Annotated in this window: 216 protein-coding genes, 2 tRNA genes, 2 other RNA genes, 2 pseudogenes and 2 riboswitches (1 of these 224 only partly in view); of the genes and pseudogenes, 141 read left to right on the top strand and 81 right to left on the bottom strand. The window is 66.4% G+C overall.

The window, feature by feature from the left end:
* Positions 1–299 precede the first annotated feature (299 nt).
* Together F816_RS0106030 and F816_RS0106025 are read left to right on the top strand one after the other, a co-directional pair.
* Positions 300–1679 carry a replication-associated recombination protein A gene (locus tag F816_RS0106030; protein ID WP_019593951.1) on the top strand — a complete coding sequence of 460 codons (1380 nt, stop codon included), beginning with the start codon at positions 300–302 and terminating at the stop codon, positions 1677–1679.
* Positions 1680–1688: 9 nt separating this feature from the next.
* Positions 1689–2441, top strand: coding sequence for a TVP38/TMEM64 family protein (locus F816_RS0106025; protein ID WP_019593950.1), 753 nt, complete (start codon positions 1689–1691; stop codon positions 2439–2441).
* Here the strand turns inward: F816_RS0106025 and F816_RS0106020 are convergent.
* The gene (locus F816_RS0106020; protein WP_018937968.1) at positions 2376–2933 is read right to left on the bottom strand and encodes a TMEM165/GDT1 family protein; all 558 of its coding nucleotides are present in this window, start codon (positions 2931–2933) and stop codon (positions 2376–2378) included. The genes F816_RS0106025 and F816_RS0106020 overlap by 66 nt on opposite strands.
* Positions 2934–3100: 167 nt before the next feature.
* Between F816_RS0106020 and F816_RS0106015 the strand changes: the two genes are divergently transcribed.
* From F816_RS0106015 to F816_RS0105940, 16 genes and pseudogenes are all read left to right on the top strand, one after another.
* A complete protein-coding gene (locus F816_RS0106015) occupies positions 3101–3343 on the top strand; it encodes a hypothetical protein (RefSeq protein WP_019593949.1) in 243 nt (80 codons plus the stop codon).
* A gap of 91 nt (positions 3344–3434) precedes the next feature.
* Positions 3435–3791 (top strand): DsrE family protein, encoded by a 357-nt coding sequence (locus tag F816_RS0106010; RefSeq protein ID WP_018167932.1) that lies wholly within the window; start codon positions 3435–3437, stop codon positions 3789–3791.
* Between the two features lie 126 nt (positions 3792–3917).
* On the top strand, positions 3918–5249 hold the full coding sequence (locus F816_RS0106005; RefSeq protein WP_019593948.1) for a nitrate regulatory protein: 1332 nt from the start codon (positions 3918–3920) through the stop codon (positions 5247–5249).
* Positions 5250–5652: 403 nt separating this feature from the next.
* Positions 5653–6957 carry a CmpA/NrtA family ABC transporter substrate-binding protein gene (locus F816_RS0106000; RefSeq protein WP_019593947.1) on the top strand — a complete coding sequence of 435 codons (1305 nt, stop codon included), beginning with the start codon at positions 5653–5655 and terminating at the stop codon, positions 6955–6957.
* Positions 6958–7005: 48 nt separating this feature from the next.
* Positions 7006–7944: a nitrate ABC transporter permease gene (ntrB, locus tag F816_RS0105995; protein ID WP_019593946.1), complete on the top strand. Its 939-nt coding sequence runs from the start codon at positions 7006–7008 to the stop codon at positions 7942–7944.
* A gap of 25 nt (positions 7945–7969) precedes the next feature.
* The gene (locus F816_RS0105990; RefSeq protein ID WP_019593945.1) at positions 7970–8770 is read left to right on the top strand and encodes an ABC transporter ATP-binding protein; all 801 of its coding nucleotides are present in this window, start codon (positions 7970–7972) and stop codon (positions 8768–8770) included.
* Positions 8770–11259, top strand: coding sequence for a nitrite reductase large subunit NirB (nirB, locus tag F816_RS0105985; protein ID WP_019593944.1), 2490 nt, complete (start codon positions 8770–8772; stop codon positions 11257–11259). Before F816_RS0105990 ends, nirB begins: the two co-directional genes overlap by 1 nt.
* A complete protein-coding gene (gene nirD / locus F816_RS0105980; protein ID WP_019593943.1) occupies positions 11256–11618 on the top strand; it encodes a nitrite reductase small subunit NirD in 363 nt (120 codons plus the stop codon). The genes nirB and nirD overlap by 4 nt, the downstream gene beginning before the upstream one ends.
* A gap of 1 nt (position 11619) precedes the next feature.
* A complete protein-coding gene (locus tag F816_RS0105975; RefSeq protein ID WP_019593942.1) occupies positions 11620–14310 on the top strand; it encodes a nitrate reductase in 2691 nt (896 codons plus the stop codon).
* A gap of 2 nt (positions 14311–14312) precedes the next feature.
* Complete coding sequence (gene cysG / locus F816_RS0105970) at positions 14313–15767, top strand: siroheme synthase CysG (RefSeq protein WP_026333151.1); 1455 nt, start codon at positions 14313–14315, stop codon at positions 15765–15767.
* On the top strand, positions 15764–16615 hold the full coding sequence (locus tag F816_RS0105965; protein ID WP_019593940.1) for a uroporphyrinogen-III synthase: 852 nt from the start codon (positions 15764–15766) through the stop codon (positions 16613–16615). The genes cysG and F816_RS0105965 overlap by 4 nt, the downstream gene beginning before the upstream one ends.
* Positions 16616–16722: 107 nt before the next feature.
* Positions 16723–17616 (top strand): annotated as a pseudogene (locus tag F816_RS14025) (aldo/keto reductase).
* Positions 17617–17652: 36 nt separating this feature from the next.
* Positions 17653–18321, top strand: a complete 669-nt coding sequence (locus tag F816_RS0105955) for a DUF6064 family protein (RefSeq protein WP_019593938.1) — start codon at positions 17653–17655, stop codon at positions 18319–18321.
* Between the two features lie 70 nt (positions 18322–18391).
* Positions 18392–18664, top strand: a complete 273-nt coding sequence (locus F816_RS0105950) for a cupin domain-containing protein (protein WP_019593937.1) — start codon at positions 18392–18394, stop codon at positions 18662–18664.
* A 75-nt stretch (positions 18665–18739) separates the two neighbouring features.
* On the top strand, positions 18740–19018 hold the full coding sequence (locus F816_RS0105945) for a type II toxin-antitoxin system RelE/ParE family toxin (RefSeq protein WP_019593936.1): 279 nt from the start codon (positions 18740–18742) through the stop codon (positions 19016–19018).
* A gap of 19 nt (positions 19019–19037) precedes the next feature.
* Positions 19038–19316, top strand: a complete 279-nt coding sequence (locus F816_RS0105940) for a HigA family addiction module antitoxin (RefSeq protein WP_019562664.1) — start codon at positions 19038–19040, stop codon at positions 19314–19316.
* A gap of 244 nt (positions 19317–19560) precedes the next feature.
* On the opposite strand, the gene F816_RS0105935 is transcribed toward F816_RS0105940, so the two are convergent.
* From F816_RS0105935 to F816_RS0105915, 6 genes are all read right to left on the bottom strand, one after another.
* Positions 19561–20238 carry a glutathione S-transferase N-terminal domain-containing protein gene (locus F816_RS0105935; protein WP_019593935.1) on the bottom strand — a complete coding sequence of 226 codons (678 nt, stop codon included), beginning with the start codon at positions 20236–20238 and terminating at the stop codon, positions 19561–19563.
* Positions 20239–20242: 4 nt separating this feature from the next.
* The gene (locus tag F816_RS0105930) at positions 20243–20722 is read right to left on the bottom strand and encodes an EVE domain-containing protein (protein WP_019593934.1); all 480 of its coding nucleotides are present in this window, start codon (positions 20720–20722) and stop codon (positions 20243–20245) included.
* Between the two features lie 19 nt (positions 20723–20741).
* Positions 20742–21392 (bottom strand): 5-formyltetrahydrofolate cyclo-ligase, encoded by a 651-nt coding sequence (locus F816_RS0105925; protein ID WP_019593933.1) that lies wholly within the window; start codon positions 21390–21392, stop codon positions 20742–20744.
* Between the two features lie 30 nt (positions 21393–21422).
* Positions 21423–21608: non-coding RNA, 6S RNA (gene ssrS, locus F816_RS14415), on the bottom strand.
* Positions 21609–21682: 74 nt separating this feature from the next.
* Positions 21683–22120: a rhodanese-like domain-containing protein gene (locus F816_RS0105920; RefSeq protein WP_026333150.1), complete on the bottom strand. Its 438-nt coding sequence runs from the start codon at positions 22118–22120 to the stop codon at positions 21683–21685.
* 51 nt (positions 22121–22171) lie between these two features.
* Positions 22172–22678, bottom strand: a complete 507-nt coding sequence (locus F816_RS0105915; protein ID WP_019593931.1) for a heme-binding protein — start codon at positions 22676–22678, stop codon at positions 22172–22174.
* A gap of 146 nt (positions 22679–22824) precedes the next feature.
* Here F816_RS0105915 and aroC point away from each other — a divergent pair, with 146 nt between their 5' ends.
* From aroC to greA, 6 genes are all read left to right on the top strand, one after another.
* Positions 22825–23928, top strand: coding sequence for a chorismate synthase (aroC, locus tag F816_RS0105910; RefSeq protein ID WP_019593930.1), 1104 nt, complete (start codon positions 22825–22827; stop codon positions 23926–23928).
* A gap of 44 nt (positions 23929–23972) precedes the next feature.
* Positions 23973–25136, top strand: coding sequence for an MFS transporter (locus tag F816_RS0105905; protein WP_019593929.1), 1164 nt, complete (start codon positions 23973–23975; stop codon positions 25134–25136).
* 95 nt (positions 25137–25231) lie between these two features.
* Positions 25232–26026, top strand: a complete 795-nt coding sequence (gene dapB / locus F816_RS0105900) for a 4-hydroxy-tetrahydrodipicolinate reductase (RefSeq protein WP_026333149.1) — start codon at positions 25232–25234, stop codon at positions 26024–26026.
* Between the two features lie 328 nt (positions 26027–26354).
* Positions 26355–27488, top strand: a complete 1134-nt coding sequence (gene carA, locus F816_RS0105895) for a glutamine-hydrolyzing carbamoyl-phosphate synthase small subunit (RefSeq protein WP_019593927.1) — start codon at positions 26355–26357, stop codon at positions 27486–27488.
* 60 nt (positions 27489–27548) lie between these two features.
* A complete protein-coding gene (carB, locus tag F816_RS0105890) occupies positions 27549–30782 on the top strand; it encodes a carbamoyl-phosphate synthase large subunit (RefSeq protein ID WP_019593926.1) in 3234 nt (1077 codons plus the stop codon).
* A complete protein-coding gene (greA, locus tag F816_RS0105885; RefSeq protein ID WP_018146244.1) occupies positions 30779–31258 on the top strand; it encodes a transcription elongation factor GreA in 480 nt (159 codons plus the stop codon). Before carB ends, greA begins: the two co-directional genes overlap by 4 nt.
* Before the next feature lie 52 nt (positions 31259–31310).
* Here the strand turns inward: greA and yhbY are convergent, their stop codons facing one another.
* Complete coding sequence (yhbY, locus tag F816_RS0105880; RefSeq protein ID WP_019593925.1) at positions 31311–31604, bottom strand: ribosome assembly RNA-binding protein YhbY; 294 nt, start codon at positions 31602–31604, stop codon at positions 31311–31313.
* 67 nt (positions 31605–31671) lie between these two features.
* On the opposite strand from yhbY, the gene rlmE reads away from it, so the two are divergent.
* The 31 genes from rlmE to F816_RS0105725 all read left to right on the top strand — a co-directional run bounded on the left by rlmE (position 31672) and on the right by F816_RS0105725 (position 63340).
* On the top strand, positions 31672–32298 hold the full coding sequence (rlmE, locus tag F816_RS0105875; RefSeq protein ID WP_019593924.1) for a 23S rRNA (uridine(2552)-2'-O)-methyltransferase RlmE: 627 nt from the start codon (positions 31672–31674) through the stop codon (positions 32296–32298).
* Positions 32299–32340: 42 nt separating this feature from the next.
* On the top strand, positions 32341–34320 hold the full coding sequence (ftsH, locus tag F816_RS0105870; RefSeq protein ID WP_019593923.1) for an ATP-dependent zinc metalloprotease FtsH: 1980 nt from the start codon (positions 32341–32343) through the stop codon (positions 34318–34320).
* Between the two features lie 104 nt (positions 34321–34424).
* Positions 34425–35312, top strand: coding sequence for a dihydropteroate synthase (gene folP / locus F816_RS0105865; RefSeq protein WP_019593922.1), 888 nt, complete (start codon positions 34425–34427; stop codon positions 35310–35312).
* Positions 35312–36652, top strand: coding sequence for a phosphoglucosamine mutase (gene glmM / locus F816_RS0105860; RefSeq protein ID WP_019593921.1), 1341 nt, complete (start codon positions 35312–35314; stop codon positions 36650–36652). The genes folP and glmM overlap by 1 nt, the downstream gene beginning before the upstream one ends.
* 145 nt (positions 36653–36797) lie before the next feature.
* Complete coding sequence (gene tpiA / locus F816_RS0105855) at positions 36798–37565, top strand: triose-phosphate isomerase (protein WP_019593920.1); 768 nt, start codon at positions 36798–36800, stop codon at positions 37563–37565.
* Positions 37562–37945, top strand: coding sequence for a preprotein translocase subunit SecG (secG, locus tag F816_RS0105850; protein WP_019593919.1), 384 nt, complete (start codon positions 37562–37564; stop codon positions 37943–37945). The genes tpiA and secG overlap by 4 nt, the downstream gene beginning before the upstream one ends.
* Before the next feature lie 22 nt (positions 37946–37967).
* A tRNA-Leu gene (locus F816_RS0105845) sits at positions 37968–38052 on the top strand.
* A gap of 265 nt (positions 38053–38317) precedes the next feature.
* Positions 38318–38674 carry an NADH-quinone oxidoreductase subunit A gene (locus tag F816_RS0105840; RefSeq protein WP_018146236.1) on the top strand — a complete coding sequence of 119 codons (357 nt, stop codon included), beginning with the start codon at positions 38318–38320 and terminating at the stop codon, positions 38672–38674.
* Positions 38665–39141: an NADH-quinone oxidoreductase subunit B family protein gene (locus F816_RS0105835; protein WP_012982122.1), complete on the top strand. Its 477-nt coding sequence runs from the start codon at positions 38665–38667 to the stop codon at positions 39139–39141. Before F816_RS0105840 ends, F816_RS0105835 begins: the two co-directional genes overlap by 10 nt.
* A gap of 17 nt (positions 39142–39158) precedes the next feature.
* Positions 39159–39878 (top strand): NADH-quinone oxidoreductase subunit C, encoded by a 720-nt coding sequence (locus F816_RS0105830; protein ID WP_018146235.1) that lies wholly within the window; start codon positions 39159–39161, stop codon positions 39876–39878.
* A complete protein-coding gene (locus F816_RS0105825) occupies positions 39871–41124 on the top strand; it encodes an NADH-quinone oxidoreductase subunit D (protein ID WP_018146234.1) in 1254 nt (417 codons plus the stop codon). The genes F816_RS0105830 and F816_RS0105825 overlap by 8 nt, the downstream gene beginning before the upstream one ends.
* Positions 41124–41654, top strand: a complete 531-nt coding sequence (gene nuoE / locus F816_RS0105820) for an NAD(P)H-dependent oxidoreductase subunit E (RefSeq protein WP_018167902.1) — start codon at positions 41124–41126, stop codon at positions 41652–41654. Before F816_RS0105825 ends, nuoE begins: the two co-directional genes overlap by 1 nt.
* Before the next feature lies 1 nt (position 41655).
* Positions 41656–42936 (top strand): NADH-quinone oxidoreductase subunit NuoF, encoded by a 1281-nt coding sequence (gene nuoF / locus F816_RS0105815; protein WP_019593918.1) that lies wholly within the window; start codon positions 41656–41658, stop codon positions 42934–42936.
* A gap of 33 nt (positions 42937–42969) precedes the next feature.
* Positions 42970–45369: an NADH-quinone oxidoreductase subunit NuoG gene (gene nuoG / locus F816_RS0105810; protein ID WP_019593917.1), complete on the top strand. Its 2400-nt coding sequence runs from the start codon at positions 42970–42972 to the stop codon at positions 45367–45369.
* 12 nt (positions 45370–45381) lie between these two features.
* Positions 45382–46446 (top strand): NADH-quinone oxidoreductase subunit NuoH, encoded by a 1065-nt coding sequence (gene nuoH, locus F816_RS0105805; protein WP_019593916.1) that lies wholly within the window; start codon positions 45382–45384, stop codon positions 46444–46446.
* A 10-nt stretch (positions 46447–46456) separates the two neighbouring features.
* On the top strand, positions 46457–46945 hold the full coding sequence (nuoI, locus tag F816_RS0105800; protein WP_018146229.1) for an NADH-quinone oxidoreductase subunit NuoI: 489 nt from the start codon (positions 46457–46459) through the stop codon (positions 46943–46945).
* A 15-nt stretch (positions 46946–46960) separates the two neighbouring features.
* Positions 46961–47617 (top strand): NADH-quinone oxidoreductase subunit J, encoded by a 657-nt coding sequence (locus tag F816_RS0105795; protein WP_019593915.1) that lies wholly within the window; start codon positions 46961–46963, stop codon positions 47615–47617.
* 89 nt (positions 47618–47706) lie between these two features.
* Positions 47707–48012 carry an NADH-quinone oxidoreductase subunit NuoK gene (gene nuoK / locus F816_RS0105790; protein WP_018141813.1) on the top strand — a complete coding sequence of 102 codons (306 nt, stop codon included), beginning with the start codon at positions 47707–47709 and terminating at the stop codon, positions 48010–48012.
* A gap of 6 nt (positions 48013–48018) precedes the next feature.
* A complete protein-coding gene (nuoL, locus tag F816_RS0105785; RefSeq protein WP_019593914.1) occupies positions 48019–50025 on the top strand; it encodes an NADH-quinone oxidoreductase subunit L in 2007 nt (668 codons plus the stop codon).
* 52 nt (positions 50026–50077) lie between these two features.
* Positions 50078–51592, top strand: coding sequence for an NADH-quinone oxidoreductase subunit M (locus F816_RS0105780; RefSeq protein WP_018167897.1), 1515 nt, complete (start codon positions 50078–50080; stop codon positions 51590–51592).
* A gap of 13 nt (positions 51593–51605) precedes the next feature.
* Complete coding sequence (gene nuoN / locus F816_RS0105775) at positions 51606–53054, top strand: NADH-quinone oxidoreductase subunit NuoN (protein ID WP_019593913.1); 1449 nt, start codon at positions 51606–51608, stop codon at positions 53052–53054.
* A 3-nt stretch (positions 53055–53057) separates the two neighbouring features.
* Complete coding sequence (locus tag F816_RS0105770; protein WP_019593912.1) at positions 53058–53402, top strand: DUF2818 family protein; 345 nt, start codon at positions 53058–53060, stop codon at positions 53400–53402.
* Positions 53403–53462: 60 nt separating this feature from the next.
* A tRNA-Met gene (locus tag F816_RS0105765) sits at positions 53463–53539 on the top strand.
* Positions 53540–53735: 196 nt separating this feature from the next.
* Positions 53736–54191 carry a ribosome maturation factor RimP gene (gene rimP / locus F816_RS0105760; RefSeq protein WP_018167894.1) on the top strand — a complete coding sequence of 152 codons (456 nt, stop codon included), beginning with the start codon at positions 53736–53738 and terminating at the stop codon, positions 54189–54191.
* A gap of 77 nt (positions 54192–54268) precedes the next feature.
* Entirely contained in the window at positions 54269–55762 is a 1494-nt protein-coding gene (nusA, locus tag F816_RS0105755) for a transcription termination factor NusA (protein ID WP_018146222.1), read from the top strand.
* A gap of 64 nt (positions 55763–55826) precedes the next feature.
* Positions 55827–58589 carry a translation initiation factor IF-2 gene (gene infB, locus F816_RS0105750; RefSeq protein WP_019562676.1) on the top strand — a complete coding sequence of 921 codons (2763 nt, stop codon included), beginning with the start codon at positions 55827–55829 and terminating at the stop codon, positions 58587–58589.
* Complete coding sequence (gene rbfA, locus F816_RS0105745) at positions 58589–59056, top strand: 30S ribosome-binding factor RbfA (RefSeq protein WP_019593911.1); 468 nt, start codon at positions 58589–58591, stop codon at positions 59054–59056. The genes infB and rbfA overlap by 1 nt, the downstream gene beginning before the upstream one ends.
* Before the next feature lie 31 nt (positions 59057–59087).
* Entirely contained in the window at positions 59088–60059 is a 972-nt protein-coding gene (gene truB / locus F816_RS0105740; RefSeq protein WP_019593910.1) for a tRNA pseudouridine(55) synthase TruB, read from the top strand.
* Positions 60060–60173: 114 nt separating this feature from the next.
* Positions 60174–60443, top strand: coding sequence for a 30S ribosomal protein S15 (rpsO, locus tag F816_RS0105735; RefSeq protein WP_018146218.1), 270 nt, complete (start codon positions 60174–60176; stop codon positions 60441–60443).
* A gap of 122 nt (positions 60444–60565) precedes the next feature.
* A complete protein-coding gene (gene pnp / locus F816_RS0105730; RefSeq protein WP_019593909.1) occupies positions 60566–62653 on the top strand; it encodes a polyribonucleotide nucleotidyltransferase in 2088 nt (695 codons plus the stop codon).
* A gap of 69 nt (positions 62654–62722) precedes the next feature.
* Complete coding sequence (locus F816_RS0105725; protein ID WP_018167889.1) at positions 62723–63340, top strand: class I SAM-dependent methyltransferase; 618 nt, start codon at positions 62723–62725, stop codon at positions 63338–63340.
* A 172-nt stretch (positions 63341–63512) separates the two neighbouring features.
* On the opposite strand, the gene F816_RS0105720 is transcribed toward F816_RS0105725, so the two are convergent.
* Positions 63513–63791, bottom strand: coding sequence for a hypothetical protein (locus tag F816_RS0105720; protein WP_019593908.1), 279 nt, complete (start codon positions 63789–63791; stop codon positions 63513–63515).
* Between the two features lie 111 nt (positions 63792–63902).
* Between F816_RS0105720 and F816_RS0105715 the strand changes: the two genes are divergently transcribed.
* Together F816_RS0105715 and F816_RS0105710 are read left to right on the top strand one after the other, a co-directional pair.
* On the top strand, positions 63903–65351 hold the full coding sequence (locus F816_RS0105715) for a circularly permuted type 2 ATP-grasp protein (RefSeq protein WP_019593907.1): 1449 nt from the start codon (positions 63903–63905) through the stop codon (positions 65349–65351).
* 1 nt (position 65352) lies between these two features.
* A complete protein-coding gene (locus F816_RS0105710; protein ID WP_038085441.1) occupies positions 65353–66312 on the top strand; it encodes an alpha-E domain-containing protein in 960 nt (319 codons plus the stop codon).
* 19 nt (positions 66313–66331) lie between these two features.
* On the opposite strand, the gene F816_RS0105705 is transcribed toward F816_RS0105710, so the two are convergent.
* A complete protein-coding gene (locus tag F816_RS0105705; protein ID WP_018937946.1) occupies positions 66332–67156 on the bottom strand; it encodes a proteasome-type protease in 825 nt (274 codons plus the stop codon).
* A 162-nt stretch (positions 67157–67318) separates the two neighbouring features.
* On the opposite strand from F816_RS0105705, the gene F816_RS0105700 reads away from it, so the two are divergent.
* The gene (locus F816_RS0105700; RefSeq protein WP_019593905.1) at positions 67319–67915 is read left to right on the top strand and encodes a histidine phosphatase family protein; all 597 of its coding nucleotides are present in this window, start codon (positions 67319–67321) and stop codon (positions 67913–67915) included.
* A gap of 107 nt (positions 67916–68022) precedes the next feature.
* A complete protein-coding gene (locus tag F816_RS0105695) occupies positions 68023–68622 on the top strand; it encodes a histidine phosphatase family protein (protein ID WP_019593904.1) in 600 nt (199 codons plus the stop codon).
* 64 nt (positions 68623–68686) lie between these two features.
* Here F816_RS0105695 and F816_RS0105690 read toward each other — a convergent pair whose 3' ends face one another.
* The gene (locus F816_RS0105690; RefSeq protein WP_018146209.1) at positions 68687–69136 is read right to left on the bottom strand and encodes a host attachment protein; all 450 of its coding nucleotides are present in this window, start codon (positions 69134–69136) and stop codon (positions 68687–68689) included.
* Between the two features lie 235 nt (positions 69137–69371).
* Here F816_RS0105690 and F816_RS0105685 point away from each other — a divergent pair, with 235 nt between their 5' ends.
* Positions 69372–70409 (top strand): DUF21 domain-containing protein, encoded by a 1038-nt coding sequence (locus F816_RS0105685; RefSeq protein WP_019593903.1) that lies wholly within the window; start codon positions 69372–69374, stop codon positions 70407–70409.
* Positions 70410–70431: 22 nt separating this feature from the next.
* Positions 70432–71013, top strand: coding sequence for a GNAT family N-acetyltransferase (locus F816_RS0105680; RefSeq protein ID WP_019593902.1), 582 nt, complete (start codon positions 70432–70434; stop codon positions 71011–71013).
* A gap of 30 nt (positions 71014–71043) precedes the next feature.
* Here the strand turns inward: F816_RS0105680 and F816_RS0105675 are convergent, their stop codons facing one another.
* From F816_RS0105675 to F816_RS0105665, 3 genes are all read right to left on the bottom strand, one after another.
* Positions 71044–71430: a YajD family HNH nuclease gene (locus F816_RS0105675; RefSeq protein ID WP_019593901.1), complete on the bottom strand. Its 387-nt coding sequence runs from the start codon at positions 71428–71430 to the stop codon at positions 71044–71046.
* Positions 71431–71500: 70 nt separating this feature from the next.
* Positions 71501–72535, bottom strand: a complete 1035-nt coding sequence (locus F816_RS0105670) for an alpha/beta fold hydrolase (RefSeq protein ID WP_019593900.1) — start codon at positions 72533–72535, stop codon at positions 71501–71503.
* A complete protein-coding gene (locus F816_RS0105665) occupies positions 72525–74546 on the bottom strand; it encodes a site-specific recombinase (RefSeq protein WP_019593899.1) in 2022 nt (673 codons plus the stop codon). The genes F816_RS0105670 and F816_RS0105665 overlap by 11 nt, the downstream gene beginning before the upstream one ends.
* A 266-nt stretch (positions 74547–74812) precedes the next feature.
* Here F816_RS0105665 and F816_RS0105660 point away from each other — a divergent pair, with 266 nt between their 5' ends.
* From F816_RS0105660 to F816_RS0105650, 3 genes are all read left to right on the top strand, one after another.
* A complete protein-coding gene (locus tag F816_RS0105660; protein WP_018167879.1) occupies positions 74813–75427 on the top strand; it encodes a BMC domain-containing protein in 615 nt (204 codons plus the stop codon).
* Between the two features lies 1 nt (position 75428).
* Positions 75429–76001 carry an NUDIX hydrolase gene (locus tag F816_RS0105655; RefSeq protein WP_019593898.1) on the top strand — a complete coding sequence of 191 codons (573 nt, stop codon included), beginning with the start codon at positions 75429–75431 and terminating at the stop codon, positions 75999–76001.
* 76 nt (positions 76002–76077) lie between these two features.
* Positions 76078–77370, top strand: a complete 1293-nt coding sequence (locus F816_RS0105650) for a TlpA disulfide reductase family protein (protein ID WP_026333148.1) — start codon at positions 76078–76080, stop codon at positions 77368–77370.
* A gap of 139 nt (positions 77371–77509) precedes the next feature.
* On the opposite strand, the gene F816_RS0105645 is transcribed toward F816_RS0105650, so the two are convergent.
* Complete coding sequence (locus tag F816_RS0105645) at positions 77510–78208, bottom strand: rhodanese-like domain-containing protein (protein WP_155998511.1); 699 nt, start codon at positions 78206–78208, stop codon at positions 77510–77512.
* 234 nt (positions 78209–78442) lie between these two features.
* On the opposite strand from F816_RS0105645, the gene F816_RS0105640 reads away from it, so the two are divergent.
* Complete coding sequence (locus F816_RS0105640) at positions 78443–79045, top strand: Sbal_3080 family lipoprotein (protein ID WP_231363384.1); 603 nt, start codon at positions 78443–78445, stop codon at positions 79043–79045.
* A gap of 35 nt (positions 79046–79080) precedes the next feature.
* On the opposite strand, the gene F816_RS0105635 is transcribed toward F816_RS0105640, so the two are convergent.
* The 3 genes from F816_RS0105635 to F816_RS0105625 all read right to left on the bottom strand — a co-directional run bounded on the left by F816_RS0105635 (position 79081) and on the right by F816_RS0105625 (position 82369).
* Positions 79081–80385, bottom strand: a complete 1305-nt coding sequence (locus tag F816_RS0105635; protein WP_019593894.1) for a TlpA disulfide reductase family protein — start codon at positions 80383–80385, stop codon at positions 79081–79083.
* A gap of 122 nt (positions 80386–80507) precedes the next feature.
* The gene (locus F816_RS0105630) at positions 80508–82022 is read right to left on the bottom strand and encodes a GGDEF domain-containing protein (protein ID WP_019593893.1); all 1515 of its coding nucleotides are present in this window, start codon (positions 82020–82022) and stop codon (positions 80508–80510) included.
* 113 nt (positions 82023–82135) lie between these two features.
* A complete protein-coding gene (locus tag F816_RS0105625; RefSeq protein WP_019593892.1) occupies positions 82136–82369 on the bottom strand; it encodes a hypothetical protein in 234 nt (77 codons plus the stop codon).
* Positions 82370–82506: 137 nt separating this feature from the next.
* Here F816_RS0105625 and F816_RS0105620 point away from each other — a divergent pair, with 137 nt between their 5' ends.
* The 5 genes from F816_RS0105620 (at position 82507) to F816_RS0105600 (ending at position 87168) form a co-directional block, all read left to right on the top strand.
* Positions 82507–83823 carry an MBL fold metallo-hydrolase gene (locus F816_RS0105620; RefSeq protein ID WP_019593891.1) on the top strand — a complete coding sequence of 439 codons (1317 nt, stop codon included), beginning with the start codon at positions 82507–82509 and terminating at the stop codon, positions 83821–83823.
* 219 nt (positions 83824–84042) lie between these two features.
* A complete protein-coding gene (locus tag F816_RS0105615; protein ID WP_019593890.1) occupies positions 84043–84654 on the top strand; it encodes a TetR/AcrR family transcriptional regulator in 612 nt (203 codons plus the stop codon).
* Between the two features lie 32 nt (positions 84655–84686).
* Positions 84687–85178: a DsrE family protein gene (locus F816_RS0105610; RefSeq protein ID WP_019593889.1), complete on the top strand. Its 492-nt coding sequence runs from the start codon at positions 84687–84689 to the stop codon at positions 85176–85178.
* A 70-nt stretch (positions 85179–85248) separates the two neighbouring features.
* The gene (locus F816_RS0105605) at positions 85249–85749 is read left to right on the top strand and encodes a DsrE family protein (RefSeq protein ID WP_026333145.1); all 501 of its coding nucleotides are present in this window, start codon (positions 85249–85251) and stop codon (positions 85747–85749) included.
* 378 nt (positions 85750–86127) lie between these two features.
* On the top strand, positions 86128–87168 hold the full coding sequence (locus F816_RS0105600; RefSeq protein WP_019593887.1) for a GGDEF domain-containing protein: 1041 nt from the start codon (positions 86128–86130) through the stop codon (positions 87166–87168).
* Positions 87169–87308: 140 nt separating this feature from the next.
* On the opposite strand, the gene F816_RS0105595 is transcribed toward F816_RS0105600, so the two are convergent.
* The 3 genes from F816_RS0105595 to mscL form a co-directional block, all read right to left on the bottom strand.
* Positions 87309–88076: an ABC transporter permease gene (locus F816_RS0105595; RefSeq protein WP_019593886.1), complete on the bottom strand. Its 768-nt coding sequence runs from the start codon at positions 88074–88076 to the stop codon at positions 87309–87311.
* Positions 88073–89041 carry a daunorubicin resistance protein DrrA family ABC transporter ATP-binding protein gene (locus F816_RS0105590; RefSeq protein ID WP_019593885.1) on the bottom strand — a complete coding sequence of 323 codons (969 nt, stop codon included), beginning with the start codon at positions 89039–89041 and terminating at the stop codon, positions 88073–88075. The genes F816_RS0105595 and F816_RS0105590 overlap by 4 nt, the downstream gene beginning before the upstream one ends.
* A gap of 67 nt (positions 89042–89108) precedes the next feature.
* Positions 89109–89519: a large-conductance mechanosensitive channel protein MscL gene (mscL, locus tag F816_RS0105585; protein ID WP_019593884.1), complete on the bottom strand. Its 411-nt coding sequence runs from the start codon at positions 89517–89519 to the stop codon at positions 89109–89111.
* 188 nt (positions 89520–89707) lie between these two features.
* On the opposite strand from mscL, the gene F816_RS0105580 reads away from it, so the two are divergent.
* A complete protein-coding gene (locus tag F816_RS0105580) occupies positions 89708–91201 on the top strand; it encodes a plastocyanin/azurin family copper-binding protein (protein WP_019593883.1) in 1494 nt (497 codons plus the stop codon).
* Positions 91202–91350: 149 nt separating this feature from the next.
* On the opposite strand, the gene F816_RS0105575 is transcribed toward F816_RS0105580, so the two are convergent.
* Both F816_RS0105575 and F816_RS0105570 read right to left on the bottom strand, forming a co-directional pair.
* Positions 91351–91698, bottom strand: coding sequence for an antibiotic biosynthesis monooxygenase (locus F816_RS0105575; protein WP_019593882.1), 348 nt, complete (start codon positions 91696–91698; stop codon positions 91351–91353).
* Positions 91699–91899: 201 nt separating this feature from the next.
* Complete coding sequence (locus F816_RS0105570) at positions 91900–92202, bottom strand: DUF3817 domain-containing protein (protein WP_019593881.1); 303 nt, start codon at positions 92200–92202, stop codon at positions 91900–91902.
* A 109-nt stretch (positions 92203–92311) separates the two neighbouring features.
* Here F816_RS0105570 and F816_RS0105565 point away from each other — a divergent pair, with 109 nt between their 5' ends.
* A complete protein-coding gene (locus F816_RS0105565; RefSeq protein ID WP_019593880.1) occupies positions 92312–92929 on the top strand; it encodes a class I SAM-dependent methyltransferase in 618 nt (205 codons plus the stop codon).
* A gap of 39 nt (positions 92930–92968) precedes the next feature.
* Here the strand turns inward: F816_RS0105565 and F816_RS0105560 are convergent, their stop codons facing one another.
* The 5 genes from F816_RS0105560 to F816_RS0105540 form a co-directional block, all read right to left on the bottom strand.
* A complete protein-coding gene (locus F816_RS0105560) occupies positions 92969–93241 on the bottom strand; it encodes a hypothetical protein (RefSeq protein ID WP_019593879.1) in 273 nt (90 codons plus the stop codon).
* Positions 93242–93414: 173 nt separating this feature from the next.
* Positions 93415–93849, bottom strand: a complete 435-nt coding sequence (locus tag F816_RS0105555; protein WP_019593878.1) for a DsrE family protein — start codon at positions 93847–93849, stop codon at positions 93415–93417.
* A gap of 347 nt (positions 93850–94196) precedes the next feature.
* Positions 94197–95831 carry a methyl-accepting chemotaxis protein gene (locus tag F816_RS0105550; protein WP_019593877.1) on the bottom strand — a complete coding sequence of 545 codons (1635 nt, stop codon included), beginning with the start codon at positions 95829–95831 and terminating at the stop codon, positions 94197–94199.
* Positions 95832–96100: 269 nt separating this feature from the next.
* The gene (locus tag F816_RS0105545) at positions 96101–96733 is read right to left on the bottom strand and encodes a hypothetical protein (RefSeq protein ID WP_019593876.1); all 633 of its coding nucleotides are present in this window, start codon (positions 96731–96733) and stop codon (positions 96101–96103) included.
* 69 nt (positions 96734–96802) lie between these two features.
* Positions 96803–97432: an alternative oxidase gene (locus F816_RS0105540; protein WP_019593875.1), complete on the bottom strand. Its 630-nt coding sequence runs from the start codon at positions 97430–97432 to the stop codon at positions 96803–96805.
* A 236-nt stretch (positions 97433–97668) separates the two neighbouring features.
* Here F816_RS0105540 and F816_RS0105535 point away from each other — a divergent pair, with 236 nt between their 5' ends.
* Complete coding sequence (locus F816_RS0105535) at positions 97669–98088, top strand: rhodanese-like domain-containing protein (RefSeq protein WP_018146175.1); 420 nt, start codon at positions 97669–97671, stop codon at positions 98086–98088.
* Positions 98089–98253: 165 nt separating this feature from the next.
* Positions 98254–99183, top strand: coding sequence for a hypothetical protein (locus F816_RS0105530; protein ID WP_019593874.1), 930 nt, complete (start codon positions 98254–98256; stop codon positions 99181–99183).
* Between the two features lie 87 nt (positions 99184–99270).
* On the opposite strand, the gene pyk is transcribed toward F816_RS0105530, so the two are convergent.
* Positions 99271–100734, bottom strand: a complete 1464-nt coding sequence (gene pyk / locus F816_RS0105525) for a pyruvate kinase (RefSeq protein WP_019593873.1) — start codon at positions 100732–100734, stop codon at positions 99271–99273.
* A gap of 583 nt (positions 100735–101317) precedes the next feature.
* Positions 101318–101902 carry an ion transporter gene (locus F816_RS0105520; RefSeq protein ID WP_019593872.1) on the bottom strand — a complete coding sequence of 195 codons (585 nt, stop codon included), beginning with the start codon at positions 101900–101902 and terminating at the stop codon, positions 101318–101320.
* A 475-nt stretch (positions 101903–102377) separates the two neighbouring features.
* Here F816_RS0105520 and F816_RS0105515 point away from each other — a divergent pair, with 475 nt between their 5' ends.
* Complete coding sequence (locus F816_RS0105515; protein ID WP_019593871.1) at positions 102378–103025, top strand: HD domain-containing protein; 648 nt, start codon at positions 102378–102380, stop codon at positions 103023–103025.
* Positions 103026–103552: 527 nt separating this feature from the next.
* Here the strand turns inward: F816_RS0105515 and F816_RS0105510 are convergent.
* The 14 genes and pseudogenes from F816_RS0105510 to F816_RS14405 all read right to left on the bottom strand — a co-directional run bounded on the left by F816_RS0105510 (position 103553) and on the right by F816_RS14405 (position 119433).
* Positions 103553–103990, bottom strand: a complete 438-nt coding sequence (locus F816_RS0105510) for a GreA/GreB family elongation factor (protein ID WP_026333143.1) — start codon at positions 103988–103990, stop codon at positions 103553–103555.
* A gap of 325 nt (positions 103991–104315) precedes the next feature.
* The gene (locus F816_RS0105505; RefSeq protein WP_019593869.1) at positions 104316–105422 is read right to left on the bottom strand and encodes a tetratricopeptide repeat protein; all 1107 of its coding nucleotides are present in this window, start codon (positions 105420–105422) and stop codon (positions 104316–104318) included.
* 206 nt (positions 105423–105628) lie between these two features.
* Positions 105629–106480: pseudogene (locus F816_RS14020) on the bottom strand (SLC13 family permease); the annotation flags it as partial.
* Between the two features lie 112 nt (positions 106481–106592).
* Positions 106593–107699, bottom strand: a complete 1107-nt coding sequence (modC, locus tag F816_RS0105495; RefSeq protein WP_019593867.1) for a molybdenum ABC transporter ATP-binding protein — start codon at positions 107697–107699, stop codon at positions 106593–106595.
* Positions 107696–108388 (bottom strand): molybdate ABC transporter permease subunit, encoded by a 693-nt coding sequence (gene modB, locus F816_RS0105490; RefSeq protein ID WP_019593866.1) that lies wholly within the window; start codon positions 108386–108388, stop codon positions 107696–107698. Before modB ends, modC begins: the two co-directional genes overlap by 4 nt.
* Positions 108389–108394: 6 nt before the next feature.
* The gene (gene modA, locus F816_RS0105485; RefSeq protein WP_019593865.1) at positions 108395–109195 is read right to left on the bottom strand and encodes a molybdate ABC transporter substrate-binding protein; all 801 of its coding nucleotides are present in this window, start codon (positions 109193–109195) and stop codon (positions 108395–108397) included.
* Between the two features lie 254 nt (positions 109196–109449).
* Positions 109450–109836, bottom strand: coding sequence for a winged helix-turn-helix domain-containing protein (locus F816_RS0105480; RefSeq protein WP_019593864.1), 387 nt, complete (start codon positions 109834–109836; stop codon positions 109450–109452).
* Between the two features lie 414 nt (positions 109837–110250).
* Complete coding sequence (gene acs / locus F816_RS0105475) at positions 110251–112209, bottom strand: acetate--CoA ligase (protein WP_019593863.1); 1959 nt, start codon at positions 112207–112209, stop codon at positions 110251–110253.
* A gap of 101 nt (positions 112210–112310) precedes the next feature.
* Positions 112311–112922 (bottom strand): 3'-5' exonuclease, encoded by a 612-nt coding sequence (locus F816_RS0105470; protein ID WP_019593862.1) that lies wholly within the window; start codon positions 112920–112922, stop codon positions 112311–112313.
* A 125-nt stretch (positions 112923–113047) separates the two neighbouring features.
* Positions 113048–114874, bottom strand: coding sequence for a putative nucleotidyltransferase substrate binding domain-containing protein (locus F816_RS0105465; protein ID WP_019593861.1), 1827 nt, complete (start codon positions 114872–114874; stop codon positions 113048–113050).
* Positions 114875–115078: 204 nt separating this feature from the next.
* On the bottom strand, positions 115079–116848 hold the full coding sequence (locus F816_RS0105460; RefSeq protein ID WP_019593860.1) for a sodium:solute symporter family protein: 1770 nt from the start codon (positions 116846–116848) through the stop codon (positions 115079–115081).
* A 7-nt stretch (positions 116849–116855) separates the two neighbouring features.
* Positions 116856–117119: a DUF4212 domain-containing protein gene (locus F816_RS0105455; protein ID WP_019593859.1), complete on the bottom strand. Its 264-nt coding sequence runs from the start codon at positions 117117–117119 to the stop codon at positions 116856–116858.
* 43 nt (positions 117120–117162) lie between these two features.
* The gene (locus F816_RS0105450) at positions 117163–119037 is read right to left on the bottom strand and encodes a DUF294 nucleotidyltransferase-like domain-containing protein (protein ID WP_019593858.1); all 1875 of its coding nucleotides are present in this window, start codon (positions 119035–119037) and stop codon (positions 117163–117165) included.
* Between the two features lie 231 nt (positions 119038–119268).
* Positions 119269–119433 carry a DUF1328 domain-containing protein gene (locus F816_RS14405; protein WP_018146152.1) on the bottom strand — a complete coding sequence of 55 codons (165 nt, stop codon included), beginning with the start codon at positions 119431–119433 and terminating at the stop codon, positions 119269–119271.
* Between the two features lie 342 nt (positions 119434–119775).
* Between F816_RS14405 and F816_RS0105440 the strand changes: the two genes are divergently transcribed.
* Together F816_RS0105440 and F816_RS0105435 are read left to right on the top strand one after the other, a co-directional pair.
* Positions 119776–120069, top strand: coding sequence for a hypothetical protein (locus tag F816_RS0105440; protein WP_018169358.1), 294 nt, complete (start codon positions 119776–119778; stop codon positions 120067–120069).
* A gap of 313 nt (positions 120070–120382) precedes the next feature.
* A complete protein-coding gene (locus F816_RS0105435) occupies positions 120383–120991 on the top strand; it encodes a porin family protein (protein ID WP_018169359.1) in 609 nt (202 codons plus the stop codon).
* A 403-nt stretch (positions 120992–121394) separates the two neighbouring features.
* Here the strand turns inward: F816_RS0105435 and gorA are convergent, their stop codons facing one another.
* Entirely contained in the window at positions 121395–122789 is a 1395-nt protein-coding gene (gorA, locus tag F816_RS0105430) for a glutathione-disulfide reductase (RefSeq protein WP_026333142.1), read from the bottom strand.
* A 198-nt stretch (positions 122790–122987) separates the two neighbouring features.
* Complete coding sequence (locus F816_RS0105425) at positions 122988–123737, bottom strand: glutathione peroxidase (RefSeq protein ID WP_019593856.1); 750 nt, start codon at positions 123735–123737, stop codon at positions 122988–122990.
* A 264-nt stretch (positions 123738–124001) separates the two neighbouring features.
* Between F816_RS0105425 and ffs the strand changes: the two genes are divergently transcribed.
* The 6 genes from ffs (at position 124002) to F816_RS0105400 (ending at position 128223) form a co-directional block, all read left to right on the top strand.
* An RNA gene (gene ffs, locus F816_RS14395) (signal recognition particle sRNA small type) lies at positions 124002–124098 on the top strand.
* 86 nt (positions 124099–124184) lie between these two features.
* A complete protein-coding gene (dnaX, locus tag F816_RS0105420; protein ID WP_019593855.1) occupies positions 124185–126029 on the top strand; it encodes a DNA polymerase III subunit gamma/tau in 1845 nt (614 codons plus the stop codon).
* A 51-nt stretch (positions 126030–126080) separates the two neighbouring features.
* Entirely contained in the window at positions 126081–126407 is a 327-nt protein-coding gene (locus tag F816_RS0105415; protein WP_018146146.1) for a YbaB/EbfC family nucleoid-associated protein, read from the top strand.
* A 22-nt stretch (positions 126408–126429) separates the two neighbouring features.
* Positions 126430–127020: a recombination mediator RecR gene (gene recR, locus F816_RS0105410; RefSeq protein WP_019593854.1), complete on the top strand. Its 591-nt coding sequence runs from the start codon at positions 126430–126432 to the stop codon at positions 127018–127020.
* 33 nt (positions 127021–127053) lie between these two features.
* Positions 127054–127398: a histidine triad nucleotide-binding protein gene (locus F816_RS0105405; RefSeq protein ID WP_019593853.1), complete on the top strand. Its 345-nt coding sequence runs from the start codon at positions 127054–127056 to the stop codon at positions 127396–127398.
* A gap of 30 nt (positions 127399–127428) precedes the next feature.
* Positions 127429–128223 carry a hypothetical protein gene (locus F816_RS0105400; protein ID WP_019593852.1) on the top strand — a complete coding sequence of 265 codons (795 nt, stop codon included), beginning with the start codon at positions 127429–127431 and terminating at the stop codon, positions 128221–128223.
* 139 nt (positions 128224–128362) lie between these two features.
* On the opposite strand, the gene rsgA is transcribed toward F816_RS0105400, so the two are convergent.
* The 3 genes from rsgA to F816_RS0105385 all read right to left on the bottom strand — a co-directional run bounded on the left by rsgA (position 128363) and on the right by F816_RS0105385 (position 130218).
* A complete protein-coding gene (rsgA, locus tag F816_RS0105395; RefSeq protein WP_019593851.1) occupies positions 128363–129259 on the bottom strand; it encodes a ribosome small subunit-dependent GTPase A in 897 nt (298 codons plus the stop codon).
* 310 nt (positions 129260–129569) lie between these two features.
* Positions 129570–129905 carry a 4a-hydroxytetrahydrobiopterin dehydratase gene (locus F816_RS0105390; RefSeq protein WP_019593850.1) on the bottom strand — a complete coding sequence of 112 codons (336 nt, stop codon included), beginning with the start codon at positions 129903–129905 and terminating at the stop codon, positions 129570–129572.
* Entirely contained in the window at positions 129898–130218 is a 321-nt protein-coding gene (locus tag F816_RS0105385) for a cytochrome c (protein WP_019593849.1), read from the bottom strand. The genes F816_RS0105390 and F816_RS0105385 overlap by 8 nt, the downstream gene beginning before the upstream one ends.
* A 128-nt stretch (positions 130219–130346) precedes the next feature.
* Here F816_RS0105385 and orn point away from each other — a divergent pair, with 128 nt between their 5' ends.
* The gene (gene orn / locus F816_RS0105380; RefSeq protein ID WP_019593848.1) at positions 130347–130913 is read left to right on the top strand and encodes an oligoribonuclease; all 567 of its coding nucleotides are present in this window, start codon (positions 130347–130349) and stop codon (positions 130911–130913) included.
* Between the two features lie 831 nt (positions 130914–131744).
* Here orn and nadC read toward each other — a convergent pair.
* Together nadC and F816_RS0105370 are read right to left on the bottom strand one after the other, a co-directional pair.
* Positions 131745–132578, bottom strand: coding sequence for a carboxylating nicotinate-nucleotide diphosphorylase (gene nadC / locus F816_RS0105375; protein ID WP_019593847.1), 834 nt, complete (start codon positions 132576–132578; stop codon positions 131745–131747).
* Positions 132579–132642: 64 nt separating this feature from the next.
* Positions 132643–134034 carry a sodium:alanine symporter family protein gene (locus tag F816_RS0105370; protein ID WP_019593846.1) on the bottom strand — a complete coding sequence of 464 codons (1392 nt, stop codon included), beginning with the start codon at positions 134032–134034 and terminating at the stop codon, positions 132643–132645.
* A 158-nt stretch (positions 134035–134192) separates the two neighbouring features.
* On the opposite strand from F816_RS0105370, the gene F816_RS0105365 reads away from it, so the two are divergent.
* The 9 genes from F816_RS0105365 (at position 134193) to F816_RS0105325 (ending at position 147481) form a co-directional block, all read left to right on the top strand.
* A complete protein-coding gene (locus F816_RS0105365) occupies positions 134193–135113 on the top strand; it encodes a ZIP family metal transporter (RefSeq protein WP_019593845.1) in 921 nt (306 codons plus the stop codon).
* 268 nt (positions 135114–135381) lie between these two features.
* Positions 135382–135483: riboswitch (glycine riboswitch) on the top strand.
* A gap of 1 nt (position 135484) precedes the next feature.
* Positions 135485–135596, top strand: a riboswitch (glycine riboswitch).
* A gap of 120 nt (positions 135597–135716) precedes the next feature.
* The gene (gene gcvT, locus F816_RS0105360; protein WP_019593844.1) at positions 135717–136817 is read left to right on the top strand and encodes a glycine cleavage system aminomethyltransferase GcvT; all 1101 of its coding nucleotides are present in this window, start codon (positions 135717–135719) and stop codon (positions 136815–136817) included.
* 73 nt (positions 136818–136890) lie between these two features.
* Positions 136891–137283, top strand: a complete 393-nt coding sequence (gene gcvH, locus F816_RS0105355) for a glycine cleavage system protein GcvH (protein ID WP_018176402.1) — start codon at positions 136891–136893, stop codon at positions 137281–137283.
* Positions 137284–137367: 84 nt separating this feature from the next.
* Positions 137368–138720, top strand: a complete 1353-nt coding sequence (gene gcvPA, locus F816_RS0105350) for an aminomethyl-transferring glycine dehydrogenase subunit GcvPA (protein WP_019593843.1) — start codon at positions 137368–137370, stop codon at positions 138718–138720.
* 65 nt (positions 138721–138785) lie between these two features.
* Positions 138786–139313, top strand: a complete 528-nt coding sequence (tpx, locus tag F816_RS0105345) for a thiol peroxidase (RefSeq protein WP_019593842.1) — start codon at positions 138786–138788, stop codon at positions 139311–139313.
* An 81-nt stretch (positions 139314–139394) separates the two neighbouring features.
* Positions 139395–140903 (top strand): aminomethyl-transferring glycine dehydrogenase subunit GcvPB, encoded by a 1509-nt coding sequence (gene gcvPB, locus F816_RS0105340; protein WP_019593841.1) that lies wholly within the window; start codon positions 139395–139397, stop codon positions 140901–140903.
* Positions 140904–141150: 247 nt separating this feature from the next.
* Complete coding sequence (locus F816_RS0105335; RefSeq protein ID WP_019593840.1) at positions 141151–143523, top strand: PAS domain S-box protein; 2373 nt, start codon at positions 141151–141153, stop codon at positions 143521–143523.
* Between the two features lie 31 nt (positions 143524–143554).
* The gene (locus F816_RS0105330) at positions 143555–147097 is read left to right on the top strand and encodes a PAS domain S-box protein (protein WP_019593839.1); all 3543 of its coding nucleotides are present in this window, start codon (positions 143555–143557) and stop codon (positions 147095–147097) included.
* 24 nt (positions 147098–147121) lie between these two features.
* Entirely contained in the window at positions 147122–147481 is a 360-nt protein-coding gene (locus F816_RS0105325; protein WP_019593838.1) for a diacylglycerol kinase, read from the top strand.
* Positions 147482–147752: 271 nt separating this feature from the next.
* Here the strand turns inward: F816_RS0105325 and F816_RS0105320 are convergent, their stop codons facing one another.
* Positions 147753–148865 carry a zinc ABC transporter substrate-binding protein gene (locus F816_RS0105320; protein WP_019593837.1) on the bottom strand — a complete coding sequence of 371 codons (1113 nt, stop codon included), beginning with the start codon at positions 148863–148865 and terminating at the stop codon, positions 147753–147755.
* A 44-nt stretch (positions 148866–148909) separates the two neighbouring features.
* Here F816_RS0105320 and znuC point away from each other — a divergent pair, with 44 nt between their 5' ends.
* Both znuC and znuB read left to right on the top strand, forming a co-directional pair.
* A complete protein-coding gene (gene znuC / locus F816_RS0105315; RefSeq protein WP_019593836.1) occupies positions 148910–149743 on the top strand; it encodes a zinc ABC transporter ATP-binding protein ZnuC in 834 nt (277 codons plus the stop codon).
* Positions 149740–150561, top strand: coding sequence for a zinc ABC transporter permease subunit ZnuB (znuB, locus tag F816_RS0105310; protein WP_018948685.1), 822 nt, complete (start codon positions 149740–149742; stop codon positions 150559–150561). The genes znuC and znuB overlap by 4 nt, the downstream gene beginning before the upstream one ends.
* A 67-nt stretch (positions 150562–150628) precedes the next feature.
* Here the strand turns inward: znuB and F816_RS0105305 are convergent, their stop codons facing one another.
* From F816_RS0105305 to lgt, 3 genes are read right to left on the bottom strand one after another with little or no spacing between them, the layout of a single operon-like run.
* Positions 150629–151126, bottom strand: a complete 498-nt coding sequence (locus F816_RS0105305) for a dihydrofolate reductase (protein ID WP_019593834.1) — start codon at positions 151124–151126, stop codon at positions 150629–150631.
* Positions 151127–151143: 17 nt separating this feature from the next.
* Positions 151144–151962 (bottom strand): thymidylate synthase, encoded by an 819-nt coding sequence (locus tag F816_RS0105300; protein ID WP_019593833.1) that lies wholly within the window; start codon positions 151960–151962, stop codon positions 151144–151146.
* A 1-nt stretch (position 151963) separates the two neighbouring features.
* Positions 151964–152779 (bottom strand): prolipoprotein diacylglyceryl transferase, encoded by an 816-nt coding sequence (lgt, locus tag F816_RS0105295; RefSeq protein ID WP_019593832.1) that lies wholly within the window; start codon positions 152777–152779, stop codon positions 151964–151966.
* Between the two features lie 102 nt (positions 152780–152881).
* Here lgt and F816_RS0105290 point away from each other — a divergent pair, with 102 nt between their 5' ends.
* The 6 genes from F816_RS0105290 (at position 152882) to F816_RS0105265 (ending at position 158887) form a co-directional block, all read left to right on the top strand.
* The gene (locus F816_RS0105290) at positions 152882–154915 is read left to right on the top strand and encodes a thioredoxin domain-containing protein (protein WP_019593831.1); all 2034 of its coding nucleotides are present in this window, start codon (positions 152882–152884) and stop codon (positions 154913–154915) included.
* Between the two features lie 78 nt (positions 154916–154993).
* Positions 154994–155407, top strand: a complete 414-nt coding sequence (locus F816_RS0105285) for a rhodanese-like domain-containing protein (protein WP_018146120.1) — start codon at positions 154994–154996, stop codon at positions 155405–155407.
* A gap of 157 nt (positions 155408–155564) precedes the next feature.
* The gene (locus F816_RS0105280; protein ID WP_019593830.1) at positions 155565–156380 is read left to right on the top strand and encodes a GNAT family N-acetyltransferase; all 816 of its coding nucleotides are present in this window, start codon (positions 155565–155567) and stop codon (positions 156378–156380) included.
* A 4-nt stretch (positions 156381–156384) separates the two neighbouring features.
* Complete coding sequence (locus F816_RS0105275) at positions 156385–157125, top strand: 1-acyl-sn-glycerol-3-phosphate acyltransferase (RefSeq protein WP_019593829.1); 741 nt, start codon at positions 156385–156387, stop codon at positions 157123–157125.
* Between the two features lie 24 nt (positions 157126–157149).
* Complete coding sequence (locus F816_RS0105270; RefSeq protein WP_019593828.1) at positions 157150–158382, top strand: glycosyltransferase family 1 protein; 1233 nt, start codon at positions 157150–157152, stop codon at positions 158380–158382.
* Positions 158357–158887, top strand: coding sequence for a phosphatase PAP2 family protein (locus tag F816_RS0105265; protein ID WP_026333138.1), 531 nt, complete (start codon positions 158357–158359; stop codon positions 158885–158887). Before F816_RS0105270 ends, F816_RS0105265 begins: the two co-directional genes overlap by 26 nt.
* Before the next feature lie 286 nt (positions 158888–159173).
* Here F816_RS0105265 and F816_RS0105260 read toward each other — a convergent pair whose 3' ends face one another.
* The 7 genes from F816_RS0105260 to F816_RS0105230 form a co-directional block, all read right to left on the bottom strand.
* Positions 159174–159503: a hypothetical protein gene (locus tag F816_RS0105260; RefSeq protein WP_019593826.1), complete on the bottom strand. Its 330-nt coding sequence runs from the start codon at positions 159501–159503 to the stop codon at positions 159174–159176.
* Positions 159504–159573: 70 nt separating this feature from the next.
* Complete coding sequence (locus F816_RS0105255) at positions 159574–160758, bottom strand: alanine--glyoxylate aminotransferase family protein (protein ID WP_019593825.1); 1185 nt, start codon at positions 160756–160758, stop codon at positions 159574–159576.
* A gap of 64 nt (positions 160759–160822) precedes the next feature.
* Positions 160823–162088: a glycolate oxidase subunit GlcF gene (gene glcF, locus F816_RS0105250; protein ID WP_019593824.1), complete on the bottom strand. Its 1266-nt coding sequence runs from the start codon at positions 162086–162088 to the stop codon at positions 160823–160825.
* Positions 162089–162092: 4 nt separating this feature from the next.
* The gene (glcE, locus tag F816_RS0105245; protein WP_019593823.1) at positions 162093–163202 is read right to left on the bottom strand and encodes a glycolate oxidase subunit GlcE; all 1110 of its coding nucleotides are present in this window, start codon (positions 163200–163202) and stop codon (positions 162093–162095) included.
* A gap of 23 nt (positions 163203–163225) precedes the next feature.
* On the bottom strand, positions 163226–163630 hold the full coding sequence (locus F816_RS0105240; protein ID WP_018146111.1) for a DUF302 domain-containing protein: 405 nt from the start codon (positions 163628–163630) through the stop codon (positions 163226–163228).
* 28 nt (positions 163631–163658) lie between these two features.
* Positions 163659–166442, bottom strand: coding sequence for a TRAP transporter permease (locus tag F816_RS0105235; RefSeq protein WP_019593822.1), 2784 nt, complete (start codon positions 166440–166442; stop codon positions 163659–163661).
* Positions 166435–167442, bottom strand: a complete 1008-nt coding sequence (locus F816_RS0105230; RefSeq protein ID WP_019593821.1) for a TAXI family TRAP transporter solute-binding subunit — start codon at positions 167440–167442, stop codon at positions 166435–166437. The genes F816_RS0105235 and F816_RS0105230 overlap by 8 nt, the downstream gene beginning before the upstream one ends.
* A gap of 147 nt (positions 167443–167589) precedes the next feature.
* Between F816_RS0105230 and F816_RS0105225 the strand changes: the two genes are divergently transcribed.
* The 10 genes from F816_RS0105225 to F816_RS0105180 all read left to right on the top strand — a co-directional run bounded on the left by F816_RS0105225 (position 167590) and on the right by F816_RS0105180 (position 176595).
* Complete coding sequence (locus tag F816_RS0105225) at positions 167590–168384, top strand: transglutaminase family protein (RefSeq protein WP_019593820.1); 795 nt, start codon at positions 167590–167592, stop codon at positions 168382–168384.
* A 280-nt stretch (positions 168385–168664) separates the two neighbouring features.
* The gene (glyA, locus tag F816_RS0105220) at positions 168665–169924 is read left to right on the top strand and encodes a serine hydroxymethyltransferase (protein WP_019593819.1); all 1260 of its coding nucleotides are present in this window, start codon (positions 168665–168667) and stop codon (positions 169922–169924) included.
* 31 nt (positions 169925–169955) lie between these two features.
* Positions 169956–170537: a transcriptional regulator NrdR gene (gene nrdR, locus F816_RS0105215; RefSeq protein WP_026333136.1), complete on the top strand. Its 582-nt coding sequence runs from the start codon at positions 169956–169958 to the stop codon at positions 170535–170537.
* Positions 170537–171712, top strand: a complete 1176-nt coding sequence (gene ribD / locus F816_RS0105210; RefSeq protein WP_019593817.1) for a bifunctional diaminohydroxyphosphoribosylaminopyrimidine deaminase/5-amino-6-(5-phosphoribosylamino)uracil reductase RibD — start codon at positions 170537–170539, stop codon at positions 171710–171712. The genes nrdR and ribD overlap by 1 nt, the downstream gene beginning before the upstream one ends.
* 372 nt (positions 171713–172084) lie before the next feature.
* Positions 172085–172768: a riboflavin synthase gene (locus tag F816_RS0105205; RefSeq protein ID WP_019593816.1), complete on the top strand. Its 684-nt coding sequence runs from the start codon at positions 172085–172087 to the stop codon at positions 172766–172768.
* Between the two features lie 24 nt (positions 172769–172792).
* Positions 172793–173899 carry a bifunctional 3,4-dihydroxy-2-butanone-4-phosphate synthase/GTP cyclohydrolase II gene (ribBA, locus tag F816_RS0105200; protein WP_018169399.1) on the top strand — a complete coding sequence of 369 codons (1107 nt, stop codon included), beginning with the start codon at positions 172793–172795 and terminating at the stop codon, positions 173897–173899.
* Positions 173900–173976: 77 nt separating this feature from the next.
* Positions 173977–174456 (top strand): 6,7-dimethyl-8-ribityllumazine synthase, encoded by a 480-nt coding sequence (gene ribE / locus F816_RS0105195; RefSeq protein WP_018169400.1) that lies wholly within the window; start codon positions 173977–173979, stop codon positions 174454–174456.
* Between the two features lie 48 nt (positions 174457–174504).
* Positions 174505–175041, top strand: coding sequence for a transcription antitermination factor NusB (gene nusB / locus F816_RS0105190; protein ID WP_019593815.1), 537 nt, complete (start codon positions 174505–174507; stop codon positions 175039–175041).
* Positions 175042–175066: 25 nt separating this feature from the next.
* Complete coding sequence (gene thiL / locus F816_RS0105185; RefSeq protein WP_019593814.1) at positions 175067–176059, top strand: thiamine-phosphate kinase; 993 nt, start codon at positions 175067–175069, stop codon at positions 176057–176059.
* A gap of 14 nt (positions 176060–176073) precedes the next feature.
* On the top strand, positions 176074–176595 hold the full coding sequence (locus F816_RS0105180; RefSeq protein WP_018938466.1) for a phosphatidylglycerophosphatase A: 522 nt from the start codon (positions 176074–176076) through the stop codon (positions 176593–176595).
* A 318-nt stretch (positions 176596–176913) separates the two neighbouring features.
* On the opposite strand, the gene codB is transcribed toward F816_RS0105180, so the two are convergent.
* Both codB and F816_RS0105170 read right to left on the bottom strand, forming a co-directional pair.
* Positions 176914–178314 carry a cytosine permease gene (codB, locus tag F816_RS0105175; RefSeq protein WP_369773243.1) on the bottom strand — a complete coding sequence of 467 codons (1401 nt, stop codon included), beginning with the start codon at positions 178312–178314 and terminating at the stop codon, positions 176914–176916.
* A 45-nt stretch (positions 178315–178359) separates the two neighbouring features.
* Positions 178360–178938, bottom strand: a complete 579-nt coding sequence (locus F816_RS0105170) for an NAD(P)H-dependent oxidoreductase (protein ID WP_019593812.1) — start codon at positions 178936–178938, stop codon at positions 178360–178362.
* A 149-nt stretch (positions 178939–179087) separates the two neighbouring features.
* On the opposite strand from F816_RS0105170, the gene F816_RS0105165 reads away from it, so the two are divergent.
* On the top strand, positions 179088–180035 hold the full coding sequence (locus F816_RS0105165; RefSeq protein WP_019593811.1) for a sodium-dependent bicarbonate transport family permease: 948 nt from the start codon (positions 179088–179090) through the stop codon (positions 180033–180035).
* Positions 180036–180039: 4 nt separating this feature from the next.
* Positions 180040–180330: a hypothetical protein gene (locus F816_RS0105160; RefSeq protein ID WP_019593810.1), complete on the top strand. Its 291-nt coding sequence runs from the start codon at positions 180040–180042 to the stop codon at positions 180328–180330.
* A 193-nt stretch (positions 180331–180523) separates the two neighbouring features.
* On the opposite strand, the gene F816_RS0105155 is transcribed toward F816_RS0105160, so the two are convergent.
* From F816_RS0105155 to dksA, 7 genes are all read right to left on the bottom strand, one after another.
* Entirely contained in the window at positions 180524–180748 is a 225-nt protein-coding gene (locus F816_RS0105155; RefSeq protein WP_019593809.1) for a hypothetical protein, read from the bottom strand.
* A gap of 321 nt (positions 180749–181069) precedes the next feature.
* Entirely contained in the window at positions 181070–181591 is a 522-nt protein-coding gene (thpR, locus tag F816_RS0105150) for an RNA 2',3'-cyclic phosphodiesterase (protein WP_019593808.1), read from the bottom strand.
* Between the two features lie 4 nt (positions 181592–181595).
* Positions 181596–182957, bottom strand: a complete 1362-nt coding sequence (locus F816_RS0105145; protein WP_019593807.1) for a sigma-54 dependent transcriptional regulator — start codon at positions 182955–182957, stop codon at positions 181596–181598.
* On the bottom strand, positions 182954–185881 hold the full coding sequence (locus tag F816_RS0105140; RefSeq protein WP_019593806.1) for an ATP-binding protein: 2928 nt from the start codon (positions 185879–185881) through the stop codon (positions 182954–182956). Before F816_RS0105140 ends, F816_RS0105145 begins: the two co-directional genes overlap by 4 nt.
* The gene (locus tag F816_RS14950) at positions 185871–186044 is read right to left on the bottom strand and encodes a hypothetical protein (RefSeq protein ID WP_018146090.1); all 174 of its coding nucleotides are present in this window, start codon (positions 186042–186044) and stop codon (positions 185871–185873) included. The genes F816_RS0105140 and F816_RS14950 overlap by 11 nt, the downstream gene beginning before the upstream one ends.
* 92 nt (positions 186045–186136) lie before the next feature.
* Entirely contained in the window at positions 186137–187084 is a 948-nt protein-coding gene (gene gluQRS, locus F816_RS0105130) for a tRNA glutamyl-Q(34) synthetase GluQRS (RefSeq protein WP_019593805.1), read from the bottom strand.
* Positions 187085–187097: 13 nt separating this feature from the next.
* Complete coding sequence (gene dksA, locus F816_RS0105125) at positions 187098–187550, bottom strand: RNA polymerase-binding protein DksA (RefSeq protein ID WP_018146088.1); 453 nt, start codon at positions 187548–187550, stop codon at positions 187098–187100.
* Positions 187551–187718: 168 nt separating this feature from the next.
* On the opposite strand from dksA, the gene F816_RS0105120 reads away from it, so the two are divergent.
* Positions 187719–188489 (top strand): HAD family hydrolase, encoded by a 771-nt coding sequence (locus F816_RS0105120; RefSeq protein ID WP_019593804.1) that lies wholly within the window; start codon positions 187719–187721, stop codon positions 188487–188489.
* A gap of 13 nt (positions 188490–188502) precedes the next feature.
* Here the strand turns inward: F816_RS0105120 and F816_RS0105115 are convergent, their stop codons facing one another.
* Complete coding sequence (locus F816_RS0105115; RefSeq protein ID WP_019593803.1) at positions 188503–189210, bottom strand: MarC family protein; 708 nt, start codon at positions 189208–189210, stop codon at positions 188503–188505.
* Positions 189211–189556: 346 nt separating this feature from the next.
* On the opposite strand from F816_RS0105115, the gene cysM reads away from it, so the two are divergent.
* Genes cysM through kdsB form a run of 10 tightly spaced genes read left to right on the top strand, consistent with a single transcriptional unit; the run spans position 189557 to position 198586 of the window.
* Positions 189557–190468, top strand: a complete 912-nt coding sequence (gene cysM / locus F816_RS0105110) for a cysteine synthase CysM (RefSeq protein ID WP_019593802.1) — start codon at positions 189557–189559, stop codon at positions 190466–190468.
* A complete protein-coding gene (locus F816_RS0105105) occupies positions 190465–191271 on the top strand; it encodes a 3'-5' exonuclease (RefSeq protein WP_019593801.1) in 807 nt (268 codons plus the stop codon). The genes cysM and F816_RS0105105 overlap by 4 nt, the downstream gene beginning before the upstream one ends.
* Positions 191271–192599, top strand: coding sequence for a 23S rRNA (uracil(1939)-C(5))-methyltransferase RlmD (gene rlmD / locus F816_RS0105100; RefSeq protein WP_019593800.1), 1329 nt, complete (start codon positions 191271–191273; stop codon positions 192597–192599). The genes F816_RS0105105 and rlmD overlap by 1 nt, the downstream gene beginning before the upstream one ends.
* Positions 192600–192626: 27 nt before the next feature.
* Positions 192627–193265 carry a MotA/TolQ/ExbB proton channel family protein gene (locus F816_RS0105095; protein ID WP_019593799.1) on the top strand — a complete coding sequence of 213 codons (639 nt, stop codon included), beginning with the start codon at positions 192627–192629 and terminating at the stop codon, positions 193263–193265.
* Entirely contained in the window at positions 193262–193690 is a 429-nt protein-coding gene (locus tag F816_RS0105090) for a biopolymer transporter ExbD (protein WP_018650355.1), read from the top strand. The genes F816_RS0105095 and F816_RS0105090 overlap by 4 nt, the downstream gene beginning before the upstream one ends.
* The gene (gene msbA / locus F816_RS0105085) at positions 193680–195461 is read left to right on the top strand and encodes a lipid A export permease/ATP-binding protein MsbA (RefSeq protein WP_026333135.1); all 1782 of its coding nucleotides are present in this window, start codon (positions 193680–193682) and stop codon (positions 195459–195461) included. Before F816_RS0105090 ends, msbA begins: the two co-directional genes overlap by 11 nt.
* Positions 195451–196587: a glycosyltransferase N-terminal domain-containing protein gene (locus F816_RS0105080; protein ID WP_019593797.1), complete on the top strand. Its 1137-nt coding sequence runs from the start codon at positions 195451–195453 to the stop codon at positions 196585–196587. The genes msbA and F816_RS0105080 overlap by 11 nt, the downstream gene beginning before the upstream one ends.
* A gap of 2 nt (positions 196588–196589) precedes the next feature.
* The gene (gene lpxK, locus F816_RS0105075; protein WP_019593796.1) at positions 196590–197612 is read left to right on the top strand and encodes a tetraacyldisaccharide 4'-kinase; all 1023 of its coding nucleotides are present in this window, start codon (positions 196590–196592) and stop codon (positions 197610–197612) included.
* A 3-nt stretch (positions 197613–197615) separates the two neighbouring features.
* Positions 197616–197810, top strand: a complete 195-nt coding sequence (locus F816_RS0105070; protein ID WP_018169424.1) for a Trm112 family protein — start codon at positions 197616–197618, stop codon at positions 197808–197810.
* Positions 197811–197818: 8 nt separating this feature from the next.
* A complete protein-coding gene (kdsB, locus tag F816_RS0105065) occupies positions 197819–198586 on the top strand; it encodes a 3-deoxy-manno-octulosonate cytidylyltransferase (protein WP_018650351.1) in 768 nt (255 codons plus the stop codon).
* A 103-nt stretch (positions 198587–198689) separates the two neighbouring features.
* Here kdsB and F816_RS0105060 read toward each other — a convergent pair whose 3' ends face one another.
* The 4 genes from F816_RS0105060 to F816_RS0105040 all read right to left on the bottom strand — a co-directional run bounded on the left by F816_RS0105060 (position 198690) and on the right by F816_RS0105040 (position 205707).
* On the bottom strand, positions 198690–199550 hold the full coding sequence (locus tag F816_RS0105060; RefSeq protein WP_019593795.1) for a PA4780 family RIO1-like protein kinase: 861 nt from the start codon (positions 199548–199550) through the stop codon (positions 198690–198692).
* Positions 199551–200027: 477 nt separating this feature from the next.
* On the bottom strand, positions 200028–203480 hold the full coding sequence (locus F816_RS0105050; protein WP_019593794.1) for an AAA family ATPase: 3453 nt from the start codon (positions 203478–203480) through the stop codon (positions 200028–200030).
* Between the two features lie 7 nt (positions 203481–203487).
* Complete coding sequence (locus F816_RS0105045) at positions 203488–204768, bottom strand: DNA repair exonuclease (RefSeq protein WP_019593793.1); 1281 nt, start codon at positions 204766–204768, stop codon at positions 203488–203490.
* A 192-nt stretch (positions 204769–204960) separates the two neighbouring features.
* Complete coding sequence (locus tag F816_RS0105040; RefSeq protein ID WP_026333134.1) at positions 204961–205707, bottom strand: HAD family hydrolase; 747 nt, start codon at positions 205705–205707, stop codon at positions 204961–204963.
* A gap of 136 nt (positions 205708–205843) precedes the next feature.
* Here F816_RS0105040 and F816_RS0105035 point away from each other — a divergent pair, with 136 nt between their 5' ends.
* Together F816_RS0105035 and F816_RS0105030 are read left to right on the top strand one after the other, a co-directional pair.
* Positions 205844–206428: a cytochrome b gene (locus F816_RS0105035; protein WP_026333133.1), complete on the top strand. Its 585-nt coding sequence runs from the start codon at positions 205844–205846 to the stop codon at positions 206426–206428.
* Positions 206429–206441: 13 nt separating this feature from the next.
* Positions 206442–208022, top strand: coding sequence for a hypothetical protein (locus tag F816_RS0105030; protein WP_019593790.1), 1581 nt, complete (start codon positions 206442–206444; stop codon positions 208020–208022).
* Positions 208023–208246: 224 nt separating this feature from the next.
* On the opposite strand, the gene F816_RS15055 is transcribed toward F816_RS0105030, so the two are convergent.
* The 3 genes from F816_RS15055 to F816_RS0105020 all read right to left on the bottom strand — a co-directional run bounded on the left by F816_RS15055 (position 208247) and on the right by F816_RS0105020 (position 209801).
* A complete protein-coding gene (locus tag F816_RS15055; RefSeq protein ID WP_155998505.1) occupies positions 208247–208453 on the bottom strand; it encodes a hypothetical protein in 207 nt (68 codons plus the stop codon).
* Positions 208454–208881: 428 nt separating this feature from the next.
* A complete protein-coding gene (gene fabA / locus F816_RS0105025) occupies positions 208882–209394 on the bottom strand; it encodes a 3-hydroxyacyl-[acyl-carrier-protein] dehydratase FabA (RefSeq protein WP_018146069.1) in 513 nt (170 codons plus the stop codon).
* Between the two features lie 92 nt (positions 209395–209486).
* Complete coding sequence (locus tag F816_RS0105020) at positions 209487–209801, bottom strand: hypothetical protein (RefSeq protein ID WP_019593789.1); 315 nt, start codon at positions 209799–209801, stop codon at positions 209487–209489.
* Positions 209802–210001: 200 nt separating this feature from the next.
* Here F816_RS0105020 and F816_RS0105015 point away from each other — a divergent pair, with 200 nt between their 5' ends.
* From F816_RS0105015 to mnhG, 9 genes are all read left to right on the top strand, one after another.
* Positions 210002–211336: a hypothetical protein gene (locus F816_RS0105015; protein WP_019593788.1), complete on the top strand. Its 1335-nt coding sequence runs from the start codon at positions 210002–210004 to the stop codon at positions 211334–211336.
* Positions 211337–211446: 110 nt separating this feature from the next.
* A complete protein-coding gene (locus F816_RS0105010) occupies positions 211447–212148 on the top strand; it encodes a TIGR04211 family SH3 domain-containing protein (RefSeq protein WP_019593787.1) in 702 nt (233 codons plus the stop codon).
* A 255-nt stretch (positions 212149–212403) separates the two neighbouring features.
* Positions 212404–214704 (top strand): putative monovalent cation/H+ antiporter subunit A, encoded by a 2301-nt coding sequence (locus tag F816_RS0105005; protein WP_019593786.1) that lies wholly within the window; start codon positions 212404–212406, stop codon positions 214702–214704.
* A complete protein-coding gene (locus tag F816_RS0105000; protein ID WP_019593785.1) occupies positions 214701–215126 on the top strand; it encodes a Na+/H+ antiporter subunit B in 426 nt (141 codons plus the stop codon). Before F816_RS0105005 ends, F816_RS0105000 begins: the two co-directional genes overlap by 4 nt.
* Positions 215126–215473 (top strand): Na+/H+ antiporter subunit C, encoded by a 348-nt coding sequence (locus tag F816_RS0104995; RefSeq protein WP_018146063.1) that lies wholly within the window; start codon positions 215126–215128, stop codon positions 215471–215473. The genes F816_RS0105000 and F816_RS0104995 overlap by 1 nt, the downstream gene beginning before the upstream one ends.
* Entirely contained in the window at positions 215470–216975 is a 1506-nt protein-coding gene (locus F816_RS0104990) for a Na+/H+ antiporter subunit D (RefSeq protein WP_019593784.1), read from the top strand. Before F816_RS0104995 ends, F816_RS0104990 begins: the two co-directional genes overlap by 4 nt.
* Positions 216972–217445, top strand: coding sequence for a Na+/H+ antiporter subunit E (locus F816_RS0104985; protein WP_018948589.1), 474 nt, complete (start codon positions 216972–216974; stop codon positions 217443–217445). Before F816_RS0104990 ends, F816_RS0104985 begins: the two co-directional genes overlap by 4 nt.
* 281 nt (positions 217446–217726) lie before the next feature.
* A complete protein-coding gene (locus tag F816_RS0104980) occupies positions 217727–218002 on the top strand; it encodes a cation:proton antiporter (protein ID WP_019593783.1) in 276 nt (91 codons plus the stop codon).
* Entirely contained in the window at positions 217995–218393 is a 399-nt protein-coding gene (mnhG, locus tag F816_RS0104975; protein ID WP_019593782.1) for a monovalent cation/H(+) antiporter subunit G, read from the top strand. Before F816_RS0104980 ends, mnhG begins: the two co-directional genes overlap by 8 nt.
* A gap of 139 nt (positions 218394–218532) precedes the next feature.
* On the opposite strand, the gene F816_RS0104970 is transcribed toward mnhG, so the two are convergent.
* Positions 218533–218982 (bottom strand): hypothetical protein, encoded by a 450-nt coding sequence (locus tag F816_RS0104970; protein ID WP_018146058.1) that lies wholly within the window; start codon positions 218980–218982, stop codon positions 218533–218535.
* A 251-nt stretch (positions 218983–219233) separates the two neighbouring features.
* Here F816_RS0104970 and F816_RS0104965 point away from each other — a divergent pair, with 251 nt between their 5' ends.
* From F816_RS0104965 to F816_RS0104955, 3 genes are read left to right on the top strand one after another with little or no spacing between them, the layout of a single operon-like run.
* Positions 219234–219917, top strand: coding sequence for a metalloregulator ArsR/SmtB family transcription factor (locus tag F816_RS0104965; protein ID WP_018948585.1), 684 nt, complete (start codon positions 219234–219236; stop codon positions 219915–219917).
* A 38-nt stretch (positions 219918–219955) separates the two neighbouring features.
* On the top strand, positions 219956–220690 hold the full coding sequence (locus F816_RS0104960) for an MBL fold metallo-hydrolase (protein WP_019593781.1): 735 nt from the start codon (positions 219956–219958) through the stop codon (positions 220688–220690).
* Between the two features lie 22 nt (positions 220691–220712).
* A complete protein-coding gene (locus tag F816_RS0104955) occupies positions 220713–222032 on the top strand; it encodes an MFS transporter (RefSeq protein WP_019593780.1) in 1320 nt (439 codons plus the stop codon).
* A 29-nt stretch (positions 222033–222061) separates the two neighbouring features.
* On the opposite strand, the gene F816_RS0104950 is transcribed toward F816_RS0104955, so the two are convergent.
* The gene (locus F816_RS0104950) at positions 222062–222520 is read right to left on the bottom strand and encodes a DUF6231 family protein (protein WP_019593779.1); all 459 of its coding nucleotides are present in this window, start codon (positions 222518–222520) and stop codon (positions 222062–222064) included.
* Positions 222521–222625: 105 nt separating this feature from the next.
* Between F816_RS0104950 and F816_RS0104945 the strand changes: the two genes are divergently transcribed.
* The 3 genes in view from F816_RS0104945 to F816_RS0104935 are tightly spaced (at most 24 nt apart) and all read left to right on the top strand, a layout consistent with a single transcriptional unit that may run on beyond the window.
* A complete protein-coding gene (locus tag F816_RS0104945; protein ID WP_018948581.1) occupies positions 222626–223108 on the top strand; it encodes a Crp/Fnr family transcriptional regulator in 483 nt (160 codons plus the stop codon).
* 24 nt (positions 223109–223132) lie between these two features.
* Positions 223133–223924 (top strand): YdcF family protein, encoded by a 792-nt coding sequence (locus F816_RS0104940; protein WP_019593778.1) that lies wholly within the window; start codon positions 223133–223135, stop codon positions 223922–223924.
* A protein-coding gene (locus tag F816_RS0104935) for a hypothetical protein (protein ID WP_019593777.1) crosses the window boundary here: on the top strand, positions 223924–224346 show its 5' portion. The gene runs 1650 nt beyond the window's last position; only the first 423 of its 2073 coding nucleotides appear in the window; it begins with the start codon at positions 223924–223926; its stop codon lies off the right edge, out of view. The genes F816_RS0104940 and F816_RS0104935 overlap by 1 nt, the downstream gene beginning before the upstream one ends.

The raw sequence follows: 224346 nt of genomic DNA, 5'->3' as shown, positions 1-224346 counted from the left end.
GATGCGTTCGGGTTACCCCGAGCCCGGTACGGTTCATGGTAGCGATCCGTGAACCGCAAGACACAAGGATGCGTTGAGCGCAGCGAAACGCATCACCATCGAGAACCCGGAATGTCGCCGCCTTCCGACCGATGCGTTTCGCTGCGCTCAACAGCATCCTACCCCGCCAAATGCGGCTCCGGCGCCGTGCCCTTTTTGGCTTTCTCCGTGCCCTCCGTGTCCTCTGTGGTGCAATACGCCCTTCTTCGTGCGCTGCGTGGTGAAAAAAGGTCTTTCGTCCGAAGGGTTACAATCCCCGTATGAGTCATTCCCCCGAAGGCGATCTGTTCGGCCCCGATCCGGACGTGGCCTCGCCCGAACCCGAACCGACCCCGGTAGCCCCGGATCCGTCGGCGCCGCTGGCCGAGCGCATGCGTCCGGCGCGGCTCGACGAGATGGTCGGCCAGGACCACCTGGTTGGCGCCGATGCCGCGCTGCGCCAGGCGATCGAGCAGGGCCAGACCCCTTCGATGATCCTCTGGGGCCCGCCCGGCTGCGGCAAGACGACGCTCGCGCGGCTGGTGGCGGCGGCCGGAGCCCAGCGCCTGGTCACGCTGTCCGCCGTGCTGGCCGGGGTCAAGGACGTCCGTGCGGTCGTCGAAGCCGCGAAGACCCGCCGCCGCAACGGTGTCGGGACGCTGCTGTTCATCGACGAGATCCATCGCTTCAACAAGGGCCAGCAGGACGCACTGCTGCCGCACATCGAGGACGGCACGCTGACCTTCGTCGGCGCGACCACCGAGAATCCTTCGTTCGCACTCAACAGCGCGCTGCTGTCGCGCGCGCGGGTCTATCGCATGGAGGCGGTCGGGGCGGAGGCCATCGAGGCTCTGATCGACCGGGCCCTCAATGACCCCGAGCGCGGTCTGGGCGGGCGCGGTCTGACGCTGGACCCTGAGGAGCGTCAGCGCCTTGCGCGCGCCGCCGATGGCGATGCCCGGCGTGCCCTGAACTGGCTGGAGACCGCCTCGGACCTGGCGCGCGATGGCGCCATCACCGGCGACGCGCTGCGCGCGGTGATGGGGGCGCAGTCACTGGCCTTCGATCGTCAGGGCGATGCCTTCTACGACCAGATCTCCGCCCTGCACAAGTCAGTGCGCGGGTCCGATCCGAACGCCGCGGTGTACTGGCTCACCCGCATGCTGGATGCGGGCTGTGACCCGGACTACCTCGGTCGCCGCCTGCTGCGCATGGCCTACGAGGACATTGGCCTGGCCGCGGTTGGCCTCGGTGCGCGGGTGCTGGCGGCCTGGCAGACCATGGAACGTCTGGGCCGGCCGGAAGGCGATCTGGCGCTGGTACAGGCAGTGATCGAATTGGCCTCCGCACCCAAGAGCAACAGCGCCTATGCCGCGCTGAACGGCGCCCGGGCCGCCATCCGCGACAGCGGCAGCGCGGGCGTGCCCCTGCACCTGCGCAATGCCCCGACCGAGCTGATGCGTGCCGAGGGCTTCGGTGCCGGGTATCGCTACGACCACGACGAACCGGACGGGTTTGCGCGCGGACAGGTCTATCTGCCCGAAGGGCTGGAAGAAGCGCGCTTCTATAGTCCGCGCCGGGATGGCACCGAACGCGCGCTGGCGGAGCGACTGGAGCGTCTGCGCGGCAGCGGCGGTGAAGACCCCGGGGACGGGGGCTGACGGGGTGACATGAGGATTCGACATCACAAGCGCTGGCTGACGGTCGCGGCGATCCTGTTCGGGGTCTCGCTGGCGTGGATCCTGTTGACCACCGAGTGGCCCAGCCTCGGCGTTCCGCTGGGCGAGCTGGAGGTCTGGCTGCTCAGCTGGGGCCCTGGGGCCTACCTGGTATTCGTGCTGGCGTTTGTCGTGCTGGCCCTGTTCCCGCTGCCGAGCACCTTCTGGATCCTGCTGGGCGGGGCCTTGTTCGGTCCCTTCACCGGTGGCGCCCTTAGTCTGCTGGCGGCCACCGTGGCGGCGGTCATCGCCTTTATGCTGGCCCGTACCTGGCTGCAGCCCTGGCTGGTCCCGCGCATGGGGCCGCGCAGTACCCGGCTGCGCGAGGATGTAGAGGCAGAGGGCTGGCGCGTGGTGGCCCTGACCCGGCTGGTGCCGGTGTTTCCGTTTGCGCCCACCAACTATGCCCTGGGACTGGTGCGCCTGCCGCTGCCCGTGTTTGCACTAACGACGGTGGTGGCGCTGATCCCGGGCCTGTTCGCCTATGCCTGGCTGGGGCATGCCACCCGCGAGGTGGCCAGTGGTGCCGACAGCGGGGTGCAACTGGGTCTGGCGCTGCTCGCGGTGCTGGCATTGCTGCTGTTGCTGCCGCGCCTGGTGCGGCGCATCTGGCTGGGACAGAAGATGCTGCGCTCGGAGTCAGACCCAGGCGAGCAGGACTCCGAGGCCCAGGGCGAAGAACAGCAGCGCGGCGAGCGCGCGTAGCAGCCGCAGCGGCAGGTGGCAGGCGAAGCGCTGTCCCAGCCATACGACCGGCGCATTGGCCAGGACCATGCCGATGGTCGAGCCGATCACGACCAGGATCAGGTTGTCGAAGGTCGCGGCCAGCGCGGCGGTAGCCACCTGCGTCTTGTCGCCCATCTCGACCAGGAAGAACAGCACCGTGGTGGTCCAGAACACGCCGTGTTTCGAGGGGGCTGGCAGCTCGTCCTCGCTATCCGGCACCAGCACCCAGGCGGCCATGACGATGAACCCGAGCCCCAGCCCCCAGCGCAGCCACTCGTCCGGCACGCTCGCGCCGATCCAGACGCCGGCCAGCGCGGCGAGGAAGTGATTGGCCAGGGTCGCCACCACGATGCCCCAGATGATGGGCCAGGTCTGCTGGTAGCGGCAGATCAGGAGCAGCGCGAGGAGCTGGGTCTTGTCGCCCATCTCGGCGATGGCGACGATGACGGTGGAGACGAGCAGGGCTTCCATGATGGTCTTCCGGACCGGGCGGCTACTGCGGACCGCGGTGGTGAGGCCAGGGGGTTCCCGGGCCTGCCGAGTCGCGCCCCCCTGAAGCTGGCAAAAGTGTAGAAGGCGGCCCCGTTGCCGGCAAGAACGGGCTGCGCCGTGCGCGGGCCTTGGGTAGGATGCGCACGATGAAAGCCTTCGTACGCTGGGTCGATCGCGCACCGCTGTGGCTGTTTGCCCTGCTGGTGGCCACGCTGGGCCTGGCCCCCTGGATCCCCGAGCCGCATGTCGCGGAGAAGCTGCGCTGGTTGCTCGCCGGCGAGCTGACCCGGGTGCGGGACACCCTCGACCTGGTCATGCACGCCATCCCCTGGCTGCTGATGGCCTTCAAGCTCTACCGGACCAGCGTTACGGTTAGGGGCAGGCCCTGATCCGAGTGTTTCTCCGCGGCTTGTGGGAAATCGACGCCGGCCGTGCCTGCCGCTAGGGTTGCAGCACGTTTCAAGCACTCAGGAGAACCCCATGCGCTTTATTGTTGCTGTCACCGCCGGTACCGACGACCCCACCCGTGCGACGCTCGGCATGATCGCCGCCAACGTGGCCAAGCAGCAGGGCCATGACGTGACCGTCTGGCTGCAGGGCGAGGCCGTGAACATCGCCAACCGCAATGTCTACGACAAGATCGTCGGCCACAACATGCCGGCAATGAAGGACATCGTCGATTCACTGGTCAGTGAAGGCGTCCCGTTCTGGGCCTGCGAGGCCTGCGCCAAGGGCCGCGACGTCGGCGAACACAACTTCCTGCCGAACGCCGAGATGGCCGGCATGGGCCAGTACGTCCAGGCCGTCGCCGACTTCGACCGCTCGATGAGCTTCTGATCGTTCATCGTTGCTCGCGCGCGGGGGTGTGATCCCCCGCTCGTTCTGATCTCCCGCCCCTGCCAGTGCCCCGAACTGGCACATTGCATGCTTGTTTGTTCCGCGAGGCATCCGCGGATCATGAGCATGAGTCAGAATCTCCCCCCGAATACCCTATCGCCGAGCGTTTCGTATGAAGAGGCCATTGGCGATTTCCTGGTCGCCTCGCGCAAATGCGAGGTAGTGAGCCTGGAGCGCCTGCTGGAGGCCGTGCAACTGGTCGGGCGCATCCGGGCCCTAGTGCATCAACTGCAGCGTGAACGCGGCGCTTCCAGCCTCTGGATCGGCTCGGCTGGCCAGCGTTATGCCGAGGAGCTGGGGCAGTATCGAACCGAATCCGACACCACGGCGGCGGCCTTTCGCGAACACCTTGATGGCTGGTTACAGCCGGGGGCCTGTGCCCACGCGCGCAGCCGGTTGCTGGGGCGCATGGCATTGGCCCTGCACGGGCTGTCCGGGCTGCCCAGCCTGCGCGAGGAGGTCAACGAGCGCACGCTTTCGCCGATGGAGGCGATGCGCGGATTCAGCGAACTGATCCGGTCGCTCCTGGCCGTGGTATTCGAGGCAGCGGATTCGGCTACTGACCCGGAGGTCTCCGGTGCGTTGGTCGCTCTTTTGAACTTCATGCAGGGCAAGGAGCTTGCGGGTCAGGAACGCGCGATCGGTGCTGCGGGCTTTGGCCAGGGCGTGTTTGACGGCGAACTGCGCCAGGCGCTGTTACACCGTATCGATGCCCAGGAACGTTCGTTTCGCATCTTCTCCGAGTTCGCCCCGGAATCGGCCTGCGGAGCCTGGCGTCAATTACAGGGCGCGAGCTTCGCCGCCGAGGTCGAGCGCCTGCGCCGTCAGGCCTGCACCCAGGCCGATGGTCAGCCGGCCCCGGCCCCGGCCCGGGCCGAGGCGTGGTTTGCCTGCACGACTGCGCGTATCGACGCGATGAAGGAGATCGAGGATCGGCTGGAGATGCACCTGAACGAGTGCTGCTCCGCGCGCATCGTGGCGGATCGCGCGGACCTGGGTGCGGTGCGTGACCGTATCGCGCAATTGGCCGAGTCGGAGTTACGCGACAGCGTGCCGTATGCGGTGTTCTTCGGTGCGCCCGAGGGGCTGGATTCCGACGGCGTGGGCGGCGATAACCCGCTCAATGTGCCGATCGTCGGACATTCGGTGATGGACCTGGTGCAACGCCAGGCCAGTCGTCTGCAGTCGGTGGAGGACGAGCTGCAGGCGGCGCGCCAGGCCTTGGCCGAGCGCAAGACCATTGAGCGAGCCAAGGCACTGCTAATCCAGCATCGCGGCCTGACGGAGGACCAGGCCTACAAGCTCCTGCGCCAGACTGCGATGAACCAGAACCGGCGTCTGGCCGAGGTGGCCGAGGCGACCGTCGCCATGTCTGACCTGCTGGGGAAGGGCCTGTAGTCCGGCCCCATGGGGAAAGGGGCCGGGGGCTGTATCGCGACGCACCAATGCGGTTCACTTGCACCTCCAATGCGCCCCAGGGTGGTGCCTCAAGCGGTTTGATCCGGGCCTCGAACCCCTCAAGGGTTCGACTCCATGCGGCGAACCGTCCGATTTTTCCGCGCCATGGCGCGATTGTTTCCCGCAGGGTCGCCTAGCAACGGCTAATTGGCACACCTCCTGCAGGAGTATGGGCAAGACGAGCCAATGGCGGTTCGTCGTCTGACAACAGGGAGACCCGCTGACCGGGCCTCCCATGGGACTGGACAAAGGCGTCCATCACCCGGCTGCACGAGCAGCCGGGCTGATGCGACGCCTTTTTTCGTTTTTGCACGGGAATTCTGACTAGGGGAGTGAGCCCGCAATGACTGATCACACAAACGACACGAAGAAGACCTCCGGACTGTCGCGCCGGCGTTTCCTGGGCGGCGTGGCTGCAGGTATCGGCGCAACCGCGATGGGTATGTCGGGCGCCGCGCCCTGGGGGTATGCAAAGGCTGGCAACGGCAAGCCGGAGACCACCGAGGCGAAGCTCGGGTTTATTGCCCTGACGGATGCCGCACCGCTTTTTATTGCGCTGGAGAAGGGCTTTTTCGCCGCTCACGGCATGCCCGATGTGCAGGTGCTGAAGCAGTCCTCTTGGGGCACGGTGCGCGACAATCTGGATCTGGGGTCGCAACGCGGCGGAATCGATGGCTCGCACATCCTCACGCCAATGCCCTACCTGATCCATCGCCGGGGCACGCCGATGACGATCCTCGCGCGACTGAACCTGGCCGGGCAGTGCATCTCGGTCGGGGATGAGTACGCGGACCTGAAGGTCGGCACCGACACCACGGAGTTCAAGGGCGCCCTGGCCGAGAAGGCCGCCGGCGGTGACGACATTCGTGCGGCGATGACCTTCCCCGGCGGCACCCATGACCTGTGGATCCGCTACTGGATGGCCGCCGGCGGGATCGATCCGGACCGCGACATCGCCACCATCGTGGTCCCGCCAGCGCAGATGGTCGCCAACATGCGCGTGGGTTCCATGGACACCTTCTGTGTCTGCGAGCCGTGGAACATGCAGTTGATCAATCAGGGCATCGGTTACACCGCCAACACCACCGGCGAACTGTGGCACAACCACCCGGAGAAGGCGCTGGGCATGCGTGCCGACTGGGTGGAGGCTCATCCGAACGCGGCGCGCGCCCTGACCATGGCGGTGATGGAGGCGCAGATGTACTGCGAGGACCCGGCGAACAAGGAGGAGGTCGCCGAGATCTGCTCGCGCCGGCGCTACATCCACGCCCCGTACGGCGACATCATCGACCGCATGCAGGGGAACTTCGACTACGGCACCGGCCGCGTGGTCGAGGACCACCCGGACCAGATGCGCTACTGGAAGGACCAAGCCTCCTACCCGTTCAAGAGCCACGATCTGTGGTTCCTCACCGAGGACATTCGCTGGGGCTACTTGCCGCCGGACCTGGACATGCAGGCCTTGGTGGACGAGGTGAACCGCGAGGACATCTGGCGCGAGGCCGCTGCCGAGCTGGGTATCGACTCCGCCGACATCCCCGAGTCCACCTCGCGCGGCAAGGAGGCGTTCTTCGACGGCAAGGTCTTCGACCCGGAAGACCCGCAGGCCTACCTCGACAGCCTGGAAATCAAGGCGATCGCGTCCTGACGCCGTCGTCCGACGACACTCGAACAAACGATTCAAGAGGATTTCGCGATGAGTGCCATTCTCGACCGCACCATGACCTTCGGCTCCGGGCGCGAGCGCCCGGCGGCCGCGGGTGCGACCACCCAACCCGTGGCCAGGAAGGTCGCGACGACCGCGACCAAGCCGCGCAAGATCCCCGGGGGCGACCCCGGGGCCTGGGGCCGGCGCCTGCGCCACACCGCGGCGGTGGTGGTGCCGCCGGTGATTGTCACGGCGCTTTTTTTGCTCATCTGGGAGATGATGGCGTCATCCCAGGGAGCCGTGTTGCCCGCCCCGAGTCAGGTGATCACCGACACCTGGGAACTGATCGTCAACCCGTTCTACGACTATGGCGGTAATGACGTCGGCATGGCCTGGCAGTTGCTTGCCAGCCTTGAGCGCGTGGCCTACGGCTATGCGCTGGCGGTGGTCGCCGGTATCGGCCTGGGCGTGCTGGTGGGCCAGTCCACCTGGGCGATGCGCGGACTTGACCCGCTGTTCCAGGTGCTGCGCACCGTGCCGCCGCTGGCCTGGCTGCCGATCTCGCTGGCCGCGTTCCAGGCCAGCAATCCGTCGGCGATCTTCGTGATCTTCATCACCGCGATCTGGCCGATCATCATCAACACCTCGGTCGGCATCCGGAATATCTCGCAGGACTACGTGAACGTGGCCCGCGTGCTGCGCCTGAACGGCTTCGAGTACTTCACCAAGATCATGCTCCCGGCCGCCGCGCCGTATGTCTTCTCCGGTTTGCGCATCGGGATCGGTCTCGCCTGGCTGGCGATCGTGGCCGCCGAGATGTTGATCGGCGGTGTCGGCATCGGCTTCTTTATCTGGGATGCCTGGAACGCCTCCATGCTCAGCGACATCGTGCTCGCACTCGTCTACGTCGGCCTGGTCGGGTTCTTCCTCGACCGTCTGGTTGCCATCGTCGGCAATTGGGTTACCCGTGGCACGCAGGCCGGCTGAGTCGGCCCCTCACAGGAGAAACATCATGACCAGCTATCTCTCCATCGAACACGTCCACAAGACCTTCGGCGAAGGGCCTTCGGCGACCGAGGTGCTGCGCGACGTCGACCTACACGTGGACCGTAGCGAGTTCATCTCCATCATCGGCCACTCCGGCTGCGGCAAATCGACGGTGCTCAACATCGTCGCCGGGCTGCTGGAGACCAGTACCGGCGCGGTGATCCTGGACGGCAAGGAAGTCAGCAAGCCGGGACCGGATCGCAGCGTGGTGTTCCAGAACCACTCGCTGCTGCCCTGGCTGACGGTGCGCGACAACGTGGGCCTGGCGGTGGACAAGACGTTCCGTGGTAAGAAATCCCGCGCCGAACGCCGTGAGTGGGTACTCGCGACGCTCGAGATGGTCGGCATGAGCCATGCGCTCGACAAGCGCCCGGACGAGATCTCGGGCGGCATGAAGCAGCGCGTGGGCATCGCCCGGGCGCTGGCCATGGAGCCGAAGGTGTTGCTGATGGACGAGCCCTTCGGTGCACTGGACGCACTGACCCGGGCCCACCTGCAGGACGAGGTGATGCGCATCCAGTCCGATCTGGGCAACACCGTGCTGATGGTCACCCACGACGTGGACGAGGCGGTGCTGCTATCCGATCGCATCGTGATGATGACCAACGGTCCGGCGGCGACCATCGGGCAGGTGCTGGATATCGAGCTGGAACGCCCGCGCGACCGCCTGGCGATGGCCGACAACGCGGAATACAACCACTACCGGGCCGAGGTGTTGCGCTTCCTCCATGAACGCCACAGAAACCCGGAAGCGGAGGCCGCGTGATGAACGGCTCAAGCGAAAAGCCGCGGCTTGTACTGGTCGGCAACGGCATGGCCGGGATGCGCACGGTCGAGGAGCTGCTGAAGCTCAAGCCCGACATGTACGACATCACCGTGTTCGGTGCCGAACCCTGGGGCAATTACAACCGCATCATGCTCTCGCCGGTGCTGGCCTCGGAGAAGACCGTCGACGAGATCATGCTGAACGACGATGCCTGGTACGCCGAGCACGGGATCACCCTGCACAAGGGCAAGCGCATCGAGCGGATCGACCGTGTCGGTCGCCGGGTGATCGCGGAGGACGGCACCGAGGCACCGTATGACCGGCTGTTGCTGGCGACCGGCTCGGATCCGGTGATGATCCCGGTGCCGGGCGCCGATCTCGACGGCGTGGTCGGCTTCCGCGACATCCACGATGTCGACGCGATGCTGGCGTCCAGCCGCGTGCATCGGCGTGCGGTGGTCATCGGCGGTGGGCTGCTGGGGCTGGAGGCCGCGAACGGCCTGATGCGCCAGGGCATGGACGTGACCGTGGTGCATCTGATGGATCACCTGATGGAGCGCCAGCTGGACGCCGCGGCGTCCGGCATGCTGCGCGCTTCGCTGGAGGAACGCGGCATGCATTTTCGCATGGCGCACCAGACCCAGGCGATCCTCGGGGACGCGCGCGTCACGGGCGTGCGCTTTGCCGATGGCAGCGAGATCGACACCGATCTGGTGGTGATGGCCGTCGGCATCCGCCCGAATGCCGCGCTGGCCGAGTCCTCCGGGCTGCACTGCGAACGCGGCGTGGTCGTGAACGACACCATGCAGACCTATGACCCGGCGATCTACGCGGTCGGGGAGTGCGTGCAGCATCGTGGGGCCACCTATGGCCTGGTCGCGCCGCTGTGGGAGCAGGCCAAGGTCTGCGCCAACCACCTGGCGGAGTACGGGATCGGGCGCTACGAGGGCTCGATCACCTCGACCAAGCTGAAGGTCACCGGGATCGACCTGTTCTCCGCCGGCGACTTCAGCGGCGACGAGACCACCGAGGATCTGGTGTTCCAGGACGCCGCGCGCGGCGTCTACAAGCGCCTGGTGCTGAAGGATAATCGCATCCAGGGCGCAGTGCTCTACGGCGACACCCTGGATGGCTCCTGGTACTTCCAGTTGATGCGCGACGGCACGCCGGTCGCCGATATCCGCGAGAACCTGCTGTTCGGCCAGGCGCATATCGGCGACTCCGGCCACGGCGACGAGGCCTCGCGCGTGGCGGCGATGCCGGACAACGCCGAGATCTGCGGCTGCAACGGTGTGTGCAAGGGGGATATCGTCCAGGCGATCAGCGAGCACAAGCTGTTCACGCTGGAGGACGTGCGCGCCCACACCAAGGCCTCGAACTCCTGCGGTTCCTGCACCGGACTGGTCGAGTCGCTACTGGCGACCACGCTGGGCGGGGACTACTCCGACGCCCCGGCGAAAAAGCCCGTCTGCGCCTGCACCGACCACAGCCACGACGAGGTCCGCGCGGCGATCACCGGCGACGGCCTGAAGACCATGGACGCGCTATTCGCGGCCCTCGGCTGGAAGACCCCGAACGGCTGTCATGTCTGCCGCCCGGCGCTCAACTACTACCTGCTGGCGGCCTGGCCGAAGGAGTACCAGGACGACGCCCAGTCGCGTTTCATCAACGAGCGTGCCCACGGCAACATCCAGAAGGACGGGACCTACTCGGTGATCCCGCGCATCTGGGGCGGGGTGACCACGCCGGCCGAGCTGCGCGCGATCGCCGAGGTGGCCGAGCGCTACCAGGTGCCCACGGTCAAGTTCACCGGCGGCCAGCGCATCGACCTGCTGGGCGTGGAAAAGAGCGACCTGCCAGCGATGTGGCGCGATCTCGGCCAGGCCGGGTTCGTCTCCGGTCATGCCTACGGCAAGGCCCTGCGTACGGTGAAGACCTGTGTCGGCTCCGAGTGGTGCCGTTTCGGCACCCAGGACTCCACCGGCCTCGGCATTCAACTGGAGCGGATGAGCTGGGGCTCGTGGACCCCGCACAAGTTCAAGATGGCCGTTTCCGGCTGCCCGCGTAACTGCGCCGAGGCGACGATCAAGGACCTTGGTGTGGTCTGCGTGGACTCCGGCTACGAGCTGCATGTAGGCGGCAACGGCGGGGTGAAGGTCCGCGCGACCGACTTCCTCTGCAAGGTGGAGACCGAGGCCGAGGTGCTCGAATACGCCGGGGCCTTCATGCAGCTCTACCGCGAGGAGGCGCGCTACCTGGAGCGCACCGCGCCATGGATCGAACGCGTCGGCCTGACCCGGGTGAAGGAACGCCTGGTGGAGGACGCCGAGAACCGCGCCGTGCTGTATGCGCGCTTCCTCGAGTCGCAGGAGGTGGCGCAAGTGGACCCCTGGGCCGAGCGGGCCGCCGGGCACGCGGCGCATGAGTTCATTCCCATCCGGCCGGTGGATGGCACGCCGGGGACCCCGCGTCCGGAGGTGTCGGCATGAGCTGGACCGCGATCTGTCATCTCGATGAGATCCCGCCGCTGGGTGCGCGGGTCGTTGCCGGCCCCAACGGCGATATCGCCGTGTTCCGCACTGCGGACGATCGGGTCTTCGCGCTACGCGACCAGTGCCCGCACAAGGGCGGGCCACTGTCGCAGGGCATCGTCCACGGCGAACGCGTGACCTGCCCACTGCACAACTGGGTGATCGACCTGCAATCCGGCGCAGCCACCGGCGCGGATTCGGGTTGCACGCATGCCTTCCCGATCCGCGTGACCGAGGGCCAGGTGTGGCTGGACCTGTCCGCCTCCGCCGCTGATTCGGACGCGGCACCGGTGGTTGACTGCCGCGAGGCGGGCTGAGATGGCCACGTTCGACGCCTTGACGCGCACCACCTGCCCCTATTGCGGGGTCGGCTGTGGTGTGGAGGTGACTGCGACACCGGGAGCCGAGTTTCCGGTGGCGGTGCGCGGCGACACCACCCATCCGGCGAACGCCGGACGCCTGTGTTCCAAGGGGGCGGCGCTGGCCGAGACCCTGGGGGACGAGGGCCGGCTGTTGCATCCGGAGATCGAGGGCGCGCGCGTCGATTGGGACACGGCGCTGGATCATGTCGCGGGCGGCTTTCGCGAGGCGATCGACCGCCACGGGCCGGATGCCGTGGCGTTGTATGTCTCGGGGCAGATCCTGACCGAGGACTACTATGTAGCCAACAAGCTGATGAAGGGCTTCGTCGGCTCGGCCAACATCGACACCAATTCGCGGCTTTGCATGTCCACGGCCGTGGCCGCACACACCCGCGCCTTCGGCATGGATGGCGTGCCCGGGAGCTACACCGACTTCGAGCAGGCTGACTTGGTCGTGGTGGTCGGCTCCAACATGGCCTGGGCGCACCCGGTTCTGTTCCAGCGCCTGCAGGCCGCGCGCGCGGCGCGCCCCGAGATGAAGCTGGTGGTGATCGATCCGCGGCGCACGGCCACCGCCCAGGCGGCCGACCTGCACCTGCCGCTGGCGCCGGGCACGGATGCCTGGCTGTTCAACGGCCTGCTGGATCACCTGCGCCGCGAGGATGCCCTGGACCCGGCATTTCTCGAACGCCATATCGACGGTTTTGCGGACGCCCTGGCGGCGGCGCGCGCCTCCAGCCCATCGATTGCCGTGACCGCCGAGGCCTGCGAACTGGATCCCGAGGCGGTGGCCACCTTCTTCCGCTGGTTTGCGCGAACGGAGCAGACGGTTACCGCGTTCTGCCAGGGCATCAACCAGTCCGACAGCGGCGTGGACAAGGCCGGAACGATCCTGAACGTGCACCTCGCCACCGGCCGCATCGGGCGCCCCGGCATGGGCCCGTTCTCGCTGACCGGTCAGCCCAACGCGATGGGTGGGCGCGAGGTCGGCGGGCTGGCCAGCCAGTTGGCCGCGCACATGGGCTTCGACGACGAGGCCCTGGACCGTGTGGGCCGTTTCTGGGGCGCACCGAATCTGGCGCGCAAGCCGGGGCTGAAGGCGGTGGATCTGTTCCGCGCGGTCGAGTCGGGGCAGGTGAAAGCGATCTGGATCATCGGCACCAACCCCTTGTTCAGCCTGCCCGAAGCCGAGCGCTTCGAGCGGGTCCTGCGCGACTGCCCGCTGGTCGTGGTCTCCGACTGCGTGCGCGAGACCGAGACGACCCGCGTGGCCGATGTGCTGTTACCAGCGACCACCTGGGGCGAGAAGGACGGCACGGTGACTAATTCCGAGCGGCGCATCTCGCGCCAGCGCCCGTTCCGGGAAGCCCCGGGCGAGGCCCGCCACGACTGGTGGGCGCTGGTCGAGGTCGCCCGCCGCCTGGGCTTTGCCGAGGCCTTCCCCTATACGCAGCCGGTGGAGATTCTCCGCGAGCATGCGGCCCTGTCCGCGTTCGAAAACGACGGCACCCGTGACTTCGACATCGGCGCCCTGGCCGACATAGACGCGGATGCCTTTGAAGCCCTCGAACCCGTGCAGTGGCCAGTTCCGGCCGGCAGCAAGACAAGCACCGCGCACCTCTACGCCGATGGCCAATTCTTTACGGCCAACGGCCGGGCATGGCTCGCCGCCGTGACCCCGCAATCCCCGACCGACACGATCGATGCCGCCTATCCGTTGCGCCTGAACACCGGCCGCATCCGCGACCAGTGGCACAGCATGACCCGTACCGCCCGCACCCCGCGCCTGAGTGCCCACCAGCCGGAACCGTTCGTCGAAATCCATCCGGTGGATGCCGGGCTTTTTCGCGTGCAAGCAGGTGACCTGGCCGAGGTGACCAGCCGCCACGGGCGCCTGCTGGCGCGGGTGCAGGTGAGTCGCGAGCAGCGTCCCGGAAGCGTGTTCGTGCCGATGCACTGGAGCCGGCCGATCGCGCGCCTCGCGCGGGTGGACGCCCTGGTGCCCGCGCATGTCGATCCCGTCTCCGGGCAGCCGGCGTTCAAGCACACCGCCGTGTCCGTGCGCCCAGCGGCGATGGACTGGCACGGCTTCGTGCTGAGCCGCGAGCCAGTGAGCCTCCCGGAGGCCGACTACGCGGTGACCGCGCGCGGGCCGCGGCATCTGCGCTTCGAACTGGCCGGACGCGGCGCGCTACCCGAGATCGCCGATTGGCGGACGCGCCTGGACGGCCCCGGCGAGTGGCTGGAGTTCGCCGACCCGGCGGGTGGTCGCTACCGCGCCGCACGCATTCACGAGGGGCGCTTGGCCTGTGTGCTGTTCGCGGGGCCCGACCGGGGCCTGCCCGAACGCGAATGGCTGGGCGGTCTGTTCGCGGCCGAGTCGATTACCGATGACGAACGTATGGCGCTGCTCACGGGCCGGCCGCCGAACGGGCAGGCCGCACGCGGGCGCATGGTCTGCGCCTGTTTCGGCGTGGACGAGACGCGCATCCGCACGGCGATCCGCGAGCAGGGGCTGGCGACCTGCGACGCCGTGGGTGCCTGTCTCGAGGCCGGCACCAACTGCGGCTCCTGCCGCCCCGAGATCCAGACTCTGTTGAATGAAGAATCCGAGGTGCCCACGGATCCCGTGGCGCGGGAGGGATGAGCATGGAACACCTGCCGATCTATATGCAGTTGCACGGCCGCGAGGCCCTGGTGGTCGGGGCCGGCCCGGTGGCCACGCGCAAGGCGGCGCTGCTGCTGGAGGCCGGGGCGCGGGTGCGTCTGCGGGCCCCTGAGTACAGTGATGCCGCCGAGCGCTTGTTGCGCGAGCACCCGGAGCAGATCACCCGCGAGCCGGGTGCCTACCGAACCGAGTGCCTGGGACCGGTGGCGATCGTGATCGCCGCGACCGACGGCGCGGCCGCGAACCGTCAGGTCTCGGAGGACTGTGTCGCGCGTTCGATCCCGGTGAATGTGGCGGACCAGCCCGAGCTTTGCAGCTTCATCCTGCCGGCCATCGTCGAACGCGGCCCGTTGACCATCGCGATCGGCTCCGGTGGCCGTGCCCCGGTGCTGGTGCGTCTGCTGCGCGCGAAGATCGAGAGCCTGATCCCGGCTGGCTATGGGCGCCTGGCGGAGCTGGCCGGGCGCCTGCGCAACCGGGTGCGCGCCCATTTCGACAGTGTGAACGCGCGGCGGGCCTTCTGGGAGCGTGGGTTTTCCGGGCCGGCCACCGAGCTGGCGCTGGCCGGGCGCATGGACGCGGCCGCCGAGCGTCTGGAACAGGAATTGAATGAAGCGGATGCCGCTACGCCAGGCGAGGTCTATCTGATCGGCGCCGGGCCGGGTGATCCGGACCTGCTGACCTTCCGCGCGTTGCGTCTGTTGCAGCAGGCGGACGTGGTCGTCTACGACCGGCTGGTGTCCTCCGAGGTGGTGAACCTGGCCCGGCGCGAGGCCGAGCGCTTCTATGTCGGCAAGGAGCGCGATCACCACTGCGTGCCGCAGGAGGCGATCAGTGAACTGCTCTCGCGACTGGCGCGCGAGGGCAAGCGCGTGGCGCGGCTGAAGGGCGGCGACCCGTTCGTGTTCGGCCGCGGCGGTGAGGAACTGGACGTGCTCGCCCGCGACGGCGTGGCCTACCAGGTGGTGCCCGGCATCACCGCGGCCAGTGGCTGTGCCGCCTATTCGGGCATCCCGCTAACCCACCGTGATCATGCCCAGTCCGTGCGCTTCATTACCGGCCATACCCGCGAGGGCCGGCTGGACGTGGACTGGTCGCAGCTGACGAACACCCGCGAGACGCTGGTGTTCTATATGGGCCGCAAGGGGCTGGGGGAGATCTGTCGGGGGCTCAAGAGTGCGGGCCGTGCCGGGCGAACCCCGGCCGCGATCATCGAGAACGGCACGACCGCGCGCCAGCGCGTGGTCACCGGCACGCTGGATACCCTGGCCGCCCGCGCCGAGCGCGAACAGGTCGGCTCGCCCAGCCTGATCGTGATCGGTGAGGTCGCCGCCTGCCACCAGCGCCTGTCCTGGTTCCGGCCGGATGCCGGGTCGGCCACGACGTTCCCGCAGCTGATGCCGGGGTCCGGTGTCGCGACCGCGAGCGCGGCGTGAGCGGATTAGAGGACCATCCACATGCGGTCTCTGGTGAGCTGGCCGGCGTCCGGGTCGCGCTCCCGGAGAGCCGTGCACTGGAGGTCTTTGCCGGGCTGCTGGAGCGGCGCGGGGCCGAGGTATGGCGTTGCCCGCTGGTCGCCATCCACGACAGCCTCGACCAGACGGCCATCGAGTCCTGGCTGGCAACCGCCATCGAAGCGCCGTTCGATCGGCTGATCTTCCTGACGGGCGAGGGGTTTACTCGGCTGACCGGCTTTGCTCGGCGCGCCGGGCGCGAGGCTACCTGGCTGACGGCCGTGGCCGGAACCCCGACGCTGGTGCGGGGCCCCAAACCCGGCCGCGCGATGAAACCGTTCGGTGTGCGGCCCGACGCGGTGGCGGCGGCACCGACCACCGAGGGGATCATCCAGACCCTGTCCAGTCAGGACCTGCACGGAGAACGTATCGGTGTGCAGCTCTACGGTGCGGAGCCCAACCGTCGCCTGCTGGATGTCCTGAGGGCGGCGGGGGCGGAGGTGTTCCCGGTCTGGCCCTACCGCTACGCGGATGCCGCCGAGACCGGGCGCGTAAGCGAACTGATCGAGACGCTGATCGCGGGCCAGGTGGATGCGATCGCCTTTACCAGCCAGGCCCAGGTCCGGCGTCTGCTGCGGGTCGGCCAGGCCGATGATCGTCAGGATGCGTTGCGAGAGGCGTTGCGGCGCACCATCGTCGCGGCGATTGGCCCCGTGGTGGCGGATGAACTGCACGCTCACGGTATTACCCCCAGCGTGGTACCGGATGGGCAGTATTTCATGAAACCGCTGGTCTCGGCGCTGGCCCGGCACCTGCAGGCCGTCGCATAGGGAACTTGTGGCGCGGCCGGATGGCCCACGGATGGAGTCTTCTTCGGTGATCACGTGCCATGAAACATCCATTTCCGCGGCGTTCGCGCCGATCCTTCCTGCGTTGGATGGCCGGGTCCGCGGTGGCGGTCGGCGCGGGGTAGCCCCTTGTCGGTGGGACCGCCGAGGGGCGTGAGCCGCAGCGCAAGCCGATCCCCTCTTCCGGGGAGAAGATCCCGGTGATCGGGATGGGGACGTGGATTACCTTCAATGTGCCGGAGGATCCGGAAGCGCTGGCGGTACGTACCCGCATCCTGGATACCTTTGTCCGCCGTGGCGGCGGGATGATCGACTCCTCGCCGATGTACGGGCGCGCGGAGGCGGTGGTCGGTCACGGCCTGCGCGAACTGGGCCATCCGGAGGGCGTGTTTTCGGCGACCAAGATCTGGACGCGCAGCACTGCCGCCGGCCGCGACCAGCATGCGGAGTCGCGGGATCTGTGGGGTGTCGACATCCTGGACCTGCAGCAGGTGCACAACCTGCAGAACTGGGAGGCGCACCTGGAAACCCTGCGCGCGCGCCGTGAGGCGGGGGAGGTTCGCTATATCGGCGTGACTACCTCGCACGGGCGCCGCCACGACGAGCTGGAGCGCATCCTGCGGCGCGAGGACCTGGACTTCGTGCAGCTGACCTACAACGTCCTGGATCGCGAAGCGGAACAGCGCCTGTTGCCGCTGGCCCGGGAACGCGGGGTGGCGGTGATCGCGAACCGCCCGTTTCGGCGCAAGGCGCTGATCAACCAGTTCGAGGGGCATCCGCTGCCGGAATGGGCGACGGAGATCGAATGCGAGAACTGGCCGCAGTTCCTGCTCAAGTTCATCGTCTCGCACCCGGACGTGACCTGTGCGATCCCCGCGACCTCGGTGGTGGCGCACATGGAGGAGAATATGGGCGCGCTGTACGGCCCCATGCCGGACGCCGGGATGCGCAGCCGCATGGTCGCGTACGTGCAGGACCTGTAGGGTTGGCCTCCGAATCCTTGCGACCGGGGAGCCGACATGCTGCCGTTTGAGGCCTTGACCTGGCTGGCGATCCTGGGCCAGTACAACACGGCGATCTGGCCCCTGCACGGGATCGGCGCACTGCTCGCCCTGGTGGCTGTGGGGCTGGTGGTTTCGGGCTCGCGTGCGGCCGGGCGTGTCATTGGCCTGTTGCTGGGCGTGCTGTGGATCTGGACCGGGATTGCCTTCTTCGGTGGTTCGCTGGCGCCGTTCCACTTCGCCTCCGAGTGGCTGGCCGGAGTGTTCGTGGCCCAGGGGCTGATGCTGGTGTTCGCGCTGACCCTGATGGGCCAGGTCCGGTTCGGCTGGCCCGGTGGGCTCGCGGGTGGCGGCGCGATCTTGATGATCGTCTACGCGCTGTTGGGCTATCCCTTGCTGGATCTCGCGCTGACCGGCACGTCCTGGACGCAGCTGCAATATGTCGGCGTGGCCCCGGGACCGGTGATGCTGCTGACCCTGGGGCTGCTGTTGCTGGTGCCATCGCGGCCACCCCTGGTGCTGGCGATCATCCCGCTGCTGTGGGCACTGGTCACCGGCTACATGGCCTGGGGCCTCGGCCAGTGGCTGGAGTACCTGCCGGCCGCCCTCGGCGTGGGGGCGTTCGTGCTCCTGCTGCTGCGGCGTTTCGGAGGTGCGGTGCGGACAGGCTCGCGCCAGGGTGTTTGATCGGGCCGCCGGTTGGTCTGCGAACGAGTTGGGTTTAGGCTCGCGTGCTTTCGGTATTGAGGAGGCTGCCATGTCCATCGAAGTGATCCATCGCCCCGACCACGACCACCTGGAACGCCTGGGGGTCTTCGATTGGCCGGTCTGGGAGAAGGAGGTCTCGACCTTCCCTTGGCATTATGACGAGCGCGAGGTCTGCTACATCCTGGAAGGCCAAGTCACGGTGACCCCGGGCAGCGGTGAGCCGGTCACGGTCGGCGAGGGCGATCTGGTGACCTTCCCGGCCGGCATGGACTGCACCTGGGAGATCCACCGGGACATCCGCAAGCACTACCGCTTTGGCTGAGCCGCTTGTCAGTGGATTGCATTGACCACTGTAACGTTACGGATTACAGTCTAAGTTGAGTGCCAAGGAAGGCCGATGATCAGGAAGATTCGTCACAAGGGGCTAAAACGCTTATATGCGAGCGGCGATCGCCGTGGGTTGCCGGCGGATCATGTGGAAGACCTGGAAGATATCCTCGCGCTGCTTAATGCGGCGACCCATCCCGGACAGCTGGATCTCCCGGGCATGGATTTCCATCCGCTACGTGGGGATCGCGCGGGCTTTTTCTCGGTGCATGTGAACGGCAACTGGGTCGTCACCTTCACTTTCAGTGGCGACGATGCGGATCAGGTGGATTATGAAGACTACCATTGACGTTCAGGAAGACACCGCGATGCGGAACCCGCCCCATCCCGGGCGGATCCTGCGCCGGCGTGTGCTGCCAGGGCTGGGGCTTTCGGTCACGGAGTTTGCCGCGCATTTGGGGATGTCCCGCAACGCGGTCTCACGTGTTCTCAACGAACACGCCGCCATTTCGCCGGACTTTGCCGTGCGTCTGGAGAGTGGAGGGATCGGCGAGGCACGCCATTGGCTCACAATGCAGACCAACTACGATCTGGCCCGGGCCGCGTCCCGGGACGAGAATCATATCCGGCGGTTTGCGGCTGCGTGATCCCCGATGCCGCAGGTGCGATTGAAGCGAAATCCTGTTCAGTCGCCGTAGGGTGCGGTTGAGCGTAGCGAAACGCACCATGTCCCACGCCCTGTGTGACCCCCCTGATGCGTTTCGCTGCGCTCCACACATCCTACGAGCTCACGCCCTTCCCGCAGTTCCTGTGGGTGTGCCTGCGCGCGAATGCGATGCCTGTGCCAGCGCCTACCGCCGGTTCGCGGCCAAGGCCGCTCCTACGGGGCCTTTAGCGGGCGAGCCACTGGGTGTTGAGGGGGATGTTGCAGGTCTCCTCGACGCGGCGCAGGTAGTAGAGCAGGTCTACGGGCAGGTTGATGCCGTCGTGCATTTGTAGCGGGTAGAGATCGGCGGCGATCACGCAGTCTGCGATTGATGGCTGGCCGAGGTAGAAGCGGTTGGCGGCCAGGTGTTTGGCCAGCTCGGGCAGGTGGCTCAGCTTGGCGAGCTGGTTGTAGCCGTCGTAGCGGTCGTTGGCCAGTTCTTCCAGCGACAGGCCGAAGCGGTGCTGGACGTGGGCCTTGAAGTCGGCCAGGGCCTCGGCGCTCTCGCCGATGCCGTGAAAGCCCGGGGCCAGCGGTGCATAGAGCCGGTCCAGCACAATCTCCACCTTGGCGCGCCAGTTGACCAGCGCTTGCCAGGCATCCTCGGCGATCACGCCTTCGGACAGCGGCTCGCCGGCCGGGAACAGGCGGTCGATGTCGCGCAGTGCCGTGAGGGTGTCGGTATGCAGCGTGCCGTCGTCGGTCTGCAGAACCGGTGACTGGCGCGCCACGCCCAGCTCGAAGAAGGTTTCGTCGTCGAACCAGTCCAGCGCGCGGGTCTCCAGCGCCACACCCTTGTAGCCGCAGGCCAGGCGCAGGCGGTCGGCCTTCGCATCGTGCGGGAAGTGGTAGAGCGTAGCCACGCGGTTATTGTCCTCGAGGGCTTTGGCCGCGTTGGGCGTGACTCAGGATGAAGTCCCACTGGTCCTGGCTGATCGGCATCACCGACAGGCGATTGCCGCGGCGCACCAGCGGGCAGTCCTCGAGCTGTGGCTGCTGCTTCAGCCAGTCGAGGGTGAGGATGTCGCCGAATTTCTCCTCGAAGGCGACATCGACGCGCAGCCAGCGCGGGTTGTCCGGGTCGCTTTTGGGGTCGTAGTGCGGATCCTCGGGATCAAAGGCGCAGGAGTCGGGGTAGGCCTCTTTCTCGATACGCAGGATGCCGACGATGCCCGGGGGCTTGGCGTTGGAGTGGTAGAAGAAGGCGAGATCGCCCTTCTTCATCTCGTCGCGCATCATGTTGCGCACCTGGTAGTTGCGGATGCCGTCCCAGGGCTCCACGCCGACGCGTTCCAGGTCGTCGATGCTGAACTCGTCGGGCTCGGACTTCATCAGCCAGTAGGCCATGCGGGCTCCTCGTGCGGTATCAGGGGGAGGGCGTATTGTGCCGCGGGCGATCGGGCAGCGCATGCCAGCCCTGCTCGGTGACGACCCCATCCAGCGGGACGTCCCAGGGCTGGGTCGGTAACGTCGGGACGCCCTGCAGCGAGTGGGCCACGCCGATCAGTTTCGGCCGGTGGATCCCGAAGCGGCGTCGGGCAAAGTAGCGATCGTAATAGCCAGCACCCATCCCCATGCGGTTGCCGGCGGCGTCGAAGGCGACCAGCGGCATCAGAACCACCTGCATTTCGCGGCGCCAGATGCGCGGGGCATCCGGGCAGGGCTCGGCAATGCCAAAGCCGTTATGGCAGAGCGGATCATCCGGGGTCCATGCGTGGAAGTGCATGCGCCCCGGGCGCTTGTCGTCCATCACCGGCAGGGCGATGCGCGTGCCGCGCTGGCCCAGGGCGACGGTCAGTGGGGTCAGGTCGACCTCGCCGCGCAGGCCGCGATAGGCGCCGATACAACGCGGTTGCCAGCGCTCGAACCAGCGCAGCAGGTGTCCGCAAATGGCGGCGGAGTGGTGGTCGAGCTGGACGTCCGACAAAGCCGCTCGCGCTCGGCGCAGGCGCAGGCGCAGGGTGCGAAGATCGTCGGGCGATAGCGAATCTTGAACGGAGTCGGTTTCCGCAGACATAAAGGAAATCGGGATCGATAAAGAAGTGGACGCGCCCCGCAGGCGCCGGCGTGGCCCTTGACCTTGAACCTAGGGCTCAGGTGGGAGAAGTCTCCGGATCTTTAGGCTTTCCGCTCGAAGACGGACATGCACAACGAAACGGAAGTACTCGGTCCCGTGGTGAAAAATTAAGGCTCAAGGGTACCACCGGGCCACAATCGAACGCCGCAGTAACGCGTCCGAGTTCATTATGAACCAAACCCCCCGGGGTGCGCGCAACCCCCGTAGTTGTAGGGGATCCGTCGTGAGCCTCAGCACTGTTCCCAGGGCAGGCCATGATAGCGCCAGCCGCTGCGGGTCGAACGCTGGTGGTTCTCGTCGAGAGGCCCTTCAAAGCCCTCGTCTACCGAGAAGACATGCTCGATGCCGGCATCCACCAGGGCCTGCCCGGCGTCCAGCGTGCGCTTGCCGCTGCGGCAGATCAGGTACAGGGCCGGGGCCTCTGCGCTGTGATCGCTGACGCCGCCCAGCAGTAGCTTGCGCACCTGGGGCACGAACTGTGGGTTCACGGTCCAGTCGGGTTCGTCGATCCAGGGGATATGAATCGAGCCGGTGGGGTGACCGACGAACAGGTATTCCATGGTGGAGCGCACGTCTATTAGCAGGTCGCGCGGGCGCGCCTGCAGGCGCTCGTAGGTCTCGATCGGCGAGATCCGTGCGGGGGATCGGGTTGGGTTTTTGGACGTCATGGTTTGCATCCGGGACTTGCGAATGGACGCCATCCTTGGCGCCGGTGTCGCCTACATGGCGAAGTCGAGCCGCTCCTGCACTCGGTCGATTCCCGCCTGAGCGCACTCCTCGTCGAGGTCGCCACCCGGTGCTCCGGAGACTCCAACGGCACCCACCATACTGCCGGCGGCTTCAATTGGCAGGCCACCGGCCAGCATGATGATGCCATCCACGTGGTTCATCTCCATGCGGATGTCTTCGCGGCTGTCACGGAAATTCCCCGAGCTGGTGCCGGACATGGTCACCGCGCGCGCTTTGTCGCCGGCGATCTGAATGGTCTGGACGCCCGCCATGCGGTCACGCATCACGACCTGGTTATTACCGCTTCGGTCGACCACGACGGCCGTGGCCTGGTGGCCCATCTCGCGGCAGGCCTCGACCGCGCCCATGGCGATGTCGTTGGCCAGCTCCAGGGTCATGAAGCGTTGGGTATAGACATCGGCTTGGGCGCTGCTGGCCAGGCCGAGGCACAGGGCCGCGGCGGTTCCGGTCACCAGGCGGGTCAGGGAATTCGGCATGGGCTTCCTCCTTTTGGTTTTTTGTACTGCATGTCGATCATGGCAGATAGGGGACGCGGTTGCCGGGAGGCCCATTCCACCTCTGACCGACAGGCTGCCGGGTGGGGGCAGGCGACAGCCGGTCATGGCGCGGCTACACTACGCGCATGTCGGGAAACAGCTTTGGGCGACTGTTCGTCGTCAGTACTTTTGGTGAGAGTCATGGGCCGGCCCTGGGCGCGGTGGTGGACGGCTGTCCGCCCGGTCTGGAGCTCAGCGAGGCGGATCTGCAGTTCGATCTCGATCGTCGCCGGCCGGGCCAGTCGCGCCACACCACCCAGCGCCGCGAGCCGGATCAGGTGCGCATCCTTTCGGGGGTGTTCGAGGGCCGCACGACCGGCACGCCGATCGGGTTGCTGATCGAGAATGTTGATCAGCGTTCCAAGGACTACGGGAATATCCATGACCGTTTCCGCCCGGGGCATGCGGACTACACCTACCATCAGAAGTACGGCGTGCGTGATTACCGTGGCGGCGGGCGCAGTTCTGCGCGCGAGACCGCGCTGCGGGTGGCGGCTGGCGGCATCGCGCGGCGTTATCTCGAGCAACGCTACGGCATCACCATCCGCGGCTGGCTGTCGCAGTTGGGCCCGATCGAGCTGGAGCCGAAGCAGCCGGAGATCGCGAACGACAATCCGTTCTTCTCCCCGGATCCGGACAAGGTCGCGGAGTTGGAGGAGTACATGGACGCCCTGCGCAAGTCCGGCGACTCCATCGGTGCGCGGGTCACGGTGGAGGCGACCGGGGTCCCGGCCGGCTGGGGCGAGCCGGTATTCGACCGCCTGGATGCCGATCTGGCGCATGCCCTGATGAGCATCAACGCGGTCAAGGGTGTGGAGATCGGTGCGGGTTTTGAATCCGTGATCCAGCGCGGCACCGAACACCGCGACGAGATGACCCCCGAGGGCTTTCTGTCCAACCACGCCGGCGGCGTGCTGGGCGGGATCAGCACTGGCCAGGCGGTGCACGCCAGTATCGCCATGAAGCCGACCTCCAGCATTCGCTTGCCGGGGCGCAGCATCAATACCGCTGGCGAGCCGGTGGAGGTCGTGACCAAGGGACGGCATGACCCCTGCGTGGGCATCCGCGCGACCCCGATCGCCGAGGCGATGATGGCGCTGGTGCTGATGGATCACGCCCTGCGTCACCGTGCGCAGAACGCCGATGTCCCGAACTCGGGGCTGGAGCTGCGCGACCTTCCCGGCGAATGATGCGGCCTCTGGCCGCGTCGTCCTGACCTTGTAGCGGTCCCATCATGGCAGTGACGCAGAACGCGCGCCTGTCCGCGGTCTACTTTTTCTATTTCGCCAGCCTCGGCGCCTTCATGCCGTTCTGGGGGCCCTACCTCTCCGAGGAGGGGTTCAGTGGTGCCCAGATCGGCGAGCTTATGGCGATCGTGCTCGCGACCAAGATCATTGCGCCCAATGTCTGGGGCTGGCTGGCGGATCGCGCCGGCGCGCACATGCCGGTGGCCCGTTGGGGCGCGCTGGCCGGGGCGGTCGCGTTCACCGGTGTGCTCCTGTACACCGGGTACTGGTGGTTGGCGGTGGTGATGGCCGCCTACAGCTTTTTCTGGAACGCGATCCTGCCGCAGTTCGAGGCCACCACCATGCGCTCGCTGGGGCGAGATGCGCATCGGTACGCGCTGGTGCGGCTGTGGGGATCGGTCGGTTTCATCGTGGCGGTTGCCCTGCTTGGCTGGGCCTTCGACCGGATCGCGGTGGCCTGGTTGCCGTGGATCGTGCTGGCGGTCCTGATCGCGGTGGTGGTGGCGACGCAGTTCGTGCGCGAGCCGGCGCGCAACCTGGACGAGGACAACAACGCCCCACCCCTGCTGACCGTGCTGCGCCGGCCCGAGGTGATTGCGCTGTTCGTGGCCTGCTTTTTCATGCAGGCCAGCCACGGGCCGTACTACGCCTTTTTTACCCTGTACCTGGAGCAGGCTGGTTACTCGCGTTCGGTGGCGGGGCAGCTGTGGGCGCTGGGGGTGGCGGCCGAGGTGGTGCTGTTTCTGTTGATGCCGCGGTTGATTCTGCGCTTCGGCGCCTGGTTGCTGGTGTCGGGGGCGCTGGTGCTGACCACGCTGCGCTGGGGGCTGCTGGCGGCGGTCCCGGACTCTCTGCCGATGCTGCTGTTCATTCAGATCCTGCATGCGGCCAGCTATGGGGTGTACCACGCGGCGGCCATCTCGCTGATCCATTATTTCTTCCCCGGGCGGCTGCAGGGGCGCGGTCAGGCCCTTTACTCCTCGTTGGCCTTCGGGCTGGGCGGGGCGATGGGGTCGCTGGTGGCCGGCTATCTGTGGGATGGCATCAGCCCCGCCTCGGTGTATGTGTTCGCCGCGTTCCTGGCCGCCGCTGGTGTGATTGCCTCGGTGTACGGGGAATGGCGCTTCCGCACGCCAGTGCGCAGCCTTTGAATCGACTGAGTCAGGGTGGCCCCACTGGCGCGGACGTACGAAGCTTCGTAGGGTGCGCGTAACCCGATGGATCGATAGCACTGGATGGAACAACGATGATTCGAATTGCGATTGCAGGCGCTGGTGGGCGCATGGGCCAGAACCTGGTGCAGGCGGTGGACGAACACCCCGAGGCTCAGCTGGGGGCGGCCAGTGAGCGGCCCGGCAGCGAGGCCATCGGTCAGGCGGTGGGGCAGGAGGGTCGGGTGCGCCTGGTCGAGGACCTGGCGACCGTCACCGACGACTTTGACGTATTGATCGACTTCACCAGCCCACAGGCGACCATGCAGCACCTGGAGCTGTGTGCGAACGGCGGCAAGGGGCTGGTGATCGGCACGACCGGTCTGGATGCGGAGCAGGAACAACGCCTGCGTACCGCCGCAGAAGGCCTGCCGATCGTCTATGCGCCGAACATGAGCGTCGGGGTCAATCTGACCTTCAAGCTGGTGGAGCTGGCGGCACGGGCGCTGGGTGACAGCGTGGATGTGGAGATCCTGGAGGCCCATCACCGGCACAAGGTGGACGCGCCTTCGGGGACCGCGTTGAAGCTGGGTCGCGTCGTGGCGGAAACGCTGGGCCGTGATCTGGAACAGGATGCCGTCTATGGACGGGAGGGCCAGACGGGGGCCCGTGACCGGCGCACCATTGGGTTTGCGACCGTGCGCGGTGGCGATATTGTCGGCGAGCACACCACCTTGTTTGCCGGGGATGGCGAGCGTGTGGAGATCACCCACAAGGCCTCCAGCCGCACGGTGTTTGCCTCCGGTGCGGTGCGCGCGGCGGTCTGGCTGGCCGGCGCCGGCAATGGCTTGTTCGACATGCAGGATGTGCTGGGGCTACGCGACCTCTAGCCGGTGGCGGACCGAAGCGACCGTAAAACACCGCAAGATGGACCAGGGCCAGTCTCAAAGGCGGGGGGCATGGCGGATCGGCTCCATGCCTGGGTCGGGCGGGAAGAGGTCGGGCGTGGGATCTCGTTGGACGCCGCGCGCGGCGCTCGCGTACACTTGAAGGCGTAATCGTATCCGTCCTCCGAGCACCGAATCGTTGCCGAAAAAGGGGTTTACACCCCGGTAGAATGGTGCGGACGAGGGCGGGTCGCAGATCCCGAACGAATCGCAGTATCGCCGCCGGCGAATCGCCTGGCGGCCCCGACCCAGACCACCCGGAGGTCCCCCTGTGTCCGCGCCTGCTCTGCTCGTCCTGGAAGATGGCACTGTGTTTCATGGTCAGGCGATTGGCGCCCTGGGCCAGACGGTTGGCGAGGTGGTGTTCAACACCGCGATGACCGGGTACCAGGAGATCCTCACCGATCCGTCCTATCACCGGCAGATGGTCACGCTGACCTACCCGCATATCGGCAACACCGGAACGAACCCGGAGGACGACGAGTCCTCGCGGGCCCATGCCGCGGGCCTGATCATCCGTGATCTGCCGCCGCTGGTGTCCAACTGGCGCTCGCGCGAGTCACTGCCCGACTATCTGCTGCGTCACGGCATTGTGGCGATCAGCGGGATCGATACCCGCAAGCTGACCCGCATCCTGCGCGAGAAGGGCGCGCTGAACGGCTGCATCCAGGCTGGTGATGTGGACGAGGCCTCGGCCCTGGCGGCCGCGCGCGAGTTCCCCGGGATCAAGGGGATGGATCTGGCGCGCGAGGTCACCACGCGGGAACGTTACGAGTGGCTGGAAGGGACCTGGCAGCTGGGCGAAGAGCCGGCGCGGGTCGATGCGAAGGCCGCCGACTACCACGTGGTGGCCTACGACTTCGGCATGAAGCAGAACATCCTGCGCATGCTGGCGGATCGCGGCTGCCGCGTGACCGTGGTCCCGGCCGAGACGCCGGTGGACGAGGTGATGGAGCTGAAGCCCGATGGGGTGTTCCTGTCCAACGGGCCGGGCGATCCCGAGCCCTGCACCTATGCGATCAAGGCGATCCGGGATTTCTGCGAGCGCAAACTGCCGCTGTTCGGGATCTGCCTGGGGCATCAGTTGCTGGGTATCGCCAGTGGCGGCAAGAGCGTGAAGATGAAGTTCGGCCACCACGGGGCGAACCACCCGATCCGGCACGAGGCCAGCGGGCGAGTGATGATCTCGTCGCAGAACCACGGCTTCGCGATCGACGAGGACAACCTGCCGGAGACGCTGACGCCGACGTACCGGTCGCTGTTCGACGGCACGCTGCAGGGCATCGCCCGCACTGATTGCCCGGCGTTCAGCCTGCAGGGGCATCCCGAGGCGAGCCCGGGGCCGCATGACGTGTCCCCGGCGTTCGACGACTTCGTCGAGATGATGCGCACGGCGCGCAGTTAACGCCTTCCCCTCGATTTTCCGCCCGAATTTCCGATTTCGACAGCCTGCGAGAGCCGTCACATGCCCAAGCGTACCGACATCCAGAGCATCCTGATCCTCGGGGCCGGCCCGATCGTGATCGGTCAGGCCTGCGAGTTCGATTACTCCGGCGCCCAGGCCTGCAAGGCCCTGCGCGAGGAGGGCTACCGGGTGATCCTGGTGAACTCCAACCCGGCGACCATCATGACCGACCCCGAAATGGCGGACGCCACCTACATCGAGCCGGTGGACTGGCAGACGGTCGCCCAGATCATCGAGAAGGAGCGCCCGGACGCGGTGCTGCCGACCATGGGCGGGCAGACCGCGCTGAACTGCGCGCTGGACCTGTCCCGGGAAGGCGTGCTCGAGAGGTTCGGGGTGGAGATGATCGGTGCCAACGAGGCGGCGATCGATATGGCCGAGGACCGCGACCACTTCAAGGCGGCGATGGCTGATATCGGCCTGGATACGCCGACGGCGATGCTCGCGCACTCCTGGGAGGAGGCGCAGGAGATCCAGCCGAAGATCGGCTTCCCGGTGATCATTCGGCCGTCGTTTACTCTCGGAGGTTCGGGCGGCGGCATCGCCTACAACCGCGAGGAGTTCGAGTACATCGTCAAGAACGGGATCGATCTCTCGCCGGTGAACCAGGTGCTGCTGGAGGAGTCCGCGCTCGGCTGGAAGGAGTTCGAGATGGAGGTGGTCCGTGACAAGGCGGACAACTGCATCATCATCTGCTCGATCGAGAACCTCGATCCGATGGGTATCCACACCGGCGACTCGATCACCGTGGCCCCGGCGCAGACCCTGACCGACAAGGAATACCAGATCATGCGCGACGCCTCGCTGGCGGTGCTGCGCAAGATCGGCGTGGAGACCGGTGGTTCCAACGTGCAGTTCGCGATCAATCCGGAGAACGGGCGCATGATCGTGATCGAGATGAACCCGCGGGTGTCGCGTTCCTCCGCGCTGGCCTCCAAGGCGACCGGCTTCCCGATCGCCAAGGTCGCGGCCAAGCTGGCGGTGGGCTACACCCTCGACGAGCTGAAGAACGACATTACCGGCGGCCTGACCCCAGCCTCGTTCGAGCCGTCCATCGATTACGTGGTCACCAAGATCCCGCGCTTCACCTTCGAGAAGTTCCCGCAGGCGGATGCGCGCCTGACCACCCAGATGAAGGCGGTGGGCGAGGCCATGGCCATTGGCCGCACCTTCCAGGAGTCGTTCCAGAAGGCGCTGCGCTCGATGGAGACCGGCATGGACGGCCTCGACGAGCGCATCGATCTGACCGCCGATGACGTGACCGATCAGCTGCGCACGAAACTCGCCAACCCCAGCCCCGAACAGGTGCTGTACGTGGCCGATGCCTTCCGTGCCGGCTTCTCGATTCAGGACATCTTCGACCTGACCGCGATCGACCCCTGGTTCCTGGCCCAGATTCAGGAGCTGGTGGACGTCGAGAAGGGCGTGAAGGACCGCATCCTGGGCGAGATCAGCGCCGAGGAGATGTACCGTCTGAAACAGCGCGGATTCTCCGACCTGCGCCTGGCGAAGCTTTTGAACGATACCGAGAAGGCGGTGCGCAAACACCGCCATGGACTGGGCGTGCGCCCGGTGTACAAGCGGGTGGATACCTGTGCGGCCGAGTTCGCGACCACCACGGCCTACATGTACTCCTCGTACGAAGAGGAGAACGAGGCGGATCCCACCGACAAGCAAAAGATCATGGTGCTGGGCGGCGGGCCCAACCGCATCGGTCAGGGCATCGAGTTCGACTACTGCTGCGTGCACGCCGCACTCGCGATGCGCGAGGACGGGTACGAGACCATCATGGTCAACTGCAACCCGGAGACGGTCTCGACCGATTACGACACCTCGGACCGGCTGTATTTCGAGCCGCTGACGCTGGAGGACGTGCTGGAGGTCGTGGCGACCGAGAAGCCGGCCGGCGTGATCGTGCAGTACGGTGGCCAGACGCCACTGAAGCTCGCGCGGGACCTGGAGGCCGCCGGCGTGCCGATCATCGGCACCAGCCCGGACTCCATCGACCTGGCCGAGGACCGCGAGCGCTTCCAGGCCCTGCTGAACAAGCTGGGGCTCAAGCAGCCGCCGAACCGCACCGCGCGCAGCGAGGAGGAGGCCGAGAAGCTGGCCGAGGAGATCGGCTACCCGCTGGTCGTGCGTCCGTCCTACGTGCTCGGGGGGCGCGCGATGGAGATCGTGCGCGACCGCGAGGACCTGCGCAGCTACATGAAAAATGCGGTGTCCGTCTCCAACGACGCGCCGGTGCTGCTGGATCGCTTCCTGGATGACGCCATCGAGGTCGACGTCGACGCGATCTCGGATGGCGAGAACGTGATCATCGGCGGGATCATGGAGCACATCGAGCAGGCCGGCGTGCACTCGGGCGACTCCGCCTGTTCCCTGCCGCCGTTTTCGTTGTCCATGGAGCTACAGGACGAGATGGTCGAGCAGGTGCGCAAGATGGCACTGGGCCTGAAGGTCGTCGGCCTGATGAACACCCAGTTCGCGATCAAGGGCGACGATATCTACGTGCTGGAGGTGAATCCACGGGCCTCGCGCACCGTGCCGTACGTCTCCAAGAGCGTCGGACGGCCGCTGGCCAAGATTGCCGCGCGTTGCATGGTCGGGCAGACCTTGCCCGAGCAGGGCGTGGGCGATGCGGTCTATCCGGACTATTATTCGGTGAAGGAATCGGTGTTTCCTTTCGCCAAGTTCCAGGGCGTGGACCCGATCCTGGGGCCGGAGATGAAATCCACCGGTGAGGTGATGGGCGTCGGGCGCAGCTTCGCCGAGGCGTTTGCCAAGAGCCAGCGGGGCGCGGGCGTGCTGCTGCCGTCCACCGGCAAGGCCTTCGTGTCGGTGCGCGAGATCGACAAGCCGCACGTGGCGGAAGTGGCTCGGCGCCTAGTTGAGCTGGGCTTTGAGGTACTGGCGACCCGTGGCACAGCGAACGTGCTGGAGGAAGCCGGCATCCAGGTGACTCGCGTGAACAAGGTCACCGAGGGCCGCCCGCACATCGTGGACATGATCAAGAACGACGAGATCAGCTTCATCATCAATACCGTGGAGGGGAAGCAGTCGACCTCCGACTCCTACACCATTCGCCGCGAGGCGTTGATGCACAAGGTGGGCTATACCACCACGATCGCCGGGGCCAAGGCCACCGTGCAGGCCCTGGATCACCTGGGGGCGAATGACGTCTTCCGGCTGCAGGACCTCCACCAGGAAAATCTCGGAGGGAAAAGCGCATGAACAAGACGCCCTTGACCGTGACTGGCGCGGAAAAGATGAAGGAAGAGCTGAAGAAGCTGAAGGGCGAGGATCGCCCGCGCGTGGTCAACGCGATCTCCGATGCGCGCGAGCACGGCGACCTCAAGGAGAATGCCGAGTACCACGCGGCCCGCGAACAGCAGAGCTTCATCGAGGGCCGCATCCGCGAGCTGGAGTCGAAGCTCTCCAACGCCCAGATCATCGACGTGGCCACCTTGCCACAGACCGGCAAGGTGGTGTTCGGGACCACCGTGGTGCTGGAGGCGACCGCGGACGGGCGCCAGGTCACCTACAAGATCGTTGGCGATGACGAGGCCGATATCAAGAACAACATGATCTCGGTGTCTTCGCCGATTGCGCGGGCGCTAATCGGCAAGGAAGAAGGCGACGTCGTGACCGTGCAGGCGCCGGGCGGCGAGACGGAATACGAAATCCTGGAGGTTCGCTACGTCAACTGACGTGGCCGGTCCCGGTCCCGGTCGCGCGCAGGGGCGCAACCGGGCGGTGGGGTCAGGCCAGTGAGACCTTGGGATCATCCGGGTTGCGGCGGAACAGGGTGGCGACATAGCCAACCCGTTGCACCCGCGCGGCACCGGTGCGTTCACAGAGCTCTTCCACAGTGCCGTTGCGAACCTCGCGGTCGCCGATGTTCACCTTGATCTTGACCAGCTCGTGGTGGGTCAGCGCCAGTTCCAGCTCCGCCAGCACGGCATCCGTCAGCCCGTTGCGGCCAATGGTGACGATGGGTTTGCGTGGATGGGCGAGGCTACGCAGATGGCGGCGTTGCGCGTCGGTCAGATTCACAGGAGGCCATTTTCGGTGTTTAAACGTCAAAATTGTAGCATGTCGATCGCAGGTACGAGGCCGTTCAATGCCCAAGCGTAGTCGGTCCAGCCAGCGCTGGCTGAAGGAGCATTTTGACGATCCCTATGTCCAGCGGGCCCAGCAGGAGGGCTATCGCGGGCGTGCGGTCTACAAGCTGCAGGAGATTGACGAGCGCGACCGGCTGCTGAAGCCCGGTATGCGCGTGGTGGATCTCGGGGCGGCCCCGGGTGGCTGGACGCAGTACGCGGCCCGGCAGATTGGTCGCAAGGGCGTGCTGATTGCCACCGATATCCTGCCGATGGACCCGGTGCCGGGCGCGGAGATTGTTACCGGTGACTTTCGCGAGGACGCTGTGCTGGATGCGCTCCTCGCCCTGATGGGGGACGAGCGTGCCGACCTTGTGCTTTCCGATATGGCCCCCAACCTGACGGGTACGGGGGCCGTGGATCTGCCGCGTTCGATTCATCTTTGTGAACTGGCGCTGGAGTTGGCGACAAAGATTCTGAACCCCGGGGGCGCCTTTCTGGTCAAGCTGTTTCAGGGTGAAGGTTCAGATGCCTATCTGGCCGAGGTGCGTCGGCGGTTCGGCTCGGTAAAGGTGCGCAAGCCGAAGGCATCGCGGCCACGGTCACGCGAAGTGTACGTATTGGCGCGTGAGCCCCGGGATGTGTAAAGCTGCCAAAAGCTAACGATTAATGTTCTTCGAGGTGTCGTTTTGAACGGTCTGGCCAAGAATCTGATCATCTGGGCGGTAATTGCCGTCGTCCTGATGTCCGTCTTCAACAACTTCGGCCCGCAGCAGCAGACGCAGGATGTTCGGAGTATTACGTACTCCGAGTTCATCCGCGACGTGCAGGGCGGTCGCGTGGACAACGTGACCATCAAGGGCGAGAAGATCGAGGGTACGACGATCGAGGGCCAGGCGTTTACCACGGTGAACCCGAACGACCCCGGTCTGATCGGCGACCTGTTGCAGAACAACGTGGAGCTGAATGCCCACGAGGAAGCCGAGCGCTCCCTGCTGATGAGCATCCTGATCAGCTGGTTCCCGATCCTGTTGCTGATCGCCGTGTGGATCTACTTCATGCGTCAGATGCAGGGCGGTGGTGCCGGTGGCAAGGGCGCGATGTCCTTCGGCAAGTCCAAGGCCAAGCTGATGTCCGAGGACCAGGTCAAGGTCAGCTTCAATGACGTGGCCGGCTGCGACGAGGCCAAGGAGGAGGTGACCGAGCTGGTCGACTTCCTGCGCGACCCGTCCAAGTTCCAGAAGCTGGGTGGCCAGATTCCGCGCGGCGTGCTGATGGTCGGCTCTCCGGGTACCGGCAAGACGCTGCTGGCCAAGGCGATTGCCGGCGAGGCCAAGGTGCCGTTCTTCAGCATCTCCGGTTCCGATTTCGTCGAGATGTTCGTTGGCGTGGGCGCCTCGCGAGTGCGCGACATGTTCGCCGAGGCCAAGAAGCACGCCCCCTGCATCATCTTCATCGACGAGATCGATGCGGTCGGTCGCCAGCGTGGCGCCGGCATGGGCGGCGGTCATGACGAGCGTGAGCAGACCCTGAACCAGCTGCTGGTCGAGATGGACGGCTTCGAGGGCACTGAGGGGGTTATCGTGATTGCTGCGACCAACCGTCCGGACGTGCTTGACCCAGCGCTGCTGCGCCCGGGTCGCTTCGACCGCCAGGTGGTGGTGCCGCCGCCGGACGTACGCGGTCGCGAGCAGATCCTCAAGGTGCACATGAAGAAAACGCCGATCTCCGACGACGTGCGTCCGGATCTGATCGCGCGCGGTACGCCGGGTTTCTCCGGCGCAGATCTGGCCAACCTGGTCAACGAGGCGGCGTTGTTTGCGGCGCGCTCCAACAAGCGCCTGGTGGACATGTCCGACTTCGAGCGCGCCAAGGACAAGATCATGATGGGCGCCGAGCGCAAGTCCATGGTGATGTCCGAGGACGAGAAGAAGCTGACCGCCTATCATGAGGCCGGCCACGCGATTGTTGGCCTGACGGTGCCGGAGCACGACCCGGTCTACAAGGTCAGTATCATCCCGCGCGGGCGAGCCTTGGGTGTCACCATGTTTCTGCCCGAGGAGGACCGCTACAGCCACTCGAAGACCCGTCTGGAGAGTCAGCTGGCGAGCCTGTTTGGCGGGCGTCTGGCAGAAGAAATTATCTTTGGCAATGACAAGGTGACCACCGGCGCCTCGAACGATATCGAGCGCGCTACTCAGATCGCCCGCAACATGGTCACCAAGTGGGGCCTGTCGGAAAAGCTCGGCCCGCTGGATTACGGTGAGGAAGAAGGGCATCCGTTCCTGGGTGGGCAAATGGGCAAGGCGAAGCCGATGTCCGACGATACTGCGCGCCAGATCGATGCCGAGGTCCGTCACATCATCGATGCGAACTACCAGCATGCGAAGCAGATCCTGGTCGACAATATCGATACGCTGCACGCGATGGCGCGGGCGCTGATGAAATACGAGACCATCGACGACAAGCAGATCGCGGACATCATGGCCGGGCGCGAACCCCGCGAGCCGGCGGATTGGGATAGTGGCGGCGGTTCCGGTGGCTCGGCGCAGGCCAGCGACGAGGCTGAGGGTGGTGTCTCGGATGCCGACGGCGACACCAAGGACGGCTCCGATGGCCGCGGTGACGATGATAAGGGCGTGGTTGGCGGCCCTGCGCCGCAGTCCTGATCCGTCCACTTCGTGACCGGGCTTGGGTCCGGTCACCGCCACTGGCCGCCAGGCCCTGTTCCTGGCGGCCTTTTTCGTTGGGTACTCACAGGAGAACGCAGATCGTGCCGACTGACGCACCGGTACTGCAATGCGGGGACCACGCCCTGGACCTTGGGCAGCCGCGCATCATGGGGATTCTGAACGTCACCCCGGACTCGTTCTCCGACGGTGGCCAGTACGCGCGGGTGGACGATGCGCTGACGCGGGCCCGCGCCATGGTCGCGGAGGGGGCAGAGATCCTTGACGTGGGCGGCGAATCCACTCGCCCCGGTGCGGCGCCAGTAGCGCTGGAGGATGAGCGTCAGCGGGTGCTTCCGGTCATCGAAGCCCTGCGCGCGGAACTGGACGTTCCGCTTTCCGTGGACACCATGAAGCCGGAGATGATGCGCGAGGCGGTTGCCGTCGGTGCCGGGATGCTGAATGACGTGAACGGCTTTCGCGCCGACGGGGCGCTGGCGGTCGCGATGGAGGCGGCCCGCGAGCGTGGCGTAGCGCTTTGCGTGATGCACATGCAGGGCGATCCGCAGTCGATGCAGCGGGCGCCGCATTACGACGATGTGGTGGACGAGGTGCGCGCCTTCCTCGAGCAGCGGGTGGCGGAGCTGTTGCGTGGCGGCGTGCCGCGCGGCCAGATCCTGCTGGATCCGGGCTTCGGCTTCGGCAAGACTCTGGAGCACAACGTCGCGCTGTTTCGCGGCCTGCCGCGCCTGGCGGCCTCCGGCTTGCCGCTGCTGGTGGGCGTCTCGCGCAAGTCGATGATCGGTCAGCTGCTGGATGCCCGTCCGGTCGCTGACCGGGATCCCGGCAGTGCCGTGGCGGCCCTGTTGGCGGCACAGGCCGGTGCGCGTGTCCTGCGTGTGCACGATGTCTCGGTGACCCGTGATGCCCTGGCGCTATACTCAGCGTTGCGACCGGATGGTGGCGACGGACAGGACAATCGAGGGAACTGATGGGCAAGTATTTCGGAACCGACGGCATCCGTGGGCGCACCGGCGACTGGCCGATGACGCCGGAGTTTGCGCTGCGCCTCGGGTATGCCGTGGGCGAGGTTCTGGGCGAGAACGGCCACCGCCAGGGGCCGGTCCTGGTGGGCAAGGATACGCGCGTGTCCGGCTACATGTTCGAGTCGGCGCTGGAGGCCGGGTTGTCCGCCGCCGGGCTGGATGTCGCGTTGTTGGGACCGATGCCGACCCCGGCCATCGCCTACTTGACGCATACCTTCCGTGCCACTGCGGGCGTCGTGATCAGTGCCTCGCACAACCCATTTCACGACAACGGGTTCAAGTTCTTCACCCCCGAGGGAGACAAGCTGCCGGATGCGACCGAGGCGGCCATCGAGGCGCGTCTCGATCAGCCGGCACAGCCCATTAACAGTGCGCGTCTGGGCAAGGCGGTGCGCATCCAGGATGCCGCTGGACGCTACGTCGAGTTCTGCAAGAGCGCGATCCCGGCGCGTTCCGAGCTGCGTGGGATGAAGATCGTCATTGATTGTGCCCACGGTGCGACCTACAACGTCTCCCCGCACGTATTCGAGGAGCTGGGGGCGCAGGTCGAGATCCTCGGCGCTAGTCCGGACGGCTACAACATCAACGATGGGGTCGGCGCCCTGCATCCGGAGAACGTCGCCGAACAGGTGCGGGCGACCGGCGCGGATCTCGGGATTGCGCTGGACGGCGACGGTGACCGGGTGATCCTGGCCGATGCCGACGGCACCGTGGTCGACGGGGACCAGATCCTCGGTATCCTGGCGCTGGCGCGGCAACAGGCCGGGGGCTTCGATGGCGGTGTGGTCGGGACCCTGATGACCAACCTGGGGCTGGAGCAGGCCCTGGGGGTCGCCGGCATCCCGTTCGTGCGTGCGAAGGTCGGGGATCGCTATGTCCTGGAGGAGCTCCGCCGTCGCGACTGGACCCTGGGCGGCGAGGGGTCGGGTCATATTGTCTGTCTGGAGCACACCACGACCGGCGACGGTACGGTGGCGGCGTTGCAGGTTGCACACCTGATGCACCGTACCGGCCAGCCGCTCTCGGCGCTCGCAGCGGCCATTCCCAAGCTGCCGCAGTGCCTGATCAACGTGCCCGTCAGCGGTGCCGCGGCCGGCTGCCTGGAGGCCGAGCCGGTACGCGCCGAGGTCGCCGCGGTGGAGGGTCAGCTCGGCCAGCGTGGTCGAGTCCTGCTGCGTCCCTCCGGTACCGAGCCCCTGGTGCGGGTGATGGTTGAGGGCGAAGATGTCGACGAGACCCGCTCGGCCGCCGAGCGCATCGCGGACAGCATCCGGGCGGCGATCTGATCGCCGCTACGAAGCCCCGCCCGCGCGCCCCGCGCCGGCTTGGTTGATTTGCTACCGGTGCGCCGGTAACATCCCGCCGCTCTAATCATCATGATCGGACCCCGTGTATCTGCGGGGTTCGGCCGATCGCAGGAGGAAGATCCGCATGCGCACGCCGCTGGTCGCCGGAAACTGGAAGATGAACGGTTCGCGGGACGCGAACCGCGCGCTCCTGTCCGCCCTGAAGGGCAGCCTGGGCGACATCCGGGGCGTGGACGTGGCGGTGTGCCCGCCCGCGGTCTACCTCGCCGAAATCGCGAACGACCTGTCCGGTGGCTCCATCGCCGTCGGCGCGCAGGATTGTTCCGACCAGGAAAAGGGTGCCTACACCGGCGAACTGGCCGGCCCCATGCTGGCCGAGGTGGGCTGCCGCTATGTGATCGTCGGGCATTCCGAGCGCCGCGAGCGGCAGAACGAGGACAATGTCTGGGTGGCAGCCAAGTTCGTTGCGGCCCAGGCCGCCGGGCTGACGCCGATCCTGTGTGTGGGCGAGCAGAAGGCCGACCGCGAAGGCGGGCGCACCGAGACTGTGGTCGCCGAGCAACTCGATGCGGTCCTGGATGCGGCCGGAGTCGAGGCGTTCGACCGCGCCGTGATCGCCTACGAGCCGGTTTGGGCGATTGGCACCGGTTTGACCGCCACGCCGGAACAGGCCCAGGAAGTGCATGCATTCATCCGCAACCGTGTTGCGGGTCGCGACCCGCAGGTCGCAGCCGATCTGCGCATCCTCTACGGTGGCAGCATGAAGGCCGATAATGCGGCCGGTCTCCTGGCGCTCGAGGACATCGACGGCGGTTTGATCGGCGGTGCCTCGCTGGATGCTGACGCATTTTCCGCCATTGCCCGCGCCGCGGGCGAGCAGGTCGCAGCATGATTTACGGCCTGCTCCTGGTGGTCCAGGTCGCGGTATCGCTTGGCCTGATCGCGCTGATCCTGATGCAGCACGGCAAGGGCGCCGACGCCGGCGCGGCCTTCGGTAGCGGCGCTTCGGCGACGGTGTTCGGTGCGGCCGGGTCGGCCAACTTCCTGAGCCGCTCGACGGCCGTGCTGGCGGTGGTCTTTTTTCTCAACAGCCTGACGCTTGCGTATCTGGCGGCATCCAGCCCGGAGGCCGAGAGCCTGCTGGACCAGATGGAGGCGATGGAAGAAGAGGGCGATGGTCCGCCGGACCTCCCGGCCGAAGTGCTCCCGGGGCAAGAGCCCCCGGGTGGCAGCGGCCCAGAATCCGGCCGGCCGGCCGATGTGCCCGATTGAGATCCGGTACCTGTACGAATTGGCAGATGTGGTGGAATTGGTAGACACGCTATCTTGAGGGGGTAGTGGCGCAAGCCGTGTGGGTTCGAGTCCCACCATCTGCACCAAATACTCGTTGCCCCGGGCCGCTGAATATCTGTCGGCGCCCGGGGTAATTAGCAATAAAAACAGCATCTTATAAAATTACGAATACTTGACACCGTTTTTGGGCATCACCTAGACTCCGTGCCCGGTGTACGGCTCTGCCGCGTCTGTGCGGGACCGAGTCGTACCCGCGCTTTCAACCAGCAACGCTGAACGGCTCGCCGGCGCGCTCGATCCACGCGACGCCTCGCGAACCTGCCCGCCTGAGGCGGCGTACGGGAGAGAGAAATGCTGGAAGGTTATTTACCCATCCTGCTGTTCATCGCAGTAGGCATCGTGATCGGCGTCGTGCCGCTGGTGGTCGGTATGGCCGTGGGTCCGCACAAGCCGGACGCGGCGAAGAATTCGCCCTACGAGTGTGGCTTCGAGGCCTTCGAGGACTCGCGGCTGAAATTCGATGTCCGCTTCTACCTGGTCGCGATCCTGTTCATCATCTTCGATCTCGAGATCGCGTTTCTCTTCCCGTGGGCCGTGTCGCTAGACACCATTGGCCTGTTCGGGCTTCTTGCGATGGCCCTGTTTCTTGTCATTCTGGTCGTCGGTTTCATCTACGAGTGGAAGAAGGGGGCGCTGGAATGGGAATAGAAGGCGTTCTTGAGAAGGGCTTCGTCACCACCTCGGCGGACAAGCTCATCAACTGGGCCCGCACCGGGTCCCTCTGGCCGATGACCTTCGGTCTCGCGTGCTGCGCGGTGGAGATGATGCATGCCGGTGCCGCGCGCTACGACCTCGACCGCTTCGGGATCATCTTTCGGCCGAGCCCGCGCCAGTCGGACGTGATGATTGTGGCCGGCACCCTGGTCAACAAGATGGCGCCGGCTCTGCGCAAGGTCTACGACCAGATGCCCGAGCCGCGCTGGGTGATCTCCATGGGGTCCTGCGCCAACGGGGGCGGGTATTACCACTACTCCTACGCGGTGGTGCGCGGTTGCGACCGCATCGTGCCGGTGGATGTCTACGTGCCGGGGTGCCCGCCGACGGCGGAGGCGCTGCTCTACGGCATTATCCAGCTGCAGAACAAGATCCGGCGCACGAACACGATCGCGCGCTGACGCACCCGGGGTAGCAGATGGCTGAACAAGACAACTGGACCGACGCCCTGCGGGCGGAACTGGGCGATGCCCTGGAAAGCCTGCACGAGGCGAACGGCGAGATTACTGTCGATATCGCACCGGGCTCCTGGCGCGAGGCGGGCGAGAAGCTGCGCGACGCCCTGGGCTTCGAGATCCTGATCGACCTTTGCGGGGTGGATTACCTCGAATACGGGCAGGACGAATGGGGCACCGACTCCGCCACCAATACGGGTTTTTCCCGAGGTGTCGAAGCGGCGACCTCCGGGCGTTTCACCTTCGATGATGCGCCGGAAGATTCCAACTGGGATGGCCCGCGGTTCACCGTGGTGGCTCACCTGCTGTCGCTCGAGCATAACCGCCGCGTGCGGATGCGCGCCTGGCTGAGTGACGAGGAGTTCCCCGAGGTCGAATCCCTCGTGGACGTCTGGGCCTCGGCCAACTGGTTCGAGCGCGAGGCCTTCGATCTGTTCGGGATCCTCTTCTCCGGTCATCCGGACCTGCGCCGCATCCTCACGGACTACGGCTTTGTGGGGCATCCGTTCCGCAAGGACTTCCCGCTGATCGGGCATGTAGAGATGCGTTATGACGCCGAGCAGGCTCGTGTGGTGTACCAGCCGGTGACGATCGAGCCGCGCGTGCTGGTGCCCAAGGTGATCCGCGCCGACCATCGCTACAGCGAGGGCGAGAAGCCGGGCGAAGGAGCCGAGAATGCCTGAGATTCGCAACTTCACCCTCAACTTCGGGCCGCAGCATCCCTCCGCCCACGGCGTATTGCGCCTGGTGCTGGAGATGGATGGCGAGGTGGTGCAGCGGGCCGACCCGCACATCGGCCTGCTGCACCGCGGCACCGAGAAGCTCGCGGAGAGCAAGCCGTACAACCAGTCGATCGGCTACATGGACCGTCTGGACTACGTGTCGATGATGGCCAACGAGCACGGCTATGTGCTGGCGATGGAAAAGCTGCTGGGCATCGAGGCCCCGCTGCGCGCGCAGTACATCCGCGTGATGTTCGACGAGATCACCCGGATCCTGAACCACCTGATGTGGCTGGGCGCGCATGCGCTGGATATCGGTGCGATGGCGGTGTTCCTGTATGCGTTCCGCGAGCGCGAGGACCTGATGGACTGCTACGAGGCGGTCTCGGGTGCGCGCATGCACGCGACTTATTATCGGCCGGGCGGGGTCGCGCGCGATCTACCGGGCACCATGCCCAAGTATCAGCCGTCCTCCTGGAAGTCCCAGGAAGTGGTGGATGACCTGAACAAGATCCGTCAGGGGTCGTTGCTGGACTTCATCGAGGCGTTTACCGAGCGCTTCCCCGGCTGCGTGGACGAGTACGAGACCCTGCTGACCGACAACCGGATCTGGAAGCAGCGCACCGTCGGGATCGGCGTGGTCGACCCGGATCGGGCGAAGCAGCTGGGCTTCACCGGCCCGATGCTGCGCGGCTCGGGAATCGAGTGGGACCTGCGCAAGAAGCAGCCCTACGAGGTCTACGACCGTCTCGACTTCGACATCCCGGTGGGCACCAACGGCGATTGTTACGATCGCTACCTGGTGCGCATCGAGGAGATGCGCCAGTCCAACCGCATCATTCGTCAGTGTGTGGACTGGCTGCGCCAGAATCCGGGCCCGGTGCTCCTCGAGGATCACAAGATCACCCCGCCGAAGCGCGAGGAGATGAAGGCCGACATGGAGGCCCTGATCCACCACTTCAAGCTGTTCACCGAGGGCATGTGTCTGCCGGAAGGCGAGGCCTACGCGGCGATCGAGCATCCGAAGGGCGAGTTCGGGGTCTACCTGGTCTCGGATGGTTCCAACAAACCGTATCGTCTGAAGGTCCGTCCGCCGGGCTTTGTGCACCTGTCCGCGCTGGACGAGATGGCGCGCGGCCACATGCTGGCCGATGTGGTCGCCATCATCGGGACCCAGGACATCGTATTCGGGGAGATCGACCGCTGATGGCTGCCGAACAGAAAACTGTCGCCTTCCACAAGCACGCCGCGAAGAAGGTCGAGCTGAGCGCGCACGAGCGCGAAGAGATCGACGCATGGCTGGCGCGCTATCCCGAGGATCAGAAGCGCTCGGCCGTTCTGGGCGCTCTGCGTGCGGTGCAGCACGAGGATGGCTATCTCTCCACCGCGAAGATGGATGCCGTGGCCGACTATCTCGGGCTGCCGGCGATCGCGGTGTACGAGGTGGGTTCGTTCTACTCCATGTACGAACTGGAGCCGGTGGGCAAGCACACCATCATGGTGTGCGACAACATCTCCTGCATGCTGCGCGGCGCCGAGCCGATCATCGAGCACCTCGAGAAGCGTCTGGGCATCAAGCGCGGCGAGAGTACACCGGACGGCAAGTTCTACCTGAAGCTGGAAGAGGAGTGCCTTGCAGCCTGTTGCGGCGCCCCGATGATGCAGGTGGACCACAAGTACTACGAGAATCTCACCCCCGAGCGGGTCGACGAGATCCTCGACGGTCTGGAGAAGTAGCATGGCCAACCAGATCTGCTTTGCGACGCGTTACCTGGACAACGCCGCCGCGCTCGAGACCTACAAGAGCGTCGGCGGCTATCAGGCGCTGGAGAAGGTCTACAAGGGCAAGATGGCCCCCGAGGACGTGATCGAGGAGGTCAAGACCTCCAACCTCCGCGGCCGCGGAGGTGCGGGTTTCCCGACCGGTCTCAAGTGGTCGTTCATGCCGCGCAACAGCCCGGGGCAGAAGTACATCGTCTGCAACTCGGACGAATCCGAGCCGGGTACCTGCAAGGATCGCGAGATCCTGATGTACAACCCGCATGCGCTGATCGAGGGGATGGCGATCGCTGGGTACGCGATCGGCGCGACGGTGGGCTACAACTACATGCGCGGCGAGTTCATGGACGAAGTGAACACCCGTTTTACGGCCGCGCTGCAGGAGGCCTACGAAGCCGGCTACCTCGGCAAGGACATCTTCGGCTCGGGGGTGGACTTCGATCTGCATCCGTCGCTGGGGGCCGGTGCCTATATCTGTGGCGAAGAGACGGCGCTGCTGGAATCGCTGGAAGGCAAGAAGGGCCAGCCGCGCTTCAAGCCCCCGTTCCCGGCCAACTACGGCCTGTACGGAAAGCCAACCACGATCAATAACACCGAGTCGCTCGCCTCGATCCCGTCGATCATCCGCAATGGCGGCCAGTGGTTCGCGGATCTGGGTGTGCCCAAGTCGGGGGGCGAGAAGCTGTTCTCGGTGTCCGGGCACGTGAACAAGCCGGGCAACTTCGAGATCCCACTGGGCACTCCGTTCAAGGATCTGCTGGAAATGGCCGGCGGTGTACTGAACGGGCGCAAGCTGAAGGCGGTGATCCCGGGGGGATCATCGGTGCCGGTGGTACCGGGCGACGTGATGCTGAAGGCCAACATGGACTTCGATTCCATCGCCCATGCCGGCTCCATGCTGGGTTCCGGGGCGGTGATCGTGATGGACGAGACCGCCGACATGGTGAAGTCCCTGCAGCGGATCTCTCGCTTCTATTTCTCCGAGTCCTGCGGCCAGTGCACGCCCTGCCGCGAGGGGACCGGGTGGCTCTACCGCATGCTCACGCGCATCGTCGAGGGCCGGGGCCGACCCGAGGACCTGGAACGGCTGGACGACGTGGCCAGCAAGATCGAGGGCCATACCATCTGCGCCCTGGGCGACGCCGCCGCCATGCCGGTGCGCAGCTTCGTCAAGCATTTCCGCCACGAATTCGAATACTACATCCAGCACGGCCGGAGCCCGGTGGCAGACGCCGCCTGACGCTCTACCGCGCCATCGCATCAGGAATCGAGCATGAGTCAGGATCAGAAACAAGATCTGGTCAGCATCGAGATTGACGGCCGTACGGTGGAGGCGCCCAAGGGCGCCATGCTCATCGATGTCGCCGATGATGCCGATATCCGCATTCCGCGGTTCTGCTACCACAAGAAGCTGTCGGTGGCGGCCAACTGCCGTATGTGTCTGGTCGAGGTGGAAAAGGCACCCAAGCCGCTGCCGGCCTGCGCCACGCCGGTGATGGACGGCATGAAGGTGTACACCCAGTCCCCGCTGGCGCTACGCGCGCAGAAGGGGACCATGGAGTTCCTGCTGATCAACCATCCGCTGGACTGCCCGATCTGTGACCAGGGCGGCGAGTGCGAGCTGCAGGACGTGGCCATGGGCTACGGCGAAAGCGTGTCCACCTATACCGAAGCCAAGCGCGTGGTGAAGGACAAGGACATCGGTCCGCTGATCGAGACCGAGATGACCCGCTGCATCCACTGCACCCGTTGTGTGCGCTTCGGCGAGGAGATCGCCGGGGTGCGCGAGCTGGGCGCGACCGGACGCGGCGAGCACATGCGCATCGGCACCTACGTCGAGAAGACCGTGGCCCACGAGCTCTCCGGCAACGTGATCGACCTGTGCCCAGTGGGGGCGCTGACCGCCAAGCCGTCGCGCTACAGCGCGCGTGCCTGGGAATACGCGCAGGCGGCGACGATTGCCCCGCATGATGCGGTCGGCTCCAATCTGTTCCTGCATACCGACGACGGCCGTGCGATGCGGGTCGTCCCGCGCGAGAACGACGCGGTCAACGAGACCTGGATCTCCGACCGCGATCGCTTCAGCTACACCGGTCTGTATGCGGAGGATCGACTGACCCGCCCACGGATCAAGGTCGACGGCCAGTGGCAGGAGGTCTCCTGGGAGACCGCATTGAGCTACGCCGTTGAGGGCCTGAAGGAAGTGGCCCCGGCGCGCGTGGGCGCGTTGCTCTCGCCTGCACTCTCGCTGGAAGAACACTACTTGGCGCAAAAAGTGCTGCGGGGCATGGGTGTCACCGACATCGATCACCGCGTGAATCAGCGCGATTTCCGCGACGAGGCGGCGGCCCCGCTGTTCCCGTATCTGGGGGTCGCGATTGGCGAGCTCGAAAACGCGGATGCGGTTCTGCTGGTGGGCAGCAACCCGCGTCGCGAGCAGCCGTTGCTGGCACACCGCCTGCGCAAGGCGGCCTCGCGCGGTGCACATGTGAGCCTGATCAACGACATGCTGCTGGACCTGACCTATCCGGTTCAGGCCCAGCTGGTGGGCGACGAGCGTGACCAGGTCCTGGCGCTCGCCGGGATCGCCGGCCAGCTCGCCGCGGCCGGCAAGTCGCTGCCGAAGAAGCTGGAGAAGATCGTCAAGGCGGCCGCGACCGACGACGGCGAGACGCGGGAAGCCTTCGAACGCGCAGCCCGTGCGCTGCTGGATGGGAAGCGGGGCCATGTGCTGCTCGGCGCCGCTGCAATCAATGGGCCAGCCTTTGCCACGTTGCGGGCCCTTGCAGGCTGGATCGCCAAACATACCGGCGCCAGCCTGGGCTACCTGCCGCAGGGCGCGAATGCCGCGGGTGCCTGGCTGGCTGGCGTCCTGCCGCATCGTGGCCCGGGTGGGGCGGAGCTGGATGTCGCCGGTACGAATGCCGCCGAGATGCTCGAGCAGGGACGCGATGCATTCGTGATCGCTGGGCTGGAGCCGGGGCGCGATGGGGTCGATCCGGCGGCCTTCCAGGCAGCCCTGGAGCGTGCCGGCCTGGTGGTCGCCCTGAACAGCTTTGCCACGCCTGAACTGGAGGCTGTGGCGGATGTGTTGCTGCCGATCGCCACAAGCTTTGAGCAATCCGGGACCTTCGTGAACGCCGAGGGCCGTTGGCAGAGTTTCCGCGCCGCCTCGCGCGCCCCGGATGACGCCCGGCCAGGCTGGAAGGTCTGGCGCGTGCTGGGCAATCTCCTCGACCAGAGCGGCTTCGATTACCTGGATTCGCCCGCGGTGCGCGATGAGCTGAAGGGCCAGCTGGCGGAAGCCAGCTTCGATACCGGTGTCAACCTCAACAAGGTCCAGGTGGAGGTGCCCGAGGCCGGCGCGGGCAACGGGCTGTACCGTGTCCAGGCGGCCGCGCTCTACAGCGGTGATCCGCTGGTGCGCCGTGCCGAGCCGCTGCAGACCAGCCCCGAAGGGCTGCTGGCCGAGAGCGTGCTGGTACATCCCGAGTCCGCCGGCGAGCACGCCCATGGGAGCCGCGTGCGACTGCGTCAGGGCAAGGCCGAAACGGAGTTGACCCTGTTGCTGGACGATTCGGTACCGCCGGGTCTAGCCGTGACCTTCGCGGGTTCCGCGGCCATGGGGGCCCTCGGCCTGCCGAACACCACGGTCACGCTGGCGCGGGCCTGAGGGACTTAAGACATGTTCGACTGGATGATGAACCTCTTCTACAGCCTTCCGACGGTCATGCAGATCCTGATCGGCATTCAGCTGATCGTGATTCCGCTGATGCTGGCCGTGGCCTACACGACCTTTGCCGAACGCAAGGTGATCGGTTACGCCCACGTGCGCATCGGCCCGAACCGGGTGGGCCCGCGCGGCTGGTTGCAGCCGATCGCGGACGCCCTGAAGCTGTTGACCAAGGAGGTCATCCTCCCGACCAACGCCAATCGCTTCCTGTTCCTGAGCGCCCCGGTGCTTACGATTGCACCGGCTTTGGCGGCCTGGGCGGTGGTTCCGTTTTTCGACGGCGGGGCCCTGGCGAACGTGAACGCCGGCCTGCTGTATCTGCTGGCGCTGACCTCCCTCGGTGTGTACGGCATCATCATCGCGGGTTGGGCCTCGAACTCGAAATACGCGCTGCTGGGCTCGCTGCGCTCGGCGGCGCAACTGGTCTCCTATGAGATCGCGATGGGCTTTGCCCTGGTGGGCGTGCTGATGGCTGCCGGCACCCTGAACGTGGGCGGGATCATCGAGGCGCAGTCCGGGAGCATGTACCACTGGTTCCTGCTGCCGCTGCTGCCGATGTTCTTCGTGTACTTCATCTCCGGGATCGCTGAGACCAACCGTGCGCCCTTCGACGTCGCGGAGGGCGAGTCCGAGATCGTGGCCGGGTTCCACGTGGAATACTCCGGCATGGCGTTCGCGGTGTTCTTCCTCGCGGAATACGCCAACATGATCCTGATCTCGGCGCTGACCGCGATCCTGTTCCTGGGGGGCTGGCTGTCGCCATTCCAGGGCATCCTGCCGGCTGCCGTGTTCGACTGGCCGGTGATCGGGACGCTGCTGGATCACGGGATTCACTGGTTCCTGTTCAAGACCGCGGTGTTCCTGTTCGCCTTCCTGTGGTTCCGCGCCACCTTCCCGCGCTATCGCTATGACCAGATCATGCGCCTGGGCTGGAAGGTCCTGATCCCGGTGACCATCGTCTGGCTGTTTGTCGAGGGCGTGCTGGTCGCGTTCAACGTCGGCCCGTGGTTCGCCTGAGGAGATCGTGATGAAAGCCGTGCGCCGTTTCTTCAAGAGTTTCCTGTTCTTCGAGCTGCTGCTGGGGCTGCGCCTGACCGGGCGTTACCTGTTGAGCCGCAAGTTCACCGTGCAATACCCGGACGAGAAGACGCCGATGTCGCCGCGCTTCCGCGGGCTGCACGCCCTGCGCCGTTATCCCAACGGCGAAGAGCGCTGCATCGCCTGCAAGCTGTGCGAGGCGGTGTGCCCGGCGCTGGCAATTACCATCGACTCCGAGGAGCGCGACGACGGCACGCGGCGCACCACGCGCTACGACATTGACCTGTTCAAGTGCATCTTCTGCGGCTTCTGCGAAGAGGCCTGTCCGGTGGATTCCATCGTCGAGACGCACCTTTTCGAGTACCACTTCGAGAACCGGGGCGAGCAGATTATGACCAAGGACAAGCTCCTGGCCATTGGTGACCGCTTCGAGAAAGAGATCGCGCAGGCCCGCGCGGTCGACGCCCCCTACCGGTAACGCAGGGAACGCCTCATGACCTTCGAGCTTGTCCTTTTCTACCTGTTCGGTGCGATGCTGCTGGGAGGCGCGCTGGCGATGATCAGCGTGCGCAACCCGGTGCATGCGGCGCTGTTTCTGGTACTTTGCTTCGTTGCCGCCGCGGCATTGTGGGTCATTGCGGAGGCCGAGTTCCTGGGCATCGTCCTGGTGCTGGTGTACGTCGGCGCGGTCATGGTGCTGTTCCTGTTCGTGGTGATGATGCTGGACATCAACCTCGCCAAACTGCGCGAGGGCTTCGCCGAGTATCTGCCGGCGGGGATTGTGGTCGCGCTGGCCATGGCGACCGTGCTGGTGCTGGTGATTACCCGCTACATCACCATGGACGCCCCCGAGCGGGCCGGCCCCGAGTACGCCAACACCGAGGCCCTGGGCGCGATCCTGTACACCGAGTACGTCTATCCGTTCGAGATCGCCGCGGTGATCCTGCTGGTCGCGATCATCGCCGCGATCTCGCTGACCATGCGCAAGCGGCCGGACAACAAGTCGATCGACCCGGGCAAGCAGATGGCGGTCTCCCGCGAAGGGCGGGTGCGCATGGTCGCCATGCCGTCGGAGAAGAAAGTAGCCCCGCGACGGGGTGCGCAGGGGTCCGGGGCGAATGCCCCGGGTGGGGACGACGGCTCGAAGTAGGCACACCGAGTACACAGGCATCCCGGCCGCGCGTCGGGACCCGGACACCGGGGGCGGCCAACGTCCCCGAAAGAACTCAGGGCTAGAACATGATTACGCTAGAGCACTACCTGGTGCTGGCCGCGCTTTTGTTTTCCATCAGCGTGGCCGGGATCTTCCTGAACCGGAAAAACGTGATCGTGCTGTTGATGTGCATCGAGCTGATGATGCTCGCGGTGAACATCAACTTCATTGCCTTCTCGTTTTTCCTGCAGGACCTCGCGGGCCAGGTGTTCGTGTTCTTCATCCTGACCGTCGCCGCGGCCGAGGCGGCCATCGGCCTCGCCATCCTGGTGTTGCTGTTCCGTAATCGCGGAACCATCAACGTCCAGGACATGGATGCAATGAAGGGATAAACGGCCATGGATACGATCTATCTACTCATTGTTCTGGCGCCGCTGTTCGGCGCGATCGCCGCCGGCCTGTTCGGTCGCCAGATTGGCCGTGCCGGGGCGCACACCGTCACCATCCTGGGGGTGGCGGTCTCGTTTATCCTGTCTGTGGTGGTCTTCTGGGCGCATGTCTTCGGGGATACCGGGGTCTACAACGAGACCCTCTACACCTGGCTGGTGTCGGACGGCATCCAGTTCGAGGTCGGGTTCCTGGTCGACAACCTGACCGCGATGATGATGCTCGTGGTCACCTTCGTCTCCCTGATGGTGCACATCTACACCATCGGCTACATGAAGGACGATCCGGGCTACCAGCGTTTCTTCGCGTACATCTCCCTGTTCACCTTCTCCATGCTGATGCTGGTGATGGCGAACAACTTCATGCAGCTGTTCTTCGGCTGGGAGGCCGTGGGGCTGGTCTCCTATCTGCTGATTGGATTCTGGTACAAGCGCCCCACCGCGACCTACGCGAACATGAAGGCGTTCATCGTGAACCGCGTCGGGGACTTCGGTTTCCTGATCGGCATCGCCGCGCTGGTGTTCTATACCGGCAGCCTGAACTACACCGAGGTGTTCGCCGAAGGCCAGGCGATGAGCGAGGCCACAATCACCATCTGGCCGGGCTGGACCTTCGGGCTGCTGGACCTGGCGCTGATCTTCCTGTTCATCGGTGCGATGGGGAAATCCGCCCAGGTGCCGCTGCATGTCTGGCTGCCGGATTCCATGGAAGGCCCGACGCCGATCTCCGCGCTGATCCATGCGGCCACCATGGTGACCGCGGGCATCTTCATGGTCGCGCGCATGTCGCCGCTGTACGAGTTCTCGGTCGCGGCGCTGTCGTTCATTCTCATCATCGGCGCGATCACTGCGTTCTTCATGGGCCTGATCGGTCTGGTGCAGAACGACATCAAGCGCGTGGTCGCCTATTCGACGTTGTCCCAGCTGGGCTACATGACCGTGGCCCTGGGTGCGTCGGCGTACGCCGCGGGGCTGTTCCACCTGATGACCCACGCCTTCTTCAAGGCGCTGCTGTTCCTGGCTGCCGGCTCGGTGATCATCGCCATGCACCACCTGCAGGACATGCGCGCGATGGGCGGCCTGCGTCGGTACATGCCGATCACCTACGTGACGGCGCTCATCGGGTCCCTGGCGTTGATCGGCTTCCCGTTCTTCTCCGGGTTCTTCTCCAAGGATGCGATCATCGAGGCGGTGGGCTATTCCGAAACCCCGGGGGCCACGTTCGCCTACTGGCTGGTGCTGGCCGGGGTGTTCGTCACCGCGCTATACACCTTCCGCATGTTCTTCATGGTGTTCCATGGCGAGGAGCGCTATGACCAGGCACACAAGTACATGCCGGACCACGGCGACGAACACGACGATGAGCATGGCGATGACCACCACGGCCCACTGCAGCCGAAGGAGTCGCCGTGGGTGGTGACGGTGCCGCTGATCCTGCTGGCGATCCCGTCGGTCGTGGCTGGCTATTTCATCGGTCCGATGTTGTTTGGCGACTTCTTCGCCAACAGCCTGTTCGTGCTGCCGGAGCAGGATGTGCTGGCGACCAAGGGCGAGACCTACACCGGGGTCATCGGCTTTGTACTGCACGGTCTGATGCTGCCGGCGTTCTGGCTGGCAATGGCCGGCCTGGCGACCGCCTGGTACCTGTACATGAAGCGCCCGGAACTGCCGGGGTTGATCGCCGAACGCCTGAAGCTCGGGGTGCGCATCCTCGAGGACAAGTACGGCTTCGACCGTTTCAACGACTGGTTCTTTGCCGGCGGGTCGGTCCGTCTCGGGCGTGCCCTGTGGCGCTACGGTGACGCGCTGATCATCGACGGGCTGCTGGTCAATGGCACGGCGCGCTCGATCGGCTGGATCTCGTCGCGTGTCCGCCACATGCAGTCCGGCTTCCTCTACCACTACGCGTTCGTGATGATCATCGGCCTGCTGGTCCTGATGTTCGCCTTCGTGATCTGAGCGGCTTCGACACCCATGCGCTCGAAGCCCATCGCTGTTTCAAGGAACGACCATGTTTGCTGACTGGCCTATCTTGAGTCTGTTGATCTGGCTGCCGATTCTCGGTGGCTTCCTGGTGCTCGCCGCCGGGCGCGACGCGCCCCATGTGGCGCGTCGGCTCGGACTCGCGGTGGCCGTAGCGACCTTTGTCGTGAGCTTGCCGCTCTGGTTCGTGTTCGAGCGGGGGACCGCCGAGATGCAGTTCCAGGAGCTGGCCTCCTGGATCCCGGCGTTCAACGTGAACTACCACCTGGGGGTGGACGGCATCTCCATGCCGCTGATCCTGCTGACCACGCTGATCACCGTGGTCGTGGTAGTTGCCGCGTGGGAATCGGTGAAGGACCGCATCGCCTATTACATGGCCGCGATGCTGGTGATGGAAGGCCTGATGATCGGCATGTTCGCATCGATGGATGCGGTGCTGTTCTACGTGTTCTTCGAGGCGATGCTGATCCCGATGTTCCTGGTGATCGGGATCTGGGGCGGGCCGCGGCGCGTCTACGCCACCCTCAAGTTCTTCCTCTACACCTTCCTCGGTTCGGTGTTCATGCTGGTCGCGCTGATCTGGATGTACATCCAGTCCGGCAGTTTCCTGATCCAGGATTTCCATGCCCTGCAGATCGGCCTGACCGCGCAGATCCTGATCTTCCTCGCGTTCTTCATGGCGTTCGCGGTAAAGATCCCGATGTTCCCGGTGCATACCTGGCTGCCGGATGCCCACGTGGAGGCGCCCACCGGCGGCTCGGTGATCCTGGCCGCGATCATGCTGAAGATTGGGGGCTATGGCTTCCTGCGCTTCTCGCTGCCGATCACCCCGGATGCCAGCGCCGTGCTCGACACCATGATGATCGTGCTGTCGCTGATCGCGATCGTCTACATCGGCCTGGTGGCGCTGATCCAGAGCGACATGAAGAAGCTGATCGCGTATTCGTCGATCGCGCACATGGGCTTCGTGACCCTGGGCTTCTTCCTGGCCTTCTACATCTACTCCAACACCGGTGACTGGGAAGGCGCCTCGCTGGGTATCGCCGGCGGCATGGTGCAGATGATCTCGCACGGCTTCATCTCGGCGGCGATGTTCCTCGCGGTGGGGGTGCTGTACGACCGCCTGCACAGCCGCCAGATCGCCGATTACGGCGGCGTGGTGAACACCATGCCGTGGTTCGCCGCGTTCTTCGTGCTGTTCGCCATGGCCAACACCGGCCTGCCGGGCACCTCCGGGTTCGTCGGCGAGTTCATGGTCATCCTGGCCGCGTTCAAGGCGGATTTCTGGATCGCCTTCCTCGCCGCGACCACCCTGATCCTGGCCGCTGGCTACACCCTGTGGCTGGTCAAGCGCGTGATCTTCGGCGCGGTGGCCAACGAGAACGTGGCCGGTCTTTCCGACATGAATCGCCGCGAGTTCTTCTTGATGGGCGTGCTGGCCTTCTTCACGCTGCTGCTGGGCGTGTGGCCGGCCCCGCTGCTGGATGTGATGAACGCGACCATCGACCACCTCGTGGCGCATATCGCGCAGTCGAAGCTCTGAAGGGGCGCCTGACATGAATTTCGAGATCCCCAATTTCCTCCCCGCCGTGCCCGAGATGTTCGTGCTCGGGATCGCGTGCCTGATCCTGGTGATCGACGCGTTCCTGCCGGATTCGCGGCGTGATGTCACCTACGGCCTGGTGCAGGCGACCCTGGTCGTGGCGGCGGGTCTGACACTGTGGATGATGGGGCCGGAGACGGTCCTGACCTTCTCGGATACCTTCGTGAAGGACCCGATGGCCGACATCCTGAAGGTGGCGGTGTACGTGACCAGCTTCCTGGTCTTCCTGTATTCGCGTCCCTACCTGATGGAACGCGGTATCCACAAGGGCGAGTTCTACGTGCTGGGCCTGTTTGCCGTGCTCGGCATGATGATCATGATCTCGGGGCACAACCTGCTGACCCTGTACCTGGGCCTGGAGTTGCTGTCGCTGTCGTCCTACGCGCTGGTCGCGTTCTGGCGCGACAACTCGCGCGCCACCGAGGCGGCCATGAAGTACTTCGTGCTGGGTGCGCTGGCATCCGGTTTGCTGCTCTACGGTATGTCCATGATCTATGGCATGACCGGTTCACTGGATATCGCGGTGATCGCCGCCGAATTGGTGGCTGCGGACGAGAGCATGAACGTCCCGCTGGTCTTCGGTCTCGTGTTCCTGGTGGTCGCCATCGCGTTCAAGCTGGGGGCGGTGCCGTTTCATATGTGGGTGCCGGACGTCTACGACGGTGCCCCCACGGCGGTCACGCTGTTCATCGCCACGGCGCCGAAGATTGCGGCATTCGCCTTCCTGATGCGGCTGCTGGTGGAAGGCATGGGGCCACTGCACGCCGACTGGCAGGGCATGCTGATTATCCTCGCGGTCCTATCGCTCGCAGTGGGCAACGTGATCGCGATCGCCCAGACCAGCATCAAGCGCATGCTGGCCTATTCGACTATTGCCCATATCGGGTTCCTGTTCATGGGGATCCTGGCGGGCACCGACAGCGGGTACGCCTCGGCCATGTTCTACGTGATCGTCTACGCGATCACCGCCGCCGGTGGTTTCGGGATGATCGTGTTCCTGTCGCGCAAGGGGTACGAAGCGGACCAGATCGATGACTTCAAGGGGCTCGCCAAGCGCAACCCCTGGTTTGCGTTCATCATGCTGCTCCTGTTGTTCTCCATGGCCGGTGTACCGCCGACGGTCGGCTTCTACGCCAAGCTGGCGGTGATCCAGGCCGCCGTGGGCGCGGAACTGGTCTGGCTGGCGATCGTCGCGGTGATCTTCTCGATCATTGGCGCCTTCTACTACCTGCGTGTGGTCAAGATGATGTTCTTCGACGACCCCCAGGAAGGTGCCGAGGAGCCGGTCCAGCCGTCCAGTGCGCTGGCTGCTGCGCTTAGCATTAATGGGCTTGCGGTGCTGCTGTTGGGAATTTTCCCGGGTCTGCTGCTGTCTTTAACCCACTACGCAATTATCGGGTAACTCGTGACACAGTGGATTCCGTTTGAAGTTCTGGTCTGGGGGTATGTGGTTGTCGCGTTCATCAGCGCGAACCTGCCCTGGCTCAGTGATCGTATCGGCCTGATGGTGTTGCCGGAGAGTGGCGTCAAGGGGCCGTGGACCCGCATTGGCGAATGGCTGGTGCTGTATATGGTGATCGGCGCAATCGGGAAGGGGCTGGAGTTCCAGGCGACCGGCGGTATCCATCCGCAGGGCTGGGAGTTCTACGTGATCACCCTGTCGCTGTTCGCGATGTTTGCCCTGCCCGGATACATCTGGCGCTACGACCTGCGCCCACACCTGCGGGCTGGCCAGCGCCGGGCACGGTAAATAATCGGCGACAGCCCTTGCGGGGCGGGTCGGCGCTTTGGTATAGTTCTGCGTCTCGGATGCGGGGTGGAGCAGTCTGGCAGCTCGTCGGGCTCATAACCCGAAGGTCGCAGGTTCAAATCCTGCCCCCGCTACCAATTGTCAGAGAGGCCCCGTACGGGGCCTTTTTGTTAAGGGTCTTCGCCCGTGTGGTGAATCGCCCTTGGGCCGCGCTCCCGCGCGCCTCGCAGCACCCAAGGTGTTGCTGTCATCTGGAGAGGTGTACGAGGGGCGTTCGGCGCCCTTTTTTTGTTTCCGGGTCCCGCCAAAGGGACGGAGTCGATCGAGACGCCCTTGTCGCAGAAGGCTGAACAACTGAAAACACTGCTGACCCCGGTTGTCGAGGGGGAAGGCATGCAGCTGTGGGGGCTGGAGTACCACTCCGGTTCCACGCCGCCTGTCGTGCGGATCTATATCGATGGCGAGAATGGCGTCACGGTGGACGATTGCGCGCGCGTCAGCGATCAGGCCGGTGCGGTCATCGAGGTCGAGGAGGCTCTGAAGGGGAACTACACCCTGGAGGTGTCCAGCCCCGGCATCGAACGCCCTCTGTTTACCCCCGAGCAGTTCCGGACCTACATCGGTCATCCGGTGAAGGTGCGTCTGGCATGGCCGGAGCATGACCGCCGCAATTTCCGTGGCGTACTGCTGTCGGTGGAAGATCCAATGATCGAGGTGGAAGTGGACGGTATGGCCTACGAGCTGCCGCTGGCCGCGATCCACAACGCGCGTGTCCTTGAGCAGCTGTAAAAAATAGCTGTAGTCCGGGGCGCTGCTACGCTTTTTGTTGAATCGGCAGGCAACTGCCGAGTGCGGAGAGGCAAGACATGAACAAGGAGATCCTGCTGGTCGCTGATGCCGTGGCGAACGAGAAGGGAGTGGAGAAGGACATCATCTTCGAAGCCCTGGAATCGGCCCTGGCGATGGCGACCCGCAAGTACCACGGCGGCAAGATGGACGTGCGCGTGAGCATCGACCGCGAGGAGGGTGATTACGAGGCCTTCCGGCGCTGGACCGTGGTGGACGACGAGGACCCCGAGTTCGAATCCCCGGAATACCAGACGCTGCTGTCCTATGCCCAGCAGAAGAATCCGGACGCCCAGGTCGGCGACGTGATCGAGGAGCCGGTCGAGGCCGTGGACTTCGGTCGCATTGCGGCCCAGGCCGCGAAGCAGGTCATCGTGCAGAAAGTGCGCGAGGCCGAGCGGGCCAAGGTCGTCGCGGAGTACCAGGATCGCGTTGGCACGCTGGTCATGGGGATCGTCAAGCGTACGGATCGCAATGGCACCTATGTGGACCTCGGGAGCAACGCCGAGGCCCTGATCCCGCGCGAACACATGATCCCGCGCGAGACCGTGCGTACCAATGACCGGCTGCGCGGCTATCTCAAGGAGATCCGCCCCGAGGCTCGTGGTCCGCAGTTGATCCTCAGCCGCACCGCGCCGGAGTTCCTGATGGAGCTGTTCAAGCTCGAGGTGCCCGAGGTCGGCCAGAACATTATCGACATCATGGGTGCGGCCCGTGACCCGGGTATGCGCGCCAAGATTGCGGTGCGCTCCAACGACCCGCGTCTGGATCCGGTCGGCGCCTGCGTCGGCATGCGCGGCTCGCGTGTGCAGTCGGTGTCCAACGAGCTGGCCGGCGAGCGCATCGACATCATTGTCTGGGACGAGAATCCGGCTCAGTTCGTGATCAATGCGATGTCGCCGGCGGAGGTCCTGTCGATCGTGGTCGACGAGGACAAGCAGTCGATGGATATCGCGGTCGAGGAAGACAAGCTGTCACTGGCCATCGGCCGTGGCGGCCAGAACATCCGCCTGGCCTCCCAGCTGACCGGCTGGGAACTGAATGTGATGACCGAGGAACAGGCCGCCGAAAAGAGCGACGCCGAGGCCCAGCAGTTGGTCGCGTTCTTCATGGAGGCCCTGGATGTCGACGAGGAAGTTGCCAGCATCCTGGTTCAGGAAGGCTTTACGACCCTGGACGAAGTGGCCTATGTGGAAGAGGCAGAACTGCTGGCGATCGAGGAGTTCGACGAGGCCATGGTCGAGGAGCTGCGCAATCGTGCGAGCGACGCGCTCCTGACCAAGGCCATCGCGGCCGAGGGTGGCGATGGCTATCAGCCCGCGGAGGATCTCCTCGGCATGGAAGGCATGAGCCCGGCGCTGGCGAACAAGCTGGCGTCACATGGTGTGTGCACCATGGAGGACCTGGCGGAGCAGGCATCCGACGACGTGGTCGAGATGACCGGCCTGGATACGGAAGAGGCGTCGGCGCTGATTATGACGGCGCGCGCCCCGTGGTTCGAAACCGGGGAGTAAGCCCCGGTCGCTCGTCTCGCGGACGCGTATCACAGGCTGTCGGTTGGCCTGAAAAGAATCTGGAATGGAGGTAGGCGCCATGGCGCAAATGACAGTGCAGCAATTCGCGGAATCGGTGGGAACACCGGTTGACCGCCTCATGGTTCAGCTCAAGGAGGCGGGCGTCGAGGTCGATGGTCCGGAAGCGGCGATCACCGATGCCGAAAAGCGCAAGCTGCTCGATCACCTCCGTCAGGCGCATGGCGAGGGCGACGCAGGACGCGTGACCCTGAAGCGCCGGACCCAGGCGCAGACCCTCAAGGTCAGCTCCGGCCAGGGGCGCTCGAAGACGGTTAACGTCGAGGTGCGCAAGAAGCGGACCCTGAAGCCCAAGCCGGCCGAGGCGCAGCCCGAGGCCCCGGTGGAAGAGGCCCCAGTGGCCGAAGAGCAACAGGCCCCGGCGCCCGAGGCCCCGGAAGAAGTCCGTGCCGCCGACCCGGCGGAAGAGACGGCCCCCGAGGCTCCGGTCGAGGACGAGACCCCGGTCGCCGAAGAGGTGCCGGTCGAGGAGCCCAAGGCCGAGGAGCCGGTCGTCGAGACCCCGGCCGAGCCGGAGCCCGAGGTGGCCGAAGAGGCCCCGGTCGAGGAGCCCGCTGCCGAACCGGAGCCCGTACCCGAGAAGCCGAAGCGTGCGCTCAGCCGTACCGAGCAGCTGGCGCTGCAGGTGGAGGCCGAGCGCGAAGCCCAGCGCAAGGCGTCCGACGCGCGCAAGCAGGAAGCCGTTGAACGCGAAGAACGCCAGAAGCGTCGGGCGAAAGAGCTCGAGGCCCAGGAGGCCAAGCGCGAGAAGGAAGAACAGACACGGTTGGAGCGCGAAGCCGCAGCGCGGCAGGCCGCTCCGGCGGCTGCCCCGGCAGCCGATGCCAAGGCCGGCAAGGGCGCCCGCAAGGGTGGCCGCAAGGACGAGCGCAAGGAACTGCATGTCGCCGGGGACCGCCGCGGTCGCCGCAAGAAGGGCGAGAGCCGCAAGGCCCAGTCCGCTGCGGCTCAGGCCGTGACCAGCAAGCACGGCTTTGCCAAGCCGACCGCGCCGGTGGTGCGGGATGTCGAGGTGCCGGAAACCATTACCGTGGCCGACTTGGCCCAGGCGATGGCGATCAAGGCGCCGCAGCTGATCAAGGCCCTGATGGGCATGGGCGTGATGGCCACTATCAATCAGTCGATTGATCAGGACACCGCGATGCTGGTGGTCGAGGAGATGGGGCATAACCCGATCGCCGCGAAGGAAACCTCGGTCGAGGACGAGATCGATACCGGTCTTGAGCAGAATGCCGAGGCCCGTCCGCGGCCACCGGTGGTGACCGTGATGGGTCATGTCGACCACGGGAAGACCTCGCTGCTGGACTATATCCGCAAGGAGAAGGTCGCCTCTGGCGAGGCAGGCGGAATTACCCAGCACATCGGTGCCTACCACGTGAAGAACAACCACGATGGCGTGACCTTCCTGGATACCCCGGGGCATGCCGCGTTTACCGCAATGCGTGCCCGTGGCGCCCAATCCACCGACATTGTGATCCTGGTGGTTGCGGCGGATGACGGCGTGATGCCGCAGACCATTGAGGCGATCCAACATGCGAAGGCTGCGGGCGTGCCGATGGTCGTGGCGGTCAACAAGGTCGACAAGCCCGAGGCCGAACCGGATCGGGTCATGAACGAACTGGCCCAGCACGAGGTCATCCCCGAGTCCTGGGGCGGCGATACCCAGTTCATTCAGGTCTCCGCCCATACCGGCCAGGGGATCGACGATCTGCTGGAGTCCCTGGGGCTGCAGGCCGAGGTGATGGAGCTGAAGGCCCCGGACGAGGGTCCGGCGCGTGGTGTAGTCATCGAATCGCGCCTGGAGAAAGGCCGCGGTCCGGTCGCGACCATTCTGGTCCAGTCCGGCAAGCTCAAGCACGGCGACATCGTGCTCTCGGGCAAGGAATACGGCCGCGTGCGGGCGATGTTCGACGATACCGGCACGGCCGTGAAGGAGGTCGGCCCGTCGATGCCGGTCGAGGTCCTGGGCCTGTCCGGGGTGCCGGATGCTGGCGACGAGGTGCTGGTGGTGGCCGATGACAAGACGGCCCGCGAGGTCGCAGAGCATCGCGACACCAAGCAACGCGAGCGCAAGCTGGCCGCGCAACAGGCGTCGAAGCTGGAGAACATCTTCAACCAGATGCAGGACGGCCAGATCGCGACCGTGAACATCCTGATCAAGGCGGATGTGCAGGGCTCGGCCGAGGCCCTGCGCGAGTCGCTGATCAAGCTGTCCACTGACGAGGTCCGCGTGAAGGTGGTCTCCGCCGGCGTGGGCGGGATCTCCGAGTCCGACATGAACCTGGCGATGGCCTCCGAGGCGATCGTGATCGCGTTCAACGTGCGTGCCGATGCGGGCGCGAAACGCCTCGCGGCGGAGAACGAGATCGACGTGCGCTACTACTCGGTGATCTACGAGGCGATCGACGACGTGAAGCAGGCGCTGTCCGGTCTGCTGTCGGCCGAGATCCGCGAAGAGATCGTCGGCCTGGCGCAGGTGCGCGACGTGTTCAAGGCCTCGGGCTTTGGTCAGGTTGCCGGCTGTCTGGTGATGGAGGGCGCGGTCAAGCGGGGCAACCCGATCCGCGTGCTGCGTGACAACGTCGTAATCTACGAGGGCGAGCTGGAGAGCCTGCGTCGCTTCAAGGACGATGTGAACGAGGTCAAGGCCGGTACCGAATGTGGTATCGCGGTGAAGAACTACAACGACGTGAAGGCGGGTGACCAGATCGAGGTCTTCCAGCGCGTCGAGGTGGCCCGGACGCTCTGATGCCGGGTAACCGCGACTTCCATCGTTCCGACCGTGTCGGGGAGCAGATCCAGCGCGAGCTGGCCGAGCTCATCCGCATGGAGGTCAAGGACCCGCGGGTCGGCATGATCACGCTGGCCGGGGTCGAGGTGTCGCGCGATCTGGCGTATGCCCGAGTGTATTTCACCCAGCTCGGCGGGGCCGAGAAGGGTCAGGAGGCGCAGAAGGGCTTGAACAGCGCCGCCGGGTTTCTGCGTCGGGCCCTGGGGCAGCGCATGCGTCTGCGCTCGGTGCCGCAACTGCGCTTCATCTATGACGATACGCCGGAGCGCGGTGCGCACCTGTCGTCACTGATCAATCAGGCGCTGGCCGAGGATCGGGCGCATCATGCGGACGATCCCGAGGCCCTGGATGGGGACGGCGCGGCAGATGACGGTGGCTCCGACAAGCGACGCGATCCGGACGAGGGACCGGAACGCGGGGCCTGAGCCCGGGCGTTTGCGGCCGGGCCGTTCATCCATGGCGAGCAAGCGGCGCGAGGTCGACGGCATCCTGTTGCTGGACAAGCCGCGGGGGCGCAGTTCCAACCAGGCGCTGGGCCGGGTCAAGTATCTGTTGCAGGCGAAGAAGGCCGGTCATACCGGGGCACTGGACCCGCGGGCGACTGGCCTTTTGCCGTTGTGCTTCGGGCAGGCCACCAAGGTCTCCGGCTGGCTGCTGGATGCGGACAAGCGCTATGTCGCCGAGGCGCGCCTGGGTGTGGAGACGGACAGCGCGGACCTCGATGGCGCAGTGATCCGAGAGGCGGCGGTGCCGCCCATCGAGCCGGCCACCCTGCGCGAGCTGGAGCGACGGTTCAGTGGCGATCAGGCGCAGGTCCCGCCAATGGTCTCGGCCCTAAAGCATCAGGGCAAGCGCCTGTATGAGCTCGCGCGTCAGGGTGTGGAGGTGGACCGCCCCCCGCGTCCGGTGCAGATCCATTCCCTGGAGATCGAGCAGATCGCGGCGGACGGCCTGCGTTTGAAGGTGCACTGTTCCAAGGGGACCTATATCCGTTCGCTGGTTGCCGACATCGGGCATGCGCTCGGTTGTGGAGCGGCGGTGGATACGTTGCACCGGGTCGGGCATGGCCACTTCGACGCAGCCGCGATGGTCTCGCTGGAGGCCATTGAGGCGGCCTTCGAGGCGGGCGGCGTCGCCGCCATCGAGGCCTTGCTGCAACCGGCGGAGGCGGCGCTGGCGCACTGGCCGTCGGTCACGCTCGACGCCGCCGCCAGCGCCGCCATGCGGCATGGCAACCCGGCCGCGCCGACCGCGGTGATCGGGCAGGCCCCAGGGGCGGCGGATGCCCCGTGCGAAGGGGATACTGGCTGGCCCCTGGTGCGGATTTCTGATGACGGTGGCCGCTTCCTTGCGGTCGGTGTTCGCGACCCCGACGGGCAGATCCGGGCGCGGCGTTTGTTCGTGCCGGCGGCGCACGCGCCGGCCTGAGCGTGCCCGGTCTCTTTCTGTTCACGTCGTCGTGCGTCGTGCTACCATTGCCCGCCTATCGCCAGCGCCACTGGTCGGTTAACGGTTTAGAAATTTTTCAGGAGTCAGGTTTTCATGTCGCTCACCACCGAAGAAAAATCGGCCATCGTCGAGAAGCACAAGCGCGATCCCAACGACACCGGTTCGCCGGAAGTCCAGGTCGCGCTGCTGACGGCCCGCATCCAGCATCTGATGGGGCACTTCGACAAGCACAAGCAGGATCATCACTCGCGCCGCGGCCTGTTGAAGATGGTCAGCACGCGCCGCAAGTTGCTGACCTATCTCAAGCGTCATGACCAGGAGCGCTATCAGGCCCTGGTTCAGGAGCTTGGGCTGCGCCGCTAAGGCCGGCATGACGGGCCCGCGCCATTGGTGCGGGCCCGTTCGCTTTCGGGCCCGCACCAATGGGTCGCGAGAGCCAGAATTCAGGCATCAAAGTCGCAAGAACACGGGAAACGGGAAATAACGTGGCATACAAGAAGTCATTCCAGTACGGAAACCATACGGTCACCTTCGAAACCGGTGACATCGCTCGTCAGGCCAGTGGCGCCGTCATCGTCAATATGGCCGAGACCGTGGTGCTGGTCACCGTGGTGGCTCGCAAGGAAGCCGACCCGGGCCGAGACTTCTTCCCCCTGACCGTGAATTACCAGGAACGCACCTACGCGGCCGGCAAGATCCCGGGTGGATTCTTCAAGCGCGAGGGGCGCCCGAGCGAGAAGGAAACCCTGACTTGCCGTCTGATCGACCGACCGATCCGTCCGCTGTTCCCGGAAGGCTTCAAGAACGAGACCCAGGTGGTCGCGACGGTAATGTCGATCAACCCCGAGGTGGATCCCGATATCCCCGCGATGCTCGGGACCTCGGCCGCGCTGGCGCTCTCCGGCGTGCCCTTCGCCGGGCCGATTGGCGCCGCGCGGGTCGGTTACCGCGCCGGCGAGTACCTGCTGAACCCGACCTACAGCGCCCTGGCGGATTCCGACCTTGATCTCGTCGTGGCGGGTACCGAGAACGCCGTACTGATGGTCGAATCCGAGGCCAACCAGCTCTCCGAAGAGGTGATGCTGGGTGCGGTGATGTACGGCCACGAGCAGATGCAGGCCGCGATCCAGGCGATCCGTGAACTGGCAGCCGAAGCCGGCAAGCCGGCATGGGACTGGCAGGCCCCGGCGACGCTGGAGTCGCTAGAGGATCAGGTGAAGGGAGTCGTCGGCAACGAGTTGGTCGAGGCATACCAGATCGCCGAGAAGCAGGCGCGTACGCAGCGCATTGGCGAACTGCGCGGCAAGGCCGTGGAGGCCCTGGTCCGTGAAGACGAGTCAGGGCCCAGCCTGGATGACGTGAAGACCGCCTTCCACGACCTGGAATACCGCCTGGTCCGTGATCGTATCCTCGACGGCAACCCGCGCATCGATGGCCGCGACACCAAGACGGTACGCCCGATCCACGTGGATACGGGCGTGCTGCCGCGCGCGCACGGCTCCGCCGTGTTTACCCGCGGTGAGACCCAGGCGATGGTCGTCGCTACGCTTGGCACCGATCGTGACGCCCAGGTGATCGACGCGATCGAAGGCGAACGCCGCGACCGCTTCATGCTGCATTACAATTTCCCGCCGTACTGCACCGGCGAGACCGGTTTTGTCGGTTCGCCCAAGCGCCGCGAGATCGGCCACGGGCGCCTCGCCAAGCGTGGCGTGCAGGCGGTGATGCCGAACGAGGCGGACTTCCCCTATGTGCTTCGCGTGGTCTCCGAGATCACCGAATCCAACGGGTCCAGCTCCATGGCCTCTGTCTGTGGTACCTCGCTGGCGCTGATGGATGCTGGCGTGCCGCTGAAGGCTCCGGTCGCAGGTATTGCGATGGGCCTGATCAAGGAAGGCGATCGCTTCGCCGTGCTCTCCGACATCCTCGGCGACGAGGACCATCTGGGGGACATGGACTTCAAGGTGGCCGGCACCAATGACGGCGTGACCGCGTTGCAGATGGACATCAAGATCGACGGGATCACCCGCGAGATCATGGAGCGGGCGCTGGCCCAGGCCCGTGAAGGCCGCATGCATATCCTCGGATGCATGAACGAAGTGCTGCCGCATCATCGTGACGAGATGTCCTCGCACGCGCCACGCTTCATCACCATGAAGATCAACCCGGACAAGATCCGCGACGTGATCGGCAAGGGCGGGGCGACCATTCGCGCACTGACCGAAGAGACCGGCGCGACCATCGACATCCAGGACGACGGCACGGTGAAGGTCGCCTCCACCGATCAGGCGGCGGGCCTCGAGGCCAAGCGCCGTATCGAAGAGCTGACGGCGGATATCGAGGTGGGGCGCCAGTACACCGGGAAGGTGGCGAAGATCATGGACTTCGGGGCGTTCGTCTCGATCCTGCCGGGCCGTGACGGTCTGGTCCACATCTCGCAGATCTCCGACGAACGTGTCGAGAGCGTCGGCGATTTCCTCTCGGAAGGGGATTCGGTGACGGTGCGGGTCCTGGAAGTGGACAAGCAGGGCCGCATCCGTCTGAGCATGAAGGCGGTCGAACCCGAGTCCTGATCGGACTCGCTTCGATCACGGGCGTTGCTTTTTCCGGCGCCCGGCCATTCAGATTCGGGACGCGTGGGCATGGACCTCGTCAGCATTCGCAAAAGTTACCGGCGCTACGCTCGCCACTACGACGCCACCTTCGGTCGAGTGTTCGCGACCGGGCGCGCCAGCGCGCGGGAGACCCTGGCGCCGGTCTCGGGCAAGCGCATCCTGGAGGTCGGGGTCGGCACCGGGATCTCGCTGCCGGATTACCCGGATGACTGCGAGGTGGTGGGGATCGATGTATCCCGAGAGATGCTGGAGGTTGCGCGTGGGCGCCTGAACGGTGGTCTGCCGGCAGTATCCGGCCTGTGCGAGATGGATGCCGAAAAGCTCGGCTTCGCCGACAATAGCTTTGATGCGGTGGTCGCGATGTATGTGGCCACCGTGGTGCCCAACCCCGATGCCCTGTTCGCCGAGATGTGGCGAGTTTGCCGCCCCGGGGGACGCTTGCTGGTGGTCAACCACTTTGCCTCGCAGCAATGGTTGTTGCGCGGCGTCGAGCGCTGCCTGCGGCCGCTGTCGAAGGCCGTTGGGTTCCGCCCGGACATGGAATACGAGGACTTCGTTCGCGTGACCGGGCAGGAGCCCTGCATGGTCGCCCCGGCGAGCCTGTTCGGCTACTGGAAACAGGTCGAATTCCGCAAGCCTGTCTGAACGGTCGTCCTCGCATGGCGCCGCCACGAGCACCGTGATTGCGAGGAGCGCAGCGACGAAGCAACACCCGTTCGTACCCCCTGCGTTTTGTTCGGTTCCCTGGCCGCCCAGGAAGGTCGCTATGTCGCTACATTTCGTGCGATGGCAAGGCGCGTGACAACGCCATGGTTGGTCAGCGGCGGGTGAACAACGGCAGCTCGTGGCGCCGCGCATTGGCGGCGAGAAACTGCCCGCGGCCGTCCCGCTCGGCATCCAGCCCGGCCTGTTCCGTTGAAGGTTCCCCCAGGATTGTTGCCAGGAACACCTCCAGTTCCCGCCCGTCCACCCGCAAGCTGCCGAAGGGCGTGCCGTCTGCGGCCGCATACCAGAACAACCGTGGTTGCCAGTTGCATCCCTGGATCTTCGGGTGGCGGTAGAGTTCGATCAGGCGCTGTTCGAGTGCGTCGGACATGGGAACCTCGGTCGGGGCGGGCCGGACGAAACGCTGTAGGCAGAAACGTCGGCTAGCGCGAAAAGACGTTACTGTAGAACAACACCATCCCCGCGTCAGAGGACCCGACGAATGGCCATCGACTGGAAGCATTACGATTCCGCCCCGTTTTACGACGAACTGATCGAGAAACCTGGCCAGCCGCGCGCTCCGGCTCGGGCACTCGCGGAATACCTGGCCTCGCTGGACGAGGGCGAGATCCACAGCCGCAAGCAGGCCGCGGACAGCGCGATTCTCGAGATGGGTATCAGCTTCACGGTCTACACCGAGGGCGAGAACATCGACCGCGCCTGGCCGTTCGACATCATCCCGCGGGTCATTGCGCGCAAGGAATGGGATCAGGTCACGGCCGGCCTCGAGCAGCGCCTGAATGCCCTGAACCTGTTCATCGACGATATCTACAACGAGCAGCGGATCTTCCAGGACAAGGTGATTCCGCGGTATGTCTTGAATCAGTCGAAGAACTTCCGCGAACAGTGTGTTGGTATCAAGCCGCCGCAGGGCGTCTGGGCGCACATCTGTGGCTCGGACCTGGTGCGCGACGGCTCAGGGCAATTCTACGTGTTGGAGGACAACCTCCGCGTGCCTTCCGGCGTGTCGTACATGCTGGAAAACAGGCAAGTCACCAAGCGGGTGTTCCCGGAGCTGTTCGAGAATTCCAGCATCCTGCCGGTGGATGAATATCCCACCCAGCTGTTCGACATGCTCGCCTCGATCTCGCCGCGTCCGCAGGACTACCCGGAGATCGCGGTGCTGACGCCGGGGATCTACAACTCGGCCTACTTCGAGCACTCCTTCCTCGCCCAGCGCATGGGCGCGGAGCTGGTGGAGGGCGCGGATCTGGTGGTCGGTGACGACGACTGCGTCTACATGCGCACCATCGATGGTCTGGAGCGCGTAGACGTCATCTACCGGCGCATCGACGACGAGTTCCTGGATCCGGAGGTCTTCAATCCGGATTCGATGCTGGGCGTGCCCGGGCTGATGCGTGCATGGCGTCAGGGCAACGTGGGGCTCGCCAACGCGCCGGGCGCGGGCGTGGCCGACGACAAGGTGATGTATGCCTTTGTGCCGGACATCATCCGCTATTACCTGGACCAGGAACCGATCATCCCCAACGTGCCGACCTATCTCTGCGTCAACGAGAAGGATCGTGCCTACGTGCTGGATCACCTCGACGAGCTGGTGGTGAAGCCGGCCAACGAGTCCGGTGGCTACGGCATGCTGGTCGGCCCGCACGCAACCAAGAAGCAACGGGCCGAGTTCGCGCAGCTGATCAAGAAAGACCCGCGCAACTACATCGCCCAGCCGACGCTGGACCTTTCGGTGGCGCCGACGCTGTGCGGTGACGAGATCGAGCCGCGGCACCTGGATCTGCGCCCGTTCGTCCTGCAGGGGGTGCGCACCGACGTGACCGCCGGCGGGCTGACCCGTGTGGCGATGCGCAAGGGCTCGCTGGTGGTGAACTCCTCGCAGGGCGGGGGCAGCAAGGACACCTGGATCGTGGACGAGGAGAACTAAGATGCTCTCGAGAGTCGCAGAACGCGTGTACTGGATGGCGCGCTATGTGGAGCGTGCCGAGAACACGGCGCGCATGGTCATGGCCTTCAATCTGCTGGCGCTGGACATGCCGAAATCGGTCCAGCTGTCCTGGAAGGGGCTGGTGGACGTCACCGGTAACGAGGCCCTGTTCGACAACCACTACCAGCGCGAAGATGAACGTAACTGCGTGAAGTTCCTGCTGGCAGATGCCGACAACCCCAGTTCCATCCTCAACTCCCTGCGCGCCGCGCGCGAGAACGTTCGCACCACGCGCGATCTGGTGCCTTCCGAGGCCTGGGAGGTGATGAACGAACTCTATCTGTTCGCGCGCGACCATATCGATCAGGGTATCGGCAAGCGCGGGCGTTTCGAATTCCTCTCGGACGTGATCCAGCGCTGCCAGACCCTGACCGGGCTGCTGGCCGGAACCATGAGCCACGATGCCGCCTACGACTTTATCCGCCTGGGGCGCAACCTGGAGCGGGCCGACATGGGGACGCGGCAGATCGACGTCGGTGCGCTGCGCCACCTGAAGAAGGACGGTGAGGACCCGGGACCCTACGAGGGGCTGTTGTGGACCAGCATCCTGCGTTCGGAGAGCGGCTTCCAGATGTATCGCCAGCATGTGAAGCGGCGCATCAACGGCGTGGATGTGGTGCGCTACCTGTTGCAGGACACTGCCTTCCCGCGGTCGGTTACCCACGCCCTGACCCAGGTACAGGACGCGCTGGAAAAACTGCCGAACAACGAACTGCCCCTGCGCCTGGTGATCCAGGGGCGCCGTCACGCGGCCGATGCCCACGTGGACGAATTGATCAAGGAAGAGGCCCTGCACGCCTTTATCGACGTGCTGCAGCGGGATATCGGAGATATTCACGGCGCGAACGCCGAGACCTGGTTCCTGGCCTCGCCGGCGCAGGTGCAGACTCAGGTGGCGTAGCTTCGCCGCGCTGCTGTGTTCAGCGCCGTGGCTTTTTCGTCTTGGCCGAGGAAGACCCCGCCGTCTTGCCGGAGCCGCGGCTGACGCGCGTCCCGCGCTGCTTGCGTTCGTGGGCGGATTCCCAGTCGAAGCGCGGCAGGTCGGTGAAGGCCTTCTTGATGTTCATGTCCCAGGCCTGGGTGAGCGACCGCAGGTAGTCGTCGTCCGTCTCCAGGCACAGGTAATGGTCGAAGGTCAGGGTGCCGCGCTCATAGACCATCACCTCGATCGGTGGCCCCACGGTCAGGTTCGAGCGGATCGTCGAGTCGATGGAGACCAGGGCACAGCGCGCGGCATCGCCCAGCGGGGTGGTCGGGTCGATGATGCGGTCCAGAATGGGCTTGCCGTATTTGCTCTCGCCGATCTGCAAGAAGCGTGTCTGCTGCGAGGTGGTGATGTAGTTGCCCTGCGGGTAAACCATGAAGATCGCCGGCGCGTCCTGGCCGATCTGTCCGCCGATGATCAGCGTGGCCTCGGCCTTGATGCCGGAGCGGGACAGTGCCTCGGAGTGTTTTTCCGCCTCTTCGCGGTTGAGCCGGCCCAGATAGTCGGCCGCATCCGACATGCGCTCCACGGTAGCCAGGCTCTCGTCGGCACCTTCTTCCATGTCCCGTTTGAGCTGCTGTACCACGGATTGTGTGGTGGCGAGGTTCCCGGCAGCGAGGACCACAAAGACCCGCTGACCCTCGATCTCGAAGGTGTGCATCTTGCTGTAGGTGCTGACCTGGTCGACGCCCGCATTGGTGCGGGAGTCGGAGGCGAAGACGAGGCCGTCGTCCAGATCGATGGCGACACAATAGGTCATGGGGACGCGGGTTTCCGGGCAAGGGGGTGACGGCATACTAGGGCTGGGGTCGGGGGGCGTCAACGCGCCGGGCGGATGGTTGCGCCCAGAACATGCATCGAACCGATGCCCTTGGGTGACGGTCTCTTGCTTCGTTGAACCCCTTTCTCACTGGAGGTCCCGATGCTTCGGCGCTGGTTCTTGTTCATGATCATCCTTGGATTTTCCCCCGTAATCGCGAGCGCCGACACACTGGCCCCGGATGCGCTGATCGAGCGCATGCAGGCGGGTGGGCTGGTGATCTACTGGCGGCATGCGGCCACCGACCGCAGCCAGCGGGACACCGACCTGTCCGACATGAGCCGTTGCGAGGGGCAGCGCAATCTCGACGAGCGCGGGCACGAGCAGGCGCGTCAGGTGGGCGCGGGCTTCGAACGCCACGCGGTCCCGGTCGAGCGCATCCTGAGCTCGCCCTTCTGCCGTAATGTGGACAGCGCCCGGATTGCCTTCGGCGAGGATTCCTGGGAGGTCCGTGACGACCTGTTCAATATCCCGCCAGTGCGTGACCGTCAACGCCAGCAGGAGCTACTCGATGCATTGCGGCGCTATCTGGTGACGGCGCCGGGGGATGCGGGGAAGAACGTGGTGATCGTGGGCCACAACATCAATCTTCAGCAGGCCGCCCGGGTTCGCATCGACGAGGGTGAAATTGCCGTGTTCGAGCCCGGCAGCGACTCGCCCCGGGTACTCGGGGTGCTGACGCCCGACGACTTCGACTGAGACCCGGGAGACTGTGAGGCGCGGGCCCGGTGGGTGCCGGGTAACGCGGCCGCAGAACGTCTGCACCCAATGGAAACACCCAATCCATCACTCGCGAGGAAGACGGCATGCGAAATGGGATGCTGAGCGCAATCCTGGCCCTGTTGCTGGTGGCGTTCGCTACCGCAAATGCAGAGACGCTGGCACCGGATGCGCTGATCGAGCGTATGCAGGCGGGTGGGCTGGTGGTGTACTGGCGGCATGCGGCGACCGATCGTTCGCATGACGACTACGACCTGTCCGACATGGACGATTGCGAAGGACAGCGCAATCTGAGTACGCACGGGCGCGAGCAGGCGCGCCAGGTGGGCAAGGGCTTCGATCATTACGCGATCCCGGTGGAGCAGGTACTGACCAGCGAGTTCTGCCGTAACTGGGAGACCGCGCACTATGCCTTCGGTGACTACGAGATTCGGACCGAGCTCTACAATCTGCCGATTATCCAGGACCATGAGCGCCGCGAGGACCTGATCGAAGGCCTTCGGGGGTATCTGAATACTCCGCCCAGGGATCCGAAGAAAAACATCGTCGTTGTGGGCCACGATCTCAACCTGCGCCACGCCGCGGATGTGGAAATCGAGGAGGCGGAAATGGCAGTGTTCGAGCCACACGCCGATGGCCCGCGCCTGCTGGGCACGCTGAAGCCGGACGATCTCGGCAAGCGTTGAGGGGCGTTGGAGCCGACCGGTCGCCCCTGGCCCCGCTATGCGGGGCCAGGGGCTGGAATGGTGCCTAGTAGAGGAAGTCGGGCAGGTGCTTGCGCAGGGTGGTGGCGTCGGTCGACTTGGTGATGTTCTTGGCGACCTCGGCGGTGACGCTATGGGCGACGGTCGGGTCCAGCATTTCGCGCAGGGCGCCCAGGAACGAGGGTGCGGCGACGATCACCAGTTTTTTGAAGGTGCCGTCGTTATGGGCGGACTTGAGGCGTTCGGCCACCTGACGGGCAAAGCGGTTGCGCTCGTTGGCGGCGGGGTCGGTGCTGTCCTGCATGGCGTGGCGGGCGTCCCCGCTGGCGCTGCTCCAGCTGCGCCCGGGACGATCCGAGACGAGATCCTGATTGTGGGCGCGGGATTCGCTGTGCGAGAGCGTTTCGCTCTCGTGCATCCCCTGGCAGGCACGGCCCTCGCAGGTGAAGATGCGGGCTCGTGCGGCGTCGGCGACAACGATCCAGACAGTATCCATGCAGATCCTCCTGTAGCGTATTCGGTGGCCCGACCGGCCGTTTCCTGACATACCGGGCCGCTGTGGTGCCGGCCCGACAGGCATCGGCCCCATCTCCGAGTGTAGATGTTTTGCCGGTTTGCGGGTGCGGCTTGGCACGACGAAACCAACGTTCCGTGCGGGCGCGCACGGCTTGCCACGCGGTACCCTCAAGCCTCTCCTGTTCGTGCGCCGTGTTGCCCAAGGAAAAGACCCCATGAGCGTCCTCACCTGGCTGGGTATCCTCGTCTGCCTGTCCCAATCGGCGATTCTGTCCGGACTCAATCTCGGACTGTTCTCGCGCAGCAAGCTGGAGCTGGAGGTCGAGGCGCAGAAGGGCGACCGGCGCGCGGTGCGCCTGCTGGCCCTGCGCGCCGATGCCAACTTTGCCCTGGTGACCATTCTCTGGGGCAACGTCTCCGTCAACGTGCTGCTGGCGTTGTTGTCGGGTTCGGTGATGGGCGGCGTGGCGGCATTCCTGTTCTCTACCGTGGTGATCACGATCTTTGCCGAGATTCTGCCGCAGTCCTACTTTTCGCGGCATGCCCTGCGGGTCGCCGGGGCGCTGTATCCACTGCTGCGCTTCTACCAGATCCTGATGTACCCGGTGGCACGGCCCACTGCCTGGGTGCTGGACCGCTGGCTGGGGGGCGAGGAGATTCGCTTCTTCCCCGAGCGGGACCTGCATCACCTGATTGACCTGCACATGCAGGCCCATGGCAGCGAGATTACCCGGGTCGAGGGGCGGGGCGCGCGGAATTTCCTCGAGCTGGACGACATCCTGGTGCAACACGAGGGCCAGGCGCTGGCCCCGGACAGCGTGATCACGCTGGACTTCGAGGCCGGGCGTCCGGTGTTCCCGGCGATCGAGCCCCGTACCGATGATGCGTTCCTGCGTCGACTCAATGAGCCGGGTCGCAGCTGGATGGTGGTCATCGATCCCGAGGGCGAGCCGCGCACGGTGATCCGGGTCGCGGATTTTACCCGCGAGGCGCTGTTTGCGCCGGAGCGGTTCGAACCCCACCATCACTGCCATCACCCGCTGGTCGTGCGTGATGGCAGTCACCGGCTGGGCAGCCTGGTATCCCATTTCCGGGTGCGCCCGGCCAGCAGCGGTGACACGGTGGTTGGGGACGACGTGATCCTGCTGTGGACCGACAGTCAGCGCCGGATATTGAGTGGGTCGGATATCCTTGGGCGCCTCTTGCGCGGTGTTGGCCGGGAGGCCCCTGCGGACACGCCGGCGCCGGTTTGATTGCGATATCGGGGAGAGGCGAATGGAGTTCAGGATCGTGGGAGGAGCGGGGATTGTCCCCTATCTGGAGGATGTTGCACGCCTGCGCATCGCAGTCTTCCGCGAGTGGCCATATCTCTACGACGGCAGCGCGGAGTACGAAGAGCGGTATCTGCAGGACTACGTCGACTGCCCGGACAGTACGCTGGTACTCGCGCTGGAAGGTGATCGCGTCGTGGGGGCCTCCACTGCGCTGCCGCTGGCTGCGGCCGAGGCGGAATTCCAGGCCCCGTTCCTTGAGCAAGGACGGGACCCGGCGGCGTATTACTACCTGGCGGAGTCGGTACTGGAGCCGGACTTCCGTGGCCAGGGGGCGGGGCATCGGTTCTTCGATGAGCGCGAGGCGGCAGCGCGGCGCCTGGGCTTTGCCCATGCCACCTTCTGCGCGGTGGTGCGCCCGGATGATCACCCGCGACGCCCGGCCGATTACCGGCCCCTGGACGGGTTCTGGAAAAAGCGCGGCTACCAGCGCGCCGAGGGGCGGGTTGGCCACTTCCCGTGGCCGGATATCGGCGAGAGGCAGGAGAGCCTCAAGCCATTGCAGTTCTGGTGGCGCCGGCTCTGATCCGATGCCGACATCCAGCCCGCAGTCGTTCTACGTTTTCGGGTCGTCGCCGCCCCGGTCGTTCTCGTCAAGCAACCCAGCCAGTCCGGCAAAGGGATTGTGGGTAGCCGAGGAGGTGCTCGCCGTATTCCCGCTGCCTGGAGTGGCGTCGGTGTAGCGCTGGTGTTCATTGTCGTGGCAGTACAGGCACAGCAGCTCCCAGTTGCTGCCGTCGGATGGATTGTTGTCGTGGTTGTGGTCGCGGTGGTGCACGGTCAGCTCGCGCAGATTGACGCGGGTGAATTCGCGCCCGCAGCGGCCGCATACCCACGGATACATCTTCAACGCTTGCTCGCGGTAGCCCTGTTCCCGTTCCGCCTGGTCGCGGCGGCTGCGGGCAACCAGGTCGTCGAGGCGGTTGGGGGTCGAGTGGCTCATAGGGCGTTCTCCGAAGGTTGGCTGGGTCCACCGTAGCGCCAGCGCGCGGTGGTGGCCAGAGAAACCCGGGTCAGTGCTTTTCGCGCAGGTACTGCGCCAGGGCGTCGGGCGAGCGCTCGTGGCCCGAGGGGAGGCTTCCTTCGGGGTCCTGCAGCCAGGCGGCGATGTCGTCGAACGTGGTCTCGGCCCCGGTATACCGGGTCAGCATGTGATAGCCCTCGGGGTAGAGCGCCGCCCGATGGGCATCGGATCCCTGGGCGGTCAGGGCCTCCAGCAGGCGCGCCAGGGGCAAGGGTGGCACCAGGTCGTCGCGCGCTCCGTACAGCGTCAGGCTCGGTGGGGGCAAAGCCGGGCCCGCCTCCAGCGCGTGGGTCATCAGGGTGGTCAGGCCGTCCAGTGCATCGATGCGGGCATCCCGCAACACCAGCGGATCGTCACGCATCTGTTGTAGCACCGCGGGGTCATCGGTGGGGTGGATGTCGAGGTCAGCGGCCATCTCGCCGTCCAGGCGCCAGCCGGGCGCCAGGCGTGCCCCCAGCCACAGGCCGAAGCGCTGATACCAGGGCATGTCGCCGCGGCTCCAGACCGCCGGGGCGATCAGGACCGTGCCGGCGACCCGGGGCGATGCAGTGGCGGAATCGGTCGTTTCCTCCATGGCCAGCAGCGTGACAGCGCCGCCCATGCTCTTGCCGATCAGGTAGGGTGTCTGGTCAGGGTAGCGCTCTTGCAGCAGCCGGAGTGCGGTGCGGGCGTCCTCGGCCAGCAGGCGGTGACCCGACCAGTAGCCGGCGTTGCGCGTGGCTCCGAAGCCGCGCTGGTCATAGGCATACACCGCAATGGCGTGCCCGGCCAGCGCCTCGCCCAGCGCCTGCATGCTGCCACCGTGGTCGTTGAAGCCGTGCAGGGCTAGCACAACCCGCTCAGGGGTGTCCGGCCCCCAGCGGTGCAGCGGCAGCCGGTCGCCATCGGCTGTGTGGATCACCTCTGAGGCGATCAGCGGGGTGCGGGTCTCGTCGCCGGAGGGGCTGGGTACCGTCCCGGCACAGCCGGCGAGCGATAGCGCGAGTGTCGGCGCCAGCAGACGCGCGGCCCTGCTAACGAGCATCGGACTCGTCGTCGCCTCCGTTGGTCGTGGTCTGCGCGCCGGGTGGGAACAGGAATTCGCCCGGACGTTCGCGCAGGTGGCGACCATAGGCGCGAAAGACGCGGCCAAAGGTGCCGATGCGCACGCCACGGGCGCGCAGCGCAACGTACAACGCGAGCCCGAAGCTGACCCACAGGTTGACCGCCCCGATCAGCAGCACGAACACCAGGAACAGCATGAACATGCCCAGCCCGGGCGCCTCGCTGGCGGTGACATAGCCGAGGTTGGCCGAGGCAAAGGCCACGTGCTGAATGTCCAGCGGCAGGTTCAGCAGGTAGCCGATATAGCCGGTCACTCCCAAAAGCACGCCGAACAGGAAGTTGCCGATCAGTGCACCGTAGTTGTGGCCGATCCAGTCGGCCAGGCGGTGGCGCGCACCGGTCGGCAGCAACCGGCGCAGCAGCGGATGCTCGCGCAGGCGGCCGGGCAGGTCGAGATAGGCGCAGCGGTTGTCGAAGAAGCCCGCGATCAGGCCGGAGACGAACAGCCAGACCCCGGCGATCGCGGCAAAGAACAGTGCCAGGCCCATGATCGGGTGCAGCCCGTCCACCAGGTAGTCGACCTCGTGATCGGACAGGACTGGAGCGTTGAACAGGCCCGCCGCAAACAGACCGATCAGGATGGCGGTCGGCAGCGCGATGCCCACGTTGCCGAGTACTGCGGCGAACTGCGAACGGCCCACCCGCATCAGGAGATCTGCCATGGTTCGTGGATCGGCTGTGCCGCGTTCGCTTTCTTCGATGGCGGCGGCCAGACGCGCGGCGGTCATTGCCGGCTGCTTGGTGGCCACGGTGAAATGCAGGATATGGATCAGCACAAAGCCGAGGCCGTAGTTCAGGCTCACCCACAGGGTGTTTACCGCGTGAGACAGTCCCAGGGATTCGATCTGGATCTTGATCAGGGCCATGACCGCGATGATCAGCCCGGCGCCGGCTCCGGAGCGCAGCATCTGGAAGTATTCGCCGCGCGACTGGGTGATGTAGTGCTCGCCGGTGTCGCTGACATGCTGGGTGATGCTGCGCGAGACCAGCTTGATGTTGTCCTGCCACAGCGTGCGTACGCCGTGCTGACGGGCGCTGGTGGTGATGAGTTCACGGAACACCCCGACCGAGGCCGTGCGCGTGTCGCGGTCCGCGTCCGGCTCCAGCAGGTCCAGTAGCTTGTGAATGCGACCGAGGGTCTGGTCCAGACGTTCCAGAAGGTGGGTCAGCGACAGGCTGTTGCCATGGGTGATGGCCAGCTGGCGCAGGCGCGCGATCTGCTCGCTGCACTGCTCCAGAAGCACCCGCGCGTGGCGGTCGTCCATGCGTTCGCGGTTGGGGTCCTCCAGGGTGGCGCGGTAGTCACGCACGTAGGCGGAGATCTCGCGCTCCTGGGCGACAAAGGCCGAGTTGTGCTCGGCGATCGATGGGTCCAGGCGCAGCAGTTCCGGCTCTAGTTCCTCCGCGGCCACCCAGATCGACAGCATCTCCAGGGCGTAGAGGATCTCCTCGCGTGCCCGTTGCAAGACCCCGGGGTGTTCCCCGGTCAGGCAGCCCAGGGCCTCCAGCAGGCGCCACCAGGCATCGTCCGGCAGGGCCGCAACCCAGGCGGCGTCATCGGTCTGGTGAAACACGTGATAAAGCACGTCTTTCAGGTCGCGCCTGTCCATCGGGCGCGGATTGATCCGCTCGTAGATCAGCTCCGCTGCCTCGCGGAAGAAACCCTTGCGCGAGAACAGCCCAATCCCGGTGTACAGCGTCAGGTGCCGGGCGTCCTCCAGCCCGTCCTCCAGGCGCTCACGCAGCCGGTCCTGCAGGCGCGGGTTCTCGCCCAGGGCGAGGGTTAACTGCTCAATACGGGAGATCACCGGCGCGACATTGCGCGGGTCTTCCGGGCGCAGCCAGTCCACGAGCTGGCGCAGGGTCTCGGCCAGATCGAGATCGGCGTCTTCCACGCTGGCGAGGAGGTGTTCCGCATCCTGCTTCGGCATGACAATCCCTGTGGCTGCGGGGTTGGCGTTGCATTATACGAGCGTCTTCCCGGGACGTGTGGCCGCCCGAAGGCCGGCCCGTGAAGGCATCCAACGTTGAGCTTGGCGCGCGCTGCGTTCACAATACGTCCTCCAATTCTCCCGCGTGTGCACGCGAGCCCGCCCATTTCGGGGCGGCTTGCATGAGGCGTGCGCGAATTCCCGCGCGGGTTCGGGCCGCGACGCGCGGGAACCATGGGCCGCGGGCCCTGGCCCAGAGTGAATCGATGATCCAGCTGCGCACCTACGTCTACATGGATTCCCTCCAGCCGCAGCTGGCGGAATACATGGCTACGGTCTCCCAGGGCTTCCTGCCCGTTCCGGGAGACTCCTGCCTGTGGGTGGAAGTGTCCCCGGGGATGGCGGTGCACCGCCTGACCGACGTCGCACTGAAGGCGACCAACGTGCACCTCGCGCAGCAGGTGGTGGAGCGCGAGTTCGGCTCCATGGTGATCCACCACCGCGACCAGAGCGATGTGCAGGAGGCCGGCCGCGTGCTGCTGGCGCGCCTGGGCGCCAGCCAGGACGATCGTCAGCCCTGCCGCATCCCGTGGCAGGAGACGATCCGCGGGATGACCCCGGATCACACCGTGCTGATCAACCGCCAGAACCGTCGCGGCAACATGATCCTGCCGGAACAGAGCATGTTCATCCTCGAGGCGGAGCCGGCCGGGTACATTATCTACGCCGCGAACCAGGCGCTGAAGGCCGCTAACGTCTCGCTGATCGACGTGCGTGCGGTGGGTGCCTTTGGCCGTCTGACGCTGGCCGGCAGAGAAGGCGATGTGGACGAGGCCGCGCGCGCGGCGATCCACGCGCTGCACAACCCCGCCGGGACCTGAGATGCATCGCGCCCAGCTGCTGGACCTGCTCGCCCGACACCAGACGACCTTCATCGAGGAGGCCGGCTACGTCCGCCGCGCCCTGGAGTTCGTCAGCGAGCACCCGGACTGCTTCCACTGCGATCTCCTGCCCGCGCATGTAACCGGTTCCGCCTGGGTGGTCAGCCCCGACCGCGAACGGGCATTGCTGCTGCTGCACGGCAAGCACCACCGCTGGTTCCAGCCCGGCGGGCATGCCGACGGCCAGGCCGACATCCTGCAGGTGGCGCTGCGCGAGACCCACGAAGAGACTGGCCTCGCCCCCGAGCAGATCCGCCTGGTGGAAGAAGATGTCTTTGATCTCGACATCCACACCATCCCGGCCAGCCCGCATTTCCCGATGCACGAGCACATCGACGTGCGCTTCCTGCTGGAGATCGACGACCGCCTGCCGGTGCCCGGCAGCGACGAGTCGAACGACATCCTCTGGGTGCCGCTGCAGCACGTCTCGCGCTACAACAACTGCCGTTCCCTCTGGCGCATGGTGGAAAAGACCCGCCGTCTACGCACGTTCCGGCATACGCACCCGCGCTGACCCAATACCTCGGGGCTCTTCCGGGCGGCGTTCCCGCGGGCATGACGGGACGCTATAGTCGCGGTTGGTTCCCTCGATGGATGCCCGCGTGTCGATACGATTGCTTCCGAGCCTGTGCCTGCTGCTGTCTCTGCTTCTGCTGCTGCTCTCGCCGGCGGGTGCCGGAGAGGTTGAATCGCGCACGTTGACAGTGACCGATCCGGCCGGCGTCGAACTGGGCGTCACCGTGTACCCGGCCACTGGTGATCGGCTCTACCTGTGGCTGCTTCCGCAGGCGGGCGAACACGCCAACCATGCGCGCTTCGGGCACGAGCTGGCGGCGATGGGCGTGGAGGTCTGGCAGGTCGATCTGCTGGATGCCCATTTCCTCCCGCGCACCAATGAGAGCATGCGCAGCCTGGATGGCGTCAGTGTGGCCGCATTGCTGCTCGCGGCGCACGCGCAGACCGGCAAGCAGGTGATGCTGGTCGCCTCGGGCCGCCCGGCGATCACCGCCCTGCGCGGCCTGCGTCAGTGGCAGGAGGACGGCCCCGAAGCGGCCTACGTATTCGGTGCGGCGCTGGCCTTCCCCAACCTGATGGTCGACACGCCGGTGGCGGGTGCCCCCGCCGAGTTCGTCGATGTGGTGCGCGCCACCAGTCTGCCGGTCTTCCTACTACAGCCCAGCCAGGGCGTCTATCGCTGGCATCTGGACGACATCCTGGCCGACCTGCGCCGCGGCGGCAGTGCGGTGTTCGTGCAGACGGTCCCGGATGTGCGCGATTTCTATTACCTGCGCCGCTCCGATCCCGAGCCGGAGGAACAGGCCGCGGCCGAGCGCCTGCCTGCGCAACTGCTGCAGGCGGGCCGGCTCCTGGCCAGCGTCCCGCGCCCGCTGGCGGCCGCGCCGCTGCCGGAGGCCACCCGTGCGATCGAAGTCGGCCGCGGGCTGGTGGAGCGTGATCGGCCACGGCCGGTCGCGGATTTCACGCTGACCGATCACCTGGGTGACGAGCAGTCACTGTCCGACTACGACGGCCAGGTGATGCTGCTGAATTTCTGGGCCAGCTGGTGCCCGCCCTGCGTGCACGAGATCCCGTCGATGAACCGCATGGCCGAGACCCTGGGCGAGGGCTTCGCCATCGTATCGGTCAACTATCAGGAAAGCGCCGAGCACATCACGGCCTTCATGCAAGAGGTGCAGGTGGATTTCCCGGTGCTGATGGACTTCGACGGCCGGGTGGCCGCCGACTGGCGCGTGTTCGCCTTCCCCAGCTCCTTCATCCTCGGCCGCGACGGCCGCGTGCGCTATTCGGTCAACAGCGCCATCGAATGGGACGACCCCGACGTCATTGCCACGGTCGAGGCCCTGATGGCGGAGCCGAGGTAGCCGGTCGGCTGGCTGGCGGAGTTACCGTTGATTCGCCACCCATCCCGTCATTGCGAGCCCAGCAATCGGGCGGGGCTGAGCCGTTGTCTGGGCGATTGATTCGCTGCGCTCGCAATGACGAAGTGGACGTCCTCCTGGGTTAGTCGTCGGTCTCGCCCTCAACGATGGTCAGGCCGAAGGCGTGCCACATCTGCATGCCGCCGCGGTACCACTTGATGCGCTCGGCCGGGTAGCCGAGGTTGGTCAGGGTGCGGATGTTGGTGGGTGACTGGCCGCACCAGGGGCCGTTGCAGAACAGCACCAGGGTCTTTGCCCGGCTGAAGTCGTAGAAGTCGCCGTCGAAGATTGCGCCGAAGTCTTCGGTTAGCACGTTGCGCACGTCGTCCGGGTCCGCGCCGGAGGCGAAGTGCAGGCGGTCCCAGGGGATGTTGACGGCTCCGGGGATGGTGCCGCGGCGGTATTCGCGCGGGGTGCGCGAATCGATGATCACCAGGTCGTCGCGCTCCGAGGTCTGCTGGAGGTAGTCGATGAACTCCAGTTCGCCCAGGGTCTCGACGCCGCGCCCAAGGCTCATCGGCTGGATGCAGAACGGCGGGCAGGGTCGCGCGATCTGCGCGTAGTCGAGGTCGATGGTTGCGAAGGTGTCCTGGTCGCGGGTCACCGTTACCAGTTCGTCGCCGTGGCGCACCTCGAACTCGGCCATGTCGGTGGTGATGCCGACCTCCGTTTCCGCGAATACCGGTGCGGTTAGCAACAGGACCGTGGCTGCGAGCAGGCCCGATCGGATTCGGTGTATTGCATTGGGTGCTTTCATGGGAGTCTCCGCTATGTCTCTCATACCTCGAACCTAGACTCGAACTGCGGCGATTGCGCGAAATAACGCCTGCCCGCGTGGGCATTTCCTGACCCGGTAGCGTCCTGCGCAAGGGGGCGCGCGATCCATCTGGCGGGGGGTGACCGATGATGTACGGACGCCTCGATGTTCGGGGAGTCGTGCAGGTCTGGTAGGGTGCGCGCTCGTTCGCGCGGGGCAGGTGCGCGCAGGATTGCGTCCAGAGGAAGGAAGGTGTTTGTGTTGCGAGGATTGCGTACGTTTTGGGTGGCCGGCATTGCGCTGGTAGCCACCGGGTGCTCCATCACCCAGTCGATCGAGCCACTGGATGCGGTGGATGTCAGCCTGGTCTGCGTGCTCGACAACCCCGAGATCCACATGGCTGGATTTCAGCCCGAGTTGCGCGAACTGATCGAGCAACGCGGCATCCGCACGGACGTCTATTCCGGTTCCCGCCCTGCACGGTGCTCGCATTACCTGGAACACACCGCGAACTGGAAGTGGGATCTGGCAATGTACCTCTCGTACGCCGATCTTCGCGTCTATGATGCCCAGGGCCTGGCGGGGCAGGCCACCTACGATGCCCGCAGCGGTAGCGGGCGGATGGACAAGTTCGGGCCGACCCGAGAGAAGCTGGCGCCGCTAGTGGACGAGCTGTTTGCGCAAGTGAATGCCGTGGAGTTGATCCGCGGAGGCGAACAGGCGGATCGGGGAGGCGTTGAAGACTCCGACGGCCGTTCGGTCGAGGCGCGGCTGGAAGAGCTGGATCGCTTGCACGACCGGGGGCTGATTACCGAAGCGGCCTACGAGGAGCGCCTGCGCGCCATCCTGGCGGATCTTTAGCACGCCCCGCGCGGCGCCGCGGCCTTTCCGGGCCGCTACGCGTCTTCGTCCAGCAGGTCGCGGATCTGGTCGATCACGCCGGGTTCGGTCCATTCGATGGCGCCGAACAGGTAGTAGCGCAGGCGGCCCTTGCGGTCGACGACGTAGCTGGTGGGGTAGGCCATCGCGCGCCAGTCGTCGAGGGAGTCCTGTTCCGGATCGAGGAGGATGGTGAACTCGGTCTGCACTTCGTCCTCGATGAAGCGGCGGATAGTGTCCTTGTCCTCTCCCAGGTTCACCGCCAGGATGCGAAAGCCTTCGTCGCGCAGTTCGTCCTCCAGCAGTTGCATGGACGGCATCTCGTGCACGCAGGGCGGGCACCAGCTGGCCCAGAAATTGATCAGCACCACCTCGCCGCGATAGTCCTCCAGTCGATGGATATCCCCCGCCAGGTCGGGCCGCTCCAGCGGCGGGGCCGCCACGGATTCATCCAGGGCGTTGAGCTGTGCGTCGGTGCCGCTGGGGGTGCGTACCGTCAGGTCCGTGTCCGCTTCGGCCACGGCGGGCGTCCGTTGATGAGGCAGCCGCTTCAGCAGGTCCATGGCGAAGATAATCTCGCGGTGGAAGGTCTCGCTGGCGAGCCGCTCGGCTTCCGTCGCATCGGGGCGGAAGAAGAAGCGGTCGCGGATCCCGGGAAGCAGGCGCGCCCCCACCGCACTGCCGCCCTCGGTCAGCCCGCTGCGAATCCGCCCGAGATGCTGGCGCTGGGGCGACTGGGCCGGCTGCAGGATGTACACCGGCAGATGGGTCAGCCGGACGATGGGTTGTAGTTCGGCCTCATCGGTATCCACGCCGGTATGCAGAAAGGGGCTGGTCATCAGCAGTCCGGCCAGGTAGTCCGCCTCGGGGTGGGCTTGTTGCCACTGGTACAGGCCGGTGAGCAACCAGGGCAGGGCACGGTCGTGCCCGAAGGCATAGACCGGTCGTCCGGTATCGGTGTGGGTTGCCTCGATCAGGTCTGTCACCGTGGCGGTGGGCATGTCGTCGAAGCTGGATGCCGCCTCGGGCAGGAAGTGGCCGGTGAACGGATCGACCAGCCAGGTCTCGACCCCGGCCGCCTGCAGCGCCAGCGCTTGTTGTCGATGGCCGTCCTGCAGGCCATGTTCGGAAGGAAACCACAAAAGCACGGCGTCGCCATCGGCGCGATAGCGTTCCACCGGGATCTCGGCCCCGCCGGCCTCGATCGAAGCGGCGGCGTCGACTGCGCCCGTCGGGCCGTTCGCCTCCTGCGCCGGTGCGGCGAATGGGATCATCAGCAGGGCCGCGAGGGCAAACAGGCGTACGAAAATGCGGTATGTCATGGAAACCTTGGTGAAGGAGCTCGGGAATAGACGCGCGAGAGCTTGATATTGCTCCACGGATCTCCTGAGGGGTGTCAGGATTGTGTTCGCAGTCGGGGATTCCGGCCCCTACAACCCGGCCCCTACAACGCGGGCATGCCTGCAACGGGTATGGGTTCGGCGGGGGCGATCATGATGCGGTCACGTCCGCCGTCCTTCGCGGCGTACAGGGCCTGGTCGGCGCGTCCCAGCAGCGAGTCCATGGTGTCGCCGGGGTGGAAGCTGGCGATCCCGGCCGAGCAGGTCTGGCCGTTGGGCATCGCGGCGCGCAGACGTTCCAGCACGCGGCGGGCCTGCTGCGCATCAATGTGCGGGAATACCACCACGAATTCCTCGCCGCCAAAACGTGCCAGCAGGTCCGTGGGCCGCAGGATGGGGCGCCAGGCATCCACCATTTCCTGCAGCAGGGCATCGCCGGCCGCATGGCCGTGGGAATCGTTGAAGCGCTTGAAGTGGTCAATATCCAGGAATGCGAGGTTGAGCGGGCCCTGGGTGCGTTCGGCGCGGGCGATCTCGCGGGTTAACTGTTCTTCCAGGTGGCGCCGATTGCCGGCCCCGGTCAGCGGATCGGTACGCGAGAGGTTCTCCAGGCGCTTGGCCTGGTGCTGAGTCTCGCGCAGCAATCCAGCCATGCGGTACAACACCAGCAGGAACAGCAGGATGGAGGCGATCGCCGCAACGCGAATGATCTCCATCTCGCTGCCAGCGGTAAACAGGATCACCATCGGCACCAGGACGGACGCGGCGCCCAGCACGAGCAGACGCCGGCCGGAGAGCTCGGCGTGCGAGGTGTGTGCGCGCGGCTCCGCCCTTGCGGATGGGTGCCAGGCGGCTGCCACGATCAGGGAATAAGCGATCAGCCAGAAGGCATCGGTCAGCCCGCCCGCGGTGTACCAGCCGGTGGAGTTGCCATGGGCGTAGAGCAGGTCGGCAGCCAGGTAGGCCAGCATCCCCAGGAGCAGGAAGCTGTGGGCCGTGATGCCGGTTCGGTGCAGGAACACCAGGCGCAGGACCAGCGGCAGCAGGATCAGGTCCGCGACCGGATAGCCCGTGGATACCAGCAGTTGCAGCCAGGTCAGGTCGGGGTCGTAGGTGTAGGGTGCGATCAGCAGGGCCCACCCGAGCACGGCGGCCGAGATCCCTACGATCAGGGCATCCACAAGCGCGCCATCGTCGCGTGCGGTCTGGCTTCCCAGTTGCCACAGCGCCATGGCAAACAGCGGGTATACCGACAGGTAGAAGATATCCGCGGCCGAGGGGAAGGGTTCCAGGCCGTGCAGATCGAGCCAGTACCAGATGCCGTGGCCGATGGCCGCCAGCGTCAGTGCGCTGGCGATCAGACCCCAGGCGGTCGCGCCGAATGGCCTCGGCCGGCGCAGTACGGCGATGCCGACAACGACCGCAGCGCTTGCGGTGCCCAGCACGTAGAGACTGCTGGCCAGCAGGCCATAGGGCAGGGCCACATAGGTTGCGGTCAGCAGGAGGCCAATGCCCAGCAACAGCTGCCAGGCATTCGGGCGCACAAAACGGTCCCCGCGGCGGTATTCCGCGCCTGCGGAGGGCGTGTCGTCGCGCTGGATGCCGGCCCGTTTCCCCATGGACAATATGGTGACAGACCGATTGCGGGTTGTCCCGTTTCGGCATGCCTCTTGAGCCGCTCAGGCGGACGCCACGGGCTACAAATAGCCGGTGACGCCCGTGTGGGGTCAGGTTACAGGCCGATCAGTTCGGCGTGGACGCCGGTGGCGGTTACCGTGTCCAGAAGCTTGCGGCTGTTGATCCGTTCCGGGTCGTACTCCACGACCATCAGGTGGGGCCGTTCATCGTGGCTGGAGGCGGCCATCACGCCAGGCAGTTCGCGCAAGGCGTCCTGGATGCGCTCGCGGGCCGCGTGGTCGGTGTTTTCGTCGATGTGGATGGTGACATCCGCCATGTGATTGCTCATTGGGGGTTCCTTCGGCTGCTGGGCCGTGTGCCTTTACCCTGAATATAGACCCTGTAGGGAGTGGCTCAAGCGGAGGCCTGGCCGGCGGCGGAACAGGGGGCTATGGTGGAGGGATGGACGCAAAAAGGAGAATCACGATGCGAGCGATCTGGCTGGGACTGGCCCTTGCCGCGGTAGGTAGTACCGCGCAGGCCGAAGATCTGACGGGCGACACGCTGCTGGAGGCCGCCAACGCCGAGATCATCAACATCGACAAGGAGGGCCTGCAGGAGTGGATCGCGAGTGAGCCGGATCATGTGGTGATCGACGTGCGCACCCGCACCGAGATCGAGCACACCGGCGGGCAGATCCGGTCCAGCGAGACGCTCAATATCCCGCGTGGCTGGATCGAGTTCGAGGTGCCCGGCGAGATCCCGGACAAGGACACCCCGATCGTCGTCTATTGCGGCCAGAACCTGCGCAGCGTGGCCGCCGCGCAGACCTTGCAGCAGATGGGCTACACCAACGTGCAGAACTACCCCGGCGGCTTCTTCGAGTGGCAGGACGCCGGCCTGCCGCTGTACGTGCTGGACAAGGCGCGCGACTCGTTCCTCTATGACCTGCCGCAGGAGGTGACCGACGGCGTGTGGTCCGCGATCGGTGCGACCCAGCCCTCCACCTACGAGAATTCCGGCCACAACAACAACCTGTCGTTCATCATCACCGAGGACGGCGTGGTGGTAATGAACGCCGGCGACAATTACCTGCTGGCTAAGTCGCTGCACGAGGAGATCAAGAAGATCACCGACCAGCCGGTAAAATACGTGGTGCTGGAGAACGCCCAGGGCCATGCCATGCTCGGCATGACCTACTGGCAGGAGCAGGGCGCCACGGTGATCGCGCACAAGGATGCCTGGCGCGAGATCGAGGCCAATGGCCAGGCCAGCCTGGAGGGTGCGCCCAACCGCACCCGTGACAAGGCGTTCATGACCGAGCTGGGTACGCCGGATGTGACCTTCGCCACGCGTCTCGACCTGGACATGGGCGGCGAGACCATCCAGATCCGCTACCTCGGACCGGGCCATGCCCCGGGCGATATCGCCATCTGGGCGCCCGAGCGCAAGGCGCTGATTACCGGCGATCTGGCCTTCCATCAGCGCATGCTGCCGATCTTCGATTACACCGATACCGCCGGCTGGATCGAGACCTGGCACGAACTGGAGGCCCTGGATGCCGACTACATCATCCCGGGCCACGGCGAGCCGGTGAATGACTTCGACGTGCTGCGCCGCTACACCCACGACTACCTCGTGCATCTGCGCGAGGAGGTCCAGCGCATCCTCGACGAGGGCGGCACGCTGAACGATGCCTACAATATCGATCAGTCCGCCTACCGCCACCTGGACACCTACGGTGAGCTGCACCGTCAGAACGCCGGCCGAGTGTTCCGCACCATGGAGTTCGAGGACTTCTGAACCCCGATGCCGAGCGCGCCCGCCGTCATTGCGAGCGCAGCGAAGCAACCCCCATCCGAAACCACCGCACCTCGTGTCCGGTGGTACTGCCCCGAATGGATCGTTCAGACCCGGTCATCGAGCGTTGTGCAAGGCATTCTTCGGCCGGGTTCGGTCCGCGTGTGGCATTCACGGTTCATTCCCGCTAGATTAGAACGAACGTTCGGTTCGGTTTTGGTGATGACGGAAAATCCGAAGCAATCAGTGCGCGGCGCCGCACTACGCAAGCTGGTGCTGGATACCGCCCTGGAGCGGTTCAGCCGCGATGGTTATTTCAATACCTCTATCCACGATATCCGGCGCCAGGCCGAGGTCTCCATTGGGTCGATCTATCACCACTTCGGCAACAAGGAGGCGCTGGCCAAGGCGCTGTACGACGACCTGCTGCAGCGCATGGATGCCGGCCTGGCCGAGGTGATGGGACGCGAGAGCGGGTGCCGCGCGCGCTGCGACGGGATCATCGCGTTCCTGTTCGAGGCCGCGACCGAGGCCCCGCAGACCCTGCGTTTCGTGCTGGAGGCGCGCCACCGCGAGTTTCTTCCGGACGAGCCACCGGTGTGTTCCTCGCAGCCGTTCCAGCGCATGCGCGAGTGCATCGAGCAGGGCATCGAGCGTGGCGAGGTACGACCGATGGAGGTTCCGGTAGCGGCCACCGCCGCGTTCGGCGGCGCGATCCGCCTGCTGCACCTGTACCTCGACGGCGTCCTGGAGCGCCCGCTGGCGCACTACCTGGCCGAGACGCAGGAGGCCGCCTGGCGAGCCATCGCCATGACCCCGGCGGATCGACCGTGACCCCCGCTTCAACCACGAAGGAGAGCCCCCTGATGAAGATTGTTGCTTCCCTGTTCCTGCTGTTTGCCTTGTCCCTGTCCGCCTTGAGCGTCCAGGCCGATGCCCCCACCGATGCCCGGGCCCTGGAGGGCGTCGACCAGGGCCGTGTGGTGTTCGACTTGAACAACAATGACCCGGAGATGCTGGCGCTGTACCTGATGGTGATTCGCGAGACGCATGAAGACCTGACCGACCAGGGTGTGGAACCGGACATGATCCTTGCCTTTCGCGGCCAGGCCGTGACCATGATCAGCGAGGATCGCGAGCGCTTCGAACTGACCGAGTTCGACCACCTGGACGCGATCGAGGAGCACATTGCGGCCTTGCGCGAGAAGGGTGTGCACATGGAATCCTGCTCCGTGGCCACCCGCCTGTTCGGCGTGGACGCCGGGGAGCTGCTGCCCGGCATCGAACCGGTACGCAACACCTTCGTTTCCCTGACCGGCTATCAGGCCCAGGGTTACGCGGTCATCCCGATCTACTGAGTCCGATTGATTCAGGCACCGAGTCCGGGCACGAGAGACCCGGACCTAAACCACGAAAGGAGGAGTATCCATGCGAAACCGAATAGTGATCCTGCTGGTGGCCCTGCTGCTGTCGCTCGGGCTGGGCTCGACGGCCACCGCCGAGGGCCTGGACAACCGCGAGGCGACCCAGGGCATCGAGACCATGCGGGCGGTCTACGACATGCGCAAGTCCGACCCGAACGTGATGCTCGCCTACTTGCGTGGCATCGCCACCAACCACGAGAACCTGATCAAGGAGGGCGTGGAGCCCGATCTGCGCATGGTCTTCATCGCCGAGGCCGTCAAGTTCATCACCACGGATCCCGAGCCGGAGATCGCCATCGACCACGGCGACACCCTGGAAGAGATCGCGAAGGCCATCGACCGCCTCGACGAGCTGGGGGTGAAGATGGAGGTCTGCGGCGCTGCGACCCGCGCCTACGGGGTGGATAACGACAAGGTGCTCGAGCCGATCCAGCCGGTCCGCAGTGGCTTCATCGCCGTCATGGGGTACCAGAACCAGGGCTACGCACTGGTCCCTGTCTACTGAGTTCCCGTTGGCCCTCACACGGGCCCGTGCTTGTCGTCGCAGGGAGGCGACGACTTTTTTGCCGGCAGCACGGTGGAAAACCGCTGCGAACCTGTCCGGGGGGCGGCGGGCGCACGGGGCATCCGCGACCCGGTCTCCCTGATCATCGATCCCTCCTCTATCGGTCTCGAGTGACGCCCTCCACCCGGCCCCGTGCTTTTCGATACCATGTGGGCGAGATTCGGGAATTGCTCCGGCGGGAAACCTTGTGGGCGGGGCGGTGTCCCAGCCTCGCGTGCTGCCAAATGGCATTGGCGCGAAGTGATTTCGCACCGTGGGCGCCCCGGACGATCCAACCGGGGCGCCCGCGGCCCTCACCGAATCCATGGGATCAACGCAATGCCCAGCAGCCGTGATCTGCTTGACGGACTGGCCCACCTGACGGGTATACGCAATGCCCAGCGTCTGGAATACAGCCTGCTCAAGACGCTGGACGACATCTACGAAAATGCCTGCATTTGGGCGATTCAGCTTGATGTCGAAGGCCAGCCGCGGAGCCTGCACACCTTTGATCGCAAGCACGATGCCGTGATGACGGTGCCGTTCGACCCCAAGGACCAGCCGGTCCCTGACGGGTTGCTGGAGCAGGCGTTGGCAACCGGTCAGCCGGTTGCCGAGGCCGATGTTTCCGGTCGTCGGGTCTCGGTCTTTCCGATGTCCGGGCTCAACGAGTTCAGTATCTGCCTGGTGTTTTCATTCGATGGCGACGATGCTGACGAGGCCCTGGATGCCCGCCTGGTCAAGAGTTTCCTTTCGGTGTATCGCAACTTCGTCAAGCTGATTGATGACGCCCAGACCGATGAGCTCACCGGCCTGCTCAACCGCAAGACCTTCGACGACAATTTCCGCGATCTCGCGACCCTGGGTCGTAGTGTCCACCGGCCGGGGCTGCCGGAGGATCGTCGCCGGGAGCCTGATCCGGAAGAAACGCAGATCTGGCTGGGTGTGATCGACGTCGACGACTTCAAGAAGGTCAACGACGGTTTCGGTCACGTGTATGGCGACGAGGTGCTAATTCTGCTCGCGCGGCTGCTGCAGAAGAGTTTTCGTGAAAACGACCTGATCTACCGCTTTGGTGGGGAGGAGTTCGTGGTGCTGGCCGAGGTTGCCGGTGCCGACCGGGCAGCCGCCACCTTCGAACGGCTGCAGCACGCGGTTGCCGATTATGTAGTGCCGCGAGTCGGCCGGGTCACAACGAGCATCGGCGTGACCCAGTTGCGCCCGTATAAGACGGCCAGCGCCGTACTGGACGAGGCCGATCAGGCCTTGTACTACGCCAAGGAAAATGGCAAGAACCGGGTCTGTATGTACGACCGCCTGGTCGCCGAAGGCATGATTCAGCCCTCCAGAATTGACGTGGGCGAGATCGAACTGTTCTGACCACGCCGCTCGGTGCGGCCCTGCAACAAGGGGCTCGGGCGGCTTGGTCGGATGGAACGGCCGCTGGCGGTACCCCCGAGCCGCGAGACCCCGGTAAGTACGATTCAATGGTCTCCTGCGTACCGGTGCCCTAGGTTTCCCTAGCCGCGGGCGAGGCGGCGGTTGAGCGCGTAGACCGACAGCGGTGCGAAGATCAGCGCGATCGCCAGCGCCCAGGCGAGCGACCACAAGGCCGGTTCAAGGGCCGGACCCTCGGCGTTCATCAGGCCGCGGGCGGCATCTGCCAGCAGCGACACCGGGTTGGCCTGCACGAAGCCCTGCAGCCACACGGGCATCGTATCCACCGGCACGAAGGCCGAGCTGACGAAGGTGACCGGGAACAGCGCGGTAAAGCCGAACAGCTGCACGTGCTCGGGGTCGCGTGCGATGACGCCGACCAGCACCATCACCCAGGAAAAGGCCACGGCAAAGGTCAGCACCAGCGCCACCATCGCCAGTAGATGCGCCCACGAAGTCTCCAGGCGAAAGCCCAGCAGAAATCCGACGACCAGCAACAGGGCAATACACAGCAGCTGCTTGACCACGTCCGCCAGGATGCGCCCGGCCAGCGGCGCCCAGCGCGGGATGGGCAGGGCGCGAAAGCGGTCGAACACGCCGCGGGTCAGGTCGGTGTTCAGGCCGTGGCCCACGTACACGGTGACGAACAGCATGTTCATCACGATCACGCCCGGCAGCACGAACGCCAGGTAGTTCTCTGGCGAGCCGGCAATGGCCCCGCCGAATACGAACAGGAACAGCACCAGAAACAGGATCGGCTGGATGCTGTAGTCGCCCAGCTCCCAGGGGTTGCGCCGCACTTGCACCAGACTGCGCCAGGCCAGCGTCAGGGTCTGATCGAGGGCCTTCATGGCGTGGCCTCCGCGTTGCCCGAGTCTTCGCGGCTGGCCCCGCTGCGCCCGGTCAGGGACAGGAACACATCATCCAGACTGGCGCCGCGCAGCCCCAGCTCCGCGACCTCGATGCCGGCGGCGTCCAGCTCTCGCAGCAACGCGGGCAGCAGGGCCGGGTCCGACACCGGTACGCTGATCGTTTCGCCCTCCACACGGGGCGGGGTGCCCACCATCGTGGCGACCCGCTCGCCAGCTGCCGCGGCCTGTTCCGCGCGGGCCACCATCAGGAACAGCGAGCGTCCACCGACCCGGGCCTTCAGTTGTGCGGCGGTGCCTTCGGCGATCACGCGTCCGTGGTCCAGTACCACGATGGCATCTGCCAGGGCGTCGGCTTCCTCCAGGTACTGGGTGGTCAGCAGCACGGTTGTGCCGTCGGTCTGCAGTTGGCGGACACGCTCCCACAGGTCGCGGCGGGCCCGCGGGTCGAGGCCAGTGGAGGGCTCGTCGAGGAACAGGATGCGCGGGCGCCCGACCAGACTGGCGGCCAGATCCAGCCGGCGCCGCATCCCGCCGGAGTAGGTCTGGGCCGGGCGCTGACCAGCCTCGCGCAGGTCGAAATCCTGCAACAATTCATCGGCGCGGGCCCTGGCGTCACGGCGTTTCAGGCCCAGCAGGCGGCCGATCAGGATCAGGTTCTCCCGCCCGGTCAGCTTCTCGTCCACCGAGGCGTACTGGCCGGTCAGGCCGATGATCTCGCGCACCCGAGCACCGTCGCGAGCCACATCGAAGCCGCCTACACGGGCGACCCCGGCGGTGGGCGTCAGCAGGGTGGCGAGCATACGCACCACGGTTGTCTTGCCGGCGCCGTTCGGCCCCAGCAGGCCCAGTACGTGGCCGGCCGGTACCCGCAGATCCACGCCGTCCACGGCCCGCGTGCCGCCAAAATCGCGCACCAGGCCTTCCACTTCGATGGCGTTGTCCAAACTCGTCTCCCTGTTCGATGCCCTTGCTGAGACGCCGTCTGGCCGTACCGGTTCCTCAGCGTGTTCCTCAGTCGCCTTGCCGCGCCTTCAGCAGGTCGCGGATCTCCGTCAACAGTTTCTCTTCGTTGCTGGGTGCCGCGGGTTCCTCCGGCTTGGCCTCTTCCTTGCGCTGCAGGCGGGCGATCCCCTTGATGGCGGCGAATACCACCACGGCGATAATCAGGAAATCCACCACGCGCTTGATGAACAGTCCGTAATTGATCGTGACCGCCGCCACGCCGTTCTCTGCCTCGCGCAGCACGATCGCGAGTTCTCCAAAGTCGACCCCGCCGATTAGCAGGCCGATGGGTGGCATCACTACATCGGAAACCAGTGAGGACACGATCTGGCCGAACGCCAGCCCGATGATGACCCCCACGGCCATGTCGACCACGTTGCCGCGCGCCACAAACTGCTTGAACTCGTTCACGATGCCCATGGCCTTTTTCCCGTCGATGATGTTGCTAGATCTATAGGCCACAGCCGGGGCGCTTGCTATGGAAGGACGGCGGGGAAGGTCGGGCGATATGTCAGTCCGAGTGCTGCGGTGTCGCGCCGCCGTGAATAGATGCAAGGTCTATAAAGGTTATAGCGGAGCGTTGTGGATCGGCTCCAGAGGAGGAGGCCATGAAACGACCAGAATCGGCATATCCTTCGGTCATCGGACGTAATCCACTGGGTGCCCATTTCGCGGCCGGGCTTGCGGTGGTTCTGTTGTGGTATTTCCTCTCAGTGGCCCAGGCGTCGATGGGGCCGGATTTCAGCGCGCTGCTTGGTGACAGCGACTTTATCGAGATCATCGAGCGTGACGAGGGGCTCGAGACTCGGCCGACCGGGTATGTGCACCCGGATGCCGAGCCGGATCATGTATTCCGGATCGACCTGGACGAGGGGCAGGTTCCGATCGGGCAGGGCGTGGTCTACGACGGCTTCCTGATCGACGGGAAACTGCCCGGACCAACCTTGCGGGTGACCGAGGGCGACATCGTGCGCATGGAGATCACCAACAGCGGCGATGTGATGCATGGGGCGTCGATCCATGCCGCCTATACCCAGACGTCGAAGCACGTGGGAAACATCCTCCCGGGGCAGACCAAGTCGGTCACCTTCCGGGCAACCACGCCGGGCGTGTTCATGTATCACTGCGCCCCGGGTGGTCATGCGATCCCGATGCACGTGATGTTTGGTCAGTATGGGATGATCGTGGTCGAGCCGCGCGATAAGTCCTACCAGCTGGAGGCGGATCTGGGACAGGGGCCGGACCTGAAGCTGTACATGCTGCAGCACGAGCTGTACGCCAGTGGCAAGGAGGCGGTGGAAGGCGATGTCAGCTATACCGCCTTCAATGGCGAACTGTTCCGCTATGTGGAGAATCCCATCCGGGTCCGTCCGGGCGACTACGTGCGCATGTATTTCCTGAATGTCGGCCCCAACCTCCTGTCTACCTTCCATATCGTGGGCATCCTGTGGGACTACGTGTACTGGCAGGGGCACCCGGAAGCGCAGTGGCCCGGCGGGCAGACGGTAACCGCGGGCCCCTCGGACTCCTGGGTGATCGAGTTCCGCATCCCCCCGGAGGAAGGCGTCTACACGATGCTGGATCATGGCGTCGGGGCCACCAGCCGCGGTGCCATCGGGCTGCTGGATGCCCGGGCCGATGCCGACACCCCCTCCGAGGTCCTGGCCGAAGGCCCATCGTACGAGCCGGCAGAGCGCGCGGAGCGGATCGGTGAAGCCCGGCGTGTCCTCGCGCCGTTCGGCATTCCCGACGCCGACACTAACCCGGTACCCGCCCGGGCTGATCGTCCGGTCCGGTTCGGGGCGGATGTGGACGAGGTCGTGATCGAGATGAAGGGCAATTCCTTCTACCCGAAGGTGGTTGAGGTGGCGCCGGGCACCAAGATCACCTGGGTGAACGAGGATGTCTTTACCTATGGTTTCGGGGAGACATCGGGTGCGCACAATGCCGTCGCCATGCGCGGCCCGCAATCGTTCGCCACGGCGATGCTGGGCCATGCCGAGAGCGACAGCGTCACGCTGACCGAGCCGGGCACGTACGACTACATCTGTGCCCCGCACCCTTACATGGAAGGCCGCATCATCGTGCGCGATCCCGGGTAGGTCAGCGCTGAGTCAGGCCATCCTGGCCTTCTCGGAGCCTGGGGGCTGCAGTGTGCCGCAACGAAATGCCAGCCCATCAGTGTTTCCTGAACACCCGGCAGGTCGGCTCGATCGCGATCGAGCCGCGTGTGGCGGGTTGGTGGCGAGGGTCAGGCTCCGTGGGCGCTGCGGGAGTCGTCCGGCGCCTGGTCGCGGTCGTGCATGCCGTAGTCGCGCACGACCTCGGCCACGCGCAGGCGGTAGTCGGCGAAGATGCCGCCGCGGCCGGCTGCCTGCACCTGGCGGTGTTCCTCCAGGTTGCGCCATTCCCGAACGGCGGCTTCATCCCGCCAGAAAGACAGTGACAGCACCTTGCCCGGTTGGCTCAGGCTCTCGAAACGCTCGATGGAGAGGAATCCGTCGACGTCCTTCAGGTGTTCGCGCAGACTCGCTGCCGCATCCAGGTAGTCCTGTTTGCGTTCGGCGTGTGGTTCCACTTCGAAGATTACGGCGATCATGGCGGGCTTTGGTATGGGGTGAAGGGCCGATTAGACCACGCGAACGTCGGTTCTGGGGAAGGCATTCAAGGGACGAGTGGCCAGTCCGATTCATCGAGGCACCCCTGGCGCCGTCATCCCGGACGCCGCGCAGCGGCGATCCGGCCGGGATGACGAGCGAGGGCTGCAGGCGGTTGGGCCGTGGCCCGTGATGATTCGGCGTCAGGCCGTCCTGGCCGCGCTTGCGTTGGGGGTTTCGCGCCGGATCAGGTGGTCGACGTAGAGAAAGCCGAAGGGCACCACCCCAAGGAACAGGACCAGCAGCCATTTCCAGACCGGCCACCCGCTCAGGTGGCTGGCGATCAACGACGTCGCGCCATAGACGATGAACAGGATACCGTGCACCCAGCCCACGTAGGTCACCGCCAGCGGCATGTCTGCGTAGGTGCGAAGCGGCATGGCGACAAAGAGCAGGGTGATGAGGGAAATGCCCTCGACAAGGCTGATCAGGCGGAAGAATTTCATAGGGCAGGGCCGGCGGCAGAGGAAACGCCGCGGAGGGTAGCACAAGCGATCCGGACGACTGGTAACCTTCCGCGACGAGAAGCGTTCACTCGGGCAATCAGGAAACTGCATGAGCACGAAGCCGCACTGGGAACAGGTCTACCAAACCCGCGCCACCGATGGGGTCGGCTGGTATGAGCCCGAGGCGCGGACGTCGCGCACACTGATTCGGGAGGTGGCGCCGGACGCCGATGCCGCGATTGTCGATATCGGTGGCGGTGCCTCCGTCCTGGTGGACGAGCTGCTGGCGGAGGGCTCCAGCAACCTGATGGTGCTTGATGTGTCCGCGGCGGCACTCAACAAAGCCCGCGAACGGATCGGGGGGCGCGCGGCGGCGGTTACATGGCAGGTAGCCGACGTACTGGAATACGCGTTCCAGGGGGCGGCGTTCGATGTCTGGCACGACCGCGCAGTGTTTCATTTCCTGACCGACGCGGATCAACGCACCCAGTACGTGCGTCAAATACGGAACGCCCTGCGCCCGGGTGGGTATGTGGTGATCGGGACGTTCGCGTTGGATGGTCCGGAAACATGTTCCGGCCTGCCGGTTCAGCGGCATTCTCCAGAGACCCTGCAGGACGCGTTCGGCCCGGATTTCGCGCTGGTGAAGTCGCAGCGCGAGGTCCACGTGACCCCGGGCGAGACCGAGCAGACGTTCAACTGGTGCGTGTTTCGCCGGGGCCACTGATCCGCGTCGCACCGTGGTCAGCGGGCTTTACCGCGTCGATCAGCCGCGCTTGGTCTCCGCGGCATGGGACTTGGCCCGAGTACGGATCTCCTCGAAGAACAGTGCTTCCCAGCGGGTGTTGCGCTCGTCCCTCGACAGGGTCCCGTTAGCCGGTTGTTCGCGCTGGATCCGGTTATCCGCGGCGGCCTCTGCAGCGTCCAGGATCTTTTTGAAACTCTCCCGTGCCGCGGCCGCCTTCGGGTCAATCCCCTGGCGCTGCAGGACATCGGCCAGCAACGCCCCGCCTTTCTTCCACTTCGACCAAAGCCTCATCAGGGGTCTCCTTGGGGTTCGGTTCGGAATGGCCCGGTCCAATGTACAACGGGTTTGGAGCCTGGGGTTCGTCAGTCGCCAAACAGTGTACCGGGAACGCCTGTGGCGGAATTCGGGCGCCCATACGAATAAGGCCCTCCGAAGAGGGCCCCGTTACCATCGAAAGCTGGCGCTTAGTTCGAGAAGAAACGCACGTTCGGGTCGGCCATGTAGGCACCGACTTCTTCCGGGTCGGCCGGGGTGATGCCCTCGAGCAGGTCGGCCTCGGTGTAGTCCGTGTTCGGCAGGAAGATGGCGCAGGTCTCAACGGTGGCACCGTTGTTGAGCAGGTTCATCATCAGCTGCTGCGCGTTCCGGTCGGCGGGCTGCATGGTGGCGCCGTCGTAGTCTTCGGTCGCCATCGTCGCGGCGGGACCGCACAGCAGGACGCGGATCTCCTGACCCTGACGCATGCTCTGATTGGCCAGCACCATGGACATGAACTGGGTGTGATCGTCGGCCGAGGTGACGCTGACGAACAGCTTGGAGGGCTCACCCGCCTGCGCAGCCGCGCCGGCACCGGCGAAAGCGAGAAGGGCGGAAGCGGCTAGAGTCTTGATGGCTCGCATGGAGTCTCCTGATCGGTTCTGAAAGTGGAAAGTCAGAATATAAGCGTATGCTGATAATAAATGCAAAAAGAATGCGTCCAGATCGCATTGATCGGGCCATCCGCGACCTGCCCACCGTCGGCGGGTGAAAGCATCACGGGCCAGCCTATGGCTCGGATCGCGTGTGGATGCTGGAGTTCCCGGTATCCCGGTAAGAGGCAACGTTGTGTACATCCAAAGTCTGGATTGCGTCGCACGTTCTGACAGACTCGCTGCTCCGGGGGCCTTCGTGCATGGCGGTGGCGGTCCGCCTGGCAAGACGGACCGCTGTACCCCAAGCAGCCCTCACGGTGCCTGTCGGGGTAGGGTCAGCTAATGCGGTAGGCGGAGGCCAGGTCGCGTACGCGTGAGGCGATGTCTGCGACCTCCTGGCTGGCGGTCGCCGTCTGGCGGGCCCCGTTAGCGGTATCGCCGGTGATGTCATTGATGGCGTAGATATTCCGGTTGATCTCCTCGGCCACCGCGTTCTGCTCTTCCGCCGCACTGGCGATCTGCGTGGTCATGTCGCTGATCCGGCCGACCGCCTGAACGATGGATTCCAGCGCCTGGCCGGCGCGTTCGGCGTCGTTACTGGTGGCCTCGGCCATTTCGCGTCCGCGGCCCATGGCGGTCACGGCGTTGCGGGTGCCGGCCTGCAGCGCCTCGATCATCGCCTGGATATCCGCCGTGGAGTCCTGCGTGCGCGAGGCGAGGGTACGCACCTCGTCGGCGACCACGGCGAAGCCGCGCCCCTGTTCGCCAGCGCGGGCGGCCTCGATGGCCGCGTTTAGCGCCAGCAGGTTGGTCTGTTCGGCAATACCGCGAATGACGTCGAGCACCGAGCCAATCTGCTGCCCCTTCTCGTCCAGGTTGCGCACGGATTCCTCGATGGTCGCGACTTCGCCCGACAGGCGTCCGATGTCGCTGACCACCGTGCGCACCACTTCGCCACCCGCGCGGGATTCCTGATCGGCTTCCTGGCTGGAGGACGCGGCATCGGAGGCGTTGCGCGCGACCTCTTGCACCGTCGCGGCCATCTCGTTCATCGCCGTCGAGACCTGTTCGGTCTGCGAGCGCTGTTGGTCGATGTTCCCGTTGGTCTGGGTACTGACGGCGGACAGCTGTTCCGCGGCAGAGGCCATCTGGTCCGTTAGGGTGCGCAACTCGCGGATTGAGTCCTGGAACTGGTCGAGCATGCTGTTCAGGGCGCCTGCAGTGGCGCCGATCTCGTCGTCGGAGCGGACGTCCACCCGGCGCGAGAGGTCATGGTGCTCGGCAATCTCCGTAAGCGTCTCGCGCATCCGGGAGATCGGGAGTGCCACCGAGCGATACGTCCAGACCCCGGTGACCACGACGATGATCAAGACCACCAGCATCAGCGCGCCGCTGCGCACCAGAACCTGGGTGTAGAACGCCGATACCCGCTCGGCCTCGGCCCCGGCAACATCGATCTGCAGGTCGACCAGCTGGGTAATCTGGTCGCTGATCGGATCGATGGTGTCGTACAGCGGACCGTTGAAGGCGTCGAGCTCGCCCTGGACATCGCCGGACATCCCGCCAAGGGCTCCCTCCAGACGGTCCAGATCGGCGTTGGCTGCGCGGAACAACCCGCGGGCACCATCGGCCAGTTCCTGCTCACGGGGCGTCAGTGTGGTGGCCAGGTAGGCGTCCCAGATCGCGGCGATCTCCTCTCGTGCCTCACGGACGTCGGCGAGTGCCTCTTCCGCCGTCATCCGTCCGGCGTCCGCCTTGTTGACCGCATCGATGACCAGCACCGCATAGTTGTCGGCGATGGTCTTCAGCTGCTGCAGGGGTACGACGCGGTCGTGATAGATGTTCTGCACGCCCTCTTCAATGTTGGCTGTGCCGCGTGCGGCCAGGGCCGCCAGCAGCAGGAGCGCGGCCACGGGCACCACGATGGTGATGACCAGCTTGGATCGAACAGAGAGCGAACGGAAAATCATGGGCGGTCCTTGTGAGGCCTGTATTGGGAGCAGCCCGCAACCTCGGGCCATGACCACTGTAAACGGCCTGGCCGGCCAAACCTTGAGATGGATCACCCGTGGCGACGTCCGCCAGCAGTCCACTCCCAGCCGGTTCGAATGGGTGTCGGGCCTGCGCGGTTGGCGGCGTACTTGCTGGGGGTTCCGCGGCGTTTTCTGCGAGGCCGACTGACCAAGCAAAAGGCAGGGTTTGACCCCGAAGGTCCCGCAAAGGTCCCGAAGGCCCTACCTCATCTCGCGGACGGTCCGGACGAGAGGGTCTCGCGGATGCGCCGCACGTCGCGCACATACTCCAGCATGGCCGTCATGGCATCGGCGAACAGGTAGGCCGCGAACAGGACCAAACCGCCCGCGAACAAACCGGCGAGGGGCCACAGGATCGCCGTCAGCAGGGCCAGTCCCCAGCTCGCCGGTTCCACCAGCCCGGCTTCAAGTCCCAACGCGGCCACCGCAACGCCCGCAAAGGGCTCGGCCGCCGTCAGGGAGATGACCGACAACGCCAGTGCGAGCAGCACGAAGGCAATCGCCAGCAGTTCGCCGACCAGCCGTGTGCAGACTACAACGCAGGTGATGGCGGGATAGTCCCGCGTCTCCAGCGCGCCCAGTGCGCGGGCCCTTCGCCACAGGAGTACGACCCAGGCCAGCACCGCAACGGCAAAGAGGGTCTGCAGCAGCACCAGGGATGCGACCGGCCAGGGCACCTGCGGCGTTTCCTGTGCCAGCGTCCAGAGCGTCACCGATGTCAGTAGCCCGCCCAGGCCCGTCAGGACCGCCATACCGCGCAGCCCCCATCCCGCCAGCCGCTGCAGGGGGAGTGCGCCCTTGGTCCCGCCGGTTGTCTCGTCGTTCACGGCCGTCTCCATGTCGTTCGCATACGGCCACACGATAGTGCCTGAAAACCGGCCCCGTCAGGTTGCGGGAGAGCGCCCGGGTCAGTCCTTTTTGCGGAGCAGGTCGGCGAAGCCGTGGTTGACGTCCCGGTGGCCTGCCTCGTCGGCGCGTACCGCGCGGATCACGTCGGACAGGCGGGCATCTTCCGCAAGGTTCCAGTACTGGATCGCGCGTTCCGGCGCGGCGACGTTATCGAGCCCGCCGGACTCCACTTCCTCCAGGTATTCGGTGTAGCTGACGACCGCTTCCTCTTCGAAGTAGCCTACGATCCGGTGCGCCGTACGCGACGAGATGATGTAGATCATAAAGAACAACGTGTAGAAGAAGCCCTGTGCCAGGATGATCAGGAAGCGCTCCAGCCAGTTGGGCGAGGTGATCTCGATGAAGGTGAGCAGGTGCATGCGCTCGTTCTCGGCCTCGTCCATCAGCGTGCGGATCCAGCCGTGGTCATCCTCCATGCGCCGCAGCGAGCGCAGGTGCTGCAGCGTGGCGCCCACCATGCCGGGGACGCCCGCAACCGTCTCCAGGACCACGGCGCGGTGTCCGTAGCGCCGGGCAAAGAAGGTGTCGGCGAAGAATCGCATCAGCGAGGTAAAGCCCCGTGCGACGCGGTCGGAGAAATCACGGGGTTCGTGGTGGCGGCTCAGGTCGATATCGCGGTCGTTCGGCATGCTGCCCCTAACGCTGATCAGTGCGCCGTTTCAGGCGGCAGGTATCCATGGAGCATAGAACCCGCCGTCTGAAATGTCGTGAGGCCGCTTCACAGAGCGTGAAACCCGATGCATGACAGGAGCCCGGATTGCGTTTCTGATGTCCAATGTCGAGGTTGTGGATGGGGCGGTGCAATCGCGGGAACCGGGAGCCAAGAAGGCGGCCTCAGAGAGAGGCGAACATCAAAGGAGAGCGCATGGCGAACGAAACGAGCAAGCCGCAGCTGGAGATCAGCGTGAACGCGGCGCGCGAACTGGTCGATATCGGCCTGGCCGTGTTGCTGGATATCCGTCAGCCCTTCGAACTGGAGCTGGAAGGCGCGGTAGAAGGTGCCGTGCCTGTGCCCCTGTTCCGCCTGAAGCAGCTGCTGGGTCGCGAGCTGTCCGAGGAGGAACAGGAACTGCTGGATGCGGACGAGCCGGACGAGCGGGATTTCCAGCACTTCATCTCCCTGATCAACCGCCACCACGTCACCCAGGACCAGATCCTGCTGTGCCTGTGCAACAGCGGCCGCCGCAGCCTGCGTGCCGCAGAGCTCCTGCGGGACCTCGGGTATGCACGCTGCCTTTCCGTCCGGGAAGGTTTCCGTGGCTGGACCAGCAAGGGGGACACATGATCCATGGGCATGTTCGTCAGTGTTGATCGCGGATATGGGCTACCTAAGGAGGTGAGCGGGGGCGATTTCGCCTCAATGGTCACCGTTTCGGGCCCTGACCCGGGGCCGACCCCGTCATGACCGTCAATGGGCGCCGGCCGGGTGATTCTACGGAGGGGCGCTGCCATGCTTCGACTGCCGGCCGTTCCGTTTGCCCAGCAATCCTGGTGCTGCCGACTGCACATCGGCGCGCTTGTCGGGTTGGTTCTGCTTGTCGGAAGCCCTCTACTGGCGCATGCGGATGACGCCGAAGACTGGCTGGCCGCCATTGCCGAATCACCGCTGGGGGAGCCGATTGCCGTTACCTCCACTGTGCAGGGCGGCGTCGTCGAGGGGGCGGTGCACGCCCGGCTGCCGTATTCGTTTGCGCTGGTGGCCAGTGAGCTGGAAGCGCTTTCGGCGTGGTGCGAAATCACCGTCCTGCACGTCAACATCAAGAGCTGCGTCTACCGCGAGGGGACGGACGCCTTGCTGCACCTGTACGTGGGCCGTGCGCGGTACGAGCAGGCAGAGTATGCAGAGCGTGTGGAGCTCGTCAGGCGGTCGGCCCAGATGGGTGAGGACTGGCTGCTGATCGAACTGGAGGGCGATCGTGGGCCCTACGGAACCCGGGATTACTCCATCGTCGTCCACGTCGTGCCGCACGACACGGGGACCCTCGTCAACCTCGAGTATTCGTTGCGCTTCGGGGTGATTGCCCGGCTGGCCGCGCTCGTCTACCTCGCCACCGGGGGGCGCGAGCGGGTGGGTTTCACCGTGGTCGGTTACGAAAACGGTGAGCCACAATACATCGGCGGCCTGGAAGGCATGATCGAGCGCACCGCCATGCGTTTCTATCTTGCGCTGCAGGCCTGGCTCGACGTCCGCGACCGGCCGGCTCAGGAGCTCCTTTTGGCCCGCCTGGAACGCTGGTTCGACCTGACCGACGAATACCCGCGCCAGCTACGCGAGCTGGACCGCGAGACCTACATCGAGCAGAAGCAACGCGAGTACGCGAACCAGCAGAGGTTGCAGGATGCCCCACCGCCGAGCCGGCGCATCCTGCCCCTGGACTGACGGGTGATCCGACTCTCTCTGCCCTTGCTGCTCGGCCAGAAGGTGGGTGTCCTGTTCTTCCGTCTTCAGCCGCACGGGGGGGGTGGGTCAGGGGTGTTTCGGTGCGTTGGCGTAGGTCTGGCGGGGGCGGTCGAGTTCGAGCAGTTCCAGGCGGTGGTTGCCGGTCGGATGGGGCCCCGAGGGGCCCTGGACGAGGAGGGCGAGGCCGTCGTCGATGCCGTGCTCGGTGAGCCACTGGCGGACGAAGTCGTTCCAGTCGGCGCGGTCCTCGGCGACATCCACGGGGTGGACACCGTAGGAAAACTGCAGGCCCTGGGCGGTGGCCGGGTTCGGGGTGAAGGCGGCGATCCAGCAGGGCAGGCGCAGGCGGGCGATGCGCCGGGCAGTGGCACCACTGGCGGTAGGCGCCAGGGTGACTCGTGGCAGGCGCCGCTGGGCGGTGTGGAGTACGCTGCGCGCGATGAGGTCGACGGCGCGGTCAAGACCTGCCTCGTCGGGGTCGTCCGGGCCGTCGGTGGTGATGCCGCCATCGCGTTCCGGTTCGATGGAGCGGGCGATGGCCACCAGCATCGCCACGGCCTCCACCGGGTAAAGCCCCATCGCCGACTCGGCGGAAAGCATCACGCAGTCGGTGCCGCCGAGGATGGCGTTGGCGACGTCGGTGGCCTCGGCGCGGGTAGGGCGGCGCGAGGCGACCATGGACTCCAGCATCTGGGTGGCGGTGATCACCGGGCGGTTGTGCCGGTTGGCGCGTCGGGTGATGCGCCGCTGGGCGAGGGCGATGCGCGCGATCGGGATCTCCACTCCGAGATCCCCGCGCGCCACCATGATGCCGTCAGCGGCCTCGAGGATGCTGTCGAGCTGTTCCAGCGCGGCGGCGCGCTCGATCTTGGCGATGATGAAGGGGGCGTAGTCCAGCGCTTCCGCCGCCTTGCGCACCGCAAGGATGTCGTCGCCGTCGACCACGAAGCTCTGGCTGACCGCATCCACGCCGTGTTCCGCTGCAAACCGCAGCCATTGGTGGTCTTCCGTGGTGAAGGCACGGATACCGAGATCGATGCCCGGCAGATTCAGGCCCTTGCGTGAGCGCAGTTCGCCGCCAGTATGCACGCGGCAGATCACTTCGCTGCGCTCGACCGTCACCACCTCCAGCTCGATGAAGCCATCGTTCAGGAACAGGGCATCGCCCGGCTGCACCGCCTCCGGCAGGCCCGCGAACGAGACGCTGACCCGCGAGGCATCGCCAATACAGTCCTCGGTAGTCAGGGTGATGGTTTGGTCGGGGTGCAGTTCGATCGGCTCTTCCGCCAGTTCGCCGATACGCATCTTCGGACCCGGCAGGTCACCGAGGATGGCGACGCGGGTGTCGGTCGCGCGCGCGGCGTCGCGGATGCGGCCGATCAGCTCGGAATGGTAGGCGGCATCGCCGTGCGAGAAGTTCAGCCGAGCTACATCGAGCCCGGCCAGCATCATGCGCCGTAGCGTCTCTGGTGAATCGGACGCGGGCCCAATGGTGGCAACGATCTTCGTCTTCTGCGCGGGAAACGGCATGGGCGGGTTATTCATCCGGGGGGTGTCCTGGGGAAACACTGATCAATGTACACGTTCGCGTTGGTACCCCAGGTTTTCCGAGACCAGGCGCGTCGTGCAGCGGGTAGTGGTTCTACCGCGCAAGCGGCGCAACGCAGTATCGGGGAACCTGGGGTGCCAACCCCGCAAGCCATTGAAAGCCTCGGCTCGGCCGCCCGTTGTTGATCAAAAACGGACGCGCGCACGGCGTTGCGGCTCTCTTGTGCAGAATGACTGCATGGCAGTCACCGCGCCTTGTTCGCACGCAAAAGCGACTCGAGCGCGAACATGTACATTGATCAGTGTTTCCCTAGGAGGGTAGACCGTCCGCCCGTACCTGTCGCCGTGCCCGTGACGCGTCCACGTGCGGCCCCTGGAATCGGTAGACGACCCTCAGTGCGATGCGTCCGGTTTAACCGTGGCGTAGCCCTGCCGGGGCAGTGATAACGGCTTGTTGGGTCGAACGTTCGGACCATCGGAACAACATGGGTGTCCTCTTCTTCTTCCTGGTCCTGGTGCAAGAAGGCTGAGCGAGATAACAGCACAACCCATCGAGCGGTTTCGTTTATTCGTTCATGTCTTCGCGCTTTGAGCGCTCTTCCTGACGTCGCTTGCGAATAGTGCTGGACTTTATGAATGGCAGGAGTTTCAGCAAACCCGTAACAAGGCGTGAACGATAGTACTCGACGCGCACGATGAAGCGGACAGCCCAGTGTTCCTTACCCAGCTTTTCCTTGGCCTCTGTTATCGCGGCACTGCTTCCGGCATTGCGGACGCTGGCCAGGCGGAACAGTTCAATCTGTCGGAGCAGGGCCGTGTGTCGCAGCAGCGGCAGGGGCCGGAGAAGTCGGATCAGGCGAGTGGATTTGAGTATCTCGTGGAGCAGTGGAAACGAGAAGATGATAATCAAGACCGACAGCCAGTTCTCTTTGGTCGTCTTCCAGCGGTCATGCGAGATGGCCATGTAGAAGGCATATTCGACCACGAACACTCCCCAGATCAGCCAATCGGCGACCGTGATCAGGGGGTGTTCCACGTCTAACCAGTAAGTGATCGTCAGCGGTGCGGTCAGTATGGCGGCAATGATGACAGCAGCGGTCAGGTAATTGCTGAGCGATTCTTCAAGCGCCGATTCAAGCTTCAGTCGCACCGGCTTTCTCCCGCTACCCTGAGTGGCGCCTTCCAGCGCACGAATGGCAATGGATAACGTCACGCCAGGGATTCGTTCCTTTGCATGGTGCGTTCGTCATCAACACAGACGGTTCGCACCATAGGCCGAGGTCAGGCTGGCGTCGGTACGGTGCCAAACAGAACGGTTTTGAGGCTCTTTCCGGCGGAAAATCCTGCCTTTTCTTCAGCAGGGCGAGCGCCGCGGCTGACGCCAGGAGGCCGTACCGCTGGGGTCGGTCAAGGCCGGCTGCAAGAAGATGGGGATCTCTGCTTCCGACTGAGGGGTGCCACTAGCTCCGCCATGATCGGAAGGAGGGGCAACAGGCAAGGTCGACCCCATGCCATGCGCGCACCCAATAGCGTGACGCACTTGACTGAGATCGGCGCCGAAACGTAGAGCCCTTCTGATTCGGTTTCTCTACAATACCCGGCATCACACCCTTCCGGATCAACCCATGCAGCTGGAACAACGCGCCCGTTCCTTCGCCATTGCCGCGCATGCGCGCGTCGAGCACGTCTGCCGGTATACCGGCGAGCCCTATATCGTGCATCCGGCGCGGGTTGTGGAACTGCTGCGTTCGGTGCAGCACACCGAGTGCATGCGGGCGGCCGTCTGGCTGCAGGACACCATTCGGGATACCGGGGTAAAACCGGAGACCCTGGAGCGGCTGTTTGGTGCGGAGGTCGCAGAAATGGTGGTGATGATCAGTGACGTGAGTCATTCGAAGGACGGCAACCGTGCCCAGCGCAAGGCGATCGACCGGGCGCACCTGGCGCGGGCGACGGCCCCGGCCAAGACCGTGAAACTGGCCCAGCTGATCGATCTGGCCTGTACCGTATTCATGCATGATCGTGCCTTCACCCCGGTGTTGGTTCGCGAGAAGGCGGCCTGGCTGGAGGTGCTGGAGGGCGGCGACCCGTCGCTCTGGCGCCAGTTGCGGGATCTGACACCGGCCATGCACCCGGAAATGGCGGACAAGGACGCCGACTGGCGCCGAAACTGCCCCTTCGCACGGCGCTCTCCCCTGCGCCGGTACGATGTCACAGTGGGGCGTGGTATTCGGGAAGGAACCAGCAACCAGGACACGGCTGCGGCCGGGTGAAGCGACAGCCCGAACCGCGCAGGAACAGAAACCGGTCCCCATTATCGCGGTCGGCGGCGGATTGTTTCTTGCGCGGGTCTGACACCGTCCCCAGCAGCGTTGGCCTCACTCGCCGGGGACACTCGTGGTCCTCGTGCCGACCGGGTGATGGACCACTAACTGGAGGCTCGGCGCTTGCGCGCATCGGGAAGGAAGGGGGCAGACCTGGTCTTTTTCTCTGCCTTCACCACAGGGGCAAAAGGCAAGGTGTGACCCCATGCCACATTTTTCTCTGCCTTCACCACAGGGGCAAAAGGCAAGGTGTGACCCCATGCCACAGTGCCACAGTGACCCCATGCCACAGCGTTGCCGTCTGTCTGCGAGCAAGTTGGCCATTTTCGCCCGAGAAATTGGCCGTTTAAGGGGTTTTCTGAGCATGAATATCGCGATAACCGTCGGTCTTTTATGCTCTTATCGTGGTCCGACCCCATAATGTGGCAACCGAAAGTATTTCAGGCTCTTGTCGTGGTCCGACCCCGTCGCGCTTGTCAGCCCTTTTCCGGATCGGCTTCATCCGGGTGTTGCGGTGTCCGCTCGTCGGAGCGAAGTATGTTGACCACCATGAACCGCAGCCGGCTCCGCAGGAGGGAGACCTCGGCGGTCCCGTTCCGTTGGAGCCCCAGCAAACGTGCGCCAAGCGGCGACAGGATGGATATCTTCGCCTGTTCGGGTCTCGCGTCTTCCGGCTCGCAGAGTTCGACGACAAACGTCTCCTCGGTTTGCAGATCCAGTAGTTGTACCCGGGAGCCTACTCTGGCGATGGGCTCCCCGCGGGTTGCTGTCGCTTGGCTTCCATCGTCGAGCTTCTCGAGAAGGCAGGCGAGTTCCATCGGGGTGCCGATAGCTCCGCAGTAGTCCTTCCGGATCCATTGATGGGTTCGGGTATCGGCGGCTGGCCGAAGGTAATACGGGTTGTTGCGCGCCACGGTCGCATCTCCTGATCAGAAACAAGAAGAAGGGGGTTGGCCGGGCGCACGAACGAGGAAACGGCGCCCGGCCTAAGCGAGAGTTCTCATGGCGTTTGGGACTCCAGACCGAGTATTGCGGGGGTTGTCGTTACGAAAGCCGGATGCTAGACAGCTCCCTCAACAAAGGCAAATCCGCACGAATAGTGGCAGTTATCGTGTGCGTATAAGAGTCCGGCGTTCCCGGCTCAACAGGATGGTGCCTGTCCCTGTCCTTCTCGTTACAACCGTGCCGTGGCCTCGCATCGCCAGGCGCAAGATGCGGGATCGGCGCGTGCGCGCTCGCCTATCGAGTGATGGGCGGACCGAAGGGTTCGGTCTTGCGCGTCTCGGCCTCCGCGCGTTGCTCCGGGGTGAGTTGCTGGTGGATGTAGTCGCGCGCCTCGGCCGCCGGCTTGTGGCCCTGATCGGCGGCGCGCGCGAACCAGACCCAGGCGGCGACATAGTCGACCTCCACACCATGGCCGTCGGCCAGCACGATGCCCAGGTTGTACTGCGCCGGGGCCAGGCCCTGCCGGGCAGAGGCTTCATACCAGCGCGCCGCCGCCGACTGGTCCCGGGGTACCCCCAGGCCCCGATCCAGCAGGACCCCAAGATTGGCCTGGGCCTGGGGGTGGCCCGCTTCGGCCGCCGCCCGATACCAGTGAGCGGCAGCTTCCATGTCTTCCTTTGTGCCCTTGCCATCGCGGCAGAGATTCCCCAGTTTCGCCGCGGCGTCGGGGTCCCCGGCCTCGGCGGCCTGGCGATACCAGCGGGCGGCGGCGGTCAGGTCCGCGTCCACTCCATCGCCCTGTTCCAGGGCGCGGGCGAGGTTGAAGGCCGCGTCGCGGTGGCCCGCTTTGGCCGCCTGGGCATAGTACTCGGCTGCCGCGGCTCGATCGCGCTCGCAGCCGCTGCCTTGCTGGTGCGCGACACCGAGGCTGTTCAGGGCATCGGGATCGCCGCCTTCAGCGGCCCGTTTCCACCACTGCACGGCCTCGGTGCTGGCGGCGTCGCCGCCCTGGTTCAGCAGGAGCACCGCCAGATTGTTCTGCGCCACGACGTGTCCAGCCTCCGCCGCGCGCCGATACCAGTGTTGGGCCGTCTCGGTATCCACCGGGCTGGCCGTCTCGGCCATCACGCCCAGGTTGAAACTGGCGTCGCTCAGCCCCTGTTCCGCGGCCTGTTCCCAGTACTGGCGCGCGCGCTCCGGATCGGCCTCCAGCCCCAGGCCGTCGGCATAAAGTATCCCCAAGCCCAACTGTGCCCAGGCCGAGCCCGCATCGGAGCCGGACTCCCAGATGTCGCGGGCGGCTCGGTAGTCACCACGTTCAAAGGCGGTAAAGCCGTCGTGGTCGGCACCGCTCGGACCTGCGGGATTCGCAGGGCCGGGGGAGTTGGTGGGCGTGTCCATAGCTGATGCTCTCGTTGGTGATTCACGGACCGAGGATACAGCCCGGGAAGCCAACCGCAAGCAAGACGTGGGCCTCGCCACGGGGGGTATAGAGAGTTGACACGCAGGCCCACCCGCAGCCCCGGCGATCAACGGAGAGTTAGGTGATCTCTGCCATCGTGGGTGTCCTCTTGCTGCTCTTCCTGGGCTGGGTCGGGCAACGAATCCTACGGCGGCCACACCCACAGGATCAGCGGCACGGCGGTCACGATCACCAGCAGCGACAGCGGCAGGCCCATACGCCAGTAGTCGCGGAACTCGTAGCCGCCCGGCGCCATGACCAGGGTGTTCGACTGGTGCCCGATGGGCGTCAGGAAGGCGCAGGAGGCCCCAATCGCCACCGCCATCAGAAATGGATCCGGCGCGGCCTCCATCGACCGGGCCAGCGCAATCCCCACCGGTGCTGCCAGCACCGCCGCTGCGGCGTTGTTGATCACATTCGACAGCAGCATGACCACGGCCATCAACAACGCCAGCATCCACGCGGGCGAGGCGTTCTCGCCCAACGCGAACAGGCCGTCCGCAATCACTTGCGAGCCGCCGGTCGTCTCAAGCGCCTGTCCTACTGGCAGCAATGCTGCCAACAGGACGATGACCGGCCATTCGATCCCGCGATACACCTCGCTCGGCCCGATCAACCCGACCAGCACCATGGCCACCGCCGCCCCGACCAGGGCCGGTGCGGCCGGGAGCCAACCCAGCGCCACCAGCCCCAGGGCGAGGGCAAACAGGCTGCTGGCCAGGATCACCTTGCGCGGACGCGTGATGCGTAGCCCGCGCGAGGCCAATGGCAGACAGCCGAGCTCACCCAGCGCATTCGGCAGCAGCTCTTCACTTCCCTGCACCAGAAGGATGTCGCCAGCCCGAAAGCGCACATGGTCCAACCGCTCGTGCAGGCGAACGCCCTGGCGTGCGACTGCCAGCACATTCACTGTATAGCGCTGGCGTAATTCCAGGGCACTGGCGGTGGTGCCCACCAGGCGTGACTCCGGCGTCACTATGGCCTCTTCCCAAGAAAGTGGGGTCAGACCTTGCCTTTTGCCCCTGTGCGGCTGGTAGGGCCAAACGTAAGAACTGAATCGTATCTCGGACGTTCAGGGCTACGTGGCGGATTGGCTGGGCCTGGTCGGTTCAGTCTAGGAGCGCGGCCGACTTTATGAGCGCGTGGGCGTGCATGCCGGGCCGCAGGCCCAGGCGGTCGGCGGAGAGGCGGGTGATTTCGGCCATGAGGTTCTGGCCGTCGCCTTGCTGGGCGACCACCAGGGCGCGGGCGGGGCCGTGGCCGCCGGGTGCTGGATGCAGCGCCTCGATGGTGATGGGGATGACGTTGAGGATGGAGACGTCGTGCGGGGCGGACAGGGCGATGCTGACGTCGCGTGCGTCGATGCGCAGGCGGGCATTCTCTTGGCCTTCGCATCGGCCTCCGGGGCCGGCCGGGATCCAGTAGCGGGCTGCGTCCGGGCCGAATGGGCACAGGCCGTGGTCGTCGGCGGTGCCCAGGGGCCCCTGGAGGACGGACACGGCGCCTTCGTCGCGGAACAGGGGGGAATCGGCGCGGACGAGGGCGTCGCGCAGGGGTTCCAGGCGTTCGAGCTGGCCGTCGTGCATGAAGGCGACGCGGTGGGCGAGGCGTTCCACTTCGTCCGGGGCGTGGGTGACCAGCAGGGTGGGGATGCCGGTCTCGTCCGACAGGCGGGCGAGGAAGGGCATGATCTCGCGCTTGGTCTGGGTGTCCAGGGCGTTCAGGGGTTCGTCGAGCAGTAGGAGGTCGGGGCTGATCAGCAGGGCGCGGCCCAGCGCGACGCGCTGGCGCTGGCCGCCGGAGAGCTGGTCGGCGCGGCGTTCCAGTAGCTCCGTGATCCCGAGCAGGTCGGCGACCTCGGCCAGGTGCAGCCGGCGTAGGGGTTCCGGGGTGCGCTTGTAGCCGTAGAGCAGGTTGCCGCGTACGGACAGGTGCGGGAGCAGGGTGGATTCCTGAAACACCAGGCCGACGCGGCGGCGGTGCAGCGGGACGAGGGTCTTGCCGGATTGCCAGGTGGTCTCGCCGAAGTGCACCTCGGCGCCGGGCGGGTGTTCCAGGCCGGCGATGATGCGCAGGAGGGTGGTCTTGCCGCAGCCGGAGCGGCCGAACAGGGCGGTGACGCCCTCCAGCGGGAAGGCGGTGTCCACGTGCAGCGCGAAGCCGGGACGTTCCAGATGGGCCTGTATGCGCAGTGTTTCGCTCGTGGGTCGGGTCACAGGCGCACCGTGTCGAAGCGGCGGTTGATCGCGTAGACCACGAACAGCACCACGAAGGCGAAGATCAGCAGCCCCAGGGAGAGGCGGTGGGCGGAGGTGAAGTCCATCGCCTCGGCGTGGTCGTAGATCAGGATGGACAGGACCTGGGTCTCGCCGGGAATCGCGCCGCCGAGCATCAGGATCACGCCGAACTCGCCGAGGGTGTGGGCGAAGGCGAGCGTGGCGGCGACGATGAAGCCGCCGCGCGACATCGGCAGGACCACGGTGAAGAAGCGATCCAGCCGGCCGGCGCCCAGCGAGCCGGCGATCTCGGTCGGGCGACGGCCCAGGTTGGCGAAGGCCTGTTGCAGCGGCTGCACGGCGAACGGCAGGGAGTAGATCACCGAGGCGATCAGGATGCCCTGAAAGGTGAAGGCCAGGTGGTTCAGGCCCAGGTTTTCCAGCGTGCTGCCGACCGGGCCGGCGGGGCCTAGCAGCACCAGCAGATAGAAGCCGAGCACGGTGGGCGGCAGTACAAGCGGCAGGGCCACCAGGGCCTGCACCGTGGTGCGCAGTCCGCCGGGGGCGCGGCCATTGGCCAGCCACCAGGCGATGGGGGTGGCGATGACCAGCAGGATCAGCGTGGTGTACAGCGCGAGCTTGAGGGTCACCTCGATCGCCATCCAGTCCGTGGGGCTCAACTCGAACATGACGGGTTACGGGGTCGCTGTGGCCGGGTTGGCGGGTCCGTTTTCGGGGAGCTCTTCGCCGGGCATCACGAAGCCGTAGCGGCGCATGACGTCGCGGGCGGTGTCGCCGTTCATGTAGTCGGCGAAGCGATGGGCGGTGTCGTTGTGTTCACCGCGCCGGGTGATGATGAAGCCCTGGGTGAGCGGGGCGTGCAGGGCGTCGTCGATCAGGTAGTGCGGGTGTTCGGCCAGATCCGGGAACTCGGCCAGTGACAGGGCGATGATGCCGATCTCGGCGCCGCCAGCCTGCACCATGCGCGCGGTCTGGGCGATGTTGTCGCCGTTGACGATCTTCGGTTGCAGCGCGTCCCAGACGCCGGCGGATTGCAGTGCCTCCATCGCGCGCACGCCATAGGGCGCGTGGGTGGGCGAGGCGATGGCGACGCGGCGGATGTCGTCGCGTAGCAGGTCTTCCAGCGTCATCTCCGAGGCGTCCATGCGGTTGCTCCACAGCACGATGCGGCCGATGGCATAGACCTCCGGCTCGGTCACCGCATGGCCTTCGGCGTGCAGCTTCTGCGGGTAGGCGATATCGGCGGAGAAGAACACGTCGTAGGGGGCGCCGTTCATGATCTGCGTGGTCATGCGGCCGGAGGAGCCGTAGGTGACGCGTACAGCGTCGCCCGGGTGTGCCTCGCGGTAGGCGTCCAGGATCTCGTCCAGGGCGAAGCGCAGGTCGGAGGCGGCCGCGATGGTCAGCGGGCCGTTGGCGGTGGTCAGGCCGGGTAGAAGGAGCAGCAGGGTCAGAAGGAGGGCGCGCAGGTGCATGGTGTAGGTTGTTCCCTGTGGCTGGGTCTTGGTGGGCTCTGGTGGTTCCATTGGCGACCACTCGGTGCGCTTGCTCTTCGGGCCGGCCTTTGGCCGTTCAACGCAGCTTCGCTGCTTTTGCGCTTCGTCGCGTTGCTCCTCGCAGTGACGAGGCTCTTGTCTGGGTGGATATGCGTTTCGTTATATTTCAGTTTGCATATCGGTAGGCGCAATGATGCGGGGGCCAGGGAGACCCGTCAAGGCTGGGGTCGGGGTTACGGCTTGGGGTCGTCGGCGAGGAAGTCGGCGAAGGCGTGCAGCTCGTCGCGCAGGGCCTCGCAGGCCTGGCGTTCCATGTCGCGGTAGCGTGCCAGTACGGTCTCGCCGAAGGCGGTGACCTGGGCCCCGCCGCCGCCGGAGCCGCCCTTGGCGGTGGCTACCATGGGCTCGCGGAAGCTCTGGTTCATGGTCTCGACCAGGTCCCAGGCGCGGCGGTACGACATGCCGACACTGCGCGCAGCCCCGGAGATCGAGCCCTTGTCGCGGATGGCCTCCAGCAGCATGGCCTTGCCCGGGCCCATGGCCGTCACCTCGCCCAGCAGCACGCGCAGGCGCGGGGCCTGGGGGTCTGTGGATCGGGCATCGGAGCGGGATGTTGTCATGGGCGGCCGTGTTGAGATTCAGTGAGAGCAGGAGATCTGCACAACGAATGATAGACCCCTCGCATTGCGAGGAGCGCAGCGACGAAGTGCAAACGCAGCAAAGCGGCGTTGAAGGGCCGCCTGTCGGCCCGAAGGGCGAGCGCCGCGAGTCACCTGCGTTCGTAACCGACGGATCTCGGCGTGTTGCCAGCTTCCGGAGATTGCTTCGCTGCGCTCGCAATGACGGCATGGAGGGGCGTCATTGCGAGGAGGCGAAGCCGACGTGGCAATCCCCTGACGCCGGGAAGGCGCTGGGGGCCGGTGGGTTCCCCATGGAGATTGCTTCGTCACTGCGTTCCTCGCAATGACGGTGCTTGTTATACCGTCATCGCGAGGCGCAGCGCGCCGTGGCGATCTCCTGGGGCTGTCCCGATGTCAGGCCTTGCCCTGCAGCTGCGGGATGACCGCCTCGTTTTCCAGGGTGGAGGTGTCGGAGGTGATCTCCTCGCCCTTGGCGATGGAGCGCAGCAGGCGGCGCATGATCTTGCCGGAGCGGGTCTTGGGCAGGCCGTCGGCAAAGCGGATGTCGTCCGGTTTGGCGATCGGGCCGATCTGATCGGCGACCCAGTTGCGCAGTTCCTTGACCATCGCCTCGGCCTCGTCACCGGTCAGGCGGTCGCCCTGCAGGATGACGAAGGCGACGATGGCCTCGCCCTTCACGTCATGCGGGCGGCCGACCACGGCGGCCTCGGCGACCGCCTTGTGCGCGACCAGGGCGGATTCGACCTCCATGGTGCCCATGCGGTGGCCGGAGACGTTCAGCACGTCATCGATGCGGCCCATGATCCAGAAGTTGCCCTCGGCGTCGCGGCGGGCGGAGTCGCCGGCCAGGTAGTACTTGCCGCCGAACTTCGGGTAGTAGGTGTCCTTGTAGCGTTGGTCGTCGCCCCAGACGGTGCGCAGCATGTGCGGCCACGGCTTCTTGATGACCAGGTAGCCGCCCTCGTCGGCGCCCAGGCTGTTGCCGTCCTCGTCCACCACGTCGGCGGCGATGCCGGGCAGGGCCTGGGTGCAGGAGCCGGGGACCAGCGTGGTCGCGCCCGGGATCGGGGCGATCATGTTGGCGCCGGTCTCGGTCTGCCACCAGGTGTCGACGATCGGGCAGCGCTCTTCGCCCACGGTGGTGTAGTACCACATCCAGGCCTCGGGGTTGATCGGCTCGCCGACGGTGCCCAGCAGGCGCAGCTTGGACAGATCGTATTGCTTGGGCAGGTCCGGGCCGGCCTTCATCAGCGCGCGGATCGCGGTGGGGGCGGTGTAGAACACGGTCACGCCGTGGTCCTGGCACATCTTCCACCAGCGCCCGGCGTCGGGGACGGTGGGGGTCCCTTCGTAGATGACCTGGGTGGCGCCCACGGCCAGCGGACCGTAGGCGACGTAGGTGTGGCCGGTGATCCAGCCGACATCCGCGGTGCACCAGTAGACGTCGTCGCCTTGCAGATCGAACACCCACTGGTTGGTGACGATCGCGCCCAGCAGGTAGCCCGCGCTGGAATGCTGGATGCCCTTGGGCTTGCCGGTGGAGCCGGAGGTGTAGAGCAGGAACAACGGGTGCTCGGCCTCCACCCATTCGGGCTCGCAGTCGACGGGTTCGCCGTCCACGGCGTCGTCCCACCAGACGTCGCGGTTGTCGTGCATGATCACGTCGTTGCCAGCGCGCTTGCAGACGATGACCTTCTCGACGTCGCCCGGGTTCGAGTCCAGGGCCTTGTCGACGTTGGCCTTGAGCCCCACGACCTTGCCGCCGCGCTCGCCACCGTCGGCGGTGATCACGGCCTTGGCGCCGGAGTCCACCACGCGGTCACGCAGGGCGTCCGCGGAGAAGCCGCCGAACACTACCGAGTGGACCGCGCCGATGCGGGCGCAGGCCTGCATGGCGATGACGGCCTCGGCGTTCATCGGCATGTAGATGATGACGCGGTCGCCCTTCTCCACGCCCATGCCCTTGAGGGCGTTGGCCAGCTTGCCCACCTCGTTGTAGAGGTCGCGATAGCTCAGGTGACGGGTCTCGCCATTCTCCGCCTCGAAGACGATCGCGGTCTTGTTGCCGCGGACTTCGAGGTGGCGGTCGATGCAGTTGTAGGAGACGTTCATGCGCCCGTCGGCGAACCACTGGTAATGCGGCGCTTTCGAGTCATCGAGGCCCTGAGTGAACTCGGTCTGCCAGTCGATCTTCTCGCGCGCGAGATCGCACCAGAAGCCCTCGTAGTCGGCCTCGGCCTTTTGGTGCAGGGCCTCGAGATCGGCCGGCTTCAGGCGGGCGTTTTCGGTGAACTCCGCCGGCGGCGAAAAGTGGCGCGTCTCGGTGAGGGTGGACTCGATGTTGTCACTCATCAGGGCCTCCAGATCGGTTTTTGGTATGGGGTATGGGAGTGGCCGACAGCCAACCCTTGGGTGGGTGCGAGGATAGCATGCGAATCGTGCGCTGGCCGCGCTTACCAGAGCCACGCGGGGCGGAACAGCACGCGCCCGAGCGGCAGTTTTCCGTCCGGCGCTTGCCGGCTCAGCAGTGCGGCGAACAACTCGCCCGCGGCGATGGCGTCGAACAGCGCGTCGTGCGCGCGATAGGCCGGCAGGTTGTAGCGCGCGCGCAGGGTGTGCAGGCGCAGCCCGTGCGCCGGGATCGGCTGGCCGGCGCGGCGCAGGGCCGTCTCCGCCAGGCGCAGCGTGTCCACGATGGCCAGCGGGGCGCGCACGCCGTACAGGCGCTGGCAGGCCTGCTCGAGGAAGCCGATCTCCAGGGCCGCGTGGTGCGCCACCATGACGCGCCCGGCGAGCGCGTGGAACAGGGCGTTCAGGGCCTCGTCCAGCGGTACCCCGCTGGCGGCGCGCTGATCGGTGATGCGGTGGATGACGGCGCTGGCCTCCGGGACTGGCCCTTCGGCGCGCACCAGGCGCTGGTCCGCGGTGGCGAGGTCGATGCGCGGGCCCTCCATCGCCACCCAGCCCATGCTCAGGATGCGGTCGTGTTCCGGGTCCAGGCCGGTGGTTTCCAGATCCACTGCGAGAAAGCGGCTGGCGGCCACCGGCTGGCCGGCGGGCGGCATGGGGGCCTCGAGGAGCTCGCGCAGCGGGCCCGGCGGGGCGCGGTGCGCAGCCCGACGCCGGGCGCGGCAGAAGCGCCAGTGGCCAGGCGGGCGGAGCCATGCGGCAGCGTGCAGAGGGCAGACCATCAGAGGGCCGTCTTGCGGGCGTCGTTCACCAGGCGGAAGGCGGTCTTCAGGTGACTGCGCTCCAGGGTGGACAGTCCGGCCGGGTCCAGCGCGTTGTCCGGGGGCTGACCGTTGCGGATCTGGCGAGCCTGATGGCGGGCGCGCAGGTTAGCGATGTACAGCCAGGCATCGGCCAGGTTGTCGGCCGTGCTCTCGTTGATAACCCCCGCCCGGGCCGCGGCGCTTAGTCGTTCCACCGTGCTGCGTGCCGCGCTGCCGGCGTGCAGGGCAAAGACTCGTGCCATGGTGACGATCGGCAGCAGCCCACGCATCTTCAGGTCGAGGGTGTCGGCGTGTGCGCCGCTGTCCTCCAGCACGAACTGGCGGAAGAAGCCGAGCGGCGGGGGCAGGTTGCGCGCCTGGTCGGCCAGGGTGCTCAGCAGGGCCTCGTGGCGCGCACCAACCTCCAATGCCTGTTGGCGCAATGGTTCGAACAGTTCGGCCGCACCGTGGATCACGCGCATGTCGAGGTAGTGGGTGGCCAGCATCGCATCGCGTGGGGCCGGGTGGTGCAGCACGCGTTCCATCTCCCGCGCCCAGTCGGCCGCGGGTCGGCGCCAGTCGGGATGGGTCGGATCGACATCGCCGGGGCAGGCGCGGATGCCGCAGGCGTCGAGGCCGGCGGTCACCCCGCGGGCAAGCTCCGCGAACCAGGCGTCGACGTCCGGCGAGGCGTTGTCGGCAATGATGAGTGCGGTGTCCTGGTCGGTGAACACGGTCTGCTCGTGGCGCCCCTGGCTGCCGCTCGCAAGCCAGGCAAAGGCGCAGGGGGCCGGGCCGCGGTCGCGTTCGTCCAGCTCGATCAGGCGCTGGGTGAGTGTGTCGATCACCGTGGTCACGGTCTGGGTGAGCTGGGTGGCATCGGCGCCGGCCTCCACCAGTTGTACCTGCAGTTGGGGCAGGGCCTGCATCACGCCTTGCAGGCCGGCGAGGTCGTCGGCCCGGCGCAGGTCGCGTACCAGATAGACGGCGCTGGTGCCCTGGTGGCGGATCAGGTCGGTGCTGGAGAGGATGCCGGCCAGCGCCCCGTCGGCCTCGTGGACGACCGGGAGGTGGTGAATGTCGTGGCGCGCCATGCGCAGCAGGGCCTCGAAGGCGGGGGTGCCGCGGTCAACGGTGGTCAGCGGGCTGGCCATGGATTCGGCAACGGGCTGGCCGGGGTCCACGCCGTTGGCGATCGCACGGCGCAGGTCGGTGTCGGTGAGGATGCCGCAGGGTTTGCCTGGGCGCTCGGGCGTGTGCAACAGCAGCGCGGAGATGTCGGCCCGGTCCATCAGACGCGCCGCCTCGCGCAGGCTGAGCGTGCTGACGGCCAGTATCGGGTCGGAGGTCATCAGGGCGCGCACCGGCGTGGTTAGCAGGCTGTGGTCTCCGTGCCCGTCGTGTGCTGTGCGGTCGGTGGCCAGGGGGCGCGGGGCGTCGGCGGCGAGGAACTGGGCGATGGCGCCGTCGCGCGTGGCCAGCTCAAGGGCGCGATCCAGTGGCAGGTGGTAGACCAGGGCGTCCTCGGTGACCGGGCCCAGCGGGTGCGCCGGGGTGTTGGGGATGTGCACCAGATCGCCCTCGCCCAGGCGGTCGTGCAGGGTGTCGTGCGCGTCGCGGATCTCCAGCGTGCCGGTGCGCACGATCCACAGGCCGGGTTCGGCGTCCGGCGGGAAGTAGGTGCCCTCGCGCAGGTAGCGCAGGGTGAGCTGGCGCACGAAGGCATCCCTGCTGGCCTCTGGCAGGGGGGCCAGATCAGGGCAGTGGTCGAGAAACTCGCGGATCTCTTCGAGTTCGCCGTTCATGCGTGGGTCCGTGTGGGGTGGGACAACCGGCAATCGACCGGGGTGGGGTCGATTGCCGCTTGGCCCGCAGACACTGTGCCAGATAAAAGGGGCCGACCCGGTGCACCCGAGCCGACCCCATCTTTTCTACTATCGAATGACCATTCAGTCATGGTGGCGGGGACCCCGCCATGCCGATGTTTCCGGGCATGGCGGGGCCGTCCATCAGCTTTCGGTACGCGGTACGCGCACGCTTTCCACCAGGTCCTGGATGTCCTTCGGCGGTTCCTTGGTCAGCTTCATCACGATGTAGGCGGTGACGAAGTTGAAGACCGCGCCGATGGCGCCGAAGCCGGTCGGGTTCACGCCCAGCAGCCAGCCGTCCGGGTTGTCCGGGAGCATGGCGGTGCCGGAGAAGAAGAACCAGCCCTTGTACGTGAAGATGTACAGCAGGGTGGTCAGCAGACCCACCAGCATGCCGGCGATCGCGCCTTCCTTGTTCATCTTCTTCATGAAGATGCCCATCATCAGGGTCGGGAACAGCGAGGCCGCGGCGAGACCGAAGGCCAGTGCCACCACCTCGGCTGCGAAGCCGGGTGGATTCAACCCCAGGTAACCGGCGAACAGGATGGCGACACCCATGGCGATACGTCCGGCCATGAGCTCCCGTTTCTCGCTGATCCTTGGCATGAACACGCCCTTCAGCAAGTCGTGCGAGATGGCCGATGCAATGGCCAGCAGCAGTCCCGCTGCGGTCGACAGTGCGGCGGCGATCCCGCCCGCTGCGACCAGTGCGATGACCCAGCCCGGAAGCCCGGCGATCTCGGGGTTGGCCAGCACCATGATGTCGCGGTCGAGGGTGACGATCTCGGACCCTTCCCAGCCGTATTCCTCTTCCGCCATCGCGGCGAACTCTTCGTTGCCGTCGTTGTAGTACTGGATTACGCCGTCGTCGTTCCTGTCCTCGAAGGCGAGCAGGCCGGTCTGTTCCCAGCGCTCCATCCACGCCGGCCGGTCCGCATGGGCCAGGTGCCCCTCTTCGGTGCCGATCTCGCCCGGGTGGACGGTGTTCACCAGGTTCCAGATGGCCATCGCGCCGACTGCCGGGGCGGTGGTGTAGAGGATGCCGATGAACACCAGCGCCCAGCCGGCGGACTTGCGGGCATCACGCACGCGCGGAACGGTGAAGAAGCGGATGATCACGTGCGGCAGGCCCGCGGTACCGATCATCAGCGCCAGCGTCAGCAGGAACATGTTGAGCATGCTCATGCCGCCCACTTCGGTGTAGGCGTGGAAGCCCAGATCGACCATGGTCTGGTCCAGCGCCTCCAGCAGGTAGGTATCCGTCCCCTGCAGGGTGGAGCCCAGTCCCAGCTGCGGGACCGGATTGCCGGTCAGGGTGATGGCAATGAAGATCGCCGGCACCGTGTAGGCAAAGATCATGATCACGTACTGCGCGATCTGGGTGTAGGTGATGCCTTTCATCCCGCCGAGCACGGCGTAGATGAACACCACGGTCATGCCGGCGATCAGGCCGGTGGCCAGTGGCACTTCCAGGATGTTGGAGAAGGCGATCCCGACGCCGCGCATCTGCCCGATCACGTAGGTCACGGACATCACGATCAGCGCGATCACTGCGATGATGCGCGCGGTCTTCGAGTAGAAGCGGTCCCCGATAAATTCCGGCACCGTGAACTTCCCGAACTTGCGCAGGTACGGGGCCAGCAGCAGCGCCATCAGCACGTAGCCGCCGGTCCAGCCCATCAGGTAGGCGCCCCCGGTGAAGCCGAGGAACGCGATCAGGCCGGCCATGGAGATGAACGACGCGGCGGACATCCAGTCCGCGGCCGTGGCCATGCCGTTGGCGATTGGGTTGATGCCGCGCCCGGCGACGTAGAACTCGCTGGTCGAACCGGCGCGCGCCCAGATGGCGATGCCGATGTACAGGGCGAAGGTCGCCCCGACCACGAGCAGGCTTAGAAGCTGTTGATCCATGACAGGCTTACTCCTCGTGGACGTTGAACTTGCGATCCAGCACGTTCATGCGCCAGGCATAAACGAAGATCAGGATGATGAAGGTGTAGATCGAGCCCTGCTGCGCGAACCAGAAGCCCAGCGGATAGCCCCCCAGCTGGAACGCGTTCAGCGGCTGGGAGAGCAGAATGCCCAGCACGAACGACACCACGAACCAGATTGCCAGGCAGATACCCAGCAGGCGCAGATGCGCCCGCCAGTAGGCCTGCCGGCTCAGGTCTTCTTGTGACATGACGATGCTCCTCTCGTAAGGTTTTGTTGTTTGCCGTGTTCCGTCACAGCTGGTATTGCACCTCAAGCTGTCCCTGCAGCTTGCGGGCCTGCCGGAAACTCTCCTTGAGCACCCGTCCCTCCAGGGCACCCAGCTCTTCCGGCCGGATTCGGTTGTCGTCGTCGCGTCCCTCGCGCAGCGCCTTTTGCTGGGCACGCAGGCGCAGCATCTGCAGGTAGCGCAGGGCGGCGTGGTAGTCCTGGGCATCGGCAGTGCGCATCACGTCCGCTGCCACAGCCTGGTCCAGGCGTTCGTGGGTGCGCGTGGCCGGCAGCTCGGCGGCCAGCGCGATCACCCGTGCGCCGTCGACGAAGGGCGTGAGGCCCTGCTTTTTGATGTCGATCCCGTTGGATCCGCTCTTGATCTCGCCGAACAGCCCCAGCGGCGGGCGGAACATCTGCTGGTTGGCAGCCATCTGGCGCCGAAAGCGGCTGTTGAAGGCGGTCTTCTGCAGCAGACGGGTGCGCAGCGCCTCGACGGGGCCGGCATTGCCGTCCACCGCGCGCAGATCGAAGAAGATGCTGCTCTTGAGCAGGTGCTCCGGCGTGCCTTGCTCGATCCAGCGGGTGAAGCGCTGATCCCACTCCGGGCCGCTCAGGCAGCACTCCGGGTTGCCGGCCATGATGTTGCCGGGGCACAGCGTGAACCCGCACTCGGCCAGCGCCTGGTTCACGGCCTTCGCGTACGGCAGCAGGCGCTCGCGGATTGCGTCGGCGTCTCCGGTGTCGGCATCGAACAGGATGCCGTTGTCCTGGTCGGTGACCAGGGCCTGCTCTTCGCGCGCCTGGGAGCCGAACGCCAGCCAGGTGAAGTCGATGCCCTCGATCGCCTCGTGTTCCGGGCGCAGCAGGGTCAGCACGCGGCGGGTGGCGTGTTCGTTGAGGCGCGTGATCAGGCGCAGGACCTGATCGGCCTCCGCGCCCTGGCCGGCCACTGCCTCGATCAGGCGTGGCACCTGGCGCAGGCGCTCGGCGACAGCGGCGACGGAGTCGGCGCGGCGGATCGCGCGCACCAGGCCGTCCAGGGTCAGCGGCTGACTGGTCAGCAGGTCGCGCTCGCCCAGCACGCCGACCAGGCGGCCGTCGCGCACCACACACAGGTGGGTCATCCCGTGCTCGGTCATCGCCTCGATACCCTCGAAGCCCGGGGTGCTCTCCTCCAGCGCCACCGGGTCGGGGGTCATCACGGCCGCGACCGGGGTGTCGAGGTCGACATCCGCGAGCGCCACGCGCGAGAGCAGGTCATGCAGGGTGAAGATGCCCACCGGCCGCTGGTTGTCGTCGACCGCGACGATGGAGCCGACACGTTCGTCGCGCATGGTGGTCAGGACCTCGCGCAGCCGGGTGTCCGGGCGGCAGGTAACCGGGCTGCGCGCCAGGCGCAGGACCAGCGGCGTATTGAGTTGTCCGGCGCCACCGTCGCGGGCGGACAGGGTGTCCAGGCCCTGCTGCAGGCGGTCCAGCAGGTTGGCCAGGCGGCGCGTGCAGAAGTCGTTAAAGACCCGCGAACGAGCGCGCAGGCGGTCGAAGTCCTCCAGGCTCAGTTCCAGGCAGACGGTGTCCTCCGCTGCGCGATGCACGGTATGTACCGCGCGGCGACCGAGCAGGGCGCCGATCGGGAAGCATTCGCCGGGGATCAGCTCCCAGGCCTTGCCGGAGAGCTGTTCGTCCTCGCTGGGGGTCTCGCCGCGGATGCGGCCCTGGCGGATGATGTGGAAACGCTGGGCCGGACCGGCCTCGGGATCGGTGATGCGCGCGCCACGCGCGTAGAAGCGGCTCTCCAGGCGGGGCAGCAGGAACTCCAGCGCATCCGTCTCGAGCTGGTCGAACGGGGCGTGGGCGCCGAGGAACTCCCGGGTGCTGTCGAGCGCGTCGGACATGGCGGTAGCGGCATCCCCAAAGTGATGGTGTTCACGTCTCGGGTGTCTACTGCAAGTTGCACGCCAATTCTTTGGCCCGCGCGAATCAGCAGGTTGTGGTCAAGCGGTCTGTTCCGTGCGTTACGTTGCGTAACGTGCGTGTTTCTTCTCGTTACACCGGCCCGCGGCGTAACGGAGGCAAATGCGAATGCCGACGTGTTCGCATTCGCCCCGGTCGTCAGCAAGCCTTCGTTACACCGGGGGGCGCCTGCCGGTGACGAAGAACACCACCGCCAGGATCAGGCCCACGACAAACAGGATCCAGGCGATTTGCGTGGCGGCCCCGGCAATCCCGCTCAGCCCCAGCGCGCCCGCGACGATCGCAACGATCAGGAAAAGTAGTGCCCATCCCAGCATTGGTTCTCTCCTTTCGACTCGTTTGAATTTTCAGTGTAGGCCAGAATTCGCTGACCCATGGCTTCTTGTATTCGGCTTGGCGTACCAGTTCTCAGTTCCGGATTCCCATGGGCGACCTGGCGTATCCACCAAGGACACACTGGGGGCAGGTGGGTGATGCTCGTTATGGGTTTTCAATCGGATGAACGTGCGTCCGGTCGGGAAATGTGAACCTGTTCAGGACGGCCTTGGTGTATGCCGAGATAGAGGTCGCCGGCGTCGGCACAAAAATGTTGCCTTTTCGATGGATTGGGAGGCATTGATCGGCGCGCCCTGGAAAAGAACTCCTGGAGAGAAAATGCAATGAGCAGCGTTATCCGAAAATCATGCAAGGATGCGGACGGTCCGTCGCGATTCCTGTCGCTGCCGGTATATGCGGTAGCCCTGGTGCTTGGCGGCATGCTGGCGGGCTGTTCCGATCCGGGCCCGGCGCAGGAGGCCGGCGAGGCAGTGGACGAGACGGTCGAGGAGGTGGACGAGGACCTGCGTGGCTGGATCGAGGATCTGCGCGAGGATGAGGTGCAAGAGGGCGAATCCGGCCGCGGGGGGCATGACGACGCATTCTCCGAGGAGGATCCGGCGCACGATATGGACTGATCAGTGGTCGCCGTGCCGTGGGGCCGGGTCGGAAAGGGATTCGGTCAAACGGATGCAGCAATCAGGAAACAAAAGGCTGGTGGGTGGGTCGCCATGAGCGGATGGCGGTTCGCCCATCAGCCTTTTTCTTTGGGTTCTGTGGGTGTGCGCGGTATCACGAGTCGGGTCTCGGGGTGGTGCGGTTTTGCACGTGTTTGAAAATGAGTCACGCATTTCTGCTTTCCCAACCTGGGGTGGTTCGGGAAAATCGCCGGCGTCTTTATGGCAGTCAAGAAGTTTTACATTTCTAGCCGATCAGGAAGGAGACGCGAAAATGAAAAAGATCTTGTTGAACACGGTTGTGGTGGCCGCTGCAGGGATCCTGGCGCCCCAGGTGGTGATGGCAGATGAGTCCGATCGGGGCGAGGGCCTGTACATGGGGCTCGGTACCGGTTTCAGCGCTCTGAAGAACGACCGCGACGAGGTCGCCGATTTCATCGGTTCCGGGGCCTCGGACTACCGCCTGGACGACGACGACAACGTCTGGCGCGGGTTTGTCGGGTACAACTTCAACCCGTATGTAGGGGTCGAGGGGTTCTACTCGGATCTCGGAAAGGTGAAGTTGCGCGGTGACGAGTCCGGTGCGCATACCGACATCAAGTCCCGAGCCTATGGTGCGAGCGTCCTCGGCAAACTGCCGATCGGGCAGCATTTCGAGTTCTTTGCGAAGGCGGGCCTCGCCAAGTGGGATGCAGACGTCCGGGGCAACCTGGGTGATGAGAGCATCACCCTGCGTGATAACGATGGCGTGGATCCGGTCTACGGACTCGGTGCGCAGGTGAATCTGGACAGCTTCCTGATTCGCGCCGAGTACGAACGCTATGACTTCGACAGCGACTACAAGGTCGACGCGTTTACTGCCTCGGTTGGCTGGCGATTCTAGGGAGACACTTGTTTAATCGCGCGCTCGAGTCGCTTTTGCGTGCGAACAAGGCGCGGTGACTGCCGTGCAGTCACTCTGCACAAAGGAACCGCAACGCTGTTCGCGCGCCCGTTTCCATCAACAACGGGCGGCCGAGCCCCTGCATTCAATGGCTTGTGGGGTTGGTGCCCCCCCGATCCTGAATGAATATGGCCCGATCCTGCGTTGCGCCGCTTGCGGGTAGAACCACTACCCGCTGCACGACGCGCCTTGTCTCGGAAAACAGGGGGCACCAACGCGAACGCGCGATTCAATCCGCGTCTCTCTGGAAAATACGGGCACAGACGGCCCACGAGATAACGTCTTGACGCCGCCCCGGTTGGTTGCTGGGGCGGCGTTTTACGTGGGGAGAACGGCGTGACCTTCAGGCGGCCTTGGCGATGCCTTCCTGTCGGCCCGGGCGGCCTTCCTTCAGGGTGACCAGTTCCTCGGCGCTGGTCGGGTGCAGCGGGATGGTCAGGTCCAGGTCACGCTTGGTTGCGCCCATGCGTACGGCCACCGCGAAGCCCTGCAGCATCTCGTCGACGCTGGCGCCGATCATGTGGATGCCGACGACCTTTTCGTCGTCCCCGGAGCAGACCAGCTTCATTGCGACCGGCGGGACCTCGCCCTCGGCGAAGGCGCGGTTGAGGCCGCCGAACTGGGTCTCGTAGATGCGCACCGTGTCTCCGTGCTTCTCCACCGCCTGCGGTTCGGTCAGTCCGACCATGCCCGCGGTCGGGTGGGTAAAGGTGACGGTGGGGATCTGGTCATAGTCGACCGGTACCGGGTTGGACTCCGGCGCATACCAGTGGGCGGCCAGACGGCGACCGGCGGCGATGGCCACCGGCGTCAGCGGGCCCTTGCCGATGATGTCGCCCAGGGCATAGATGCCCTCGACATTGGTCGCCTGCCATTCGTCCACCGGGATGATGCCGCCGCGGGCGATCTCGACGCCGGCCTCTTCCAGGCCCATGTCGGCGGTGGCGGGCTTGCGGCCCACGGCCCACAGCACCTTTTCGTATGGCCCCAGTTTCTGGCCGCCCTCGAGTTTCACGGTGACCGCGCCGGGCTCACCGCCCAGACCGGCGACCTTCACGCCCAGATGGCGGTCGATGCCCTGGTACTCCATGTGCTGGTCCAGCGCCTGCGAGATCATCGGGTCGAACATCTCCAGCACGCGGTCTTCCATCGCAACCACGTCGGTCTTCACCCCCATGGAGCGCAGCATGCCGGCCATCTCCAGGCCGATGTAGCCGGCGCCGATCACGGCAATGGACGCCGGCAGTTCGGTCCACTCGAAGAAGTCGTCGGAGGTGGCGCCCAGCTCGGCGCCTTCCAGCGGCGGCACGATCGGCGCGCCGCCCATCGCCAGCACGATGCGCTCGGCGGTGTACTCGGTGCCGCTGTCGCTGACGACCTTGTTCTTGCCGGTCAGGCGGGCGCGCTCCGGGATATGGGTGACACCCAGCTTCTCCAGGTGCCCGGACCAGAACTGGTTCAGGTTCTTCAGCATTGCTTGGCGTTTATTCGCCAGCTCGGCGTAGCGGATGCCCTTGATCTCGACATACACGCCGAACTCGCCGGCCTCGCGGGCGTGCGACAGGTGTTCCGCCGCGTACCAGGTGAGCTTCTTGGGCACGCAGCCTTCGTTCACGCAGGTGCCGCCCAGCGGCTTGGGGTCGAACACGGCAACGCGGGCGCCGTGCGGGGCGGCGCGTTCGGCGACCGCCAGGCCGCCGCTACCGCCGCCGATCACGATGATGTCGTAGTGTTCCATGTCCATGCCTCAAAAGGGTTTGGTGAAAAGGGGTTCGGTAAAAGTGTTGCATAGCGAGCGCACTCGTTGCGGTCGCCAGGGTCTGCCATCCGTGTCCGGACGTCCGGATGGGGCGACATCCGGACACGGATGGCCACCTGTGGGTGCAGATGGCCATCCGGGGCGGGCCGTGGACCCGCCCCGGGTGGTGGTGACGCGTTACGCCGCCTTTTTCTCGCGGGAGATCCATTCCTGCAGATCTTCCGCGCCGCCGATGCGGTGCCCGCCGACGAACACCTGCGGCACGGTCATCGCACCGGTAGCCGCCCGCAGGCTGCGCAGGCTGGCGTCGCGGCCCAGGATGATCTCTTCGTAATCCAGACCGGCGTTCGCCAGCATCTCCTTGGCGCTGGCGCAGTACGGGCAGCCCGGCTTGGTGAAGACGACCACATCTTCGGGGCAGGCGGCCTCGGGGGCGACGTGGGCCAGCATCGTGTCGGCGTCGGAGACGACGAAGGGGTCGCCCGGCTCGTCCGGCTCGATGAACTGCTTCTCGATCACGCCGTCGCGCACCAGCATGGAGTAGCGCCAGGAGCGGTGACCAAAGCCAAGGTCGCTCTTGTCGACCAGCATGCCCATCTGTTCGGTGAATTCGCCGTTACCGTCGGCGATGAAGGTCACCCGGTCGGCCTGCTGATCGGCCTGCCAGGCTTCCATCACGAAGCCGTCATTGACCGAGATGCAGACGATCTCGTCGACGCCGTGCTGCTTGAGCACCGGTGCCAGCTCGTTATAACGCGGCACGTGGGCGGATGAGCAGGTCGGGGTGAATGCGCCCGGCAGGGCGAAGACGACCACGTTGCGACCCTTGAACAGGTCTTCGCTGCGGACGTCATTCCAGTCGTTGTCCTTGCGGCAGCGGAAGGTGACTTCCGGGACGCGCTGACCTTCGCGATTTTCGAGTTCCATGTTTCGTACTCCTGTTTGGGTGTTAACTGCAGTAGACCAGAAAGAAGATTTTGGTTCGGTCGAGGCGATGCCCGACTGCGAGACTCAAGATAAGGGCTGGCCTCTCATTGATCCAGTTTTCGTTCTCTATGCGGTTGTTAGTTTCGGGCTATCGTCAGTTCCGGCCCTTTGTGGCGTCTCAAGGTTGACGCGTCCGCCGGAAATGCGGAAGCTTGCCGCCCGGATTCGGAAAGCCCGAATCGCGGTCCGCGTTATGGTGGTCCGTATCAGTCCCCTCGCGACGACAGGTTGTGAACCCCGCCAGGCCCGGAAGGGAGCAACGGTAGCAGCTGCGTCGGGCGCCGGGGTGTGGCGGGTGCGGGCCACCACCCTTTTCCTTGCGGCCCAGATTCCTGCGGTGATTGCCCCGCACCCGGGCACGCAACAGACTCCACTGACGGGGGAGGCATGAGTCACCAGGTTCTGGCCCGCAAGTGGCGTCCCTCGCGCTTCGAGGACCTGGTCGGGCAGCCGCATGTGGTGCGCGCCCTGGCCAATGCCCTGAGCGGCGAACGCCTGCACCACGCCTACCTGTTTGCCGGTACCCGCGGGGTGGGCAAGACCTCCATTGCCCGGATTCTTGCGCGCTGTCTCAACTGCGAGACCGGCGTGACGGCCACGCCCTGCGGCGAGTGCCGTTCCTGCGTGGAGATCGCCGAGGGTCGCCACCTCGACTTGATCGAAGTGGATGCCGCCTCGCGCACCCGGGTGGACGATACCCGCGAGCTGCTGGATAACGTCTCCTATGCCCCGACCACCGGGCGCTTCAAGGTGTACCTGATAGACGAGGTACACATGCTCTCGGAGAAGAGCTTCAACGCCCTGTTGAAGACTCTGGAGGAGCCGCCGGAACACGTGAAGTTCCTGCTGGCGACGACCGATCCGCAGAAGCTGCCGGTCACCGTGCTGTCGCGCTGCCTGCAGTTCAACCTGAAACCGATGCCGCCGGCGATGATCGCCGAGCACCTGACCCGGATCCTGGCCGCCGAAGGCGTCGAGGCGGAGCCGGGTGCCCTGCTGCGTCTGGGCGAGGCGGCCGAGGGCTCGATGCGCGATGCCTTGAGTCTGACCGACCAGGCGATTGCCTATGGCGGCGACCGCCTGAGCGAATCCGACGCCTGCGACATGCTTGGATTGCTCCCGCGCACGCGACTGGCCGCGCTGCTGGATGCGGTGTTTGCCGGGGACGGCCCGGCCCTGCTGGCGGGCCTGGCGGAGCTGGAGACGTTGGGGCCCGACTGGTCGCGCCTGCTGGACGAACTCGCCGCGCTGGTGCATCAGGTGGCGGTGCAGCAGGTGGCCGGTGTCACACCGGCGGCGGGCGAGGAGGCGCGGGTCTGGGCACACGAGGCCGCCGGCCGGGTCGACCCGGAAACGATTCAGCTGGCCTATCAGATCCTGATCCACGGGGTGCGTGATCTGCCCTACGCGCCGGACGCGCGCATGGGCGTGGAGATGACCTTGCTGCGCCTACTGGCCTTTCGCCCGGAGCCAGCCCCGGCGTCTGGGGAGGGCGAGGGCCAGGCCGAACGCCGGCCGGCCACGGTGCGCGGGGAAGCGTCTGCGCCGCGCACCGCGCCCTCCCGTAATGCCGCAGCGGCGGCGCGATCCGCTGCCGTCGAACCGGCCGTGCCGAACTCGGCCGCGCAGGCGGCCTCGCGCAGCGGTGAAAACTCGCCGCCGCCCCGCGAGCGGGTGAGTGAGCCGCCACCTCCGCGGGAGGCACCCACACCGCCGGTGCACGCCGATGAGCCCACGCACCGCGAGTCGTCGCCGCGACAGGCCACGCCGGCGGCATCTTCGACTGCGGAACCGGTCGCACCTGCCGTGGCCGCAGACGGGATGTTCGACTGGCACCGTTTTGCCGAGGGCCTGCCCATGGGGACGGTGCGCGAACTCGCCCTGCACGCGGAGCTGCGCAAGCATGACCAGGAGTGCGTGGTAATTGCGGTGGCTCCGGGTACGTTGTGTACCGACCGGGCCAGGACCCGCCTGAAGGAAGCGCTGGAGAAGACGCTGGGGCACTCCCTGCGCCTGGAGATTGTCAACCAGTCCGAACCGTCGGAGACGACACCCGCGGCGCGGCTTGCGGCGGCCTCGGCAGAGCGTCAGGCTAGCGCCGAGACGACCATGCGCGAGGACCCGGTGGTCCAGGCCCTGGGCCAGGAATTTGGCGCCGAACTGGGCGCGGTGCGCATTCGCGAAACCAACGAAGACAACTCCGCGGGCGACGCGTCGTCGGCCCCGCGCTAACCCGTCGAATACGGACAAACCCGCCTTGGTGCGGGGCAGGAGATCGAACCGATGATGAAAGGTGGCATGGGTGGCCTGATGAAGCAGGCCCAGAAGATGCAGGAAGACATGCAGAAGGTGCAGGCCGAGCTGGCCGAGATGGAGATCGAGGGCCAGGCCGGCGGCGGGCTGGTCAGCGTGGTGTTGACCGGCAAGTACGCCGCGCGCCGCGTGAAGATCGACCCCAGCCTGTTCGACGATGATCGCGACATGCTCGAAGACCTGGTGGCCGCCGCGATCAACGATGCGGTGCAGAAGGTCGAGTCCACCACGCAGGAGCGCATGGGCAGCCTGACCGAGGGCATGGGCCTGCCGGCCGGCATGAAGCTGCCGTTCTGAACCGGCGGAGCGGGCGCGCCTGATGGAAGCGGAACTGGACGAGCTGGTCCAGGCGCTGCGCTGCCTCCCCGGGGTCGGGGCGAAGTCGGCGCGGCGCATGGCGCTGCACTTGCTGGAGCGCGACCGTGAGGGCGCCCGACGCCTGTCGCGGGCGGTGGACGAGGCCGTGGCGCGCATCGGGCATTGCTCGGTGTGCCGCACGCTGACCTCGGCCGAGACCTGTTGGCGCTGCGCGGACCCGGAGCGCGATTCGCGGGTGGTTTGCGTAGTAGAGAGCCCCGGCGACGTGCTGGCGATCGAGTCGGCCACGGATTTCGGCGGTCGGTTTCACGTTTTGCTGGGTCGGTTGTCGCCGCTGGACGGGATTGGCCCGGAGGAGCTGGGGCTCGACCGACTGGAGGCCCGCTTGCAGGCGGAGGGTGTGGAGGAGCTGATCCTGGCGACGAACACGTCGGTAGAGGGCGAGGTGACCGCGCATTACCTCGCGGAGATGGCCGCACGTCACGGGATTCGTACCACGCGTATCGCCCAGGGTATCCCCAGCGGCGGCGAGCTGGAGTACATCGATGCCGGCACCCTGGCGCATGCACTTTCGGGTCGGCGCGAATATTGATGCGTGGTAATATTGTGATACAGGAGTAGCGGCATGACGGATTGCGTGTTCTGCAAGATCGTGGCGGGCGAGATCCCGGCCCGGGTGGTGTTCGAGGACGACGCGGTGCTGGCCTTCGAGGATCTGAACCCGCAGGCGCCCGAACATGTGCTGGTGATCCCGAAAACGCACATTGCCACGCTGAACGATTTGAGCGCTGCGGAGGCCCCGGTGATCGGGCAGATGGCCCAGGCCGCGGCGGAGATCGCACGCGATCGCGGATTTGCGGAGAACGGTTATCGAACCGTGATGAATTGCAACGACCACGGTGGGCAAACGGTCTACCATATACACATGCATGTCCTCGCTGGGCGTGCACTGAGCTGGCCCCCCGGCTAGCGACCAGGAACGACAACACGGATTACTGGTGTGACGCGACAAGGATCGAACGGTGCAGCCCTGAAGCGGCCGCAGGCACAATGCCTGCGGCCGCTTCGTGCGCGCGCGTGGCGCTCGGGCTGGTTCGTGGTTTCGCTGGTGGTTGCGGGGCTCGCACTGGGCACGGGCGCTGCCAGCGCCGCCGACCGTTACTCGCTGGTTGCGCCACCCCAGACCCAGGGGGTCGGTGGGGCGGGGGTGACGTTGCGCGACGAGCCGGAAATGGGTCGCGACACCGAATCGCGCTATCGCCTGTCGGTGCGCAGTACCGGCGATGCCTCGGCCCTGGACGAGGCCGACAATGCCTTTGGCGGGACACGCCTGTTCGAGGCGGTGGGTGGCTATCACCAGGAACTGGGTGGGGGCTTCGGCTACGGCCTGAATCTTGGGGTGGGCATGGAGACGCGTCCGGACTGGAACGAGCTCGGGCCGTCCGGTGAGTCCACCGCGTACTTCACCGATTTCAGCTTCGGGCCGACCTTCGCCTCCGGGCGTTTCGACAGCCAGTTCCGGGTGGGCGTGCGCCAGCCGCTGTCCAGCGAGGATCGAGATCTGGGCTTCGGCTACGGTGATCGCAGTCGCGAGACGGGCCGTACCGCCGGCTACCTGAGCCTGGATGGCCGCCTGCGTCTGCAGAATCAGTCCGAGCTGTCCCTGAGCCTGTACTACGACGACTATTCGCTGAACTCCGCGGATAACTGGCTGGCCGATCGCCTCGAGTTTGAAGGCGTGAGCCGCGAGCCGGCCTCCTCGGTCATCGGCGTCGAGATGGGCCTGACCTTCTGATCCCGGCCCCCGCCGCGACATCTGCACACGTTCCGCCGCGACTCTCACTGCACGCCACCGTGCGGCCCCGCCCTTCCTGTTAATCGCTATATAACCCGTGGTTTTCTTCGCGCCTTCCGTGTGCTTCGTGGTGGGAAAGTTACCCGCGAGCGCGGTTCTGGGCGGGGATCTCGGCGGCGAGGGCGTGCCAGGCCTGCAGGCGTGGAGCGGGGAGTTCTCCGGCCTCGATCGCGGTCAGTACCGCGCAGCCGGGCTCGCTCTGGTGGCGGCAGTCGCGGAAGCGGCAGTGATCGCCAAGCTCCGCGATGTCCGGGAAGCCGCGTTGCAGGGTGTCCAGAGACGGGATCTCGGGGGTGAAGTCACGCACGCCGGGCGAGTCAATCCAGGCGCCGCCGTTGGCCAGGGGAAACCACTGGGCGGTGACCGTGGTGTGGCGTCCCTCGCCGGAGGCGGCCAGGTCACCAGTGGTTGGCGCGATCGCGTCGACGATCCCGTACTCATCGAGCAGCGCGGCGACCAGCGAGGACTTTCCGACGCCGGACTGCCCGACCAGGATGTTGGTCTGGCCGGCCGCCGCCGCCGCCAGGTCGTCCAGCCCGAACCCGCTTTTGGCGCTGACGAATAGCGGATCCAGATCCAGCTGGCGGTAGGCGCCCAGCCACTCGGGCCGGGCCGCGGGTCCCTCGTCCTGTTTGTTGATCAGCAGGCGGGGGCGGGCGGGCAGGTTGAGGATGGCCACCAGGAAGCGGTCGATCAGGTTGCGCGAGGGTGCCGGTTCCGGCGCGATCACAATCCACACGCAGTCGATATTGGCCGCGATGACCTTGCGCCGGCCGAAGCCGTCGCGGCGCACGAGCACGTTGTTGCGATCCAGCTGGCGGGTCACCTCGCCGCCGGTGGCATCCAGCTCGACCAGGTCGCCGCAGGCGAGGTCGCGGAAGCGGCGGTGCAGGCGTAACCGCCGCGGGGCCGCGTCGGGCCCCGCGATGTCGGCCATCTGGTTGTGGCGGGCGAAGACCCGGGCAATCTGCGTCAAGCTCGTACTCGGCCGTGGCGGCTAGGGGAACACTGATCAATGTACACGTTCGCGCTCGAGTCACTTTTGCGTGCGAACAAGGCGCGGTGACTGCCGTGCAGCGTTCTGCACAAGGGAGCCGCAACGCCGTGCGCGCGCAAAAGTGGCCGAGCCCCTTCATTCGATAGCTTGTGGGGTTGGTCCCCCAGGTTCCCCGATCCTGCGTTGCGCCCCTTGCCGGTAGAACCACTACCGGCTGCGGACCGCGCCTTGTCTCGGAAAACCTGGGGGACCAACGCGAACGTGTACATTGATCAGTGTTTCCCTAGGGTTAGTCGAACAGGGCATCGACGCGCGCGGCACAGATAAAGTCATTCTCGCTCAGCCCGCCGATGGCATGGGTCGAGAACTCCACCGCACAGCGGTTGAAGCCGACCGCCATGTCGGGGTGATGATCCTCGCCATGCGCGATCCAGGCGACGGCGTTCACGAACGCCATGGTCTCGTGGAAGTTCTTGAACTTGAAGCTGCGCTGGATGCTCTTGCCGGTCTCGTCGATACCCCAGGCGTCGTGCAGCTGTCCCAGGGCGTGCTGGGCATCGTCCCGTGGCATCGGGTTGGTAAAGCCTTCGCAGGACTGGCAGTGCTTGGTTTTCAGATCAGTCATCGAACTGGTAGTACTCCGCGTTGAGGTAGGCGACCACGGCATTGACCTCGTCGTCGAACCAGTTGGTACCGAGATTCACGTTGCAGTTGTTAACCTGGGCCACCAGTTCGTCGTGCGAGCCGACCATGCGGTTCGATCGCGTGTAGAGGTCGGAGCCATCGCCTCCGACCATGTCGGCGTGACAGCTGATGCAGTTGTCGCTGTGCAGCTCCTGTCCCATGCGGATGTCATCCGCCAGCGCGAAGTTTGCGCCGCCAAGGCTCAGGGCCAGCGCGGCAGTGCCGGCGGCAATACGTGCGTTGGTATGTCGCATTGTTCCCTCCTGATCACGGGGGTTGGAGTCCGGGGCCACAGGCCCCGCAACCATGATGATAGACTCCTGCGGCATATGAAAGGGCCGTGGTCGTCACACGACGGCCTCCCCGCGAAGGAGTACGCGACATGGCCGTGAATGCCGAAAACCTGATTTGGATCGATCTCGAGATGACCGGTCTGGAGCCGCAAACCGACCGGATCCTGGAGGTGGCGACCATCGTCACCGACAAGGACCTGAACATCCTGGCCGAAGGGCCAGTCATTGCCCTGTACCAGCCGGCCGAGGTGCTGGAGGGGATGGACGAATGGAACCAGCGCACGCATGGAACATCGGGGCTGATCGAACGGGTGCGCAACAGCTCGTCGGACACCCGCGATGCGGAGCAGGCGACCCTGGCGTTCCTGGCACAGTATGTGCCGAAGGGGGCCTCGCCGATGTGTGGCAATTCCATCTGCCAGGACCGGCGCTTCATGGCGCGCCTGATGCCGGAGTTGGAGCAGTACTTCCACTACCGCAATCTGGATGTCTCTACCTTGAAGGAGCTGGCGCGGCGCTGGGCCCCGGACGTGATCGCGCAGTTGCGCAAGAACGCGTCGCACCAGGCGATGCAGGATATCCGCGATTCCATCGACGAACTGCGCCTGTACCGCGAACGCTTCATCCAGATGCCGCCGGCGTCGCAGCAGCACTAGCCTCCCGTCCTTCCAGGCGCCATACCGCACTTGGCGTGGGCGCTGTGTCCGCCCTTGCTGGGCCCGGTTCAACATCTGGTGTTTACGGTGGCTTCGTCGGGCCGCCTGCCACGCGCTCCCTCGCGAGCGCACCGCGAGGGGCTCCATACGGAGAAGAAGGTCAAAATAGGCGGTATCTCGTAGGGTGCTGTTGAGCGCAGCGAATCGCACCGTTCCCCACGCCGTGCGGAACCCTGATGCGATTCGCTGCGCTCATCACATCCTACGCCCCCCGGCGCCCGCTCCGCGGGCGTGGCACGCCATGGCCGCAGGCCGAGCGTGCCGATGATCCTCGAAGACCTAGCCATCATCCATTAGCAATATCGTCGGAACGGCCGTTGTCTTGACCTACCTCCCCGTTGCCGTCGCGCCGAGTGGAGAGGTTTTTCGCGGGACGATTCTCAATAGACACGGGGCGCTAAACACGGGGCGCTGGATGTCTGAGCGAAGCGCAGCGCAGCGAGTTCAGCGCCGCCCGCGAAAAGCCTCGGAGCGAGGGGAACCCCGGCCCGCGCAGCGGGCCGGGGTCGCGGCAGTCGGGCGTGTTTCTTGGGTACTTCTTTGCACGAGCAAAGAAGCCAGTTTTTGATCAACAACGGGCGCGGTGCGCTCGCGAGAGAGCGCGTGGCAGGCGGCCCGACGAAGGCACCGTAAACACCAGGTGCCGAACCATGGCCAGCCACAACCAGGCAGGCGGCGGACCGAAGCCATACTAAACACCATCGGATAAACCAGGCCTGGCCCTCAGGCGGTGAGCGACGCCCCGTAATCGTCGGGATCGCAACCGCAGAGCTAGTCCAGGCGCAGGGAGTAGTCGATGGCGTGGAGATGCTTGGTCAGGGCGCCGACCGAGATGTAGTCCACGCCGGTGGCGGCGATGGCCGCCAGGGTATCCGGTGTGACCCCGCCGGAGGCCTCGGAGATCGCGCGGCCGCGAATGCGCTGCACGGCCGTGGCCAGATCTGCCAGCGGCAGCTCGTCGAGCATGATCACGTCGGCCCCGGCGGCCAGGGCCTGATCGACCTCGTCGAGGTTCTCGGTCTCGACCTCTACCCAGCGCCCGGCGCCCAGGGTGCGGGCTCGTTCCACTGCGGCCGCGATGGAGCCGCAGGCGGCGATGTGGTTCTCCTTGATCAGCACGGCATCCCACAGGGCGAGGCGATGATTGTGGCCCCCGCCGCAGCGCACGGCGTACTTCTGCCCGTGGCGCAGGCCCGGGAGGGTTTTGCGGGTATCGAGGACGCGGCTGTCCGTGCCCTCCAGGCGGGCGACCCAGCGGGCGGTCTCGGTGGCCGTTCCGGATAGGGTCTGGAGCAGGTTGAGGGCCGCGCGTTCGGCCGCCAGAACGGCCCGTGCGGGGCCTTCCAGGGTGGCGATCACGCGCGGTGCGTCGTCCACTTCCACGTGGGTGCCTTCGGCCACCTGCCAGTCGATCCGTGTCCCCGGCGCGAGGCTGGCGAACACGCGGTCGAACCAGGGTTGGCCACAAACGATCGCGCTTTCCTTCAATAGCAGCGTGGCGCGCGCGACCCGTTCAGCCGGGACCAGGGCGGCGGTCAGGTCGCCGTCGACGCTATCGGGGCCCAGGTCCTCCGCGAGGGCGCCTTCGACCTCGCGCACCAGCATGGCCGCGTCCGGACGTGCGGGGCCCTGTGCGAACGGGTCGGATGGACCACCCGCAAAGCTGTACTCATCCCTCATGGCGATCCGGCATCGGGCGATGCGCCACGTAGTCGTCGCGCAGCTTCTTGACCAGGCCGGCCAGCAGGATCAGCGCGATCAGATTGGGTGCGGCCATCAGGATGTTGGCGATGTCGGAGAAGTTCCAGACCACGCCCAGCGGGATGGTCGCGCCGATCACGATGAGGATGACGAATACGACGCGGTAGGGCATCACCGCGCGTTCGCCGAACAGGAAGTAGGCCGAGCGGTCCCCGTAGTAGGACCACGCAATCATGGTGGAGAAGGCGAACAGCATCAGGCTGATGCCGACCACCATGGCGCCGAACGGGCCCAGCGCGGAGCTGAAGGCGGTGGCGGTCAGCGAGGCACCGACCACGTCGTCGGCGCGGTCGATATAGGCCCCGGTGACGACGATGGCCAGGCCGGTCAGGGTGCAGACCACGATGGTGTCGATGAACGGCTCAAGCATGGCCACCGAGCCCTCGCGCGGCGGGTCGCCGTTCTTGGCCGCGGCGTGCGCCATGGCCGAGGAGCCCAGGCCCGCCTCGTTGGAGAACATCCCGCGCGCGACGCCGTACTGGATGGCGAGGCCGATGGCACCACCGCCGGCCGCCCAGGGGTTGAGGGCGAGGTTCAGGATGGTGCCGATGGCGGCCGGCACAGCCTCGATGTTGGCGGCAATCACCACGAAGGCGCCCAGCATGTAGATCACAGCCATGAACGGGACGATGGTCGAGGCGATCATCGCGATGCGCTTCACACCGCCGATGATCACCAGCGCCACCAGCACGGCCATGGTGAGGCCGATGATCAGGGCCATCCAGCCCATGATGTCGTCGTCGGCGCGCAGGTCCGGCACGATGAAGGTCAGGCCGTCGACCACCGAGTTGGCCTGCACCATGTTGCCGATGCCGAACGAGGCGATCAGGGTGAAGGCGGCGAACAGGATCGCCAGCTTCTTCATCTTGAGCCCGTGGAGCAGGGTGAACATCGGCCCGCCTGCGATGCTGCCGTCCGGGGCGATCTCGCGGTAGCGCACGGCCAGGGTGGTCTCGGCGAACTTGGTGGCCATGCCGAAAAAGGCCGTCACCCACATCCAGAACAGCGCCCCGGGGCCACCCAGCGCGATGGCCGTGGCCACACCGGCGATGTTCCCGGTGCCGATGGTGCCGGACAGCGCGGTCGACAGTGCCTGGAATGGCGAGATCTGGCCGGTGCCGCCGCCGCGTCCATCCGCCCCGCGCAGGGCGCGCCAGCCCTCGCGGAATGCGACGACCTGGACCAGGCCCAGGCGAATGGTCAGGTAGAGCCCGGTGCCCAGCAGCAGGATCAGGGTGAGCGGGTTGCCCCAAAGCAGGCCGGCGGTGTCGCCGAGGAACTGGTCGATGGTGTCGAGCATCGGTGGGTCCTTGTGGTCCGGAGCGGCTTTGGCTGAAAACTCTACCGCGCACAACGGGTGTTGACGATAGCTTTTGTCGAACCCGGCCATTGGGCGCGTCTGTGGAACGCCGCGATGGACCCTGTTTCAATGGCGGCCTCGACTCTCAAGGACGACGCATGACCGAACCCTCTCCCGCCGTTTCCGAGCCGGATCACGGCAAACCGGTACCCCGGATCTTCCTCGTCGGATCGCTGATCGCACTGGCGGTCTTCATCTGGCTGGTCAGCCTGCTGTGGCCGATGCTGGAAGAGCGCATTGCCGATCTGAACACGCTGCAGATCGGCTTGCTGGCGAGTTTCGTCGCCGGTCTGATGACCGCGGTGGGGGCGATCCCGATCTTCTTCCTGCGCCGCATCAGTCAGTCGGTCGAGGACGCGATGATGGGCTTCGGCGCCGGGGTGATGCTGTCGGCCACGGCGTTCGAGCTGGTGCTGCCCTCGGTGGAGCAGGCGGAAGCGCAGTATGGCGGCGTGGGCATGGCCATTGTCGTGCTCGCGGTGGGGATCGGGCTGGGTGGCGGTGCATTGCTGGCGCTGCATAAGCTGGTGCCGCACGAGCATTTCTTCATCGGGCCGCAAAGCGGGGCCGACCCGCAGAAGATCCGGCGGGTCTGGCTGTTTATCTTCGCCATCGCGCTGCACAATCTGCCGGAGGGCCTCGCCGTGGGCGTCGGCTTTGGCGGCGACGAGGTGAGCGACGGGATTGCGCTGGCCATCGGGATCGGGCTGCAGAATATGCCCGAGGGGCTGGTGGTCGCCATCGCCCTGCTGTCGCTGGGCTACAGCAAGTGGGCGGCATTCGGGGTGACGTTGCTGACGGGGCTGGTGCAGCCGATCGGCGGCCTGATCGGGGCCGGAGCGATCACGCTGATGGAGTTCCTGCTGCCCTGGGGGCTGGCGTTCGCGGCCGGAGCGATGCTGTTCGTGATCAGTCACGAGATCATCCCCGAGTCGCACCGCAAGGGCCACGAGGCCCAGGCCACGGTGGGGGTCCTGGTCGGCTTCGTCGTCCTCCTCGCGATCGACATGGCGTTGTAGGGCAGCGCGCACAGTGGTCGCCACTGGCACCGCCATTGCGAGGGGCCGCTGGCGACGCGGCAACCTCCGAAAGCTGGCAGAGCGTCAGCATCCGCTGGTTTCGTAAGGAGGTTGCTTCGTCGCTGCGCTCCTCGCAATGACGGTGCTTGCAGGATATGTGACGGGGCAGGCCGCGGCGCCGGAATAGTGGCGCGACCCGTCCGGGCTTTCGCAGCGAGGGTATTTTGGTCTACAATTAGTTTCGTCTGTGGGCGCCCGACAATGCCCGCACACCGTTCTGGAAGAGATCTGCGATCGCCAGTCGATTGGCAGACGCCGAAGGCGCAACATCCGCCCGGAATCGCTCAGGCTACAGGACCGGAACGGTGCAGGAGACACACTCTGGAGAGCGGCCGGAAACGGCCCACCGAAGGGGGCGGTCACGCAGTCCGACAACGGACTGACGCGACGCAAACTCTCAGGTTTCAGGACAGAGGGGCGGCTGGCAGATTCATTCTGCCGGCCGCCCCTTTTTTTATGCCCGGAGCGCGGCGGCCGGGCCTCGCGGTTCCACCGGCGGATGCCGGCGAGCCGACCACGACACGCAAGCAAGGCGAGAACTAGATGACGACGTTGAAGACAACTCCGCTCCATGCCGCGCATCAGCGCGCGGGGGCCAAGCTGGTCGATTTCGCCGGTTGGGAGATGCCGCTGCATTACGGCTCCCAGATGGAGGAGCACAAGCGGGTGCGCGAATCCGCCGGCATGTTCGATGTCTCGCACATGCAGGTCGTGGATATCCACGGCCCGCAGGCCCAGGCCTTCCTGCGCTATCTGCTGGCCAACGACGTGGCCAAGCTGAAGACCGAGGGTCGCGCGCTGTACAGCTGCATGCTGAACGAAGCCGGCGGCGTGATCGACGACCTGATCATCTACTGGACCGGTGGCGATACCTACCGCGCGGTGGTCAATGCCGCGACGGCCGAGGGCGACATCGCTCACATGCAGGCGGTGGCGAAGGACTTCGATGTAACCGTGGAGCCGCGCCCGGAGTTCGCCCTGGTTGCGATTCAGGGGCCGCAGGCGGTAGAGAAGACCCTACCGCTGTTGCCGGCCGATCTGCGCAATGCAGGGGATCTCAAGCCATTCTCCGCGGTCTGGAATGACAAGTGGTTTGTCGCCCGTACCGGCTACACCGGCGAAGACGGCTTCGAGGTGATGCTGCCGGCGGCGGAGGCCGACGGTCTCTGGGAAAAGCTGAAGGAGGCCGGCGTGCACCCCATCGGCCTCGGCGCGCGCGACACCCTGCGCCTGGAGGCCGGCATGAATCTCTACGGCACGGACATGGACGACCAGACCAATCCGCTGACCGCCAACCTGGGCTGGACCATCGCGCTGAAGGATGCCGAGCGGGACTTCATCGGCCGCGCGCCGATCGAGCAGTCGAAGGCCGAGGGCGTGAAGGAACGCATGGTGGGGCTGGTGCTGGACGGTCGCGGGGTGCTGCGTGGCGGCACTCGCATTGAGACCGAGGCCGGCGACGGCGTGGTGACCTCCGGCAGCTTCTCCCCCAGCCTCGGCGTGTCGGTCGCCTTTGCGCGGATCCCGGCCGGGGTCGAGGCCGACGAGCTGCACGCGGATATCCGCGGCCGCAAGCTGCCGGTGCGCGTGGTGAAGCCGGTGTTCGTCCGTAACGGCGAGCCGCAGATCGAACTCAAGAGCTAACAAGAATTGCCTCATGCCGCCTGCGCCGGACTACACTGCGCAGGCGGGATCCAACAAGCAAAAGGAAGATGTCATGAGCGAAGCACCGAAGGATCTGAAGTACACCAAAAGCCACGAGTGGGTGCGCAGCGAGGCTGACGGCAGCGTGACCGTGGGCATCACCGATCACGCGCAGGAACTGCTGGGCGATCTGGTGTTTGTCGAGGCCCCGGAAGCGGGCAGCACCATCGAGGCCGGCACGGCCTGCGCCACGGTGGAGTCGGTCAAGGCCGCCTCGGATATCTATGCGCCGATCTCCGGTGAGGTGACCGCGGTCAACGAGGACCTGGCCGACAGCCCCGAGAAGGTCAACGAGTCGCCTTTCGAGGATGGCTGGCTGTTCAAGGTGGAGCCGTCCGATGCCGGCCAGCTGGATGCGCTGATGGACGCGGATGCCTATGCCGCGCACGTCGAGGCGGAATCCTGAGCGTAGCCGCGTATCACCGGTCCCGGCCGCGTCCGGCCGGGACCCAACCGAACTTCGCCGCAATCGGCGAAAGCGAGACCTGACATGCCGTTTATCCCGCATACCGAAGAAGACATCCGTGCCATGCTCGACAGCATTGGCGCCGAATCCGTCGAGGACCTGTTCGACGAGATTCCCGCCGACCTGCGTTCGCCGCCACTCACGGGGATCCCCGAGGGCGAGAGCGAGATGGGCATCACCCGCCTGATGCAGGAGCGGGCTGCGAAGGACGGCATGCCATCGAATTTCATCGGGGCCGGTGCCTACGAGCACCACATCCCGGCTGCCGTGTGGCAGATCGCTACCCGCGGCGAGTTCTACAGCGCCTACACGCCGTACCAGGCGGAGGCCAGCCAGGGCACGCTACAGCTGATCTACGAATACCAGACGATGATCAGCCGGCTGACCGGGATGGAGGTCTCCAACGCCTCCCTGTATGACGGTGCCTCCGCCCTGGCCGAGGCCGTGCTGATGGCGGTGCGCGTGAATCGGCGCTCCAAGGCCAAGCGTGTGCTGCTGCCGGGGGCGCTGCACCCGGACTATCGCAAGGTGGTGAAGACGCTGATCGGCAACCAGGGCATCGAACTGGTCGAGCTGCCGTTCGACGAGACCACCGGACAGACGCCGGTGGAGGCGCTGGCACCGCATGCGGATGACGACGTCACCGCCATGGTGATTAGCCAGCCCAACTTCTTCGGCATCCTGGAAGACGTGGATGCCCTGACCGGGTGGGCTGAGGAACGCGGCATCCCGGTCATTGCCGTAGTGAACCCGGTCTCGCTGGCGCTGCTGAAGCCGCCGGGCGAGTGGGGCGCCAATGGCGTGGACATCGTGGTCGGCGAGGGCCAGCCGCTGGGTGCGCCGCTGTCGTCCGGCGGGCCGTACTACGGCTTCATGACCACGCTGAAGAAGCATATCCGGCAGATGCCAGGGCGCATTGTCGGCCGTGCCAAGGACGCCGACGGCAAGCCCGGTTTCGTGCTGACCCTGCAGGCGCGCGAGCAGCATATCCGCCGCTCCAAGGCGACCTCGAACATCTGCACCAACCAGGGCCTGGTGGTGACGGCGTCGACGATCCATATGTCGCTGCTGGGTGACGAGGGCCTGACCCGCGTGGCCGAGGCCTGCTACGCCAACACCCATGCGCTGGTGGAAAAACTGGCCGCCAAGGGCATCAAACCGCGCTTTACCGGCGAGTACTTCCACGAAGTCGCGCTGGACTTCGGCGGCGATGCCGCGACCCGCGTGCAGACCATGGCCGATGCCGGCGTGCTGGCGGGCCTCGAGCTGAGCCGGGACTATCCGCAGCTGGATGGTTGCGTGCTCGCCTGCGCCACCGAGACCAAGACCGAATCCGACCTGGAGCAGTACGTGACCACTTGGGAGCAGGCCGCCTGAGGCGGTTATCCGCTTCCCACGGTCAACGACACCAAGCGCCATACACATCAAGCCGGGAGGCAACCATGGCCGAAATCAAGCTGCAAGGTAATCCGATCAACACCAACGGCGATCTGCCGCACGTGGGCTCGCCGGCCCCGGACTTCAAGCTGACCAACAAGGATCTGCAGGATGTCTCGCTGGCCGACTTCGGCGACAAGCGCAAGCTGATCTCCATCGTGCCCAGCCTGGATACCCCGGTCTGCGCCGACTCCACCAAGAAGTTCAACGAGATGGTGGCCAGCCGTCCGGATCTCGAGATCCTGATCATCTCCGCCGACCTGCCGTTCGCGATGAGCCGCTTCTGCGCCGCCGAGAACCTGGAACGCGTGACCGTGCTGTCGATGATGCGCGATCGCAACTTCGCCAAGGACTACGGCGTGCTGATCCAGGACGGCCCGCTGGCCGGGATCACCGCGCGCGGTGTGGTCGTGCTGGATACCGACAACCTGGTGATGCACGCCCAGCTGGTCTCCGAGATCGGCGACGAGCCGGACTACGACGCCGCGTTCGCGGCCCTGGATGATCGGGCCAACCTGAGCCCGACCCAGTAATCGGCCGGAGTCCCTCCGTGCCGCCGGTGGCCGGGCCTGTGCCCGGTCGCCGTCACCCGAATACGCAAGCGAGAAACCGCTATGAGCACCACTGAAGCCAATCTGATCTTCGAACGTTCCCGCGCCGGCCGCTCGGCCGTGGCCCAGGCGCCGCGCGACCACGCCGCGACCCGCATCCCGGCGCACCTGCAGCGCAAGTCCGCCCCGGGTCTGCCGGCGGCCTCGGAACTGGACGTGGTGCGGCACTACACGCGGTTGTCGCAGAAGAACTTCTCCATCGACACCGAGTTCTACCCACTGGGCTCGTGCACGATGAAGTACAACCCGCGCGCCTGTAACAGCCTCGCGATGCTGCCCGGGTTCCTGAACCGGCATCCGCTTGCTCCGGCCAGCCACAGCCAGGGCTTCCTGCAGACGATGTTCGAACTGCAGGAGATGCTGAAGGAAGTGACCGGCATGAAGGCGGTCTCGCTGGCGCCGATGGCGGGTGCCCAGGGCGAGTACACCGGTGTGGCCATGATCCGCGCCTACCACGATGCCCGCGGCGATACCGAGCGCCGCGAGATCATCGTGCCGGATGCCGCCCACGGCACCAACCCGGCGACCGCGATCATGTGCGGCTACGAGGTGCGCGAGATTCCCACCGACGATACCGGTGACGTGGATATCGAGGCCCTGAAGGCGGCCGTGGGTCCGCACACCGCCGGGATCATGCTGACCAACCCGTCCACCGTGGGCGTGTTCGAACGGCGCATCAAGCAGATTGCCGGCATCGTGCACGAGGCCGGCGGCCTGCTGTACTACGACGGTGCCAACCTGAACGCGATCCTCGGCAAGGTACGCCCGGGCGACATGGGCTTCGACGTGATCCACATGAACCTGCACAAGACCTTCTCCACGCCGCATGGTGGCGGTGGACCGGGTTCCGGTGCCGTGGGCGTCGCCGAACGGCTGCTGCCGTTCATGCCGATCCCGCACGTGATCGAAGCCGAGCAGGGCGGCTACCGCTTTGCCGAGGAATCCGATCGTCCGCAGAGCATCGGGCGCCTGTCCGCGTTTGCCGGGAACGCCGGTGTGCTCCTGCGGGCCTATATCTACATGCGCATGCTGGGGCGCGAGGGCATGGTGCGGGTCTCCGAATTCTCGACCCTGAATGCCAACTACCTGGCGCGCGAACTGGCCGCAGCCGGGTTCGACCTGGCCTATCCCAAGCGCCGTGCCACCCACGAGTTCATCGTGACCATGAAGAAGCAGGCCAAGGAACGTGGACTGACTGCGGGCGATGTGGCCAAGCGCCTGCTCGACCACGGCTACCATGCGCCGACCACCTACTTCCCGCTGCTGGTGCCGGAGTGCCTGCTGGTGGAGCCGACCGAGACCGAGTCGAAAGAGACCCTGGACGGTTTTGTCGAGGCGATGGCCTGCATCCTGGCCGAGTCGGAGAACGACATGGAAACGATCAAGAGCGCGCCACACACGCTACCGAACCGGCGCTTCAACGAAGTGGCCGCCGCCAAGGCGCTGGATGTCGTGTTCCAGCCCGCCGAGGACGGGGACGCCAGCGCGGCGCGCACCGGTACGCACGGCTGACGGGATTCCCGGGGGCCGGCCCCGGGCTTCCTGGTTCGTTCGGAAACGCCCCCGCTTGTCGGGGGCGTTTCCGTTTTGCGGGGTAGTAAACGCCTTTTTTTGGGGTCAAGCGGAAACCAGACTCATTATCTGGTAGTTTTCTGGATTCAGTCTATCAATCCACTGCCAGGTCTGAGGGCAGAAGATACGCCGGGCGTGTCTTTGACGAAGTCTCCGAAAAGAGAGACACAGACGGGCAAGGAACCCGATGAGCGAGATTTGTGCCATCCACGGCTATGCGGCGCTGTTCGAGCATGCGCCGGTGGGGCTGGCCGAGATGGATACCGAGGGGCGCATCCTGCGCGCCAATCCCCACCTGGGCGCCTTGCTGGCCTGCGATCCGGCGGATCTGACCGACGCGATCCTGCAAGACTACGTGTGCCCGGACGACCGCGAGCGTTGCGCGGCGCGGCGTCACGCCCTGCTGAACGGGGATTGCAGCACCAGCAGCTTCGAGGCGCGTCTGCTGGATGCCACCGGCCAGACGCGCTGGGTGGAAATGACCACGAGCCGAATCCCGGCCACCGAGGACTGTCCCGAGGCCCTGCTGGTCGTGATTGCCGACATCGCCGCGCGCAAGGAGGCCCAGCAGCGTACCGAGACCCTGCTGCGTGCCAGTCCCGCGGTGATCTACACCATGGACCCGTCGGACTTCGGCACCATGACCTGGCTCAGCCGCAACGTGCAGGCGGTCACTGGCTGGACACCGGAACAGATCACGACCCAGCCGGACTGGCTGCGGACCCATCTGGCGCCCGAGGATTTCCGCCGCTGTGTCGGTCAGGTGAAGCGCTGGCTGGCCGAGGGCGCGCGCGGATTCTGTCGCCTGAGCTATCGCCAGCGCACGCCCAGCGGGCACTGGCAATGGCTGGAGGACCAGATCACCGCGATCCGCGACAGTCAGGGGGCGGTGGTCGAACTGGTCGGCGCCTTCCAGGATGTAGGGGCGCGGGTGGAGACCGAGCGCCACCTGGAAAAGATTGCGCACAACCTGCCTGGGGTCATCTACCAGTACCGCCAGCACCCGGACGGCCGGGCGTCGTTCCCGTATGCCAGCGACGGCATGGCCGATGTATACGGCGTGACGCCGGAGGCCGTGATGCGCGACGCCAGCCACGTCTTCGAAGTGATCCACCCGGATGATGTCGAGCGGGTGGCCGCCAGTATCGAGGCCTCCATGCGCTGCCTGGAATCGTGGCGCCAGCGCTATCGAGTGCGCCACCCCGAGCGCGGCGAGATCTGGGTGGAGGGGCACGCCAGTCCCGAGGCACTGGAGGATGGCAGTGTGCTCTGGTTCGGGGTGATCCTGGACATCACCGAACGCGTGCAAGCCGAAGAGGTCCTGCATCTGCGCGAGCGCGAGCTGGCCGAGGCCCAGCGCATCGCGCATATCGGCAACTGGGTGTCGGATTTTGTCCGCAACGAGGTTCGCTGGTCAGACGAGGTCTTCCGGATTTTCGGGATGTCCCGCGGTGAATGGGGCGGGACGCACGAGGCCTTTATGCATGCGGTGCATCCGGACGATCGCGAACGGGTCCAGGCCGAGGTGGATGCCTCGCTGGGAGGAGGCGGGGCGTTCGATACCGTGCACCGCGTGCTGCGCCCGGACGGTCAGGAGCAAGTGGTGCACGAACGTGGCTATGTGGAGTTCGATGCCGCTGGCCGGGCCCTGCGGATGATCGGCACGGTCCAGGACATCACCGAACGCCATCATCTGGAGCAGGAGCAGCGTCTGCTGGCGGCGACCTTCGACAGCAGTCAGGCCATCTTCATCACCGATGTCGAGGGTACGATCCAGCGCGTCAATGCGACCTTTACCGAGCTCACGGGATTCACCGAGGAAGACGCGGTGGGCCAGAATCCGCGCATCATGAATTCGGGCCGTCAGGACCGCGGCTTTTATGAGGAGATGTTCCAGTCCGTGCGTGCAAACGGCCACTGGTCCGGCGAGGTGTGGAACCGACGCAAGGATGGCCGGATCTTCCCCCTGCACGAGATCGTGACCGCGATCCGGGATGCCAGCGGTGGGATCGAGTACTACATCGCCATGTTCCACGACATCTCGCGGCAGAAGGAGCTGGAGGCTGCGCTGGAATATCAGGCCTTCTACGACACGCTGACCGATGCCGCCAATCGGGGCCATTTCGAGGCATTGCTGGAGCAGGAGGCCCGGCGGGCGGAGCGCTATGCGGACCCCTGTTCGCTGGTGATGCTGGACCTGGACCACTTCAAGCGGATCAACGACACCCATGGCCACGACATCGGCGACGAGGTCCTGCGCCGGGTGGTGGCGACGGCCGGCGAACGCTTGCGCCAGTCCGATGTGCTGGGTCGTTGGGGCGGCGAGGAATTCATGGTCATGCTGCCCAGTACCCGGGCCGAAGATGCCTGCCGCCTGGCCGAGGATCTGCGCCGGCAGGTGGCCGCGCTGGATCTGCCCCGGGTCGGGCGGGTGACCATCAGTCTGGGGGTGGCCGAGTGTCGTCGTGGCGAGGCGATCAAGGACTGGATCAAGCGCGCGGACGATGCGATGTACCGGGCCAAGCGCTCGGGGCGCAATCGGGTCGTATGGCAGGATTGACGGCCACGGCCAACCGGCTGAGGGAGACTTGATGGATCCTGCGGAGCAGGCAGGCGCGGGCTTGTTCCACCGGGCCGCCGTGGGGTTGGTGTTTCTGGAGGCCAGCGGTCGCATCCATGCGGCCAATGCGCGCCTGGCGGAATGGCTGGGCTGCGCGGCGGACGACCTCCATGGTGTATGGCTGGCCGATTGTGTGCCGCCGGGGCAGCACAAGGCGTTGACGGACGCCCTCGCGCGCTCCGGTTCGGCCGAAGTGACCCTGGAGCTTTCGTTCAGGGCGCCGCACGTGGAGGACGCGCCGGCGGTTGCCTGCACGCTGGTGCTGGCGCCCGACCCGGACGGGCGGCTTGCCACCATCCAGCGCCGGGCGCCGGGCGACTCGGCCGCCCAGGTCTACGAACAGACCTTTACCGCCAATGCCACCCCGAAGCTGCTGATCAACCCGGAGGATGGCGGGATCGTCGATGCCAACCCGGCCGCGGTGGCGTTCTACGGCTATTCGGCCGAGACGCTGAAGGCGATGCACATCCAGGATATCAACACGCTCTCGGCGGACGCGGTGCGCACCGAGATGGAGCGGGCGGCCCGCGAGGAACGCCGCTTCTTCCGCTTCCGCCACCGCATTTGCGGGGGCGAGATTCGTGATGTCGAGGTGTACTCCGGCCCGGTGGTGCTGGACGGGCACCGATACCTCTACTCGATCATTCACGACGTGTCGGAGACCCGGCGCTACGAACACGAGCTGGAGTTCTACGGCGTGGCCTTCGGTCGCCTCCCGGTGGGGGTCTACCGCAACACGCCGGGGCCGGAGGGCCGCTTTGTACGTCTCAATCCGGCCATGGTGGAGCTGTTCGAGGCCGCCAACGAGATCGAACTGCGCTCGACGCCGGTCCGCGAGCTCTACCGCGATCCGCTCGAGCGCGAGGCGTTCAGTCGCGATCTCGAGGCTTATGGGCGGGTGGTCGGTCGCGAAGTGGATCTGAGGACCCTGCGGGGACGGCCCTTCCGTGCACGGATCACCGCCTACCGGACCGAGGATGCGGATGGCCGGTTCGTGTTCGACGGGGTGATCGAGGATGTCACCGAGCTGCGGGCGGCCGAGGCCTTCCAGACGCGCCTGTTGGGCAGCCTGGCCGAAGGGGTGTTTGGGCTGGATCGCTATGGCCGCTATACCTTCCTGAACCCGGCGGCCTGCCGTCTGCTTGGTTTCGAGAGCGAAGACGATGCCCTCGGGCGGGACGCGCATTCGACCAACCATCACACCCTGGTGGACGGGACGCCCTATCCGCCCGAGGCCTGTCCGATCTACCGCGTCCTCGAGACCGGCAAACCGCTGGAATCCTGGGACGATCACTTCGCGCGGGCCGACGGGACCCTGTTTCCGGTGAGCGTCTTTACCGCACCCACGTTCGACGTATCCGGGCGGGTCGACGGCGCCGTGGTCTCGTTCCAGGACCAGACCGCCCGGCGCAAACGCGAGGCCCCCCTGCTCAAGGCAACCAGCCACCTGCCCGGGGCGATCTACCAATACCGCCTGTATCCGGACGGGCGTTATGCCTTCCCGTTCGTCAGCGAAGGCGTCCAGCGGGTGTACGGGCTGTCTCCGGACATGGTCCAGGAGGACGCCGCCGCCGCCTTCGCCCGGGTCAACCCCGAGGATCTTCCGCGGATCCAGGCCAGCATCGAGGAGTCGGCGCGCACGCTGGGGCCCTGGCAGGTGCGTTACCGCGTCCGTCATCCGATACGTGGGACGCTCTGGGTCGAGGGCCGTGCGACGCCGGAAGCACCGCGCCGGGATGGCAGTATCGTCTGGCACGGGGTGATGATCGACATTACCGAGCAGGTGGCGATGGAGGAGGCCCTGCGCGAGCGTGGCGAGGAACTGGCCGCGGCGCAGCGCATCGCGCACGTGGGGAGCTGGGTCTGGACGATCCAGGAGGATCGCACGCGCTGGTCGGACGAGGTCTATCGTATCTTCGGCCTGCGGCGGGAGGATCGGGAGGCGAACTATGCGGGCTTCCTGAAGGCTGTGCACCCGGAGGACCGGGACCGCGTGGCCACCACGGTGGAGTCGGCGCTGGCGACCGGGGATTACGACATTCATTTCCGCGTCCTGCGGCCCGATGGCTGTGAGCGCGTGGTCCACACGCGCGGCGCGGTCGAGCGCGATACCGGGGGCAAGCCCCGGCGCCTGATCGGGACGGTACAGGACGTGACTGCTCGCCGCGCACTGGAGGAAAATCTGCGCCGTCTGGTCGGGATCCTGGAGCACACCCCCGATGTGGTCGGCATGCACGGGCCGGACGGCAGCATGCTGTTCCTGAATGCGGGTGGGCGTGCATTGTTCGGGCTGCCACCGGCCTCCGGAGAGCCGTGGGACCCCGAGACCGGCTGGGACACACGGGGCCTGCCGGTCGAGGTGGAGTCCCTGGAGGGCGCGATCCGGCGGTTTCATCCGCCCTGGGCCGCGGACGATATCCTGCAGGAGGCGGGCCCGGTCGCAATGCGCGAGGGCATCTGGCAGGGCGAGACCGCCGTACTGGATGGCGAAGGCCGCGAGGTGCCGGTGTCCCAGGTGATCATCGTTCGTCGTGATGATCACGGTCAGGTGCGGCAGATCTCGACCATCCTGCGCGACATCTCGCAACGCAAGGCCGTGGAGGATGCCCTGCGCGAGAGCGAGGCGCGTTTCCGGCAACTGGCCGGCTCCGTGAACGAGGTCTTCTGGCTGCAGGACGAGCATTCGATCCTGTACGTCAATCCGGCCTACGAGCGGGTCTGGGGATACAGCCGCGAGCATCTGTACCGCGACTCGGCCGCGATGCTGGAGGCCGTGCACCCGGAGGACCGCGATCGAGTGGAGACGGTGTTTCTTGCCGGGGCTTTCGGCGACGGGACGGCCGACGAGACCTTCCGCATACGGCGCCCGGACGGCGAGCAGCGCTGGGTTCGCGTCTGCCGCTACCCGATTGCGGACACCGAGGGTCGGGTGACCCGGGTGGCCGGGACGGCGGTCGATATCACCGAGCTGAAGGCCACGCAGCAGGAGCTGGAACGCAACCAGGCGGAACTCGAGCGTCAGGCCTTCTATGATCGCCTGACCGGGGTTGCCAACCGGCGGTATTTCGAAAGCCTGCTGGACCGCGAAGTCCGGCGTGCCGAGCGGTATGGACAGGGGTTCGCGCTGGTGATGTTCGATCTCGATCACTTCAAGAAGGTCAACGACACCTATGGCCATGCCACCGGGGATGTGGTGTTGCAGGAGGTGACCCGGGTCGCGGGCGAGCGCCTGCGCAGGGTGGATGTACTCGGCCGCTGGGGCGGCGAGGAGTTCATGGTCCTGCTGCCGGGCGCCGCGGTGGAGGAAGGCGCCCGGGTGGCGGAGTTGGTCCGGGCGCGCGTGGCCGGGCATGCCTTTCCCCGGGTGGGCGAGGTGACCGTGAGCCTCGGCGTGGCGGCATTCCATTCCGGCGAGCCGCGCGGCGAGCTGCTGCGGCGCGTCGACGAGGCGCTCTACCGCGCCAAGCGCGAGGGCCGCAACCGGGTGGCCCTGGCGCCGCCGCCCGCCGCATGACCGGGCGCACCGAGGGGAATCCGGGTGGCGCATAGTGGCCGGCGTGGCCTGAACCGGGTGCTGCATGCCTTCGGGTATTCCTGGCGCGGACTGCGCGAGGCCTATCAGCACGAGTCGGCGTTTCGTCAGGAACTGGCGTTGCTCGCGGTATTGCTGCCGCTGGCGATCTGGTTGGGCGAGAGCGGGGTGGAGCGGGCGCTGCTGGTGGGCAGTGTGCTGTTGATCCTGGTGGTGGAACTGCTGAACTCGGCAGTGGAGGCGGCGATCGATCGGTTCGGCGACGAGCGCCATCCACTGTCGGCCCGCGCCAAGGACATGGCCTCGGCGGCGGTGCTGGTCAGCTTCCTGCTGGCGGCGCTGGTCTGGGGGCTGATCCTGCTCTGACCGCGGTGGGACATCCGTGCCTTCTCCATTCCGTCATCGCGGCCGTAGCGCCGGGATCTCCGGCGTTGGGGGCTGTCGCGGCGTGGGAGATCCCGGATAACCGCTAGGCGGTTTCCGGGATGACGGCATAGGGTGGGCGGTGCCTGGGGTGACGGCAATGGGGCGGGTGGTGTCCCGGGCGACGAACTATAGGGCCATCGGCGACCGGTATGGCGGGGGAGGAATCCCGGCGACGATGTCCAGGCTCCCGCCCGTGGGGCATGCGGGTCCGTCAGGAGCCGTTGTGTGCCATGCAGTCGGTGAAGCCGTCGGCCATGCCCTGCATCAAGTGGAACCAGGCATCGGGGCCGGGTTCCAGCTCCGCGCCGATCGGATCGAGCATGCCGAGCCGGGTGCCGGTGCCCTCGGCCACGGTTTCCGCCAACGCCGGGCGGAACTGCGGCTCGGTGAACAGGCAGGCGACATCGCCCTGTGCCAGGCGCGTGCGCAGTTCGGACAGCCGGCGGGCCCCGGGCATGCGCGAGGGGTCGATGCTGATGGAGCCGGCCGCGTTCAGGCCGTAGTGCTGCTCGAAGTACTGGTAGGCGTCGTGAAACACCATGAAGCGCTGGTCGCGTACCGGGGCCAGTTGCTCGGCGATCCTGGCGTCCAGCTCGTCGATGCGCTGGAGCAGGCCGTCCCGGTTGTCCCGGATCGTTGCGGCCTGTTCCGGATCGAGTTCCGCGAGGCGCTCGGCGAGTTGTTCGACGATGGCCCGTGCGACGGCCGGCGACAGCCACAGGTGGCTGTCGTAATCGCCATGTGCATGCCCGTGCCCGTCGTCATGCGCGGCGTGTCCATGATCATCCGAGCCGTGAGCAGCGTGGTCGTTCGCGTCATGGTCGTGTGCGTGGTCCGGGTGTCCGTTGTGATCGTCGTGGGCATGATGGTCATGTCCATGATCGCCGTGATCGTCATGCCCATGGCCGCCATCGTCGCCGTGGTCATGATGGCCTTCCCATACGCCCCCGGTGCGGCCCTCCAGAAGGTCGAGATCGAGGTCGTGCATCAGGCTGATGACCGTCGCGCGGTCGGCGATCCCGTGCAGCGAGCGCTCCAGAAAGCCCTCGAGCTCCGGACCGACCCAGACCACCAGGTCGGCCTGCTGCAGGCGCCGTGCCTCGGAGGGACGCATGGAATAGCCGTGGGGCGAGGCGCTGGCCGGCACCAGCAGTTCCACCTCGTGGGTGTCGCCGGCCAGCGCGGCAACCAGACTGTGAATCGGTAGAATCGATGCGACGATGCGCGGGTTGTCGGCTTGAGCGGGCACGGCCACCGTCACCAGCAACGCCAGGGCCAGCAGCAGGGCGGGGAAGGTCGTCGGGCGGCGGGTAGCGGATCGCATGCGAGCATTCTCCATCGGATTCAATAACGTTATAGTATACCAGTATGAATCGCGAAACCCCTTCCCCGCACGCGCAGCCGGTGACGGACGCCTCGCCGTTGCTGGCCGCCCGCGACGTCTCGCTGGAACGCGGCGGGCGGGTAATCCTGGATCATGTCTCGGTCCAGGTGCGTCCGGCCGAGGTGACCGTGGTGATCGGCCCCAATGGCGCGGGCAAGACCTCCCTGTTGCGGGTTCTGCTGGGGCTTTGGAAGCCGGGGCAGGGCAAGGTGGAGCGGCGCCGCGGCCTGCGCATCGGCTACATGCCGCAACGCCTGCAGATCGAGCCGGTGCTGCCGTTGTCGGTGCGGCGTTTCCTGACGCTGCGCCAGCGGGCCCCGGAGGCCGCACTGCGCGAGCGCCTGGAGCGGGTCGGGGTGCCGCATCTGCTGCACAAGCCGGTGCAGTCGCTCTCCGGTGGCGAGATGCAGCGGGTGCTGCTGGCGCGCGCCCTGCTCAATCGCCCCAACCTGTTGGTGCTGGACGAGCCGGCGCAGGGCGTGGATATCGTCGGCCAGGGCGAGGTGTTCAAACTGATCGATGACATCCGCCACGAGACCGGCTGCGGGGTGCTGATGGTGTCGCACGATCTGCATCTGGTGATGGCCGGGGCTGACGCGGTGATCTGCCTGAACCAGCATGTCTGCTGCACGGGCCGGCCGGAGGAGGTATCGCGGCATCCGGAGTACCAGCGCCTGTTCCCGGAGACGGACATGCAGGGGATCGGCGTCTACCGGCACGATCACGACCACGTGCACGATGTGGCCGGGGATGTGCACGAACATCACGCCGGCTGCGGCCATGCCCACCGGCCCGGCCCCGGGGGCGGTTCCCGATGATGGATGGCCTGCTCGACGATTTCCTGATTCGTGCCCTCCTGGCGGGGCTGATGGTGGCCGCCGTCGCGGGTCCGCTGGGGGCCTTTGTGGTCTGGCGGCGCATGGCCTATTTCGGCGATACCGTGTCCCATTCGGCGCTGCTGGGCGTCGCCCTGGGGGTGCTCCTGGGGCTGAACCTGAACCTGATGGTCACGATCGTGTGCGTGGCCATCGCCATCCTGCTGGTTTTGCTGCAACGGCGTCAGGAACTGGCCTCGGACACCCTGCTCGGGATCCTCGCGCACAGTTCGCTGTCGCTGGGGATCGTCGCCGTCACCTTTATCGAGGGGTTGCGGGTGGATCTGATGGCCTACCTGTTCGGTGACATCCTCGCGGTGGGCACCAACGACCTGATGTCCATCGCGATCGGCGGTGGGGTGGCGCTGCTGCTGCTGATCCTGCTGTGGCGTCCGTTGCTGGCGCTGACCGTGCACGAGGAATTAGCCCAGGTGGAGGGCGTGCCGGTACTTCTGGTGCGGCTGGGCCTGATGCTGCTGATCGCGCTGGTGATCGCAGCGGCGATGCAGGTGGTCGGCGTGCTGCTGATTACCGCGCTGATGATCATCCCGGCGGCCAGTGCGCGGCGCTTCGCCAATACCCCCGAACAGATGGCGATCCTCGCCGCGGTCATCGGCATGCTCGCGGTAGGGGCCGGGCTGTGGGGTTCCTTCCAGTACGACACCCCCACGGGCCCGACCATCGTGGTCGCCGCGATGCTGGGCTTCATCCTGGTCCACCTGTTGCCGGCGCGCCTGATCCCGCACTTCGGCGGGCGCTGAAGTCCTTCTTCGTGCCTTCGTGCCTTCGTGCGCTTCGTGGTGGACAAAAGGGGCGCGGGGGTAGCTGTCAGGGCTGGCGGCGTTCGAGGCGTTCGAACGTGAAGGGGCAGGTGTGGCGGTCGTCGGCTTCGTGGCGCTCGGACCAGACGATGTCCCAGTCCGCGGGGTCGATGGCGGGAAACCAGGTGTCCCCGGCATGGCACTTGTGCACCCGGGTCAGGTGCAGAACGTCGGCCCGTGGCAGGGCCTCCTCGAACAGACCGGCGCCGCCGATCACGAAGGCCGGACCCGCCTCGATGGTGGCCAGCGCCGCGTCGAGATCGCGGTAGACCTCGACGCCATCCGTTTGCCAGTCCGCCTGGCGCGTCAGCACCAGGTTGCGGCGATTCGGCAGCGGCCGTCCGATGGACTCGAAGGTGCGCCGACCCATGATCATCGGGTGGCCGGCGGTCATCCGCTTGAAGTGCTGCAGGTCCTTCGGCAGGTGCCAGGGCAGGTCGTTGTCGCGTCCGATCACGTGATCCGGATCGAGCGCGACCATCAGGTGAATCTCGGGTTGGGGCATGCGGACTCCGGAAACGCTCAAACGGCGATGGGGGCCTTGATCGGGGGGTGGGACTGGTAGTCGCGCACCTCGATGTCGTCGAAGGTGAAGGCGAACAGGTCGGTGACGTCCGGGTTCAGGTGCAGGGTTGGCAACGGCAGCGGCTCCCGCCCGAGCAGTTCTTCGACCTGCTCCTGGTGGTTGCGGTAGAGGTGGGCGTCGCCGAAGGTATGGACGAACTCGCCGGGCTTCAGGCCCACCACCTGCGCGAGCATGTGGGTCAGCAGGGCGTAGCTGGCGATGTTGAACGGCACGCCGAGAAAGACATCCGCGCTGCGCTGGTAGAGCTGGCAGGACAGGCGATTGTCGGCCACGTAGAACTGGAACAGGGTGTGGCAGGGCGCCAGGGCCATGCGCCCGGCCTCCGCGTTGGCCTGTGGCGAGATGGATTCATCCGGCAGGTCGGCCACGTTCCAGGCACTGATGATGTGGCGCCGGGAGTGGGGGCGGTTCCTCAGGTTGTCGATCAGTTCGGCAAGCTGGTCGTGGCCGGCCCAGTTGCGCCACTGCGCGCCGTAGACGGGACCCAGGTCGCCGGCCTCGGTGGCCCACTCGTCCCAGATGCGGACCTTGTGCTCGCGCAGGTAGTCGACATTGGTGTCACCGGCGATGAACCACAGCAGTTCGTGGATTACCGAGCGCAGGTGGGTGCGTTTGGTGGTGACCAGCGGGAAGCCGTCGGCCAGGTCGAAGCGCATCTGGTAGCCGAATACCGAGCGCGTGCCGGTACCGGTGCGGTCCGGGCGGTCCGTGCCGTGGTCGCGGATGTGCCGCACCAGGTCCAGGTATTGCTGCATCTCAGGCGGTCTCCGGGGTCGGGCGGGGTGCGGGCAGCGGATTGCGCCGCGACCAGACGATCAGGGCAACGCCGAACAGGATCACCGGCAGGGTCAGGACCTGCCCCATGGTGAGCCAGTCGAAGGCGAGGTAGCCGAGATGGGCGTCGGGCACGCGGACGAACTCGACCGCGAAGCGGAAGCTGCCGTAAAGCGTCAGGAACAACCCGGAGATCAGTCCGGTACGCCGCGGCTGGCGCGAGACGACCCACAACACCACGAACAGCACGAGCCCCTCGAGGAAGGCCTGGTACAGCTGCGACGGATGACGGGGGATGTAGTCCGCGGCCGGGAAGACCATGGCCCAGGGCAGGTCGGTGGGTTTGCCCCACAGCTCGCCGTTGATCCAGTTGCCGATGCGCCCGGCCCCGAGGCCGATCGGGATCAGCGGGGCGATAAAGTCCGTCAGACGGAAGAACGGCTGGCCGATCTTGCGGGCGTATAGCCAGCAGGTGACCAGCACGCCGGCCAGCCCGCCGTGGAAGGCCATGCCGCCCTCCCAGATGCGGAACAGGCTCAGCGGGTCGGCCAGCGTCGTGTCGAGATTGTAGAACAGTGCATAGCCGAGCCGCCCGCCGACGACGACCCCGAGTACGCCCCAGAACAGCAGGTCACCGACCTGCCAGGGGTGCAGGGGGTCCCAGTTGCGACTGCGTGTGCGCCATACGCCCAGCGCCCAGAAGGCGACAAATCCGACCAGGTATGTCAGGCCGTACCAGTACAGGGTCAGTGGGCCGATGGACAGGGCAACGGGGTCGATAAACGGGTGTGTGGGCATGGGCGCTTGCGGATGAAAAACCGGCTGCACATGCTACTCGCCCGGGCCCCGGCATGCACCTGCATGCGGGCGGCCGGATCCATTTTTCCAGGAGGCCGCGCGATGAATCGACTGGCCGGGGCCAGCAGCCCGTATCTGCTGCAGCACGCCGACAATCCCGTGGACTGGTACCCCTGGGGCGAGGAGGCGCTGGAGCGCGCACGCCGCGAGGACAAGCCGATCCTGCTCTCGATTGGCTACTCTGCCTGCCACTGGTGCCACGTGATGGCCCATGAGTCCTTCGAGGACCCGGACACCGCCGCGGTGATGAACGAACGCTTCGTCAACATCAAGGTGGACCGCGAGGAGCGCCCGGACCTCGACCGCATCTACCAGAACGCGCACATGCTGCTGTCGCAGCGCCCCGGTGGCTGGCCGCTGACCGTCTTCCTGACCCCGGACCAGGTGCCGTTCTTCGCCGGGACCTACTTCCCGGACACCCCGCGCCACGGCCTGCCATCGTTCGTGGACCTGATGAGCCGGGTGTCCGATTTCCTCGCCGAGCACCCCGAGGAGATCCAGCGCCAGAACGACTCGTTGCAGCAGGCACTGGGGCGGATCTACAGCCCGGCCGGTGGCGCGATCCCGGCCCTCAGTGTCATCGACAAGGGGCGCGCCGAACTGGCGAAGACCTTCGACGAGCAGTTCGGCGGTTTTGGGGACGCCCCCAAGTTCCCGCACCCAGCCTCGCTCGAGTGGCTGGCCTGGCACTCGGCGCGCCATGGCGATGCCGAGGCGGAGCGCATGCTGGCCCGTACCCTGGGTGCGATGGCCGCCGGCGGGATTTTCGATCAGGTGGGCGGTGGCTTTTGCCGCTACTCGGTGGATGCCCGCTGGATGATCCCGCACTTCGAGAAGATGCTCTACGACAACGGGCCGTTGCTGGGGCTGTACGCTGAGCGCGCCGCGCACGGCGACGAACGCGCGCGGCGGGTGGTGGAGCCGACGGTCGCCTGGCTGGAGCGCGAGATGCGGGATCCCTCCGGGGCCTTTTATTCGAGCCTGGACGCGGACTCCGAGGGCGAGGAAGGACGCTTCTATGTCTGGGACCCGGAGACGGTCCAGGCGCTCCTGACGGAGGACGAGTGGGCCGTCGCCAGCCGGGTCTGGGGGCTCAACGGTCCGGTCAATTTCGAGGGGCGCTGGCATCTGCACGAAGTGGCGCCAGCGGCGACCGTCGCGGATGCGCTGGGGATCGACGAGGCGGAGGCGAACACGCGTCTGGACGGTGCCCGCGAACGACTGCTCGCGGCACGCGAGGACCGGGTGCGGCCGCATCGCGACGAGAAGATCCTGGGCGCCTGGAATGCCCTGATGATCTCGGGCCTGGCGCGTGCCACGCGCGCCCTGGAGCGCCCGGAATGGTTGCGCCTGGCACGCGAGGCGATGACCGCCGTGCGCGAGCGTCTGTGGCGCGACGGCCGGTTGTACGCCAGCGTGCGCGAGGGGGCGACCGGCGCGATGCCGCGCGCCTACCTGGACGATCACGCCCTGTTGCTGGAGGCCACGCTGGCGCTGCTGGAGGCCGAGTGGGACAGCGACCTGCTGGCCTGGGCCACCACGCTGGCCGACACCCTGCTGGAGGAATTCGAGGATCGCGAACAGGGCGGTTTCTTCTTCACCGCCCGGGATCACGAGGCACTGATCCAGCGCCCGAAGGTCTATGCCGACGATGCCATGGCAGCCGGCAACGGGACCGCCGCTCAGGTATTGCAGAAACTCGGGTTCCTGCTGTCCGAACCCCGCTACCTGGAGGCGGCCGAGCGCACGCTGGCGAACGCCGGCCCGATGGTCGAGCAGGCGCCACTGGGCCACATGAGCCTGCTGACCGCGCTGGACATCCATTACCAGGCGCCGGCCCTGGTCGTGCTGCGGGGGCCGGCCGACGAACTTCCCGCGTGGCAGCAGCGACTGCGGGCGCAGGATGCTCCGGTGTGGGCCTTCGCGATTCCCGCGCAGGCCGGCGATCTGCCCGCCGCGCTCGCGGAGAAAGCCGCCCCGGAGACGGGCGTGCGGGCCTATGTCTGTCGTGGGTTGCAGTGCGCGGCTCCGGTGACCAATCCCGTTGCGCTGGAACGCGCGCTCGACGAGGGTTGAATCGCCCGGACTCGCACCCACGGTAGAATGAGGGCTCCTGCGGGAATTGACCGATTCATTGCAAAAGGGAATGTTCGAATGAGCGAGAAAAAGCTGATGGATTTCGTCGCCGAGGCGCGGAAGAACGTGAAGGAGATCGCCCCGGCGGATCTTGCCGAGAAGATGGAGAACGGCGAGGACTGGCTGGTGGTGGATGTGCGCGAGCCCTACGAGTTCGAAAAGATGCACGCGCCGAATTCCATCCTCGTCCCGCGCGGCCTGCTGGAGGGCGCCGCCGATCCCAACACCCCGCACCGCATTGATGCGCTGGTGAACGCGCGCGAGAAGCCGGTGGCCGTGATGTGCGCAACCGGCGGCCGTGCCGCGATGTCCGTGCAGCGACTGCAGGACATGGGGTTCACCAACGTGGTGAACATCGCCGGTGGTATCAAGAGCTGGGAAGGCGAGGACCTGCCGGTGGAATCCGGCGCCTACACGGGCCCGCTGCCGTAGCAGGGGCTGGCGGGGCGGGGGCAGGGGCCTCCGCCCCGAACGGTGCCGTATTCGGGCACGGTTCCGGCGGCGGGTTCATCCGACCGTCATCGTTCCTACACGGGGCGGTCAACCACGCGGCGTAGTCTCCGGGACAGTTCAACCGGAGGTCGCCAGCATGAGCGAACCGCAGCTGTCCCCAGCTACACCGATCGCGGCGAACGAAGCCGCCTACCGCGTCCACCTCGCGTCCAGCCCGTCGGACCTCGAGGCGGCCCAGCGCCTGCGCCATGAGGTCTTCGCCGGCGAGATGGGGGCTGCGCTTCCGGATACTGGATCCGGTCTGGACCGGGATCCCCTGGACCCCTTCTGTCATCACCTGCTGGTGCGCGAACGGCGCTCCGGTACGGTGGTTGCCTGCACGCGCATCCTGACCGAGGAGAGCGCCAGCACGGCCGGTGGTTTCTACTCGCTGTCCGAATTCGAACTGGGTCCTTTGATGAATCTCCCGGGGAAGACCCTGGAGATCGGCCGCACCTGCGTGCGCGCGGATCATCGTCAGGGGGGCGCAATCAACGCGCTGTGGACCGGCCTGGCGCGGTTCATGAACGCCCATCGCTACGACTACCTGATGGGCTGTGCGAGCCTGCCATTGAGCGAGCAGACGCCGGCCCAACTGGCCTGGCTACGCCTGTTCCATCGAGCGCCATCACGTCTGCGGGTGACGCCGCGCCGGCCGCTGCCCAATTCCCTGACCATCTGCCATGGCACGCCCAGCCGTACCGGGCTGCCGCCGTTGCTGAAAGCCTACCTTCGCCTGGGTGCCCGGGTCTGTGGCGAGGCCTGTTTCGATCCCGACTTCAACGTGGCCGACGTGCTTGTCCTGCTGGATGTGCGCGCCATGCCGGACCGTTACCATCGGCACTTCATGGGCGCTATGACGCCCGCAAGCCGAGGAACGGGGCATGACCGGAACACTGCGGGCACTGGGTAGGCTGATGCGCATCGTGCTGCACATGCTGGCGGGGGTCTGGCTGACCTGGTGGATGGTCCGCCGGGGGGCCGACTTCGCGGAACGCAGCCGCATCCGCCGCGCCTGGTACGACCGCGCGCTGTGGATCGTGGGTGTGCGGCTCCGGATCCATGGTGAGGAACCCCGGCGTACGTCACTGGTGGTGGCCAACCATGTCTCCTGGCTGGATATCCCGCTGATCGGCGCCGCGATGGACACCTGTTTCCTCTCTAAGGCGGAGATCGCACGTTGGCCGATCATCGGCTGGCTCGGCCGTCAGCATGACACCCGCTTCATCGAACGCGGGGCCAATCAGGCGTCGGCCCACTTCGAGGCGATGCAGGCCGGGCTCGACGAGGGCCTGCAGTTCGTGGTGTTCCCGGAAGGCACGACCAGCCGCGGCGAGTTCGTGCGCCGGTTTCATCCGCGACTGTTTGCGGCCGTGGCCGGCACCCAGCATCCGGTGCAGCCGGTGGCGCTGGCCTACGAAGGCATGCCGAACGGCCCGGTGCCGGTGTCCTACGCGGAAGACGATCGCCTGATCGCGAACGTCTGGAAGCTGTTGTGTCGACGCGAGACGCAGGTGGACCTGCATCTTCTGGCCCCGCGGGAATCCGCCAACCAGGATCGGCGCAGTCTGGCCGACGGCGCCCGCAGCGCCATTGTCGATGTGCTCGGCCTGCCGGTCGATCCGCCTTCGGGGCGGGGAACCGCCCGCGCCTCGTAGCGGCGGGCGGGGAGGAGGTTCACCATGTCGTCGCCGCTACACACGGAATCCCGTCGCCCCTCCCGCACATGTCTGAACCTTGCCCTGGTGACCGAGACCTGGCCACCGGAGGTCAATGGTGTGGCCCATACCCTCGCGCGCCTGGTTGAGGGGATGCGTAGCCGCGGCCATCGCGTGCAGGTGCTCCGTCCGTGTCAGCCGGGCGAATCGAAGGCCGTCGTCGTGGACCCGCTGGAGACGGATGGTTTAATGGAGGAGCGGCCACTGCCGGGGTTGCCGCTTCCGGGCTACAGCGGTTTGCGCATGGGATTGCCGGCTCGCCGGCGCTTGACGGCGCTGTGGACCGAACACCGGCCCGATGCTGTGTATGTCGCGACCGAAGGGCCGCTTGGCCACTCGGCCCTGCGCGCGGCACGGCGCCTCGGGATCCCCGTCGCATCGGGGTTCCACACCCATTTCGATGGCTATGCCCGCTACTACGGCGTGGGTTGGCTGACGCCTCTGGTGCGGGCCGTCCTGCGCCGTTTCCACAATCGCTGCGACGTAACCCTGGCCCCCACGCAGGCACTGGCCACAAGCCTTGCAGGCCATGGCTTCGAGCGCGTGCGGGTGATGGCGCGCGGCGTGGATACCCGGCACTTCACGCCGGCACGGCGATCCTCGCGCCTGCGCCGGCAATGGGGGCCCGGGCCGGTGGTCCTGTACGTCGGCCGCCTGGCGCCAGAGAAGAATCTGGGTCTGGTGGTGGAGGCCTTTCGTGTGTTGCAGGAGCGCGTGCCCGAGGCCCGCCTGGTACTGGTAGGCGACGGACCCTCCCGTGTCGCGCTTGAGCGGGCACACCCGGACCTGATCTTTACCGGGCAGCAGGTGGGGCAGGCCCTGGCCCAGCACTACGCCAGCGCCGACCTGTTCCTGTTCCCATCCACCTCCGAGACCTTCGGCAACGTGGTGATCGAGGCCATGGCCAGCGGGCTCCCGGTGCTGGCCTTCGATACCGCGGCGGCTCACGAGCACGTGATCAGCGGCGTGAGCGGCGCCCGGGTGCGCTTTGCCGGAGACGTCACCGTGGATGCGGCCGCTTTCCTCACGGTCGCTGCGGAACTCGCACAGGCCCGGGAGGGATGGAGAGAGATGGGGCGCCACGCCCGGGTGTGCGCCCGGGGCCTTGATTGGGTCGAGGTGGTCGCCGAGTTCGAAACGGTTTGTCTGGAAATCCTGGGAGAGCCGCGTGATGCGAGTCCTGCAATGGATGGATGAACTGGAGCTGGCGATCTGCGAGCAGTTCAACCATTACAATCGGCGCCGCGCCGTCAGCGGGTTCTTCGGCTGGATTAGCCGCCTGGGCGATGGGGTCATCTGGTATGCGCTGATGCTTGCCCTGCCACTGATCCATGGGCCGCAGGCGGCCTGGGTTAGTCTGCAGATGGCGGCAGTGGGACTGGCCTCGCTGCCGCTCTACAAGTGGCTGAAGCGGCGCACCAGCCGGCGTCGTCCCTGCCATCGTGGTCGTCCGTTCGCGCGCACCGTGGATCCGCTGGACGAGTTCAGTTTCCCCTCCGGCCATACGATGCACGCGGTGGGGTTTACGGTGATCCTGGTGGCCTGGTTCCCGGTGTGGGCGTGGCTGGTCGTGCCGTTCGCGGTGCTGGTGGCCGCCTCGCGGCTGGTGCTGGCCCTGCACTACCCGAGTGATGTCGCCATGGGCGCCTTGATCGGCGCAACGGTGGCTGCCACCGTTCTTGGACTGGTCAGCCTGCTCTGACAGCCGAACCTGCGTCACCCACCTTGTCATCCCGGAAACCGCGTAGCGGTTATCCGGGATCTCGTTGAACGGCCCGGGGCGTTCCCGGAGATCCCGGCTCTCCGCTTCGCTGCGGCCGGGATGACGGGGAGAGGTTTGCTCCGGCCGGGGGGGCGGTGACAGCTTCGCTCCGGCCGGGATGACGAGGAGGGTTTCACTCCGGCCGGGATGGAGGGGCGTTCAGGCCTTTCCGGGGTGATGGCCCACGGAATGCCCCGCCGGCTGTGTCCGGGGGCAGGGCCCGGCGTCAGCCGCGCAGGGCGAGTGCTTCCTCGTTGTAGGCGGCGTCGATGGTGACGATGGTCTTTTCCACGAGGCGGAAGCCCTCGACCGGGGCGTCGTCGCCCATGTACTTCAGGCGGGTTGGGCCGATGGACTTGACCGCCTCGGCCCGTTCCATGGTGGCGTCCGGGCTGTCGGCACCGGCGCCGTCCATCAGGGCGACCAGGACCTCGGCCGCAATGGGGTTGCGGTGTTCGCCGCTGCGCGCCTTTTCCAGTGACGCGGCGGGGTCGCCGTCCAGGAACACGCCGTCCATGTGTTCGTCCAGATACTGCAGCAGTTGACTTAGCGTCATGGGGTAGGTCTCCCGTTGGGTCTCGAAGCGCCGTCATCGCCTGCGGGCGATGACGGCGGCCGGTAATGGTTCAGCCTTGCTGCGCGTAGGTGGCGCGGGCGGCGGACAGTGCCCGGCCAGGGGTGACCGCGCCCATGTCGGCCAGCACGGCCTCCAGCGCGGACAGGCACAGCAGCACGTTCTTCTCGTTGGCGCCATGGCCCATCAGGCCGATGCGCCAGACCTTGCCCGCGTACGGGCCGAGGCCCGCGCCGATCTCCAGGCCGTAGCGGTTCAGCAGTTCGGCACGTACTGCGGCCTCGTCGACGCCTTCCGGCACGTGGATGGTGTTCAGCTGCGGCAGGCGATGCTCGGCGTCCACCAGGAAGCTCAGGCCCATGGCCTCGATGCCGGCGCGCAGGGCAGCGTGATGACGATCGTGGCGCGACCAGCTGTTTTCCAGGCCTTCCTCGGCGAGGATCACCAGCGATTCGTGCAGGGCGTACAGGGCGTTGATCGGCGCGGTGTGGTGGTAGGCGCGCTTGCCGCCGCCGCCCCAGTAGCCCATGACCAGGTTGAGGTCGAGGAACCAGCTCTGCACCTTGTGGCTGCGGGCCTGGATGCGTTCCACCGCGCGTTCGCTGAAGCTGACCGGCGACAGGCCCGGGGTGCAGGAAAGACACTTCTGCGAGCCGGAGTAGATGGCATCCACGCCCCAGTCGTCGACGTACAGCGGGCTGCCGGCCAGGCCGGTGACCGAATCCACAATGCTCAGGCAGTCATGCTCGCGGGCCAGGCGGCACAGCGTCTCGACATCCGAGCGCGCCCCGGTGGAGGTCTCGGCGTGCACGAAGGCCAGGATTTTCGCGTCCGGGTTGCCCTTCAGCGCGTCCTCGACCTTCTCGGGGGAGACCGGGGCGCCCCAATCGTCCTCGACCAGGACGGCGGTACCGCCGCAGCGCTCGACGTTCTCCTTCATCCGGGTGCCGAACACGCCGTTGATGCAGACGATGACCTTGTCACCCGGCTCGACCAGGTTCACGAAGCAGGTCTCCATGCCGGCGGAACCGGGGGCAGAGACCGGCAGGGTCAGCGCGTTTTTGGTCTGGAAGGCGTACTGCAGCAGGCCTTTCATCTCTTCCATCATGCCGACGAACACCGGGTCCAGGTGCCCGATGATCGGGCGGCTCATCGCGGCGAGCACGCGCGGGTTCACGTCGGAGGGGCCGGGGCCCATCAGGGTGCGCTGCGGGGGGAGGAAGGATTTTGCCTGCATGGATGCGTCTACCGGATTGGAAAAGGGGGAATCTAGAGTGCCGCCGGGGCTTGGGCAAGCGCCCCTACGCACCGGCGGGAGTTGCGGGGCAGTGGCGTTCGAGCAGTGTGAGCCAGTGCTCGACGGGCGTATCGGTCCCGTACTGCAGGTGCGTCTGGCAGCCGATGTTGGCGGTCACGATGCGCGCGGGGCCGCTGGCTTCGAGGTTGTCCAGCTTGCGCTGGCGCAGACGGCCCGCCATTGCCGGCTGGAGGATGGAATAGGTTCCGGCCGAGCCGCAGCACAGATGCGGCTCGGCGACCGGCACCAGGTGGAAGCCGGCGGCCCGCAGTAGCGGTTCCACGCGGCCGGCCAGGCCCTGGCCGTGCTGCAGGGTGCAGGGCGCATGCCAGGCGACGGGCGGGTGATCTGCCGGCGCCCGGATGTCGAGGCTGCGGATGGTCTGGATATCGAATAGCTCAACCGGGTCGCGGACCTGCGCCGTGAAGTGGGCGGCGCGTGCGGCATACGTCGGGTCGTCGGCCAGGATGTGCGCGTAGTCGCGCAGCATCACGCCGCAGCCACTGGCGGTGCTGACGACGGCGTCCACCCCGTCCGCAAGAATCGACTCCCAGGCGTCGAGGTTGGCCCGGACCCGCTCGCGGGTGCGCTCTGCGAACGCCAGGTGGTGTTCCACCGCGCCGCAGCAGCGGGCCTCGCCGGCCTCGACCACCTCGATGCCAAGGCGCCCCAGCAGGCCCCGGAGTGCGGCGTTGATGCGGGCGTCGATCGCATCGTGCACGCAGCCGCCCAATAACAGGACGCGCCCGTGCGGAAAGCCCGCCAGTGTCGCTGGACCCATGCGGGTTGCGCCGGGTCGGGCACTGTGTCGCGCGGGCACGCGGCGTTTCAGGGCGGCGGGTAGCAGCGGACGGGCCAGGCGGCCCAGCCCCAGGGCCGCACGGAACGGCCAGCGCGCCGGCAGCACGCGCACCAGCAGGCTGCGCAGCAGCCGGTCGCGCCAGCCGCGCTGGAGATCTTCCTCGATCACCTCCCGGCCAAAGGCGACCAGGTGGTTGTAATCGACCCCGGAGGGGCAGGTGGTCATGCAGTTGAGACAGGTCAGGCAGCGGTCCAGGTGGGTGCGGGTGGTGGTATTGGCCTCGCCGCTCTCCAGGACCTGCTTGATCTGGTAGATGCGTCCGCGCGGGCCGTCCAGCTCGTCACCCTGTTCCTGATAGGTGGGACAAGTCGCGTTGCAGAAGCCACAGTGCACGCAGGCACGCAGGGCGTCTTCGGCGATGCGCGCCGCCGGATCATTCTCGAAGCGAGGGTGCAGGCGAGTTTCCATGGCCTCAGCTCGCCGGCACGGTGCGTGGATGAGGGGTGATCAGCGGGGCGAAGAACACGCCGTCAGGGTCCAGGGCGGCGCGGACCTCGCCCTCCAGGCGCGCATGGGCCGGGGCGCGGGGGTGCAGCCAGGCCGCCCCCGCCGGATCGCCGGACCACAGGCGGGCGTGTCCGCCCGCTTGCTCGGTGGCAGCGCGCACTGCGTCCGGGGTGGCCGTGGAGCGCAGCCAGCGCTCGCCGCCGCCCCAGTTGAGCAGCCATTCACCGGGCAGATCCAGCGGCGGGGTGGCGGGCGGCAGGCTCAGACGCCACAGGCGCTCGCCGCGGGCCATGGGTCGGGTGAGGAAGGGCAGGTGCCGATCGCGCAGTTGCGCCCAGAAGGCCGGGCCGTCGATGTCCGGTGCCGCGCCCAGGCGCTCGGCGGCCTCTTGCACGGCCTCCTGGCCACCGCCCAGGCGGATGTGGCCGATACCGTCAGCCCAGGCCAGGCCCGAGAACGGCAGGGCCGTACGGCCCCAGTCGCGCGCCTGCTCGATGAAGGCCGCGGCGGAGCTCTCCTGGCGCAGCCAGGCCTGGTAGGCGGGGGCGGGCAGCAGCTTGAAGCTGACCTCCAGCAGCAGGCCCAGGCTGCCGAGGCTGCCGGCCATCAGCCGCGAGACGTCGAAACCGGCGACGTTCTTCATCACTTCGCCGCCGAAGCGCAGGATCTCGCCGCGACCGTTGACGATGCGGGTGCCAAGCACGGCGTCGCGCAGGCTGGCGGTCCAGGGGCGGCGTGCACCGGACAGGCCCACGGCCACCATGCCGCCCACGGTGCTGGACGGTGTGGGCATGGCCGGTTCGAAGGGCAGCATCATGCCCACCTCTTCCAGCGCGGCCTGCAGTTCCATCACCGGCGTGCCGGCGCGCACGGTCACCACCAGCTCGCTGGGTGCGAGGTTGACGATGCCGTGATGGCCGCTGGCCTCCAGTGGCTGGACATCCGGTTCGAAGCCCGTGGGGAAGGCACGCGCGCGCTGACTGCCGCCTCCGGCGATCGCCAGGCGGTGCCCGGCGGCGACGGCCGTTCGGATGCGCTCGGCCAGCCCGGCGGACTGGTCGGTTCCAGTATCCATAGGTGTGCTCGCGAAGCTGGGGACTAGCCGGTCTCGAGGGTCAGACGCACGCGCTCCAGACGATGGCGTACCTCGCCGGCCAGGTCTTCGACACCGGGTTTGTCGACCAGACCCATGACCGCGACCGGGTCCATGAAGCCGACCGTGCAGGTGCCGTTCTCGTTGTCCTGCACCAGGACGTTGCAGGGCAGCAGCAGGCCGATGTTGGGATCGGCTTCGACGGCCTGGCGTGCAAGGTTCGGGTTGCAGGCGCCGAGGATGCGGTAGGGGCGATGCTCCAGATCCAGTTTCTTCTTGAAGGCCGCAGCGACGTCGATATCGCTGAGGATGCCGAAGCCCTCCTCGCCGAGGGCGGCCGTGGTCTGCGCGATCACGTCCTCGATGCCGCCCTTCACGATGACATTGAAGCCGTAGTTGGGTTGTTCCATTGCGGTGTACTCCGATTGCGGTTCGTGGTTACGCCGAAAGGGCGGGGGTGTCGGCGGAAGGGCCGCGCCCCGGCGGTTCCGCGCGTCGGCGCTGATTCCAGACTACCAGCAGTCCCAGCGCCAGGGCCGGAAGGTAGAACCAGTATGGGCTGGGGCGCTCGGTCGGCACCAGTACGCCGGTGATGGTCCAGCCACCCTCCAACCCTACTCGGCCGGCCGGGCTGCCGAAAGCGACCGTCTGGATCTGTGCTTTCTGGTCGTCCGGGTCGAAGCGCACGTCCAGCCCGGCGTCGGCCAGACGCTCGCGCGGGGCCAGGTCGGGGTCGCCCAGGGGGAACATCACCGTGCGGGTGATCTCGCGGCCCTCCAGATCGATGCCGGTGGCCTCCAGGCGCAGCGAGTGGCGGTCCGGGATGGTCTCGACGACCTCGAGCAGGGTCTCCGCCGGCTGGTGCTGATAGGGAGCCGCGATGCGGTCCATCAGCACGGTCGGGACCAGCAGCACGAAGGCGACTACCATCAACGCGGCGGACTCCCAGTAGTGGCTGCGGGTTAGGAACCAGCCCTGGGTGGCCGCGGTAAAGGCGAGGATGCCGGCCAGCGAGCCGAGGAAGACCAGTGCCAGCTGGAACACGTTGTCCACCCCGATCAACAGCAACTGGCTGTTAAAGATGAAGAAGAACGGCAACGCGATGGTGCGCAGGCTATAGGCGAAGGCCTGGATCCCGGTGCGAATCGGATCGGCCTTCGCGATTGCCGCGCCGGCAAAAGAGGCCAGGCCCACCGGTGGCGTCACGTCGGCCATGATGCCGAAGTAGAACACGAACAGGTGGGCCGCGATCAGCGGGATCAGGATGTCGTGCTGGGCCCCCAGATCGACGATGATCGGGGCCATCAGGGTCGCCACAATGATGTAGTTCGCGGTGGTCGGCAGGCCCAGGCCAAGGACCAGGCTGATCACCGCGGTCAGTATCAGCACCAGCAGCAGGTTGCCGCCGGACAGGGTATCGACCAGGTCGGTCAGCACCAGCCCGACGCCGGTCATCGCCACCGTGCCGACGATGATCCCGGCCGCGGCGGTGGCCAGGCCGATACCGATCATGTTGCGCGCGCCGGTCTCGAAGCCCTGGAACAGTTCCCAGACCCCGACCCACGCGGCTTGCAGGAGACGCCCCTGACGCCGGAACAGGGCGACCAGCGGGCGCTGGGTCAGCACGATGAAGATCATGAACGCCACCGCCCAGAACGCCGCCAGCCCCGGCGACAGGCGTTCGACCACCAGCGCCCAGACCAGGACCACCAGCGGCAGCAGGAAGTGCAGCCCGCTCAGGACCGTGGGGGCGACTCGCGGCAGCGGGCGTTCGGTATCCAGGGCCTCGGGGTCCGGCTCGCGCGCGACGATCCAGACCAGCACCAGGTAGGTCGCGAACAACAGGCCGGCGATGATCCAGGCCGCGGCGTCGCCGGCGACGGTCTTGATCCAGCCCAGTCCCCAGTACACCGCACCCGCCAGGATGATCAGGCTGGCCACGGTCAGGGCGAAGCTGATCAGGCGCCCGCGCCAGGTCGTCACGGTGGCGCGCTGGAGGCCCTCCATACCGTTCTTGCAGGCCTCCAGGTGGACGATGTAGATCAGCGCGATATAGGCGATCAGCGCCGGCAGGATGGCGTGCTTGAGCACCTCGACATAGGGGATGCCGACGTACTCGACCATCAGGAACGCGGCGGCGCCCATCACTGGCGGCATCAGCTGCCCGTTGACCGAACTGGCAACCTCCACGGCCCCGGCCTTGTGCGGGGCGAAACCGACCCGTTTCATCAGCGGAACAGTAAAGGTGCCGGTAGTGACCACGTTGGCGATCGACGACCCGGAGACCACGCCGGTCATCCCGGAGGCCAGTACCGCCGCCTTGGCCGGTCCGCCGCGCAGGTGCCCGAGCAGTGCGAAGGCGACGCGGATGAAGTAGTCGCCGGCCCCGGCGCGTTCCAGCAGTGCGCCAAACAGAACGAACAGGAACACGAAGCTGGTGGAGACCCCCAGCGCGATGCCGAACACCCCCTCGTTGGACAGCCATTGCTGGGCCATCGCGCGCGGGTAGCTGGCGCCGCGATGGGCGATCAGGTCCGGCATTAGCGGCCCGGCGAAGGTATAGAACAGGAAGATCGCGGCGATGATGGTCAGCGCCGGGCCGAGCACCCGGCGGGTGGCCTCCAGCAGCAGGATCAGACCGATCCCGGCCATGATTAGGTCCAGTTCGGTGGGGGCGCCGGGGCGCGCCGCCAGGGCCTCGTGGAACAGGTAGAGGTACAGGGCGCTGAAGGCCGCAACCGCGGCGAACACCCAGTCGCCCAGCGGCACGCGATGGACGGGGTCGTTCCCGCGCAGCAGTGGCCAGGCCACGGCGACCAGGGCGATGCCGACCGCAAGGTAGACCTCGCCCAGGCGTTCCAGGCCGAGGAACTGCCACAGCCCCAGTGCAATCAGGGCCAGCCCACCCAGCGCATAGAGGATGCCGATGGCGTGCTGCCAGCCCTTGCCGCGGGCGGTGGCGCGGACCGCCGGGAACAGCAGATAGCCGAGGAAGATCGCGAACGCCAGGTGGATCGAGCGGGCCTCGGTCTCGGAGACGACGAAGACATCCACCCAGTCGGCGATCGGCGCGGCGATCCAGATCTGGAACAGCGACCAGGCCACGGCCGTGAGCCAGATCAGGCTGCGGGTAGCGCGGCCCGGGTGGCGGCCGCCGGTTTCCAGCTCGGCGACCTGGCGGTCATCCGGTTCGGCTGGGTCCTGGGGTCGAGTCTCAGTCATCGATCAGTCCTGCCTCGCGGAAGTAGCGCCGGGCGCCGGGGTGTATGGGGGCGGACAGACCCTCGTCCACCATGCCCTCGCGTTCGAGACCGCTGAAGGCCGGGTGCAGGCCGCGGAAGGTCTCGAAGTTGTCGAAGACGGCGCGGGTCAGCTCGTAGGCGGCCGTGTTCGAGGTGCGGTCCGAGGTGACCAGGGTGGCACCGACCCCGTAGGTGCGGATGTCCTGGTCTTGCCCCGGGTAGGTATCGGCGGGGATCACGGCCGTGAGGTAATAGGGCGTTGAGCGGATCAGCTCCTCGATCGCCGGGCCCTCGATGGACACCAGGCGGGCGTCGCAGGTGGCGATGGGCTCCTGGATCGCCGCCGACGGATGCCCGACCGAGAAGACGAAGGCGTCGATCCGGTTGTCGCACAGCGCCTGCGCCTGCTCGCGCGAGGGCAGTTCGCCGACGCGGCGGAAGGTGTCGTGGTCCCAGCCGAGCTCCGCCATCAGTTGTTCCATCAGGGTGCGCTGGCCGGAGCCGGGATTGCCGATGTTCACCCGCTTGCCCGGCAGGTCGTCCAGGCCCGCGATGTCCGCGTCCGGGCGGACCACCAGGGTCAGCGGTTCCGGATGCAGGCTGAACATCGCGCGCAGGTGGTCGGCGGGCCCGAAGGCCTCGAAGCGGCCGCTGCCGTGATAGGCGTGGTACTGGAGATCCGACTGGGCCACCCCGAAGTCCATGTCGCCGGAACGCACCATGTTCAGGTTGAACACCGAACCGCCCGTACTCTCCGCGGTGCAGCGCATCCCGTGGCTGTCGCGGCGGGTGTTGAACAGCCGGCACAGGTGCTGGCCGGCCGGGTAGTACACGCCGGTGACGCCGCCGGTGCCGATGTTGATGAAGCGTTGTTCCGCCTGGGCCAGGGGCGCGAGCAGCAACAGGCCGAGGGCAAGCAGCCCAACGGTCAGGTGTCGGGTGCGGCGTCTCGCGGTGCGGTGGTTGGGTCGTCCTCGCATACGGGCTCCGGGGAACAGGCGATTTCGGAAGTGTAGGGAATCGCGGGCCAATGTACACGGTCGCAGCCGGCTGCCAGGGCCACCTGCGTGTAGCCCCGCCGCCGGGCAGGGCGTAGTGTAGGAGGTTCACCCCAAGAGGCCCCGTTCATGTGGCTCGAGACCCGTTGTGACTTCGAGTTCGAGATCGTCGAACCCACGCCGTTTGTGCTGATGCTGCGACCGCGCAGTGGCCCGCTGCAATGGGTCGCGCGCGAGGAATATCGCCTGGTGCCGACGGCGCCAGTGTCCGAGTTCGTCGACATCTACGGCAACCTCTGCCAGCGCCTGATCGCGCCGCCAGGGACGTTCTCCATCCATACCGCGGCGGAGGTGCAGACGGCCGAGGCCCTCGACCGGGCCCCGGGCGCACCGTTTGTCGAGGTGCAGTCCCTGCCGGATGCCGTACTGAGTTATCTCCTGCCGAGCCGATTTTGCGAATCGGATCGCTTCAACCTGATGGCGACCGAAATCACCGCCGGCCAGTGGCTGGGTTACGACCAGGTGGCGGCCATCGAGCAGTGGCTGCGCGAGCGCATCGAATATCTCCCGGGGACCAGCGATATCCCGATCTCGGCCGCGGAGGTGAATCAGCGCGGGAGCGGGGTGTGTCGCGACCTGGCGCATCTCGGGATTGCACTGTGCCGCAGTCTCAGTATCCCGGCGCGCATGGTGGTGGGGTACCTGCACGGCCTGCAGCCGATGGACATGCATGCCTGGTTCGAGGCCTTCGTCGGGGGGCGCTGGTATACCTTTGATGCGACCCAGGCCGAGTTGCGGGGTGGCTACGTGGTCGTGGGCTACGGCCGTGATGCGGCCGATGTGGCGGTCTACAACCAGTTCGGCCTGCCGGTATACCCGACCCGCCACGATGTGAATGTGCGCCAAATCGAAGGGCCGAACTGAGGCGTTGGAGCAAGCGCCCGCGGCCCGTTTTCCGGATGAGCGGAAGGGGTTTGTGCCCCTGGTCTTCCCGGGGTGTGGCCGGGCATCAAAGTGCCTGATCGGATTTGTGAAACACCGGTCTTGGAAGGGGGGGCGGGGGTCCGCAGCGGCCGTGTCGGGAGACGTCCGGCCTGAAAAGAAGGGCCGGATGGCGTATGATTGGCGGCCTTTTTGCGGCAGCGCCCCAAGTAGCTGGCGCGCCGAAATCCGCTGAATCCAACGCTTTGAACGGGAGACCCGAATGTTTTCGATCGACATGAGTATCCACGGCTACGACGACGACCTCTGGAATGCCATCCGCGACGAGTCGCAGCGTCAGGAAGAGCACATCGAGCTGATCGCGTCGGAAAACTACACCAGCCCGCGCGTGATGGAAGCGCAGGGCTCGGTGCTGACCAACAAGTACGCCGAGGGCTACCCGGGCAAGCGCTACTACGGCGGCTGCGAGCACGTCGATGTGGTCGAGCAGCTGGCGATCGATCGCCTCAAGCAGCTCTATGGCGCCGACTACGCCAACGTGCAGCCGCATTCCGGCTCCCAGGCCAACGCCGCGGTGTACATGGCCCTGCTGCAGCCGCATGACACCGTCCTGGGCATGAGCCTGGATGCCGGTGGCCACCTGACCCACGGTGCCAAGCCGAACTTCTCCGGCAAGATCTACAACGCGGTGCAGTACGGCATCACCGACGAGGGCCTGATCGACTACGACGAGGTCCAGCGCCTGGCCACCGAGCACAAGCCGAAGATGATCGTCGCCGGCTTCTCCGCCTATTCGCGCGTGGTCGACTGGAAGCGCTTCCGCGAGATCGCCGATTCCGTGGGCGCCTACCTGATGGTGGACATGGCCCACGTCTCCGGTCTGATCGCCGCGGGCGAATACCCCAACCCGATCGATCACGCCCACGTGGTCACCTCCACCACGCACAAGTCCCTGCGCGGGCCGCGTGGCGGTTTCATCATCTCCAAGGGTCAGCCGGAACTGAACAAGAAGTTCCAGTCGCTGATCTTCCCGGGCACCCAGGGTGGCCCGCTGATGCACGTGATCGCCGGCAAGGCGGTGGCGTTCAAGGAAGCCCTGGAGCCGGAATTCAAGACCTACCAGAAGCAGGTGATCGCCAACGCCCGTGCGATGGCCGCGGTACTGGTCGAACGTGGTTTCGACATCGTCTCCGGCGGTACCGACAACCACCTGTTCCTGCTGAGCCTGGTCGCCAAGGGCATGACCGGCAAGGCCGCGGACGCCGCGCTGGGCCGTGCCAACATTACGGTCAACAAGAACGCCGTGCCGAACGATCCGCAGTCCCCGTTCGTAACCTCCGGCATTCGCATCGGCACCGCCGCGCTGACCACTCGCGGCTTCACCGAGTCCGAGTCCCGCGAGCTGGCCGGCTGGATCGCCGACGTGCTGGATGATCACGAGAACGAGCAGGTGATCGACGCGACCCGCGAGAAGGTCCTCGAGATCTGCCGTCGCTTCCCGGTGTACGGCCACGGCGAATAACCACCGCCAGTTGGCCGGCTGACGGCCCGGGATGCGTTGTCCGTCCTGTCATGATCAGGACACCCGCGTGGTCGATTCGCGGGTGGCCGGCCCGGAGCAGGAACAGATCCGGCGCCGGCGGCAGTGCCGCGCCTGTGGTGCGCGCTTTACCACCTTCGAACGGGCGGAGTTCAGCCTGCCGCGGGTGGTCAAGCGTTCCGGCGAACGGGTCGCCTTCGACGAGGAAAAGCTGCGCAGCGGTCTGCGCCGGGCACTGCACAAGCGCCCGGTGAAGACCGACGATGTCGAGCGCGTAATCGACGACATCAAGCGCCAGCTTTCGGCCGTCACGGCCCCCGAGGTCAAGTCCGACCGCATCGGCGAAATGGTGCTGGCGGCCTTGCACGTCCTCGACCATGTGGCCTATATCCGTTTTGCCTCCATCTATCTCAGCTTCGCCAGTGTGCAGTCCTTCCGTGAGGCGATCGAACGGCTGGAGGATGACCTCAGCCCGGAGATGCGCCGTTCGCAGATGCGCCTGATCGACGAGGAGGCGGCCGGAATCGCCCCGGAATCCGCGGCGGACGGACGGGCCACTCCGGAGACGGACGGCGGCTCGCAGGAGGGGACGTAATGGAAGCGCCCACGACCGAGCAGGTGATTGCCGACCGCCGGCACATGGCGCGCGCCCTGAAACTGGCGGAATACGGCCGCTTCACCGCGGATCCGAACCCGCGGGTGGGCTGCGTGATCGTGCGTGAGGGTCGGGAGGTGGGCGCGGGCCTGCACTGGAAGGCCGGCGATCCGCATGCCGAGGTGAACGCGTTGCAGGCGGCCGGCCAGGCTGCGCAAGGCGCGACCGCCTACGTCACCCTGGAGCCCTGCAGTCATCATGGGCGTACCCCGCCCTGCACCGATGCGCTGATTCGAGCCGGAGTGGCGCGGGTCGTGATCGCGATGCTGGATCCGAACCCACAGGTATGCGGGAGCGGGATCGATGCCTTGCAGGCGGCCGGTATTCGGGTCGACAGCGGCGTGCTGGAGGCCGAGGCACGGGCGCTGAACCCCGGCTTCGTGCAGCGTATGGAGCAGGGGCGCCCCTGGGTGCGGGTCAAGCTGGCGGCGAGCCTGGACGGGCGGACGGCCATGGCCTCCGGCGAGTCGCAGTGGATCACCGGCGAGGCGGCGCGGCGCGACGTGCAACTGTGGCGGGCGCGGGCCGGGGCGATCGTCACCGGCAGTGGCACCGTGGTTGGTGATGACCCGCGCCTGAATGTGCGCATGAAGCCGTTCGACCTGGCTGCTCATGCCGGCTTCCCGGATCACCCGCGTTATCACGATCTGCCGACCCGGCAGCCACTGCGCGTCATCCTCGATGCGCGCCTGCGCACCCCCCCGGGGTCGCAGATCCTGCGTGATGGGCCGGTCTGGATCCTCACTAGTCCCGATGTGGTGGGCTCGCCTGCGGCGGATGCCCTGCGCGGCAAGGGTGCCGAGGTGCGGGCCGTGCCGCTGGCGGAGGAATCTGCCGAGGGTGGGCTTGATCTGGGTGCGGTGCTGGCGGAGCTGGGACGTGCAGAGGTCAACGAACTCCACGTGGAATCCGGCCCCGGCCTGGCCGGTGCGCTCGCCCGCGGTGGCTGGGTCGACGAGTGGCTGATCTACCAGGCGCCGTTGCTGATGGGTTCCAGCGCCCGTCCCCTAGTGGAGTGGCCACTGGCCCGCATGGCCGAACGTGCCGAACTCGAAGTCATCGACACCCGCTGGGTCGGCGATACCCTGCGCCTGCTTGCCCGTCCGCGTTCGTAAGGACTTGTTTGCACCATGAAGCGCACGACGACAGGAAGAGCGGGCGGGGCAAGTAGCAACAGCGATCGTCAGGAAGACGGGGAGGATGATCGGGGAGGATGATGGAGCTCGAGGCGCGGGGATCCAACGCCTCGGCGCCGGATAAACCATAGGGCCCCTGTTCAGCTTCGTTCTAAGCGCCTTCCGATCTGCAATCGCCTGACCCTGCATCGTGTCTTCGTGGGCTTCGTGATGGCCCTTGAAGGACTTGCGAGGATAGGCGTTGCCACTATAAACGCCCGGGTCGTGGTGCGAATTCATTAGCGTTTCCCTATGATGGGGCGCCTGTGGCCCGGCATTGTGCTCCGGACCCGACCGAACGAGTGGACATCCATGTTTACCGGAATCATCGAGACCCTTGGCAGCCTGGAGCGCCTCACCCCCAGCGGTGGCGATGTGCGCTTGCACGTCAATGCGACCGGGATGGACCTGTCGGATACCCGCCTGGGGGATTCCATCGCGGTCAACGGCGTCTGCTTGACGGTGACCGGTCTGCCGGGCAATGGCTTTGCCGCCGATGTCTCGCGGGAGTCGCTGGATGTCACCACGCTGGGCCATCTCGGTCCGGGGGATCGGGTGAATCTCGAACGTGCGCTGGCGCTGGGTGATCGCCTGGGCGGGCACATGGTGTCCGGGCATGTCGACGGTGTGGGCGAAGTCGTGGCGATGGAGCCGGACGCGCGCTCCACCCGCGTGCGGTTTCGCGCGCCGGCGGCGCTGGCTCGCTACATCGCGGCCAAGGGCTCGATCACCATCGACGGCACCAGCCTCACGGTGAACCGGGTGGACGGCGCCGAGTTCGAGGTGAACATCATCCCGCACACCTGGTCACTGACCCGGTTTGCCGTGTACGCAGTGGGCACGCCGGTCAACCTGGAGGTGGACCTGATCGCCCGCTATCTGGAACGCCTGATGCTGGGCGATCGCGCGGCCGAGCCGGGCGGGCAGGCGGGCGATCTGTCCGAGGCCTGGCTGGCCGAGCAGGGCTTTCCCAATCACTCCGGTTCGCGCGACTAACTGCGCGGCCGAAAGCAGGAATCTATGGAATTTTCCAATACCGAAACCATCCTGGAAGAGCTTCAGGCCGGACGCATGGTGGTCATCGTCGACGACGAGGACCGCGAGAACGAAGGCGACCTGCTGATGCTCGCCTCGCACGCGCGTCCGGAAGACATCAACTTCATGGCCAAGTACGGCCGGGGGCTGATCTGCCTGACGCTGACCCGCGAGCGCTGCAAGCAGCTGGCGCTGCCGTTGATGGTGACCGACACCAACGACGTGCATGGCACCAACTTCACGCTGTCGATCGAGGCGGCCGAGGGCGTGACCACCGGCATCTCCGCCTACGATCGTGCGCACACCATCCGCACCGCTGTGGCGCCCAATGCGACGCCCGAGGACATCGTCCAGCCGGGCCACGTGTTCCCGCTGATGGCGCAGCCGGGTGGGGTGATCGTGCGCGCCGGACACACCGAGGCCGGCTGTGATCTCGCGCGCCTGGCCGGGGCCGAGCCGGCCGCGGTGATCGTCGAGATCCTGAACGAGGACGGCAGCATGGCGCGGCGTTCGGATCTCGAACGCTTCTGCGCCGAGCATGACCTGAAGATGGGCACCATCGAGGATCTGATCCGCTACCGCATCGAGAACGAGAAGACGGTCCGGCGAGTGTCCGAGCGTCCGTTCCCGACCGAGCATGGCGAGTTTCGCCTGCTGGCGTTCGAGGACGAAGTGGACCACGAACTGCATTTTGCCCTGGTGCGTGGCGAGCCGAAGCCGGACCAGGACACCCTGGTGCGCGTGCATCTGGAGAGCACGCTGTGCGATACCCTCGGCTATGCCGGTCCGGATCGTGGCTGGCCGCTGGATGATGCCCTGCGCCGGATCGACGAGGCGGGCGCAGGCGTGGTGGTGGTGCTGCGCAAGCACGAGAGTGGCAACGCCCTGGCGCAGCGGCTGGAGAATATCGGTCAGCCCGCGCCGGAGGAGCGCAGCGGGCGCGAGAACTCCGCCGAATGGCGCATGTACGGGATCGGCGCACAGATTCTCGCCGACTGCGGCGTCGGGCGCATGAAGCTGATGTCCGCGCCGAAGCGCTTCCACGGCCTCGGGGGCTTCGGCCTGGAGGTGGTGGACTACGTCCACGAGTAGACCGACGGCGGTGCTACACTAGCGCCATTCGAAAACGGGGCCCGCGGGTCCTTCATCAGCCCAACCGGAAGTTCATCATGTCCGAGATCAAGACCCTGGAAGGCGTATTCACCGACGCCGCCGACCATCGCTATGGCCTGCTGCTGGCGCGCTTCAACAGCCTGATCGTCGAACGCCTGCTGGAAGGGGCCGTGGATACCCTGAAGCGTCACGGGGTGCAGGAGACGAACCTGACCATCGCCCGTGTGCCGGGTGCCTATGAACTGCCGCTGGCGGCGCAGGCCATGGCCCGTTCCGGGCAGTACGATGGCGTGATCGCCCTGGGCTGCGTGATCCGTGGTTCGACCCCGCATTTCGATTACGTCGCGGGCGAGGCGGCCAAGGGTCTGGCGCAGGTGCAGATGGCGGAGGACCTGCCGATCAGCTTCGGCGTGCTGACCACCGACTCCATCGAGCAGGCGATCGAGCGCGCCGGCACCAAGGCCGGCAACAAGGGCGCCGATGCCGCCATGGGCGCGATCGAGATGGTCAGCCTGATGCGCCAGCTGCGCGGCTGATCCCGCACTGCCTACCCAGTGTTATCCGTCCACCCGAACAGGCTTGCCGTGACTGAACCCTCTGATCCCCGCCCCGAAGGTGGTGCCCCGCGCAAGGATGCCGATGCCGGCAAGTCCGCTCGGGCCCGGCGCCCGCGCAGCACGCCCGAGCAGCGGGCGCGGCATGCGCGTTCCTTCGCGCGCCGGCGCGCGATGCAGGCGCTATATTCCTGGCAGATCACGGGCGCCCACCCAAAAGACATCCTGGCCGAGTTCCGCGACGACGAGGAACACGCCAAGGCGGATGCCGAGTACTTCCGCGAACTCCTGATCGGCGTGACCGGCGACCGCGAGGCCCTGGATGCCCGCATGGAGCCGTACCTCGGCCGCCCGCTGGATCAGCTCGATCCGGTGGAGCACGCCCTGCTGTGGTTGGGCCAATGGGAGTTGGCCGAACGCTTCGAGGTGCCCTACCGCGTAGTGATCAACGAGGCCGTCGACTTGGCCAAGCGCTATGGTGCCGAGCAGTCGCATCGCTACATCAACGGCGTGCTGGACCGGCTCTCCGCCGACCTGCGCGGCCCCGAGCGCTCCACCCCGCGCTGACCCCGGGCGGGTCAGCACTACGGCCATGGCCGGCCCCGATTCCGAATTCGATCTGATCCAGCGCTATTTCCGCACGCCGAGCGCGGGCGCGGTTGCCGATGGCGTGCGTCTGGGCATCGGAGACGATGCCGCCCTGCTGGCCGTGCGTAGCGGCCACGAATTGGTCGTCACCGTTGATACCCTGGTCGAGGGCACCCACTTCTTTCCTGATCACCCGCCGGCAAGCGTGGGCCACAAGGCCCTGGCCTCCAATCTCAGTGACCTGGCCGCGATGGGGGCCGAGCCGTTGGGCGCGGTGTTGTCGCTGACCCTGCCGCGTGTGGATCATGACTGGCTTGCGGGTTTCAGCCACGGCTTTCTGGCGCTGGCCGAGGAGGTCGGGATCCCGCTGGTGGGCGGGGATACCAACCGGGGTCCGCTGGCGATCAGCGTGACGGTCCTGGGCGAGGTGCCCGCCGGCCAGGCCCTGCGGCGCGAAGGTGCCCGGCCTGGCGATCGCCTGGTGGTTTCCGGTGCGCTGGGCGGAGCGGCCTGCGGTTTGGCCCACGAGACGCAGCGGCGTGCAGAAGGGAGTCCCGTAGACGCCTCGAGCCCCGCCTGCGCCCGCCTGTTCTGGCCCACGGCGCGCCTGAGTCTGGGGCGTGGTCTGCGCAACCGCGCACGGGCCGCCATTGATATCTCCGACGGCCTGCTGGCGGACCTGGGCCATCTGTGTGCCGCCTCGGGTTGCGGTGCGCGAGTCGACTGGCCCGCCGTACCGCTTGACCCGTTGCTGGCGGAGGGTTCCGAAGAGCCCGCTCGTTCCTGCGCACTGAGCGGTGGCGAGGACTACGAGCTGCTGTTCGCCCTGCCCCCGGGGGAGTCGCTGGACCTGCTGGCGTTCAGCGTGGACGTCCCGCTGACCGTGATCGGCGAGTGCACCGAGGGTGCGGGAGTGGTGGTGGAGGATGCAAACGGTCAACGGCTGGACGTGGCGCGGTCGGGCCACGATCATTTCGCGCACACAGAAAAAGAATAGGGACAGGGGGAGCCATGCCGGAGCAGAAGATCCGCAATCCGAAGATGCCGTCGGTAAAAACCGTGTTCGGCGACCCCATTCACCTGCTGGCGTTCGGCTTCGGCAGTGGCCTGTCGCGCTGGGCCCCGGGCACCACCGGCTCGCTGGGTGCACTGGTGCTGTATTTCGCGATCATGAACTTCCCGGAGTGGGCCTACCTTGCGATCACCGTGGTCGTGGTGATGGCCGGCTTCCACATCTGTGGCGAAAGCGCGCGTAAGCTGGGCGTGCACGATCATCCCGGCATCGTCTGGGACGAATGGGCCGGCATGCTCATCACGCTGGCGTTTGCCCCGGCGGGGCTGATGTGGGTGGTCGTCGGCTTCCTGCTGTTCCGGGTGTTCGACATCCTCAAGCCCTGGCCGGCGAACTACTTTGATGAAAAGTGGCACGACGGCCACGGGATCATGATGGACGACGTCGTGGCGGGCCTGTACGCGGGGTTCGCGCTGGTGATCCTGGGGGGGCTGTTTCAACAGCTGGTGGTCGAGGCTTAGGGAGACGCTGAACCGTGTTTCCCTGGACGTGATGGACTTGGCAGAGTCACAGGCTGCCGGGAACCATGGGTGCGCGCGGACGCCTCAGGGGCAGGCAACGACGCAAGGAGTGAGTGGCATGAAGTCCCTCTTTCGTTCCCTGACGCAGGTTGCGGTCATGGGCGCCGTTCTGGCGTTCGGTGGCGCGCAGGCTCAGCCGTCGGGCGGGCCGCCGCCCGGGTCTCCGGGCGCCAGTGGAGACACGCCCGCGGCGGGCAATTGGCCGCCCGGGCATGGTGGGACCCCGCCGGGGCAGCGCCGCGGAGACTCGCGCCCCGATCAGCGCCTGGATCTCCCGCGGGCGCCCAGTTCATCCTCGGCGCCGACTCCGGACGATCCGCCGCTGCCGGACCCGTCCGATCCTCCGAAACCACCTACGCTGCCGACGCCGTCCCTGCCGGGACTTTGATCGGGCCCTAACCCAAGTCGCGTGGCCCTTGGGCGCCACGCGGCGGGTGAGGCGGGCGCCATCAGGACGGCATAGGCAGCCGTTGCCACGATGATGCCCACCAGAGGAGGTACCACGGGTGCGTAGTACGCCGCGGCGGATCCCGCCGCGTACGCCAGCAGGCCGGGCCAGTGGAACCCGGGCAGACGGGCCGAGCCCAGGCGGGGGTATTGCCCACGATGGCGCAGCCAGAAGTCGGCGACGATCACGCCGCCGAGCGGCGGGATGAAGGTCCCTAGCAGGATCAGGAACGGCACCAGATAGTCATGCATCCCGGCGACCGCGAGCGCAGTGCCGATCGCGGCCCCGAGCACGGTGACCAGTCGCCGGCGCTGGGTGCGCAGCAGATTGCAGCCGGCCACGCCGAAGTTGTAGATGGTGTTGTCCTGGGTGCTCCAGATGTTCAGCAGGAGCATGAGTACCGTGATTGTCACGAAACCCTGCGCCAGCATCACGTGGACGATGTCGGCCTCGTGGTAGATCAGGGCGCCGAGCGCGCCGGTCAGGACCATTAGTCCGTTTCCCAGCACGAAGGCCGCCAGGGTCGCGATGACCGCAATGCGCGGGGTGCGGGCGAAGCGGGTCCAGTTGGTGGCGAGGGTTGCACCGCCAACAAAGGTGCCGATCACGATGGTGAGGGCGGCGTGGAAATCCATCTCGGTGCTCGGGTCCTGACCAAGCAGGCCGCCGGGGCCGCCGGCGTCGCCGATCCCAATGAACAGCGTGAACAGGATGAACAGGAGCATGACCGGTACCGCGACGCGGGAGAGCCAGTCGAGACCGCGATAGCCGATCATCGCGGTGATGCAGAAGGCGAACCCGAACAGCACCATCAGCCCGACTTCCATCGGTTCCGGCAGGGCGGTGGTTTCGACCAGGATGATCGCGACGGTGGCCGTGCCCCAGGCGTACCAGCCGATCTGGGTGAACGCGAGGATGACGTCGGAGAGTTTGCTGCCCCATTCCCCGAAGCAGAAACGCCCCATCAGGACCGTGTGCAGCCCGCTCTTGCAGCCGATGTAGGCGAGCGTGGCCGCGTAGGTCCCCAGTAGCAGGTTGCCCAGCGCGATCACCAGCATCAGCTCGCCGAAGCTGAAGGCCAGGCCCAGCGACCCGCCGGCCCACAGGGTCGAGGTAAAGAAGGTGAACCCGAACAGCACCACGGTCATGGACCAGAAGCCCTTGCGGGCATGATCCGGGACTTCGCTTAGGGGGTGGTCGTTGTGATTCACGCGCACGGCCGGTCGGAAGACCGCACGAGTGTACCGGCCACAGGGTTACCGTGCCGCGTGTCCGAGCTCGCGCATCTTCTTCAGCCAGCGTTCGCGGGCGGCGGCGTCACCGCCGTTCTGCCCGATCAGGGTGTGGCGGATCGGGCCGAAGCCGCAGAAGCGGAAGACGTTGCGTTCCAGGCTCTTCAGGCTGTGGGCCCCATAGAACCAGCGGTAGGCCAGCGCTGGCATGCCCATGGTGACCACGATGCGCACCGAGCGGCCCTTGAGCCGCGTGTGGCGCAGGCGGTTCATGTCGCCATCGCCGACGAATGCCGGGCGCAAGGTCTGTTCCAGGAAGCCCTTGACCAGGGCCGGCATATCGCCCAGCCAGAGGGGATAGATCAGGACGATGTGGTGGGCGACCTCGATCAGTTCCTGCGCCTCGAGGATCGCGGGCGGAACGGTCTCGCCGACAAACTCGGCCTGGTTCTTCAGCAACGGAAAGTCACGGTGGGCAATCGTCAGGGTGTCTACCGCGACGCCGGCCTTCTCGGCCCCTTCGCGGTAGGCATCGGCCAGCGCGTGGTCGAGGTGGCCTTCGGCCGGGTCGGGGTGTCCCTGAAGGATAAGGATGCGCGTCATGCAGCTGTCCTCGTGCCGGGAAGACTTCTCTTCAAGCCTAGATTAGATGACGGGGCTTGTTGTCACGCAATGGTTTTCTGCCGGTCGGGTCTCGCCTACGATTAGGGTGCAAGTTGCAGCGCATTGCGGCTTCAGCACACGGAGGCGAGATGGCATTCGATCCGGTTGTACTGTTCTTCCTGCTGGGCGCCATTGCGGGCCTCGCCAAGTCGGATCTAAAGATCCCGATGGCGATCTACGAGGCGCTTTCGATCTATCTGTTGCTGGCGATCGGCCTGATGGGTGGGGTCAAGCTGGCCGAGAGCGAGCTGTTGCCCTTGCTGCTGCCGGGGTTGGCGGTGCTGGCGGTAGGTTCGTTGATCCCGTTGATCGCGTTCCCGGTTCTGCGCTGGGTGGGGCGCATGCCGCGGGCGGACTCGGCCTCGATCGCGGCGCACTATGGCTCGGTCTCGGTGGTGACCTTCTCGGTCGCGGTGGCGCTGTTGGCGTCGCGCGGGATCGACTACGAGGGCCACATGGTGGTCTTCCTGGTGCTGCTGGAGATGCCGGCCCTGATCATCGGCATCCTGCTGGCGCGCATGGGCAGCAAGGGCCCGACGCGCTGGGGCAAGACCATGCACGAAGTGATTTTCGGCAAGAGTATCTTCCTGCTGGCCGGCGGCCTGGTGATCGGTTTCATCGCGGGGCCCGTGCACATCCAGCCGCTGGAGCCGATGTTCTTCGATCTGTTCAAGGGCGTGCTTGCGCTGTTCCTGCTGGAGATGGGGCTGGTCGCCTCCAGTCGCATCGCCGACGTGCGCCAGTACGGCTTCTTTCTGGTGACCTTCGCGATCGTGATGCCGATTGTCTCGGCCGTGCTGGGTACGCTGCTGGGGTATGCGCTGGGCATGTCGATGGGCGGTACGCTGTTGCTGGCGACCCTCTATGCGAGTGCCTCCTACATCGCCGCACCGGCGGCCATGCGTATCGCGGTGCCCCAGGCCAATCCGGCGCTTTCCATTGGCGCCTCGCTGGGGGTCACGTTCCCGTTCAATATCTTCCTGGGTGTGCCGCTGTATTTCTGGATGGCCCAGATCCTTTATTCGCTGGGAGGCTAGTGCGATGGAATCCGATGACATGCATCTGCTGACGGTGGTGGCCGAGGCGATCCTGGAGGAGATGCTGATCGACGAGGTGCGCGGCATGGGCGCGGCCGGCTACACGGTGACTGACGCGCGCGGCTGGGGCCGGCATGGCAAGCGCCGGGGCAACTGGCGCCAGGGTGGCAATATCAAGGTCGAGGTGGTGGCTTCGGCCGAGTTGTGCGATCGCATCGCAGCCCGGTTCAAGGAACAGTACGAGGCGGACTATGGTTTGTTGATGTTCACCATCCCGGTGGCGTTGAAGAATTAGGGAAGCACCGGGTCCGGGGAATCGAGTTTCCATGGAGTGAAGTGTTTCGCGGAATTTCCGGGAACTCGACTGTCACCCTTGGGGGTCGCGGGGTCTGGCTGCTATCAAGGGGGCCTGAATGAACGGCGTTACAGCCTGCAGGAGGCTCCCAATGACGAGATTTCGTAGCACGGCCCTGGCCATCGCGCTGGGTTCACTGTTTGCCGCCGGTTCGGCATCCGCGCAGGCCCCGCAACATGGGGATCCACAGGGCGGGATGGGCCAGGGTATGCCGCCCGCCGAACAGGGTGCCCCACCGGCCGGTGGTCAGCAGGTCCCGGGCCAGGGCGGCATGCCGCGCGGCCAGGGTCAGGAGCGTGGGCAGGGCATGCCTCAGGGGCAGCCGCAGGAGCAGCCTGGCCAGCGCAGGCAGGGGCAACAAGCTCCCGGGCAGATGGAGCGCGGTGGCCAGCCAGCACCGGGGCAAAGCGGAGCGCCGACTCCGCCCCAGGGACAGGGTCAACCTCAAGGACAAGGGCAGCCCCAGGATGCGCCCCCGCTGGGACAGCAGCGCCAGCCCCGGGGCGAGGATGCACCGCCGCTGGGCGAGGGAACACCGACGCGACCGGGTGCCGGAACCCAGCCAGCCGATCCGGCAGACCCCGCTCAGCCAGCCGACCCTTCGGCAACGGACAACCTTCCGCCCCTCGACTGATCCGACTCCCCCGGCCGCCGCTGGCCCGCCGCGCGCGCGGGCTGGTCAGGTCCGGGCGAGGATGCGGTAGGGCCCCGGATGGCCGTCTTTTCCCGACTCGATCAGCGCAATCGTGTTCGCCAGCCAGCGCAGGGGCGGTTTGATGCGTTCGGTGTCGGGCGGCGCGGCGTGGCGTCGCAGGGACACGTGGGGTCGGAAGGGGCGCGGCGGGCCGAGGTCGATACCGCAGTCGATGCACAGGGCATGTGCCTGCTCGGCGAGGTCGGCCAGTGCGGCGGGCGGCGCGGCGGGACCGGCCCAGGTGATGCGCGGCCCGGTGAAGTGGCCCAGATGATCCAGGGTCAGGTCGATTGGCGCGCAGGCGAGTTCCGTGATGCGCCCGGCCAGACAGTCGGCCTGTCCGACCGGGATCGTTCCGGCGAAGGCCAGCGTCAGGTGCAGGTGATCGCGCGGGACCGGTCGGCCGGGGCCGTCGAGCTCTTGCCCAAGCCGGGCCAGTGCGGCGCGTGTGCAGTCGTCGGGCCACAGGGCCAGGAAGACCCGTCGGGCTTCGGGGAGTGCCGCCACCGGTTCAGCCGCGCGGGCGGGGGAGATTCTCGCGCTGACGGCGTTCCCACAGGGTCTTGCGGCTGATGCCGAGGGCCCGGGCCAGCTCGGTCTCGGTCATGCTGCCCTGGTTTTCCTGCACGAAATGGCGGAAATACTCGTTCAGGCTCGAGCCCTTGCCCTTGCGGGTCGGAAACGCGGGGTTGGGGATCTCGTCGTCCTGGACCGGGGTGCCCGTCGAGAGCCCCATGTGGTCCGCTTCGATGCAGCCATCCGGGCTCAGTACCCACCCGCGTTCCAGGGCGTTCGCCAGCTCGCGCACGTTGCCGGGCCAATCTTGCGACTCCAGGGCCTGGCGTGCCGCGTGTGACAGTTGTGGCACTGGCCCCGAACCGGCCAGTGCCTCGAGGAAATGTCGTGCCAGGGGGATGATGTCCTCGCGCCGTTCGCGCAGGGGCGGGATGGACAACTCCAGGACCCGCAGGCGGTAGTAGAGATCGGCGCGAAAGGCCTGTTCCTCGATCATGGCCTCGAGGTCGCGGTGGGTGGCCGCCAGCAGGCGCACATCCACCTTCAGGTTCTCGTTGGCCCCGACCGGGCGGAGCTCGCCATCCTGCAGGACCCGTAGCAGGCGGGCCTGGGCCGCAGGCGCCAGTTCGCCGATCTCGTCCAGGAACAGCGTGCCACCGTGGGCGCTCTGGATCAGGCCGGTGCGCGCCTTGACCGCACCGGTGTAGGCACCCTGGGCGTGACCGAACAGCTCGGCCTCGACCAGACCCTCGGGGATGGTGGCGCAATTGACCGCAACGAACGGGCCGCTGGCGCGCGGGCTCAGCTCGTGCAGGGCGCGCGCGGCCAGCTCCTTGCCGGTACCGGACTCGCCGCGCAACAGCACGGTGGAATGGGTCGTGGCCACACGCCGGATCTGATCACGCAGCTGTTGCATGGCCGCGCTGTCGCCAACCAGGCCCAGCCCGGGGCGGGGAGACGCATTGCTATCCGCGTCGGCCGTTTCCGGGGCGGGGCGGTCGCGCTCGGCGCGTGCGCGCAGCGCGGCACGCAGGGTCAGCAGCAGGGCGTCGTGATCGAAGGGCTTGGCGATGTAGTCGGCGGCGCCTTCCTTCATCGCGTTGACCGCCGAGGGGACCGATGCGTAGCTGGTCATGATGACCGTGGGCGTGCGGGTGAACTCCGGCAGCAGCTCGATGCCCTCGCCATCCGGCAGGCGCAGATCCACCAGTTGCAGATCGTAGGGATCGGCGGCTGCGAGGGCCCGCGCCTCGGCCAGGTTCTCGGCCACGCCGACCTCGAAGCCGTGATGCTCCAGGAACCGCCGCACGGCGCGGCGGATCGGGGCTTCGTCGTCAACGAGCAGGATGCGGGTCATGAGTCGTCGCGTGGAAGTGTCAGAAGAAAACGGGCACCGCCTTCGGGGCGGTTTGCGGCCATCAGGGTACCACCGTGGTCGCGCACGATGCTGTAGGCCACCGGCAGCCCCAGGCCGGTGCCCTGGCCGGCCGGCTTGGTGGTAAAGAACGGCTCGAACAGCCGTTCCAGGCTGGATGCGTCGATTCCGGGGCCGGCGTCGTCGATGGTGATCTGGACATGCCGTCCGTGGAGTCGGGCCGCGATGGCGACGGTGGCGTCTTCGGGCGAGGCCTGCTCGGCGTTGGTCAGCAGGTTGATGAACACCTGCAACAGCGTGGCATGCGAGCCGCGGACGTGCAGCCCCGTGAGACCCGAGGTCGTGAACTGCAGGTCGTTGCGCCCGGCCAGGCGCATCAGGCGGATGGCCTCGGCCACGAGCTCGTCCAGTGCGATGGTCTCGAAGTGTCCGGCCGATGGGCCTTCGTCGGCATGGGCAAAGGTGATCAACGACTGCACGATGGCGTTGATGCGTCGCGTCTGAGCGAGGATGTCGTCGGCGATGCCGTGGATCTCCTGCGGGTCGTCCTCCAGGGGCAGGGTCTGCGCCAGCGAGGCGATACCGGTCAGTGGATTGCCGATCTCGTGCGCGACCCCGGCGGCAAAGCGGCCGATGGAGGCGAGGCGATCGCCGTGGGCGATCTCGGACTCGAGCTGGGCGCGTTCGGTCACGTCCTCGATCAGGACCACGCGGCCTTCCACCTGACCCTGGGCATCCTGCAGTTCGGAGCGGTGCAGGTTCAGGCGGCGGTTGCCGGTGGGCAGATCCACGTTCAGCTTGTACCACTGGCGGTCCGGGCTCTCCAGGAAGGCGGTCAGCAGGCCGCTCCAGGGGCTGTCGAGCTGACCGATGTTCTGGCCCACGGCGTCTTCCGTAGCGACCTGCGTGAGCTGCGCCAGGGCCTGGTTCCAGCCGGTGATCTCGCCGGTATTGGTGAGGCTGGCCACCCCCAGCGGGAGCTCGTGCAGGATCTGGCGATGAAAGCGGCGCAGGGCATCCAGCTCGGCCGCCAGGCCGGACAGCGGCAAGGGGCGGGTCTCCAGCTGTTCCTCGATCCGCCGCAGGCTTTCGCTCAGGGTGTGGCGCCCGGCGGCGTCCAGGCGCAGGTGCTGGTCGACGATCATGCGTGCCAGTACCGGCCCCAGCAGGCCGGAGAGATTGCGCTCGATCCGTTCGCGGAGGTGGCGTAGATCGCCGCGTGAACGCGTATGGCGGGGCAGGCCGAGATCATCCAGGGCGCGCTGGACCTCGTGGCGCGCCGTGCCCGGGCCCAGGGTGGCCGCAAGTGCGTTTTCCATTTCGGTGACGTCGCCCGCCAGTGGCAGGCCCGCGCCGGTGGCGGTCGATTCGTTGGGGCAGCAGGCCCGGCCGGCCTCGGCCTCCTCGGGGTTCGGCCGGGTCAGCAGCGAGCCGACGACGAACAGGACCGCGTTGACGCCCAGGCTCAGCATTAGCGCGAAGGTCCACGGGTCCAGCATCTCCGCGCGCAAGAGGCGTTGCGGGTCAGGCAGGGCCGTCGCGATCCCGGCATCCGACAGCAAAGGCATGACGAGGGTGAACGCCCAGCCGGCAATCCCGGCCCCCAGGCCCAAGAGAAATCCGACCCGGGTCGCCTGTTTCCACAGCATCAGGCCGATCAGGCCCGGGAGAAGTTGCGCCACCGCGGCAAACGAGATCAGACCCAGCTGCGCCAGGCCCTCAACGACTTGCAGCAGGCCGTAGAAGGCATAGCCGAGCCCGATGATGAACACGATCCAGATGCGCCGCCCCCAAAGCAGGCGGGTGTAGAGGTTGGCGCTGCGCTCCTCTTCGTGCAGTCGGGTCAGTGGCGAGAGGTAGTTGGTGCCCATATGGGCGAGCGCCAGGGTGGTCACGATCATCATCGCGCTGGCGGCGGACAACCCACCGATGAAGACCAGCAGGGCGAGGCTGGGTGACTCCAGTAGCCCGGCGATGCCGATGGCGTAATAGTTGGGCGAGATGCCCAGCCCGGCCGCCTCCCCGGCCCAGTAGAGCACCGGCATCGGCAGGTTCAGCAGCAGCAGGAACGCGGGGAACGCCCAGGCCGCGGTGTTCAGTGCCTGCGGGTTGATGTTCTCGGTGAACAGCATGTGGAACTGGCGTGGCAGCAGGAAGGCGGCCGCGAACGCCAGGATCATCATCGCGAACCAGCCGCCCTGGCGCACCGGCTCGTACAGCGCATCGACCGCCTCGGGGTGGGCGGCCAGCCAGTCGTTCAGCCCGCCGAGGCCGCCGAACACGGCGTATAGCGCCACGGCGGCGATCGCGAGGATGGCGATCAGCTTGACGATGGACTCGAAGGCGATGGCCAGCACCAGACCGGCATGCTTTTCGCGCGGGGCGATGTGGCGGGCGCCGAACAGGATCGCGAACAGCGCGATGGTGCCGCTGAAGGTCAGAGCGAGCAGATGCGGCGGGGTCTCCGCAGTCAGCACGGCGGCGGACTCGGCCACGGCCTTGATCTGCAGGGCGATGTACGGGAGCACCCCGGCGAGCATGAACAGGGCGACCACGGGTCCGGTGAAGCGGCTGCGGTAGCGAAAGGCGAACAGGTCGGCCAGCGAGGTCAGTTGCTGCTCGCGGGTCAGGCGCAGGAGGGGACGCAGCAGCCAGGGGGTAGCGGCGAAGGCCAGGGTCACGCCGAGGTAGATGGTCAGGTACAGGTAGCCCTGGTCGGCGAGGAAACCAAGGTTGCCGTAGAAGGTCCAGGACGTTGCGTACACCCCCAGCGACAGGCTGAACACCCAGCCATTGGCCGCCAGTCGGCCTACTCGGGGGACGCGGTCGGCCAGGAACGCAATGCCGAATAGCAGGGCGAGGTAGGCCACCCCGACCGCGTAGATCAGACCCAGGCTAAGGGTCACGGCGCCCGCTCCGGCTCAGTGCCGCGATGGCCACGACGAACAGCGCCCAGGCCGTGAAGGGCCACCACCAGGCAGGACTCAGGTAGGCAACCCAGAGGACCAGCGGGCTCAGAAACAGCAATGCGCCCAGCAGGGCGATCAGGATGGCGCGAGGGGCGTCCATCGTCAGCCGCTCGCAAGCACCTTGCGGTGCGCGAGCAAGCGATCCTGCGGGGCCGTCCGGGTTGGCGCGCGGGTGGAGAGCATGCGGCGAGTCTACACCGCGCGCGCGGCCCCGGGCAGTGCCGCCGGCAACGGCAGGTGGTCGCCGAGGGTGTGTCCCTGCAGGCGTTCCAGGGCTTCGGCCAGCTGGGTCTCCGGTGCGTCGGGTGCCTGGGCATCGCCCGGGGCCAGGCCGATCACCGTCAGGGTGTCGGCCAGCTGCCGTCGGGCGGTATCCGCGTGGATGCCCTCGGCTCCGGTGGCCTTGGCCAGTTTGTCGCCGCCGGGCGTGACAAGGACCGGGTGGTGAGCATAGGCCGGTGGGGTGGCGCCCAGCGCCTCGTAGAGCTGCATCTGGCGCGGGGTGGAGCCAAGCAGATCGATCCCGCGCACCACGCGAGTTACGCCCAGGTCCAGGTCGTCCACCACGGTGGCGAGCTGGTAGGCGACGATGCCATCCGCCCGGCGGATCACGAAATCGCTTCCGAGTGCCTCCAGATCGAAGGCGACCGCACCCAGAAAGCGATCCGCGATCGTCCAGTAGCGGGTGGTCGCCCGGGCACGCACGGCCCGTGGCTCGCGTTCGGGCGGCAGGCCGTGGCGACAGGTCCCTGGATAGATCGGCCCTTCCCAGCCCGGCCGGCCGCGCGCGGCCAGGTCCTTGCGGGTACAGCCGCAGGGGAAAGCCAGATTCGACGTCAACAGGCTGTCCAGGGCGCGCTGATAGGCGGGACCGCGTTGGCTTTGCCAGGTGACGGGGCCATCCCAGACCAGGGCGAAGGCCTCGAGGGCATGGAAAATGACATCGGCCGCCCCCGGGCGAACCCGGGGGGCGTCAATATCGTCGATTCGCAGATGCCAGCGGCCGTCGGTACTCCGGGCATCGAGCCAGGAGATGACGGCGGCCAGCAGGGAGCCCGCATGCAGCGGGCCGGAAGGCGTGGGGGCAAACCGGCCGACATAGCCGTCGGCCTGGGTAATCCGTTCGGGCGTGATCGTCACGGCCCGGCCGGGATCAGGCGCGCTGCTTTTCCTTGATCTCGTCGAGCTGCTTGCAGTCGATGCACATGGTGGCCGTCGGGCGGGCCTCCAGGCGGCGAATGCCGATCTCCACGCCGCAGGTCTCGCAGTAGCCGTAATCGTGGGTGTCGATCTTGCGCAGCGCCTCGTTGATCTTCTTCGACAGCTTGCGTTCGCGGTCGCGGGAGCGCAGTTCCAGGCCGAACTCCTCTTCCTGGGTGGCGCGGTCGGCCGGATCGGCAAAGTTGGACGCGTCCTGGCGCATGTGCCCCACGGTGCGATCGACTTCCTCGGCCAGCTCCTGGCGCCATGCCCGCAGCAGGCTGCGGAAATGCTCGAGCTGATCCGGATTCATGTAATCTTCGTCCGGCTTCGGCTCGTAGGGCGCAATGCCCCCGGCGACCATGTGCTGGGTGGAGGGCTTGTCGGTCTTTTCGTCAGCAGCCATGCGGGCTTTCTCCGGCTGGAAAAATGAGGCGCACTTAGTACCAGAGTCGGGCGGGCCGGGCAAGTCCCGTGCCATGACTGTTGGTGCCTGGTCTCGGTTGGATGCTGGGGATGTGCGGGCTTGCGGCCGGTTTTTCAGCGAGATACGGGAAAAGGCAGGAATAACGGGATGACGGAATTGCAGGCGCTGATTTTCGACGTGGACGGCACATTGGCGGACACTGAACGCGACGGTCATCGCGTTGCCTTCAACAAGGCGTTCGCGGACGCGGGCCTGGACTGGGAGTGGAGCATCGCGCGCTACGGCGAGTTGCTGCGCGTGACCGGCGGCAAGGAACGCATCCGCCAGTACCTGTCCGAGGACCATCCCGAGGTCCTGAACGAGCCGGGGATCGATGCGCGTATTCGCGAGCTGCACGCGGCCAAGACGCGGCACTATGTGGCCCTGCTTGAGACCGGCGCGATCCCGCTGCGGCCGGGGGTGCGGCGGTTGCTGGACGAAGCGGAGGCCGAGGGTCTGCGCCTGGCGATCGCCACGACCACCACCCCCGAGAACGTCACGGCCCTGCTGGAGGCCACGCTCGGAAGCGAGGGCCCGTATCGCTTCGAGGTGATCTCTGCTGGCGACGTGGTCCCGGCCAAGAAGCCGGCTCCGGATATCTTTACCCATGCACTGGAGGCGATGAACCTGCCGGCGGAGGCCTGTCTGGCCCTGGAGGACTCCGACAATGGCGTGCGTTCCGCCCGCGGGGCGGGGCTGGAGGTCGTGGTCACGACGAACGACTACACCCGCGAGCAGGCGTTTGATGGCGCCTTGGCCGTGCTGGACGGGTTCGGTGAGGCGGATCAGCCCGCGACGGTCCTGGCCGGTCCGGCACTGGAAGGGTCGGTGGTGGATATCGCGACCCTGCGCGCCTGGGTCTCCGGGGCGAAGGGATAGCCGGCGCGCCGGCTCAATCGTTTTCGCGCGGCGGCAGGCGCGGGTCCTCGATCTCGGTCCCGTCGAGCATCTGGGTATCCAGCAGGAAGCCGACGGCGGCGTCGCTGACCCCGTTGATCACGAACTGCACGGCCAGGACCGCGAGAATCAGACCGAACACCTTGGTCAGGATGTCCTTGCCGGTATCCCCGAGGAATTTCACCAGATAGCGCGAATGGATCATCGCGTAGTAGCACGCGACCATGCAGGCCAGCACCGCCAGGAACACGAGGACCAGGTGATAGATGGTGGGGGCCTCGCTGGTCAGGATCATGACCGTCGCAATCGCCCCGGGCCCGCTCATGAACGGGATGGCCAGCGGGATGACCGAGATGTCCTCGGTCACCTGCCCCTTGTCGGCCTTCACTTCCTCGGCGGTCTCGCGCTCGCTGGCCGCCTTCTGCCGGATCATGCCGATCGCGATGCCGAACAGGATGATGCCGCCGGCGATGCGGAACGCCGCCAGCGTGATCCCGAACAGCTGGAAGATCACCCCGCCCAGCAGTGCAAAGGCGAACAGCAGGGCCGTGGCGACCTTGACCGAGCGCAGGGCGGTGGAGCGGCGCTTCTCCTCGGAGGCGCGCGGCAGCATCGCGGTGAAGATGAACGCGGTCGTCAGTGGATTCACGATGACGAACACCGCGAGGAACGTGACGATCAGGTATTCGAGCAATACGAGCATGGCTCTAGCTTAGGCAGAATGGGGTGTCGTTGCGAGGTCCTCCGTGGGGGTGCCACTGAGATCGTTCCGCACACCGTCATTGCCAGGGCCCGTGGCGATCGTTCGCCAAGTCCCCGAGTGCCATGGGCCTTCCGGACGGATTGCCGCGTTGCTGCGCTCCTCGCAATGACCCATACGACTACCCGTCATTGCGAGGCCCCGGAGGGGGCGTGGCAATCCCTGGAATGCCGCACGCCGTCGGAATCCGGTGGTTTCAGAGGTGGATCGCCACGTCGTGGCGTTCCAGGCGATGATGGGGCGTGCGTGCATGGGCATGGATCGGGTCCGATCGTTATACTCTGCGCGCATGAAGAAACGCCTGCACCCGGAATCCTTCCCGACCCTCGAGCACTTCGTCGGCAATACGCCGTTGGTGCGCCTGCAGCGCATGGCGGCGGATCTGCCGTCCACCGTGCTGGTGAAGCTCGAGGGCAACAACCCCGCCGGTTCGGTCAAGGACCGGCCCGCGCTGAACATGATCCAGGCAGCCGAGCGCCGCGGCGACATCCAGCCTGGCGATACCCTGATCGAGGCGACCAGCGGCAACACCGGCATCGCGCTGGCGATGGTCGCGGCGATGAAAGGCTATCGCATGATCCTGGTGATGCCGGACAACATGTCCGCCGAGCGCCGCGCCTCGATGAAGGCCTTCGGCGCCGAGCTGCTGCTGGTCTCGCGCGAGGAGAGCATGGAGGGCGCGCGTGACCTGGCGGATCGCTTAGAGGCCGAGGGCAAGGGCCGGGTGCTGAACCAGTTCGGCAACCCGGACAATCCGGATGCGCACTACATCGGCACCGGGCCGGAAATCTGGCGCGATACCGAGGGCACGGTGACCCATTTCGTCTCCGCGATGGGGACCACTGGCACCATCATGGGCGTGTCGCGCTATCTCAAGGAACGTGATCCGGAGGTGCAGATCGTCGGCGTGCAGCCGGCCGAGGGGGCGTCCATCCCTGGCATCCGGCGTTGGCCGGAGGCCTATCTGCCGACCATCTTCGAGGCCTCGCGGGTGGACCAGACCGTGGACGTGACCCAGGAGGAGGCAGAGGAGACCATGCACCGATTGGCCGTCGAGGAGGGCATCTTCGCCGGGGTCTCTTCCGGTGGTTCGGTGGCCGCCGCGTTGAAGCTGGCGGCGCAGACCGAGGGTGGCACCTTCGTCGCGATCATCTGTGACCGCGGCGATCGCTACATCTCCACCGGCGTGTTCCCCGCATGAGTGCACCGGTCCTGATTTTCGATCTCGAGACGGTCCCGGATATCGAGGGCGCGCGCCGCCTGCACGACTTCGAGGGGCTGAGCGATCACGAGGTTGCCGAGGCGATGTTTGCGTTGCGCCGTGCCCAGACCGGCTCCGATTTTCTCAAGCATCCGCTGCATCGCATCGTGTCCATCGGCGTGCTCTACCAGGGCGGCGACGCCCTGAAGCTCTCCGCCTTCGGCCGCGAGGGCGAGGACGGCCAGACGCCCTCCGAGGCCGAACTGCTGCGGCAGTTCTTTGACGTGATCGACAAGCGCACGCCACAGCTCGTTAGCTGGAACGGCGGCGGCTTCGACCTCCCGGTGCTGCATTACCGCGCGCTGGTCAACGGCGTGCAGGCCCCGCGCTACTGGGAGCAGGGCAACGACGACCGCGAGTTTCGCTACAACAACTACCTGTCGCGCTTCCACTGGCGCCATGTGGACCTGATGGACGTGCTGGCGGGCTTCCAGGGCCGTGCGGTCACCAGCCTCGACATGATGGCCAGCCTGCTCGGCTTCCCCGGCAAGCTGGGCATGGATGGCTCGAAGGTCTGGCCGGCCTGGCGCGACGGGCGTCAGGCCGAGATCCACGACTATGTCGAGCACGACGTGCTGAATACCTACCTGGTCTGGCTGCGCTTCGAATACATGCGCGGCAACCTGACCGACACGGCCCTGGCCAGCCGGCAACAGCAACTGGCCGAGTACCTGGAGGGCAGTGGTGCGGCGCACCACCGTGAATTCCTCGACGCCTGGCAGCCTGCCGGGACCGACACCTGATGGCACGCATCGACAAGACCCCGTTCGAGGCCCGGATCGAGGAGGTCACCCTGGACGGCCAGGGTGTGATCCGTCGCGAGGGCAAGGCCTGCTTCATCCACGGTGTGCTGAAGGGCGAGCGCGTCATGGCGGTGCAGACCGGGCGCAAGCGCCGTTTTGATACGGCCGAGGTGGTCGAGGTGCTGGAACCGGCCGTGGGGCGGGTCGAGCCGCCCTGCGAATTCTTTGGCCTGTGCGGTGGCTGCAAGCTGCAGCACGCCTCCGTCGAGACCCAGCGTGAAATCAAGGAACAGGCCCTGTTCGACGCGCTGGAACGCATCGGCCACGTGACGCCGGAGGCGCGCTTCGAGCCGCTGACCGCCGACACCCTGGGTTATCGCCGCACCGCGCGGCTGGGGGCCAAGCACGTGCCGAAAAAGGGCGGGGTTCTGGTCGGCTTTCGCGAGCGCGGCAGCCCGTATCTCGCCCAGATGACCCACTGCGAGGTGCTGCATCCGGCAGTGGGTGGGCGTATCCAGGCGCTGCGCGAATTGATGGACGGGCTGGAGGCGCGCGACCGCCTGCCGCAGATTGAGGTCGCGGTGGATGACGACGAGCGTGTGGCGTTGATCTTCCGCAACCTCGATCCGCTGTCGGAGGCGGATACCCAGTGCCTGTCCGACTGGGCCGAGGCCGAGGGCATCCAGGTGTATCTGCAGCCGGGCGGGGCGGACACGGTGGAGCCGCTGGCCGGGCCGATCGAGCCGCTGATCTACCGCCATCCGGCCTACGGCGTGTCGGTGCCCTTCATGCCGACCGATTTCATCCAGGTGCATGCACAGATCAACCGCAAGATGGTGCCGCAGGCCCTGGAGGCGCTGGACCTGCAACCGGGGCAACGCGTGCTGGACCTGTTCTGCGGGCTGGGCAACTTTACCTTGCCGCTGGCACGAACCGTGACCGAGGGCGAAGTGGTCGGCGTCGAGGTGGACGACGCGATGCTTGCGCGGGCGCGTGCGAATGCCCGCGACCAGGGCATCGCCAATACCCGCTACGAGCGCGCCGACCTGGACGATGTGGAGGCGCTGAAGAACGCCGCCTGGCTGGGGGAGGACTTCGACCGGGTGCTACTGGATCCGCCGCGCACCGGCGCGGCCGCGGTGATCGAGGCACTGGCCCCGCAGCGGATCGAACGCCTGGTCTATGTGTCCTGCAACCCGGCGACGCTCGCCCGTGACGCCGAGCGTCTGGTGCATCATCATGGCTATCGCCTGGAGCGGGCCGGGATCATGGACATGTTCCCGCACACTGCCCACGTGGAATCCATGGCCGTGTTCCGGCGCGCCTGACGCGCTTCGATACTTTAGGGGAATTGCATGCTGGAGATCGTACAAGCGGGTGGGTGGCTGATGCTGCCGATCCTGCTGTGTTCCGTACTGGCCGTGGCCATCGTGCTGGAGCGGCTGTGGACGCTGCGCCGCTCGCGGGTCGTGCCGCCGCGCCTGCTGACCTCGGTGTGGGAGCAGATGCGTACGCAGGGGCTCAAGCTGGACGATATCCAGCGTCTGCGTGCGGGTTCCCCGCTGGGGGCGATCCTGGCTGCGGGTCTCGCGACCCATGACCGCGCCCGCCAGATCACCCAGGAGAGCATTGAAGAGGCTGGCCGCCGCGTGGCCCACGAGCTCGAGCGCTACATGAACACGCTGGGCACGATCTCGATGATTACCCCGTTGCTGGGCCTGCTGGGCACCGTGGTCGGGATGATCGAGGTGTTCACCGTGATCACCGAGATCGGCGTCGGCAGCCCGCGCGATCTGGCCGGTGGCATCTCGCAGGCCCTGATTACCACCGCGACCGGGATCGGCGTGGCCATCCCGGCGCTGGCCTTTCATCGCTACTTTCGTGGCCATATCGACGAACTGGTGCTGGAGATGGAGCAGGAGGCCACCAAGCTGGTCGAGGTGATCCATGGCGAGCGCGAGGCCGGTGCGGTCGAGGGCGGGGCCACGGCGTGAACTTCCGTACGCCAAGCCGGCAGGAAGAGCCCGGCGTCAATCTGACGCCGTTGATCGATGTGGTGTTCCTGCTGCTGATCTTCTTCATGGTCTCCACCACGTTCGATCAGCACGCGGACATCGAGCTGACCCTGCCCTCGGCCGACCGCGAGGCCGAGGCCGTGGAGCGCGCGTGGATCGACATCATCGTGGACGCGAACGGGAACTACTTCATCAACGGCCAGGAACTGATCAACCGCCGCGCCGAGACCCTGGAGCGTGTGCTCTCAGAGGCCCGCGAGGGCCGCGAGGACGACCCGGTGCTGATCCGCGCGGACGCCAATGCCACCCACCAGTCGGTGGTGCGCGCGCTGGATGTCGTCGGCCGCCTGGGTATCACCTCGGTCTCCATCGCCACCTTGGGTGATGCCGCCGATGACGACTGACGACCAGCACCCACAGCATCTCGACTCCGGCTGGGCGGTTTATCGTCGCCTGCTTGGCTACGCCTTTGTCTACTGGCCGCTGCTGGCAATTGCGACGGTGGCGATGCTCGGCATGGCGGCGACCGAAGCGGGCTTTGCCGCGCTGATGAAGCCGCTGATGGACGAGTCGTTCGCCGAGGGTGATTCACACCCGCTGATTCCGTGGATTCCGGTGGTGCTGATCGGCTTGTTTCTGATCCGGGGCGTGGCCGAGTTCGGTTCGGTCTACGCGATGCGCTACGTCGGGCGGCAAGTCGTCAAGCGCCTGCGCGAGGAGTTGTTCGAGCGTCTGTTGCACATGCCGGTGCAGCGCTTTCAGGAGCAGAGCAGCGGCGAGCTGATCTCACGCGTGACCTACAACGTGGAGCAGGTTGCGACGGCCGCCACCGACGGCTTCAGCACCCTGGTGCGTGACACCCTGACGATTATCGCGCTGCTGGCATGGATGTTTTGGCTGACCCCGAGCCTGACCCTCACGATCCTGGTTATTGCGCCGGTGATGGCCATTCTGGTGCGGGTGGTGACCAAGCACTTCCGGCGTATTTCGCATCGCCTGCAGTACAACATGGGCGATGTGACGCACGTGACGCAGGAGGTGATCGAGGGCCACCGGGTGGTGCGCATCTTCGGCGGCGAGACCTACGAGCGCGAGCGCTTCGAGGACATCAATGAGCGCAATCGCCGTCTGCACATGCGTATGGAGGGTATCAAGGCCGCTTATACCCCGACCATCCAGTTCCTGGTGGCGGCAGTACTGGCTTTCGTGATCTGGGTGGCGACCTCCGATTTCGGCGATGACACCGTCACTGCCGGCACCTTCGTGTCATTCCTGACCGCCATGCTGTTGTTGCTGAGCCCAATTCGCCGGCTTTCGATGATCAACGCGACCCTGCAGCGTGGGATCGCGGCCGGGCAGAACATCTTCGCCGTGCTGGACGAGACGCCGGAACGTGACACCGGGCACGTACCGCTGGATCGTGCCGAGGGGCACCTGGTGTTCGCCGACGTCGCTTTTCGCTACGGTCCGGAAGGCCCCGACGTGTTGAAGGCGGTCTCCTTCGAGGTGAAGCCGGGCGAGAACGTCGCGCTGGTCGGCCGCTCGGGCAGTGGCAAGACCACCTTGGTCAACCTGCTGCCACGTTTCTATCACCCGACCGAGGGCCGCATTGTGCTGGATGGTCACGACCTCGAGACGATCCGTCTGCGCGACCTGCGCCGTCAGATCGCCTATGTCGGTCAGAACGTGACCCTCTTTGCGGATACCGTCGCGGCCAATATCGCGTACGGGCGGCCCGAGGCGAGCGAGGCGGAGATCCGCGAGGCTGCCCGGGCGGCGCATGCGCTGGAGTTCATCGATCGCCTGCCGGATGGGATGCAGACCCTGGTCGGCGAGAATGGCACACGGCTGTCCGGCGGCCAGCGCCAGCGTCTGGCCATCGCCCGGGCGCTGCTTCGGGATGCACCGATACTGATCCTGGACGAGGCGACCTCGGCGTTGGACAACGAATCTGAACGTCAGGTGCAAGCCGCTCTGGACGCACTGGTGAGCACCCGTACCACGCTGGTGATTGCCCACCGTCTGTCCACTGTCGAGGGCGCCGACCGTATTCTGGTGATGGATAACGGCCGTGTGGTCGAGACCGGACGGCACGACGAGTTGATTGCCCTCGGCGGGGTTTACACGCTCCTGCACCGCCTCCAGTTCCGCGAGGAGGTGGGGGATGCGGGGTGATGCAGGAGGTTACGGCGCTCGGCGGTTTGCGGTCTGGGGCGCGACCTGGCGCGATTATCGTCGCGGTGAGGGGAACCGTGCGCGGGCCCGTCGGGGCTTCCTGACGCCGCCCGACGAGCGGGGGCGGCTGGTCTGGATCAAGGCCGGCGGCACGCCCGAGGAGGTGCGCCTGGGGATTGAACTGCTCGGCGCGGTGCGTGACAAGCGCCAGGATGTACGCATCGTCCTGACCTTCGAGCAGGACTACCCGGCACTCTTTGAACGCCACATGCAGCCGTTTCGCAAGGTGGGCGTGGGCTATGGGCCCTGTGACCGTCCGCGGGTGGTGCGCCGGGTGCTCGAGCGTTTTCAGCCCCACGGCATCCTGCTGGCCGGCGGTCAGGCCCCGGTGAACCTCCTGCAGGCGGCCGAGGTTCCGGTGATCGCGGTCAATACCGAGCCGCCTGCCTGGGCAGTGCCTCCGGTCGTGCGCCACTGGCCGGTCGATCCGGCCGGGGCGCTTGCGTGGCCGGAGGCCGCGTTCGAAGCGGCCCTGGCGCCCGCCGACCCGCAGGCGCGATTTGTCGAGGCCCAGGCCGACGTGGTTCTGCGCGCATTGGTCGGGGGTAACGTGGAGCGCCTGTGGTGGTGGCACGGCACGTCGGAGCAGTGGCCCGCCTGGCGCACGGCCTGGCAGGCCTCCGGCCGGGGGCGCAGCGATATCCTGCTGGCGAGCCTATGCGGGGATGCGACCGAGGCCGGGCTGCCCGGCGCGGATCTGGCAGTCTCGGCCTGGGATCGTTCCGTTTTGGCACCGGGGACTATCCTGCATCTGGATGACCGACGCTGGTTTGCCGCTGCGGCCAGCGCCGCCCATGCGGTGCATCTCGCTGCGTCGGATCGCCAGGCCCTGTGGCAGGGGCTGGCCGGCGGTGCGGCGGTGAGCCTGGGCGAGGCCCCGGCGGCGGCGTTGCCCTGCGCGGTGCTAGGCGAACCCGCTGCGGTGCTGGAGGCCTGGCAGCGGTTGAGCGCCGACCCGGCCGCGCGGCGTCAGCAGGGGGATGCGGCGCGGCGGCGCTTCTGGGACGAGCGGCGCCAGGTGGATGCCAATTTCGATGCTGTTCTGCAGCAGGTTTGGGACTGGTAGTCATGGGGTCGTTTCAGGCGTGGCTGAGCGCCCGGTTGTGGGATCAGTGGAGCCAGCGCGGGCCGTTCGCCGCCGCGATGTTCCCGTTGTCGTTGGCCTACGCTGGGCTTGCCGAGTGGAATCGCCAGCGCCAGGAGCAGGCGCGACGCGATATCTCCATCCCGGCGCGCGCGGTGATCGTGGTGGGCAATCTGACCCTGGGCGGCAGCGGGAAGACACCGATGACGGTGTGGCTGGCCAAGCGCCTGCGCGCCGCTGGCTATCACCCCGGCATTGTCAGTCGCGGCTATGGCGGGCGTGGGGATGTGGCCGGGATCGCGGTGACGGCCGATTCCGATCCGGTGGTGGTGGGCGACGAGCCGTTGCTGATCGCCCGGCGCGCGGGCGTCCCGGTGCAGGTGGATCGCGACCGGGTGCGCGGGGCGCGGGCGCTGACCGATCAGGGCGTGGATGTGGTGATCGCAGACGATGGCATGCAACACCATCGTCTGCCGCGCGATATCACGATCCTGATGGTCGATGGGAGACGCCGCTTCGGCAATGGGCTTTGTCTGCCGGCGGGGCCGTTGCGAGAGCCGAAGCGGGCCCGGGAACGGGCCGATTTCGTGATCGTGACTGGTGGCGAGGCGGGCCCCGGCGAGATCCCGATGGAACTGGTCCCGTCCAGTCGGTTGCAGCGGGTGGACGGGGCGGAGGAGGCGCGCAAGCCCCACCGCTTTGCCCGGCGCGATGCCCACGCCATCGCCGGGATCGCGGATCCGGAGCGCTTCTTCCGCACCCTGGAAGCGGCGAAGATCGGTATCATTCGGCATCCGTTTCCTGATCACCATCGTTTCCTGCCGCATCAGATCCGCTTCGATGACGAGTTGCCGGTTCTGATGACGGAGAAGGATGCCGTAAAATGCCGGTCGTTTGCGCAGGATAATCACTGGTACTGGCCGATCGCGGCCCGGTTGCCAACCACTTTCGAGCCGGCGCTACTCGCGCGCCTGGAGACGGTCAGTCGGCTCAAACACCTGGGGTAATGCATGGACAAGCGTCTGCTCGATATTCTGGTCTGCCCGGTTACCAAGGGTCCACTCAAGTACGATCGCGAGAATCAGGAGCTGATCTCCGTCTCCGCCGGTCTCGCCTATCCGATCCGGGACGACATCCCGGTGATGCTGGAGGACGAGGCGCGCAGTCTCTCCGAGGACGAGAAGGAACGCTGGCGCGAGGCCTGAGCATCCGCATGACGGGCTTCGTCGTGGTGATCCCGGCACGCATGGCCTCCAGCCGTCTGCCGGACAAGCCGCTGGCTGCGGTGGCCGGGCGCCCACTGATTGCGCATGTGATCAGCCGTGCGCAGGAGAGCGCCGCCACTCGCGTGATCGTCGCCGCGGATGACGAACGCATCCTGGCAGTGGCGCGCCAGTGCGGGGTCGAGGCCTTCCTGACCGATCCCGCGCTCCCTTCCGGCACCGACCGCATCGCGGCTGTGGCCGCCGCCGAGGGCTGGGGCGACGAGTCCATCGTGGTCAACCTGCAGGGCGACGAACCGCTCACCCCGGGGGCGCTGCTGAATGACCTGGCGGCCCTGCTCGAACAGACCCCGCAGGCGGATATGGCCACCCTGGGCGTGCCGATCCGCTGCGCGGAGGATCTGGCCGACCCCAATCAGGTGAAGCTGGTGACCGACCGCAACGGCCGGGCCCTGTATTTTTCGCGTGCCCCGATCCCCTGGGACCGCGAGGCGCGCCGGGCGGGGCAGCCGCCCTCGGTCGACCATGCCATCCGGCACCTGGGGCTCTATGCCTACCGCGCCGGCTTCCTGCGGCGCATGAGTGCCGAGCCGCCCGCGCCGCTGGAGCAGTTGGAGCAGCTGGAACAGCTACGCGCGCTGGACATGGGGGCCTGGATCCAGGTCGGTCGCCGCGCCGAGGCGCACCCGCCTGGCGTGGATACCCCCGAGGACCTGGACCGCGTGGACGCCTTTCTTTCGGGCACGGCCCGCGTGTAACGCGCAATCGGGCTTCTACCGCCTGCCTGCGCGGAAGCCAGCTCGCAGATGAAGGGGGCGTTGCGGAGCTTCCGTTTCCGTCAGGACCGGCGCACCCAGTCACCTATTGGTTGTCGGGGTGGGTCGGGTCGAGGGCGGCCAGCAAGGCCTCGTGCTCCAGTCGCGCATCCTCGATCTCGTCGAGCACCCCATCCACGTCGGGGGTCTCTTCGCTGTGCACAAAGTGCCCGGTCAGGGGTGTTTCCGGAGTCAGGTCACCGTTCGCGAACAGGTCCCACATCTCGTGGGCGTACTGCGTCTCCAGCAGCGTGGGGTCCGCGCGGCCGAAGGTTGTGCGCATGTTGTTCACGTCCCGCTGCAGCATGCGGAATGCGCTGTTGTTGCCGGCGGCGTCGACGGCCTGGGGGAGGTCGATGATGACGGGCCCGTGCGCGTCCACCAGTACGTTGTACTCGGACAGGTCCCCATGGATCAGGCCGGCGCACAGCATGCGCTGGATCTGGCGGATCATGAATGCGAACCACTCGCGTGCTGTCTCTGGGTCCAGTTCGACTTCGTGCAGCTGGGGTGCGGTGTTGCCGTCGGCGTCCAGCACCAGTTCCATCAACAGGACGCGGTCGAATACGCCGTAGGGGACGGGCACTCGAACGCCCGCGTCGGCAAGGCGGTAGAGCGCCTCGACTTCCGCGTTCTTCCACTGCGTCTCCTCGACCTCGCGGCCGTGACGCCCACGTCGGGCCATGGCCCGCGCATCGCGGCTGCCGCGCACCTTGCGGCCTTCCTGATACTCGGCCAGTTTGTGGAAGCCGCGATGCTTGGCTTCCTTGTACGCCTTGGCACAGCGTGTCGCACCCCCGCTGCGGACGAGGTAGATGTTCGCCTCCTTGCCGCTTTGCAGCTGCCCGAGGACGGTATCAATGACGCCGTCTTCGATCAGCGGCTGGAGGATCTTGGGGATTTTCATAAGCGCGTACGGGGTTGGCGAAACGAAAGACGCCGACCTGGGGGGAACCCCGGAGGCCGGCGTCGTGCGTTCCAAAACGGTTGGGTCAGGGCAGAAAGATCTTGGGTTTGCGCTTCTCCGCCTTGGCGGTGCGTTTTTCCATCAGTGTCTTTTCGGCCTTCTTCTTGCTGTCGCGCTTACGATCCATGGTCTTCATGGGGTGGGTCCTCTGGGGCGCCGGACGGATCATCCGGCTGATTGCGTGCCCGTTTCTGCTGACGTTTTTCTTCCTGCTTGGCGGCTTTCTTCAGCTCGCGCTGGCGCTTTTCGTATTGGTAGTTCGGTTTGGCCATAGGGCAGCAGGGTCTCCATTGGGGTGTCGCCAGCGAGGCGGGGTCACGAAGCGTTGTCTCTCCACAATAGCACCGAAACATTGTCATGGGGGCAAGCGCACGAAGAAGGGCAAGGAGGCACCTGGCGTTTCCTTCCCCGTGCCGTTCAGGCGGGCGGGTGCAATCCGCCTTGCAGGGCGCGGGCCAGGGCCTGGCCTTCGCGGATGGCCCGTTCCGGTGTGGAGTGGTGCGGTTTGAGGGTCGCGATCACGCGGTGTTCGAGCTCGGCCTCGGTCAGGACCGGGTTCGGGTCGATATAGCCGTTGTTGGTAAGCCATTCGGACAACCGTTCGCGGGCGCTGCTCTGGAAGCGCTTGACCGTACCGTTTTCCAGTTCGCTCAGGAGCTGTTCGCCGTCGCCATTCAGCTGGTTCGCAAGGTCGGAGACGGCGTCGATGAAGGTCGCACTGACGGCCTCGGAGGCCTCCAGGGCCGCGCGGTCTACCGGGCGCCCGCGACCCCGGCGCCAGGCGCGAGTCCAGGCGCGGGCGGCCTCACTACGGGCCTGTAGCGTCTGAAATTCCGGTGGTTCCAGCAGGGAGTCGGCGGGGCCTTGTAGCAGGGATTCCAGCGCGCCCAGGCGATCCACCCCCAGCTCCAGCAGGCGCTGCAACAGTTCCAGACGGTCTCGCAGCAGGTGAAACAGATGGATACCGGCCGGATCCTGCCAGGGGTCGATCAGGGGGATGCCCCCAATCCGCTGCGCGTAGTCCTCGGGCGCGTCGCTGCCGGGGGCGGGTACCGCTTCGGGTTCCGGAAGGCTCAGCTGCTCGTGGCTACCCAACGCTTGCTGTCCCCAGCGGCGTGCGGCCAGGTCGATGATCTCGACGCTGGACTCCTGTGCCTGCCAGTAACGCGCGTCTTCGGGCTGGGCGGTCAGGTAGAAAACCTGTCGGCCGGCCTCGTGGGCCAGAGCCTGCAGGCTTTCGGCCACTGCCCGGAAGCGGTCCGGGTCCGCCGTTCCCAGCGCCTCGTCGAGGATGAGCGGGAGCGCGCTGCGCCCGCGTTCGGCCTCCAGCGCAAAGGCGATGCGAACGGCGAGCAGAAGCTGCATCCGCGTCCCGCTGGAGAGTTCCGTGAGCGAGCGGGTGGCCCCGCTGGCGGTCTCGCGGGCGCTGAACCGGGCCGAGGCATGGGGCGAGAACTGAAGTTCGTAGTGATGCCGTGTGAAGCGCCGGAACCACTCGCGGGCCTGGCGCAGGGCCGCGGGCTGCACCGCCTGTTCGTGTTCCATCTCGACCTGGTCCAGCAGCAAGTTTCCGGCCGTGGCGAACAGGGCCTGGTCGAGTCGCTGGGCCAGGGCGTCGCGGGCGAGTTCGCGGCGGGCGCGGGCGGTTTCCAGCTGGCGTTCATGGCCGGCGCGGTCGATGGCCGCTTCGATGTGGGCGATCTCCTCGCTCAGCCGGTCGCGTTCCGCCGCCTGGTCACGCAGTGTCTGAAGCTTCGATTCCAGGGGTTCCACGGCATTGGCCTCGACCGCCTCCAGCAAGTCTGCGCGGTCCTCGAGGTGGCGGCGGCGTTCGCGTTCGCGTTCGCGCACATTACTCAGTTGCTCGCTTAGCTCCTGCCAGTCGGGCCACAGGCGCAGCCTCTCGCGCAGGGTCGATTCATCGTCATTCTCCAGGCCGGCCGCTGCGTACTGGGCGGCGATCTGCTCCCGCGTGCGATCCGCGTCCGCTTGCAGGCGTTCGAGTTCGCGCTGGGTGGCCTTTTCCTCGCGCTGTGCGGTGTCCCGCGTCTGCAGCCGGGCGGCTAGACGGTCCAGCCGCTGGGCCAGGGCATCCGCCGAAGGGTCGGGGTCCGGAGGGGCCACGGCATAGCGGGTGAGAAAGGCCATGACGGGTGCCCGGGTCGCCTCCAGATCGGCTGTCAGGCGTTCCTGCTCTGCCCGGGCCGTGTTCACGGCCTGGCGGGCCCGGTCATGGTTCGCGGTCAGGTGGATCCAGCGCTGCAGCGAGGCATCCATGCAGGCGGGGTCGAAGCCGACCTGCCGGGCAATATCCTTCAGGCGCATCTCTTCGTGCTCGCGGGCGGCGCGCCGTTCTTGCAGTTCCCGCTCGAGTCGAGCGCGGCGCTCCGCTGCTCGCCGCGCGCCCTCCGCGGTTTCCAGTTCGCGCTCCAGGTGGGCCAGGCGCTCGCGGACCGCGTCGGTCGCCCAGTCCGTGGGCAGCGCCAGACCGGTATCGCGGAAGCGTGCCTTCGCAGCCTCGCGGGGTATGTTGTCGGTCGCCGGGCGAGCGGCGATGTAGGCGCCCCAGGCGACCGGGAGCGCGAGTACGGCGAAGGCGGGGTGTACCAGCACCGCCGCGGTGCCAATGGCGCCGCCCGCCGCGAGCAGGGCGATCCCGGCGGCGAACCGGCGCAGGCCGGTCCAGGGGGCGGGGCACGGGGATCCCAGCCAGTGCAGTAGCTCGTCGCGGCCCCGTCGCAGTGTGTCGGGGGTGGGCCGGGTGTCGTCAGTCGGAGGCAGGGAGGCGAGTTCGTCTTCCCGTTGCGCGATGCCGGCCTGCAGCCCACGCAGGGTTTCCAGGGCCTGTTCCACAGAGTGGAGCGTGGCGGGGTCCAGGGCCGGAGCCGCCTCTGGTGTGCCCCCCAGTTCTTCGGTTGCCTGGCGCAGTGTCGCCTGTGCCTCGTGCAGCGCGCTCGTCGCCTGTTCCAGCCCCCTCTCCAGCTCCAGCAGCCTGCGTGCCACGGGGCGTTGATCATCCACGCAATCCGCATCCAGCTCGGGGTCCGCCAGTCCGGCTCCCTCGCGGCGCTGGCGCGCATCCTCGAGTCGTTCACGGGCCTGTTGTTGTTCGTGTTCCAGGCGTCGCAACTCGTCCTGGAGTGGGGCGAGGCGTTGCAGTTCGTCGCCGCGGAGCCTGTCCAGACCGGGAGGCAAGGCCGCCATCCGGGTCTCCAGATCCCGGTGTTCGCGTCGGGCCCCCAGCAGGTCCAGGGCGCGTTCGTACTGATCGGCGTCGTGGGCAGCGCGCTGGGTCTGCTGGCGTTGCGCCTTCAGGTCGGTCAGGCGCTGTTCGTCGTGCTGCAGGCCGCGTTGCTGCTGACGGCGCTCGCGCAGTTCCTGTTCCGCAGCCGTCAGCGCCTGGGACTCGCTACGGGCATGGGTCGTCTTCAGGCTCAGTGCGGGATCGTCGCGCAGGGCGGGCAGGTCGTAGCCACCGGCCAGTTCGCGGGCCAGCCGCAGGCCGATCTCCTGCTCGGTGCCGTGGTCGGCGTTCAGCAGATCCTCGATGCGCAGGGTGTAGCAGTCGATGAAGCGATGATCCGGCAGTGGGGGCGCCTCGACGCGTTCGCCATTGCGGGACCAGGACAAGTCGGTCCCCAGCCGATGGGCCTGTAACGGGCCCTGGGCATCGACGAATGTCGCCTCGATGTGGACTCCGGTCTGGCGCAGTTCCTGGGCATACAGGGCGGCTCGCAAGGCGCGCACGAGGCTCGATTTTCCGGACGCGTTGGGCCCGATGGCCACGTTCACGCCCGGCCCCAGGGCGTCCAGGCGGAACCCAGGATGGATGCCCGGCAGACGGACGATATCCAGTGAGTCCAGTCTCATGCGGCCCTCACGCTTCGCTCTCGCGCTGGAGCAGCAGCCGGTCAAGGGCGTGCAGGGCGGCCGCTTCCAGGTGGCGGGCGATCGCCTCGTCATCCGGGCCCTCCGGGACGAGGGCGCGATAACGCGGGTCATGAATCACCTGGGCGAGCGGACCCCGGGCCCTCTCCAGGAGTGCGCGGCGGGCCGCGTTGTCCGGGCCTTGCAGCAACTGGAGTTTGCGGGCCAGCAATGCGGCGGGATCGCTGCCCGCGGCGAGTTCCGCCAGGTCCAGGGCGGGCAGGGCCTCCAGGCGCCAGTCATGGACGAAATACAAACGGCCCCCGAGGTCCTGCGGTGTGGCGCGCGGGTCGTCGGCGTACAGGCTGCGCTCCAGCGCATGGCGTTGATCGCTGCGTCCGGTCAACCGCAGGCGGCAGCCGACGGCCGCAGGCCTGTGGCTCCAGGTCTCCAGCTCGGCATGGAGGGCGCCCAGTGCCTCGGTCACCCGGTGGTGGATATCGGCCGCTTGCTGCAGGCCATCCACGGCGATCTCGAGGGTATGCCAGGACAGCGGTGCCAATGGAATCTGCTCGATCGCGAGGTCGCCGCCCGGGGTGATTTCGAGACACCAGGGGCCATGGCGGCCGGGCTCGCCCGGATCCATGCCGCTCAGGGAGCCCAGATAGCCCATCGGTCGGGGCGCGGCGAGCGCATCGGGGCGATGGATGTGGCCCAGTAGCCAGGCCTCGACCGGGGCGGCCGCCAGGTCGCTGCTGCGCACGGGGGCGTGCGGGCTGCGGGACTGGTCACGATCGCAGTGCAGGAGCCCGACGGTGGGGCAGTCAGTGGGGGCGGGAAAATCGCCTTCCAGCGGACTGGTGGTTACGCGCGCTTCGGGGAACGACCAGCCCGCAATCCGTAGACGCTGATCATCATGGCCGCGCAGCTCGCGGGTTTCCCACTGCCCGCCGGCCCCCAGCAGCTCGAAGGCCGGCAGGGATTCGGCCAGTCGTGGCAGGACCTGGACGTCATGGTTGCCGGCGACGCCGAGTACCCGGATGCCCGCCTGGGTCAGGCGCTCGACACCCGCCCTCAGGTCGCGGTAGGCCTCGTAGAAGTCGTCCTCCTGTTCGACCACGTCGCCGGCCAGCAGCACCGCGTCGATGCCCTGTTCCACGGCGTAGTCGACCGTGCGGCGCCAGGCCGCGGCCGGGCCGAGGTTTGCGATGCCCAGCGCCTCGTCCACCGCCGGCGGGATGCGCGAGGGCTGGCGGCCCAGGTGGATATCGCCCACGCACAGGAGCTTCATGGACGCGGGGAGGCGGTCGGGATCATGGGCGCAGTTTGGAAGAATCGCGGACCAAAGCCAATCCCGGAGCGCGGGCATGTGCCCCGGGATTGGCTTTGCCCCCGTAGGAGCCTGCTTGCAGGCGAAACGATGTCTGGGTTTCCCCAACGTTCGCCTGCAAGCAGGCTCCTACAGGGGCGGTGGTGCTCGGGGTCAGGTTTCGAGGCCGAGCTGGCGAGGGAGCTGACCGAGGCGGCCGAGGGTCAGGCAGGGGCGGGGGTGACCGTGTTCCCAGGGGAGCGAGTCGGGGTTGAACCAGGCGGCGCGGAATCCGGCCTGTAGTGCTCCCAGGATGTCCGCGGTGCTGTCGTCCCCGACGTGCAGGATGGCGTCCGGCGTTACGCCCGCCTGTTCGCGGGCCTGGTGGAAGATGCGTGGATCGGGCTTGGCGGCCCCGGCCTCCCCGGCGGCGATGGCAAAATCGAAGTGTCGGCCCAGGGGCGTGCGAAAGACATCCGCGTTACCGTTGCTGATCGCGCCCAGGCGGAAGTGGCGTGCCAGGGTTGCCAGCACATTCTGGGCCTCGGGATAGGGCGTGACCTCGTTGCGCGCCTCCCAGAACACCTGGAAGCCTTCACCCGACAGACGCTCCGGGCAGCAGCCACAGGTTTCGGCCAGTTCGCGCAGCCAGCGCTTGCGCAGGCGGGTCAGGTCGTGGCGTTCGTGGTCGGGGGCCGCGCGCATGAAGGCCATGCGTTCCTGGATCAGGGCATCGGGACCGAAGCGCGCGCACACCTCGGGCGCCTGCTCGCGCAGCCAGGCATAAAAGCGCGCCTCGGCGTGGTGGATGACTGGCATCACCGGCCACAGCGTATCGTCCAGGTCGAAGGTCAGGCAGCGGATGCGGCCGGGTTCGAACGCTTGAGGCCGCAAAGGCTCGGGAGCGGGTGGGTGGTTCATTCGTGCAAGGGTAGCGTGGAAGGGCCGCGCCTCCGACATTCGGATAACACCCTTGGGGGTACTCGCGACATTCTGCGGTCGAAGCGGACTGCTACGCTGGGAAGGCGGAAAGAATAAGGACGAGGAGGTTTTCGGCATGCAACCAACTAATGATTCCAGTGATTGGCCACGCTACAGCCGGGGCCAGCGGGTGGTGCACTGGCTGGTGGCGGTATTGGTGCTGGGCGCGCTGGGCCTGGGCGGGACGATTGGCTGGTTCGGTTTCGAGGGGTTGCAGGCGCGCTTCGGCGAGGATGCGACCAACACCATTTACACCTGGCACAAGAGCTTCGGGGTGCTGATTCTGGCACTGATGCTGGTGCGCATCGGGCTGCGGCTGCGTCACGGCAAGCCGCCCTACGCGGTGGCACTCGCCCGTTGGCAGCGGATTGGCTCGGAGGTGGTGCACGGGCTGCTCTATGTCCTGCTGATCGTGATGCCGGTGATCGGGTGGTGGGCGACCGCGGCCGGGGGCTATCCGGTCCAGCTGGGGCCGTTGATCCTGCCGGGCTTGTTCCCGGAAAACGAAGCCCTTTCGGCGATCCTGTTCGGCTGGCACCAGGCGCTGGGGATGGCCATCCTGATCCTGGCGCTCGGCCATATTGCGGTGGCGCTGTTCCACTGGCGCGTGCGTCGGGATGGTGTGATGCAGCGAATGACCTTCGGTTCGACCCGGCGCTGATTCCGGAGCGTCGATGCTGCGATTGCTGCTGACCCTTGTTGCGCTGAATGCGGTGCTGCTGGGTCTGGAAATCCCGCGCTTTGCGGGGCTTGCACCGTACTGGCTCGCCTGGGAGGCCGTGCTGCTGGTGGGTCTGTTCGTGCTTCTGCCGGCAGGCCGACTGGCGCGGGGGCTGGCGTGGCTGGCGGGCGGGCTCCTGCTGGCGCTGGTGGTGCTGGCGTTGTTCGATGCCCTGACCCGGGCCAGCCTGACCCGGCCGCTCAACGTGATCCAGGACTGGATACTGCTGGATGCGGTGTACCAGTTGGTGACCGGGAATCTCGGCTTGCTGGCCACCGTGTTGCTGGGCACCGTCCTGATTACCGGGCTGATCGTGGTGATCTGGGGAGCGGCTCGGGGCCTGTATGCACTGGGCAGCCGTGCCGCAGGCGCGTGGCGAGTGCCGCTGCCCCTTGCCGTCGGGCTGCTGGCGCTTGGCCTGGTGGGAACGGCCGCCGGCATGCGCGACGTGGCGCCCGCCGGAACGGTGGCGCCGGCGGCTGGGATGGTGCAGCAGCAGATCGCGGCGGGGCAGGAGGCCATCGCGGAGAACCAGGACTTCCGTGCGCGGCTGGCGCGAAGCCGCGAGCAGGCGGGGGGGCGGCCGCTGCCGGGGCTCTCCGGGGTGGACGTGATCCTGGGGCTGGTGGAGTCTTACGGCGTTTCCGCTGTTTTCGACGCGCGCTATGCACCGGTGATCGTGCCGAGCCTCGAGTCGATCGGCGAGGATCTCGACGACGCGGGCCTGCACGTGGTGACCGGCGTGCTGGAGGCGCCGATTGCCGGTGGCCAGTCGTGGCTGGCGCAGGCATCGCTGCTGTCGGGCCTGCAGGTCCGCTACGCTGGGCACTACGACGCGTTGCAGGCCGAACCCCGCGATACCCTAGTGCAGGATTTCCAGACGACCGGGCACCGCACGGCCATGCTCGCGCCGGCGATCCAGCTCGATTGGCCGGAGGGCCGGTGGTTCGGCTGGGACCGGATCGTGGACAAGCACGACTTCGACTACGCCGGGCCACCGCTTTTCTGGGTCACGATGCCGGACCAGTACACCTGGTCGTTCTTCGAGCGCGAGGTGCGTGCGAGGTCGGAAGACCCGGTGTTCGCGATGCTGGCGCTGGTCAGTTCCCATGCACCCTGGACGCCGATCCTGCCGGTTCTGGAAGACTGGGATGCGATCGGAGATGGCGCGATCTTTGACCAGTGGGCCGACCAGGGGCCCGCGCCGGAGACGCTGTGGCGGGACTTTGATCGCGTGCGCGAGTACTACGCGGAGTCGGTGCGCTACTCGCTGGAGGTGACCGGGGCCTACGCCGCCCGGTTTGCCGACGAGGAAACGCTGTTCTTCATGCTGGGCGATCACCCGGCGGCCGCGCTGATTACTGGTCAGGACGCCAGCTGGGCGGTACCGGTCCACGTGATCACGGGCGATCCCGCGCTATTGGAGCCGTTCCTCGAACGAGGTTTCGTTCTCGGCATGCAGCCGCCCGGCGAACACGCCGACTACGGCTTCGATGCGCTTCGGCCCTGGCTACACGAGGCCTTCGGCAACTGACCCGCCTTCGTCTAGCCGCCTGCCTTGGTTGGCTAGGCCTGGTTCAACGTCTGTGTTTCCGTGCCTTCGGTCCACATACTGCCGGGCGCTGACTCGCCAGCGCGCCGCGAGGTCCTTTCTTGCTTGCCCAAGAAAGGACCTCGCGGCGCACCCGGATTTCGCCCGGGAACCTCGCTCCGGACGTGCTGGGCCGGCGGCGCTGAACTCGCTACGCTGCGCTTCGCTCAGACATCCAGCGCCTTCTCCCGGCCCGAGCACCCTTCCGCTAGGGGCTCCATACGGGAGGCGAAGGTCAAAACCGACCGTGTCCCTACGCTTCCGCCTAACCATGGGCATCGGCGCCCGAAAGCCCCCGGCGCCCGCTCCGCGGGCGCGGCACGCAACGGCCACAGGCCGAGCGTGCCTGAGATGTTGGAAGACCTAGCCTCCATCCATGAGCAACATGGTCGGGACCGCTGTTGTCTTGACCTTCCTCCCCGTTGTCGTCGCGCTGAGTGGAGAGGCTTTTCGCGGGAGACAAGGCGCTGGATGTCTGAGCGGAGCCGCAGGCGTAGCGAGTTCAGCGCCGCCCGCGAAAAGCCTCGGAGCGAGGGAAGCCCCGGCCCGCGCAGCGGGCCGGGGTCGCGGCAGTCGGGCGTGTTTCTTGGGTACTTCTTTGCACGAGCAAAGAAGTACCTCGCGGTGCGCTCGCGAGAGAGCGCGTGGCAGGCGGCTGGGCGAAGGCACGTAAACACCGAGCGCCAAACCAGGGCCAGCCAGCAACCGGAAGGCGGCGGACCGGGGGCACCGTAAACACCAGCGACGAACCGGGGGCAGCCCGGGCCTGATGGCAGTGAGTAGGAGCCGGAATCCGGCGGGTCTAGAAGTTTTCGGTGGAGGTGAACAGGCCGACGCGGAGGTCGTGGGCTTCGTAGATCGGGCGGCCGTCGACCTTGACGATGCCGTCGCCGATGCCGAGGACCAGCTTGCGCGAGATCACCCGTTTCATGTCGATGTGGTAGGTGACCTTCTTCGCGGTGGGCAGGACCTGGCCGGTGAACTTGACCTCGCCCACGCCCAGGGCGCGACCGCGGCCCGGGTTGCCGAGCCAGGCCAGGTAGAAGCCAACCAGCTGCCACATCGCGTCGAGGCCGAGGCAGCCGGGCATGACCGGGTCACCCGGGAAGTGGCAGGCGAAGAACCAGAGGTCGGGGTTGATATCCAGTTCGGCGATCATCTCGCCCTTGCCGTACTGGCCGCCGTCGCTGTTGATCTCCAGGACGCGGTCCATCATCAGCATGTTGGGGACCGGCAGCTGGGCATTGCCGGGGCCGAACATGTCGCCGTAGCCGCAGGCCAGGAGTTCGTCGCGATCGTACTGATTCTTCTGCATGGGAGCGCCGCTCGGGGAAAAGGCCGGTATTGGACCGAAACCCGCGCGCAAAAGCAATTGCGGCGGGCGTGGTGGCGCTGACGGGCCGGTCGTCAGGCGTCGGAGGGATACCGTAGCAGGTCCGCGAGGGTGAAGAAGCGATCGCCGCGCAGGTAGCCGGCCTGGATGTCGGCGGTCAGGGCCGTCGGGCGCCCCTTGCCGTCGCGTTCGGCGACCCAGGGGGCGGGCACGGTATCCAGGATGTGCGTGCAGGCCAGGCGCCCGTCATCCAGATGGCTGGCATGGACCGCGCCGGTGCGGCGGTCGCGGAAGGCCGGGAGCCAGCCGGCAGTAAACCCGGCATCCAGCCAGGCGGGGTTCTCGGTGCGGGCCGGGGCGGGTGCCGGCAGGAGGTCGAGGCTGAGCATCGCGAAGTCTCCGGGGATTTAATCCGGATATCGGCGCGGGTAGCGCAAACTTGAGTACGGATCCTTCCGCGCGCCGGCAGGCGTGGAGGCGTTGCGACATAATCGGAGCGCGAAGGCGGAGGTCCGAGTTGCGCTGGAGGGTGCGGGCACCGACCATGCCGTAAAACAATAAGCAAGGGGTCGTCGTGGCGGTCACTGTAATGCTGTGGGTAGTGGGGGTTGTTGTCGCGATTATCGTGCTCGATCTGGCGCGACGGCCGCTGCGGCGATTGCTGGTGGGCCTGACGGGTGGGATTACGCGCCTGGTCTGTGCCCTGCGGCGCCAGGTGCTGCATCTGCGCGATACGGCTCAGCGCTGGCACCAGGCGCATTTGGCGAGGCTGGAGGCGGAGCGCGTCCATGTCGCGGTGCATGCCCTGGAGCGGCGCTACGCTCGGCTGGTGGGCCATGATCTGGCCGAGATCCCCGATCTGCGCCAGCAGGTCCACGAGACGCTGCGCCAGCTGGAGGACGCCTACGCCCGCGACGAGGGGCGCTTGTCCGCCGAGCCGGGCTGGGTCAGCCGGCTGGAGGCGCTGGTGAGCACGCCCGTCGGCGAGAGCCCGCAGGGGCAACGTCTGGCGCAGGACATGCAGGAGACGGTGCTGCGTATCGCTCGCCTGGGTATGGAGGAGCACCGCCAGATGGCCCGTGGCCTGTTGTCGGCGCGCCGCCGCATGGAGGCCCCGTTGCACGAGCTGACCGGGCGCCTGGAGCAAGTTCACCGACGACTGGCGGACCTGCAGCGCCAGGGCGAACGTCTCGACAACGGTCTGACTCGTTGCGAGAGCCGCGACCATCCGGCGCACCGACAGTGGCCGGCGTATGCCCAGGCGGGTAGCCAGTGGCTGCTGGGCGCAGCCGGACTGGCGCTGACGGCGGTCGCAGTGATCGTGTACCAGCGCCTGTTCGACCCGGCCCTGGGCTCGCAATTTCCGGCGTCCATGGAGGCCGGCGGCGTGGCCTTTCCGGATCTGGTGGTCGTGATCCTGTTGGGGGCGGCCGCGGTCTGTGGCTGGCTGCTGGCGGAGGCCCGCGGTGTCTCGCGGCTCTTGCCACAATCCCTGATGGACGGCAGCGACGGCGTGCGCCGTGCCCTGGTGGTGGTGGCTGCGGTGGCATTGGCCGCGCTGACGCTGGTCTCCGGGTTTGGCGGTTTCCACCTGGAGTGGGTGGCTTATCGCCAGGAAATGGTGGATACCCTGCTGGCAGGGAGCGAGGCACCCCCGGTGACGCTGGATCTGTTCGAACAGTCGGTGGGGGCGATCCTGGGACTGGTGATCCCGCTGATCGTGGCGCTGGCACCGATCTGGCTGGTGGGCGTCCTGCAGGCGACCCGAGTGATGCTGGGTGGATTTCTGAGCTTGCTGCTCGCCGTGCTGGCCGGTGTCCTGTACCTGCTGGCGGTGGCGGCGGCGCAGATCCGCCGACTGGCGCCGATGGCGTTTGACCTGCTCACGTTTCCGTCGCGGGTGGTGCGCGAGCAGTTCTTGTAAGGCTCGCGGCAACCGTTATGTGAACTCGATCAACCCCTGGCGCGGCCTGGCACGCGCTGCACGGATACCGCTGTAGAATGCAGCGCCGTTGATCCCTGACGAATCAAGAGATGGCAGAAGACATGACGACGAATGGGTGGCCGATGCGGGTGATGGTGCTGGTTCTGGGCGGATTGCTGATGGTGGCCTGGAGCGGCGCCGCCGCTCAGCAGACCCGGTATATCAGCGAGGAACTGGAGGTCGGCGTGCGTGGCGGTCCGTCGAACCAGAACCGGATCGTCAGCGCAGTACGTGCCGGACAGCCCGTGGCCGTGATGGAGCAGTCCGGTGACGGCTGGAGCCGGGTGCGCCTGCCCAGCGGCAACGAGGCCTGGATCCTGACCCGCTACCTGCAGGACGAGCCGCATTCGCGCGAGCGCCTGGCCGAAGTCGAGGCCGAGCTGGCCGAGATCCGCTCCGGGGCAGATGACCAGGAGGGCCGGATCGCGGAACTGCTGGATCGGCGCAATGCGTTGACCGCGGAACGTGACGAACTGCAGGCACAGCTCGCGGAGATGGAAACCGAGCTGGAAGAGCTGCGTGATATCGCCTCGCGGCCGCAGGAAATCCAGCGCGAGAATCGTCGCCTGGAAGAGAACCTGATCGATGCCCGCGACTCCGCCGATGAGTATCGCCGTCAGGTCGAGGTGATGCAGGCGGACAGTCAGCGCAAGTGGTTCATGACCGGGGCGCTGGTCACTGTGGGCTCGGTGATCCTCGGGGTTGTCCTGACGCGCATCCCCTCGCGCCGCCGTCGCAGCGAATGGAGCTGATATCGGGGTTTTGATCGGCGCTTTCCTGAGACCGGTTCTTTTGGTTTGGCAGGGCCGGTGTCAGCGTGTCTTTCCGGGCTTGCGCGAGGAACATCACGTTTCTTGCGCGCCCCCGGCCGAGTCGGTAGGCTTCCGCGACCGATTTGACCCTGGGGTGCCTTGAGCGGCTCCACGAGTCAGGATTGGAAGGACCCCTCACATGCGCGGTCGCGGCCGCGTGCCTTGGCCCGGAACTGAAAGGACTGAGCTGACCGGATGCTGTACGCAATTCTGTCAACGTTCCTGGTGGCGGCGTTTGCGCCCACGATCCACCGCCTGACCGGCCGCACCAGTGGCTGGGTGCTGGGCCTGTTGCCGGCCGGGCTGTTCGTCTATTTCCTGAGCTTCCTGCCAGCGGTGTCCAGCGGCGAATCCATCGTGCTGGCCTGGCCTTGGCTGCCGGGGCTGGATATCCAGCTCTCGTTCCTGGTGGACGGCCTGTCGCTGCTGTTCGCGCTGCTGATCTCGGGCATTGGCTTCTTCATCGTCACCTACGCCGGGCGCTATCTCGAGAAGGATCGCGACCTCGGGCGCTTCTACGTGATCCTGCTGGCCTTCATGGGCTCCATGCTCGGGCTGGTGCTGGCGGATAACCTGATCGCGATGTTCGTGTTCTGGGAGCTGACCAGTATCACGTCCTATTTGCTGATCGGCTACAACCACGAGAACGCGGATGCCCGCAAGTACGCGCTGCAGGGCCTGTTCGTAACCGTCGGCGGCGGCCTGGCAATGCTCGCCGGCATCATCATGCTGGCGATGGCCGGCGGTTCCTACGAGATCTCCGAGATCCTCTCCAACGGCGACGTGGTGCGCGAGCATGCGCTGTATCTGCCGCTGTTGTTCCTGATCCTGCTCGGGGCCTTCACGAAGTCGGCGCAGGTTCCGTTCCACTTCTGGCTACCGCGCGCGATGGCGGCGCCGACGCCGGTCTCCGCCTACCTGCACTCGGCGACCATGGTGAAGGCAGGCATCTACCTGCTGGCGCGCCTGAATCCCTCGCTCGGTGGCACGGATGTCTGGTTCACCACGCTGGTGTTGGTCGGCTCGGTGACCATGTTCACGGGTGTGTTCCTGGCCTACCGCTCCACGGGCGTGAAAAAGGTGCTGGCGTATTCCACGGTGATGGCGCTGGGCACCCTCACCATGTTGATCGGTATCGGCACCGAAACCGCGCTGATGGCGGCGATGGCGTTCCTGCTGGCGCATTCCCTGTACAAGGGCGCGCTGTTCATGGTCGCGGGCATCCTGGATCACGAGGCCGGGGCCAAGGACTTCCTGCAGACCGGCGGGCTGCGCAGCGCACTGCCGGTGACGGCGGCATTCACGATCCTCGCGGCGTTGTCGCTGGGGGGCGTGATCCCGCTGTTCGGCTTCGTTGCCAAGGAGCTGATGCTGGAGTCGGTGCTTGGGGCTCCGGGTCTGGTCGGCATCCTGACCCTGCTGGCGGTGCTGACCGCGATCCTCGGGGTGGCGGTCGCCGCGATCGTCGGCATCCGGCCGTGGTTCGGGCCGAAGGTGGAAACACCCAATACCCCGCAGCACGACGCCCCGGTGGCGATGCTGGCCGGTCCCGCGGTGCTCGCGAGCCTGGGGCTGATCTTCGGCCTGGGGCCGGGCCTTGCCGACGAGGGGCTGATCAACGCGGCCGCAGCCAGCGTGCAGGGCGCGCCGGTCGACGGCTATCTGTCGCTGTGGCACGGCCTGAACTGGCCGCTGGCGATCTCCGCCTTCAGCCTGTTGGCCGGTGGGGTTCTCTACTGGCGCTGGGAACAGGCGCGCCGCGCGCTGGCCTGGGTCGATCGCGCCGCCGAATACGGCCCGGAGAGGGGCTATTTCAAGATGATGGACGGCCTGGTCTGGCTGTCCGAGTGGCAGACCCGGGTGCTGCAGAACGGCTATCTGCGCTATTACGTGATCGTGATCGTCGTGGTGACCGCGGCTCTGGTCGGGGTCACCGCCCAGCTGTTCGAGGTTGGCGTCGGGTCGTTGAACTTCGAGGGCCTGAAGGTCCACGAGATCGCAATCCTGGCGGTCCTGGTGGCCTCGGCGCTGTTCGCGGTTCTGACCCACTCGCGACTGGGCGCGGTGGCGGCCCTGGGCTCGCTGGGCTTTACCGTGGCGCTGGTCTACGTGCTCTACAGTGCGGCGGATGTCGGCATCACCCAGGTGCTGGTCGAAACCCTGACCGTGATCCTGCTGGTGCTGGTGCTGTTCCGCCTGCCGGGCTTCCTGAACCTGTCGTCCACCGCCTTGCGTGTGCGGGATGCCGGGATCGCGCTGGTGATGGGCGGCATGATCACGCTGCTGATCCTGAGCACCGTGGATGCGCGGCTGTTCGACTCCATCTCGCAGTACTTTATCGACGAGTCGGTGCCGTCCGGTTACGGCCGCAACATCGTTAACGTGGTGCTGGTCGACTTCCGTGCACTGGATACCCTGGGCGAGATTTTCGTGCTGGCGCTGGCGGCGATCGGGGTGTACGCGATGCTTCGTTTCCGCGCGGAGGACCGCCGATGAACATGCATTCCCTGATCCTGCGCACCGCGGGACATTTCCTGCTGCCGCTGCTGCTGCTGTTTTCCGTGTTCCTCCTGTTGCGCGGGCACGACGAGCCGGGCGGCGGTTTCATTGGTGGGCTGGTCGCGGCGGCAGCGATCCTGCTGTACCTGTTTTCGATGGATACCGCGTCGGCACGCAAGGTGCTGCGGGTGGACCCTCGGGATCTTCTGGGTGCCGGCATGGTGCTGGCGGTGATCAGTGCCATTCCCGGCGTGTTTCGCGGGCAGGCCTTCTTTACTGCCCAGTGGTGGGAGTTCACTGCGCCGATCTTCGGCGAGATGAAGCTCTCGACCGTGCTGATTTTCGATATCGGGGTGTACCTGGTGGTCATCGGCTCGGTGCTGACCATCATGCTCAACCTCGCGGAGGCGGAGGACTAATGGAAGTCGTCATGGCCTTCGTGGTCGGCGGTCTCTATGCCGCGGCCATCTACATGATGCTGCGCCGCTCGATCGTGAAGCTGGTGATCGGCCTGGTACTGCTGTCGAATGCCGCCAACCTGCTGATCTTTACCGTTGCCGGCATGACGTCGGGCGCGCCACCACTGATCTCCCCCGGAGATACGGTGCCCGAGGGGGTCGCGGCCGATCCCCTGGCGCAGGCCGTGGTGCTGACGGCGATCGTGATCGGTTTCGGGGTGCTGGCGTTTGCCGTGGTGCTGATCCACCGCGCCTACGAAGTGGTGCAGGCCGATGACATGGACCAGATGAAGGACACCGATCGATGATGATGTCCGTGGCCCTCCCGATCATCGTGCCGCTGCTGGTCGGTGCGCTGTCGGTGATGCTGTGGCGTTCGCACTTCGCCCAGCGTGCCCTCGGCGTGCTCGGAACCGGATTGATGCTGGCCGTGAGCATCTGGCTGCTGGCGGATACCTGGGAACACGGGCACGTGGTGATGGAGATGGGTTCCTGGCCCGCGCCATTCGGTATCGTGCTGGTGTCCGACATGCTGGCGGCGATCATGGTGGTGCTGACCGGCATCATCGGCTTCGCCACGGCGATCTACTCGCTCTCCGGCATTGGCAAGATGTCGGAGAAGTTCGGTTACTACCCGCTGCTGCATCTGCTGCTGGCGGGGGTGAACGGTGCGTTCCTCACCGGCGACATCTTCAACCTCTACGTGTGGTTCGAGGTGATGCTGGTCGCCTCGTTCGCGCTGCTGATCCTGGGTGGCGAACGCGCGCAGATGGAAGGGGCGATCAAGTACGTCACCCTGAACCTGCTGTCGTCGATGATCTTCCTGACTGCGATCGGCCTGACCTACGGGCTGACCGGCACCCTGAACATGGCGGATATCGCCGACAAACTGTCCACCGTCGAGGACACCGGTCTGGTGACCGTGATCGCGATGCTGTACCTGGTCGCGTTCGGGGTGAAGGCGGCGGCGTTCCCGTTCTTCTTCTGGTTGCCGGCGTCCTACCACACGCCGAAGGTGGCGGTCTCCGCGCTGTTCGCGGCGTTGCTGACCAAGGTCGGGGTGTACGCGCTGTACCGCGTGTTCACGCTGATCTTCAACCAGGAAGTCAATTACACCCACGAGATCCTGCTGTGGGTCGCGGCGGCGACCATGCTGACCGGCGTGCTCGGGGCGGCCGCGCATTACGAATTCCGGCGGATCCTGTCGTTCCACATCATCAGCCAGATCGGCTACATGATCATGGGTCTGGCGCTGTTCACGCCGCTGGCCCTGGTGGGCGGGGTGTTCTACATCATGCATCACATCATCGTGAAGGCGAATCTGTTCCTGATCAGCGGGATCACGTTCGTGATGAAGGGCACCCACGAGCTGAAGCTGATGGGCGGGATCTACCGCACGCATCCGATGCTGGGCGTGCTGTTCCTGATCCCGGCCTTGTCGCTGGCAGGGCTGCCGCCGCTGTCCGGCTTCTTTGCCAAGTTCATCATCATCCGTGCGGGTATCGAGGCCGAGGCTTACTGGGTGGTGGCGGTCGCGCTGGTGGTCGGGTTGCTGACGCTGTACTCGATGATCAAGATCTGGGCCGAGGTGTTCTGGAAGGCGCAGCCCGAAGGGGTCGAGGGCCAGACGCAGGATGTCACCTCCGGCCCCATGATCTGGATGTGGATCCCGGTGATCATGCTGGCCCTGATGACCGTGGCCATCGGTCTCTACGGCGAGCCCATCTATCAGATGGCGGCGATGTCGGCCGAGCAGTTGCTGGATCCGTCGCGGTACATCGAGGCAGTACTCGGGGAGGCGCGCCAATGATCGCGCTGACCTGGAACATCGCGCTGGCCCTGATCTGGGTCTTCCTGACCGGGACGTTTACCACCGGCAATCTGTTGGTCGGGTTCTTCCTTGGCTACGTGCTGCTGGCCTTTGCCCTGCGCGACAAGCCGGGGTTTTCCAGCTACGCGCGGCGGGTGCCGAAATTCATCGGGTTTATCGGCTTCTTCCTGTGGGAACTGTTCCTGTCGAACCTCAAGGTTGCCTACGATGTGATGACCCCGACCCACCACATGGTGCCGGGTGTGATTGCCTTCCCGCTGGATGCGAAGACCGATGGCGAGATCACCATCGTCGCCAATCTGATCTCGTTGACGCCGGGGACGCTAAGCCTGGACGTCTCCACCGACAAGAAGGTGCTGTATATCCACGTGATGTACCTCGAGGACCGGGATGCGGTGATCCGCTCGATCAAGTACCTGGAACACCGCGCCCTGGAGGTCCTGCGCTAGTGGGCCATGCGGTTAATAAGGTAACGCTCAGAGCCACTGTGCTGGCGCGAATCAAGGCGCGTTTCGCAGGGAATGGCAGCGTCCTTGCCAAGAAACGCAACGCCGAGTCGCGCCAGCACAGTGGCTCCCGAAGGGCCGTCGCACAAGCGCCGTGGGCTGCGTTCCGCTCGCTTGAATGGGCGAAGGCCAGTCCTGCGCTTGCGCGCCTTGCCCACAACGCTTGTGCGACGGCTGAGCGTTACCTTATTAACCGCATGGCCCACTAGGCGCGGGGAGGTCCGATGTTCGATATCGCTATAGTTGCTTCCAACGCATTGCTGAGCCTGGCCCTGGTGCTGGCGTTCTGGCGGCTGTACCTGGGGCCGACGCTGCCGGATCGCGTGGTGGCACTGGAGCTGATTGCGTCGCTGACCATCGGCTTCATTGCGGTCTACGTGATCTCCAGTGGCCGCACCCCGTTCATCGACGTGGCGATGGTGCTGGCGTTGACCGCGTTCCTTGCCGCAGTGGGCTTTGCCCGTTACCTGGAGAAAGGGGGGCATCGGGACGATGACTGAGTTCTTGACGGGGTTGTTCCTGGTCGTCGGGGCCGCGTTCATGGTGGTCGCGGCACTGGGCCTGGTGCGCATGCCCGACCTGCCGATGCGCCTGCATGCCACCACCAAGGCCGGTGTGCTGGGGGCGGGCCTGATGATGGTCGGCGTGGCGGTCTACTTTGGCGATGGCGGGGTCACCACCCGTGCGGTGGCGGTGATTGGCTTCCTGTTGCTCACCGCACCGGTGGCCGCGCACGCGATCGGGCGCGCCGGCTACTTTGTCGGGGTGCCGCTGTGGGAGCACAGCAAGACGGACGAGCTGAAGGGGCGCTACGACGAGAAGACGCATACCCTGGCTTCGCCCCCGGAGATACAAGACGTCAACAAGGACGACCCGGCTCCACGTTCCTGAACCGGCACCCGGTTCGGGCGGACGGTTGATTACCTGGGTACGGAGCCATGGCGCTACGTCAGACACGAAAAAGCCGGGGCGCAAGGCCCCGGCCATGGGTACAGTCGTTGGAGAGACGATCGTTCCTGAATATCGGCCCTCAGGCCGCGTGGGTTTCCTTCGCCTCGCGGGCAGCCCTCGCCTGTTCCGGGTCGTAGGCTGCGCCGGACCAGAGCATCTCGTAGGCGATCTCCTCGTTTCCGTTCTCGCACAGTTCCAGTACCTGCTGGAACAGGGGCTGGAAGGTCTCGCTCTGGTGCGACGCTTCGTGTTCGTCGAAGCTATTCCAGAAGGTGATGATGAGGGCTTCCTTGTCCTTCATCGGGCTCTCGACTGCCTGGCCGATGGTGGAGCCTTCATTGGAGACGGAGCCGGAGTTCAGCGCGACAAAGCCGCCGACGAAGCCGGTATCCGAGTGATAGGTCTTTACGTTCTCGCAGAGGACTGCGACACGTTCCTGCAGATCGTCGATGGTGTATTCCGGCTTGAGGATCACGCGGTTGATGGTGACGACACCGTCGGCCGGGAAGTTGTTGATCAGTTGGCTCATGACGTTCTCCTGTTGCAGGGGAAGTGTGCCCGAAGGCACGGGTTGCTCGTTAAGTTAGTAAGCAACTTCTAATTGAAGTTCCCGAGTAAAATACTCAGGAATAGGCGAGACCCCAAAATCACCCAGAAACCGGAGGGCCCGATCCAGCGCGCCCTGGTGGAGGGAGGCGTCCTCCGCGGCCAGATGCGGGTCGTCACCGGACTTGCGTGCGATGCCCGGGTCATCTATCGTTCATTCCAATGAATATTGGAATGAACGCTGTGTCGGGACGTGAACTCAAGGATCTTCTGTACGAACAGGTGGCCCGCATCGCGCGCGCCGCGGCCAGCCCGAAGCGCCTGGAATTGATCGAGGTGCTGGTGCAGGGCGAAAAGAGCGTTGAGCAGCTGGCGGCGGATGCAGAGCTCAGCGTGAAGCTGACCAGTGCCCACCTGAAGGAGCTGCGCCAGGCGCGGCTGGTCGAGGCCCGGCGCGAAGGGCGCCATATGTTCTACCGCCTGGTGGATCAGCATGTCGCGGATTTCTGGGTGATGCTGCGCACCCTGGCGGAGGAGCGCCTGCTCGAGTTGCAGGCCGCGACCCGCGAAATGGCCGAGGGCCCTGGCGAGCTGGCCCCGATGGCGGGCCCCGAACTGCTGGAACAGGCTCGTCGCGGCGACCTCATCGTTCTCGATGTCCGTCCCGGCATGGAATACGCCAACGCCCATCTGCCGTATGCCCGATCCATCCCGATCAGCGAGCTGCGCAATCGGCTCGGCGAGCTGCCGACCGACCGACCGGTGGTGGCTTATTGCCGCGGTCCCTACTGCCTGATGGCCAGCGAGGCTGTAGAGATCCTGGCCGCGCACGGATTCCAGGCGACCCGCTTCGAGGATGGCGTCGCCGAATGGCGCTATCAGGGTCTGCCCATTACCCAGGACTCGGAATCCAACTAACCCAGGGAGAGACCGGAAATCGGTCCAGGAGGCACGTCATGTTTTTCCATCAGCTACCCACGCGGGAATCGTCGTTGTCCTATCTGTTCGGCTGTGGATCGCTAGGGAAGGCGATCGCCGTGGATGTGGTGGACGGCGACCAGGACTGGTTTCTGGAGCGGGCCCGCGAGGCGGGTGTCGCGATCACTCATGTGATCGATACGCATATCCATGCCGACCACTATTCCGGCGGCCGTGATCTGGCAAGGCGTGCCGGAGCCGAGTACTGCCTGCACGCGTCGGATCGCTCGGTGGTCGGGTTCGACTTCCACGCACTGGAGGATGGCGAGCGGATCGCGGCCGGGAATGTCGAGGTCGAGGTGATCCATACTCCGGGCCATACCGAGGACAGCGTGTGCCTGCTGGTTACCGACAAGCGTCGCGGCGATCAGCCCTGGTTCGTGTTGACCGGCGATACACTTTTTATCGGAAGCATTGGGCGCCCTGACCTGGCGGGGCGCGAGCGGGAGATGGCAGGGCGCATGTTCGACAGCCTGCAGCAACGCCTGCTGGGCCTGCCGGACGAGCTGGAGATCTACCCGGGCCATTATGCCGGTAGCGCCTGTGGCGCAGGTCTGTCCGGCAAGCCCTCGTCCACCCTGGGCTTCGAAAAGCGCTTCAACCCGGGCCTAGGGATCCGCGACCGCGACGCGTTCGTCGACTTTCTGACCGAAGACATTCCGCCGCGTCCTGCAGGAATGGATGCCTACGTTGCCGCGAACATCGCGGCCTGATCGGAAACAAGAGGGACTCGCCATGACGGACCATCGCAAGGCCGCGGAGGCCTATGCCCACCTGACGCACGGGATCCGGGAGAACCTCGGGCAGTTCGGTCAGCAGCTGATCCAGGTTTTCTTCGTCGGCCTGACGATCGGGATGATGCGCACGGTCGTGCCAGCCCTGGCGGAGAGCGAGTTCGGGGTGGCCGAGGGTTCGTTCATGCTGCTGACCGCGTTTGTGGTCGCCTTTGGCGTGGTGAAGGGGGCGCTCAATTTTGTTGCCGGTCGCCTGTCCGAACGGCTCGGCCGCAAGACCGTCCTGATGCTGGGCTGGGTGGCGGCGATCCCGATCCCGTTCATGATTCTCTACGCGCCGTCCTGGAGCTGGATCGTGGCCGCGACCGTGCTGCTGGGCGTGAACCAGGGCCTGGCCTGGTCGATGACCCAGACGGCCAAGATGGACATCACCCGTGCCGATGAACGCGGTTTCACCATGGGGATGAACGAGTTCTCCGGCTATGTCGGGGTCGCAGTGGCGGGGATCGTGACGGGCTACATGGCCGCAGCGTTCGGTCCGCGCATGGGGCTGTTGATTTTTGGCCTGGTGGTCATCGCGCTGGCGATCGTGCTGACGGCGCTGTTTGTGCGCGAGACCCTGGACTGGGCGAAGGCCGAGGGCGCGCGGCATGCCGCGGGGCAGTCCACAGGGCCCATCCCGCGGTATTCGAAGAATATCTCCGATACGCCCAGCACCTGGGAGGTGTTCACGCTGATGTCCTGGCGCGACCGGCGCATGGCCGCGTTCAGTCAGGCGGGGCTGGTCGAGAAGTTCGTGGATGCGCTGGTGTGGGTGTTTTATCCGGTGTTTCTCTACCAGCAGGGGCTCAGCCTCGCGGCGATCGGCTGGGTGGTCGGGATCTACGGGTTTGTCTGGGGCGGATCGCAGTTCCTCACCGGCCGCCTGTCGGACTATATTGGCCGCCGGCAGCCGATTATCTGGGGCATGTGGATCTGCGGCGGCGGGGTGGCCCTGACGCTGCTGGGCGAGGGCGTGCTGTGGTGGTCGTTCGCGGCGGCGGTGACCGGTCTCGGCATGGCGCTGCTGTATCCCAACCTGAGCGCGGCAGTGGCGGATATCGCGCACCCGAACTGGCGCGGTTCGGCGATCGGGACCTACCGCTTCTGGCGGGATCTTGGCTACGGAGTGGGGGCCTTCGGGTTGGGCATCGTGGCCCATATTGGCGGGTCGGTGGTCTGGGGCTTCTGGTTCGTGGTGATCGCGATGTTTGCCTCCGGCGCCGTGGTCTGGTGGTGGGGCGAGGAGACGCATCCGCGCCTGAACCCCGACGACGATTAGGCGTATGGCGTCTCGTCCGCCGGGCGCCGCTACCAGCGGCGCTTGTCCCACATCTCCGGGTTGGCCCAGAAGCGGGCGTTCAGCCAGTCGGGGGTGAGCTTGTAGTCGTACAGGCTGGTGCGATAGACCGTGTGATCCGGCGCGGCCGCCTCGGCCTCCGGGTCGTGGCGGAAGCCGAGGGCGAGGAAATCGTTCAGGCCCCAGCGTTCGTCGTCCCGGCGGTGCAGGATGAGCACCTCGTCGGCCCAGCGGTCGCGCAGCCCGCCCAGGAGTTTCTGGCCCGTCGTGACGTCCAGAGCGCTCAGCGTATCCGGCAGCAGGACCAGCGGCACGCGCGGCCCGGGTGGGTGCTCGAGAAATGCCGCGACGCTCTCCTGCTCCACGCCCGGAGGGCTTTCCTGGCTATCCGAGTCGGCCACGAGCAGGACGGTCCGGCCGTCGCGCAGGCGCTGCGGCAGGTGGCGGCGCAGGGCATCGATGTCGATCAAGCGGTACCTCCCCGGTGGTCTTGGTCGCCCCGTCCCGGGGTCGCGTTCGTTATACTCTAATGTACTCCCACATCTACTGCGGACCCGTCAGAAGGAAGCCTCTCCATGTCCAAGGATTTGCTGACCGAATTCCTCTCCAAACACCCGATCTCGGCGTCGCTGACGCCGGCCGAGGTCGAGATCCTTCTCGAATACCTGGAGGTGCTGGAAACCCACCACAAGCAGGTGATCGCCGATATCGGCGAGGTCGGGGAGTCGTTGTTCTTCGTCGTCAGCGGGACCGCCGCGCTGTACCATGACGACGGCAACCAGGAGATCGAGGTCGGTCGTATGCAAACCGGCGAGCTGGCTGGGTCCATGTCGTTCTTTGACCGCGTGCCCCGCGGCGTGCGCATGCGCGCCCTGAGCGACAATACCCGCCTGCTGCGTCTTTCGCGCTCCATGTATGACCGCCTGCGCGTCGAGCAGCCGTACATCGCGGTGAACCTGCTGGAGTTCGCCATCATCAGCCTGGATCACCTGATCCGCCGGGTCTCCGAGGACGTGGCCACCTACGCCCACTACCTCTATTCCCCGGGCAAGAAGTAGGGCGGATCGCAGGCGGAGAGCGCCGTGCTCGCATCCCTGCAGACGGTTGCCGAATACCTGTTGCTGCCCCCGGGGCTTGGGATCGCGCTGACCCTGGTCGGGGTCGTCTTCTGGCGCGCCGACTGGCGCGGGGGGCGGCCGTTATTGGCGATCGGTCTGCTGGCGCTGGTGCTGCCAAGCCTGAATGTTGTTGCCCAGCCACTGGCGCACGCCATTGAGCGCGATCTGCGTGATGCCGTGGTCGCGGTGGGACGCGCCGATGCCATCGTGGTGCTGGGCGGCGGACGCTGGCCCGGACGCGGCGAGGATGGCGGCCGCGACGCCCTGAATCCCCAGACCCACGAGCGCCTGCGCCATGCCGCCCGGCTGCACCGCGATACCGGGCTGCCGCTGCTGGTCTCGGGCGGGCGTCCGGGCGCGTTGCCCGGGCGGCGCTCCGAGGCCGAGCTGATGGCGGCCACCCTGCAAACCGATCTGGGGGTGCCGGTGCGCTGGCTGGAGAGCACCTCGCGCAACACCTGCGAAAACGCCATGCATACCCGCCAGCGCCTGCAGCAAAGCGACGTGCAACGGGTGCTGGTGGTGACTCAGGCCCTGCACATGCCGCGCGCGCTGGCCTGCTTCGAACGTGCGGGCCTGGCGGCCGACCCGGCACCGACCGGCTTTCGCGGCCCCACGGGCGATCCCCGGCGGGTCGAGGACTTCTTACCGACCCTCGAGGCCTTGGAGACGTCGCGCTTCGCGATGCGCGAATGGCTGGCCCGCCTGGCGCGGCCGCTACGCGACCGTCTGCCGGAGCGGGGCGACCCGGCCTGATGCTCGCGCTGCGCCGTGCACCGGGCTTGTATGGCGCGGCGGTCGGGCTGGTGCTCTTTCTGCTGGCGGGTGTGGCCGTGGCCGCGGATGCAGAGGCGGAGTTCGATGGCGGCATCCAGCTGGATCTGCGGATCGAATCCCTGTTGCGCGACGATCTCGACGCGCATGGCCTGAGCACCCGTGTGCAATGGACGCGCGAAGGCCTGTCCCTGGAGATCCGCGCGGATCGCGTCGAACTCCCCGAACCGATCGGAACCCTGCAAGACCTGCGTGTGGAATGCAGAGATCTGCAGGTAAGTCGTGCCGAGGTCCGCTGCGATAAGGCGCGACTCTGGGGCGATGCCGGGGATCTGCACCTGCGGGGTGCCCCGGTAGGCCTGTATTGGGGGCGCGAGACGGGCGCGCTTGCGCTGGCGGGTGCG

Origin of the sequence: Thioalkalivibrio sp. ALM2T, assembly GCF_000381505.1 — a bacterium.
GTDB lineage: Bacteria > Pseudomonadota > Gammaproteobacteria > Ectothiorhodospirales > Ectothiorhodospiraceae > Thioalkalivibrio > Thioalkalivibrio versutus.
This window is presented reverse-complemented; position numbering and strand designations above follow the sequence as displayed.

What these genes read in the sequence shown, in the direction of transcription:
- F816_RS0105060 (WP_019593795.1), bottom strand. Translation starts at nt 199,550, where the DNA reads ATGAAAATCCCCAAGATCCTCCAGCCGCTGATCGAAGACGGCGTCATT.
- F816_RS0105780 (WP_018167897.1), top strand. Translation starts at nt 50,078, where the DNA reads ATGTTTGCTGACTGGCCTATCTTGAGTCTGTTGATCTGGCTGCCGATT.
- F816_RS0105535 (WP_018146175.1), top strand. Translation starts at nt 97,669, where the DNA reads ATGGCGAACGAAACGAGCAAGCCGCAGCTGGAGATCAGCGTGAACGCG.
- rlmE (WP_019593924.1), top strand. Translation starts at nt 31,672, where the DNA reads ATGCCCAAGCGTAGTCGGTCCAGCCAGCGCTGGCTGAAGGAGCATTTT.
- lpxK (WP_019593796.1), top strand. Translation starts at nt 196,590, where the DNA reads ATGGGGTCGTTTCAGGCGTGGCTGAGCGCCCGGTTGTGGGATCAGTGG.
- mscL (WP_019593884.1), bottom strand. Translation starts at nt 89,519, where the DNA reads ATGGGCATCGTGAACGAGTTCAAGCAGTTTGTGGCGCGCGGCAACGTG.
- modA (WP_019593865.1), bottom strand. Translation starts at nt 109,195, where the DNA reads ATGCACCTGCGCGCCCTCCTTCTGACCCTGCTGCTCCTTCTACCCGGC.
- F816_RS0105675 (WP_019593901.1), bottom strand. Translation starts at nt 71,430, where the DNA reads ATGAGCCACTCGACCCCCAACCGCCTCGACGACCTGGTTGCCCGCAGC.
- gcvPB (WP_019593841.1), top strand. Translation starts at nt 139,395, where the DNA reads ATGAGCACCACTGAAGCCAATCTGATCTTCGAACGTTCCCGCGCCGGC.
- F816_RS0105385 (WP_019593849.1), bottom strand. Translation starts at nt 130,218, where the DNA reads ATGCGACATACCAACGCACGTATTGCCGCCGGCACTGCCGCGCTGGCC.
- orn (WP_019593848.1), top strand. Translation starts at nt 130,347, where the DNA reads ATGGCCGTGAATGCCGAAAACCTGATTTGGATCGATCTCGAGATGACC.
- F816_RS0105465 (WP_019593861.1), bottom strand. Translation starts at nt 114,874, where the DNA reads ATGAACGGCGAACTCGAAGAGATCCGCGAGTTTCTCGACCACTGCCCT.
- F816_RS0105945 (WP_019593936.1), top strand. Translation starts at nt 18,740, where the DNA reads ATGATCAGGAAGATTCGTCACAAGGGGCTAAAACGCTTATATGCGAGC.
- F816_RS0105285 (WP_018146120.1), top strand. Translation starts at nt 154,994, where the DNA reads ATGAGCGAGAAAAAGCTGATGGATTTCGTCGCCGAGGCGCGGAAGAAC.
- F816_RS0105460 (WP_019593860.1), bottom strand. Translation starts at nt 116,848, where the DNA reads ATGGATCAACAGCTTCTAAGCCTGCTCGTGGTCGGGGCGACCTTCGCC.
- F816_RS0105700 (WP_019593905.1), top strand. Translation starts at nt 67,319, where the DNA reads ATGCTTCGGCGCTGGTTCTTGTTCATGATCATCCTTGGATTTTCCCCC.
- F816_RS0105440 (WP_018169358.1), top strand. Translation starts at nt 119,776, where the DNA reads ATGAGCAGCGTTATCCGAAAATCATGCAAGGATGCGGACGGTCCGTCG.
- nuoL (WP_019593914.1), top strand. Translation starts at nt 48,019, where the DNA reads ATGGATACGATCTATCTACTCATTGTTCTGGCGCCGCTGTTCGGCGCG.
- glyA (WP_019593819.1), top strand. Translation starts at nt 168,665, where the DNA reads ATGTTTTCGATCGACATGAGTATCCACGGCTACGACGACGACCTCTGG.
- greA (WP_018146244.1), top strand. Translation starts at nt 30,779, where the DNA reads ATGAACAAGACGCCCTTGACCGTGACTGGCGCGGAAAAGATGAAGGAA.
- carB (WP_019593926.1), top strand. Translation starts at nt 27,549, where the DNA reads ATGCCCAAGCGTACCGACATCCAGAGCATCCTGATCCTCGGGGCCGGC.
- nuoN (WP_019593913.1), top strand. Translation starts at nt 51,606, where the DNA reads ATGAATTTCGAGATCCCCAATTTCCTCCCCGCCGTGCCCGAGATGTTC.
- F816_RS0105115 (WP_019593803.1), bottom strand. Translation starts at nt 189,210, where the DNA reads ATGCTCGTATTGCTCGAATACCTGATCGTCACGTTCCTCGCGGTGTTC.
- F816_RS0105625 (WP_019593892.1), bottom strand. Translation starts at nt 82,369, where the DNA reads ATGAGCAATCACATGGCGGATGTCACCATCCACATCGACGAAAACACC.
- secG (WP_019593919.1), top strand. Translation starts at nt 37,562, where the DNA reads ATGATTTACGGCCTGCTCCTGGTGGTCCAGGTCGCGGTATCGCTTGGC.
- tpx (WP_019593842.1), top strand. Translation starts at nt 138,786, where the DNA reads ATGGCCGAAATCAAGCTGCAAGGTAATCCGATCAACACCAACGGCGAT.
- F816_RS0105335 (WP_019593840.1), top strand. Translation starts at nt 141,151, where the DNA reads ATGAGCGAGATTTGTGCCATCCACGGCTATGCGGCGCTGTTCGAGCAT.
- F816_RS0105685 (WP_019593903.1), top strand. Translation starts at nt 69,372, where the DNA reads ATGAGCGTCCTCACCTGGCTGGGTATCCTCGTCTGCCTGTCCCAATCG.
- F816_RS0105305 (WP_019593834.1), bottom strand. Translation starts at nt 151,126, where the DNA reads ATGCCCCAACCCGAGATTCACCTGATGGTCGCGCTCGATCCGGATCAC.
- F816_RS0104965 (WP_018948585.1), top strand. Translation starts at nt 219,234, where the DNA reads ATGAACGCTGTGTCGGGACGTGAACTCAAGGATCTTCTGTACGAACAG.
- glmM (WP_019593921.1), top strand. Translation starts at nt 35,312, where the DNA reads ATGGGCAAGTATTTCGGAACCGACGGCATCCGTGGGCGCACCGGCGAC.
- F816_RS0105955 (WP_019593938.1), top strand. Translation starts at nt 17,653, where the DNA reads ATGCTGCCGTTTGAGGCCTTGACCTGGCTGGCGATCCTGGGCCAGTAC.
- F816_RS0105050 (WP_019593794.1), bottom strand. Translation starts at nt 203,480, where the DNA reads ATGAGACTGGACTCACTGGATATCGTCCGTCTGCCGGGCATCCATCCT.
- F816_RS0104985 (WP_018948589.1), top strand. Translation starts at nt 216,972, where the DNA reads ATGATCGCGCTGACCTGGAACATCGCGCTGGCCCTGATCTGGGTCTTC.
- F816_RS0105610 (WP_019593889.1), top strand. Translation starts at nt 84,687, where the DNA reads ATGAAGATTGTTGCTTCCCTGTTCCTGCTGTTTGCCTTGTCCCTGTCC.
- F816_RS0105550 (WP_019593877.1), bottom strand. Translation starts at nt 95,831, where the DNA reads ATGATTTTCCGTTCGCTCTCTGTTCGATCCAAGCTGGTCATCACCATC.
- F816_RS0105280 (WP_019593830.1), top strand. Translation starts at nt 155,565, where the DNA reads ATGAGCGAACCGCAGCTGTCCCCAGCTACACCGATCGCGGCGAACGAA.
- nirD (WP_019593943.1), top strand. Translation starts at nt 11,256, where the DNA reads ATGAGCTGGACCGCGATCTGTCATCTCGATGAGATCCCGCCGCTGGGT.
- F816_RS0105030 (WP_019593790.1), top strand. Translation starts at nt 206,442, where the DNA reads ATGCTGCGATTGCTGCTGACCCTTGTTGCGCTGAATGCGGTGCTGCTG.
- F816_RS0105830 (WP_018146235.1), top strand. Translation starts at nt 39,159, where the DNA reads ATGGCTGAACAAGACAACTGGACCGACGCCCTGCGGGCGGAACTGGGC.
- F816_RS0105035 (WP_026333133.1), top strand. Translation starts at nt 205,844, where the DNA reads ATGCAACCAACTAATGATTCCAGTGATTGGCCACGCTACAGCCGGGGC.
- tpiA (WP_019593920.1), top strand. Translation starts at nt 36,798, where the DNA reads ATGCGCACGCCGCTGGTCGCCGGAAACTGGAAGATGAACGGTTCGCGG.
- F816_RS0105920 (WP_026333150.1), bottom strand. Translation starts at nt 22,120, where the DNA reads ATGACGTCCAAAAACCCAACCCGATCCCCCGCACGGATCTCGCCGATC.
- F816_RS0105670 (WP_019593900.1), bottom strand. Translation starts at nt 72,535, where the DNA reads ATGCTCGTTAGCAGGGCCGCGCGTCTGCTGGCGCCGACACTCGCGCTA.
- F816_RS0105555 (WP_019593878.1), bottom strand. Translation starts at nt 93,849, where the DNA reads ATGCGAGCCATCAAGACTCTAGCCGCTTCCGCCCTTCTCGCTTTCGCC.
- infB (WP_019562676.1), top strand. Translation starts at nt 55,827, where the DNA reads ATGGAGGTAGGCGCCATGGCGCAAATGACAGTGCAGCAATTCGCGGAA.
- F816_RS0105435 (WP_018169359.1), top strand. Translation starts at nt 120,383, where the DNA reads ATGAAAAAGATCTTGTTGAACACGGTTGTGGTGGCCGCTGCAGGGATC.
- F816_RS0105835 (WP_012982122.1), top strand. Translation starts at nt 38,665, where the DNA reads ATGGGAATAGAAGGCGTTCTTGAGAAGGGCTTCGTCACCACCTCGGCG.
- F816_RS0106000 (WP_019593947.1), top strand. Translation starts at nt 5,653, where the DNA reads ATGACTGATCACACAAACGACACGAAGAAGACCTCCGGACTGTCGCGC.
- F816_RS0105690 (WP_018146209.1), bottom strand. Translation starts at nt 69,136, where the DNA reads ATGGATACTGTCTGGATCGTTGTCGCCGACGCCGCACGAGCCCGCATC.
- F816_RS0105080 (WP_019593797.1), top strand. Translation starts at nt 195,451, where the DNA reads ATGCGGGGTGATGCAGGAGGTTACGGCGCTCGGCGGTTTGCGGTCTGG.
- F816_RS0105905 (WP_019593929.1), top strand. Translation starts at nt 23,973, where the DNA reads ATGGCAGTGACGCAGAACGCGCGCCTGTCCGCGGTCTACTTTTTCTAT.
- F816_RS0105015 (WP_019593788.1), top strand. Translation starts at nt 210,002, where the DNA reads ATGCTGTGGGTAGTGGGGGTTGTTGTCGCGATTATCGTGCTCGATCTG.
- F816_RS0105825 (WP_018146234.1), top strand. Translation starts at nt 39,871, where the DNA reads ATGCCTGAGATTCGCAACTTCACCCTCAACTTCGGGCCGCAGCATCCC.
- F816_RS0105600 (WP_019593887.1), top strand. Translation starts at nt 86,128, where the DNA reads ATGCCCAGCAGCCGTGATCTGCTTGACGGACTGGCCCACCTGACGGGT.
- F816_RS0105695 (WP_019593904.1), top strand. Translation starts at nt 68,023, where the DNA reads ATGCGAAATGGGATGCTGAGCGCAATCCTGGCCCTGTTGCTGGTGGCG.
- F816_RS15055 (WP_155998505.1), bottom strand. Translation starts at nt 208,453, where the DNA reads ATGGAGGCTAGGTCTTCCAACATCTCAGGCACGCTCGGCCTGTGGCCG.
- F816_RS0105300 (WP_019593833.1), bottom strand. Translation starts at nt 151,962, where the DNA reads ATGCAGCAATACCTGGACCTGGTGCGGCACATCCGCGACCACGGCACG.
- F816_RS0105795 (WP_019593915.1), top strand. Translation starts at nt 46,961, where the DNA reads ATGACCTTCGAGCTTGTCCTTTTCTACCTGTTCGGTGCGATGCTGCTG.
- F816_RS0105095 (WP_019593799.1), top strand. Translation starts at nt 192,627, where the DNA reads ATGCTGGAGATCGTACAAGCGGGTGGGTGGCTGATGCTGCCGATCCTG.
- znuC (WP_019593836.1), top strand. Translation starts at nt 148,910, where the DNA reads ATGAATCGCGAAACCCCTTCCCCGCACGCGCAGCCGGTGACGGACGCC.
- F816_RS0105720 (WP_019593908.1), bottom strand. Translation starts at nt 63,791, where the DNA reads ATGTCCGACGCACTCGAACAGCGCCTGATCGAACTCTACCGCCACCCG.
- F816_RS0105620 (WP_019593891.1), top strand. Translation starts at nt 82,507, where the DNA reads ATGCGAGCGATCTGGCTGGGACTGGCCCTTGCCGCGGTAGGTAGTACC.
- F816_RS0105545 (WP_019593876.1), bottom strand. Translation starts at nt 96,733, where the DNA reads ATGGAGACGGCCGTGAACGACGAGACAACCGGCGGGACCAAGGGCGCA.
- gcvT (WP_019593844.1), top strand. Translation starts at nt 135,717, where the DNA reads ATGACGACGTTGAAGACAACTCCGCTCCATGCCGCGCATCAGCGCGCG.
- ribBA (WP_018169399.1), top strand. Translation starts at nt 172,793, where the DNA reads ATGGAATTTTCCAATACCGAAACCATCCTGGAAGAGCTTCAGGCCGGA.
- F816_RS0105940 (WP_019562664.1), top strand. Translation starts at nt 19,038, where the DNA reads ATGCGGAACCCGCCCCATCCCGGGCGGATCCTGCGCCGGCGTGTGCTG.
- F816_RS0105390 (WP_019593850.1), bottom strand. Translation starts at nt 129,905, where the DNA reads ATGACTGATCTGAAAACCAAGCACTGCCAGTCCTGCGAAGGCTTTACC.
- F816_RS0105235 (WP_019593822.1), bottom strand. Translation starts at nt 166,442, where the DNA reads ATGACTGAGACTCGACCCCAGGACCCAGCCGAACCGGATGACCGCCAG.
- F816_RS0105225 (WP_019593820.1), top strand. Translation starts at nt 167,590, where the DNA reads ATGTGGCTCGAGACCCGTTGTGACTTCGAGTTCGAGATCGTCGAACCC.
- nrdR (WP_026333136.1), top strand. Translation starts at nt 169,956, where the DNA reads ATGCGTTGTCCGTCCTGTCATGATCAGGACACCCGCGTGGTCGATTCG.
- dapB (WP_026333149.1), top strand. Translation starts at nt 25,232, where the DNA reads ATGATTCGAATTGCGATTGCAGGCGCTGGTGGGCGCATGGGCCAGAAC.
- F816_RS0104995 (WP_018146063.1), top strand. Translation starts at nt 215,126, where the DNA reads ATGGAAGTCGTCATGGCCTTCGTGGTCGGCGGTCTCTATGCCGCGGCC.
- F816_RS0106020 (WP_018937968.1), bottom strand. Translation starts at nt 2,933, where the DNA reads ATGGAAGCCCTGCTCGTCTCCACCGTCATCGTCGCCATCGCCGAGATG.
- lgt (WP_019593832.1), bottom strand. Translation starts at nt 152,779, where the DNA reads ATGCCCACACACCCGTTTATCGACCCCGTTGCCCTGTCCATCGGCCCA.
- F816_RS0105425 (WP_019593856.1), bottom strand. Translation starts at nt 123,737, where the DNA reads ATGGAACTCGAAAATCGCGAAGGTCAGCGCGTCCCGGAAGTCACCTTC.
- F816_RS0105660 (WP_018167879.1), top strand. Translation starts at nt 74,813, where the DNA reads ATGATCCAGCTGCGCACCTACGTCTACATGGATTCCCTCCAGCCGCAG.
- gcvH (WP_018176402.1), top strand. Translation starts at nt 136,891, where the DNA reads ATGAGCGAAGCACCGAAGGATCTGAAGTACACCAAAAGCCACGAGTGG.
- rbfA (WP_019593911.1), top strand. Translation starts at nt 58,589, where the DNA reads ATGCCGGGTAACCGCGACTTCCATCGTTCCGACCGTGTCGGGGAGCAG.
- dksA (WP_018146088.1), bottom strand. Translation starts at nt 187,550, where the DNA reads ATGGCTGCTGACGAAAAGACCGACAAGCCCTCCACCCAGCACATGGTC.
- nuoE (WP_018167902.1), top strand. Translation starts at nt 41,124, where the DNA reads ATGGCTGCCGAACAGAAAACTGTCGCCTTCCACAAGCACGCCGCGAAG.
- F816_RS0105595 (WP_019593886.1), bottom strand. Translation starts at nt 88,076, where the DNA reads ATGAAGGCCCTCGATCAGACCCTGACGCTGGCCTGGCGCAGTCTGGTG.
- nuoH (WP_019593916.1), top strand. Translation starts at nt 45,382, where the DNA reads ATGTTCGACTGGATGATGAACCTCTTCTACAGCCTTCCGACGGTCATG.
- F816_RS0105230 (WP_019593821.1), bottom strand. Translation starts at nt 167,442, where the DNA reads ATGCGAGGACGACCCAACCACCGCACCGCGAGACGCCGCACCCGACAC.
- F816_RS0105540 (WP_019593875.1), bottom strand. Translation starts at nt 97,432, where the DNA reads ATGCCGAACGACCGCGATATCGACCTGAGCCGCCACCACGAACCCCGT.
- truB (WP_019593910.1), top strand. Translation starts at nt 59,088, where the DNA reads ATGGCGAGCAAGCGGCGCGAGGTCGACGGCATCCTGTTGCTGGACAAG.
- nadC (WP_019593847.1), bottom strand. Translation starts at nt 132,578, where the DNA reads ATGCTGGTGCGCGAGGTCGAAGGCGCCCTCGCGGAGGACCTGGGCCCC.
- F816_RS0105575 (WP_019593882.1), bottom strand. Translation starts at nt 91,698, where the DNA reads ATGATCGCCGTAATCTTCGAAGTGGAACCACACGCCGAACGCAAACAG.
- F816_RS0105320 (WP_019593837.1), bottom strand. Translation starts at nt 148,865, where the DNA reads ATGCGATCCGCTACCCGCCGCCCGACGACCTTCCCCGCCCTGCTGCTG.
- F816_RS0105705 (WP_018937946.1), bottom strand. Translation starts at nt 67,156, where the DNA reads ATGACCTATTGTGTCGCCATCGATCTGGACGACGGCCTCGTCTTCGCC.
- F816_RS0106015 (WP_019593949.1), top strand. Translation starts at nt 3,101, where the DNA reads ATGAAAGCCTTCGTACGCTGGGTCGATCGCGCACCGCTGTGGCTGTTT.
- aroC (WP_019593930.1), top strand. Translation starts at nt 22,825, where the DNA reads ATGTCGGGAAACAGCTTTGGGCGACTGTTCGTCGTCAGTACTTTTGGT.
- F816_RS0104945 (WP_018948581.1), top strand. Translation starts at nt 222,626, where the DNA reads ATGTCCAAGGATTTGCTGACCGAATTCCTCTCCAAACACCCGATCTCG.
- F816_RS0105665 (WP_019593899.1), bottom strand. Translation starts at nt 74,546, where the DNA reads ATGCCGAAGCAGGATGCGGAACACCTCCTCGCCAGCGTGGAAGACGCC.
- mnhG (WP_019593782.1), top strand. Translation starts at nt 217,995, where the DNA reads ATGACTGAGTTCTTGACGGGGTTGTTCCTGGTCGTCGGGGCCGCGTTC.
- F816_RS0105450 (WP_019593858.1), bottom strand. Translation starts at nt 119,037, where the DNA reads ATGTCCGACGCGCTCGACAGCACCCGGGAGTTCCTCGGCGCCCACGCC.
- F816_RS0106030 (WP_019593951.1), top strand. Translation starts at nt 300, where the DNA reads ATGAGTCATTCCCCCGAAGGCGATCTGTTCGGCCCCGATCCGGACGTG.
- F816_RS0105570 (WP_019593881.1), bottom strand. Translation starts at nt 92,202, where the DNA reads ATGAAATTCTTCCGCCTGATCAGCCTTGTCGAGGGCATTTCCCTCATC.
- F816_RS0105330 (WP_019593839.1), top strand. Translation starts at nt 143,555, where the DNA reads ATGGATCCTGCGGAGCAGGCAGGCGCGGGCTTGTTCCACCGGGCCGCC.
- F816_RS0105480 (WP_019593864.1), bottom strand. Translation starts at nt 109,836, where the DNA reads ATGACAACATCCCGCTCCGATGCCCGATCCACAGACCCCCAGGCCCCG.
- modB (WP_019593866.1), bottom strand. Translation starts at nt 108,388, where the DNA reads ATGTTCGAGTTGAGCCCCACGGACTGGATGGCGATCGAGGTGACCCTC.
- glcF (WP_019593824.1), bottom strand. Translation starts at nt 162,088, where the DNA reads ATGGAAACTCGCCTGCACCCTCGCTTCGAGAATGATCCGGCGGCGCGC.
- F816_RS0105415 (WP_018146146.1), top strand. Translation starts at nt 126,081, where the DNA reads ATGATGAAAGGTGGCATGGGTGGCCTGATGAAGCAGGCCCAGAAGATG.
- nuoF (WP_019593918.1), top strand. Translation starts at nt 41,656, where the DNA reads ATGGCCAACCAGATCTGCTTTGCGACGCGTTACCTGGACAACGCCGCC.
- F816_RS0105270 (WP_019593828.1), top strand. Translation starts at nt 157,150, where the DNA reads ATGTCGTCGCCGCTACACACGGAATCCCGTCGCCCCTCCCGCACATGT.
- F816_RS0105370 (WP_019593846.1), bottom strand. Translation starts at nt 134,034, where the DNA reads ATGCTCGACACCATCGACCAGTTCCTCGGCGACACCGCCGGCCTGCTT.
- gcvPA (WP_019593843.1), top strand. Translation starts at nt 137,368, where the DNA reads ATGCCGTTTATCCCGCATACCGAAGAAGACATCCGTGCCATGCTCGAC.
- F816_RS0104970 (WP_018146058.1), bottom strand. Translation starts at nt 218,982, where the DNA reads ATGAGCCAACTGATCAACAACTTCCCGGCCGACGGTGTCGTCACCATC.
- ribE (WP_018169400.1), top strand. Translation starts at nt 173,977, where the DNA reads ATGTCCGAGATCAAGACCCTGGAAGGCGTATTCACCGACGCCGCCGAC.
- F816_RS0105405 (WP_019593853.1), top strand. Translation starts at nt 127,054, where the DNA reads ATGACGGATTGCGTGTTCTGCAAGATCGTGGCGGGCGAGATCCCGGCC.
- F816_RS0105455 (WP_019593859.1), bottom strand. Translation starts at nt 117,119, where the DNA reads ATGTCACAAGAAGACCTGAGCCGGCAGGCCTACTGGCGGGCGCATCTG.
- F816_RS0105255 (WP_019593825.1), bottom strand. Translation starts at nt 160,758, where the DNA reads ATGCAGGCAAAATCCTTCCTCCCCCCGCAGCGCACCCTGATGGGCCCC.
- F816_RS0105565 (WP_019593880.1), top strand. Translation starts at nt 92,312, where the DNA reads ATGAGCACGAAGCCGCACTGGGAACAGGTCTACCAAACCCGCGCCACC.
- F816_RS0105170 (WP_019593812.1), bottom strand. Translation starts at nt 178,938, where the DNA reads ATGACGCGCATCCTTATCCTTCAGGGACACCCCGACCCGGCCGAAGGC.
- F816_RS0105915 (WP_019593931.1), bottom strand. Translation starts at nt 22,678, where the DNA reads ATGCCGAATTCCCTGACCCGCCTGGTGACCGGAACCGCCGCGGCCCTG.
- F816_RS0105010 (WP_019593787.1), top strand. Translation starts at nt 211,447, where the DNA reads ATGGCAGAAGACATGACGACGAATGGGTGGCCGATGCGGGTGATGGTG.
- F816_RS0105205 (WP_019593816.1), top strand. Translation starts at nt 172,085, where the DNA reads ATGTTTACCGGAATCATCGAGACCCTTGGCAGCCTGGAGCGCCTCACC.
- F816_RS0105645 (WP_155998511.1), bottom strand. Translation starts at nt 78,208, where the DNA reads ATGAGAGACATAGCGGAGACTCCCATGAAAGCACCCAATGCAATACAC.
- F816_RS0105240 (WP_018146111.1), bottom strand. Translation starts at nt 163,630, where the DNA reads ATGGAACAACCCAACTACGGCTTCAATGTCATCGTGAAGGGCGGCATC.
- nuoI (WP_018146229.1), top strand. Translation starts at nt 46,457, where the DNA reads ATGAAAGCCGTGCGCCGTTTCTTCAAGAGTTTCCTGTTCTTCGAGCTG.
- F816_RS0105070 (WP_018169424.1), top strand. Translation starts at nt 197,616, where the DNA reads ATGGACAAGCGTCTGCTCGATATTCTGGTCTGCCCGGTTACCAAGGGT.
- F816_RS0105275 (WP_019593829.1), top strand. Translation starts at nt 156,385, where the DNA reads ATGCGCATCGTGCTGCACATGCTGGCGGGGGTCTGGCTGACCTGGTGG.
- F816_RS0106010 (WP_018167932.1), top strand. Translation starts at nt 3,435, where the DNA reads ATGCGCTTTATTGTTGCTGTCACCGCCGGTACCGACGACCCCACCCGT.
- F816_RS0105950 (WP_019593937.1), top strand. Translation starts at nt 18,392, where the DNA reads ATGTCCATCGAAGTGATCCATCGCCCCGACCACGACCACCTGGAACGC.
- F816_RS0105635 (WP_019593894.1), bottom strand. Translation starts at nt 80,385, where the DNA reads ATGACATACCGCATTTTCGTACGCCTGTTTGCCCTCGCGGCCCTGCTG.
- F816_RS0105680 (WP_019593902.1), top strand. Translation starts at nt 70,432, where the DNA reads ATGGAGTTCAGGATCGTGGGAGGAGCGGGGATTGTCCCCTATCTGGAG.
- F816_RS0105975 (WP_019593942.1), top strand. Translation starts at nt 11,620, where the DNA reads ATGGCCACGTTCGACGCCTTGACGCGCACCACCTGCCCCTATTGCGGG.
- ntrB (WP_019593946.1), top strand. Translation starts at nt 7,006, where the DNA reads ATGAGTGCCATTCTCGACCGCACCATGACCTTCGGCTCCGGGCGCGAG.
- F816_RS0105260 (WP_019593826.1), bottom strand. Translation starts at nt 159,503, where the DNA reads ATGACGCTAAGTCAACTGCTGCAGTATCTGGACGAACACATGGACGGC.
- fabA (WP_018146069.1), bottom strand. Translation starts at nt 209,394, where the DNA reads ATGCAGAAGAATCAGTACGATCGCGACGAACTCCTGGCCTGCGGCTAC.
- cysM (WP_019593802.1), top strand. Translation starts at nt 189,557, where the DNA reads ATGAAGAAACGCCTGCACCCGGAATCCTTCCCGACCCTCGAGCACTTC.
- nuoG (WP_019593917.1), top strand. Translation starts at nt 42,970, where the DNA reads ATGAGTCAGGATCAGAAACAAGATCTGGTCAGCATCGAGATTGACGGC.
- F816_RS0106025 (WP_019593950.1), top strand. Translation starts at nt 1,689, where the DNA reads ATGAGGATTCGACATCACAAGCGCTGGCTGACGGTCGCGGCGATCCTG.
- F816_RS0105365 (WP_019593845.1), top strand. Translation starts at nt 134,193, where the DNA reads ATGACCGAACCCTCTCCCGCCGTTTCCGAGCCGGATCACGGCAAACCG.
- F816_RS0105930 (WP_019593934.1), bottom strand. Translation starts at nt 20,722, where the DNA reads ATGGCCTACTGGCTGATGAAGTCCGAGCCCGACGAGTTCAGCATCGAC.
- F816_RS0105715 (WP_019593907.1), top strand. Translation starts at nt 63,903, where the DNA reads ATGGCCATCGACTGGAAGCATTACGATTCCGCCCCGTTTTACGACGAA.
- dnaX (WP_019593855.1), top strand. Translation starts at nt 124,185, where the DNA reads ATGAGTCACCAGGTTCTGGCCCGCAAGTGGCGTCCCTCGCGCTTCGAG.
- F816_RS0105005 (WP_019593786.1), top strand. Translation starts at nt 212,404, where the DNA reads ATGCTGTACGCAATTCTGTCAACGTTCCTGGTGGCGGCGTTTGCGCCC.
- F816_RS0105605 (WP_026333145.1), top strand. Translation starts at nt 85,249, where the DNA reads ATGCGAAACCGAATAGTGATCCTGCTGGTGGCCCTGCTGCTGTCGCTC.
- F816_RS0105120 (WP_019593804.1), top strand. Translation starts at nt 187,719, where the DNA reads ATGACGGAATTGCAGGCGCTGATTTTCGACGTGGACGGCACATTGGCG.
- gorA (WP_026333142.1), bottom strand. Translation starts at nt 122,789, where the DNA reads ATGGAACACTACGACATCATCGTGATCGGCGGCGGTAGCGGCGGCCTG.
- F816_RS0104990 (WP_019593784.1), top strand. Translation starts at nt 215,470, where the DNA reads ATGATGATGTCCGTGGCCCTCCCGATCATCGTGCCGCTGCTGGTCGGT.
- recR (WP_019593854.1), top strand. Translation starts at nt 126,430, where the DNA reads ATGGAAGCGGAACTGGACGAGCTGGTCCAGGCGCTGCGCTGCCTCCCC.
- F816_RS0105000 (WP_019593785.1), top strand. Translation starts at nt 214,701, where the DNA reads ATGAACATGCATTCCCTGATCCTGCGCACCGCGGGACATTTCCTGCTG.
- F816_RS14950 (WP_018146090.1), bottom strand. Translation starts at nt 186,044, where the DNA reads ATGGACGCCCCTCGCGCCATCCTGATCGCCCTGCTGGGCGCATTGCTG.
- F816_RS0105990 (WP_019593945.1), top strand. Translation starts at nt 7,970, where the DNA reads ATGACCAGCTATCTCTCCATCGAACACGTCCACAAGACCTTCGGCGAA.
- F816_RS14405 (WP_018146152.1), bottom strand. Translation starts at nt 119,433, where the DNA reads ATGCTGGGATGGGCACTACTTTTCCTGATCGTTGCGATCGTCGCGGGC.
- F816_RS0105165 (WP_019593811.1), top strand. Translation starts at nt 179,088, where the DNA reads ATGGCATTCGATCCGGTTGTACTGTTCTTCCTGCTGGGCGCCATTGCG.
- F816_RS0105560 (WP_019593879.1), bottom strand. Translation starts at nt 93,241, where the DNA reads ATGAGGCTTTGGTCGAAGTGGAAGAAAGGCGGGGCGTTGCTGGCCGAT.
- F816_RS0106005 (WP_019593948.1), top strand. Translation starts at nt 3,918, where the DNA reads ATGAGTCAGAATCTCCCCCCGAATACCCTATCGCCGAGCGTTTCGTAT.
- F816_RS0104960 (WP_019593781.1), top strand. Translation starts at nt 219,956, where the DNA reads ATGTTTTTCCATCAGCTACCCACGCGGGAATCGTCGTTGTCCTATCTG.
- F816_RS0105040 (WP_026333134.1), bottom strand. Translation starts at nt 205,707, where the DNA reads ATGAACCACCCACCCGCTCCCGAGCCTTTGCGGCCTCAAGCGTTCGAA.
- rpsO (WP_018146218.1), top strand. Translation starts at nt 60,174, where the DNA reads ATGTCGCTCACCACCGAAGAAAAATCGGCCATCGTCGAGAAGCACAAG.
- F816_RS0105630 (WP_019593893.1), bottom strand. Translation starts at nt 82,022, where the DNA reads ATGGGGAAACGGGCCGGCATCCAGCGCGACGACACGCCCTCCGCAGGC.
- F816_RS0105925 (WP_019593933.1), bottom strand. Translation starts at nt 21,392, where the DNA reads ATGTCTGCGGAAACCGACTCCGTTCAAGATTCGCTATCGCCCGACGAT.
- F816_RS0105290 (WP_019593831.1), top strand. Translation starts at nt 152,882, where the DNA reads ATGAATCGACTGGCCGGGGCCAGCAGCCCGTATCTGCTGCAGCACGCC.
- F816_RS0105180 (WP_018938466.1), top strand. Translation starts at nt 176,074, where the DNA reads ATGCCGGAGCAGAAGATCCGCAATCCGAAGATGCCGTCGGTAAAAACC.
- F816_RS0105045 (WP_019593793.1), bottom strand. Translation starts at nt 204,768, where the DNA reads ATGAAGCTCCTGTGCGTGGGCGATATCCACCTGGGCCGCCAGCCCTCG.
- acs (WP_019593863.1), bottom strand. Translation starts at nt 112,209, where the DNA reads ATGAGTGACAACATCGAGTCCACCCTCACCGAGACGCGCCACTTTTCG.
- znuB (WP_018948685.1), top strand. Translation starts at nt 149,740, where the DNA reads ATGATGGATGGCCTGCTCGACGATTTCCTGATTCGTGCCCTCCTGGCG.
- F816_RS0105725 (WP_018167889.1), top strand. Translation starts at nt 62,723, where the DNA reads ATGGACCTCGTCAGCATTCGCAAAAGTTACCGGCGCTACGCTCGCCAC.
- F816_RS0105840 (WP_018146236.1), top strand. Translation starts at nt 38,318, where the DNA reads ATGCTGGAAGGTTATTTACCCATCCTGCTGTTCATCGCAGTAGGCATC.
- ribD (WP_019593817.1), top strand. Translation starts at nt 170,537, where the DNA reads ATGGAAGCGCCCACGACCGAGCAGGTGATTGCCGACCGCCGGCACATG.
- F816_RS0105655 (WP_019593898.1), top strand. Translation starts at nt 75,429, where the DNA reads ATGCATCGCGCCCAGCTGCTGGACCTGCTCGCCCGACACCAGACGACC.
- F816_RS0104980 (WP_019593783.1), top strand. Translation starts at nt 217,727, where the DNA reads ATGTTCGATATCGCTATAGTTGCTTCCAACGCATTGCTGAGCCTGGCC.
- F816_RS0105615 (WP_019593890.1), top strand. Translation starts at nt 84,043, where the DNA reads ATGACGGAAAATCCGAAGCAATCAGTGCGCGGCGCCGCACTACGCAAG.
- F816_RS0105650 (WP_026333148.1), top strand. Translation starts at nt 76,078, where the DNA reads ATGGATGCCCGCGTGTCGATACGATTGCTTCCGAGCCTGTGCCTGCTG.
- F816_RS0104955 (WP_019593780.1), top strand. Translation starts at nt 220,713, where the DNA reads ATGACGGACCATCGCAAGGCCGCGGAGGCCTATGCCCACCTGACGCAC.
- nusA (WP_018146222.1), top strand. Translation starts at nt 54,269, where the DNA reads ATGAACAAGGAGATCCTGCTGGTCGCTGATGCCGTGGCGAACGAGAAG.
- F816_RS0105530 (WP_019593874.1), top strand. Translation starts at nt 98,254, where the DNA reads ATGCTTCGACTGCCGGCCGTTCCGTTTGCCCAGCAATCCTGGTGCTGC.
- F816_RS0105515 (WP_019593871.1), top strand. Translation starts at nt 102,378, where the DNA reads ATGCAGCTGGAACAACGCGCCCGTTCCTTCGCCATTGCCGCGCATGCG.
- F816_RS0105020 (WP_019593789.1), bottom strand. Translation starts at nt 209,801, where the DNA reads ATGCTCAGCCTCGACCTCCTGCCGGCACCCGCCCCGGCCCGCACCGAG.
- F816_RS0105145 (WP_019593807.1), bottom strand. Translation starts at nt 182,957, where the DNA reads ATGACCCGCATCCTGCTCGTTGACGACGAAGCCCCGATCCGCCGCGCC.
- F816_RS0105265 (WP_026333138.1), top strand. Translation starts at nt 158,357, where the DNA reads ATGCGAGTCCTGCAATGGATGGATGAACTGGAGCTGGCGATCTGCGAG.
- rlmD (WP_019593800.1), top strand. Translation starts at nt 191,271, where the DNA reads ATGGCACGCATCGACAAGACCCCGTTCGAGGCCCGGATCGAGGAGGTC.
- F816_RS0105505 (WP_019593869.1), bottom strand. Translation starts at nt 105,422, where the DNA reads ATGGACACGCCCACCAACTCCCCCGGCCCTGCGAATCCCGCAGGTCCG.
- kdsB (WP_018650351.1), top strand. Translation starts at nt 197,819, where the DNA reads ATGACGGGCTTCGTCGTGGTGATCCCGGCACGCATGGCCTCCAGCCGT.
- F816_RS0105710 (WP_038085441.1), top strand. Translation starts at nt 65,353, where the DNA reads ATGCTCTCGAGAGTCGCAGAACGCGTGTACTGGATGGCGCGCTATGTG.
- nuoK (WP_018141813.1), top strand. Translation starts at nt 47,707, where the DNA reads ATGATTACGCTAGAGCACTACCTGGTGCTGGCCGCGCTTTTGTTTTCC.
- pyk (WP_019593873.1), bottom strand. Translation starts at nt 100,734, where the DNA reads ATGCCGTTTCCCGCGCAGAAGACGAAGATCGTTGCCACCATTGGGCCC.
- F816_RS0105580 (WP_019593883.1), top strand. Translation starts at nt 89,708, where the DNA reads ATGAAACGACCAGAATCGGCATATCCTTCGGTCATCGGACGTAATCCA.
- glcE (WP_019593823.1), bottom strand. Translation starts at nt 163,202, where the DNA reads ATGGATACTGGAACCGACCAGTCCGCCGGGCTGGCCGAGCGCATCCGA.
- cysG (WP_026333151.1), top strand. Translation starts at nt 14,313, where the DNA reads ATGGAACACCTGCCGATCTATATGCAGTTGCACGGCCGCGAGGCCCTG.
- F816_RS0105160 (WP_019593810.1), top strand. Translation starts at nt 180,040, where the DNA reads ATGGAATCCGATGACATGCATCTGCTGACGGTGGTGGCCGAGGCGATC.
- thiL (WP_019593814.1), top strand. Translation starts at nt 175,067, where the DNA reads ATGGCCGGCCCCGATTCCGAATTCGATCTGATCCAGCGCTATTTCCGC.
- F816_RS0105470 (WP_019593862.1), bottom strand. Translation starts at nt 112,922, where the DNA reads ATGCCGCCCGCCGGCCAGCCGGTGGCCGCCAGCCGCTTTCTCGCAGTG.
- nirB (WP_019593944.1), top strand. Translation starts at nt 8,770, where the DNA reads ATGAACGGCTCAAGCGAAAAGCCGCGGCTTGTACTGGTCGGCAACGGC.
- msbA (WP_026333135.1), top strand. Translation starts at nt 193,680, where the DNA reads ATGACGACTGACGACCAGCACCCACAGCATCTCGACTCCGGCTGGGCG.
- F816_RS0105105 (WP_019593801.1), top strand. Translation starts at nt 190,465, where the DNA reads ATGAGTGCACCGGTCCTGATTTTCGATCTCGAGACGGTCCCGGATATC.